Genomic DNA, 227,409 nt, shown 5'->3' with positions numbered 1-227,409 from the left:
GCCGCAGAGGCGAATGGTCAGGGCAGGTTTCGAAACGGCGATGTTCATGTCTTTTCCAAAAGCCCGGGGACAAGGGCTAACCACAGATAGGTGCGCCCTGCCCGCCCATCTAGCCTAAAGTGCCGATGAATTGAAGCAATTCTATTGCATCCGCACAGGGTTGCGCGAAACATGCCTACTGCGCCGGGGCATCCGGATGGCGTTTACGCAGCCAGGAAATCGCGACGATGGCAACCAGCGCTGCCGCCAGGCCATACCAGGTGACGGCATATTGCAGATGGTCGTTGGGCAGGTCGACAATGGTCACGCCGCCGACCGGCAGGCCGCCAGGATTGGGCGTTGCATCGGCATCGACGAAGAAGGGAAGCACCCTTTTAGCATCCAGCCCGACGCTGGAGGCCATCACGTCCAAATCCTTCCAGTAGAAGATGTTCTTGGCAATGTCGTTGTCCGGCAGCAGCGACGACGGCTTGGAGGGCAATTTGGCGCGGGCAAGCCCGGCTACGGCCTGCATGCCGGAGAGCTGGCCTTTTTCGCGGGTCTTCGCCTCCTTCTGGTCGTAGGGAACAAAGCCCCGGTTGACGAAGAGCAGGCGACCGCCATCGAGTTCGAGCGGCGTGTAGATGTAGAAGCCCGACATGCCGTTATAGGTGGCGAAGAAATGGCGCTCCTTGTCGTTGAGATAGCGGCCGGACGTCGTCACGCGGCGATATTCGATATCGCCGCCGCGCGCAGCCATCGCCTCGATATCACCCAGCGGGATCGGCGCTGCGGCCTGCCTTTCGGTAATATCGGCAATCAAGCCTTCCTTCCATTTGAGACGCTGGACCTGCCAGGTGCCGAGTGCAAGCAGCACGGCAAGAACCGAGAGAAGCAGCAGGACCTTGAAAGCCTGCCAAGCGGCATTTGCCCCCGGCTTTTGGATCGGCACGTCAGTCACGTTCGATTTGTCCTTCGCTGGCGTCGTGACGGTATTGCAGCGCCACGAAGATGCCCTTGCTCCAGCGCAGCGACAAAAGCGACAGGAGAATGGTCAGAGGGCCGAACAATATCCCGTGGACCCAGATTGGCGGGCCGTAATTGACCTGCAGCCAGAGGACCAGACCGATGACGATGAAGCCGACGATGAGGATGACGAAAACAGCCGGGCCATCGCCACTGTCGGCGAAGGAGAAATCGAGGTTGCAGGCAGCGCAACGAGGCTTCAGCGCTAGGACACCATCGAATAACGCACCCTGTCCGCATCGCGGGCAGCGACCCCGGAGGCCGACCCTGATGGGATCAACCGGCGGGAAATGGGCAGTGTCGTTGACCATGATGTCATGCCTTCCAGGCGGGATACGAAAAGCCTTGCTCCCGCCCCGCAAAACTCTACTCGCCTTAGGGCGACATCCAACAGGCACCAGCGTCAAGGACGTGCCATCGCCGCCTTCGTCATCCGGCGACGGGTGCGCCCCAGCCGCCCCAGATGTAGATGGCGAAGAACAGGAACAGCCAGACCACGTCGACGAAATGCCAGTACCAGGCGGCGGCCTCGAAGCCGAAATGCTGGGTCGGCGTAAAATCGCCACGCATCGCCCTGATCAGGCAGACAGCCAAGAAGATGGTGCCGATCAGCACGTGGAAGCCATGGAAACCCGTCGCCATGAAGAATGTAGCGCCGTAGATCGAGCTTTTGAAGGCAAACGGCGCGTGGGCATATTCATAGGCTTGGACGCTGGAGAACAGTACGCCCAAGGCAACCGTAAGCGCCAGACCGGTGATCATGCCCTTGCGGTCGTTGTGCAGCAGCGCGTGATGGGCCCAGGTGACGGTCGTGCCCGACAGCAGGAGGATGATGGTGTTGTAGATCGGCAGATGCCAGGGATCGAGCACCTCGACACCCTTCGGTGGCCATTGTCCGCCGGTGAATATGACGCGCGAGGCCTGGATGGCTTCGTTCGGAAACAGGCTGACGTCGAAATAGGCCCAGAACCAGGCGACGAAGAACATCACTTCCGAAGCGATGAACATGATCATGCCGTAGCGCAGGTGCAGCGACACGACGCGGGTATGGGCGCCCTCATGGGCTTCCTTCACCGTATCTGCCCACCAGGCGTACATGACGTAGAGGATGACGACGAGGCCGATGAAGAACAGCCAGGGGCTGGCGAAATCGATGCCGAACAGCTTGAACGGGCTGTTGTTGAGATAGCGCATATAGGCCACGCCACCGAAGGTAATGACGAGCGCGCCGATCGCCGCAAGGATCGGCCAGGGGCTCGGATCGATGATGTGATAATCGTGGTTCTTCTGGTGTACGTCAGCCATATCAGCAATCCCCGAGTAACTTTTCCCTTAAGGCAGCCGGTAAACCGGATGCCCTCCTCCCTAAAGCTTCTTCACCCCGACCTTGGCCGCAGCCTCGTTCGATGCCACGGGTTTGGCGTCATCCCGCGGATAGAACGTATAGGACAGCGTCAGCGTGCCGATGTCCTTGGTTTCCGCCGCCTTGGTAATCTCCGGATCAATGTAGAAAACCACCGGCATCTCGCGCTTTTCCCCCGGCGCAAGATCCGTCTCGTTAAAGCAGAAACACTGCACCTTGTTGAAATAGGCGCCGGCCTCGATCGGCGAGACGTTGAAGATCGCCTGCGCGCGGGTCGGCTGGTCTGATTTGTTCTCGGCGACGAACTTGATCATGATCGTCTCGCCGATCTTCGGATCGACCTCGCGCTGCATCGACTTGAAGTCCCAGGGCACGCCCGAGGCGACGTTGGCATCAAATGTGACGCGGATGCGCTTGTCGAGCACTACGGTCGAAGCCTGCTCGACGCGCTGCGTCGTACCGTTGAAGCCGGTGACCTGGCAGAACATGCGATAGAGCGGCACAGCGGCATAGCTCATCGCGCCCATGCCGACCACGAAGCTCAGGCACATCAGAACGATCAGGCCGTTGTTGCGCCCGACCGATCTTGCTCTCCCTGACGTCTCCTCCTCCAAAGAGCCTCTCCCTTAATGTCCCGTGCCGATCTTGATGATCGTCATCACGTAGAAAATCACCACCAGCCCCGCAAGCACCAGTCCGAGAGCGACATTGCGCCCGCGTCTCGATTTCTTCTGGGCGGCGGTGAGCTTGACGGTTTCCATCAGAACCAGCCTCCGGTGCCCGAGGCCAGCACCGTCACCAGACGGTCGATCATCAGGGCCGAGAAGATGGCAAAGAGGTAGAAGATCGAATAGGCGAACATCCGCTTGGCCGGGACCATCTTCACATCGGTTTCCGGCATCCGCCAGACGGTGATCGAACAGTAGACGAAGATGGCGCCGAGAATGCCGGCGACGATCCCGTAGCCGATCGAGGACATGCCCATCATGGTCGGTGCCACACCGACAACGGCGGTTAGCACGGCGTAGACGACGATCTGGTTCTTGGTGGTCGGAATGCCCGAGACATTCGGCAGCATGGGCACGCCGACGGAGCCGTAATCCTTCATCTTGAACAGTGCCAGCGCCCAGAAGTGGGCCGGCGTCCAGAGGAAGATGATGAGGAACAGGACGATGCTTTCCATCGGCACGGTGCCGGTGACGCAGGCCCAGCCGATGACCGGCGGAAATGCGCCGGCAGCACCGCCAATGACGATGTTCTGCGGCGTCGAGCGCTTCAGCCACATCGTGTAGACGACGGCGTAGAAGAAGATCGTGAAGGCGAGAATGGCGGCAGGCAGCCAGCCGACGGCGAGCGCCAGAATGGTGATCGAGAAGCCGGACAGCACCAGTCCGAAGCCGAGCGCTTCCGAGCCGGTCACGCGGCCGGACGGGATAGGCCGCTTGGCGGTGCGGGTCATGATGGCGTCGATGTCTGCATCATACCACATATTGAGGGAGCCGGAGGCACCGGCTCCAACGGCGATGCAGAGGATCGAGATGACGGCAATGAACGGATTGATGTGACCGGGCGCCAGCACCAGGCCGGCCAGCGCGGTGAACACCACGAGCTGCATCACGCGCGGCTTCAGAAGCTCGAAGTAATCGCGCGCACTGGCCTGCGACAGGCCGAGGTCGCCTTCGGAAGCCAGGATCTCGTGGTTGTCGATAACGGTCATTACACAGTCCAGTTTTGTCTCGATCAAAACGCCGCCCGTCGGGCGGCGCTCCGAAAGCGATTATTTGATGCGCGGGAGCTCTTCCCACTGGTGGTAGGGCGGCGGCGACGAAAGCTGCCATTCGAGTGTGGTTGCGCCCTCGCCCCAGGGATTATCACCGGCAACGCGCTTTTTCGCAAACGTGTCGTAGACGCCGTAAAGGAAGATCAGCACGCCGACGCCGGAGATATAGGAGCCGATCGAGGACACGAAGTTCCAGCCGGCAAAGGCGTCCGGATAATCGATGTAGCGGCGCGGCATGCCGGCAAGGCCGAGGAAATGCTGCGGGAAAAACACCATGTTGACGCCGACGAACATCACCCAGAAGTGCAGGTTGCCGATCTTCTCATTGTACATGTAGCCGCACATCTTCGGCAACCAATAGTACCAGGCCGCAAAGATTGCAAACACGGCACCGAGCGACAGAACATAATGGAAGTGGGCGACGACGTAGTAGGTATCGTGGACCGGACGGTCGAAACCGGCATTGGCAAGCTGCACGCCGGTGACGCCACCGACGGTGAACAGGAAGATGAAGCCGATAGCCCAGATCATCGGCGTGCGGAACGAGATCGAGCCGCCCCACATGGTGGCGATCCAGGAGAAGATCTTCACCCCGGTCGGCACCGCGATGACCATGGTGGCAAAGACGAAGTAGCGCTGCGTATCGAGCGACAGGCCGACAGCATACATGTGATGCGCCCACACGACGAAGCCGACGGCACCGATGGCGACCATGGCATAGGCCATGCCGAGATAGCCGAAGATCGGCTTCTTCGAGAAGGTCGAGACGATGTGGCTGATCATTCCGAATCCGGGCAGGATCAGGATGTAGACTTCCGGGTGGCCGAAGAACCAGAACAGGTGCTGGAACAGCACGGGATCGCCGCCGCCTTCAGGCGCAAAGAAGGTTGTGCCGAAATTGCGGTCCGTCAGCAGCATGGTGATCGCACCGGCCAGAACCGGCAGAGACAGCAGCAGCAGGAAGGCGGTGATCAGCACGGCCCAGGCAAACAGCGGCATCTTATGCAGCGTCATGCCGGGGGCGCGCATGTTGAGGATGGTGGTGATGAAGTTGATGGCGCCGAGGATCGACGAGGCACCGGCGATGTGCAGCGCGAAGATCACCAGATCGACTGCCGGTCCGGGATGGCCGACGGTCGAAGACAAGGGCGGATAGAGCGTCCAGCCGCCGCCGGCCCCGTAGGCGCCTGCCGGACCTTCGACGAACATCGACATCAGCAGCAGGATGAAGGCAGGGACGATCAGCCAGAAGGAGATGTTGTTGAGGCGCGGGAAAGCCATGTCCGGCGCGCCAATCATGATCGGCACCATCCAGTTGGCAAAGCCGCCGATCATCGCCGGCATGACCATGAAGAAGATCATGATCAGCGCGTGCGCGGTCGTGAAGACGTTGTACATCTGCTTGCCGCCGTCAATGGCGGCATCGCCGGAGTACCCGTAGACCATGGCGGCGAGACCATTGAAGATCTGGATGCCCGGCTCCTGCAGCTCCATACGCATCAGCACGGACAGGATACCGCCGATGACGCCGGCGATGATCGCGAAGATCAGGTAAAGCGTGCCGATGTCCTTGTGGTTGGTCGAGAACAGCCAGCGATTGGCAAAGCTCGGCTTGTGCGCGTGTTGTTCGCCATGCGCATGGGCGTCGTCGTGACCGTGAGCATCGGACAGCTTGTCGTGTGTGGCGGAACCAGCCATGTTAATCATCTCCCCCCGGATTACTGCGCGACGTTCGCGGCGACATCGACCGTCTTAGACGGCGTGTCGACCTCGGCCATAAGCGCCTTGTTGGCCTTGCCCAGGTCGCTCGAGGCGACGGTCAGCCATTGCTTGTATCTGTCCTCGGAGACGATCCGGATGGCAATCGGCATGAACGCATGGTCCTTGCCGCAGAGCTCCGAACACTGGCCGTAGAACATGCCTTCACGCTCGGCCTTGAACCAGGTCTCGTTCAGGCGGCCGGGCACGGCGTCGGTCTTGATGGCGAATGACGGCATGGAAAAGGAATGGATGACATCGGTCGGCGCCGCCGTCACCAGCACGCGGACGACCTTGTTGACCGGCAGCACGAGTTCGTTGTCAACGGCAAGCAGGCGCGGATAGATCGCCTTGTCAGTCTTGCCGGATGCGGCGCGGTCCGGATCCTTCAGCATGTAGGAGTCAAAGGCCAGCGGCGTATCGCCGGTGTTCTCGTATTCGTAGTTCCACTGCCACTGCGTCCCCGTGACCTTGACGGTGACGTCGGGATTTTTCGGGAATGTCAGCTGCGCGGTCAGAAGGTCGAAGGATGGGACGGCAAGGAACAGCAACACCAGCACCGGTCCGATGGTCCATGCGACTTCGATCAGCGTGTTGTGGCTGGTGCGCGATGGGACGGGGTTCTTGCTGGCGCGAAACTTGATCATGACGATGATGAGGAGGGCCAGCACGAACAGCGTAATCGGCACGATGAACCAGAGCGTATATTGCTCGAACCATCGCACCTGGCTCATGATCGGCGTTGCCGAGGGCTGCATCCCCATCTGCCACGGCATCGGTTGATCGGCGAAACTACGGGTCGTAAAGAGCAGACAGGCGAGCGACGCCAGAACTGCATTGGTCCTCTTCATGACGATGTATCTCCCTAAAGCGCTTGAACCCTCTCCGTTCAAACGCAGAATCCCACCATTCCTCATCTTCTTCAAACCACAGTTTCACCGTGGCAGCAACAATTCCCGAGTGTTTGCCTGTGCGGCATTTTTGCTCGGTCTAATCTTTCGGCAGGGCTAAGATGCGCGAACTATTGTGTAACTTTACGAAAAATCACCGAGCGGCAGTGCAGGAGCCTTGGACAAAAGCGCCTGCAGGTCCTATTTCCGCCGCAGTGAAAATGGAATCCAGCGTCCAGGGCTTTCATTTGACGGGTGCACCCGCAAGAATGGCCGCAATGATTCGAAACTAGGGGTTTCCATGGGTTTTCGTTCCCTCGCGCGGCTTGGGTTGCTGGCGGCAGGCATCGCCGCTTCGGCTTCACTGCCCGCATTCGCCCAGCAGCCGCAGACCGCCACGCCGACACCGGCGCCGGCGCAGGTGCCTGTACAACAAGTGCCTGTGCCGCAGGGCGGACAGCAGCCGCCCGGCACCGTCCAGTCGATGCACGGCGCATGGTCTGTGATCTGCGACAAGCCTGCCGGCGCCCAGACCAACCAGTGCGCGCTGATGCAGAATGTGATCGCCGAGGACCGGCCGGAGGTCGGGCTTTCCGTCGTGGTGCTGAAAACGGCCGACCGCAAGGCGAAGATCCTGCGCGTGCTGGCGCCGCTCGGCGTTCTGCTCAATCCTTTCCAGCCGACCGATGGTGGCCTCGGGCTGATCGTCGATGGAAAAGACCTCGGCAAGACGCAATTCGTGCGCTGTTTTGCCGATGGCTGCTATGCGGAAGTCGCTTTGGACGATAATCTTTTGAAAATGCTGCGCTCCGGATCAACTGCGGTCTTTTCCGTACGCGAGGCTGCGGATAAGGATAAGATCGGTATCCCCGTCGATCTCAAGGGATTTGGCGAAGGCTACGATGTCCTGCCGTGATGTCTCCGGCGTGATCGCCGGGACTTAACGGTTCATGGCGTCCCGTTCTGCGGGGCGCGCGACCTTCTTGGAAGAGGCTTCAATGCGGTTTGGTTTACTTGCCGGCTTTTGGGTACCCCGCACTGTCGCCGCGGCGCTTCTTGCATGGGCGGTCGCCAGCGTACCCGCCACGGCGCAGACGACGCCCGCCCCGCAACCGGCAGCGCCTGCCCCCGCCCCTGAAGCACAGCCGGCACCGGCTCCCGCACCCGCCACGCCTCCACCCGCTTCCAGCCAGGCGAAGACCACCTTCGGCGCCTGGACGGAAGTCTGCGGCACTGCGGACAACAGCCCCAACAAGAAATGCGTGCTGATGCAGAGCGTCGTGTCGCAGGAGCGGCCGGAGATGCAGATTTCGGTTGCCGTGTCCAAGGCGCCCGGCGGCAAGACCGGACTGCTCAGGGTACAGGCGCCACTGAGCGTGCTGCTGCCGAACGGTCTCGGCCTGTACATCGATGGCGCCGACATCGGCAACGCCTATTTCGCCCGCTGCTTCTCGGATGGCTGCTACGCCGAAGTCGTGCTCGAGGAGCAATTGCTCGGCACCCTGCGCAAAGGCACGACCGCGACCTTCACCGTCTTCCAGACGCAGGAAGAAGGCATCGGCATTCCCGTCGACCTGAAAGGCTTTGCCGAAGGTTATACGGCCCTTCCCTGATCGCCGGGCTTGCTCTGCCTGCGCGCCGGACCTACATCGGCATGAACGGAGTACCAATTTCATGAACACCGATCTGCTTACCCTGTTCGACACCGACGAAACCAAGCTGCGCAGCATCGTCGCCGATGCGCTCAACGGCGCCGACGATGGCGAACTCTTCGTCGAACACGTCCAGTCGGAATCGCTGACATTCGACAACGGACGGATGAAGGGCGGCAGCTTCAACACCGAACAGGGCTTTGGCCTGCGCAGCGTCGCCGGCGAGGCGGTCGGCTATGCCCATGCCGGCGATCTCTCAGAAGCCGCCCTGAAGCGCGCGGCCGATGCGGTCGGCGCAGTGACGCGCGGCTATGCCGGCTCCTACGCCGCGGCCCCGCAGCGCACGAACACGCGGCTGTACAGCGACGAAAACCCGATCGGCAGCCCGAGCTTCGAGGACAAGGCCAAGCTCCTGCAGCAGATCGACAGCTATCTGCGCGACAAGGACGGCAAGGTCCGCCAGGTCACTGCATCGGTCGCCGCCTCCTGGCAGGTCGTCGACATCCTGCGCGCCGACGGCCACCGCGTCCGCGACATCCGACCGATGACGCGCATCAATATTTCAGTCATGGTCGGCGACGGCGACCGGCAGGAATCCGGCTCCTACGGCACGGGCGGCCGCGTCGGCTTTGGCGATTTCATCACCGGGGACAACTGGCACTACGGGGCCGACGAGGCGCTACGCCAGGCACTGGTCAACCTCGACGCCCTGGAAGCGCCGGCCGGCACGATGGATGTCGTGCTCGGCAATGGCTGGCCGGGCGTCATGCTGCACGAGGCCGTCGGACATGGGCTCGAAGGCGATTTCAACCGCAAGAAGACCTCCGCCTTTGCCGGGCTGATGGGTGAGATGGTCGCTGCGCCGGGAGTGACCGTCGTCGACGACGGCACCATCGAAAACCGCCGCGGCTCGATCACCATCGACGACGAAGGTACGCCGTCGGCCTACAACGTGCTGATCGAGAACGGCAAGCTGGTCAACTACATGCAGGATCGCCAGAACGCCCGGCTGATGGGCATGCAGCCGACCGGCAACGGCCGCCGGCAGGGATACGCCCACGTGCCGATGCCGCGCATGACCAACACCTTCATGCTGTCCGGCGACAAGACACCGGCCGAAATCATCGCGTCGGTCAAGAAGGGCATTTACGCAGTTTCCTTCGGCGGCGGCCAGGTCGACATCACCTCCGGCAAGTTCGTCTTCGGCTGCACCGAGGCCTACATGATCGAAAACGGCAAGATCGGCGCGCCGATCAAGGGCGCCATGCTGATCGGCAACGGCCCGGATGCGATGAAGCGCGTCTCGATGATCGGCAACGACACCAGCCTCGACACCGGCATCGGCAATTGCGGCAAAGGCGGCCAATGGGTCCCCGTCGGCGTCGGCCAGCCGCATCTGCGGATGGATCAGGTGACTGTGGGTGGGACGAAGGCTTAAGGCTCGGAAATCGATGCGGTCGGCCATATCGGATGTGGTCTAGCCGTGACGGCTTTCAGCGGATATCGGGCGTGAACCGCCACTTCCGCTCGACAGCAGCTGCAATGTCGAGATCGTGGGCCTTTGCAAAGAGCAGGATGTGGCCCAGGACGTCTGCGGCTTCATCTTCCATAGTCTCTGCGAGCTGCTCGTCCGACAGGCCTTTTCGACGGCCCCTGCCGGTCTTGCGGTTGAAGGCCTGCGTCAGTTCCCCGACCTCTTCCTGCAGCTTCAGCAAGAACCACTCAGTGTCGCGGATGATGCCGTTCTGCTCGGCGTAAGACCGTGACGCTTCTTCGAACTTCGCAGACAAATCGCCAAGCATTTCGTTCTCCATACGTTCTGATGGAGAGATGCATGATTCACCCGTCGGCGTCTATCCCGACGGGTGAAAGGACAGCGGACGTGGCCAAAGTCAGCCCGGCATCGCCATGCATTTGAAATCGTGTTTCTTCAGCGCGCTGCAGGCATTGTCGGCGGCGGCGCGGCTTTCGAAGCCGACGAAGCGGGCGCGATAGACCTTCTTCGAGCCCTTGCCGGCTTCTTCCGTGTAGGCAAAGGCGTTCAGCAGCGGGCCGCCGGTCTTCGCCTGTGCCGTCGCCAGCAGATCCTTGGCCGCCTTGGCAGAAGGCGTGGCGGCGATCTGAACCTGCCAGGCACCACCAGACGAGCCGGTCGATGCCGTCATCTCAGCCGAAGGCGCATCGTCCTCCGCCTCGGCCCTGTTGACTATTTCCTGCATCGCTTGCGGCCGTTCGATCGGCACGGCAAGACCGGTCGCCGTGGCGACCGTGCGGGTGATGACGGTGGTACGGCGCGGCGCCAGGGGAGCCGGCACATCGATGTCAGGCGATGCGGATGCGACCTCGACTTCACGGGGAGCAGCACGGCCACCGATACTTGCGACCAGACGGCTGCCGCCGCCGGACGATGCCTGGCTCATGTATCGATTAAGCAATCCGGCCATCTTGTCGTCGCGGGCACGCGCCGTGGGGCCCCCGAGGACGACGCCGATGAGGCGGCGATTGCCATCGCGCACCGTGCTGACGATGTTGAAGCCGGAGGCATTGGTGTAGCCGGTCTTGATGCCGTCCATGCCTTTGTAGCGGTACATCAGGTTGTTGTGGCCACGGATCGGCCGGCCGCGATAGACGAAGCCGGTCTGCGAAAACAGGCGATACTCGGTCGGATAGTCGTTGATCAGCGCGACGGCGAGCGTCGACATGTCGCGGGCGGTGGTGATCTGGCGAGGATCGGGGAGACCCGATGGATTGACGAAGGTGGTCCGGCTCATGCCGAGCTGGCGGGCCTTGGCCGTCATCATCCGCCCGAAGTTGCTTTCGCTGCCGCCGAGCGCCTCGGCCATGACGGTCGCGGCGTCGTTGGCGGACTTGATGATCATGCCATTGACGGCTTCGCGGACGCTGACGGTGGTGCCCGGACGAAGGCCGAGCTTGGTGGGGCTCTTGCCGGCGGCGTTGCTCGACACCTTGAGTTCGGAGTTCCAGCCGAGCTTGCCGCGATGCAGCGCCTCGAAGGCCAGATAGAGGGTCATCATCTTGGTGAGCGATGCCGGATGGTTCAGCTCGTCGGCACTCTGCGACGCCAGGACCTTGCCGTTCTTCGCATCCATGATGAAGTAGGCACTGCCGGCATAGGCGGCAATAGACGAGTTCGCCAGCACGACAGCTGCCGAGAGAGCCACCCAGATTTTCTTCATACCTGTCCCCAACCGAAACAAATGCCAGCTCGCCGCGACGGCCGGCTGTGCAATTATGCGACAAAAGCGTGATTTTGGCGCGATATCGAGGCAATAATCGCGCTTGACCGCCAATTTTACGTGTCACGGTAAAGGGCAGGTTAATATCGACGAATTTAAGCATAATTTAGCAAGGGTTAAGTGGCATCGGCCTATTCTGGGCCTGGCCGAACCTGGCCATGACCCCAGACCCGGACCGACATCATGGCAAACTTCATCAGCCCAGAGCTCCGACGCCGGCTCAAGCGGACGGTTGTCGGCGCAGGGCTGGATGCGGCGTTGCTGCTGAAATCGCTTGGGGCAATGAAGGCGGCCGCCGGTGTCGGTGCGATCTTCACTCTTCACCATGTGCGACCGTACAGCCCCCTCCCCTTCGAGCCGAACCGGCACCTCGAAATCACGCCGCAGTTTCTCGACCGGGCCATCCGCGAACTGAAGGCGGAGGGGCGGGTCTTTGTGGCCCTCGACGAACTGCCGCAACGCATAGCCGCTGGCGGGGCCACCCGCTTTGCCGCATTCACGCTGGACGATGGCAACCGCAACAATGTCGAGCATGCATTGCCCGTGTTCGAGCGGCACGGCGTCCCGGTGACGATCTTCGTTGCCAAGGGGCTTTCCGAGCGAACCCACAGCATGTGGTGGGAGACGCTTTCCGTTCTCCTCAGGGAGCGCGAGACGCTGGCCTTCGATTTTGGCCGGGGCCTGGAACGGCTTGATGTCGGCGACCTCGAGCAAAAGCAACTCGCCTTCGAGCGGTTTGCAGCTTTCGTGCACGGGACGGACGAGATGGAGGCAGTATCGGCCATCGACTGGCTGGCAGAGGATGAAGGCATCCAGCCGCTGGAGATCGTGCGCGCGCTGATCATGGATTTTGGCGAGCTTCAGGCACTGGCGCGCCACCCCCTGGCGTCGCTCGGCGCCCATACCGTCAGCCATCGGGCGCTCGCAAGGCTCAGCCCCGCGGAAGTCGCCTTCGAGATCCGCGAATCGGCGGATTATGTGGCGGCCATCACCGGCCGACGCCCGACCACGGTTGCCTACCCCTACGGCACTGCCGGCGCGGTATCGGCGCGCGAGGCACAGATCGCGGCGAGCCTTGGGTTTACCGTCGGCGTGACGACGCGACCGGGGACCGTGCTTTCAACGGCAGCAGCGCCGATGACGCTGTTGCCGCGGATTTCCCTGAACGGATATTACCAGAAGCCCCGTTACGTCGAGGCCCTGGCTTCCGGCATTCCCATGCGGATTGTCGGAAAGGGATGACTGGTCAGGGATACATGCGTACCTTATCCCAGGCCGCATCCTCGGCCGTTCGGCGGAACTCAATGCGGTCGTGAAGCCGGAACTTGCCGTCCTTCCAGAACTCGATCGACTGCGGGCGGATGCGGAAGCCGGACCAGTTTTCGGGACGCGGGATTTCGCCGATGGCGTAGCGCGCCGTATATTCCGCGACAGCTTTTTCCAGCGCGAACCGGCTTTCCAGCGGCCGTGACTGTTTCGACGCCCAGGCGCCGATCCGGCTGCCGCGCGGCCGGGATTTGAAATACTCGTCGGCCTCTTCGTTGGTCACCACCTCGACGGGACCGCGCAACCGCACCTGGCGTCGCAGCGATTTCCAGTGAAAGCACATGGCCGCTTTTTTCGCCGAAAGCAGTTCTTGGCCTTTCTGACTTTCGAAATTTGTATAGAATACGAATCCTTGGTGATCGAAACCCTTCAGGAGGACCATGCGGACGTTCGGCAGACCATCTTCATCCACCGTTGCCAGCGCAACTGCATTCGGATCATTCAACTCAGAGGCGTGCGCCTCTTCCAACCAGCTCGAAAACAGCACAAAAGGCTCGTTTTGCAGGGTGAAGTCACTGCTTGTTAACTCGTTTTCCGACATATTGGTTAAGCGCTCCGGATTTTAATCAAAGTGTCCAGGTTTGTCTGGCCCAGCAACATACGGGTGAAAGTCATAACAAGATCGACAGTCTATACAAAGGGCCTGCTTTCAAAGCGCGGCATCATCGCTGCCATGGGCATCGCTCTTCTGTCGCTTTCCGGCTGCACCACCGGCGGGATGGATCTTTTCAGTTCCGCCAAGGTGGACAAGTCGGTGACCACAGGTGCCGTCTCGAAGACGCCACCCGCCTCCGATACCGTGTCCGACGAAGTCACCGTGCGCAACGCCGTGACATCGGCGGATCTCAGTAAGCTCAAGGGCCAGCCTCTGGCCTGGGCCAATGCCTCGACCGGCAGCGCCGGCGTGATCGATACGATTGTCGAAAACAATGCGACCGGCCAGGTCTGCCGGCAGTTCCGCACCACCCGTCACGCCTATGACGGGATCGCCAACTTCTACGGCAAGACGTGTCTTGTCGGCGACAACGAGTGGCAGGTCCTGGCTTTCCAGCCACAGGGCTAACCCGCCGGGCCGAGCCGCGCAACGCGCGGCCGAGCCCCTTGCGGATTATGGCTCCGGACCGCCCATTCCTCGATAAAACTAACCGCGCTTAAGCTGGGCGATCGACAGCAACGTGTCGGCGCTGACGCCGAAGGATCCGGAGGGCTGCAGGATGGAGAGCGCCGACGACGATCCGGTGTTGTTATTCTTCAGGTCGTATTCCACCGAGAAGCGCTGCAGCAGCTTGTTCAGCTTTTTTGTGTCGTGCAGGTCGTCGATATTAATGAACTTTTTCAGTAGCTTTGCCTGCGCGTCGACATCCATCGACGAAATGGCACTGGGCAGGCTGTAGGTGGTGGTGATCACTGAATACAGCGCGCTGTCGGCCATGATGTCGTAAACGGAATTGATGGCAGGCGCCTGGCGCTGGAAATAGAGCGCAAGCCGGATGCCGTCATTGGTTTCGCCCTCCTGCTTTTCCAGGGTCTGGTGAAGGTAGAGGTCGTTCGTCGAATCCAGGGCGCCCTTGTTCTGCGCCGAGCCGAGCTTGGTGTCCACGAGCTTGCCGTCGATGCCGAAGTTGAACGCGTCGACGATGGGCTTCAATTGCGCCCCCGCCGCAGTGTTGATGAAGCTGTTGGCCTTGGCGGGATCCGAGGTGAATGCCTTTTTCAGCGTGTCGGCGGTGATCTTCTTCGGATCGAGGCCGTTGGCCGTCAGCACGAAGTTCGTCAGCTTGCTGTCCTTCAGGAAGTCGGACAGGTTGGTGACATCGGCCATCTTGGTCGCGAAATAGGTGGCGTCGGTCTTGATCTGGGCGACCGCCTTGGTGAGAGCGGGGCCGGTCAGTCCGCGTTTGCTGTCCTTGGAATATTCCGAGATGTAGGCGTTGATCTGCGTGGTCGAGAGAGCCGTGACCGGCAGCTTCAGTTTGCCCTCGCTGTCGAAATTGAACGCTTTTGCCAGATTGACGAAACGGTCGTCCTTCAGGGTGTTGACGTAGCTTTTCGGATCATAGGGATCGCTCTCCATGATCTTCTTCATCTGGCCCTTGGAGATCTCAGTCTCGCCGATACCATAGGAGCGCAACGCCATCTGGTAGAGTTCGGGGAGATTGTCGTTTGCCTTGCTCTTGTCGGCGGTGGCGTTGCTCGCAAAGAACTGGTCGATGGTCTTCACGGCCGCGATGCGGGTCTTGTAGTTGGCCACGGCATCGACGGTGGTGGCCGCCTGTTCCGCCTTGTAGTTGGTGGTGTAGGATTTTGTCGCAGCCGCGAGCTGGGCGGCCGTCTGGGCCTGCGTGCCCGATGCCACGGTGCCATCGGACTGGAAGTTGAACTGCGCGACCACATCGGAAAAGCCGATCAGCTTGGCATAGGTCGGGTCTTCCATGGCCGTCTCGAAGTCATAGCGCAGCGTATTTTCATTCGCCTGCCCGTCGAGCCCCTCCAGATTGTAGGCGATCTTGACATAGTCGAAGAGCCGCTTGTTGTGGGTCAGTTCCTCGACAGACGTCACCGAACCGATGTTTGCCTTGTAGTATGCGGCATCGTCGGCTGCAGCGGCGCCGGTAACGAAGGTGGGCACCGTGTCGTTATAGGCGTCCATGACTGCCGAGCGCTGGCCGAGGGTCTGGGCCTGGCTTTTATACTGGGCAACATAGTTTGCGGATGTCGTGCTGATCTGGTCGGCGGTCTGGATCACAGCACCATCGGCCACCTTTCCATCCGCCTGGAAGTTGAATTGCGCCAGTGTCGAGGTCAGGCCGTATCGTTCCGCCGTGGCAGCGTCGGCCACCGATGCGGCGAACTGCACGTCCGTGACTTTCGAGGGGACGCCGAAGGCTGCCTTGGCATAGTCGAAAAGCCGACGGTCGGAGACGAAATCGGTCGCCGACTTCACCGCACCGATGTTGGCTTCGTAATAGGCCTTGTCCGCGTCGGCTGTCGTGGTGGAGATGGTGCCGTCGGCATTGAAATTGAACTGTGCCGTAATCGCCTTGCCAGCCGCGCTGCCGTTGACGTTAACGAAGCTGGCGGGATCGCTGAGGTCGCTGGTCAGCATCGACTTCAGGAAGCTGTTCGAGACGTTCGTCGGATCGATGCCGTAGCCCTTCAGCACGTAATCCCTGAGGCGGGTGTTTTTCAGTAAGTCGTCGACTGTTTTGACGGAGCCAATATTGGCATCGTAATAGTCCGTCTCGGTCTTCGCCGCTGCCTCTTCCGTGGCAAAGGACTGCTGGTAGAGGCCGATCGAAGCGTCGGTCGTCTTGGTGGCAGCTGCCCCGAACATCTTCGTCGAGGTCGCAGCCGTCTGCGCCGTCGGCGTGCCGGATGCACCGAAGTTGAAGGCGGCGGCAATCTGCTTGTATTTCGGATCGTTCAGGCGGTTGGCAAAGCTGGTGGCATCGCTGAGGTCGCTGGAGAAGACCTTCTTCATGAAGCCCTTGGCATAGGTGAAGTCTTCCAGGCCATAGGCTTTCATGGCGTAGCTGTAGAGCTGGTAGTCGCCCATGAGATCGTCGAGCGTCTTCACATTGCCGATGTGGGCATTGTAATAGTCGATATCGCGCTTGGTCGTCGTCTGCGAGGACACTCGCGACAACGTCGACGTCATATTACGGGTATCGAGCGTAAAGCTCTGATAGGTCGATGTCATGATCGCGTGGCCCCACAGCTTGCGTCAGATCGAATAGGATTTCTATTGTAGCAGCGTAAGCTTACCCGAGACTTTACGGCGGCGTTTCTTTTATAACTGAGCTGTGGCGTTGCCTGGGGCCTGTGGCGGAAGAAGCCGGGCCGTCTCTATGGCGTCGGCGAGCGCATGGATATCGTCACTCGAGGAGCGATCCGCGACGAGCGGGGGCACGATGGCGCGAATGTTTTCAAACAGGGATTGCGCGCCGTGTCCAAGCACGATGCCTTCCCTGAGATCGACGGCACGGGCGGCGACGATCAGCTCTATGGCGGTCATATAGCGCCACTTCGCCACCAGTTGCCTCGTCTTGTCGATGACCGACATCGACATCGAGGCATAGTCTTCGACGCGGTCGGCCACCGGCGTCACCACGAACGGCATCGGCATGGCGAGATGGCCGATTTCCGCCGTCAGCGCGGCGATGGTCTTTTGCAGCGCGCCAAAGCCATTGGCGCCAGATTGCGCCGGGGCGAGAAAGCGCGGCAGGTCCGAGAAACCGGGCGACAGCAACTTCATCATCCGCTCCGCCGCCATCGCCGCCAGACGCGCAAGTGCGAGGCCCAGCGTATCGAAGGCGAGAACCATGTGGGTCGGATCGAAATTGCCGGTCGGCAGCACGATATCCTGATCGGCGATGACCGACGGATTATCGTCGCTGGAGCGAAGTTCGAGTTCGGTAGCGGCGACGGCGGCCCGGAAGGCATGCAGCGCCGTGCCCGAGACGGCAGGTGCGCAGCGCAGGCTGAGGGGGTCCTGCAGCCGCCTCGCGCCCTTGCCGGCCACGAGATCGCCGCCCTCGAGCAGCGCCCGGATCGCAGCGGCCACCTCGCCTTGGCAGGGGCCCGGTCGCAGACGGTCGGAAAGGGGATGGAGCGGATCGATGCTGGCCCGGAACCCCTCGAACGACAGCGCCACTGCACCGACATGGGCATCGAAGACGTAGCCGATGTCTTCGAGCAGCAGGCAGGCGAGCCCGACAGATGCAGCATTCGAGGAAATCAGCGACAGGCCGTCCTTGATGCCGAAGACGGGCAGGTCCAAACCAGCCGACGCAAAGGCCTCGGCGCCCGACTGGAGCTTGCCCTCTCCGGAGAGGACGACACCCTCTCCCGTCATCGTCAAGGCGATATGGGCGAGCGGCGCGAGATCCGCCTCGCCGATGGAGCCGGTCATCGGCACGCGGGGATGGATTCCCCGGTTGAGCATTTCGGCGAGCGTCAGGGCGACAGGAGACGAGACGCCGGAATAGCCGAGGCAGAAGCGGGCAAGCCGGCTCGCCATCATCGCCCGGACTTCCGCGACCTCCGCGAACCGGCCGACGCCGACCGCCCTTGGGCGCGCTATGGCCGACTGGCCGGAGCCTTCCGCCGGATCGATGCGCGTATCGACGGCGGCGCCAAGGCCGGTGCTGACACCGTAAATGGCTTCGCCTTGCGCGGCGTGGCGCACGAGGCAGGCATAGGCGGCATCGATGCCGGAGATGGCGTCGCTGTCGACCGAGACCGTGGCCTCCCGACGGGCGATGGCGCAGACGGCCTCGACACTGCCGCCGCTGCGGTCGAGCAACACGCCTGCCGCGCCTTTGCCAACTTTCATGTCTTCTGGATCCTCAGGCAAAGCGCAGCCGCTGGCCGATGCCAAGCCGCTTTGCCTTGTCGACCATGGCAGCCCCCAGCGCAATGTCCGTGGTCGACAGGCCGCGATGCCAGAAGAGGATGGTTTCGTCGTCGCTCTCGCGGCCGGGCTTTGCGCCGCAGACGATCTCGCCGATTTCGGCATGCAGGTTTTCCGCCGTCACCTTGCCCTCGTCGACATGGCGGCGGAGTGCGCCATAGGGGCGGCCGGGACCGCACTGGCCCCAGTCGTCGACGACGACCTTGTCCATGATGTCGGTGAGATCAAACTCCAGCGCACTCATCGTACCATAGGGCACGACGAAAGCGCCCTTCTTGACCCAGGAGGTCTTGAACAGCGGCGTCGGTTCCGGCAGCCGGCTTGCCTCGATCATGATGTCGGCACCCCTCAGACAGTCTTCCCAGGTTTCAGTGACGACGATCTTCTTGCAGAGATCCTGCTCGAGACGCGCGGCAAAAGCATCGCGGCTTTCCGGGCGGCGGGAATGGATGCGGATTTCGTCGAAATCGAAGATGTGGTCCAGCAGACGGACGTTCCAGTAGGATGTCCCGCGGGCGCCGATGTGGCCGAGGATCTTGCTGTCCTTTCGGGCCAGGTGCCGCGCGCCGATGGCAGTCACCGCGCCAGTGCGCATGTCGGTGATGGCGGTGGCATCGAGGATGGCCTTGGGCACGCCGGTCTGCGGATCGAAGAGGTTGAGCACTGCCATCTCCGAGGGAAGGCCGACCTTGTAGTTGTCGACGAAATCTCCGACCACCTTGACGCCGGCATAGTCGAGCGCCTTCACGTAGCCGCGCAGCACATTGAAGTGCCCCTTGTCGGAGCTTTCCGGCACCAGATGGACGCGCGGTTCGATGACGGTTTCGCCTCGCCCCTGTGCATCCAGGGCTTTGGAGACGGCATCGAGGATATCGTCGTTGGTGAGCGCCAGAGCCTTGACGTCCACGGCGTTGAGATAGTCGATCCAGATTTCCTGCATAGGCCGTCCTGCTCGAGAATTGACCGGACCGGGGCGCTGGAGGCGCCGAATGCGTCAAATCGGCAAATCCAGCGCCGCATCCTTAACAGTCCGGTCTGATATTACCCCAATTTTTAGTGAATGAATAACCATTGCCGGAGATCGCAGGCCACCAGACGCCTACCGTAACACCTGATTAGCAACTGTCCCGCAGGATCACAATATATACGCCACGGATTCCGCTTCGGCGGGACCGACCGAGGCGTCAGTGAAGTGGGAACGGCATGTTCGACATGGCCTACCAGCAAAAAAGCGGCGATCGAACACATGCGTGATCCTTACAAAACTTTGGGCGTCAGACAGGACGCCGACGTGGACGAGATCAAGGCAGCCTGGCGGTCCATGGCCAAGGCCATCCATCCGGATCACAACCGCGACGACCCGACGGCGACGGCCCGGTTCGCCGAGGTCGGCCGTGCCTACGAGACCCTGAAGGATCCGAAGAAACGCAGCCGCTACGATCAGGTGATAAATATGTCGTCAGCAGCCAAGGGCAACGGTCCGACCATCATGCAGCAGCGCCAGGCGGCGCGCGAAGCCGAAGAACGCGCCAAGGTGGCGCGTGCCAAAGCCGAACGGCTGATGGAAGAGCTGGAGCGGGCCAACGCCCAGAAGGCCCAGAAAGCAGCGGCGGCCGCAGCCTCTGCCGCCCCCTCGCCCTCCGCCTCGCCTTCTGCGGCACCCGATGGAACCGCTGCCCCGGAAACAGCCGAGGACATGGTCGAACGCATTTTTGGCGCCCGCGCTGCAGCCCAGACGGAAAAGCCGGCAATGGCACAGAAGGCGGCGGATGCTCCCGAGTCGGAGGCTGCCGAGCCTGCAGCCCCCGAGGTCGAGCCGGCGGTTGCGACAAGCACCCTTGCCGCCATCATCGCCCTCCCGCCTTTCGGCATGCTGACATCGCTCGTCCGGCGCATCACCGGCGCTGCTCCCCCCATTCAGGAAAAAGCCCCCGAGATTGCCGCCGAAGCCCGCATCACGCTCGACGACATCATCAAGGCGCAGTGGATCACCGTACCGCTTGCCGACGGCAAGGAAGTGCGGTTCCAGGCGGTTGCCGGCATGAGCGACGGCCAGGTCGTCCACCTCAAGGGGCAAGGGCTGAAGCTGCAAGGCATGCTGCGTGGCGACGTGGCGGTTACCGTGCATCTCGAACCGCACGAGCGGTTCAGCGTCAAGGGCTTCGATCTGCACACCACCCTGCCCGTGACGATCGAAAATGCAGTACTCGGATGGGAAACCTCGATCGAGGGACCGCGTGGCAGGCTCGCCGTCAGCGTGCCCCCATGGTCCGGCTCAGACCATACGATCCGCATTCCGGGCGAAGGCCTTGCAAATGACGAAGGCGGCAAGGGAGATCTGGTGGTCGAATTGCGGCTTATGCTTTGGGAAAAACCCGATCACAAGATGACGGATTTGATGCGCAGCATGAAGGATGGATTGTTTCTGTAGCATTTCGGTAGCGCGAGCACCCTTTATTACGTTCCCTAACAGTTGATGATGCTAGCCTAGCTTGAACCCTCGAACCGCCTATGCCATAGGCAGGGTCGATTGAAGTTCAAGGGAGCAGACTATGGCTCAAGCAACAGGCCTGATGGCAGGCAAACGCGGCGTCATCTTTGGCGTGGCAAACAACCGCTCTATCGCATGGGGAATTGCCAAGGCAATCCATGCGCAGGGCGGCGAGGTTGCTTTAACCTATCAGGGCGATGCGCTGAAGAAGCGTGTCGAGCCGCTGGCAGCCGAAATCGGCGGTCATCTGGCTGGCCATTGCGATGTTTCCGACGAAGCCACCATTGACGCCGTGTTCGACAATGTCGAGAAGCTCTGGGGCAAGATCGATTTCGTGGTGCACGCTATCGGCTTTTCCGACAAGGACGAGCTGACCGGCCGCTACGTCGATACGTCTGCCGACAATTTTGCCAAGACCATGCAGATTTCGGTGTTTTCGTTCACCTCGATTGCCCGTCGCGCTGAAAAGCTGATGACCGATGGCGGCGCCATGCTGACCCTCACCTATTACGGTGCGGAGAAGGTCATGCCGAACTACAACGTCATGGGCGTTGCCAAGGCCGCACTCGAAGCCAGCGTCAAATACCTGGCCGTCGATCTCGGACCGAAGAACATCCGCGTCAATGCTATCTCGGCCGGCCCGATCAAGACGCTGGCCGCGTCTGGCATCGGCGACTTCCGCTATATCCTCAAGTGGAACGAGTATAACGCACCGCTGCGTCGCACCGTGACCATCGAGGAAGTCGGCGACGTCGGTCTCTACCTGCTTTCCGACCTGTCGCGTTCCGTCACCGGCGAAATCCATCACGCCGACAGCGGATATCATGTCGTCGGCATGAAGGCCGTCGATGCGCCGGATATTTCCGTCATCAAGGACTGATTTCAGACAGGAATGCATTTTTGACGCTTTACGTCATCCGCCACGGCCAGACGGACTGGAACGCCGAGCGCCGGCTTCAGGGCCAGCGCGACATCGATCTCAACGATATTGGCCGCGAGCAGGCCCGCGTCAACGGTTTGACGCTGGCTGCCCTGCTCGGTGATGAAGCGTTGAATTTCGACTATGTTGCAAGCCCGCTTGCCCGGACGAGGGCAACGATGGAAATCGCTCGTGCGGCAATGGGGCTCCCGCCCGAGGACTATCGCACGGACGAGCGGCTGGTCGAGGTGTCGTTCGGCGCCTGGGAAGGCTCCACCCTCAAGGAACTGAAAATCACCCAGCCCGAGCGACTTGTCGAGCGCAATAGCGGCAAGTGGGACTTCATCCCGCCGGGCGAAAATGCCGAGAGCTACGAGATCCTGTCATGGCGGGTCGGCTCGTGGCTGCAATCGGTCGACAAACCGACCGTCTGCGTCGCCCATGGCGGCGTCATCCGCTCGCTGTTCCGCCTCGTCGCCGAGATACCCAAGGAAGAAGCGGCCGAGGGCGAGATCCCCCAGGACAAGATCCTGAGGATAGAACTGCAGGACAGGACTATCGGCTGGATCGACTGATCCTGCCGCCTGCCGCTTAGACGATATCCAGATCGTTGATAACGCGCCTGCCGTCGACTTCAGTATAGAAGACGATGACCTTGAGCCCGACCTCTAGCCCGTTGAAGTCGAAACTGGGCGGGGCCTGGTAGGTCTTGCCGTCGTCCAGCGTCAGGCTGCGATTCTTCAGATCGACCTTCCGGATGATCCCCTCGACGTCGGCGCTTTCGGCAAAGCCTGCAACCGGCGCAAGAAAGCTGGCTGTGGCCAATAATGTGGCAACAAAGAATCGCATTTTACCAACCTCTTCCAAATTCGGTCGTTCTGATGTTGACCAATAGCCTTCCGAATATGGCTGAAGTTGCTCGTAACAAAGGCTTTTACCGCCTTAATGATGAATCATCTTTAAGCGTTTCATTAAGTTCGGATTAACCAGGGACAGGCTTTGTCGACAAAGGTCAAACGACGGCGGGTAAGCCCATTTCGTAATCGGTCCCGGCCATGGCACTTCAAACTATGATTGCAGCGCCCGGCTTGCCGCGATGATGGCATCGCCGCGGAGCGTGGCGCGCCCGTCCGCAAGTGTTCGCAATTGTGTTTCTCCAACAGTTCTCCGGCAAAGAAAGCCTTTTGCCTCGGCCTGATTTTGTCCTAAGAGTGTGCCGCAATTCGAAGATCAAGCCGCGCCCGTCGCACCGACAGGCAGGCCCAAAGGCAAGCCGGTCGTTCCCCATGTCGCATAATACGTTTGGTCATCTGTTCCGCGTTACCACCTGGGGTGAAAGCCACGGCCCCTCGCTCGGCTGCGTGGTTGACGGCTGCCCTCCTGGGCTGCGGTTCACGCTGGCCGAACTGCAGGTCTGGATGGACAAGCGCAAGCCCGGCCAGTCGCGGTTCGTGACCCAGCGGCGCGAGGACGACATCGTCAAGGTGCTCTCCGGCGTGATGCTGGACGATGACGGTGTCACCATGACGACGACCGGCACGCCGATCTCGATGCTGATCGAGAACACCGACCAGCGCTCCAAGGATTATGGCGAGATCGCCAACCAGTATCGGCCCGGCCATGCCGACTATACCTACGACCTGAAATACGGCATCCGCGACTATCGCGGCGGCGGTCGCTCTTCTGCCCGCGAGACGGCAGCCAGGGTTGCAGCCGGCGGCATTGCCCGGCTTGTGGTGCCCGGCGTCACCGTTCGCGCAGCCTTGGTGCAGATCGGCAAGCACAAGATCAACCGGGACAACTGGGACTGGGCACAGGTCGACCAAAATCCGTTCTTTGCGCCCGACCCCAAGATCGTGCCCGTCTGGGAAGATTATCTCGACAGCATCCGTAAGGCCGGCTCTTCTATCGGCGCCGTCGTCGAGGTCATCGCCGAAGGCGTTCCGGCCGGCCTCGGCGCACCGATCTACGGCAAGCTCGACCAGGATGTCGCCTCGCTGCTGATGTCGATCAACGCCGTCAAGGGCGTCGAGATCGGCAATGGCTTTGCCGCGGCTGAACTGAGCGGCGAGGAGAACGCCGACGAGATGCGCATGGGCAACGACGGTAAGCGGATCTTCCTGTCCAACCACGCCGGCGGCGTACTTGGCGGCATTTCGACAGGCGAGCCGCTGATTGCCCGCTTCGCCATCAAGCCGACCTCGTCGATCCTCACCGAACGCCAGACAATCGACAAGGACGGACGCAATGTCGACCTGCGCACCAAGGGCCGCCATGACCCTTGCGTCGGTATCCGCGCAGTGCCGATCGGCGAGGCGATGGTTGCCTGTGCAATCGCCGATCATTATCTGAGAGACCGAGGCCAGACCGGCCGGCTGACATAAGGACGTTTCCATGCCCTACGACCAGAAGCGCGTCGTCGATGCCATCAGAGCTTTCGAAGCCGGCGAGATCGTCGTCGTCATGGATGACGACGACCGCGAGAACGAAGGCGACCTGATCGTGGCGGCTGTCCACTGCACGCCGGAAAAGATGGCCTTCATCGTCCGTCACACCTCCGGTATCGTCTGCACGCCGATGCCGCGCGAGGAAGCCAAGCGGCTGAACCTCAATGCCATGGTGGCGGAAAACGACTCGGCCCACACTACCGCCTTCACCGTGTCCGTCGATTTCAAACACGGCACGACGACGGGGATCTCCGCCGATGACCGCAACCTAACGGTGCGCAACCTCGCAAACCCCAATGTTGGCCCCGGAGATTTCGTCCGCCCCGGCCACATCTTCCCGCTGATCGCCCGCGAAGGCGGCGTGCTGATGCGCTCCGGCCATACGGAAGCTGCCGTCGATCTCTGCCGGCTGGCGAACTTGCCCCCAATCGGCGTCATCAGCGAACTCGTCAACGACGACGGCACCGTGATGCGTGGCCCGCAAGTCTCGGCCTTTGCCGAAACCCACGGCTTCAAGTCGATCTCGGTCGCCGACCTCATCGCTTATCGCCAGCGCAAGGAAACGCTTATCGAACTCGGCTCGAGCTTCGATATCGAGACCGCCTTCGGCAAGGCCCGCGCCCATACCTATTCGCTGCCATGGGATACCATGCAGCATCTCGCCGTCGTCTTCGGCGATATCCGGGACGGCGTCGATGTGCCCGTGCGCCTGCACCCGGAAAACGTCGCCAGCGACGTCTTCGGCAAGGGCCGCCCGGTCGAGCACTATATGAAGAAGATCGCTGACGAGGGCCGCGGCATCATCGTCTACCTGCGCGAAGGCTCCGTCGGCGTCGGTCACCACGACAATGGCCGCAAGGCACGTCAAGATCGCGAGGCCCATGCCGAAGCCCAGACCCGCGACAGCGAATGGCTGGAAATCGGACTGGGCGCGCAGATCCTGAAAGATCTTGGCGTCACCTCGATCAAGCTGCTGACGACGCGCTCGCGCCACTATGTCGGGCTCGAAGGTTTCGGCATCAAGATCGCCCAAACCGAGATCTGCTGAGGCCACTCGACAACAGTGCGGCGCGCTTCTGCGCGCCCTGGCTTATGAGCGAGACAGGGACGGATAGCGTCACCCGCGCCAGCCGTCGAGCAGCACCACGCGCTCGACGCCGGTAAACCGGGCGATGCGCTCGAGTTCTGCGCTAAGCTTTTCGAGCCTGCCGCTGGAGGCGCGCACGCCTTGCTCGAGCCATAGGCGCCTGACCTCGAGGGTACCGGCCTTGCGGTCGGCCTTCATGTCGATGCGGCCGATCAGCCGGTCGCCTTCGAGCAGCGGAAAGACGTAGTAGCCATATTCCCGCTTGGCCTCCGGTACGAAGATCTCGATACGATAGAAGAAACCGAACAGCCGCTGCGTGCGATCACGGTCGCGAAGCGCCGGATCGAAGGGGCTGAGCACGCGCAGGCGGGCCGGGGGATCCGGATGGTGATCGATGGTCTCCTCGAAACCGGCAAACGCAAAGGATGGACGCGGCTTGCCGCCGAGCGCCGGTTCGATCAGCACCTCGCAGAGTTCCTGGCCGTGGGCATCGACCCATGTCTTGACCTCCTGGGGCGTCAGCAGGTTCCAGAAGGCGGCAATCTCGCCTGACGTGGCAAAGCCGAGGCGCTGCAGCGCGCTGCGACAGGCCCAGTCGACGAAGGCCTCGTGGTCGACCTCTCCAGCCAGGAATTCGGCGGGGATGACGCGCTCGACGAGATCGTAGATCTTCTGGAAATTGCGGCGGCCAGCGATTGCGAACTTCCCGGTGCGCCAGTGATATTCCAGCGCCGTCTTGTTCGGATGCCAGTTCCACCAGCCGCCCGAGACATGGCCGTCCGCCTTGATCTCGCGCGCCATGATCGCGCCGCCATTGGCGACACGCTCATAGGTCTCCTCGAACGCGGCCTCGAACCCCTCGCCCCGCCACTTGCGCCAACGCTCGATGATCGCGGCGTCCTCGCGGCGAAACTTGTGCTTCCAGTAGACAAAGAAATCGCTCGGCAGGATCGAGGCGTCGTGCGTCCAGTGCTCGAACAGTGCACCGTCCTTTTCCAAAAGCTCCGTCAGGTGCTCGCGGCGATAGGTCTGGTTGCGGGAAAACAGGATCTGGTGATGTGCCCGCTCGACCGTGCCGATGCTGTCGACCTGGACGAAGCCGATGTCCTTGATCAGTTGCAGCAGCCCGGCTTTGTCGAGCGCGCGGTTGGGTGGCGTCGCCAGCCCCTGACGGGCCAGGAAGACGCGGCGGGCGTCGCTGTTTGAAATCAGAATCGTCATGCGGAGAGGATGGCCCTTTATCGACGCCATATCAAACGTCCGCCTTCTATATTTGCCACCCCGCATTTACCGGCTATAGGACAGCGTCTCCGTTTCACGAGGGCCTACATTGGATATTCGCTTCGAGCAGGCGGGACTGCGGTTCGGCCAGCAGGTCGCGCTTCAGCCTTTCAGCGTGACGCTGATCGAGCGGCGCGTCGGCATTATCGGCCTCAATGGCTCCGGCAAGAGCAGTTTCGCCCGGATGATAAACGGGCTCGCCAAGCCGACGACGGGCCGCGTGGTGGTCGATGGGCTCGATACCGTCGCCGATGCCAAGGCGGTGCTTGGCAAGGTGGGCTTCATCTTCCAGTCGCCGCAGAACCAGATCATCCTGCCAGTCGTGCGTGACGATATCGCGCTAGGCCTCAAAAATCGCGGGCTCGGCAAGCCGGAGATTGCGGCTGCCGTCGATGCCGTACTCGACCGCCTCGACGCCCGGCACCTGGCCGACCGGCGCGCCCACGAGCTTTCCGGCGGCGAACTGCAGCTGGCGGCGCTTTGCTCGGTGCTGGTCACCGGCCCCGACATCCTGATCCTCGACGAGCCGACCAACCAGCTCGATCTTCGCAACCGGGGACGGGTCGAGAGAATGATCGGCGAACTGCCTGAAAACGTCATCGTCATCAGCCACGACCTCGAATTGATCGAGAATTTCGAGCGCGTGCTGCTGTTCGACAAGGGACGGCTCGTCGCCGAAGGATCACCCGGCGACAGCATTGCGCTCTACCGGGAGATCGCCCGCTGATGCAATCGCTTTATGTCGATGCCGATAGCTGGATGCATCGCCTCTCCGCAAGGCTGAAGCTCATTGTCATGGCGCTGCTCGGTATCGCATTGTTTGCGACCGGTAACCCCGGCGTGCTGGGCGTGGCGCTGCTGGCAGGGGCGTTTCTCTATTTTACCTGCGGATTGGGCTGGAAGGAGGCGCTGCAGCGCTTGCGGCCGGTGCTGCTGACCATTGCCTTCGTCAGCCTGTTCAGCCTGCTATTCAATCCGTGGGATCAGGCCCTGGTCACCGTCCTCAGGTTGGTAACGCTGACGCTGTTTGCCGCCACGGTGACGGCGACTACCACCATTGCCGACTTCATGGACGAAATAACCTGGGCGGCGATGCCACTTGAACGGACAGGACTGGTGAAGGCTGCCGATATCGGTCTTGCGGTCGGCCTCGTGGTCCGCTTCGTGCCTGAGATCGTCGGCCGCTATGCGGCGATCCGGGAGGCGCATCAGGCGCGCGGGCTTACGATCCGGGTGCGGACGACGCTGGTGCCGCTGATCATTCTGACGCTGCGGGATGCAGACGCCATCGCCGCAGCGATTGACGCGCGCGGCATTCGGCGGCATTGAAAAAGTAACAGTTGATTTTGGAGCCCCCCATGAGTACCCGCGACCTCGTCCTCTCCGCCCTTTTCGCAGCGATCATCGTGGCGCTCGGACTTTTGCCGCCGATCTCGCTCGGCGTCATTCCGGTACCGATCACCGCGCAGTCGTTGGGCGTCATGATGGCCGGCGTCGTGCTCGGGGCCAAACGCGGGGCAATCGCCGCGCTGATCGTCGTGCTGCTGGTCGCCATCGGCCTGCCGGTGCTGTCCGGCGGGCGTGGAGGCCTGGCGGTCTTCGTGGCACCGACGGCGGGCTTCCTCGTCGGATGGATTTTTGCGGCGTTCGTGACCGGCATGCTCTCCGAGCGGCTGGTTAAGGCTGAGCAGTCGGGCATCGCACAGGGCATCGGCTTCTTCATCGCCTCCGTCGCCGGCGGCGTGGTCGTGCTCTATGCCTTCGGCATCGCCTATCTCGCCATCGCCGCCAATATCGGCTTCAGCAAGGCCTTCTTCGGGTCGCTGGCCTTCGTGCCCGGCGATATCGTCAAGGCGGTCGTCGCAGCGCTGGTCGGCCGCGCGGTCATGGCCGGCTACCCGCTGCTGCCGCAGCGGAACTGATCAGTCGAGATATTTGTAGAGCCAGTCGCGGGTGTCTTCCGGCAGCGGCGACGGCTCGTGCTCCTCGCCACGCACGGCCAGCCAGAGGATCTCCACTTCGGCTGCCAGTTCGTTGCCCGCCTCGACCATCACCATGAAGCCGACCGACTTGCCGCCGATCTTGTTGACGGTCACAGAGAAGCGGGCAAACTCGTCGTATCTGAGCCCCCGGTGCAGGGAGCAGGAGGCGCGGGTCGGGATGTATATCGGCTCGTCGCTGACTTCGGGCCGTTCACGCCAGAAGTTCGACAGCGCGGTTTCCGCCTCCGAAATGTAGGAGGCGATGAACATCTGGCCGAACCTGTCGACATCGCGCGGTGGAACGCGCATTTCGGTGATGTCTGCTCGCTGGGCTCTACTCATTACACAACCTTGACGGACACGCTGTCCTTAATGAAAGCTTAAGCACCGGCTCGGCCGAAAGTAAACGGGCCTTGCCTCCTCTTGGTTAAGCGCATTTGTTGACATTGTGGTGATCGCTCCCATCTGCCGTGCTAGGTGAGATGTTTCATAGTTAGGCTGACCGCATGAGCACGCGTCTTTACGAACATCCGATTTTCCTGGAGCATATCACGCCCGATGGCCATCCGGAGAGATCCGACAGGCTGCGGTCGATCAATATCGCCCTGGAGCATCCCAATTTCGCCCGGCTGGAACGGCGCGATGCGCCGCAGGCCAACGAGGACGCCATCCTGCTCGCCCACCCGGAAGAGCACCTGGAATTTGTGATGCGCTCGATCCCAGACGCCGAGGACGGCGAAGGGCAGATCAACCAGCTTGAAGCGGACACCTACGCCAGCCCGAAAAGCCTGCAGGCGGCGCTGACCGGTGTCGGCGGGGCGATGGCTGCGGTGGACGACGTGTTTACCGGGGCTGCGGACAATGTCTTCGTCGCCTCGCGGCCGCCCGGCCACCACGCCGAGAAGAACAAGGCGATGGGCTTCTGCTTCTTCAACAATGCCGCCATTGCCGCCCGCCATGCGCAGCGGACCTACGGCGCCGAACGCGTTGCCATCGTCGACTGGGACGTGCACCACGGCAACGGCACGCAGGACATCTTCTGGGACGATCCGTCCGTGCTGTTCTGCTCGACGCACCAGATGCCGCTCTATCCGGGATCCGGTGCCAAGACCGAAACCGGCGGCAAAGGCACCATCGTCAATGCGCCGCTGTCGCCCAACAGCGGCAGCGACCATTTCCGCGAGGCGTTCAAGTCGCGCGTGCTGCCAGCGCTCGACGACTTCCGGCCGGACCTGATCATCATCTCGGCCGGCTTCGATGCCCACCACCGCGATCCATTGGCGCAGATCAACCTGACCGGCGAGGATTTCGACTGGGCGACCGGGCGCGTTCTCGAAATGGCCGACAAGAGCGCCAAGAACCGGGTCGTCAGCCTGCTCGAAGGCGGATATGATCTGGAGGGGCTGGCCGAATCGGCGGGCCTGCATATTCTGCGTATGATGAAGGGTTGACGATGACTGACAGTGCCAAGCCGGATGTGTCCGACTACTCGTTCGAAAAGGCTGTTGCCGAACTCGAAAGCATTGTCGCGCGGCTGGAACGCGGCGACGTGGCGCTGAACGAATCCATCGAGATCTACGAGCGCGGCGAAGCCCTGAAGAAGCATTGCGAAGCGCTGCTCTCCGCCGCCGAAAACCGCATCGAAAAGATCCGCCTGGACCGAGCCGGCAAGCCTGTCGGCGTGGAGCCGCTGGACAGCCAGTAAGGCCTCCGACGGCATGCGAACCGGCATCCACCGATCCAGTGCTGCAATTTGCAGATCTGTCGGCGGGGCGGACCGTTGCCTTATACGACAGGCGCGCTGCGTGCGGCAAAGTTCTGCTGGGCGCGCAACGGATGAGCGGGTAATCTGCCGTCACCGACAGGAGATTCCGATGTCCTTTTTCCCCGGCAAAGACCCTCTTCCCGGCGATGCCCGTGCCTCCGATGCCATTGAGCAGCTGATCATTCCGCGGACCGCCGATATCGGCGGTTTTTCCGTGCGGCGGGCTCTGCCGACGAGCCGGCGCCGGCTGGTCGGGCCGTTCATCTTCTTCGACCGGATGGGACCGGCGGTGCTGCGGGGAGATCAGGCGATGGATGTCCGGCCGCATCCCCATATCGGGCTGTCCACGGTCACCTACCTGTTCGACGGCGAGATCCGCCATCTCGACAGCCTTGGCACCGAGAAGATCGTCCGGCCGGGCGATCTCAACCTGATGACAGCAGGCCGTGGCATCGTTCACTCCGAGCGGACGCCCGACAACCTGCGCGGCCATCCGCTGTCGATCTCGGGCGTGCAGACCTGGCTTGCCTTGCCTGAGGACAAGGAGGAGATCGACCCATCCTTTTCGCACACCGACAAAAGCGCCATGCCTGTCATCGACGGCGACGGCGCCTCCGGGCGGGTGATCATCGGCAACTTCGACGGCCTGGCATCGCGGGTGAAGGTGTTTTCCGACACGCTTTATGTCGACCTGGCACTCGAGCCCGGCCGTTCGTTTCCCTTTGGCGCCGACCACGAGGAACGCGCCGTCTATGTTCTGTCGGGCGCGCTGATGGTGGCTGGCGACCGTTTCGAGGCGGATCAGCTGCTGGTCTTTCGCCCAGGCGACGCGATCACGCTGACGGCTGCCGAAAAAGGCTGCCACCTGATGCTTTTCGGGGGTGCGGCACTCAGTTCGAAACGCTATATCTGGTGGAATTTCGTATCGTCCTCGAAGGAGCGCATCGAACAGGCGAAGGAAGAGTGGCGCACCGGCCGCTTCGATATCGTCCCTGGCGACGAGGAAGAATTCATTCCGCTGCCGGAAGGCTAACTCGCCCCGCAGGCCGAAGGGGACCAACTTGCCGCAGCCCCTTGAAACGGCTTCTTTCGCAACGATCTATTTTCGGGTATGGCGGGCCGCCCGTCCAAGAACATAAGAAGAGGCTCCAGCCTGTGACATCATCGCCCAAGACGCCGCTGCTGGATCAGGTCGACTTTCCCGCCGACCTTCGCAAGCTGGAAGACCGAGACATGCCGCAGCTTGCGCGTGAAGTGCGCGACGAGATGATCGATGCCGTGTCGCGCACCGGCGGCCATCTCGGTGCTGGCCTCGGGGTTGTCGAGCTGACGATTGCCATCCACAAGGTATTCGATACGCCGAACGACCGGCTGATCTTCGACGTCGGCCACCAGTGCTATCCCCACAAGATCCTCACCGGGCGCCGCGACCGCATCCGTACACTGCGCCAGGAAGGCGGGTTGTCCGGCTTTACCCGCCGGGCGGAGAGCGAATACGATCCCTTCGGCGCGGCCCATTCCTCAACGTCGATCTCGGCCGGTCTCGGCATGGCGGTGGCAGCCGAACTGGACAACACCGCCCGCAAGGTGATCGCCATCATCGGCGATGGCGCAATGTCTGCCGGCATGGCCTATGAGGCGCTGAACAATGCCGGCGCGCTGGACGCACGGCTGATCGTCATCCTCAACGACAACGACATGTCGATCGCGCCACCGACGGGCGCCATGAGTGCCTATCTGGCGCGGTTGGCATCTGGCCGGACGTATATGGGCATGCGGGAAATCGGCAAGAAGCTGACTGCGTATCTCGGCAAGAACGTCGACCGCGCTATCACCCGCGCCGTCGAGCATGCGCGCGGATATGTAACGGGCGGCACGATGTTCGAGGAGATGGGTTTCTATCACATCGGCCCTATCGACGGGCATTCGTTCGAGCACTTGCTGCCGGTGCTGCGCAATGTCCGCGATAATGCTCAAGGGCCGGTGTTGATCCACGTCGTGACACAGAAGGGCAAGGGCTATGCGCCGGCCGAAGCTGCCGCCGACAAGTATCACGGCGTCAACAAGTTCGACGTGATCACCGGGACGCAGGCCAAGGTGAAGCCGAACGCACCGAGCTATACCAGCGTCTTTGCCGACGCCCTCGTCCAGGAGGCAAAGCTCGACGACAAGATCGTCGGCATCACCGCCGCCATGCCGAACGGCACCGGCCTCGACAAGCTGGCGGAGATCTTTCCGAAGCGCTGTTTCGACGTCGGCATCGCCGAGCAGCATGCCGTGACCTTTGCCGCGGGTCTTGCCACCGAAGGCTTCAAACCGTTTGCGGCGTTGTATTCGACCTTCTTGCAGCGGGCCTACGACCAGGTGGTGCACGATGTGGCAATCCAGGGGCTTCCGGTGCGCTTCCCCATCGACCGGGCCGGCTTCGTCGGCGCCGACGGGCCGACCCATGCCGGTTCGTTCGACACCACTTTCCTTGCCACTCTGCCCGGCTTCGTGGTCATGGCCGCGTCCGACGAGGCGGAGTTGAAGCATATGGTACGCACTGCTGCCGCTTATGACGACGGTCCGATTTCTTTCCGCTACCCGCGCGGCGAAGGTGTCGGCATCGAAATGCCGGAGCGTGGTGAGATCCTCCAGATCGGCAAGGGCCGCATCGTCAAGCAGGGCTCGAAGGTGGCGCTGCTGTCGTTTGGGACGCGGCTGGCCGACAGCCTGCTGGCCGCCGAGGATCTCGATGCTGCCGGCCTGTCGACGACGGTCGCCGATGCGCGCTTTGCAAAACCGCTGGACCACGACCTGATCCGCCAGCTGGCCCACCATCACGAGGTGCTGATCCTCATCGAGGAAGGTTCCGTCGGCGGCTTTGCAGGCCATGTGCTGCAGTTCCTCGCTACAGACGGCCTGCTCGATATCGGCCTGAAGATCCGCTCGCTCGTCATGCCAGACATCTGGATGGAGCAGGCCAAGCCCGAGGCGATGCTCGCCTATGCCGGTCTCGACCGCGCCAACATCGTCCAGACTGTCTTCAAGGCGCTCGGACGCCCGAATATTGCCGGCATCGCCGGCTGATATGGAAGGCAAGCGCTCCGATCAGCCGGCGCGGTAGAGAACCATCCCGGCGTGGTGCAACACGCCGTCGATGAAATCGCCATCGGCCGTGAAGCCGGTATCGTCCCAGTATTCGATGTGGGTGCCGCTTACCTCGTAGCGGCCACGGTAGGCGCTTTCGCGCTGTCCACGGGCTTCATCGTAGCGGTTGTCCGGGAGAAGACGGTGTCGGATGAGGCCATCGGCAGTCATCCACAAGCCGACATAGGGATGGGACATTGTCCGGACCTCATCGTTGCGTGATGGATCTGTCGTCATGCTGCGGCCGTCGGTCGGACGACGATCTCGCTCGTGTCGACATCCCCGGGCTGGGCGATGACATGATGAATAGCCCGGGCGATGGCTTCGGGCTTCAACGCAATGCTGCGATAGGCGACCATGGCTTCGGCCGTGGCTGGGTCAGTTATCGTATCCGCGAGTTTCGACTCGACAACGCCCGGATAGACGCAGGTGACGCGCAGCTTGGTGTTTTCCTGCCGCAGGCCGTCGGAGATAGCGCGGACGGCATATTTCGTGGCGCAATAGACGGCGGCTGTCGGCGACACCGCGAGTCCACCGATCGACGAGACGTTGATGATCTGCCCGGTCTCCTGCCGGTTCATGATCGGCAGCACGGCAGCGATGCCATAGAGAACGCCCTTGATGTTGACATCGATCATGCGGTCCCATTCCTCGACCTTGAGCAACGCCATCGGCGACAGCGGCATGATCCCGGCATTGTTGACGAGCACGTCGATACGACCGAATGCCTCCATGCCGGCCGCAACGAAGGCGTCCATGTCCCTGCGGCTAGTGACATCGAGAGCCTGCAAAAGCACCGTTCCGCCGCTGGCTTCGATCTCTGCCTTCAGCGTGTCGAGCCGGTCCTTGCGTCTTGCCCCGATGACGACGCGGGCGCCTGCTGCGGCGAGTTCGATGGCCACGGCTGCGCCGATGCCGCTGCTTGCGCCGGTGATCAGAACCACCTTGTCCCTGATGCCTGTCATTCAAATGTCCTTCCAGCAAAGAGACGACGGAATTGCCGTCTTTGTTGGCCACAACCTGACTTCAAGACCAAGATGGCGGTAGACAGCTTTTCCGAATTTCTTGCACGATCCTCCGAAAGCGCCCCCTTGGTCTTGGCAACAAGCTTTCGCCGGGACATAGTGCGACTATGGAAACCATTGCCGAACTCGCAGGATTGATCAACCGCCACGCACCGGAAGACGGCAGCTACGATACCGCCATCCCCCGTGTCGGGCTGATCCGCTGTTCGGCCGAAACGGAGCCCGTCCACACACTCTATCGGCCCTCCTGCTGCATCGTTGCCCAAGGTCGCAAGCGGGCCGTGATCGGCGAGACCAGTCTTGTCTACGACGCGGCTCATTATCTGGTCGTCGGCATCGACCTGCCCGTCATCGGCGCCGTGATCGAGGCAAGCGCCTGCGAACCGTATCTCTGCTTCAAGCTCGAGTTCGACGCCGGTATTCTCGCGGAGATGGTGTCGACAACACCCACGCGCGTCGACAACGCCCCGGCAGCCCGCCTCAGCGCCACGACGCCGAAGCTCATCGATGCTGTTGCGCGGATGCTGATGCTGCTGGACGAACCGGAGGATGCGGCGGCGCTGGCACCGCTCGTCGAACGGGAAATCCTCTATCGCCTGCTCGGCGGGCCGCAGGGCGCCATGCTGCGGCAGATTGCCAATGGCGAAAGCCGCCTCAACCAGATCGGCCGCGCCATCGACTATATCTGCCGGAACTTTCAAGCACCGTTTGCAATCCAGGATCTCGCCAATATCGCCGGCATGAGCCCGTCGTCATTCTACGAGCATTTTCGAACGACGACGGAGATGAGCCCGCTGCAGTTCCGGACGCAGATCCGTCTTCAGGAGGCACGGCGGCTGATGATGATCGAAGGACTGACAGCGGCCGAAGCTGGCTTTCGGGTGGGCTACGACAGCCCTTCCCAATTCAGCCGCGATTATCGCCGCACCCACCGGGAGACGCCCCGGCGCGACGTGGCACGGATGCGTAGCACCGCCACACCCGCCGCGCCAAATTAGAAAGGGCGATGCTGCTGCACCGCCCTTTTCGTTGAACTCGGATTTATCAGCCAGTTCTCAGAATTCTTCCCAGTTTTCCTGAGCCGGGGCGCTGGCGGTGGATGGCTTGCCGCCGCTGAGGGCTTTCGCGAGCGTCTGCCCAAGGGCTCGTGCCGGCGAGGTTACCGCGCGGGTGCGGTCTGTGGCGGCGCTAATTCTGGACGCAGCGGGCCTGGGCGCCGTCGCAGGCTTCGGAGCGAAGGCGGCGGGCTTCGATATCTGTGGGTGGCGGCCCTTGCTTAGCCTGAACTGGCGGAGGAGGTCGTCGAGGGCGCTGGCTTCGCTTGCGAGCGAATGGCTTGCAGCCGTCTGCTCCTCGACCATGGCCGCGTTCTGCTGGGTGCCCTGGTCCATGGCGTTGACGGCGAGGTTGATCTCCTGAAGGCCGGTCGACTGTTCGCGGGTCGAGATGACGATCGCGGCGATGTTCTGGTTGATCTCGCGGACCTCGGAAACGATCGCCTCCAGTGCCTTGCCGGTTTCACCGACGAGCGCCACGCCGGCATTGACCTGCGTACCCGACGTGTTGATCAGCGCCTTGATCTCCTTGGCAGCTTTTGCCGAGCGCTGGGCGAGTTCGCGGACTTCCTGGGCGACGACGGCAAAGCCTTTGCCCGCCTCGCCGGCACGCGCAGCTTCGACACCGGCGTTGAGAGCCAGAAGGTTGGTCTGGAAGGCAATGTCATCGATGACGCTGATGATGTTGCTGATTTCGCCCGATGATTTTTCGATCTCGTGCATCGCCGAAACCGCCTTGCGGACGACGTCGCCGGAGCGCTCGGCGCCAAGGCGGGCGCGCTCGACGAGATGACCGACGTCTTCGGCGCGCTTGGCGGAGTCGCGCACGGTTGTCACCACCTGCTCGAGGGCTGCGGCCGTTTCCTCCACCGATGCTGCCTGCTGTTCGGTACGGCGCGCAAGATCGTCGGCGGCAGTACGGATCTCGTCGGCACCGGCACTGATGGCCGAGGCATTGTCGCCGACGGACTGCAGCGTCACGTCGAGCTTTTCAGCGGCATTGTTGAAGTCGATGCGGACGCTGTCGAATTGCGGGGCGAAGACCTGCTCGAGGCGGGCAGCGACATCGCCGCTTGCCAATGTCGACAGGCCGGCGGCCAGCGCGTCCATGGCGAAACGCAGTTCTGCCTCTTCGCGGGCCTTCTGGTCGTCGTCCATGTGGCGGCGTCGCTCGGCGTCGCTGCGCATGCGCTCGGTTTCACCGGCAAGACGCAGTTTCTCGATTGCGGCGTCCTTGAACACCAGCACGGCTTCGGCCATGCGGCCGACCTCGTCGCCGCGTCCCGAGCCAGGAACCTCGACGTTGTTGTCGCCGCCGGCCAGCCGACCCATCGCCGCTGTCATGCCAACGATGGGCTTGACGATGGTGCGCGACAGGAGAAAGGCGAGGATGGCGGCAGCGAGCGAAGCAACGATACCGCCGAGGATGAGCGTCCAGCTCAGGTCGCTGTTGGCTTTGGCCTGCGTCGCGGCCAGCACATCGGCCTGGCTGCGGGCGATCTGCTTGACCTTGGCTGCGGCATCGCGGAAACCGTCCAGCTGGCCCTTGGCTTCATTGACACCGATCTTGACGATCTGGTCGACCGGCATCTCGGTTTCCTTGCGGGCCTTCGCCTGTGGCTCGGCCAGCTGGTGGAAATAGAGATCGGCCGTCTTCTGCATGGTATCGAGGGCCTGTTGCATATCGGCATGGCCGCCGGCGACGTCCTTTGCAGCCGTGATGCTCTTCAGCATGCGGTCGCGGTTGGCGAAGAGATCGCCATAGGTGCTGTTGCTGCGGAACAGCAGGAAGCCGCGCAGATTGACCGCCTGCTCCAGCATGGCCTGCAGGGAGTCATCGACGAGGTTGACGAATTTCTGTGACTGCGCCTGTTCGGTGGCGGCTGCCGCCGAGACGCGTGCCTTCGAATAGACGAAGGCCGAGACGGAAACGAAAAGCAGAATGAGCGCGACGAACGTAATCGCCAGCTTGCCATTCAGAGAAAGATTTTTAGCAGACATCGCCAAGCGCCTCCTGAGCGCTGTCCTCAGAGAACATCCCTCGCGGCGCCATGGAACGCAGCGAGAGGTCAAATTGATGAAACATGATCGGATAGGCGCGACCTGGCAGATGCCATCATGGCGGGCTTGGCCCTCGAGGGGCCATCGCAATGGCCGCAACGTTAGCGCTCATAGCTTTCCAATCGTTTAACTTCGATAGCGCGATGGTTGCGCACCGAAGCACGATCCCCAAGCATTCCGGCAGACATTAAGACCGTCGCGGTCATCGGGGAGGTCGTCGCCGGGACTTCGTGATGCCAGTGCCTGTTTCGTTGGCGGGCAGCTGATGACGCAGGCGGATTCCGGGCCGGCAGGCGTTGGAAACAGGCGGAGATCGGCTTGAGACATATAAAAAGCTTGCAACTGATGGCATTGGCGGTCATGGACAGGCCATGTCAGAACAATTTCCTCCCCAGTACCGCCTCGATCAGCTTGTCCTGTCGCGAGGCCTCGTGGCTAGCCGATCCCGCGCCCGTGACGCCATCCAGCGTGGCACCGTCAAGGTCGACGGCAAGGTCATCACCAAGGCAAGCATGACCTTTGCCGACGATGTCGTGCTCGAAATCGACGATCCCGCACAGGACTACGTTTCGCGCGCGGCGCTGAAGCTGGTCGCGGCGCTCGACCATTTCAAGCTCGATCCGGCCGGTCACGACTGTCTGGACGTCGGCGCATCCGCCGGCGGCTTTACCGAAGTACTGCTGCAGCGCGGCGCCGCACATGTCACCTCCATCGATGTCGGCCATGGCCAGATCCATCCGCGCGTCGCCGGCGACGAGCGTGTCACCAGCATCGAGGGCCTCAACGCCCGCTACCTGACATCGGACGATATCGACAACCGCGCCATCACCTTCATCGTCTCCGATGTGTCGTTCATCTCGCTGAAGCTGGCGCTGGTGCCGGCCCTCGAGCTTGCCGAAGCCGGCGCCTTCTGCGTGCTGCTGGTCAAGCCGCAGTTCGAGGCCGGCCGCGAAGCCGTCAGCAAGGCCGGCCTGTTGAAACTACCGGAAACGGCGCCCGACGTGGCTGCCGACCTCGAGCGCTGGCTGGTCGACGAAATGGGCTGGGAAACGCTTGGCCTTATCCCCTCGCCGATTGCCGGCGGCGACGGAAACCATGAATTCCTATTGGCGGGACGCAAGCCATGAGCGCCGAAACAGTTACCATCAACAAGCTTGGCGGCCAGGGCGATGGTATCGCCCATGATGCCAACGGCCCGATCTTCGTGCCCTTCACCCTGCCTGGCGAGAGCGTCGCGATTGCCCGGATCAAGGACAAGGGTACGTTGATGTCCATCCTCAAGGCGTCGCCCGACCGGCAGGAGCCGCCGTGCCGGCACTTCGGTCCCGATGGCGTCAACGGCACCTGCGGCGGCTGCACGCTGCAACATTACGCCGATGTGCCTTACCGGGCGTTCAAGCGGCAGCTGGTAATCGACGCGTTGAAGTCGAAGGGACTGACGCCTGACGTCGACGACCTGGTGGCGGCCCATCCGGGCCAGCGCCGGCGCGTGGTGTTTGCCGCACGCCGCACCGAGAAGGACGTGCTGATCGGCTTCAACCAGGCGGACAGCCATCACATCGTCGCCATCGAGGAATGTCCCATCTCGTCACCGGATATCGTCGGCAAGCTGCCGGCGATCCGCATGGTGGCAAAGGCGCTGTCGATCAACGCAGAAGCTTTCCGCATCAGCGTGCTGGAAACGCTGGCCGGCCTCGACATCGCCGTCGACGGCATCAAGGCGCTCTCGGACGAACAGCGTCGCGCCGCCATCGAAACCATCCTGTCGCTTCGCGGCATCGCCCGCATTTCGCTGAACGACGAAATCATCCTCGAGAAGACCAAGCCGATGATCGATTTCAGCGGCGTGCAGGTCTCGCCACCGCCCGGTGCCTTTACCCAGGCGACCAAGCAAGCCGAAGACGTGATGGCCGATCTGGTTGTCGCCCATATCGGCAAGGCCAAGCGCATCGTCGATCTGTTCGCCGGCTCCGGCACCTTTGCGCTGAGGCTTGCCCGTCTCGGTCGCGTCCATGCCGCCGAATCCGACGGCAAGGCGCTGGCGGCCCTCGATCTTGCCGCCCGCACCACGCAGGGTCTGAAGCCCGTCAGCACGGAGCGTCGCGACCTTTTCCGCCGGCCGCTGATGACGGCGGAGTTCAAATATATCGACGCCGTCGTCTTCGATCCGCCGCGCGCGGGCGCCGAAGCGCAGGTCAAGGAACTGGCGCGCTCGGCGGTCAAGAAGATCGTCGCGGTCTCCTGCAATCCGCTGACCCTGGCGCGCGACCTCGCCATTCTCGTCGAGGCCGGCTATCGCATCACCAAGGTAACACCGATCGACCAGTTCCTCTGGACATCCCACGTCGAAGTGGTGGTCTCGCTCGAGAAGTAAGCGAGATTTCGTCCTGGCTCAGCGTTTGAAGAAGCCTTCGAACGCGGCTCGGGCTTCTGCGGTGCGCAGTTGCGCTTCAAAATAGCCCGCCTCCTCGGCGATCCGCGCCGTGATATCCTGTTGATGGCCGCGCAGCAGGTCGCGGGCGATTTTCAGGGCGCCGGGCGGCTTGGCGGCCAGTTTTGCCGCGACCGCCAGTGTCTCCTCCTCGAGAGCTTCCTCTGTTGTGACCTTCCAGATCAACCCGTCGCGCCGTGCCTCTTCCGCCGTTAGCGGTTCTCCGGCGGCCAGCAGCGCGAAGGCGTGCTGGTATCCCATCAGCCGTGGCGCGATGAGGCTGGAGGCTGCCTCCGGCACCAGCGCCAGATCGACGAAGGGCGTACGAAACATGCTGCGTCCGGACGCCAGCGTCAGGTCGCAGTGCATATGGATTGTCGTGCCGATGCCGATGGCCATGCCATCGACGCCGGAGACCAGCGGCTTGTCGAAGCCGGCGAGCGCGTTGAGGAAATCGAGCACCTCCGTGCCCATCGCTCCCCCCATGGCAAAGGCCAGAAAGTCGGACATGTCGTTGCCGGCGGAAAAACATCCGGGTTGCCCAAGGAAGACGACGACGTGAACGCTTGCCTCCGCGCTCGCCACCTGCAGGGCCTCGGTCATGGCAGCATACATGGCGCGGGTGATGGCATTCTTCTTTTCCGGCCGGTTGAAGCGGAGCACCCGGACATCCGGCATGGCTTCCGGGGTTTCGATCAGGATATGGTCCGTCATGAATGGCTCCTCATTTAACAGGTCATGTCAGCAGGGCGCGCGCGGCAATGAGGCTGTCAGCACCGCGCATCACCTGGTCTTTCAACGCTGCGGTCTCAGGGAGCAGGTTTTTTGCAGCAAAGCGGCAAAGTGCGATGCGCGCCTCACCCTCCCCGTCGTCGGCCACGGCCATCCCTCCCTTGGCGAGATAGCAGCCTGATAGTACCAGCCCGAACAACCGCAGATAGGGTGTCGCGCCGGCAAGCGCCTCCTCGATGCGGTTGCCGGCCTGCGCTGACAACAGCCATTCGGTTGCGGCCTCGATATCCGCAATCGCCATTCGCAACCTGTCCGCCGTCGCCCCGAAGAGCGGCAATCCAGAGGCCGCGACACGCTCGCAAATCGCCTGCAGTTCGCCGATCAAGCCGCGCACAGCCTGGCCGCCGTCCAGCGGCAGCTTGCGGGTGACGAGGTCGATCGCCTGAATGCCGTTGGTGCCCTCATAGATCGGCGCGATACGGGCGTCGCGCCAAAGCCTCGCGGCACCGGTCTCCTCGATATACCCCATGCCGCCATGCACCTGGATGCCGAGCGAGGCGACGTCGACGCCGCAATCGGTGGCAAAGGCCTTGGCGATGGGGGTGAGCAGCGCGGCACGGGATCGCCAATGGTTTGTGTCCATGCCTGCATGGGAAAGATCGATCGCGTGGGCGCAGGCGTAAGTGATGGCGCGGGCACCCTGTGTCAGCGCCTTCATCGTCAGCAGCATGCGGGCGACATCGGGATGATCGACGATCGGGCTCATCGATCCACCATGATGTCCCGCCGCCCGCCCCTGCCGGCGCTCGCGGGCATAGGCGACGGCCTTTTGCGTGGCGGCTTCGCAGACACCGACCCCCTGCATGGCGACGGCGAGCCGCGCATTGTTCATCATCGTGAACATGCAGGCGAGACCCCGGTTTTCCTCGCCGACCAGCCAGCCGATGGCGCCGGGCGTCTCGCCTAACCTGCCATCGCCGTAGATCATGGTGCAGGTCGGCGAGCCATGGATGCCGAGCTTGTGCTCTAGCGAGTGGCAGAAGAGATCGTTGCGGGCACCGAGCGACCCGTCCGCCCCGACGAGGAACTTCGGCACCAGGAACAGTGATATGCCCCGCGTGCCCGGGGGAGCATCGGGCAACCGGGCGAGTACCAGATGGATGATGTTGTCGGCGGCGTCGTGATCGCCCCAGGTGATGTAGATCTTCTGGCCGAAAATGCGGTAGCTGCCGTCCTCGTGGCGTTCTGCACGGCTGGTCAGCGCCCCGACGTCGGAGCCGGCGTGCGGCTCCGTCAGGTTCATGGTGCCGGTCCATTCGCCGGAGATCATGCGGGCGAGATAACGATCCTTCAACGCCGGACTGCCATGGGCCGACAGGGCCTCGATGGCGCCCATCGTCAGCGTCGGCGCCAGGCCGAAGGCCATCGATGCGCCGTTCCACATTTCCAGCGTGGCGACATTCAGCATTTGCGGCAGACCCTGACCGCCGAATTCCGGCGATGCCGTCAGGCCGTTCCAGCCGCCGGCCGCCCAGTCGCGATAGAGTTTCGGCCAGCCTTTGGGGAGAACGACTACGCCGTCGACCAGTCGCGCGCCCTCGGTGTCGCCGATGGCCGCCAACGGTACGATTTCGTTGTCGGTGAAGCGGGCTGCCTCCTCAAGGATGGCGTCGGCGAGATCGGCACTGAGATCACCGACCGAGCCAATTTCGATGGCCTGGTCCAGCCCGGCCACGTGGCGAAGCGTGAACGCGATTTCCGCGACAGGCGCCTTGTACATTCGGTCTCCTCCCGATCATGCCGATGCTGCCGACCACCTCCGGCCGGCGTTTTTTCCTGCAGGTGGGTCGCGCAGCTGCTAAGAAGCTGTCACAAGCAGGGCCTATGCACATGTTTACCTTAAACGGCGATGCAGCATGACGACAATATTCAATCCGACCATCCCGGGCTTTGTCTGGGCACACCACCTTTCGCCCGATAGAGGTCAATCCGAGCGCCTCCCCGACACCATCGAACGCTCTGCCCTCATGTCGCTGGAGGGCTTCGTCTGGCTGCATCTCAATCTCGTCGATGCCCGTGTCGCTGCGTTTCTGGAAGACTTCCCTGGCCTTACCGACGATATGCGTCAAGCCCTGACGACGCATGATACGCACGCGACCATCACCGTCGACGAGAAGGTGATCTTCGGCACGCTGGTGGATTTCCAGCTCGATTTCGACCAGGATACGCGCGACATCGGCTGGCTGCACTTTGCCATCTCCGAGCGCTTCATCATCACCACGCGCCTGCAGCCCTTGCGCAGCGTCGAGCGGGTGCGCGCCACCATCGAAAAGAACCCGGCGCGCTTTCATCGGCCGCTGGATATCTTCGAGGCGCTGGTCGTCGAGTTCCAGCGGACGCTGATCGCGCTGGTCATCGAGACCACGGAGGAAATGAACCAGATCGAAGACGTGGTCTACGATGCCACTTTTCGCGACGAGCGGCGGCGGCTGGCTCCGGTACGGCGCACCATCGTCCGCGTCCATCGGCACCTGCGCACCATCCTGTCTCTCATGCGCCGGGCAGCGGCTTCCGACGACGACGAGATGCCCGATGGTTTCGACGACGTGGCGGGGCGGCTGACGACGCGGCTGGAGACTGTGGACCACGATGTATACGCGCTACAGGAGCGGGCGCGACTGCTGCACGAGGAAATCGATTCGAAGCTCTCCTCGGAGACGAACCGGCATCTCTACATCCTGTCGCTGATGACGGCCTTCCTCTTGCCGCCAACGCTGGTAACCGGCTTTTTCGGCATGAACACAACCGCCCTGCCCTTTGCCAGCAGCGAGCACGGGACTGCCTATGCGGTCGCGATCATCGGAGCGTCCATCCTGCTCGCCTGGTGGCTGCTGAGGCGGGTTCGCATTCTGTAGCGCATGAAAAATGCCCGGCTGTTAACCGGGCACTTTGCAGTCTGATCACATGGCTATCAATAAAACGGCGACAGGCACTGCTGGCGTGGGCCGTGGTTCGGCTGGAAGGTGTTGTCGTAGCCACGATACGAGCGATAGCGGTTGGCGCACCACTCGTAATGGCGTGGATTGATGCCAGCCGCGGGGCGCGCGTAGGTGCGAGGCTCGCTGGCGATAGCGCCGCCGATCAGCGCACCGGCGCCGAAGGCTGCCAGAGGGAACCAGTAGCCATCGTGGTAACGGTAGCCGTGGCGGTATCCATGGTATCCGCGAAAGCCGCCGTAGTAACCGCGTCCATAGCCGCCTCTGTAGTAGCCGCCGCCCCGATGGCGCCAGTATTGCACCTGCTGGACATCAGAAGACGCCGCGCCGGAAACTGCTGGCTGGGCCGCCGATACGGATGGCATCGGCAGCGCGAAGGACGGGGTAAAACTCGTTACAGCAACTGCTGCTGCAAGAGCGAGCGTGACGGCTCTGGTACGTATCTTGAACATTTTCGTCTCCAATCCGTAAATCTGGTGTCGATAAACGAACTTGTGGGCGGAAAGTTCCAAATTCAGCCCACCGACACACCCGCAGCCGGGGCAGCATGCAACCCTTAACGGCGCATTAACCATATGCGCCTACCCTTGACAGACCATGGGAAAGCGAACAGTTCTCAACCTGATTATCGGTTCTCTTCTGATCCTGGCGCTGCCGGCGCAAAACAGGCTGGCGCTGGCCGGCGAACGCCAGCCCTGGAACGATCCCGAACACGCGCTCATCATAGACGCCTACGAGCTGAACAGCATCGACTGGGATGCGCTGCTGCAGGACACGCGCATCAGTGGTTTTGTCTCGAAGGCCTCCGATGGATTGCCGGAAGATTACGCCTGCAAAACGAGCGACCATTCCGGCGATACGGTCGGTCACTGCAAGACGATGTGGCGCAAATATGCCGTCAGCCGCGAGCTCTTTCGCACCCGGCGGCTCATCGCCAAATCGAACGGCATGTTGTGGGGCGCCTACCACCTCGGCCGTCCCGGCAACCCCATCGACCAGGCAAACCATTTCCTCGATTACGCCGACCCGAAGGCGGACGAGCTTATGGTGCTCGACATCGACGGGCTAGATCCGCAACAGTTCATGTCGCCGGCCGACGCCCAGATCTTCGCGATCCATATCAAGGAGCGCACCGGGCGCTACCCGATCCTCTATGCCAACGATGTGGTCGCGAGATTCATCGCCGACCACCGCAGCGACTACCAGATCCTGTCGCGCCTGCCGCTCTGGTACGCGCGCTACAAGCCCGACGTCGAAGGCACGTTTCCGCTCGGCAACTGGACTGACTATGCGATGTGGCAGTTCTCCTCCGCCGACAATTGCTCCACGCGCCGCTGCCCGTACCGCGTGGCCGGGACTTTACCGGATATCGATGTGAACATGGCATCGATGACCAAGACGCAGCTGGCAAGGATATGGCCGCAGGGAGAGCTCGTGCCGCCGCGCATCGATACACCGTCGATGCTGGCATCGGCACCGGGCCCGGCAGCGAAAATGCAGGTCACCGCGCTGAACTATCAGGATTTCTGACGAGCTTTGCGCTTAGGCTTCGATCTGGACGTCCGTCTTCGGGCGAGAGCAGCAGGCGAGGATGTAGCCCTCGTCGATCTCGTCGTCGAGGATGCCGCCATTATGGTTCATCTCGACATCGCCGGAGAGCTTCATCACCTTGCACGTGCCGCAGAGGCCGGATTCGCAGGCGGCACCGATGCGGATGCCGGCGCCACGGGCGGCCTGCAGGATGGTCTGGCCGGGCGCGCAGGCCACATCCTTGCCGGCCATGGTGAAGCGGATCGAAGTCGCGACCTCGCCGTCCGCGCCCACGGCCGGTTCAGGCTCGAGATCGGCAGAGGCCGGGCGGAAGCTTTCCTGGTGGTAGCGGCTCATGTCGAAGCCGGCAGCCTCGATGCTGGAGCTGACGAAGTTCATGAACATGTCGGGGCCGCAGCAGAACACAGTGCGGTCGAGGAAATCATGGGCAAGCAGCGCGATCTTCGCCTTGTCGATGCGGCCGCGCAGGCCGGACCACAGCTCCATCTGGCCGCGCTCCTCGACGATGAAGCCGAGATTGAGGTTGGGCATGAAACGGGCGAGATATTCAAGCTCCGAGCGGAAGACGATTTCCGAGGGGCCACGAGCGCAATTGATGAACGAGATATCGGAAAGCGGTGCGACATCGCTCATGTAGCGCGTCATCGACATCATCGGCGTGATCCCGGAACCGGCCGAGATGAACAGGTATTTTTCGCCGGGATGGCGGATATGGGTGAAATCGCCGAGCGGCCCGAAGGCGCGGATACGCATGCCAGGCTTCAGGTTGTCGAACATCCAGCGCGTGCCGATGCTGTCCTTCTGCGCTTTGACGGTGACGGCGACCGAAAACGGCCGCGTCGGGGTGGACGACAGCGTGTAGGTCCGCATTAGCGGCTCCGGCCCGACCGGCAGTTCCAGCGTGACGAACTGGCCCGGCAGATAGCGGAACCAGTTGTCCTTGTCGGAGCGGAACGTGAAGGTCATCACATCGGGCGCCTCCGGCGTCACCGACAGGCATTCGAGCAGGTGCTGCCTGTCGCTCCAGGGCTGCATCTGGTCGAGGTGAAGGTGACGCGCTGTTCCCGCTACGCTCATGCTCAGGCCACGACCGAAAGCTTGGCCTGCTCGCCCTGCAGCCGGCTCGTCATGAAATCGGCGTACCATTCGACGAACTGTGCGACGCCACCTTCATGGAGCTCCGAGTAAGGACCGGGCTCATAGGCCGGGGAGTGAATGCCGAAAGCATTTTCCTCGACGATGCGGCGGTCCTGGTCGTTGGTCTCGGTCCAGACGTGGGTCAGTTCCTCGAGATTGTAGTCGACGCCCTCGACCGCATCCTTGTGGACCAGCCACTTGGTTGTGACGGCGGTTTCCTCGGCGTTGAGCGGCAGCACGCGGAAGGAGATCGCGTGGTCCACCAGCATGTGGTTCCAGGTGGACGGATAGTGGAACAGCAGCATCGTGCCAATGTTGCTCATGGTGACGTCGTCCGAAAGCGGCTTCTTGACGGCGCGCTGGCCGGACATGGTGTAGCTCTCGGCACCCTCGATCAGCGGCATGCGGGCGACGCGGAACTGGCCGGTCGGGTCCATCTTGAACTCGCTCGGCAGGCCGCCGGCCTCGCAATGCGCCCAGTGGGCAGCGATAACCGGATCGTCGCCGGCGCCCTGGACGCCGGTTGCAGTCGGGGCTTCCGGATAGGTACGGCAGAGCTCGGGGTGGTTGGCGGCGCAGTGATAGCACTCGCGGTTGTTTTCCCAGACCAGCTTCCAGTTGCCCTTCTCGATGATGGTGCTCTGGAAGGCGATCTTGGATTCGCTCAAGCGGTGCGGCATCATGTAGGGGGCGATGCTGTCGCGAACGGGCTGGAAGTCAGGTGCGGTCTGCGCCAGCGAGATGAAGATATAGCCGGCCACGCTTTCGCAATGGATAGGCTTCAGGCCGTACTGGCTTTTGTCGAAGCTGTCGGCCATCTGGCGGGCGAACTGCAGCGAACCGTCGAGATCGTAGGTCCACTGATGGTAGGGACAGACGAGCTTGGCTGCAGAGCCGCGATCCGATGAGCAGACGCGCGAGCCGCGATGGCGGCAGCTGTTGTGGAAAGCGCGGATGACCTTGTCGCGGCCACGGACGATGACGATAGGATATTCGCCGACCTGGGCGGTGATGTAGTTGCCGGCACGCGGCACCTCGCAATCATGACCCATGAACAGCCAGTCGCGATAATAGATCATCTCCATATCGATCTTGAAATAATCCTGATCGATATAGAAGGGCTGCTCGAGGCTGAATCCCTCGCGGCGGTTCTTCAGCTGCCGCAGCATCGTGTTGCGAATATCCATCCTGATGTCCTCGTGCCTATCGCCGACCAGCGGGATAAAATGATAGGAGCGAGCCGAGATCGGCCTGCCCTGTGACCTTTCGACCGCCGACTGCGGCCCATTTCAAAACGCATTGCCTCAAACACCGCGCCAGCACGAGATTCGCCTGACGAAACATCATGCCGCCTTTCCGGACTTGCGACCAGAGGCGTTTTACCGACCCCGACCTCCTGCCGTTTTCGACCGCGCCGCCAGAAAAACGCTTCTTGCGGACGGTCTCCTGCGACCTTTCTCCATATAAACATCGCGCCCGATTACGACGTGGCTTCTATGCGACATAAGCACGGAAATTGACGACAGCGGAAAAGCCGCCCGAGATACGCATCGGTGGGGACTGCATGCATTGCAGAACAAGCGTTTACGACCGATGGAGGATAGAGGACGGAGACGCACCGCTTCCGCATTCAAACCGGCCTGGTAGCAAATGCCTGTTTGCGACATAAAGGCGCTTGGCACGCCGCAAATACGTTTTAGCCGGAGATAGCGGGCGGAGCACCGTAGCGAAGGCGATTTCATGCGTTCTTAACGATGACAGCGTAGCCTGCAGGTACGATTTTGAACCGCGAGCGCGCAGCATGGCCAAGCTCAGATATTTCGATGCCAAGGCAGAAGCCGCAGTCCAGCCGCCAGCCCCGGCTGCCATCCACAGCGAGTTCCTGCGGACCGGCCGCATCACGCGCGAAAAGGACAGGCGGGAAAAAGACCGGCGCTATCTCAGCTACGATGCCGTCGCCGAGCGCACCGCACTCCGTCTGCAGGCCGCCGGCGAAAAGACGCACGAGCGGCTGAACGGCTTCCACAGGTCGATCCAATTTCCAAAACTGGTCTTTCACCGGACACTCGCCGAAAGGCCGCACCTCGGCTACTGCCACGTGACGGCGTCACGAACGCAGTTTGCCGAATACAAGAATGTCAGCTGGGCCTTCTACATCGCCAATTTCTACGCCGAGATCGACGACAGTGAGGCCAGCTTCGTCAAGATCGACCAGCGGCATCCACGCATGTACTTCGCGGTCGCTGTCGAGCAGATGCAGAGCAGCGATGACAAGGCTCTTGGCATCAACCGCGCCGTGCGCGGCAACGGCGTATTGTTTCGCACCGTCGATCCGCAAACGGCAATCCGCAACGTCCTGCTGCTTGGCGCCCGCAACGAACAACTCCGCGACATCATTCGCCAGCTTTGAGCGGCGGCGGCGTAGGTGCCTTGGGTGAGCGACCGCGCCGCCCAGGCCGCGTCGAACTCGGAAAGCCTCTTCAAGACCCCGGACTACAACCTCATGAGCGACCCGATAGGCAATCTGCTGGACCACGGCCTGCTGAAGGTTGACGACAAGACCGAGATTTACTGGGAGAAATCGGGAAACCCCGACGGAAAGTGCGCCCTCTACCTGCACGGAGGACCGGGCAGCGGCCTCGGCTCGGGGAGCTACCGTGAGCTCTTCGATCCCGCAGGATACTGCCTTATCGGTATCGACCAGAGAGGATGCGGGCGCAGCCGGCCGCTGGCGATCGACGATCTGAACGAACTCTCCGGAAACACCACACAGGCCTTGATAAGAGACATCGAGGCGCTGCGGCACCATCTTGCAGTGGAACGCTGGCTGGTCGCGGGGATCTCCTGGGGTTCGACTTTGGCACTCGCCTATGCGCAGTCGCATCCGGCCAGGGTTTCCGAGCTTGTTCTCATGGCAGTCACGACGACGAGCCGCGCAGAAGTCGACTGGATTACCGAAGGTGTCGGGTGCCTGTTCCCGGAAGCCTGGGATCAGTTCGAACGAGCCTCCGGGCGCACCGGAACCGAGCGACCCGTCGACGCCTACGCACGCAGGCTTGCTTCATCGGACGCGGACGATCGCAGGGCCGCCGCTCGTTGCTGGAACGACTGGGAGTCCACGCATGTCTCCCTCGATCCGAACTGGGCACCGCATCCCCGGCGCTTCGACGAAATACGTGCAGCAAACTTTGCAACTCTGGTCACCCATTACTGGGCAAATGACGGCTTCCTGCGGGGCGGCGATACTATTCTTGAAAGGATGGACTCGATCCAGCATATCCCCGCCGTTCTGATCCACGGTCGCCGAGACTTCAGCGGACCGCTCGTAACGGCATGGCGGCTGCATCAAGCCTGGCCAAACAGCAGATTGCTCATTATCGAACAGGAAGGCCACGGCGGCCCAATGTCGAGAAAGGAAATGCGGCTCGCGCTTGATGCGTTTGCTTCGAGCAGGTGAGCCTAGCCTGTCGCCCTCGATTAAGCCGCTGAACCGTGGGAGACATTTTCAGGAGGAAGATCGTTGCCGGCTACGGTGGCGCCGGATTGCATCACAACAGCGCCGTTGCCCGATGAGCTTTCCGGCGACATGGCCTTTGAGAACCAGATTTCCCTCATTCAGCAGATTGCGACCCACCTCGCCGGAAATGACGGCGTTTCCGCCGGCTTCGATGATCAGTCCGCCCGATAGCCTGCCGCGTGAAACCAGGTTGGCGCCCGGCTTCACGTAGGTGACGCCGCTGATCTCATTACGGATGACGGCATTGCCCGTTACGACGAAATCGCCTGTATGCCGGTTCATTGTGATTGTTCCTCTGAGGCAGCTTGGATCAAGCATCTGGTGAAATCCATGCTGGGATCATTGCTGCGACCAGCAAGGCGGCATTGGGCTTCACCTTATCAAATTTGCTTGATGGCTGTTGGCGAGGGTTCCAGGATTAGAGCGACCGTCGCGGTTCGAACGACCCGGCGACCTCGTGGCACTTGCCCTCCACCACCGGAAAGGCCTAAGGACAGATCGATCAGGAAACGGGTCGCGCATGGCAGAGATTATCGACATCTTCCACGACAGGGACGGCGCGATTTTTCGGGCGTCGGCCTTGCTTGCGGACGGGTTTCCGGTCGCGTTGCCGACCGAGACCGTCTATGGGCTTGCCGCCGACGCCACCAATCCGGTGGCGATCACACGTATCTACCAGACCAAGGGGCGGCCGAGCTTCAATCCGCTGATCTGCCACATGAGCGATCTTGCCATGGCGGAGCGGCACGCGGTGTTCGACCCGATCTCGCGCAAGCTGGCAGAAGCGTTCTGGCCGGGGCCGCTGACGCTGGTGCTGCCGTTGAAACCGGAAAGCAACATCCACGCGCTGGCGACCGCCGGCCTCGACAGTGTGGGCATCCGGGTTCCCGATGGCTTCGCCGCCGACCTTATCCGTGCCTTCGACCGACCTCTGGCGGCCCCGAGTGCCAACACCTCCGGCCGGATCAGCGCCACCAGCGCTGCCCATGTCGAGTCCGATCTCGGCAGCAAGATCGAGCTCATTCTCGATGGCGGCGCCTGCGACGTCGGTGTCGAATCGACGATCGTCAAGATCGATAGCGGCGGGATGCGATTGCTGCGTCCGGGCGGGCTGGCGGCGGAAGATATAGAGCGCGTGGCCGGCATTCCACTGACGCGCAAGGAAGGCGCTAGCCCGGCGATAGAGGCCCCCGGCATGATGGCATCCCACTACGCGCCGCATGCAATGGTCCGGCTGGACGCCACCGAGGTTACCGCCGGCGAGGCGCTGATCCGCTTCGGAAGCAACCCGGTGGCTGGCGAGGAGGAAGCGTCCGTCATTTTCAACCTCAGCCCCTCCGGCGATCTCACCGAGGCTGCAGCCAATCTTTTCGACTTCATGAAACGTGCAGATGCCATCGGCGTTATCGGGATGGCTTTCACCACCATCCCGCAAGACGGCCTCGGCGAAGCGATCAACGACCGGCTGCGCCGCGCCGCAGCACCCCGCGACTAGACCAGAGTTTCCGACTGCAAGACAAGGACCAGCACGCATGGCCACCCCCTCTCCCGCCCTGCTCGACCGCTTTGCCGCCATCGTCGGCGCTGCCCATGTCTTGCGCGAGGCGGCCGACATCGCCCCCCGCCTCGTCGAAAATCGCGGGCTCTATCATGGCGCCTCGCCGCTGGTGCTGAAGCCCGGTTCGGTCGAAGAGGTCTCGGCCATCCTGAAGCTTGCCTCGGAAACGGGAACGGCGATCGTGCCGCAGACGGGCAATACCGGCCTCGTCGGCGGCCAGACGCCGCGCGATAACGGCGCCGATGTGATCGTCTCGCTGGAACGGATGAACCGCATTCGCGAGGTCGATGCCTTTGCCGGCATCATGGTGGTCGATGGCGGCTGCATCCTTGCCGATGTGCAGAAGGCGGCAGAGGATTGCGGCAGGCTGTTTCCGCTGTCGCTGGGTTCGGAAGGCTCATGCCGGATCGGCGGCAATCTCGCCACCAATGCCGGCGGCACGGCGGTGCTTGCCTATGGCAACATGCGCCAGCTCTGCCTAGGCCTTGAAGTCGTGCTGCCAACCGGCGAGATCTGGAACGGGCTGCGGCGGCTGAAAAAGGACAATACCGGCTATGATCTGCGCGACCTGTTCATCGGCGCGGAGGGAACGCTCGGCATCATCACCGGCGCGGTGCTGAAACTGTTTCCGCAGCCGCTTGGCCACCAGGTGGCCTTTGCCGGCCTACGGTCGGTCGAGGATGCGCTGTCGCTGTTCAGGAATGCATCGGGTCTTTGCGGCCCGGCGTTGACCGGTTTCGAGCTGATGCCGCGCATCGGCGTCGAGTTCACCGTCCGTCATATCGATGGCGTGCGCGATCCGCTGGAGACCGTTCACCCTTGGTATGTGCTGATCGACATCTCCACCTCGGATTCAGCCGAAACTGCCGAGCGGATGATGTCGGCGCTGCTGGAAAAGGGTTTTGAGGCAGGGCTGGTGCAGGATGCGACGATCGCCAGCTCGCAGGCGCAGCAGAAGGCCTTGTGGCACATGCGCGAAAGCATGTCCGGCGCCCAGAAGCCCGAGGGCGGCTCGATCAAGCATGACGTGTCGGTGCCGGTGTCGCAGATCCCTGAATTCATGCACGAGGCGGAGCAAGCTGTCATGGCGGCGATGCCAGGCGCCCGCATCTGCGCCTTCGGCCACATGGGCGACGGCAACATCCACTACAACATCTCGCAGCCTGTCGGCGCCGACAAGGCGGAATTCATCGGCCGCTGGCGCGAGATGAACCGGATCGTCCACGGGCTGGTGTTGAAACACGAGGGCTCGATCTCGGCGGAGCACGGCATCGGCCAGTTGAAGCGGGACGAGCTGGCATCGATCCGGCCGGAGATCGAAATGGAACTGATGCGCCGGATCAAGAAAAGCTTCGACCCTGCCGGGATCATGAACCCCGGCAAGGTCGTGTTGGTCTAGCGGCCGGCGACGCAGGCGCGCCGCCGCCTGTTGCTCAATCCATGTCGTCTTGCGGCGGCATCGGCGTGGCGTTGCGGTTGCCGGAAATGATCTCGCGCTTGCCGACGTGGTTGGCGGGGCCGACGAGGCCTTCCTTTTCCATGCGCTCGACGAGCGAGGCGGCGCGGTTGTAGCCGATGCCGAGGCGGCGCTGGATGTAGGATGTCGAGCACTTCTTGTCGCGCATGACGACCTTGATCGCCTGCTCGTAGGTGTCGTCGCTATCCTCGGACCCCATTGCGCTCTTGTCGAACACGGCGCCGCCGTCTTCTTCCTCTTCCTCGTCCTCTTCACCGGCAGTGACCGTATCCAGATATTCCGGGCGGCCCTGCATCTTCAGGTGGGCCACGACCTTCTCGACTTCCTCGTCGGATACGAAGGGACCGTGGACGCGCGAGATGCGGCCGCCACCCTGCATGTGCAGCATGTCGCCCTGGCCGAGCAGTTGCTCTGCGCCCTGCTCGCCGAGGATCGTGCGGCTGTCGATCTTCGAGGTCACCTGAAAGGAGATGCGGGTCGGGAAGTTGGCCTTGATGGTGCCGGTGATGACATCGACCGACGGGCGCTGCGTCGCCATGATCAGGTGGATGCCGGCGGCACGGGCCATCTGCGCCAGACGCTGGATGGCGCCTTCGATTTCCTTGCCGGCGACCATCATCAGGTCGGCCATCTCGTCGACGATGACGACGATGTAGGGCATGCGGGCCAGATCGAGTTCCTGGCTCTCTTCCGTCGGTGCGCCCGTGGTGCGGTCGAAACCGGTCTGGACGGTGACGAGTATCGTCTCGTTCTTCTCACGGGCAATGGCGACGCGGGCGTTGTAGCCATCGATGTTGCGGACGCCGAGGCGCGACATCTTGCGATAGCGATCCTCCATCTCGCGCACGGCCCATTTCAACGCCAGCACGGCCTTCTTCGGATCGGTGACGACGGGGGTCAGCAGGTGCGGAATGCCGTCATAGACCGACAGTTCGAGCATCTTCGGATCGACCATGATCAGGCGGCATTCTTCCGGCGTCATGCGGTAGAGCAGCGACAGGATCATCGTGTTGATGGCGACGGACTTGCCGGAACCGGTGGTGCCGGCGACGAGCAGATGCGGCATCTTCGCAAGTTCGGCGATAACGGGTTCGCCGCCGATGGTCTTGCCGAGGCCGAGCGCCAGCTTGAAGCTGCTCTGGGCAAAATCTTCCGATTCGATCATCTCGCGGAAGTAGACGGTTTCGCGCGTTGCATTCGGCAGTTCGATGCCGATGACGTTGCGGCCGGGCACGACGGCGACACGGGCCGACAGCGCCGACATGGAGCGGGCGATGTCGTCGGCAAGACCGATGACGCGCGAGGATTTGACGCCGGGGGCCGGCTCGAATTCATAGAGGGTGACGACCGGACCGGGGCGAACATGGATGATCTCGCCCTTGACGCCGAAGTCTTCCAGCACGTTTTCAAGAAGGCCGGCGTTCTGCTCCAGGGCTTCCTGGGTCATGATCACGCCGACGCGTTCCGGCGGTTCCTGCAGTAGTTCGCGCGGCGGCAGTTCGTACTCACCGTCGCTGCTGATGGAAACCGGGCGCCATTCCATCGGCGCAGGGCTGACGGGGCGGTCGCTGCGGGTGGAAACGGGAATGCGGCGGTTCGGCGCAGCGTCGACGACGCCAGCCTTCGGGGCGGGAGCAACGATCTGCGCGACCGGGACCTGCTTTGCCGGGGCTGCAACTGTGGCTGGCTTGGGCAAAACGACGGCAGCGACGACCGGAGGTGCGGCAACGGTTGCTGGCGCCAGCGGTGTCAGGACGATAGGCTCGGCGACTTCGTTCGGCTGGACGGCTGCAGCCTCCGGCACTGGCACGACCGGCGCCGGTGTGGCTGCGCGACCGGAGGGCTGCCAGTCGATGATTCGGTAGAGCGATGTCGCCGATTGTTGCGCCGTCTCCGTCGGTGGAGCGGACATGGGCGGCGCAACGAAGGCCGGTGCCGCTGCTGCTACGGGTGGAGCGAGTTCGCCGTCGAAGGGCATGACGTCCCAGAAGGCGAAGTCGGACAGGTTAGCCAGATGCGAGGCCAGCTGTGCCTGCGGCACCACGGCGACGGGCTGGCGCTGCCAGGCAGTCAGCGGCGGAACAGGCGTGGATGCCGGCGTGAAGATATCCTCGACGAGCCTGTTGTTCCACGGCATCGGCGCAGCAGGGCGCGGCTTCTCGATATGGCCCGGCGTTTGTGCGCTCGGTGTTGCAACCTCGGCAGCTTGCGACGTTGCTGGTGCCTCGGGGCTGATGGTGGCTTGTTTGACTGCGGTCTGTTGGATGGTCTGCTCCGTCTCGTTAACGTCCGAGTCCGGCGATTTCTTGCGGCTGATCAGACTTTCGGGTGTCCGCGTGAAACGGACATTCGGTGCCAGCGAAAAGGCGGTCTGCCAATCCTGCACGGCATCGGCCGGTACCAGTGGTGGGACCAGCGGCATGTTTGTACGGCCGGTCGGGGAAAGGCCTGCATCCGGAGCAGCGACGGGCGTCGCCTGTGGCTGGCGCAGTTGCGCCGCCTTCAGCTGGTCGGCGCGCTGCTGGTGGGCGATCTCGGATCGGCGCTTGGCTTCGCGCGCCTGGATCAGCTTTTGCTCCAGGTAGGCCCGGCGCTCGGCGATCTGCCGGGCTTCCCGCAGTTCCGCTTCGGCACGTTCGGCGTCGGCATGGACGTCCCGCTGGAAATCCGTTTCGCCGTTGGAAAAGTTGGTTTTGGAAAAACGCATAAGACCTGCAATCCAGTCATTGATTGGCCGATAGCTACCCCAATCGAATAGGCCAGGGACGGTTAATAAGTTCCTTCCGAATTGGCGGCAGTTTGAAGGGCTGGATGCAAAAACGCATGTTTTGCGGGCTTTTTGGCTGGCTTGGACAGATAAATATTTTAGCCTCCACCGACGCGAAGCCGGGCGCCGTCGACTGCGGCACGCGCAGTCGACGCGGGCGTTCCGTTGCGATCAGGAGGTCGAAAGCTGGGCGATGGAGAGCAGCGTATCGGCGCTGATGCCGATAGACTTCGAGGACCCCTGGAGGATCGAAAGTGCCGACGAGGAGGTGCTGCCGGCGTTGTTCTGCAGATCGTATTCGACCGAGAAGCGCTCCAGCAGCTTGTTAAGTTTCGTCGGATCGCGAAGATCGTCAACGTTGACGAATTTCTTCAGCAGCGCCGCCTGATCGTCGACGTTCATCGACGAAATCGCGCTCGGCAGGCTGAAAGTGGTGGTGATGACCGAATAGAGTGCCGTGTCGGACATGATGTCGTAGACGGAATTGATATTCGGTGCCTGGCGTTGGAAATAGAGAGCAAGGCGCGTGCCGGGGTTGTTGTCGCCTTCCTGCGATTCGAGGGTCTGGTGCAGGTAGAGTTCGTTGGTGGCGTCGAGCGCGCCCTTGTTCTGGGCGCTGCCAAGCTTGGTATCGACCATGGTGCCGTTGGTGCCGAAATTGAAAGCTTCGACGATGTCCTTGAACTGGGCACCGGCGGTGGTGTTGAGGAAGCTTTTCGAATTGTCGGGGTCCGACGCAAAGGCCTTTTTCAGCGTGTCTGTTGTCACCTTCTTCGGATCGATACCGCTGGCCTTGAGGATGAAGTCGGTCAACTTCGGGTCGGCCAGAAGGTCTGAAACGCTCGTCACCTTGGCGATGTTAGTGGTAAAGTAGGTGGCATCCTTCTTGACGGTGGCCGTTGCCGCCGTCAGTGCCGAACCCGTCAATCCGCGTCGCGTCTCGGTTGAATATTCGGAGATGTAGCTGTTGACCTGAGTCGTCGAGAGCGCCGTCACCTGCGGCTTGATCGTGCCGGCGCTGTCGAAATTGAAAGCCTTGGCGAGCTTGACGAAGCGATCGTCCTTCAGCGTGTTGACATAGCTTTTCGGATCATAGGGATCGCTCTCCATGATCTTCTTCATCTGCGCCTTGGATATCTCGTTTTCGCCGATCCCGTAGGAGCGCAGCGCCATCTGGTAGAGTTCAGGCAGATTATCGTTGGCTGTGCTGGAGTCAGCCGTCGCATTGCTGGCGAAGAACTCGTTGATATTCTTGACCTTGGCGATACGCGTCTCGTAGTTCGCCACGGCATCCGCCTCGGCGGTGGTCTGCTCCGACTGGTAGTTGGCTGAAAATGCCGTGGTCGCTGCAGCCAGTTGCGTGGAGGTTTGCGCCACGGTGCCGGAGGCCACCGTCCCGTCGGACTGGAAGTTGAACTGGGCGACCACGCCCGAAAAGCCGACGAGCTTGGCGTAGGTGGGGTCTTCCACCGATGTCTCGAGGTCGTATTTGAGCGTGTTGTCCGACGCCTGCGCATCCAGCGACTGCAGGTTGTAGGCGATCTTGACGTAGTCGAACAGGCGCGTATCCGAGGTCAGCTCTTCGACTGACGTCACCGAGCCGATATGCGCCTTGTAGTAGGCAGCGTCGTCAGCTGCGGCGACGGAGGTGACGAATGACGGGACGGTGGTGTTGTAGGCCTCCATGACGGCAGCCTTCTGGCTGAACGTCTGTATCTGGCTGGTATAGTTGGCGGCGTAGTTTGTCGATGTGGTACTGATCTGGTCGGCGGTCTGGGCAGACGCGCCCGTTGCGACAGTGCCGTCGCTGCCGAAATTGAACTCTGTGAGCACGCTGGTCAGTCCGTTATCCGAAGCGGTTGCGGGGTCCTTCACGGAGGCCACGAACTTCGCGCCCGTAAGGGACGGGTCGATGCCGTAGGCGGTCTTGACGTAGTCGAACAGGCGTGGATCGGACACCAGCTGGTCCACCGATGTAATCGTGCCAATATTGGCCTCGTAGTAGCTCTTGTCCGCATCCGGCGTGGTGGTGGCGATCGATCCGTCGGCATTGAAGCTGAATTGCGCCGCCATCGCCTTGTCGGCGGCGCTGCCGTTGACGTTGACGAAGCTGTTCGGATCCGACACGTCGCTGGTCAGCATCGACTTCAGGAAGCTGTTCGAAATATTGGTCGGGTCGATGCCGTAGCCTTTCAGCACATAGTCCCTGAGATCGGTATCGCTGAGGAAGTCGTCGACATTCTTGACCGAGCCGATGGCCGCGTCATAGGCGTCGCTCGCAGTCTTTGCCGCCGTTTCTTCGTCCGTAAAGGATTGCTGGTAGAGGCCGATGGCGGCATCCGTCGTGTCGGACGAAGTCGATGTCGACGTCGAACCGAACATCGTCGTCAGGGTATCGCTCGACTGCGCCGTCGTCGCGGTAGAAGCGCCGAAATTGAATGCTGCGGCAATCGCCTTGTATTTCGGGTCGTTCAGGCGATTGGCAAAGCTGCTGCTATCGCTGAGGTCGCTGGTCAGTACCTGCTTCATGAACGCCTTGGCGTAGGTGAAGTCCTCCAGCCCGTACGACTTCATCGCGTAGCTGTAGAGCTGGTAGTTGTCCATCAGGTCGTCGACGGTTTTCACCTTGCCGATATTGGCATTGTAGTAATCGACCTCCCGCTTCGTCGTCGGCTGGGAGGCAACGCGCGCAAGGGTCGACGTCATGTTCTTTGTATCGAGCGTGTAGCTCAGATAGGTCGATGTCATCTACGCGCACCTTGAAGTCTACACTCGAGACCGTTTTCGAATCTTCCCGATTATCGACCTCAAACCTTACCCGGGACTTTACATCGGCCGCCACGACGCTGCGCCGGAGTGGGACGACGCGCATCGGCACATATTCATATTATGGAAACCCTGGCGGGTTCGTTTTTGCTAACCATTTGACGACGCAAACTTTTCTTAACCGCAATTTTTAAGCTGTCTGGAAGGGGGCGCGCCTAGTCTCGGGTCATCGAGAGGGCGAAAGTTCTCCGTCAAGAAGACCGGAAAACCGGCTCTCATGATAAGACAAGGGTAGAAAACGATGACCAATACCGTCCTTAAGCCTGTCTGGGCCGGAACGACACTGCGGCTCGATCCAAACCGCTTTCCGCAGCATGTCAGCTATGCCATGCGCGGTGCTACCGGCGACGTGACGATCACCATCGACTCCCGCGGCGCCGTGCTGCGCAAGGTGCTGCCATCGAGCGGTCTGCCGCTGTCGATCGCCCTGCCGAAGCGCGCCTTCAAGGGCGTTGCCGCCCGGGCCATCGACCATGGCGACGGCGAAGTGACCGTGACGCTCGAACTGCACCATGACGATCCGGATCTCTGCATCCCGCTGCTCGTCGCCCATGATCTCAGCGACATCGCTGCCGACTGGCGCACATGGTCCGAAGCCTTCAATATCCCGATGATGATGGTCGAAGCGGATGGCGTCGCTCGCCTGCTCGAAGATCATCTCGGCGGTGTGCGTACCAACGAAACGCAGCCGCGCCGCCGCCATTCGTTCTTTGCCGACAGACGCCCCCGCTTCCTGGTTCGTCGCATATCGGGCAAGATGGGCGTCACGCTCAAGATCGCCGGTCGCGAGATCATCGCCCGCGACTGAGGATCAAATACCCCTCCCCCGAAACCCGGCGCCTGCGCCGGGTTTTGCGTTTCAGCCGGGAGCGGAAAGCGCCATGGACAACAGCAGGCCGGCAAAGATGATGGCACCGACCCTGCCGTTCGAGCGGAACAGGATCAGGCACTGCGGCGCGTCTTCGATATCGAGGACGACGATCTGGTAGGCGAACATGCCGCCAGCGATGACAAGGCCAAGAAATGCGATGGGACCTGCGCCGGCCAGCGCGAAGGCAAGGAACATCAGCACTAGCGCCGCGCCATAGAGGCTTACGAGCCATATCTTCGTCTTTTCGCCGAACAGTCGCGCCGTCGAACGGACGCCGATCAGTTCGTCGTCCTCCTTGTCCTGATGGGCATAGATGGTGTCGTAGCCAATGGTCCAGAGAATGGCGGCGATGTAGAGCAGGATCGGCGGCAGCGACAGGCTACCGAAGATGCCGGCCCAGCCCATCAGCGCACCCCAGGAAAAGGCAAGCCCGAGGAAGAACTGCGGCCAGTCGGTAAAGCGCTTGGCAAAGGGGTACACCGCCACCAGTCCCAGCGACAGCAAGCCGAGGCCCACACAGAACCAGTTGAACTGCAGGAGAACGAACAGTCCGACGAGAGCCTGCAATGCAATGAATATCTTTGCCTGCTTGCGGCTGACACGGCCTGACGGCAAAGGCCGCGAGCGGGTGCGCGCCACGGAAGCATCGATATCGTGATCGATGAGATCGTTGAACGTACAGCCGGCACCGCGCATCGCCACCGCGCCGATGAAATAGAGGATGAGATGGTAGAACAGCAGCGGACCGACGAACTCGCCCAGCGTCAAGGCGGCATTGGCGGCCAAGGTCACCGACCAGAAGCACGGCCATAGCAGCAGCTGCCAGCCGATCGGCCGGTCCCAGCGTGCCAGCTGGGCATAGGGCCACAGCCACGGCGGCAAGGCCTTGTAGACGAAATTATCGGATGGCGCATCGGCGACTCGGTCGCGGAAATCGTGGCTGTTGCTCATGCGGAATGTCTAGAACATTTCAGCGTTTCACGGAAATGCGAAAATGTTGGACCTATCTGCTCTCACGCACTTCCAGACGCAAAACCGCCAAGCACTTTTGCCGAACTGTTCCGACGGGCGCCTTATCAGTTCAGCGTGAAGCCGAAGCGGTAGGTGGCGGACAGGCCGATGACGAGCTGGTTTTTGTCGCCGCGTTCACGCACCAGGCTGCTGTCGGCTGCAGGACCCTTCAGCCGCTGGTATTCCACGAAGGAGCTGGTGCTCAAATTCTTGGTTGCCTGCCAGGTCAGCGCACCGCCGACACCGACGGATTTCAGGCCGCCGCCGGGATTGTAGCGATCGAGCCCGCTGGCCGCCGATTCCTTGCCGTCGACACCGTAATAGGTATCGAAATAGTTCGCCGTCGCGAAGGTTGCCCTCGGTCCACCGGAGAGCCGCAGATCAGGGGCGATGTCGGTGAAAGCATCAACCGCCACATCGGCAACGATGCCGTTATGGGCGCGGATACCCTGGCGCACTTCGGCACGGGCGCGGATCCAATCGGTCGGGTAGACCTCGACGAAGCCACCGGCCTCTGCGCCCCATTTGACATCCTTCAGCCCGCGCAGTTCACGCCCGTCGCTCGAATCCCGGCTCGGCACAAACTTGCCGACGATGCCGGCCCGAAATGTCCCGGTATCGAGCAATGCAAAAGCCGGATTGTCGTTGCGCGAGGTAAATCGCGGCGCAGGTCCTTGCTTGCCGAAGGAGATCAGCGGCGAAAACTGTAACTTGTAGTGCTTGGCGCCCTCGAATTTGGGACCGACGAAGCCGGCAGCGCCGACGCTGACATACCAATCGCCGGACCACCAGGCACGACCGTCGCCAGCCGTGGCGGCCCCTGCCATTGTCGCAAAAAATCCAAACGAAATCAGCAGACTCGAGGTCTTGGCCATGGGAAATCCTACTACGCAATACAAAGGCAAGAGCCCGGAATGCCTAAACTTATCCGGATCGCATTACCACTTGCTTAACCAAGCGCCGAAGCTGTCCGCCCGCAGATCGTCATGGCAAAGACGCGAGGATCAGAACACAATCTTCTCCAGCGGTGCACGGCGGGCTTCGAATTCCTTGAGCTTGGCTTCGTTTTCGGCAATGTAGTTCCGGTTGTTGGGAACCGCGAACTGGTCCTTGGCGATCTGGATCTGGAAGATAAAGAGCTGCTCCCAGCGGAAGGCCATCTCCGAGCCTGCCAGGTAGAACTCCCACATCCGGAAGAATTTCTCGTCATAGAGGGCGACGGCTTCCTCCTTGCGGGCGATGAAACGTTCTCGCCAGTGACGCAGCGTATAGGCGTAATGCATCGGCAGGATTTCGATGTCCTTGACCAGCAGGTTGGCCTTTTCCAGAGCTGGCGTCGTCTCGGCCAGAGACGGGATATAGCCGCCGGGAAAGATGTATCTCTCGATGAAGGCGTTGGTAGAGAAGCTTGGCCTCGGGCGACCGATGGAATGGAGCACCATCACCCCATCATCGGCGAGCAACTCCGAGACCTTGCTGAAGAACTTGCGATAATTGCCGATGCCGACATGCTCGAACATGCCCACCGAGACGATGCGGTCGAACTTGCGTCCGCTGAGGTAGCGATAATCCTGCAGTTCGAAACGCACCCGGTCAGAAAGGCCGCGCTTTGCAGCGCGCGCGCGCGACACCTTAAGCTGCTCCTGGCTGAGCGTGATGCCGGTGAAATCGACATTCTCCGTCGATTCCGCCAGGTACATCCCCATTCCACCCCAGCCGGAGCCAATCTCGAGCACGGACTGACCGGGCTCGAGCCGCAGCTTGGCAGCGATATGGCGCTTCTTGGCGAGCTGGGCTTCGTCGAGACCGATGCCCGGCGGCTCGAAATAGGCGCAGGAATACTGCCAGTCCTCGTCGAGGAAGAGGTCGAAAAGCTTGGCCGAGAGATCGTAGTGGTGGGCGACATTGTGCTTGCTGCGGTTGACCGGCAGGCGGCTCTTCAGCTGCTGCCAGGCAATGCGGCCGATCAGCTTCATGGCGATCTTGAAATCGAACAACTCGTCCGTGGTGTTGAGCTTCACCAGCGACAGGAAATCATAGATGTCGCCCTGTTCGAGGATGAACCGGCCTTCCATGAACATTTCGCCCAGCTTCAGCGTCGGATCTGTGGCGATGGCGTCTTCCGCCTCGCGGTCGGCGGTGCGCACCGCAACGGTCTGGCCGGTGCCATCGCCGAGCAGATGCGTCTCGCCGTTGGAGAGCGTGATCTGAAGGGAGCCTTTGCGGATAATTTTGGTGACAAGAGCAAGCAGTGACGACGCCATGACGCCTCTCAATCATATGACAGACAATCAGGAAACATTATCCCCTCAAGATAGTCTGGCAAGCTTACGAACGGCGGTACAGGCACTCCGGCACGAACATTGCCGGAGTGTGACATTCTTGCAAATATATAAGCTAAGTGACTATTTTCGCTTGAGCGCATCGGCGAGCGCCGCGCCGAAGCTGCCCTGCGTCTGCGGTGCCGGGCGACTGACCTGCTGCTTTGCCGGCATCACCCGTGTTTCGGGACCGCTTCGGTTCTCGCGGGCCGGTGGCGCGGCGTCATCGCCGGCGTCCTTGCGCATGCTGAGGGCGATCCGCTTGCGCTTGGCATCGATGTCGACGACGCGGACTTTCACGACGTCGCCGGCCTTCACCACCTCATGAGGATCCTTCACGAAACGGTCCGCCAGCTGCGAGACGTGAACCAGACCGTCCTGGTGTACGCCGATATCGACGAAGGCGCCGAAGGCCGCGACATTGGTAACTGTGCCCTCCAGCATCATGCCTGGCTTTAGGTCGCTGATTTCGTTGACACCCTCGGCAAAGGTCGCCGTCTTGAAGCTCGGGCGCGGGTCACGGCCGGGTTTTTCGAGCTCGGCCAAGATATCGCGCACGGTCGGCAGGCCGAAGCGTTCATCGACGAAGGCGCGTGGATCGACCGCCTTCAGCGCGGCGCTATCGCCCATCAGCGTGCGCAGGTCGCGACCGCAGGCGGCGACAATCTTCTTGGCGACACCATAGGCTTCCGGATGCACCGAGGAGGCGTCGAGCGGCTCCTTGCCGCCGGTGATGCGCAGGAAGCCGGCGCATTGCTCGAAGGCCCGGGGCCCAAGCCGCGCGACCTTCAGGAGATCGCGCCGGGTTTCGAAACGTCCGGCCTCGTCGCGGTGGCGGACGATGGATTCGGCAATCGCCGCACCAAGGCCTGAAACGCGGGCAAGCAGCGGCGCCGAGGCCGTGTTGAGATCGACACCGACGGCATTCACCGCATCCTCGACGACGGCATCCAGCGAGCGCGACAGCTTCTGCTGGTCGACATCGTGCTGGTACTGGCCGACGCCGATCGATTTCGGCTCGATCTTGACCAGTTCGGCCAGCGGATCCTGCAGCCGCCGGGCAATCGATACTGCGCCGCGCAACGTCACGTCGAGATTGGGGAACTCCAGGGCTGCCGCTTCCGATGCCGAATAGATCGAGGCGCCCGCTTCGGAAACGATGACCTTGGTAGGCTTTGTGCCAGGCAATTCGACTAGCATGTCGCTCACCAGCTTTTCGGTTTCCCGGCTGCCGGTGCCGTTGCCGATCGAGATCAGTTCGACCTTGTGCTTGACGATGAGGGCCGCAAGCGTCGCCTGGGTGCCGCGCACATCGTTGCGTGGTTGGAAAGGATAGACCGTGGCTGTCTCGAGCAGCTTTCCGGTGGCATCGACGACGGCAACCTTGACGCCCGTGCGGATGCCGGGGTCGAGACCCATGGTGGCGCGCGCGCCGGCGGGTGCTGCGAGCAGCAGGTCCTTTAGATTGCGCGCAAATACGTGGATGGCCTCCTGCTCGGCTCGTTCACGCAGCTCGCGCATCAGGTCGAGCGACAGCGACATCGACAGTTTGACGCGCCATGTCCAGCTGGCGACCTCCATCAGCCAGCGATCGCCGGGCTTCTGGGCGCCGATCTCGTAGGCCGTGGCGATCATCCGCTCGACAGGCCTGAAGGGTGACGCGAGATCGGCGTCGATCTCGATCGTCAGCGTCAGCATCTCCTCGTTCCAGCCGCGCAGCATGGCGAGAGCCCGATGGCCGGGAGCCGTTGCCCAGCGCTCGGTGTGATCGAAATAGTCGGAGAACTTCGCGCCGGCCTCCTGCTTGCCATCGACGACCTTGGCGCGCAGCTGGGCATTCTGACGCATATGGGCGCGCAAGGTCTTCAGGAGATCGGCATTTTCGGCGATGCCCTCGGCAATGATGTCGCGGGCACCCTCGAGCGCCATCTTCACATCGGTCACCTCGTTGGCGACATAGCCCTCGGCAAGCTGCGCGGGTTCACGGCTGCGATCTTTCAGGATTGCCTCCGCCAATGGCCCTAGACCGCGCTCGCGGGCGATCTCGGCGCGGGTCCGGCGCTTCTGCTTGAACGGCAGGTAGAGATCCTCGAGCTCGGCCTTCGTGGTGACGCCGGCGATCTTGCGCTGCAGGTCGTCGGTCATCTTGCCCTGGCCGGTGATGCTGTCGCTGATCGAGCCGCGGCGCGCTTCGAGCTCGCGCAGGTAGACCAGCCGCTCGGCCAGCGTCCGCAACTGCCCGTCATCCAGCCCGCCGGTCACTTCCTTGCGGTAGCGGGCAATGAACGGCACCGTCGAGCCCTCGTCGAGAAGGCCGACCGCCGAAACCACCTGCTCAGGCCGAGCATTGATCTCGGCGGAAATGATTGCTGCGATGGAGCGGATATCTGCGGCCATGGGGATCTCTGCGTTGCTTCTGATTGGCGCGACCATAGTCCGAGAAAGCGGCAAGGCAATGATCTCAGTCAGCGCTTCCGGTGGACTCCACAGGAATTGCCGCTTGACCTTTGCGGCAGGGCTGCTTAACCGCCAAGTTCTGGCAACAAAGGGGCAGGCGATGAAAGTTCTGTTGATCGGATCGGGCGGACGCGAGCATGCGCTGGCCTGGAAGCTGGCGCAATCGCCGCTGCTGACCAAGCTTTACGCCGCTCCCGGCAATCCCGGCATCGCCGAGCATGCCACGCTCGTTGCCGTCGATACGGAAGACAACGACGCCGTTGCTGCGTTCTGCCTGTCGGAAGCCATCGATTTTGTCGTCGTCGGCCCTGAGGCGCCGCTGGTCGCCGGTCTTGCCGACCGCTTGCGCGAGGCCGGTATCGCCGTCTTCGGCCCCTCTGCCGCCGCCGCCCAGCTCGAGGGTTCCAAGGGTTTCACCAAGGACATCTGCGCCCGCTACAACATTCCGACAGGCGCCTATCAGCGCTTCGACGATGCCGGCAAGGCGAAGGCCTATATTCTCGCCGAGGGCGCGCCCATCGTTGTCAAGGCCGATGGCCTTGCTGCCGGCAAGGGCGTCACCGTGGCGATGACGCTGGACGAGGCGATTGCGGCCGTTGACGACTGTTTCGACGGCGCCTTCGGGTCGGCGGGTGCGGAAGTCGTCGTCGAAGCCTTTCTCGATGGCGAGGAAGCAAGCTTCTTCTGCCTCTGCGACGGAACTCACGCTTTGGCGCTGGCCACCGCCCAGGACCACAAGCGCGTCGGCGACGGCGACACCGGCCCGAACACGGGCGGCATGGGCGCCTACTCGCCCGCCGCAGTGATGACGCCCGAGCTGATCGAGCGGACGATGAAGGAGATCATCGAGCCGACGATGCGTGGAATGGCGACAAGCGGTATGCCGTTTTCCGGCGTATTCTTTGCCGGTCTGATGATCACCGCAAAGGGGCCGGAACTGATCGAGTACAATGTCCGCTTCGGCGATCCGGAATGCCAGGTGCTGATGATGCGGCTGAAAAGCGATCTTCTGCCGCTGCTGCTCGCTTGCGCCAACGGCACGCTCGACAAGGCGACCGCCGAATGGAGCGACGATGCGGCGTTGACCGTCGTCATGGCCTCGAAGGGCTATCCGGGCGCCTATGAGAAGAACTCCGTCATCGCGGCCCTGCCCGCAGACAGCGACGGTGCGAAAGTGTTTCATGCCGGGACAGCTTTGAAGGACGGTGCGCTGGTCGCGACCGGAGGCCGGGTGCTGGGAGTGACGGCAACGGGCAGCAGCGTCGGCGAGGCCCAGAAGCGCGCCTATTCGCTTGCAGAGCAGGTGGTCTGGGACAGCGGCTTCAGCCGCGCCGATATCGGCTGGCGGGCAATCGAGCGCGAAAAGGCCTGACTGGACGGCTCTTTCCTGCCCCAAATCCGCGTTTCCGATAAAGTTTTACCGATTCCCCTGACCGGATGGAAACAAAGGCGCGCTAATCTCCTCGCAGTATCCGATGGAGAGTTTCATGCGTCCCACGATCCTGAGTGCAGCATTCGTTTTGATCGGCAGTTCTGCCATGCTGATCGGCAGCTCCGCGATGGCGTCGTCGTTCCTGACGCTCGACGGCGCGACCCGCACCAGCGGCGACAGCATCCAGGCGAAGGTCTGCGTCGATTGCGCGCCGATCAAGCAGGAGGTCGCCAAGAAAAGCTATGTGGTTCCCGAACTCCCCGTGGGGACGCAGACGACCGTGGTGCGCCAGATCAACGGCGAGCAAAAGGTCGTCCGCACCGAAGCCTGGCTGGGCGGATCGCCGGTCGTATTCATCAGTAAGGCGTCGCCGGAAGCACTGGCCGCAGCCGGGGTATCGCCTGACGGCATCGATCGCAGTGCGATGACGGCAGCGATCGCCGCAGCCACGCCACCGGCCAAGCCTCTCGACACCTCGGATTTCCAGTTGCGCCTTCAGTAGCCCGCTCATTCCCCTCCCCATCGAACTCCAGTCGATAGGGGTGCGCCGCAAGGCAGACAGATGCGTCCCTGAAGAGAAGCAGGGGCGCATTTTTGTGTTCGCAGATGCTGGAGAGAATTGCTGCTGGTCACTCCATATTCGTGCAGTATTCCCGGCGGGAAAACGGTCATATGCGCGGTTGGGGTGACAATCGCCGGGATTAAAGCCGATAAAAGCCCTAAATATTGACAGCTTTAAAGCATTGTTAGGTGAACGCGATGCAACTTCGCCGTACCGGAAGCAGCATGTGACTTCAGCAGCAACAGATGCGCCATGATCGACGGCGCAGGATCAAGCGGTAGGATACCGCACCGGGATAATCGAACCTATTCCGTTGCGAGGCCTGATGAAGAACCTGCGAATTTCGACCCAGCTGATGATGCTGGTTACCGGCCTGATGATCGCCTTTGCTGGCGTCACCTACTATCAAATCCAGAGTTCCGCGGCAGCCATCTACCACGAGCGCTATGCACTGCTGCGCACGCAGGTCGAGTCCGGGCTGTCCATTCTCCAGCAATATTACGATCGCGAAAAAGCCGGTACTCTGACGCACGAGCAGGCGCAGACGCAGGCATTCGACGAGCTCTCCCATATCCGTTTCGAACCGGATGGGTACCTCTTTGGCTATGACGACGACGTCGTCCTGAAAATCCACTACGATCCTTCCAAGGTCGGGCTGAGCAACAAGGGCAAGCCGGATCCGAAAGGCAACATGTACCGCGACGAACTCGTCAAGGTCGGAAAGGCCGGCGGTGGCGTCGTCGATTTCTACGGGCCCAAGCCACAACAGCCTGCCGATGCGTTCTTCCGCAAGAGCGCCTATGCCAAGGTGTTCACGCCGTGGCACATCACGCTTGCGACCGGCGTCTACATGGACGACCTGGAAGCACAGGTACGGGCGACGATCTGGCAAACGCTGCTGGTCGGCCTCGTCGTCTTCGTGATCGCCATCGCAGCGGCACTTTATGTGATCCGCAGCATCTCCGGGCCACTGGCCGATGTACGCGGCGCACTGAATGCCGTCGCGGACGAAGACGTTACCCTTACGATCCCGCACACCGGCCTGCACAACGAAGTCGGCATGATGGCGAAGGCGACACAATCGCTGCAGCAGAAGATCCGCGAGCGGCATGCACTGGCCGAACTTCAGGAAGCCCAGGAACGACAGATCAGTGCCGAGCGTCAGGAGAACGTTCGCCATCAGCAGGACCAGGCCGACTTGCAGGCACGCGTCGTTGCGACCATCGGCGAATCGCTCGAACAACTGGCGAAGGGCGACCTGACCATCCGCTGCGGCGACCTCGGCACCAGCTATGCCGGACTGCGCAACAACTTCAACGAAGCCCTGTCGCATCTGGAGGCGGCAATGAGCCGCGTCAACTCCAAGGGCAACGACATCGGCGTCTCGAAGGAAGAGATCCGCCGCGCCTCCAACGAACTGTCGCAGCGCACCGAACGCCAGGCCGCCAGCCTCGAGGAAACATCGGCGGCTCTCGATGAGCTCACCGTTGCCGTCCGCCAGACAGCGGAAGGCGCCCATGAGGCCAGCAAGCGCGTCGACACCATCAGCGTCGAGGCCTCGCGCAGCGATGGCGTCGTGGCACAGGCGATCGGCGCCATGAGCGGCATCGAACAGTCGTCCACGGAGATCGGCAAGATCATCGGCGTCATCGACGAGATCGCCTTCCAGACGAACCTGCTGGCGCTCAATGCCGGTGTTGAGGCTGCACGCGCCGGTGAAGCCGGCAAGGGCTTTGCCGTGGTCGCCCAGGAGGTCCGCGAACTGGCGCAACGCTCAGCAGCGGCCGCCAAGGAAATCAAGGAGCAGATCGCCCGGTCCTCGACGCAGGTCGAGCACGGCGTGCGCCTGGTCGGCGACGCCGGCGAGGCGCTGAAGCGCATCTCCGGCCAGATCAAGGCGGCCAACGAGATCGTCTCGAAGATCGCCCACAGCGCCTCCGAACAGGATACGACGCTGCGCTCCATTTCAACGGCCATGAACCAGCTCGACGCCGCCACCCAGCAGAACGCAGCCATGGCGGAAGAAACCACGGCTTCGGCCGAAACGCTGGCCAGCGACACCGAGGAGCTGCTCGACCTGATCCGCGGCTTCCGCATCTCCGATGGCCGCCCCACCATGCAGCAGGCCCGCCGCGCTGCCTGATGCCCGGAAAAATCGACGATCTTTCCACAACCGCCGGAGCGATCCGGCGGTTTTTGCCTGCGGTGGACCTGTCGCGCACATCACGTTATCGGCAGTTGACTTGGCAGCACCGCCGCCGCGATATGGGGTTATCGGATGCGACAGCCGCAGATGAGCGAAAGGTAGCGACATGAGCAGTGCATGGCCTGAAATCACCCTGGTGCGGCACGGCGAGACGGCGTGGAGCCTTTCCGGACAGCATACGGGCCGGTCCGACATTCCGCTGACCGCAGCAGGCGAAGCAGCGGCCGTGAAACTGGCCGACCGGCTGCAGGGCCAGCATTTCGACGCCGTCTGGTCGAGCCCGTCCATGCGCGCATCGAACACCTGCGCCCTCGCCGGTTTTGGTGACCGGCGGGAGATCAAGGCGGACCTGGCGGAATGGGACTACGGTGCCTATGAAGGGGTGACGACGAAGGACATCCTGAAGACAAGTCCGGACTGGCATCTGTTTCGCGATGGCGCCCCTGAGGGCGAAGCTGCCGCCGATGTCGGTGCGCGGGCAGACAGCATCATTGCCGCATTGCGGGCGCGAAACGACCGCGTGCTGATCTTTTCCAGCGCCCATTTCCTGCGTGTGCTCAGCGCCCGCTGGATCGGCCTGCCGCCAGAAGGCGGCGCGCTGCTGGTTCTCGACACGGCGAGCATCAGCGTGCTCGGATACGAGCACGACCTCGGGGAGCCAGTCATCCGCCGCTGGAACCAGACGCAAATTTTTATGTACTGATCGGCGGCTCACCGGGGCCGCCGATAGTTAATCTAGCCGGATATCTTTGAGAAATCGGCAACCGTGCCAGTGGCTTCGCGGATCAGGCGAAGCAGCGCCAGGCGGTTGCCACGCACGGCAACGTCCTCGTCGTTGACCAGGACATCCGTGAAGAACCGGTCGACGGGCAGGCGCAGCGTCGACAATGCCGTCATCGCCGAGCGGAAGTCCTCCGTGGCGATAGCGGAAGACGCCTCCCCGGAGGCCTTGGCGACGGCCGAAAACAGATCCTTCTCGGCATCGAGCGTCAACAAAGCCGGGGTCACGGCATCGGCGACGACGGTACCCTTCTTCTCCTCGGCCGCTAGCAGCTGAGTTGCGCGCTTGGTGCCGGCAAGCAGGTTCTTGCCGTCTTCCGAGGTGATAAAGAAGGTCAGGGCCTCGACGCGGCGGGCCACCATCAGCAGGTCGTCCGTCTCCGGCGTCAGCACCGCATCGATCAGGTCGTAGCGGGCGCCCTGATCGCGCAGGTAGACTTTCAGCCGGTCATGGAAGAACGACAGCAGGTCGCGCTCGCGCGCCAGCATCTGCTCGCCGTTCGCATGGCCGAACTTCATCAGTCCGTCCGGATGCTCCTGCATCTGCTGGCGGAGGCCGGCCATTTCGACGGATTCGTCGACTATCGCCATATGGTCGCTGAGATAGCGCATGATCGGCAGGCGGATGCGCTGTTCGAGCACGATACGCACGACGCCGAGCGCTGCGCGACGGAGGGCGTAGGGATCCTTGGAGCCAGTCGGCTTCTCGTCGATCGCCCAGAACCCGACGAGCGTGTCGAGCTTGTCGGCTAGCGCCACGGTCAGTCCGACCTTGTCATGCGGCAACCGGTCAGACGGGCCGTTCGGCTTCCAGTGATCTTCGATGGCAGCAGCGACAGACGGGTCCTCGCCCTGGAGAGCCGCATATTTCCGGCCCATCAGCCCCTGCAACTCCGGGAATTCGCCAACGGCTTCAGTGCGCAGGTCGGCCTTCGCCAGCACGACGGCGCGGTCTACGAGGCCTGCATCGGCACCGGTCACCGCTGCCAGTGCTGCAGCGAGCTTGCGGATGCGCGCAACGCGCTCGCCCTGGCTACCGAGCTTGGCGTGGAAGGTGACGTTGAGGGCATCGAGCTTGGCCATGCGCTGGTCGAGCGGCTTGCCAAGGTCCAGGTTGAATTTTGCGGCCGACGCCTGCAGCGTGTCGAGGTCGGGAAGATCGCCCTGGTCGCGCTTCCAGAAGTGCAGCGCGTCGGATAGCCGGGCGCGCACGACCTTGCCGTTGCCGTGGATGATTTCCGCGCCACTGTCACTGGCCTCGATATTGGCGATCAGCACGAACTTGTTGGAAAGCGTCTCGCTGCCGTGGGGACGGGTGACGAAGCACTTCTGGTTGGTTTTGATCGTCAGGCGGATGATTTCGGAGGGGATCGTCAGGTAATCCGCCTCGAACTCGCCCATCAGCACCTGCGGCCATTCGACGAGGCCGGAAACCTCCTCGAGCAGGGCTGGATCGTCGACCAGTTCCAGTCCGCTGGCAAAGGCCAGGTTTGCTGCATCGGCAGCGATGATTTCCTTGCGGCGCTCGGCGTCGAGGATGACCTTGGCTCTCTCCAGGCCGGCAACATAGTCGTCGAAGCGCTTGACGGTGATCGCTGCGGGCGCGTGGAAACGGTGGCCATAGGTGACGTCGGAGGCGACGATACCGTCGATCTCGAAGGGAATGACGACAGTGCCTTCGTGCTCGGTACCGAAGGTGCAGACAATCGACTGCAGCGGGCGGACCCAGCGCAGCGAGCCCGGCTTTGCGGAAGCGGCACCCCAGCGCATCGTGTTCGACCACGGAAAGCTGCGGATGATGCCGGGCATGACATCGGCAATGATCTCCTCGGCAGCGCGACCGGGTTTGGCGATGATGGCGACGTAGAACTCGCCCTTCTTGGGATCGCTCTGGATCTGCGCCTCGTCGATGGACGACAGCCCTGCGGCGCGCAGAAAACCTTCGATCGCCTGGGCGTTGGCATCGCGACGGGGGCCCTTGCGCTCCTCGCGGACATCGGCGGAACGCGCGGTCAGTCCGCGAATATCGAGTGTCAGGCGCCGGGGAGTCCAGTATTCCCGCGCACCCTCGTAGGACAGGCCCGCATCGACCAGGGCGTCGGTGACAAGCTTCTTCAGGTCTCCCGCGGCCTTGCGCTGCATGCGGGCTGGAATTTCCTCGGAGCGAAGTTCAAGCAGGAGATCGGGCATGTCAATATTCCTCACCCTCCCCGAGAGGTGGAGGGTCGGCACTCAGTGCCGGGGTGGGGTGAAAACGGTCGGCTTCTGCTAGCAAAATTTGTCGCTGCTGCACAATGGCAAATATGGTGTCGAGGACCGCGTCAAGCTCGGAGAGGACATCGGCATTCCAAAATCGGATAACTTGATAACCTTGGCTTTCGAGGAAACTCGTCCGTTCGAGATCGTAGCGCCCGGCGGCGGCTTCAGCATGCTGGCTGCCGTCCAGCTCGATGATCAGACCGATCTGATGACAGGCAAAATCCGCAAAGTACTTACCGATAGGGACCTGCCGTCTGACATGCGTACCCTCAATGGGGATGCGCCAGAGATGGCGCCATAACTTTACCTCCGCATCCGTGGCATCAGCGCGGAGCCGACGGCTGTTGGCCACCTTAAAACGGCTCAGCTGTGAAGGCTTTTTTGGCATGCTTGGCTCCCTTTGACGCGCTGCACGGCGAGCTTGCAAATGGCACACCCTCCCCTTGAGGGGGAGGGTCGGCGCGAAGCGACGGGGCGGGGTGATCCGCCTCACAAACGGGTATGGCCCCTGGTTTCAACAACCATCACCCCCACCCGCGGCTTCGCCGCGACCTCCCCCCTCAAGGGGGAGGTAAATACTGCCACTTACCGCGCGCCCTCAACTCACCAGCCGCCGCCGCCTCCACCGCCGCCGCCACCTCCGGATGAGCTGCCACCGCCGCTGCTGGAGAAGGCGCTGTCGGAGGTGGAGACGGGAGCCGGGATCGTCGAGGCTATGGTCGAGGCCATCGATGAGGAGAAGCCGCCGATGCGGTCCGAGAAACTGTCGGCACCGAAGCTGCCGCCGTACCAGCCTGGCGCGTAAGCAACGCCGCCGATGGCGGCTGCGGCAAACCAGCTCTCGAAGCTTTTAGTCCAGGGCTTTTCGACGCCGAGCGCCACCGCATAGGGGAGCAGCGTTTCGAAATGCTTCGGCGACATGGTCGGAGCGCCCTGCATGTTCATCCGGTCCTTTTCGGCGAGCGTCAGGTACTGCCGGAGCCCGGCGATGCCATCCATCACCCTGGCGCCGAGGGCAGTCGGCGCGCCCATCAGGAAGAAGAAGACGCAATTGGCAGCGAAGATGCCGATGATCGCGACCGTCAGCGGCAGGTCGCCGACGATGGCGGGCGACGAGGTCTGCGCAGCGAAGAGGATGGCGACGACAGAGACGGCGACAAAGGCGATGAAGGCAAAGACCAGTACCGCGAAGACCTTGCGCACCGTGCCTGCATTGGGACGGAACGACCTTCCAATGAAGGCGGCGACCGCGACGCCGAAAACCGACAGCATGCCGGGCACGATGATCAGCGGCATTGCATTTTCGTGCAGCCGGCCGAAAACGACGATGCAGACGAACACCACCAGCGACAGCACGATGCCACCGAACGTGTAGAGCGCGTTGCTCTTGTAGTAAGCGTCGCGATGTTCCTTCTCGATCGCGTCGCGGAACGCCTCGCCGGTTGCCTGAACCTTTTCGCCGTGGGCCTTGTCGATGACCAGCGCGTCGTCCTTGCCGCCAATCGCGTTCAGCAACGTCTGCTCGCCGGCATCGAGCTTGCCGGCTGCAGTTTTGGCCGTGCGGCGGATGACGATGCTGCTGTCAAGATCTTCCAGCACGACGTAGCCGTTGACGGCGAGATTGAGCGCGGCGGAGGACAGTGCGGTCCAGCCGCCGGAGGAAAAGCCGCGATTGTCTATATAGTTGACCAAGGCTGGCGAGGTTCCTTCAGGCGCATCCCAGCGGGGTACGACGACACCGCGGTCGGGGTCGCGGCCAACCTTGACCCAGCTGCGTCCATAGTACGCCAGCACCAGCAACAGGCCGATACCGGCGATGATGAGGTCGCTGTTGTCGCGCAGGAACCAGGCGCGCTGCTGGTCGACGCTCGGAGCATCGACGGCGCCCTTTGCCAGCTTGATGGCGATCGTCAGGCCTTCCTTTGGGGCCAACGGCCGGGTGGTCTCGAAAACGACATCGCTGCCGTCCTCGCTGACCCGGGCATTCCTGCCCTTTGATCCAAGCGGCCCGGTGGCAAAATCGAGACCCTGCGGCCTGACACCTTCGGGCAGCATGACCGTTGCCGACGCCTGTTGGATCGGGAACACCCATCCGGTACCGGTGACGTTCCAGTACAGCTCGTCGTAGTCGTCGAAATAGCGGGTCTGGCGGTTGGTCTTGTAGGTGAGCTGAAATTCATGGCGTCCGGGGCTGAGGGTGACGTCGGCAGACCCGATATAAATGCGGATGCCGCCTTCGATACTCTCGCTGCGCCATTGCTCAGGGCTGCCATCGCGGCTAACCGATTGAACCGTAAGATCGACGGTCGCTGTCCTGCCGTACGCATCCTGGAACGTCAGCGGGAAATCGCGGAAAATGCCATGGCGGATATCGCGACCCTCGGCATTGACGCCGATTGTCTCGGTCACCTGCATCGAGGCGTCCTTGTCGAGGATGATGGCCTGCTGGAAGGCGGTGATGACCTCCTGCGCCGATGCAGCCCCGGTAACGAGCAGCCCAAGACACAGCAGACAAAGACGTGCGGCAATCCGTATCACGATGCGTTCCCCCGAACCCAGTGTAGCGCGCGCCGCGAAACGGTTTCGCTAGCTGGCGTCGTCCGTATAAGTCACCCCCAGCGATGCCAGCACCTGCCAGTAATCAGGGAATGTCTTGGCAACGCAATCGGGATCCAGAATGGTAATCCCGTCGATAACAAGACCAGCCAGCGCAAAGCTCATCGCAATGCGGTGATCGGCAAAGGTATCGATTTCCGCTTCCAGACGCTGTCCGGCGAGGCTCGGATCGGCAGCAACGATCAGGTCGTCGCCCTCCTCCGTCGCCAGCCCTTCGCGGATGGCGTTCAGGCCGGTCGACAGGGCGCGGATACGGTCGCATTCCTTGACGCGCAGGTTGGCGATACCGACGAACCGGACCGGAGTTTCGTTGAACGCGGCCAGCACGGCGATGGTCGGGATGGCGTCCTGCATTTGCGATCCGTCGATGACACCAGGCATATGCGGAAAGGCCGAAATCACCGCATGGGCCTTGGCATCCGGCTGGGTAAATGCGTCTGCCGGCGTGCCGATGTCGATGGCCCCGCCGCTGAGCACTTCGGCACCCCAGAGATAGGTGGCCGCCGATGCATCTGGCTCGATGTGGAAATCGGTTGCCGTGTAGCCGGTCGGTTGAATGGTCCAGGAGACGCCGTCGCGCTGCTCTACCTTCGCTCCGTAAGCCTGCATGACATCCAGGGTCAGGTCCACATAGCCGCGCGCGCCGATGTCTGCACCTGCAAGGGTTACGGTGACGGGCTGGTTTGCGCCCGGCGATGCCAGAGGTGCAGCCATCAACAATGCCGAGACATATTGGCTGGAAAGGCCGGCATCGACTTCCACCCGGCCAGAGCCGAAATGGCCGTTGCCACGCACTGTCACAGGCGGGCATCCGGTCGGGGCTTCAACATCGATGCCGAGCGATTTCAATGCTGTGACCAGCGGTCCTATAGGCCGTTTACGCATATGCTGGTCGCCATCGACGACCACGGTTCCAGCAACGCTTGCCACAGCCGCCGTCAGGAAGCGCGTCGCAGTGCCGGCATTTCCAAGAAACAAGGGCTTTTCGGGCGCAGACCACACACCCGTGCCGGTGACGATGAAAGTCGTGCTATCCGGTTCCTCGACGCTGACGCCCATGGCGCGCAGCGCATCGGCCATGTATCGGGTATCATCGCTTTTCAACGCGCCGGTCAGCCGGCTGGTGCCCTTGGCGAGGCCGGCCAACAGCAGCGCACGATTGGTAATGGACTTCGATCCGGGCGGCACGGCGCGACCGGTGAGCGGCTTGCCCGGCGGAATAATCGTGAGTTTTGCTCTGCCCATCGTCAATCTCTTCCATCTGCCAACGAAACGGTAACCCGGCAACAGGTTCTATCGCCTCCATATCCGTCGCAAAACCATTCCGAAAGGGGAAAGATCTAGAATTTCACGGATGGAACGGCGCGATCGGCTTCATTGGTGACCTCGAAATAGGGACGCTTGGCAAAACCGAACGGGCCGGCAACGAGATTGTTCGGAAAGCTCTCGACCTTGACGTTCAGATCGCGGGCAGCGCCGTTGTAATAGCGCCGCGCCATCTGCAACTCGCTCTCCATCGTTTCCAGCGAGGCCTGCAGCTCGGAGAAATTCTGGTTGGCCTTGAGGTCCGGATAGGCTTCGGCCAGCGCCATGACCCGGCCGAGAGCTTGCCCGAGCAGCCCTTCGGCGACACCGCGAGCGGCGACATCGCCTGATGGCACGGCCTGCGCCTGGTTACGCAGGGAGACCACCTCCTCCAGCGTCGATTTTTCGTGGGTGGCATAGCCCTTCACGGTTTCGATCAGGTTGGGGATCAGGTCGGCGCGGCGCTTCAGCTGCACGTCGATGCCGGACCAGGCTTCTTCGGCCACCTGCCGGGCACGCACCAGACCGTTGTAGACAAAGATCACATAGATCGCGGCCAGCACAGCCACGCCCAGAATAATGTACATCGTCAAGCCCCCAGAACGACAGAGAAGTGCGCCGGACCCTATGCGTTCCCGGCGCCGATGTCATGCGTCATTTCAGGGTCGATCTACGAGCGGTTCAGGCCGCCTGCATGACGTTGGCCCCGCCAGCATCGGTCAGCAGGAAGGCCTCGCCGCAAGCCTTGGCGAGCGTTCTCACACGCAGGATGTAGCTCTGGCGCTCGGTGACCGAGATCACGCCGCGCGCATCGAGCAGATTGAAGACGTGGCTGGCCTTGATGCACTGGTCATAGGCCGGGAAGACGCATTTGTGCAGGACCCGTTTGTCGCCCTCGCCCGGCGCGCCTGATGCCAGAAGCGCCAGGCACTCCTTCTCTGCGTCGATGAAGTGGCGATGCAGCATCTCGGTGTTGGCGAACTCGAAATTGTGGCGCGAATACTCCTGCTCCGCCTGCAGGAAGACGTCTCCATAGGAGATCTTCTCGTCGCCCTCGCGGCCGTTGAAATTGAGGTCGTAGACGTTATCGACGCCCTGCACATACATGGCCAGCCGCTCGAGACCGTAGGTCAGTTCGCCGGCGACGGGTGCGCATTCGATGCCGCAAATCTGCTGGAAGTACGTGAACTGCGAGACTTCCATGCCATCGCACCAGCACTCCCAGCCGAGACCCCAGGCGCCCAGCGTCGGGCTTTCCCAATCGTCCTCGACGAAGCGGATGTCGTGCAGCAGCGGATCGAGACCGATGGCGGCCAGCGAGCCGAGATACAATTCCTGCAGGTTCGGCGGGTTCGGCTTGAGGATCACCTGATACTGGTAATAGTGCTGCAGGCGATTGGGGTTTTCGCCGTATCGGCCATCGGACGGGCGGCGCGACGGCTGCACATAGGCTGCCTTCCAAGGCTTCGGACCGAGCGCGCGCAACGTCGTCGCGGGATGGAAGGTACCGGCGCCGACTTCCATGTCATAGGGCTGCAGGACCGCACAACCCTTATCCGCCCAATAGGCATGCAACGTCAGGATCAGCGCCTGGAACGAGCGCTTCGGGTTCATGTGATCGGGAATGGCTGCAGCCGTCATGATGGGGATCCGAATTGCGGTAAGAAGCGCGACTGGTGCCATGGGAGGGGACAGGGGTCAAGATAACAAGTATAGAGAAACACCGGCTTCATCGGAGAAGGACAATGAACGTCAAGACAGAGATTACCCTTACCGAAGACTATTTGCGCTATGCGGAACGACTGGTCGAGGAGGGTATCTATCCGTCGATCTCGAGCGTGGTGGAAGCTGGCATTGCCCGGATGATGCTTCAAAATGAAACTTCCGCCGAAGATCCTGTGGGACTGACAGATGAAATCCGGCGACGGATGGCCTTGCCTGTCGGTGACTGGTTACCGTGGGACGGCGCTGACATGGCCGAGCGCGTGAAGAAAAAGCTGAGCGCGCAACACAACATGTAAGGCCATCCATGCGCTATACGATCCGTAGGCACCCGGCGGTCGAAGACGATCTTTTTTGAGACCGTTTCGATGATTTCGGACTATGCCGGCATTGCAGTCGGACTGGCAAAGACAGATGAAATCGTGAATTTCATTGCGTCGCTCGCAGACTTTCCGAAAATCGGCACCGTGCGTGACGAAATCTATCCCGGGTTACGCGCTATACCGGCCTCTGAAAAAGCAGTTGTTTGTTTCACCGTCGACGACCCAACACGCACTATCCTAATAGTCTGCATCAGCTATGCAGGAGCCGATTGGGTTTCGCGGGTCCGGCATCGGCGCTAGCGATGCACTCGCGGTGCAGCTAGCCTGGTCAATCATTTGGCACTGCACGCATTTCGCAGGTTTGATCCGGAACTAGCATCCCGCGACCCGCTATTCCTCGTCCCTCTTCAGCCGGTATTCGCCCGTCAACGGATCCTTGACGAGCGTGCCCATGGCGCCGGTGCTGCGCTCGCGCTCCTGGCGCTGCGACTGCTGTTGCAGCCGCTGCGCCGCGTTGATGAAGCGCTTGTAGATCAGCCAGCAGACGCTGCCGATAACGATGATGAAAATGAGCTGCGCCATGCCGGGGCTGTTCCGTTGTTATAATCCGTATCGGCCCCATAGTGCCTTTTCTTCTGCGGCTTCCGCAAGCCCGGATGCAAGACCTGCGGCAATGCTGTCAAGGCCGGGCAAGGCGATGCTTGGCGCCTTTCTTCCGAACAGGCCGCGCGACGACGAGACGAGCTCGATTTTCGTCTTTTCGCCATAGCGTTTCTTCAGCTCCTGGCGCATTTCGCCGAGGCCGTCGATGAGGCCGAGCTCCAGTCCCCTTGTTCCCGTCCAGAACAGGCCGGAGAAGATCGTATCATCGTCCGCCTTTATCAGGCCGGCGCGGCGCTCGCGGACCATGTCGATGAAAATCGTGTGGATCTCGAGCTGCAGGCTCTTGAGATAGTCGATGTCCTTCTCCTTTTCCGGCTGGAAAGGATCGAGGATCACCTTGTTGCTGCCGGCGGTGTAGACACGCCGCTCGACGCCGATCTTCTTCAACAGTTCGGGAAAACCGAAGCCGCCGGAGACAACGCCGATAGATCCGACGATCGATGTCGGGTCGGCGATGATCTCGTCGCCGGCGAGCGCAATCATGTAGCCGCCGGAAGCAGCCACATCCTCGACGAACACGAGCACCTTCTTCTTCTTCTCGACCGCGAGGTCGCGGATGCGATTGTAGACCATGCGCGACTGGACGGGCGAGCCACCCGGCGAGTTGATGACGATGGCAACCGCAGGTGATGCCTTCATCGAAAACGCCTTGTCGAGAGCGTGGCCGACACTGGCCAGATTGAGGGCTGGCCGGAAAGGGCTGCCACCTGCCATGATCGTGCCGCTGAGGCGAACAACGGGGATCACCGTCCCCTCCTTGCGAAATCGCTTCGGCAGCAGTCGTCTCAGCAGTCCAGCCATCGTCAAACCCTTGTTTTGGTCCCGTTCAAGTCACAAGCATGTATGAATTGAAACGGCAAACACAATGGCTGACGGGACGAAAGCGGGGGAAGAGCGCAGCGCGCCCTGATTTGCAGGGTGACTGGCTGCAGATTTGTGGCGTTCTGCGCAAGCGGTGGAGCAATCAGATTACGGAGCGGATCAAGGATGGCATTTGGAGCTGTCTGCACTCGTCTCGGGAGATCCGATCTGTCTGGCGCCTGTCGTCACGATGGCTGTAAAGTCGTTCTGCGCTGCATAGATAAGGCGCTCCAGATCGGCGTAGGCGGAAGGTTCGAGCTCTCTCGCCTTCAGGACAAGTTGACGTTGGACGACCAGGCAATCTTCCTGGCGTTGGTAGATCGCCTTGTAAGACCCAACTTCGTTGCTGATATCGACATCCCTGGGCGCAGTAGCAATCCTGAAAGAGGCGGGCATGGCGACGCTATAAGCCCAGTTGAGATCACGAACGGGCAACTCCATGGGCGTAAAACGCCTGCCCTTCCGGTCGAGAAACGATCGCAGCTCATCGATCGGATCGAACAGGGGCGGCGATGGCAACACGAACGCACCGCCCGCCGGGTCTATTCCATGGGGACTATGCCAGTCCATCGTCAGTTTGAAAGGATGATCCATGTCCTCCGGCCCGCTCGTCACAAGCCGGCCAAAGCCGCCTTCGGGCGTGTTTCGGAGCTTGCGGTCGATCCGGCGGTTGTTTTCATCGGGGTTTTGCAGGGCCGAGCGGAGCGACATTTCGATGCTTGGTGACATCGTCGCGGTCGCCTGGCCGAGGATGGTTCCGTCGTCGTTGATGCGTATGGAGCCTTTGGTGACGAATTGCTCGGTTTCAGGCGTCATCTCAGGCGTGCGACGAACCTCGGAATGCTCGCCAGCGACAATGGCGAGCTTGCCGCTCAGTCCCTGATCGAGGACACCAAACGGGGTGAAGGGGCTGGTCGGGTTGGCGAAGACATCGAAGTCGGGCAGATAAATTATCGCGTGATTGATCTCGTAGGGCGACCAGAGCGGAAGCGGTCTGGCCCGATTGCTCCAGTCGATGAGTGCCGGCTGGGAGCGGATGCCTTCTGCAGAAAGAAGGGCTTGCATCAACGTAACGTGGTCTTTGCAATCGCCATAACCGTTTTTCAAGATGGTCGCTGCGTCATGCGATTCGTAGCCGTCGTCATCGCTCATGTAAACGGCGAGATAGCGGATGTTCTTGGCGCACCAGTCATAGATGGCGCGTGCTGCGTCGAGCCCCCTGCGATCTCCGACGATACTCTTGGCGAGCGCGTCGATCTCTGCCGTGACAACCGGCTTGCCCTTGTTGACGCGGTAGTAGATGTCGCCGGCTTCGTTGTAACTGCGCAGCGAGGTGCCGAGAAACAGCGGCTCGAACTCCACGAGGGAGGCCATATGCTGCTCTTTGTCACCGGCCGAGACGTTCCGCAGGCTGGCGTCGGCGACGATATGACGAATGCCGTTCGCCGTCGTGTCGGAGACTGCGAAACCACCCTGGCTGGCGATGGTGAAGGGAAGTGTGGCAGGCATGTCGATGACCACCTGCTCGTTGGCGTCTCGAAACGGGTCGAGCCATGCCGCCGGGTTGAAGCCCATCAGGGACGGTTTGGAGACGACTTCCTCGATCTCGTAGTGAACATGGCTGCCGGTCGTCACCGCAGGCATGACAACCGTTGTCGTCAGCGAGGATACGAAGCCCGGCGCGTCGCGCGAGGCGGCACTTGGACGGGTGAATATGGCATCCGGTGCCGGTTCGTGACGAACGCCGTTGGGTCCATCGACCCACCCTTTTATAAAACGAAACGACGTTCTGGCAGGGTCATATGTCATTGCAAACTGCGACAGATCCTTGATCTGCGCTTGCTTTTGCACGAAGTCGTCGATGACCATCGTAAACTTGTATGTATAATCCGACGCGACTTTGTAATGAATGCTTTCAACCCTTTCAATGGGTTGGTCGGCATGACTTTCTCGGGCGAGGACTAGAATACTCGCTGCGCACAGAAGCGTTTGGACGGCAAGATTTGCCAAGGTGCATGAGCGCGACGACCGGGAAGGCAAATCGTTTTTCATTGCAATCACCTTCGTGGACGACGAGTGGGCAGGCGGCATGCCACAAGCATCACCCCGATATTAGGCGAAAATGAAATCAGGCTGAAGGTAGCGCAAGTGCCTCCTACTCCCGTGGCGAAGTAGGTAGCGCGGTCCGGACTTAGGCGATTGATCCGTAACTTTTACGCGCCCCAGCCTTATCAGCTGGCCGCCAGCGCGCGGGTGGTGGAGTGGTTTGGGTGGAGGGCTGCGTTGAGGGCGTATTGGCTGAAGCGTGCGATGTCGGCTTTGAGGAGGGATGCGGCGCTCTCGGCAGCGACTTCAGTGTGATCGATGCATCGCGCTTTGCCGGTTGCCACGACTTGCTTTGGCGGGTCTTGGAAGGACACTGGGAATGTTGCGAGGCCGCGGCGGATCAGTTGGCCGGAAATCTCCAGATGCACGCGTGGACTGATGCTGTCGTGGCTGGCGAGGAAAACTGCACGGCGCAGAGGTTGCGAGCGGTGGGAGGAGAGTATGTCGAGGAGCTCGATTGTCCTTACGAACGGAGCGGCGTCCGGCTGATGGGGGAGGAAGGGAATGAGCACGAGATCCGCCATGGCAAAGGCGATCGCGGCGATCTGGTCCCCGGCACCGGAGAGGTCGATGACAAGATGTTCATGGGTTCGGGCGAGGGCTCTGGTCTCCTCGATGAACTGCCTTCCGCAAACCGGATTTCGCACCGATGTGTCGCGCGGAAATTGCAGGTGGGTTTCCAGAGCAAACCGTTCCAGGCAGTCGTAAAGTGCGGCACCAAACCCCTCGTTCAATAGTTCGTTCGCTACGGCAGCGGCAGCGCGCCCTCCGATTTCCGACCGGCTATTTGCAAAGCAGATGATTGCCAAAGATGCCCCTTCCCGGCCAACCCTTGCGAACATGGGGCGCAGGGGTCAAGGACGCGTCTTCATGACTGTTTGATGACGAATATATGACGTATAAATTATTAACAATAAATATAAACATCTTGCCAATAGCTGAATACCGACACGATTTATGGCCTTGTAGCGCTGTTATCCGGCGTTATCGCACCACGCGCCGCGCCCACCGAAGCCGATGCGCGCGCTATCCCTCCGCCCCCGATCAGCCTGACCATCACATCGCTCTGCTGCCGCAAATGACCCCGCCACGGCAAATTTTCTCGTCACATAAATTTCTTGTTGCGAATGACTTGCATTATCATTCTAAACAACTAGTCTTGCATTGCAGCATACAGACGAGGACACCATGGACGCGATCAAACCGAAAACCGATGCCGGCTGGCGGCAGGACAGCCTCGACCTCAGCCTTGCCGACGTGCATGGTTCGGTGGACACCCAGAAGAGCGGATCGAAGCTGCGCCGGATGATGGCGTTTGCCGGGCCGGGCTACCTGGTGGCGGTCGGCTACATGGACCCCGGCAACTGGGCGACTTCGCTCGCGGGCGGCTCGAAATTCGGCTATGCGCTTCTCTCGGTGGCGCTTCTGTCCAACCTGATGGCCATCGTGCTGCAGGCTCTGTGCGCCCGGCTCGCCATCGCCAGCGGCCGCGACCTGGCGCAGGCCTGTCGCGATGCATTTCCGCGCTATGTCGCGGTACCGCTCTGGGCACTCGCCGAAATCGCCATCATCGCCACCGATATCGCTGAAGTCATCGGTACCGCCATCGGGCTCAACCTGATCTTCGGCATGCCGCTGGAACTGGGCGTGCTGCTGACGGCGCTCGACGTATTTCTCATTCTCTATCTGCAGCGGCTCGGTTTCCGCTGGATCGAGGCACTGATCATTACCCTGCTTGGCGTCATCGCCTGCTGCTTCGCCTTCCAGATCGCCCTTGCCGATCCGGATTGGGGCGGCGTCATCCGTGGCTTCCTGCCGACCACAGACATAGTCCGTAATCCGGAAATGTTGTACCTGGCACTCGGCATCCTCGGGGCGACCGTCATGCCGCACAATCTCTATCTGCATTCAGGCATCGTACAGACCCGCAAATACGGCAAGACCCTGCCGGAAAAGCGCGAGGCGCTGACGTTTGCAACGATAGACTCGACGGTGGCGCTGACATTTGCGCTGCTGATCAACGCTGCGATCCTCATCCTTGCCGCTGCCGCCTTCCATGCCCACGGCAAGACCGACGTGGTCGAACTCGGCGATGCGAGCTCGCTGCTGGCGCCACTGCTGGGCATGGCGATTGCGCCGACCCTGTTCGGCATTGCTCTTCTCTGCTGCGGCATCAATTCGACGGTGACCGCGACGCTGGCAGGCCAGATCGTCATGGAAGGCTTTCTGCAGATCAGGCTGAAGCCGTGGATCCGCCGGGCAGTGACGCGCGGTCTGGCCATCATCCCGGCCTCTATCGTCACCATCTGGTTCGGCGACGAGGGTACGTCGGAACTGCTGATCCTGACCCAGGTGGTGCTCAGCCTGCAGCTTTCCTTCGCCGTCTTCCCTCTGGTGATGTTTACCTCCGACAAGGCGAAGATGGGTGCCCTGGTGGCTCCGCGCTGGCTGAGTGCAATTGCCTACCTGATTGCCTTCGCCATTGCCCTTCTGAACATCAAGCTACTGGGAGACATCTTCTTCTAGTAATTCCAGCAAACGCGCTGAGCGGTTTTGCGTCCGGAAATGCGTGAAAACAAAGAAAGACCCGTTACCGTCGACGATAGGCAATGCGTCCGTTGTTGAGGTCGTCGACGAAAGGCATGAACTGGTTGCTGCCTTCCTCGTGCATGACGAGCGGATAGCGCAGCGCCAGGCGGGCCCTCGATCCCTTGATAGCGGTCGCCAGGATCCGCACCGCACTTTCGCCGTTGCGCGGGTGGATGGCGGTGATCTCGATCCCGCCGAAACGCCGGCCGCAGGCAGCAATGATCTCGCCCATCGATTCCGGACGGGCAATCAGCGAAAGCTGGCCGCCAGGGACCAGGATGGCGCTGGCTGTGCGCAGCCAGGTCTCGAAAAGGCCTTCCGTCATGGCATGCGCCTCCGCCCTGAGGGGGTCGGGCGTCAGCCGATCGCTGCCGTCGTTGAAGGGCGGGTTCATGATGACGTGGTCAAATTTGTTGTCGGCAAGGCCCACAGCATTGCGTCGCTTGCCTGTCAGCGTGACATCGGCACTGACGACCGATATCCGGCCGGCAAAACGGCTGTTTTCGGATAGCGCGAGGCTCTTTTCGGCAAACTCGACCATTTCCTGAGAGCGTTCGAATAGTGTGACCTCGGCACGCTCGAGGCGTGAGGCAACGGCAAAACCGGCAGCGCCGGCACCGGCGCCGAGATCGGCAACCCTGATGGCGCGGCTGTCGTCAACGAGTGAGGCTAGCAGCATGGCATCCATGCCGGAGCGATGTCCCCGACCCTTCGGCTGGACGATATGGAACGCGCCGCGATGAAAAGCGTCGATGGTTTCGCCGGGTTCGTTCATCGCCGCTCTCAGCGCCGCTCGGCGCGCAACTCGTCGCCAAGGCCGGCGTCTATCAGGATGCGGCGGGCCTCGATGGCGCGGTCCCCGTCGACCAAGAAGCGACGCGGCAACATGCCGAGCGAGCCTTCGAGAATGCTCATTGCCTCATCGGCAACCATGCAGCGGATACCCGCATCCTTCATCAGGCTTTCGGCGAATGAAAGCGTGACGGGATCGTTGGTGCGTATCAATTCGTGCATGAACCTGGCGTTTCCTGTCAATTTTGCGCGACCGGACAATTCGCCCCTTGCCGCGTCCCCTGCCCCTTCTTATTGTCGTTTTCACAAAATGAACAGGAGTTCGGGACGTTGGGCGTCGTGATACCGCTTGAAGAAAGCAAAAACAGACTGGCCTCCGTCAAGCCGCTGGTCGACCTGACCAAGGCAGATATGGAGCGTGTCAACCAGTTGATCCTTTCCAAGGCTGGATCCGATGTGCAGATGATCCCGGAGGTCGCGGAGCATCTGATTTCCTCCGGCGGCAAGCGTTTGCGGCCGATGCTGACGCTCGCCTCTGCAGCGCTTTTTGGCTACAAGGGCGAAAACCACGTCAAGCTGGCGACCTCTGTCGAGTTCATGCATACGGCAACGCTGCTGCATGACGACGTGGTCGACGAGAGCGACTTGCGCCGTGGCCGCTCCACGGCCCGCATGATCTGGGGCAACCAGGCGAGCGTGCTGGTCGGCGACTTCCTGCTCGGCCAGGCATTTCGTATGATGGTGGATGTCGGATCGCTGGAAGCGCTCGATGTGCTGTCGACGGCGGCCTGTGTCATTGCCGAGGGCGAAGTCCTGCAGCTGTCGGTCGCCAAGAACATGGAGACCACCGAGGACGACTATCTCTCGGTCATCCGCGCCAAGACGGCGGCGCTTTTTGCAGCGGCTGCGGAAGTCGGGCCGATCGTTGCAAATGGCGGCAAATCCGGCCGCAATGCGTTGAAATCCTACGGGACCAATCTTGGTCTCGCCTTCCAGCTGGTTGACGATGTGCTCGACTATGGTGGCAAGGCCGTCGATCTCGGCAAGAATGTCGGCGACGATTTTCGCGAGGGCAAGATCACCCTGCCGGTCATCCTCGCCTATCGCCGGGGCACCGAGGAAGAGCGTGCCTTCTGGCGCGACGCCATAGAGAACGGCAACAGCAGCGACGCCAATCTCGAAAAGGCCTTGGGTTTGATCACCAAGTACGGCGCCCTCAACGACACCATCGGACGGGCCGTCCACTACGGCACGATTGCGCGAGATGCCCTGGCACCGTTGCCGGACAGCCCCGGCAAATCGGCCCTGATGGAAGTCATCGACTTCTGCATCGAGCGCGTTAACTGACAAGCGACGAGCTGTATTTCTTGCGGGGCCGCTTCAAAAAAGCCATCCTGTTGTGAATCAGTGCTGAAAGAATGCATGGCGCGACCGGCTTCCGGTTGCCCTCCAAGAAAGGTTCTCTAATGCGGCAAACACTTGCCATTCGCTTGCTTTCGAGCGCAGCTCTCGCCGCGTTCATTTCGGTGACTGCGATCAACGTGCTGCACGCTGAGGATGCGTCCAAGAAGGCAGTGGATGCGAGCGATACGGTGACCTTCGAGCCGGACCGCGTCGATACCTTTTCCGGCGCCTTTCTTGCCGCCCGCACGGCCGATGTCGACCATGACTACATCAACGCCATAGCGCTCTACAAAAAGGCGCTGATGATCGAGCCGGGCAACCCGGAAATCCGCCAACGCCTGATGATTTCGCTGCTGCTCAACGGCAATATCGACGAAGGCGTCAAATATGCCAACGAACTGAAGTCCGACCCGACGGTCGAGCGGATCACCACAATCGTGCGCGGCATGGACGCCATGCGCCGCCACGATTACAGCGCAGCCCAGGCTATCCTCAAATACACCGGCCCGAACGACCTCGACCGGATGATGAACGGGCTGCTTGCCGCCTGGGCGCAGGTCGGCGCCGGACGCGGCAAGGAAGCGCTGGCGATGGTCGACAAGATGCAGGGGCCGAACTGGTTCGACATCTTCAAGAACTACCAGGCCGGCACCATCGCCCTTGTCATCGGCGATACCAAATCGGCTCGCACGCACCTCAACAGCGCCGTGCTCGACAAGGACGGCGGCGCCACGGCACCGGACACCTACATGCGCGCCGTCATGGCGCTTGCCTCGCTCGAAGCCAAGGAAGGCAACAAGCAGAAGGCGCTGGACGCAATCTCCGTCGGCGACAGCATGATCAGCAATTTTGCGCCGCTGAACGCGCTGCGTGACAGCATCGGCAAGGGTGAAAAGCCGGAGCAGGCCGTGACCAACGCCTCGCAGGGGGCCGCATCCGTGCTGTTCTCCGTTGCCGCCGCGCTAAACCGCGATGGCGCCGAAGACGTGGTATCGCTGTACCTCGAGACGGCGAATGCGCTGGACCCGAAGAGCTCGGACACGCTGGTGCTGCTCGGCGGCATTGCCGAAAAGCAGGACCAGATGGACCGCGCCATCGCCTTCTACAAGCAGGTGCCGCCGGGATCGCCAATGGCCCGTATCTCTGAACTGCAACTCGGGCTGGCGCTGGCACAGGGCGGCAAGTCCGAAGATGCGCTCAAGCACCTGAAGTCGCTGATCGAGTCCGATCCGAAGGATATCCGCAGCTACCTTGCCTATGGCAACGTGCTGTCTCAGGCCAAGAACTACCAGGCGATGGCCGACAACTATGACAAGGCTGTTGAGGTCATCGGCCCAGTGCCGACCAAAGCCGACTGGAACATCTTCTACCAGCGCGCTATCGCTTATGAGCGCCTGAAGAAGTGGGACATTGCCGAGCCGAACTTCAAGAAGGCGCTCGAGCTAAACCCCGACCAGCCGCAGGTGCTCAACTATCTCGGCTATTCCTGGGTCGACATGAACCGCAACCTCGACGAGGGGCTGGCGATGATCAAGAAGGCTGTCGATGCGCGACCTGACGACGGCTACATCGTCGATTCGCTCGGCTGGGCCTATTTCCGCCTCAACCGCTTCGACGATGCGGTCAAGGAACTGGAACGCGCCGTGCAGCTGGAAGCCGGCGATGTCACCGTCAACGACCATCTCGGCGATGCATACTGGCGCGTCGGGCGTCGTCTCGAGGCCGTCTACCAGTGGAACCGGGCGATTACCTACAAGCCGGAAGAGGCCGACCTGCCGCGTCTGAAGGACAAGATCGCCAACGGCCTGCCGCCGCTCGACGACCCCAAGGCTGCGGAGAAATCCAAGCCGCCGGCAGCAGTCCCGGCCGAGACCCCGCCAGTCGACAAGAAATCCTGACGACCGATGCCATCGATTTTTGACGCGGGCGCCTTCGACCTCACGGAAGAGGCGCCCGCGAAAATCAACCTTGCCCTGCATGTGACGGGGCTTCGGGACGACGGTTACCATCTGCTCGACATGCTGGTGACTTTTGCCGATCATGGCGACCGGCTGGGGTTCAGCGCCGCCGATGCGGACAGGTTCGAGATATCCGGACGGTTCGCAACGTCTCTTGGCCCGCAGGAGCAATCCACTAGCAACCTCGTGATCAGGGCTCGCGATCTTTTGCGGCAGGCATCTGGCGGCAGTGCACCGCCGGTCCTGATTCATCTCGAGAAAAGTTTGCCCATCGCCTCCGGCATAGGTGGCGGCTCGGCCGATGCCGCTGCGGCCTTGCGCGGGCTGATGCGGCTTTGGAATATCAATCTCACGCCGGATAAGCTGAAGGCTCTTGCGCTGCAACTCGGGGCTGACGTGCCGATGTGTCTGACGAGCCGGCCACTGATCGCCCGTGGCATCGGCGAGGAGATCGACGTGCTACCGGACTTCCCGTCCTTCGGCTTGCTGATCGGCAACCCTCTGGTCGGGGTATCGACACCGGCGGTTTTTCGTCAGTTGACGGAGAAGAACAATCCACCGTTCGGTTTCGAACACCGGCAACTGCAGAGTAGCACCGAGTGGCTTTCCGTGATCGACAGCCTCCGCAACGATCTAGAGCCGCCGGCGCGTGCACTTTGCCCCGAGATCGGCGAGCTATCGGTATTAATGGCCGGGCAACGACCCAGGCTCGTCAGGATGTCCGGCTCTGGTGCCAGCTGTTTTGCCCTGTTTGACGATCCGGATGCAGCCAAGGCTGCGGCCGCTTCGCTTCACAGCCACAGGCCGGACTGGTATTTTCAGGCAACGCAGACAACCGCAGGAGATCTCCGATGACAGGCTCTACGCAACAGCGGCCTTTCGTGCCAGTCGGCATTGCCGTGCTCACCGTCTCCGACACCCGCACAGCCGAAGACGACAAATCCGGTGACACTCTGGTGGGGCGCATTGCAGACGCCGGCCATTGGTTGGCCGCCCGCGCCATAGTGCCCGACGATATCGCACAGATCCGCGCTACCGTGGAAGCCTGGACCACGGACCCCGCCGTCGATGTGGTGATCACCACCGGCGGCACCGGCTTTACCGGCCGCGACGTGACGCCGGATGCGCTGGAGCCGCTGTTTGAAAAGCGCATGGAGGGTTTTTCGGCGGTCTTCCATCGCATCTCCTACGACAAGATCGGCACGTCGACGATCCAGTCGAGGGCGACGGCAGGGCTGGCCAATGCCACCTTCATCTTCGTGCTGCCGGGATCGCCCGGCGCCTGCAAGGATGCCTGGGATGGCATCCTGAAGGCACAGCTCGACTACCGCCATATGCCGTGCAATTTCATCGAGATCATGCCGCGCCTGGACGAACACCTCAAGCGCGGCGGACAATCCGTCTGATCAGAGAGGCTGCGTGCTCAGCGCAGCGAGCGCGCCGCCACCCAGGACGGGATGATCTCGCTCGACAGCTTTCCGGGCTTCTGGCCCTTGGCAAGTTCTGCCAATGTCATGCCGCTTCTGGCAGCGGCCAGAGCTTGCGCCTTTGAAATGAGGAAGCCGAACTCCAGCGGCGACACCGCCCGGCCGATGCGCTGCAGCAACGGCCGCCTGTATCCACGCGAGGCGGTGAAGCGGGCGGGCAACTTGTTCAGCGCCATATACTCGCCGATCTCGTCTATCCAGCCGGCCTGCGGGCGCGCGCCGGGCTCCACCAGCAGCAGCCATTCGCCGCGTGCGGAGCGCAGGATTTCGCCGATATCCCATTCGGTATGATAGCGGCAGCCGGCGGCATCGGCAACGCGCTCGGTGCCATCGCTTGAGCCATGGTCGAGAACCACGACGTCACAGACCAGGCCCTCGATCGCACCCGCGACGAGGGACGCAAGTGTCTGCGCCAATTCGGGTTCCTGGTCCCGGCATTCGATTATGACTGTCAACATCGCTCGTTTATAGTGCGGTGCATAATCGAATACCAGCGCAGTTTTCCGCATTTTGTTCTTGCATTGTTCTCATTGCTGCGATAGGAATTTAATCAAGGTCAGACATCGGGATGCACGGGCATCCCCTGCCGCTGGAGCCACCGATGAACCAACAGTCCCTTGCAGGGCAGGCCGCATTCGCGCCTGCCAACACGGCAGATATGGCTGATGCACTGATCGTTTCGTCCGGTCTGCGGATCGACATCGACCGGCGGCGTGGCCGCGGTGCTGGGCTCAATCCTGGCGGTCGCTTCGAACTATCGAGCCGCGAGAGCATCGACGACGGCTGGCAGTCGCTGGAAGACCTGCCGCCCTTCAGGACCGAGGTGCAGATCGAGAAGGCGCGGACGGCGATCACCCGCAATACGTCGCCGGACATTCCCTTCGATCGCTCCATCAATCCTTACCGTGGCTGCGAGCATGGCTGCATCTACTGTTTCGCGCGCCCGACGCACGCCTATATGGGGCTGTCTGCCGGACTGGATTTCGAGGCCAAGCTGTTTGCCAAGCCGGATGCGCCGAAGCTGCTGGAAAGGGAACTGGCTAAACCAGGCTATGAGCCGAAGGTCATTGCCATCGGCACCAACACCGATCCGTATCAGCCGATCGAGAAGGAATGGCGGATCATGCGCCAGATCCTGGAGGTGCTGAACCGGGCCAACCATCCGGTATCCATCGTCACCAAATCGGCCATGGTGCTGCGCGACCTCGATATCCTTGGCGAACTCGCTGCAAAGAACCTCGTGCGCGTCTCGCTGTCGGTCACCACCCTCGACCGCAAGCTTGCACGCACCATGGAGCCCCGCGCTTCGACGCCGGCACGCAGACTGGAGGCAGTCCGGATGCTTTCCGCGGCGGGCATCCCGACGTCGGTCATGCTGGCGCCAATGATCCCGGCACTCAACGACCATGAACTCGAGAAGATCCTGGATTCGGCCAAGGCTGCGGGCGCCGAGGAGGCCGGCTACGTAATGCTGCGCCTGCCGCTCGAAGTCAGTCCGCTGTTTCGCGACTGGCTGCTGCAGAACTACCCGGACCGGTACCGGCATGTGATGTCGCTGGTCCGCGAGATGCGCGGCGGCAAGGATTACGATGCGGATTTTGGCAAGCGGATGAAAGGTGCCGGACCCTACGCCTGGCAGATCAGCCGTCGGTTCGAGATGGCGACCAAGAGGCTCGGCCTTACGCGCCGCAGCATTAGACTGCGCACCGATCTGTTCGTTCCCCCGGATGGCAGTGGCGTTCAACTGTCGCTGCTCTGAAAACCCATTCCTGCGGACGGTTGCCCTGACTGTCCAAAGGATATCCCCCGGCTTGGCCGCCCCAATGCCGGGGGACTTGCAGGAAATCGGGTTGGCGTGCGAGGGTCAGCCGCATGACACGTCGCACGCCACCCGATTCTCCTCAGCTCTTCGAAGACCTGCCGCTCGTCCCGGATTTCACGCTGGAGCACTCGGCGCGCAAAGCAGGCCACTGGCCGGTTGCCGGCACGGACGAGGCAGGCCGAGGTCCTCTCGCCGGGCCTGTCGTTGCTGCAGCCGTCATCCTCGATCCGGATAACATTCCCGAAGGCCTGAACGATTCCAAGCAATTGTCGGCTGCCAGACGGGAAGAGCTGTTCGAGTTCATCATTGCGACATCGACGATCTCCATCGCATCGTCCAGCGCCGGACGCATCGACGCGACCGATATTCGCAAGGCGAGCCTCGATGCCATGCGTCGGGCTGTCTGCGGTCTTGCGATCGCGGCAGGCTTCGTGCTTGTCGACGGGCTCGACGTGCCACCCGGCCTCCCCTGCTCCGGCAGGGCTGTGGTCAAGGGCGACCGGCGGTCGCTGTCGATCGCCGCGGCTTCGATCCTTGCCAAGGTAACGCGCGACCGGATGATGGTCAGGGCCGGCATGGTGTTTCCGGCCTATGGCTTTGCGGCACATGCCGGCTATGCCACCGCAGTTCATCGCAGCAGCATCGAACTCGTCGGCCCCTGCCCTCTGCACCGCATGAGCTTCCGGCCGATGCGCAAGGATGTCCTCGCCAACGAAACCCCCTAAATGCAAAAAGGCCGGGACGATGCCCGGCCTTTCGCATTGATGTGTACAAAGCTTAGTTCAAGCTTGCCTTGACGTCGCCAAGCGCTGCCTGGAACAGCTTCGCTTGAACACCGGCGTCTGCCTTGCTGGCGATGACGGTTTGGGCTGCGGCGATTGCCAAGTCGACAGCGGCAGCGCGAACTTCCTTGATGGCGTCGAGCTCTGCCTGCTTGATCTTCTGCTCGGAAATTGCCGTGCGGCGTTCGACGAATTCTTCCGTCTTCTTCTTGGCTTCGGCTGTCAGCAACTCGGCTTCGCGAGCGGCAGAGGCAACGATATTGGCCGCCTCGACTTCCGCTTCCTTGCGCTTGCGCTGGTACTCGGCCAGCAGATGCTGGGCTTCCTCGCGCAGACGCTTGGCTTCCGACAGATCGTTGCGGATCTGGTCGGCGCGCTCGTCGAGCGACTTCGCCATCATGCCGGGAACCTTCATGTAGACGATGAGGGCGATGAACAGCAGCAGGCCAACGAGGGCGAAGAAGGTTTCGTCCAGATGGAATTCCATGGCTTATGCCTCCTGCTTGACGTTGGCGACAGCAGCGGCAACCTCGGACTGCGAAGCCGGCATACCGATCAGCTGCTCGACCACGGATGACGCAGCCTCTTCGGCAACAGCGCCGACGTCGGCAAATGCCTTCGCCTTGATTTCGGCGATCCGTGCTTCGGCGGTCTTGATCTTTTCGGCCAGGCTTGCCTCGATGGCACGGCGTTCGGCTTCCGCCTTCGCCTTTGCTTCGGCGCGGGCTGCGGCACCGATAGCATTGGACTTGGCACGGGCTTCTGCCAGTTCGCGCTCATAGGTCGCGACAGCGGCGTCGGCTTCGGCCTTCAGGCGTGCGGCTTCCTCGACATCCTGCGCGATCCGGGCGTGCCGGCTCTCGAGGATCCCGCCAACGCGTGGCACGAGGACTTTCTGCATGACGATGTAGAAGATGGCGAATGTAATCACCAGCCAAAGCAGCGCAGACGGAAATGTCTTGGGGTCAAAGGGCGGGAAAGACGCGTGATGGCCTGGGGCCACACCCGTTTCCGTGTGCACTTCGCCGGGTGCCGGCGCGGCTTCTTCAGCATAAGCCGGAGTCACAAACATGCTCACCTCCAGTGGTGCAAATACGAAGAATCACGGCTCGCTTCCCGCAAGCCGTGATCCATCAAACCGTACAAATCAAACGGCGAAGAGGAGGAGGAGAGCAACGAGCAGCGAGAAGATGCCCAAAGCTTCCGTAACGGCGAAACCGAAGATCAGACGGCCGAACTGGCCATCGGCAGCCGACGGGTTGCGAAGAGCGCCCGACAGGTAGTTGCCGAAAATCGTGCCGAGGCCGATGCCTGCGCCACCCATGCCGATGCAAGCGATACCGGCGCCGATGAACTTTGCTGCTTCTGCGTCCATGTTAGAAACTCCTTAGATTGATAGGTTTTGGCTTTGACTGGTGCACGCGGCACCAACGACTTTACTTCTCAGTGGCCGTCCGGATGCAGCGCATCGTTCAGATACATGCATGTCAGCACTGCAAATACGTAGGCCTGCAGGAATGCCACGAGAAATTCGAGGGCCGTCAGAGCGACGGTCATGATGAGAGGCAGGATGGCACCACCGATGCCGAGCGCGCCAAGGGCTCCAAGCGAGGCAACGAAGCCTGCGAACACCTTGAGCGTGATGTGACCAGCCAGCATGTTGGCAAACAAACGGACGGAAAGGCTGATCGGCCGGGCCAGGAACGAGATAACCTCGATCGAAATGACAAGGGGCAGCAGCACTGCGGGAACGCCCTGCGGCAGAAACAATTTCAGAAAGCCGAGGCCGTGCTTGAAAAAGCCGTAGACCACGACAATGCCGATCACCAGCATCGACAACGCGAAGGTGACGATAATCTGACTTGTTACCGTGTAGAAATAGGGGAACATGCCAAGCAGGTTGGCGGTCAGCACGAACATGAACAGCGTGAAGACCAGCGGGAAGAATTTCATACCGGCGGAGCCAGCACCTTCACGCAGGATATTGGCGATGAATTCGTAGGACATTTCGGCGACGGACTGGGCGCGGCCCGGGATCAGGCTGCGCGACGCCGTTGCGAAATAGAGAAATCCGCCAGCCAGAACGACCGATGCGACCATGAACAGCGACGAATTGGTGAATGAGAAATCCAGCCCGCCGATTTCGATCGGAACGATCTTATTGATCTGGAATTGATGAATCGGACCGTTGGCCACCGCGCGTTCTCTCTCACTTGCCCGCCTCAGCAGCGGATATCCATGCTTCGAAGACATGCGCTGATGCGCAGTCTTGTTGCCTATTTCCTGTCCGACTTGCTGTCGCCGACCGTTGGGGTGGATACCTTCCCGGCCATACGCAAGACATTCAGCACACCAGCACAAAACCCGAGGAGCAGGAAAATAATCATGCCCCACGGTCCGGTGCCAGCCAGACGGTCCAAGAAGTAGCCGATGAGTGCGCCGACAATGATGGCAGAAACGAATTCGCTGGAGAGTTTCAGTGCTTGAGCATAGCCTTTGCGGCTGGCCTGAGCCCGAGCTTCCCCCCGTTCGGCTTCCCCCGTCGCAGCGCGTTTGTTTGCCAGTTCGGCTCCCAATTGCGCCCTACGCTTTTCAAGACCTTCGTCCTGATCCCCCACCATGGCGCCCTCCCTGCTGCCGTTCCTTAACGCTACCCTTCCCCGATAACCTAAGAACGAACTGGAGGCTTAGCCACCTTTCGGCCCGTTTTGAACTCGGGCGAACATAGTTTTATGGAAAAGCATAGTCAAGACGTAGAAAGCACATGTCCCGCCATTAATAAAGGCAGGCAAATCATCGACTTATATGCGCTTGAAGGGAGCTTTGCGAAATCACGACAGAAAGTCGCACCCGCTGCCGCGGGCGCCGCGTCCCGGGGGTCGGGCGGTCAGCTCCAGCCGCCGCCATACGTCCGATAGAAGAGATGCATGCCGATGCGGCCGACGTTGACCATCTCGGCCGCCCAGCGCGGCTTGACGTAGACTGCATGGTAATGGGTCGCGGAGCCGACTTCCGGGAGCCAGATCTTGCCGGCCGTCACCGCCATCGCCACCTGGCGGGCGATCTGCCAATGAACGGGCGAATTAACGCGGTCCTTGACCTTGTCGCAGGCGAAGGAAAACTGGCAGGCGTTGGTCCAGTCCTCGTTCTGGTAGACGACGCCGCAGATGGTTTTCGGATAGGCCGGGTTGCGGACCCGGTTAAGAATGACCTGCGCCACGGCCGCCTGCCCCTTCACCGATTCGCCACGGGCCTCGAAATAGATGCCGGTCGCAAGGCACTGCTGTTCGTCCGGTGAAAATACGGCTGCAGGCAACACGCTTGCCGCCCAGAGATGGTCCTTGGCGCCGATCTGCGGCACGAAACGGCCGCTGTCGGCAGGTTGCTTACTCAGGATGCTGTCGAAGGGCGAGACGGTGGCATAGTCGGGCCCGGGCTCGGCATAGCCCAGCGCCAGACTGTCGGCGACAGGATTGGTGACGAGGCTTGCGAGAATGGGTGGAACACCGCCATCGGCCTTCAGGGGCTCCTGCTTGGAAAACAGGAAGGCTGTCTGCACGCCGCCGTCGCCGATATCGTCCTTGACGAACGCCGTCTTCTCGCCGGTGCCGGAGGTGGGCACGTCGAGTTCCGGGTGGAACAGCAGCGTCGTGCGCTGCAGGATGGAGCCGGCGGTGAAATCTTTCGGCGGCGACATGGGAACGACGTCCGTCACCCTGCCCTTCTTGTCGCGGCGGCGGACGCGGTCTTCGTCCGGGCGCGGGTCGCTGCCTTTTTCCTTGGACTGGAAAGCAATACGCCGCCCAACCGGCAACAGCATGCCGCCACCCTCGATGCCGCTTTCGTCGGCATTGGCGAAGGCAAGCTCCGCCTGATGGATGGAGCCGGCCGGCGACGTCGTCAGCACCATGCGCCAGTTGCTGCCCGAATCGTCGGAGCCGGAGAGCAGCCCGGCAATGTCGGCCTGCGCTGATACGGAGGGGAAAATCAGCCAGGCGCAGCAGCCGAAGACTGCGGGCGAAAGCCAGTTTCTGGGTTGCCGGCGAGGCTTGGCCTGGTACGAACTCATGCGACGCAACACCCACTCCATCACCGACGGGAACATTAGCAGATAATGTCCTATTAACCTTGATAGATGGTTAATTTCGCCGAGATCCCCCGCCGATCAGATGATGACGTGCGAGCCGAGTTCGACCACGCGGTTGGCCGGCAGGCGGAAATAGTCGGACGGGTCGGTCGCGGCATTGGCGAGCGCGATAAACAGGCGGTCCTGCCAGTGCGGCATGCCCGATTTTGCATCCGGCACGAGCTTGCGGCGTCCGAGATAGAAGGAGGTCGACATGATGTCGAACTTCAATCCGGATTTGCGCAAGGCGGCCAGTGCCTGCGAGACGTTCTGCGATTCCATGAATCCGAAACGTAGCTCGACACGTGAAAACCGCTCTGAGACCTTTTGCACCGTGTAGCGGTCGCTGTTGGCGACCCTTGGCTTGTTGACCGTGCGGATGGTCAGGATGACGTTCTTTTCGTGCAGAACATGGTTGTGTTTCAGATTGTGAAGCAGTGCTGCGGGCGCGGATTCGGGGTCGCTGGTCAGGAAGATGGCGGTGCCCGGAACGGAAGCCGGCGAGTGGTCGCTCTTCCGCTCGATGGAACTGACGAACGACGGCAGCGGAATATCCGTATGACGAGTCTTTTCCATCAGGATCGCCGTGCCGCGTCGCCATGTCCACATGACGACCGTGAAGGCGGTGGCGATCATGACCGGAATGTAGCCGCCGTCGTGGATCTTCAGCAGGTTGGCGCCGAGGAAGACCATCTCGAGCAGGAACAGCGGCATCAGCACGACGATGGTCAGAGGCAGCGACCAGTTCCAGCGAACGCGGACGAACTCGAAAGCCATGACGGAAGTCACCACCATCGCGCCCGTCACAGAGATCCCGTAGGCGGTCGACAGCGAATCGGAGGTCTGGAAACTCAACACGAGGAAGATCACGCCGAAGAACAGCAGCGTGTTGACCGACGGCAGAAAGATCTGGCCGGTATTGGTCTCAGAGGTGAAGAGGATCTCCATGCGCGGCAGGAAGCCGAGATGGATCGCCTGGCGGGTGAGCGAGAACGCCCCGGTGATGACCGCCTGGCTGGCGATGATCGTGGCGCAGGTGGCAAGGAATACGACCGGTAGCAGCGCCCAGTGTGGGAACATCAGGAAGAACGGATCGGACATGGTGAGCGGCTCGCGCAGCACCATGGCGCCCTGGCCGAGGTAGTTCAGCGTCAGCGACGGGAAGACCAGCGCAAACCAGGCCCACTGGATGGGTCGGCGACCGAAGTGGCCTAGATCGGCGTAAAGCGCTTCCGCACCGGTAACGGTCAGGAAGACCGCCCCGAGCACGATGATGCCGAGAATGCCCTCGTGCATCAGGAAGGTGATGCCGTACCAGGGATTGAAGGCGTTGAGGATGCCGTAGTCGTCCGGAATACGCAGCAGGCCGGCGACGCCGATGACGATGAACCAGACGGCGGTAATGGGCCCGAAATAGCGGGCGACGGCGCCGGTACCATGCGACTGGATGGCAAACAGCAGCGCCAGGATGGCGACGGCAATCGGCACCACATAGGGCCCGAAGTGCGGCGTCACCAGCTTCAGGCCTTCGACCGCCGAGAGAACCGACAGCGCCGGAGTGATCATCGCATCGCCGAGGAAGAGCGCGGCGCCGCTCAGCCCCAGGAACATCAGCACGGCGGTATGGCCATTGGCGGTCTTCAGCAGCAGCGCCAGCAACGAGAGTGTGCCGCCTTCGCCGTCGTTATCGGCGCGCAGCAGGAAAAGGACATACTTGAAGGTGACGATGATGGTGAGCGCCCAGAACATCAGCGACACGAGGCTGATCACCTCGCCGCGCGTCAGGCCGTCGGCGGCAACCGGCTTCAATGCCTCGCGAAAGGCATAGAGCGGGCTCGTGCCAATGTCGCCATAGACGACGCCGACGGAGCCGAGCGTCAGGTAGAAGAGTTTGCGCGGGCTCATCTTCCTGTCAGGAGAATGATCGATTTCGTGAGACATTCGGGACCACTAGGCTCTCAGAGCCAGCCTTTCCAACGAAAAAAGAAGAACGGGACGACGGCCGAGACCACCATCAACACGAGGGAGGCAGGATACCCGAACGTCGAGTGCAACTCGGGCATATGTTCGAAATTCATGCCGTAGACAGACGCAACCAGCGTCGGCGGCAGGAACACGACGGAAGCAATCGAGAATATCTTGATGATGGAATTCTGCTCGATATTGATCAACCCGAGCGAAGCATCCAGCAGAAAGGTGATATTGCCGGCAATGAAAGACGCATGTTCCGAAAGAGACTGGACATCCCGCGTCACGTTGCGACAGAGATCCTTGGTCTCGCGATCCTGCTGAACAGCCGGGATCGTATGCATGAAGGTAAGAAGTCGCGACAGCGACATCAAGCTATCGCGCGACTTGCTCACCAGACGGTGGTGGCCGGCGACGTCGCGCAGCTTTTCCTCGAGATAGTTCGAAGGACGGCGGACTTTCCGCGCCTTGTCGCCGAACACGTGGGTCGACAGCACATCGATCCGCGACACGGCCTGCTCGAGGATCTCGGCGGTACGATCGACGATGGTTTCCATCAGCTTGGCGAGCAAGGCGGCGCCGCTGCGCATGTCTTCCGGGATCCGGTGCAGTGCTGCTATGAACAGGGCAAAGGATTTCGGATTGGCATAGCGGATCGTCACCAGCCTGTTGCCGACGAGAATGAAGCCGACGTCGGTCAGGCTCGGCAGCTCGGAGTCGGCTTTCCATACCAGGGATGCGGTCAGGAAGACGGCGCCGTTCTCGTTGTAGAGGCGGCTCGATGGCTCGATGTCCTTCAGATCGTCACGGGTCGGAACCTGGATGCCGAGCAGCGCCTCGAGCTTGTCTTCTTCCTCGCGGGTCGGGTCGACCAGATCGATCCAGACGATGTCGTCCGAGATGGTGCTGGCGGCAACGATATCGGCGCGCGGCACCGATTTGCAGTTGGAACGGTAGGCAGTGATCAATGGCCTACTCCTGCCATGGACCGGAAACGGCGGGGCAGACAGCCGACGTCATGGCGCTGCATGCGCGACGACTGCGATCCTAGGGACGAAATCTCTGAAAATTTCATAAAACTCCGGGACGCGTTCTGCCGATCCTGTCGGGAAGGCGTATCCATGCTCCACTGCGTTGCAGTACCAATTTCGCGGGCGGCGCACAATTCCCTTGCGCGGCCACGAACCGAAGTTTCCAACAAGCCGCCCGCTGCCCCAGGGCATATCCGGCGACCATCGCATCGGCGGCGCATATGCAGCATAGCGGACAAAGAATCAAGTCCAACCCCTTTTCCCGTGCGCTTTGACCGCAGAAACGGCGCGACGGCATGGGTAGCACATTGTGCCGACAAGGCAATGCGGCGGCACTATGGGGCACGTGCATGCTATTCGAAGACGATTGCCGGCGCGGCGCGCAGAGGCTGGCCGGTCACCTGCGCCCACACCTTGGTGGCGATGTCGCGATAGACGCCGGCAATCACCCCGTCCGGTTCGGAGACCACAAGCGGCGTGCCGGCATCGGATGTCTCGCGGATGTTGATCGTCAGCGGCACCTCGCCGAGGAACGGCACGCCGATGCGCTCCGCCTCCAGCCGGGCGCCGCCGTGACCGAAGATATCGTAGCGTGCGCCTGTGTCGGGGGCGATGAAATAGCTCATGTTCTCGACGATGCCGAGCACCGGCACCTCGACCTTGCGGAACATGTTGAGGCCCTTGCGGGCATCGATCAGCGCCAGGTCCTGCGGCGTCGAGACGATGACGGCGCCGGCGAGCGGCACCTGCTGGGCCATCGTCAGCTGAGCATCGCCAGTGCCGGGCGGCATGTCGACGACGAGCACGTCAAGCTCGCCCCAGGCGACCTCGCGCAGCATCTGCATCAGGGCCGATTGCACCATCGGCCCGCGCCAGATCATCGCGGTTTCCTCTTCCACCAGGAATCCCATCGACATGACCTTCAGGCCGTAATTCTCCATAGGCACGATAATGCGGTTTTCGATCTGCTGGGGGCGACCGGAGAGTTTCAGCAGCCGTGGCATGGACGGACCGTAGATATCGGCATCGAGCACGCCGACGCGCAAACCGTTGGCAAGCAGCGCCAGAGCAAGGTTGACCGCCGTCGTCGACTTGCCGACGCCGCCTTTGCCTGATGCGACAGCGATTATGGCTCCGATGCCGGGTACGCCGATCTTTGCGCCGCGCGACGGAGGCGATGCAGCCTTTGCCGGCTGCGCGTGGGAATGGCCGTGGCTATGGGGAGCTGGGGCCGGGCCCGGCTTTGGGGGTGTCGGCCTCGGGGGTGCGGATCCAGCCTTCTTGTCGGCGGTCAGAGTCACCAGAGCGCCCTTGGCGCCAGGGATTTCCTTGACGGCACGCTCTGCTGCCAGGCGCAGCGACTCCAACTCGGTCGCCTGGTCAGCCGGAACGGTGATGGAGAAATAGACCTTTGCATCGGAAATGAAGATGTCCGAGACCATGCCGAGTTCGACGATGTTCTTTTCGGTGTCTGGCCCGTGAACGGTCTTCAGCGTTTCGAGAACCTGTTCCTTCGTGACGTCGGCCATGCGGCAAAACTCCCTGCTTTTGTCAATCCAGTCATAGACCTTCATGCGCATCTGCCAAGAGGCAGTGCTGATTTTACAAGAGTTTCAAGATCCCAAAATATGAAGGCCGCTGTCTCGAACGGTGCTGGGAGGAGCATCACGTTGTCGACAGCGGCCTGTATCATCCGCGCCCGTTGACCGGCGCTGTTATGAAAGTCCCCTCTGGACCTGAAAGTGATGATGCAGAAAGCGTGCCAGTTTGGGATGAAACAAAAAATGCATTGATTTCAAGGGGCGCAGGGCGAAGCCCGGAACGGCGCAAGAAGAAATTCAGCCGGAGCAGAGCCATTTTCTTAGGCGACCAGTAAATCACTGCATAAATATTACGCAGATACTTTCACTTGATGATGCCGATGCGCAACGCCTTCGCCACAGCCTGGGTGCGGTTGACAGTGTCGAGCTTTTTGGTCGTGCGGTTGAGATAGTGATTGACCGTGTGCTCGGACAGCCCGAGAATTTCGGCGATCTCGGCACTGGTCTTGCCGGCTGCCGTCCAGGTCAGGCAGTCGATCTCGCGGTCGGTCAGCGGGTCCGTCAGGCGCGTATCAATGTTGCGGATCGTGCCGAGCTGCTCGAAGATATGAATGGCAATATAGCTGAGATCGCGCATCTCGTGGGGCGTAAAGGCTTCACGCTCGCCTGAAAAGGAAACTGCGCCACGAAGACCGGACGCATCGTGCGTCGGAAAATACGCACCGCGCGGAATGCGAAACCGCTCCAGCAGCCCGACAATCGTTTTCGTCTTTCCATCGTCGCGCTCCATATCGGGGCTCGACGAGTCGAAACAAAACGGCAGGGTGGAATTGCGCAGGTGACGCATCACCGTGCTGTTCACCAGGAGACGCTCTTGGTCGTAGAGCGTGAGGAGTTCCGGCGGCCAGTTGGTAACGACCGTGTTGCTCTGCAATGCGAAAGAGGTGGTCGGCGGCAGGTTCAGGACCAAGAATGTCCGGCAACGATAGGCGTCGGCGACACGCTTCAAGAATCTGAAGACGTCGAACTGTGTTTTCAGGCCCGCAATTTCAGAAACGAAATCGTGCGAGCTGAGTACCGCCTGATCCATGAGCCCCATGATACTATCTTCTACACGCAAAATCGAAACGAAATCACGATTTCCCAAGCCGGCGCGTTCGAAAACATGCGCCAGCAAGCGGCGCGTCAACATGGCCAAGATGAGGCAATTACTCAACTACAAAATCCAAGTAAAAGAGTAGCACCATATCTTTGTCCCCAGTCGCGGTTCTATTACCGGTTGCCGGGACCATCTGATGCTATCGCCTAGAACTTCGCGCGCGGACCGAGGCGAATTTCGATATCGGCAGAGATCGACATCGCTGCCGCCTGCACCAGCGGCGCCCATTGGCGCAACCTATCCTCGGTGACACGATAGGCCGGCCCTGTAACCGAGATACCTGACGGCGGACGCGCGCTAACCGGCGGGATAGCGGCGGCAACGCAGCATATGCCGGCTTCATGTTCTTCCCTATCCAGAGCGTAGCCCCGCAGCCGAATATCGCTGATCTCTCCGAGCAGCGTCGCCTCCGTCAGGTGCGTACGCGGCGTGAAAGCCACGAATTCCATCCGCGCGGCCCGGGCATGGAGCTCGGCATCGTCCAGCGTCGAAAGCGCTGCCTTGCCGACGCCGGTGCAGTAGGCCGGAGCGGCATTGCCTATATGCGAATACATGCGCACGGACTGGCGGCCTTCGACTTTGTCGAGGTAGATGACCTGCAGATCCTGCAGAATTCCGAAGTGGACGGTCTCGCCTGTCTGGTCGTGGAGCAAAGCAAGATGCGGCTCGGCGATGCGCCTGATATCGTTTCCGGCCCAGCTGCGGGCTGCGAAGGTGAGAAGGCGCAGTCCCGGGCGATATCGCCCATCCCTGTCCATCTCCAGCAGGCCTTCGCGCACCATATGGCCGAGTTGCCGGTGCAGCGTGCCCCTCGGCTGTCCGGAAATCTCCAGGATATCGGTGAAGCGCATCGGCGTGTCCGACAGGGCAATGATGTCCAGCAACGCCATGACCTTGCCCAGCGTGCCGGTGTCTGCTGTCGTCGCGCGCTCGCTCCCCGCCATGCTCTTGCCTTTACGAAGGGCGACGAAATGGATGCATCGCCGGTTGACACAGCTGGACGCTAGTCGGATAATTCCAAATAGTCAAATTGAGTTCCGAATAATGGAATTCGATGCGACAGGAGGATATTTTGAAGACACCGTCTGCGCAAATTGCCGATCTCAAAGACAAGGCCGTCCTCATTACCGGCGGAGGCTCCGGCATCGGGGCAGCACTGGTTGAAGGTTTCGCGATGCAGGGCGCACGGGTTGCCTTTATCGACATTGCCGAAACCGCGAGCCGGGCGCTGGCCGCGCGGATCTCGAACAGCTCGGCGCATCCTGTCTCCTACTACCATGCAGACCTGCGCGACGTATCGTCCATCAGGAGCACCGTTGCCGCCATTGAATCCGACTTCGATGCGATCCGGGTGCTGGTCAACAATGCCGGATGGGACGGTCGGCATCAGTTCGATACGGTATCGGAGGCGGATTGGGACGATAGCCAGGCCATCAACCTGAAGCAGATGTTCTTCGTGTCACAGGCCGTCGCGCCGCTTATGCGGGCTGGTGGCGGTGGCGCGATTATTAATTTCTCGTCGATCGCCTTCATGCTCAACATGCCCGACGTGCCGATCTACGCGACTGCCAAAGCCGGCATCATCGGCCTGACCAAAAGCATGGCTGGCCGACTGGGGCCGGAGGACATCCGGGTCAACGCGATCCTGCCCGGCATGATCGTCACCGAGCGCCAGAAGGAATTGTGGCTGACCGACGAAAGCATCGCCAGGATGGTCGACCGCCAGTGCCTTAAACATGTTCTCACGGCAGAGGACCTCGTCGGTCCCTGCCTTTTCCTTGCATCGGACCTCGCAGCCGGCATCACGGCGCAGTCCATTATCGTTGACGGAGGCGTTTTCTGATGGAAAGACCAGCCTATGTGGCTGTCGATTGGGGCACCAGCAGCTTTCGACTGTGGCTGATCGGGACGGATGGCAACATTCTCGGTGAGCGTCGGAGCGGCGAAGGCATGACGACCGCAGCCAGCCTCGGCTTTGCCGGCGTCCTGCAGGCGCATCTCGACAGCCTCTCGGTTCCGGCCGACGTGCCCGTGATTATCTGCGGCATGGCCGGTGCCCGGCAGGGCTGGGTCGAGGCCGGCTATATCGACACGCCGACCTCGCTCTCGGCGATCCTCACCGGAGCAGTGTCCGTGCCCGGGCAGGAACGCGACATCCGCATTCTTCCGGGCCTCGCCCAACGCTTGCAGGAGGCGCCCGACGTTATTCGTGGCGAAGAGACGCAATTGCTGGGAGCGCTTTCCGGTGAGAGCCGCGGCGAGCAGATTGTCTGCATGCCCGGCACCCATTCGAAATGGGTCCGCGTCGTCGATGGCACGGTTTCCGGCTTCTCGACATTCATGACCGGCGAACTGTTCGACGTCATCAGCAAGCACAGCATTCTGGCGCAGGCTATCGCCGGTGCCGGCGAACCCGATACCGCAGCGTTCGAGGCTGCGGTGGGCGCGATTTTCAGGCAGCCGACAATGGCGACCAGCCTTCTGTTCGGTGCCCGCTCCGGGCAGCTGTTGCACGGGCTTTCGCCGGCCGGCGCCAAGGCCTGGATTTCCGGAACACTGATCGGCGCCGAGATCGCCGGCGCCCTGTCCTCTGCCGGCGACGGTGCGACAATCACGCTGGTCGCCTCGGGCGGCCTGCAATCGCTCTATGAAACCGCCTTCAAATCCTTATCTATATCCTACCAGACAATCGACGCCGATGCCGCCGTCCGCCGCGGGCTTTCCGCTGCCGCCAAGGCAATCTGGCCAAACGATGAGAGAACAGCCGTATGACCCGTATCCCTTTCCCGCCGATGAAACGTCCGCTGATCGCCATTCTGCGCGGCATCAAGCCTGAGGAAACGCAAGCCATCGTCGGCGCGCTGATCGAAGCCGGCATGACGGCCATCGAAATTCCGCTGAATTCGCCGGATGCATTTCGCTCCATCGAAATGGCCGCCAAGATGGCACCGGCCGATTGCCTCATCGGCGCCGGCACCGTGCTGGATGTCGAGAACGTCGACAGGCTCGATGCTGTCGGCGGCAAGCTGCTGGTAACGCCGAATGTCGAGCCTGCAGTCATCAGCCGTGGTCGCGACCTCGGCATGGTGACCATGCCCGGCTGCTTCACCGCAACGGAGGCCCTTTCGGCCGCCCGCGCCGGCGCTACCGGCCTCAAGTTCTTCCCGGCCGGCGTGCTCGGCGCTTCCGGTATCACCGGTATCCGCGCCATCCTGCCACCGGAACTGACGATCGCTGCCGTCGGCGGCGTTTCCGACCAGAATTTCGCCGATTATACCAAGGTTGGTATCCTCGCCTTCGGTCTCGGCACCAGCCTCTACAAGCCCGGAATGACCGCCGCCGATGTTGCAGAGCGCGCGCGCGTCACCATCTCTGCCTATGATGCAGCAATAGGAGCGTGACGGCATGACGGACATTCACGAATTCCAGGGCAACATCCTCTGCGACACCGCATCGGTGCTCGGGGAAGGCCCGACTTACGATCCGGCGACCGATACTGTCTGGTGGTTCAACATTCTCGGCAAGGAACTGCATGAGTTGCAGCTCGGAAGCGGCCGGAAGAAAGTCCACGAGTTGCCGATGATGGCAAGCGTGCTGGCGCGTATCGACGCGGACAGGCAACTGCTGGCGACGGAACAGGGTCTGTTCATCCGCGACATCGCCACCGGCGCCCTCACCTTCTACCTGCCGCTCGAAGCGGACAAGCCGGAAAACCGCTCCAACGACGGCCGGACGCATATCTCGGGGGCGCTGTGGATCGGTACCATGGGCAAGCGGGCGGAAATGCAGGCCGGCGCCATCTATCACGTCGCCGCCGGCAAGGTGACGAAGATCTTCGACGGCATCAGCATCCCGAATTCCATCTGCTTCTCGCCGGATGGATCGTTCGGCTATTACACCGACACGAGGATCAGCCGGCTGATGCGTGTCCTCGTCGACCCCGCGACCGGCCTGCCCATCGGCGAGCCGACGGTGCTGGTCGACAGCTCGGCGGATATCGGCGGCATCGACGGTTCGGTCTGCGATGCCGACGGCTACATCTGGAACTCTCGCTGGGGATCGGGCTTCGTCGATCGCTACAGCCCGGATGGCCTGCGCATCGAGCGCCACCGCGTACCTGCCATGCAGCCCTCCTGCCCGGCCTTCGTCGGCCCCAATGCGGACCGCCTCGTGGTGACGACCGCCTGGGAAGGGCTCGATGACGAGGCGCGGGCGACACAACCGCAGGCTGGTGCCCTCATGGAGCTCGGGATCACGGTCAAGGGCGTCTTCGACCCGGCTTACATTCTCTAATATATCGCGACTAATTTGCGGGAATTCGAAAGGCGTCGGCGACTGTCCGGCGCCTTTTGCACGTGGTGAGAAAGCCCCGCAGCCATACGTTTTGCGTCAGTTAGCGCCATTCCGGCCTTTCTTGAGGATCATCGCAAAAGACCAATTTCATCCGTTTTTTCGAGGAACAAAGCGTAGATTCGTCCATTTCCTATACGAACCGGCATGATGATGGTGAGCCTGAGACAGGCGCCGCCCATGTCGGGGGTCAACCGATCCACTCGAAAGGAAGATTGACGATGAATACCAAGTTTATGACCACTGTCGCTACCGGCGCTATCTTTGCAGCTGCCTCCGTCTTTGCTCCAGTCGCCTTCGCGCAGACTTCAACGACACCTTCGACAACCACGACACCGATGGCAACGGCACCGTCGACAGACGCGCCGGCTGCAACTTCCACGGGTTCCTATATCACCCAGCAGTCGCCAGATCAGGTCAGCGCCAACACCTATATCGGTCAGTCAGTCTACAATGGTGCCAATGAAAGCATCGGCAAGGTGAGCGACCTCATCATGCAAAAGAACGGCGGCATCGTTGCGGCCGTGGTCGGCGTCGGCGGGTTCCTGGGTATCGGCGCCAAGAACGTTGCAGTTCCGATCAGCAACATTTCCATCGCCCAGAACACCGACGGTACCGTCAAGCTGACGACATCCGAGTCGGCCGACACGCTGAAGTCGGCTCCGGAATTCAAGACACTTGCAATGCAGTCCTCCGAATCGTCGTCTTCGACACCGGCGACAACGGCTCCGGCCGGCGGGACGACTGCTCCGGCTGACGGTTCCACGACCACCAAGTAACCTGACGGCGGGTTATAACAGACGTAGATTATCGGCGGCGGCGTGAAAACGTCGCCGTTTTGCTATGCGACGTCATAGCAGCGAACAGTATCGCAGAGCGTCATAGATTGCGGCGTGGACGTTGCGGCTGGAGACTGCGTCGCCAATGCGGATCAGGTCGAAGCTGCCCTCGGGATTGCTCGTCCGCAAGGGCTGCGAGCGTGCGATCAGCGAACCGTAATCCACTGCTCCGAGGTTTCGCGACAAGGGCTTGAGTTCTTCGTAAAGCTCGGCATTGGCCATGGTCCCGTGTTCGACCACCACCTGCGACACGCGGCGCTCCATCCGGCTCTTTTCCGAGTAATCCGACCCCAGCACGGCCACAAGGCCGTTGCCCTCACGCCGCACCGATTTGAGGCGCGTGTTGATCGTCACTCGGACGTTCTTCTCGGCGAAGACCCTGGCGTAGGGAACGTGGTTCATGCCGCCCATCTCCGGCGCAAAGAACCGCTCCGGCGAGACCAGCTCGAGGTCTGCGCCGGCGGTGGCAATAACTTCTGCAGCCGACATGCCGGGATGGCCGCCATTGTCGTCGAACAACAGCACGCTGCCCTCCGGCTTGACGGCACCGGCGAGAATATCCCAGCTCGAGGTCACCAGCTCGTCACCGGCCTCCAGCTCCGGCGACTGGGCGATGCCACCGGTGGCGACAACCACAAGGTCCGGAGCAAACGGCAGCACCTCGTCTGCCGAGGCATAGGTGTCGTAGTGGATCATGACGCCGAGACGCTCCAGCTCCTGCAGCCTCCAGTCAACGATGCCGATCATTTCCTTGCGTCTGGAATTGCGGACAAGGAGATTGATCTGCCCACCCGCCTGCCCGCTTGCCTCGAGGACGTCGACATGATGCCCGCGTTCGGCCAGAACGCGCGCCGCCTCGAGGCCGGCCGGTCCGGCGCCGATGACGACGGCCTTGCGGGCAATTTCGGCTTTCGCAATGTCATGGCCGATCTCTGCCTCGCGGCTGGTGGCAGCGTTGTGGATGCACAGCGCCTCGCCCCCTTCGTAGATGCGGTCGAGACAGTAGGTGGCGCCGACGCAGGGGCGGATGCGGGCTTCCTCGCCGGCCATGATCCTGTTGACGATATGCGGATCGGCGATGTGGGCCCGCGTCATTCCGACCATATCGAGCTTACCCTCGGCGATCGCATGGCGGGCCGTGGCGACATCGGCGATGCGGGCAGCGTGGAACACCGGGAACTTGGTAGCCGCCCTGATATCACCGGCAAAATCGAGATGCGGCGAAGCGCGCATGCCCTGGATCGGGATGACTTCGTTCAACGCAGCATCGCTGTCTATATGGCCGCGGATGATGTTCAGGAAATCGATCTGGCCGCCGCTGGCAAGCATCTTGGCGATGGCCACGCCTTCCTCGCGGGACAGTCCCTTCTCCCAGTCTTCGTCGGCCACCAGGCGGATGCCGACGATGAAGTCAGGCCCGACGGCCTTGCGGACCGCTTCCGTGACCATAGTCGAAAAACGCATGCGGTTTTCGAGAGATCCGCCGAACGCGTCGTCGCGGTGGTTGGTGGCCGGTGACCAGAAGCCGTCCATGAGATGGCCATAGGCCTCGAGCTCAATACCATCGAGACCGGAGGCCTGCATCCGCACCGCCGCAGCCGCATAATCGGCGACGATGCGCTCGATATCCCAGATTTCGGCTTCCTTAGGGAAGGCGCGATGGGCGGGCTCGCGGATCGCCGAAGGCGCCAGCACAGGCAGCCAGGCGCCCTTGTTCCAGCCGGTGCGCCGGCCGAGATGGGTCAGCTGGATCATAACAGCTGCCCCGAACTCATGACAGTCGTCGGTGAGCGCCTTCAGCCACGGAACGATTTCGTCCTTGTAGGCGTGCAGGTTGCCGAATGCCGGCGGCGAGTCGGGCGAGACCACGGCAGAGCCCGCGGTCATCGTCAGCGCGATACCGCCCTTGGCTTTTTCGCGGTGGTACAGGCGATAGCGATCGGTGGGCATTCCACCTTCGGAATAGGCCGGCTCATGGGCCGTCGACATGATGCGGTTTTTGAGCGTCAGATGCTTTAGCTGATAGGGTTGCAGCAGGGGGTCAGTCGGTTCGGCCATGATATGTGTTCTCTGCATGCCAAGGGTTCGTCATGACAGACATCATTGCCGAGCTGGATGCAGAATGCGAGGCCTATCGGCGGCGCGCGGTGGTCGCGCAGCGGCGCGATCGAAACAGACACCCTGGAGTGTCAGGCGTTGGCGTGATCGCTCAGCGCGTAATAGCGTTCGTGCAGATAACGTAGCGTGGAGGCGCCATCGACGGGCCTGCCGTAGAAATAGCCCTGCCCCATGCCGCAGCCGAGGGAACGCAGCTTTTCGGCCTCGTCGCTGTCCTCGATGCCTTCGGCCACCACCTCGAGGTCCAGCCCTTCGCACATGGCGAGAATGGCCTTGATGATATGTTCGGATGCGCGGTCGCTGTTGATGCGCGAGACGAAGGCGCGATCGATCTTGACCTTGTCGAAAATGAACTCGCGCAGCCGGCCAAGGCTGGATTGACCCGTGCCGAAATCGTCGAGCGAGATGCGGACGCCGGCGGCGCGCAGGTCAGTGATGATCTGGTGGGCGGTCTCGGCAGATGTCATGACTGCGGTCTCGGTGATTTCCAGCTCGAGCCGTCGTGGATCGAAGCCGACGCGCGCAAGAATTGCCAGCACGCTGCTGCTGGTGCCCGGATCCATCAGCTGCGCCGACGAAAGGTTGAACGACAGGAACAATTCGCGCGGCCAGGCGAGTGCTGCCTCCGCAGCCTTGCGCAGCAAGGTCTCGGAAAGGGCATCGATAAAGCCTCGCTCCTCGGCAAGCGGCACGAAGACGGCCGGCGAGACGAAGCCGAGATCCGGATCGCTCCAGCGGGCGAGCGCCTCGAAGCCGACCACGGTGTCGTTGGCGAGCGAAACGATGGGCTGGAAGTGAACGTCGATCGCGTCGGAGATTATGGCGTTTCGCAGGGCCTGCTCCAGCTGCGTCGCCCGCTTCATCTCCTCGGCGATTTCATTGGAATAGACCGTGATCTGGCCGCGACCACGACGCTTCGACCGGTAAAGGGCGGTCTCTGCACTTTTCAGCAGGGCATCGAAGTTGTCGCCGGCAAAGGGGTGTATGGCAAGACCGAAGGACGCCGAGAGTCGGACGTTGCGGTCGCCGAGGTCGTAGGGCGCGGAAAGCACCTCGCGGATCATCTGGCCGAATTTCTCGCCGCCGACACGCTCGAACACCAGCGGCAGGACGAAGGCAAATTCGTCGCCATCGTGACGGGTCACGGTTGCGCCATCAGGAATGCATGCCTTGAGACGGTGGGCGACCTGGCAGAGGATTTCGTCGCCGGCTTCTGCGCCGAACAAGTCGTTGATCGGCTTGAAGGCGTCCAGGTTGGCAATGGCGATTGTAAAGGGCGCAGGATCGCTGGCACGCTCTTCCGCGAGCAGCCGTACGCGGTCGCGCATGCGATACCGATTGCCCAACCCGGTCAACGGATCGGTATATGCCATGGCCTGCAGCTCAGTCTGGCTAACGGGCAAGGGCGGCAAATCCGGTGATTTCATCTGCAATTCCGACACGTCTCCCACCCATGGGGCAGAATGCCGGCTAAGTCTTAAAAAATGGATAGCGACGCCCTGGCGAGACCGGGCGGGAGAGGCTGCGCGCGCTTGTCGCTAAGCAGTTTCGCGGGCCTGTGCGTTGCCGAGATGCTTGAGGAACACCAGTTGCAGCATGTCGGTGCTCACGGGTTTCAGGATCACGTCGTCCATGCCGGATGCAAAGCACGCATCGCGATCCTGGTCGAGCGCCTGGGTCAGGACGCCGACGATCGGCGTTCGACTGGCCGAACCTGCTTCGACCTGCCGGATCAGCCTGGTTGCCTCGAACCCGTTGAGGCCGGGTAGCGTGATGTCCATGAGCATCAGCTGGGGACGGTATTCGGTCCACATCCGCACCGCCTCATCGCCGGTGGAAGCGATCTTGTAGCTATAGCCGAGGCCTTCGAGGATCTGCGAAAAGACGATCTTGTTGATGGCATTGTCTTCAGCGACCAGGATCTCGCAGCTGTTGTCTTCCGTGCTGATCGAGATTGGCCAGATTTTTTCATCGGGATGTTTCGGCGCGAGCCTCTTGCCGCGCATGTTGCGGTTGAAATACCGGGCAATCCGGAAGGTCAATTCATTGGCGAGTTGCGCGCCGTCGAGGCAGAGGGCCGGGATATTCTGGCGTTCGGCCAGCTCCATGCCGCGCACGCCGATCTGGTTGTCGATGACGACCAGATCGATGCGAACACCGAGCGAGCTTGCAAAATCGAGAAACGCCGCCTCCTCGCCCTCACTGCGCACCACGCAGGCCTCAAACCCGTATTTAGCAAGCATCTTCAGGGCTGTCGATTCAGCCGCAAGATCGTTGGTAACGAGGAGTATCTTCTGACCGTTGAACGTTTCAGGGGTGAACGTTTCCATGGCGGGCAGTCTGTGCAGGGCTGCCTGCAAGGTCTCGACCGGGACATAGGCCCGCCGATAGCTGCGGTCACCGGATTCGGTGATGGCGGACGCAAGGCCGAACTCGTCGAAATCGGCGCCGTCGGTCGGCAAATCCTGCATCGTGGCGACGAGAAAATAGCGGCCGGGCTTGCCGATCCTCAGCTTGCGCGTGACGATGTCCCGCTCCATGCCGCTGCGGTCGATCTGCCGCTGGCGTGAAATCGACAGGTCACCGGTGTCGATCACGTGCTGGTCGCTTTCACCAAACCGCTGGGCGACATCGGTGGAAAACAGGTCGCTGCTCTTGCGCCCGAGGATCTCGTCGGCGGACTTCTGATATTTGTCGCAGAGCGCCTTGTTGACGGCGACGTAGGTCAGGTCCCTGTCCTTGACGAACAGCGGAAAGGGCAGGTTGTCGAGGATATCCTCGGTGAGCTGAACGCGCTCGAGGTCCGCCCGCCACTGCTCCTCGCGTTTACGGGTCTCGGAAATATCGGTGATGATGCAGACACCGTAGCCGCTGGAGAGCCGGCGCTTGGTAAAGCGTACCCAGCGATCGGCGCCATGGCGCTCGGTGAATTCGTACCGTTCGCGCCAGTGGGTGGCGATCGTCTGAGACAGCCAGTCCTCGCGGCTGCTCGGAACGGGTCGCTTGCCGGCAATGTCGCGCTGGCGGATACCGGTGTCGAAGACGGCACCGAGGAAATCGCGCAGTCGGGTTTGCGGCCGCAACAAGTGCTCGGAAATCGGGTAGAAATTCAGAACCTGGCGGCTGGCAAAGAGCAGCGTATCGTTTTTATCGTAGACGAAGAATGCGGACTGCAGCCCCTCGCAAATCGCATCGAAAAGCGCCGTCTGCAGCGTGCCATCGGCAGGCGCATCGTCATTGACGGAGAGCACTGCCTTCTCAAACTCGGCAGTCATTCGTCCGATTCCCCTATGGCATCGATCACTGAGAGGCCCTCAGGCGGGCACGGTCTGGCCGGCGCCGAATTGCGGTAAGCATGCTGGCAAGCTGTTTGAAACAGACGGATGCCGGCCAGTATATGTGACGGTTTCCAGCTGGCCATCACGCGCCGAGATCAGGTGCAATGCACCGCCTGCAATCATTTCAAACAATAACGGAAATCTGCCTTTTTAGTATTAAGGTCCGATTAATGGCGCAGCGAACATGTTGCGTCGCGGAATAAGGTGGACGGTGCCCTGAGCGGACAGTTTCTCCTTTCCACGGGGTCAAGAATCCGGGAAAATGCTGCCATGAACATCAAGCAGCTTTCCGAAACCCTGGTGAACCAGATCGCCGCCGGCGAAGTCATCGAGCGGCCGTCGAGTGCGGTCAAGGAACTCATCGAAAACGCACTGGATGCCGGTGCAACGCGTATCGAGATCGCCACTGCCGGTGGCGGCAAGGCACTGCTGCGGGTCAGCGACAACGGCAGCGGCATGGACCGGGACGATCTCGAACTTGCCGTACGCCGACACTGCACCTCGAAGATATCGGATACGCTCGACAACATCCGCACCCTCGGCTTTCGCGGCGAAGCGTTGCCCTCGATCGGCTCGGTGGCGCGCTTGTCGATTTCGAGCCGCAGGGCGGATGGCGCGGACGGCGCCGAAATCGCCGTCGCCGGCGGCAGGCTGCTGCACCTGCGGCCGGCAGCCGCCAATCCCGGTACCATCGTCGAGGTCCGCGACCTCTTTTTCGCAACGCCCGCCCGCCTGAAATTCCTGAAGACGGAACGTGCCGAGGCAGCAGCTATCACCGAAGTCGTGAAGCGGATGGCCATCGCTTTTCCACATGTGCGCTTCGTGCTCTCGGGCTCCGACCGCTCGACGCTGGAGTTTGCCGCAACCGGTGACGACAGGCTGGCGCGCATGGCTCAGGTGCTCGGCGAGGACTTCAAGCACAATGCCATTGCACTGGATGCCGAGCGCGAGGACGTCGGTCTGAAGGGCTATGCCGGTGTGCCGACCTTCAATCGTGGCAACGCGGCGCATCAGTACGCCTTCGTCAATGGCCGACCGGTGCAGGACAAGCAGATCCTCTCGGCGATCCGGGGCGCCTATGCCGAGACAATTCCGTCGGGGCGCTATCCGGTGGCAGTGCTGTCGATCAGCATCGATCCGGCGCTGGTCGACGTCAACGTCCACCCGGCGAAATCCGATGTGCGGTTCCGCGATCCCGGCCTCGTGCGCGGACTGATCGTCGGGTCCATTCGCGAGGCGTTGTCGCGCGATGGCGACCGGGCCGCAACCACCGGCGCCGACAGCATGCTCCGCTCTTTCCGGGGCAGCGCCCATGCGGCGTGGCGCCCCTCCCCGCCTTCGGCACCTTGGACGCCACAGACTTCGCCATCGCGGCCATATGATGCAACGTCCGTGGCGAGCGGATTCGGCGAACCGGCGCAGGCAACATTCGAGCACCTGTCGACCCCGGCGGCTCGCGTAGACAGAGGCCATGCCGGCGTCCAGCCAGACGCACCCCAGCCACAGCACCGCCTCGGCGCGGCCCGGGCACAGATCCATGCCAACTACATCGTCGCCCAGACGGAAGACGGGCTGGTCATCGTCGACCAGCACGCGGCCCATGAGCGGCTTGTCTTCGAGGAGATGCGCAAGGCGCTGCATTCCAGGCGGATGCCGTCTCAAGTGCTGCTGATTCCCGAAATCATCGACCTGCCGGAAGAGGATTGCGACCGGCTGATGGTGCATGCCGAAAACTTCGGTAATCTGGGACTTGGCATCGAGCGCTTCGGACCGGGAGCAATCGCAGTGCGACAAACGCCGGCGATGCTGGGCGAGGTCGATGCGCAGGGAATGATCCGCCAGCTCGCCGACGAGATTGCTGAATGGGACACGTCATCGCTGCTGGGCGCAAAGCTTGAATATGTTGCTGCCACCATGGCCTGTCATGGCTCGGTGCGTTCCGGACGGCAACTGCGCCCGGAGGAGATGAACGCGCTGTTGCGGCAGATGGAAGCAACACCCGGATCCGGCCAATGCAACCACGGGCGACCGACCTATATCGAGCTCAAGCTCAGCGATATCGAGCGGCTGTTCGGCCGCAGCTGAAAAAGCTGGAAATATGCCCGCCGCCGCGCTAAGGCAGGCGATGGCAGGAGAACGACGGAAATGAACCTTTTAGAGGGAAGCGGAAACCGCGAAGCGAAGGTGCGCTATCTCGACGGCGACTTCCAGCTGCTGGCGCCCGGCTCCCATGTGATCTGCGCCATGACCGGACAGCGCATTCCGCTTGACGAACTCCGCTACTGGAGCGTTGCCCGCCAGGAACCCTATGCCGACGCCATCGCCTCGTTTGAGGCCGACAAGCGCGCCGGTATCCTGCCCAACCAGCGTCGCTAGCCCTTGGTGCCGGACGTGCCTTTCGCGAGCCCCCGGCTACGGCAGGCTGCGAGGGCGTTGTCGATGATGAGATCCGCAGCGCGGTGGTCCGAAAAAGTCATCTCGACCTCGATGACAAGGCTCTCGGCAACCAGTTGCTCCGCAGCGCCGGATCTGCCAAGCAAACGCACATAATCCTTCGATGTCGTGACGATCTTCAGGTCATGGCGTCTTGCCGTGTCGAGAACATCGACAATTGCCGCATCGCTGAGGTGCTGGTGGTCGCCGAAAGGCCGATGGACGACGATTGTGGCACCGGTGGATTCCACGGTACGGAAGAACTTCTGCGGGTCAGCGATACCGGCGAAGGCCAGTACGCTCTGGCCGGCCAGACCCTCCTGCCCGCGCACCTTGAGCACTGCAGTGAAAAACGGCTTGCCGGCGCGAGCTGCCATCCGCACCACCGCATCGGCCGCCTTGCCGCTGCCAACCTTGAGCAGTCCGGACGTATGCCGGAGCTGTTCGCCGAGGGGCGCGCGCAACGGTCCTCCGGGTACGATATGACCGTTACCGATTCCGCTGTTGGCATCGATCACCAGCAGCGCATAGTCGATGGCGAGTTGGGCGCTCTGGAAGCCGTCATCCATGATGATGAGATCGGCGCCCTCTTCGACCAGGCGACGGGCCCCTTCGATGCGTCGCCGTGAAATCACCGTCAGGGCTTCGCGCGCAAGAAGCAGCGGCTCATCGCCGACCACGGCCGCGGTATGATTATCCGGTTCGACGACGGTGATACCGCGCGCCGAGCCACCATAGCCACGACTGAGGAAACCGGGTTTCAGCCCCTTTTCCTTTGCCTGACGGGCTAGAGCGAGCGCAGTCGGCGTCTTGCCGGCGCCCCCGACCGTGAAATTGCCGACGCAGATGACTGGAACCGGGACGGAAGCTCGCCGGCCATTGGCCATGCGCTTGCCGGCGATGCGGCCATAGAGGTACGACACCGGCCAGAGCAGGCGCGCGCGCCAATCGGGCTTCGTCCACCAGAATGGCGGTGCTTCCGATACCATGTGATCCCCTGTTCGATTATCGGCAAAGAGACGGCAGTTTGCGCTTGCATGCAAGCGGTTAGCGCGACATCAGGGCATCGGGCAGAAGCGGCTCGAGCCCGGTGATGTCATCGAGGCAATAGTCTGCGGCGGCGGCCAGGCTTTCCGGCGAACCGGTGCCGGTCAGGACGCCGATGGTGAGCCCGACGCTGGCGTTACGTCCCATGTGGAGATCGTGATTGTTATCGCCGACTATGGCTACATCGCCCGGAGACAGGCCTGTGGCCTCGCAGAAGCCAAGCACCATGCCGGGCTCAGGCTTGACGCCGAACCCGCTGTCATAGCCGGCAATGAAATCGAGGCAGTCGAGAAACCCGAAATGCCGGGCAGTTTCGCGGATGGAAGTCTGGTTGTCACTGGAGGCGACGCCAAGACGGTATCCCCTTGCCTTCAGGCGGCCAAAAAAGGCTCGGAGATCCGTGACCGGAACGGCAAACTGCGCGGCGCCTGAAAACAGGTCGTCCAGTTGGAGCGTGAGATCATCGATGTCGAGGGTCGAGCCCGCAGCGACCAGTCCTTCGGCAATCTGGCGGGTGTTGCCGGCTGCCAGCAGGCTGTCCGGAACGACGTGGCCAGACACCGGGTCCATGCCGCAGGCAAGCAGCAACCGGTCCGCCAGCGCCGCCTCGCCTCCGGCGGCGATCTGCGCCAGTTGCCGGTTCACCGGCAGCCAGCTCTTGTTGTAATCGAGCAGCGTGCCGTCCTTGTCGAAAAGGATGCCCCGGATGGCGGCCAGTCGTTCGTCAGTCACCAGGAAGTCCTCAAGCCTGCGCGGCCTTCGGCAACAGCCGGGCTTTCAGCGTCAGTGGATTGATATAGGGCTCCAGCCCCTTGATCGTCGCCGTCAGGGCGCCGCGCATCTCGTGCACCGCCGTAAATCCGGCCTCGATCATGGTGGCGCGGGCAGTGTCGTTGGTCAAAAGGTAATGGACGCCCTTGGCCAGCATTTCTGTGTCGCGGACCATGCGGGCGCTGCCGCTGCGCGCAAGCCTCTGGTAGGACTCGCGAAAATTCTGCACGTGGCCGCCTGTCAGGATCGCACAGCCCATCATTGCCGGTTCGATCGGGTTCTGGCCACCCTTGTTCTCGAACAGCGAGCGGCCGACGAATGCCACCTCGGTCATCCGAAGGTAAAGGCCCATTTCGCCGATGGTGTCGCCGAGGAACACGTCGACATCTGCAGTCAGCGGATCGTTGCGGGTCCGGCGGGCGACCTTCAGCCCCTGTGCCAGCAGCATCTTCTCGATATCGTCGCAGCGTTCGGGATGGCGGGGGACGAGGATCGTCAGCAGATCGTCGCGCGCCTTGAGGGTGCGGTGGACGACGGCGGCAGCATTCTCCTCGCCCTCAAAGGTCGAGACGGCAGCCCAGGTCTTGCGGGTGCCGAGTTGCCGCATGTAATCGGCCAGCACCGCCGCGTCATAGGGCGGTGCGTCGGTATCGACCTTGAGGTTGCCGGAGGTGCTCACCTGCAGCGCACCGAGGTCGCGAAAACGCTCCGCATCGACATCCGATTGCGCCAGAACAAGCGCCATATTTTCCAGCAGTGCTGCAGCCAGCGACGGATGGCGCTGCCAGCGGCTGAAGGACTTGTCCGACATGCGGGCATTGACGAGGATCTGCGGGATACGCCGCGCCACGAGTTCGCCGATCGTCGTCGGCCAGATCTCGGATTCGGCGATGATACTGCAATCTGGCTGCCAGTAGTCGAGGAAGCGGGCGACGGCAGGCTTCAGGTCGAGCGGGACATACTGGTGGATGACATCATTGCCGAGACGCTCGCGGGTCACCTGCGCCGACGTCATTGTGCCTGTCGTCAACAGCACGTGGATGTTTCGCTGGCGGATTTCGCGGATCAGTGGCACGACGGCCGAGGTCTCGCCAACGCTTGCGGCATGGAACCAGATCAGAGGACCCTGCGGCCGGTTGGCGCTGGCATAGCCGAAGCGCTCGCCACGCCTTGCCTTGTCTTCCTTGCCGTTGGTCGCACGCAGAGCAAGGTAGGGCGTCATCAGTGGCGAGATCGCGACGCCACCGAGACGATAGGCTTTCAGCGCCATACGCGCCCTAAAGCTGCTCATCGCAGAAGCCTCCGATCCGTGGTGATCGTCATCAATGCCAAAACCCAAACTGTTGCGACTGGACTAAATAAAGTTTTAGCTCGAAAAGAGCAGTAAAACCAGATGCTTGGCAAATTTATGACCGACCCGCGACAATCACGGCTGTATCAATGGTTTCCGCAATCAGCCTTTGGGAGAGGCTGAATCCTGCGGATCGAGCAGGCGATGCATGTGAACGATGAAATAGCGCATATGAGCGTTATCGACAGTCTGCTGAGCCTTGGCCTTCCAGGCCATGTGCGCGCTGGCATAATCGGGGAAAATACCGACGATGTCGAGGCCGCTCAGATCACGGAAATTCACGTCGTTGAGATTTTCGAGTTCGCCGCCGAAAACGAGATGCAAAAGCTGCTTTTTAGCGCTGGAGTCAGTCATATCTGTCTTTCTTTCCTATCGCTCCCCCAACGCTCATCTGAGCGATTTTGGGTGAAAGGTCAACCGTCTCGTCGGGAGGCAAGCTGATGCAGGAATTCCGGCATCAGGGCCTCTCCGGCACCACAAAGTTCGGCATGCTTGACCACGGCCTTGTTGTAGACAAGCAGGTCGCCGGCAAGGTCGACAAGCTGCCCCCCGGCACGCTGCAGGATCAGGTCGGCTGCAGCCAGATCCCAGTCATGGGAATCGCGCTTGACCAACGTACCTTCCAGCCTTCCGTCGGCCACCATGGCGAGGCGGTAGGCAAGCGATGGGATGTGCTTGACGCGCTGGACGGTGCTGCGGAACGCCGCGCCAAAGCCGGCAATCATGTCTTCGGCAGTTGCCAGCCGATGGACATCGCCGGCTCTTGGCTCGGACACCTTGAGTATATTGCCGTTCTTGAGCGCAGGCCCTTCGCGCCCCGCGACATAGAGTTCGCGGAGCGCTGGCGCGAATAGAACGCCGGCAACAGGGCGCCCGTCGGTGACGACAGCGACACTGATGCACCAGATCTCCGAGCCAGCCAGAAACCCGCGCGTCCCGTCTATCGGATCGACGACGAACAACGTGCGGCGCTGGAGGCGGTCGGATGCGTCGTCTGTCTCTTCGGAGAGCCAGCCGTAGTCAGGACGGGCTGCCTGCAGCACTCTGGAGAGCGCATCGTTGGCGGCATAGTCTGCGGCGCTGACAGGCGATTGCCCGCCATTTTTCCACCAGACTTCCGGAGACTGCCGGAAGAAGCCGAGCGCCACTTCGCCGGCCTCCTTGGCCGCCTGGACAATCAGCTCCAGGTCGCTTTCCCAGCTGAACGTTGCGCTCTCGGCCATGATTTGGTTCCCGTATCGGCCTAGGGCATCTCAGCGTTTCACGGAAACGCAAAAATGCTCTATCTCTTTGTTTTTATGCACTTCCAAACGCAGGCACTCTAGAGGCCGGCCAGCGTCATGCCTTCGATGGCTATGGTCGGCGCTGCTGTGCTGAAGCTCCGGTCGATATCGTTGGCCGGCGTGAAGCGCATGAACATGTCCTTGAGATTGGAGGCAATGGTCACCTCCGACACTGCAAATGTCAGCTCGCCGTTCTCGATCCAGAAACCTGTTGCGCCACGGCTGTATTCGCCGGTGATCATGTTGACGCCCTGGCCGATCAGTTCGGTGACGTAGAACCCGTCCTTGACGCTCTTGATCAGCTCTTCCGGCGACATCTCGCCGGGCTCTAGCGCAAGATTGGTGGATGATGGCGTAACCGTTGTGCCGCCGCGAACGCCACGGCCGTTGGTCGGCATGCCGATCTCCCGACCGGTCGATGTCGACAGGAACCAATGCTTGAGCACGCCATCCTCGATCATCACCAGACGCTGGCCGCTGACACCTTCGCCATCGAAGGGACGCGAGGCAGAGCCGCGCACGATGAGTGGATCGTCGGTGATGTACATTCCGGATTTCAGCACCTGCTGGCCCATCTTGTCGCGCAGGAAGCTCGACTTGCGGGCGACCGAGGAGCCGTTGATGGCGCCGCCGATGTGTCCGACGAAGCTGCGGGCGACGCGGGGGTCGAAGACCACGGTGACATTCTTACCGGTCGGCACCTGGCGCGGATTGATGCGCTTGACCACCCGCTCTCCGGCGCGGCGGCCGATGTCCTCGGCGGAATCCAGATCGGCAAAGTAGAGACGGCTGTCGAAATCGTAGTCGCGCTCCATGCCCGTGCCTTCGCCGGCGATAACGCTGACGGATCGGCCGAACCGCGAGCCCATGTAGGCACCTTCGAAGCCGCGGGAGGTCACCAGCACCATGCCGCCCATGCCGGCCGATGCGCCGGAGCCGGAGGACTTGCTGACGCCCTTGACGGCAAGACCTGCCTCCTCCATCGCCAGCGCGGCTTCACGCAGCTGGTCGGTGGAGACTTCGGTCGGGTCATAGAGATCGAGATCTGGGTAGTTGCGGGCCAGCTTGTCGTCGTCCGCGAGACACGCAAACGGATCCTCCGGAGACACCTTCGCCATGGCAACGGCGCGTTCAGCCAGGACCTGAAGATCGAAACCCGGATTGGCCGAAACGTTGGCGACCCGGTTGCCGACGAAGACGCGCAGCGAGAAGTCATCGCTTTCGGAGGACTCTGTGCCCTCGACCTTACCGAGGCGTACACTCACCGATTGCGACCGGGAACGCACGACGACCGCATCGGCGGCATCGGCACCGGCCTTGCGGGCGAGATCTATCAGCTGGCTGGCGCGGGAAAGTAGTGTTGCGGAATCGATTTCAGAGGACATGAGTTGGCCTTTCCTTCGTCTTCCATTTATTGTGCAGTACCGAAAGCATCAAGGCCGAGCGTGTCGATTCTTGGGGCTCGACAGCATATGCACTGCCTACCTACGGAAAGATACAGACCATGTCAGCCCCCAACGCCTTCTTCACCGAAACGCTGTTGCTGCTCGGCGGCACCGTCGTTACAGCACCGATCTTCAAGAAGCTCGGTCTGGGCACGGTGCTCGGCTACCTGGCGGCCGGCGTCGTCATCGGCCCCGTATTGCACGGCATAAGCGACGGCGAAGCTGTTCTCGGCGTAGCCGAGCTTGGCGTCGTATTCCTGCTGTTCATCATCGGCCTCGAACTGAAGCCGACCAGGCTCTGGCAGATGCGCAGGGATATCTTCGGCCTCGGAAGCGCCCAGGTCATTTTCACCGGCATGGCCCTTACGCTCGCCGCATGGCTTACGGGCATGGTCGACTGGCGCGGCAGCGTCATTGCCGGCTTCGGCCTGGCGCTGTCGTCCACCGCCTTCGCGATGCAGATCCTTGACGACCAGAGCGACATCAACACCCGTTACGGCCAGCGATCCTTCTCGATGCTGCTGTTCCAGGATCTCGCAATCGTACCGCTGCTGGCACTGATCACTGTGCTCGACGGGCCGAAACAGGAAGCCCATCCCCTGACCGATCTTGCCATCGCCATAGGCGCGGTAGCCGGCATGATCGTGGTCGGCCGCTACCTGCTGACGCCGCTGTTCCAGGTGATCGGCCGGACCGGCGCCCGCGAGGCAATGATTGCAGCAGCACTGTTTGTCGTGCTCGGCTCGGCCACGCTGATGCAAATGGCGGGGCTGTCGATGGCAATGGGCGCTTTCCTCTCCGGGGTGATGCTGGCAGAATCCTCGTACAGGCACGAGCTGGAGGCCGATATTGAACCGTTTCGCGGCGTGCTGCTGGCGATTTTCTTCATTGCCGTCGGCCTGTCGCTGCAGCTTCAGGTGATTTACGATCACGCATTTTTCATCCTCATGGCCGTGCCGGTGTTGCTGGCAATCAAGGCGCTGGTCATCTATGCCCTCTGCCGGATATCGGGCTCGTCGCATAACGACGCCATCCGCATCGCCCTGCTGCTGCCCCAGGGCGGCGAATTCGGCTTCGTTCTGTTCAGCACCGCCGCGTCCACCGGCGGATTGCTTTCCGACAGCACTGCCTCGTTGCTGATCGCCATCGTCACGCTGTCGATGGCGCTGACGCCGCTTGCCGTGGCGCTCTCGAAGCGACTGATGTCAGGCGATGCGCATGAAGAGATCGACGAGAATTTCGAGGGCGCCGGCGCCGACGTGCTGATGATCGGTTTTTCGCGCTTCGGCCAGATCGCCGCACAGATCCTGCTTGCCGGAGGCCGCGAGGTGACGGTGATCGACTTTTCCGCCGACCGCATCCGGCAGGCGTCGTCCTTTGGTTTTCGCATCTATTTCGGCGATGGAACCCGCAAGGACGTTCTGCGCTCCGCCGGCATAGACCGCGCCAAGATCGTGGTCATCTGCACCCACACGCGGGAAATCACCGACAAGATCGTCGAACTGGTGCAGGCTGAATATTCCCATGCCCGGATTTTCGTGCGCAGCTACGACCGCATCCACTCCATCGCGCTGCGAAAAGTGGGCGTCGATTACGAGCTGCGTGAAACGCTGGAATCAGGCCTATTGTTCGGCCGGCGGACCCTCGAGGAACTCGGAGTCGGTGAAGCGGAGGCAATGGCGATCCAGGAAGATATCCGCAGGCGCGACGAGCAGCGACTGATTCTGCAGACGACGGAAGGTCCGCAGGCAGGTGCCGACATGCTGTTTTCGAAGCCGGTCAAGCCGGAACCGCTGATCAAGCCAAAGCGGTCGGTCGAAGTCATCGATGCCAGCGACGATCTGTCGGAGCCAGCGAGTCTCTAGGTCTGGCGGGCGGTCAGGATCTCATCGAGCGCATATTTCAGCTCGTCCTTGATGCCGACGGACATGGCGAGGATTTCGCGAGCTTTCAGGAAATCCATGACGCCGATGCGCCCGACTGCTGGGCAGAGGAAGATCTGCGGCGGACGCAGGCGGAGCTTCAGGGCAATCGCCGTCTGCATCATCAACTGGCCGCTGCCGAACAGGCTTTCCATGCGGTTCGGCACATGGGTACCGTCGCCATCCGGCGCGCCGACAACATCGACGCCGATGACGATATCGGCAAGATCCATCAGATGTTCGTAAGGCACCGGATTGATAATGCCGCCGTCGATCATGACGCGGTCGTTTCGCCGCACGGGCATGAAAACGGCCGGAATGGCGGCGGAAGCGGCTAGCGCCTCGATAAGATCGCCATCTTCGATGACCACCTCGGCCTGGCCATAATAATCGGTAGCGATCACCTTCATCGGAATGCGCAGACCGTCGAAACTATCCGGCACCTGATGCGGCAAAAAGGCCCGCAGCACACGCTCGAGATCGAACTGTCCGATCTTCAGGCCGCGTACCGACTTCGGCCTGAGACCCCAGATCCGGTTGGCGACAGCCTTCTTGTTGCCGATGCTGGAGAGAGCGTGGTCGCGGATCTCGAGCCCGCTCATGCCAGACGCCATGCCTGCACCCATGATCGCGCCGATCGACGAGCCGGAAATGGCGACCGGCCGGATGCCGAGTTCGTCCAGCGCCTCGATGATGTGGATATGGGCAAGCCCACGCGCACCGCCACCGCCGAAGGAGACGGCCACGGATGGCTGCGACGATCTGTAGGCGGTGTCGGTGATCTCATCACCCAGTCTGGTCATCGTGTTCATAACTCAAGCCGGCTGGTAGCGGAAAAAGTGCATCTTGCTGTCGCCAAAGGTTCTGACCTCCAGCAATACGTAATCTGCAGGAGCGTTGACGACGATATCGGCACGCTCTTCGAGGATCGCAAGGGCGCCCGGCACCAGCCAACCGCCATCGGCTGCCGCCGCGAAGGCTTTCTCGCCGAGGCCGTGGCCATAAGGTGGATCCGCGAACAGGAAGTCGAACGGCTCGAGATTGCCGACGCTGCCGAGATCGGTGGCGTCGCGACGCAGCATGCGCGTCCGGCCGTGCAGGCCGAGCGCATCGATATTTTCCCAGAGAAGGCCACGGCCCTCGACGCTGCTTTCGACAAACAGCACGTGGCGGCAGCCGCGCGAGGCGCCCTCGAGGCCGACCGCGCCGGTGCCGGCGAAGAGGTCCATCATGCGCGTCGCGTCGATCGCCTCGGGATAGGCGTGGCTGAGGATATTGAACAGGCTCTCCCGCGTCCGGTCAGCCGTTGGCCGGATCGCATTGGACTTGGGCACGGCTAGAGACCGACCGCGAAACTCTCCGCCGACAATCCTCACCGTCCGTTAGCCTCTCTTGCCCTTCGGACCACCCCTTGGGGCACCCCCTGCCGGACGACCGCTGCCGGCACCGTCGCGTGGCTTGCCGGAAAAGCTCTTTGCACCCGGCTTGCCCGCTGGCTTGCCACCGAAGGATTTACCGGCTGGCTTGCCTGTATAAGGACGGCCTGCGGGCTTTGCACCGGCCGGCTTGTCGCCATACGAGCGCTCACCGGAGGGACGTTCAGTCCTTGCCGGACGCTCGGACCGCTGGTCGCCATCGAAGGACCGTGTCGGGCGGTCGCTTCTCGGCTTGTCACCAAATGAACGTTCGCCCTGCGGACGTTCGCTGCGGACAGGACGATCGCCACGCGGAGCGTCGGAGCGGAACGGCTTTGCACGGGGACGATCCTCGCCTTCAGTGCGCGGCCTGCCGGAATAAGGGCGGTCGCCCTGCGGACGGGCGCGCTCGGGCCGGTCGCCACGAGGACGATCGCTTTGTGGACGATCACCGCGCGGTGGCCGGTCGCCGGAGGGACGATCGCCACGAGGGGCATCCGAGCGGCTGTCACTGCGGAAAGAGCTGGTCCGTGGGCGATCCTCGCCCTCGGTACGCGGGCGGCTCGGGCCACGCGGGCGGTCGCTGAACGGCTTCTCGGCACGCGGAGCACGATCGCCGAATGGCTTGTCGCTGCGGGCCGGACGATCACCGAAGGACTTTGCACCCTGGGGCCGGTCGCCGCGCGGGGCACGGTCGCCAAACGGTTTGTCGCCGCGTGGCGGACGGTCGCCGCCGGCGCTCTTGCGGCCGAAACCGCCGCCCTTGCCCTTGGCATCGTCGGAATCGTCAGTGGCGCGGATCCACTCTCCTTCGCTGTCGCTGACGCGACTGACACGGACGCGCGGACCTTCATCCGGGCGCTCGGAGCCGGGGCGCACGCGCGGGCCACGGGTCGAAGGGCCATATCTTTCGAGATTCTTGGCAACCTTTTCAGCTGCCTTCTCGCCAAGAGGACGGGCGCCGGGCGCCATCCAGACATTGGCGCTGCGGCGCGGCGTCGTCATCGGTGCGCGCTTCGGACGGTCGTCGTCCTTGCCACGGGCACCGCCCTTGCTGTCCTCGCGCTTGGTATCGAGATGGCCACGGGCGGGAGCGCGCTTGTCGCTGGACTTTTCGCGCTTGACCCAGTCATCGCGCTGCTGCGGACGGGCGGCGGGCGCTTCGTCGTCGTCAGCTGCGTCGCCACCGCTCACGTTGTAGATCGGCGCATCGAAATTCGCCTTGGCGTCTTCGACGAGGCGTGGACCGAGCTGGTCGCGGAGCGTTCGACCACGGACTTCTACGGCTTGGCCTTCCGGCAGGTCGCCGAGCTGGAACGGGCCGTAGGAAATGCGGATCAGGCGATTAACCTCGAGGCCGAGCGCGCCGAGGACGTTCTTGATTTCGCGGTTCTTGCCTTCGCGAAGACCCATGGTGATCCAGACGTTGGAGCCCTGCACCTTGTCGAGCGTTGCCTCGATAGAGCCATAGAGCACGCCATCGACGGCGATGCCTTCTTTCAGCTTGTCGAGCGCATCCTGGTCGATCTCGCCATGGGCGCGAACGCGGTAGCGACGCAGCCAGCCGGTGGTCGGCAATTCCAGCACGCGGGCAAGGCCGCCGTCGTTGGTCAGCAGCAACAAGCCTTCTGTGTTGATGTCTAGGCGGCCGATCGACATGACGCGCGGCAGGTCGTCCGGCAGGTTGTCGAATACGGTATCGCGGCCTTCCGGATCGGCATTGGTGGTCACCAGGCCGGCAGGCTTGTGGTAGAGCCACAGACGGGTGCGCTCGATACCACGGATCGGCACGCCATCGACTTCGATCTTGTCCGTCAGCGTGACGTTGATGACCGGGCTGTCGAGCTGCACGCCGTTCAGCTTGACGCGGCCTTCCATGATCATCCGCTCGATATCGCGGCGGGAGGCGACGCCGACGCGTGCCATCACCTTGGAGATACGCTCGGCGTCATCCGGGATATTCGCCTTGGTCAGCTTCGACGGCGCAGGTTTTGCAGCATTGGTGTCTTCGCGCTTCGGCATCGGCTTATCGCGAAGAAAGGGCTTGGACCCAGGCCGCTTGGGCTTGTCATTGAATGTCATTTGATGTTTGCCTGAGTTTTTAGACCAAATTGGTCTTTGGCGTGTCCTATCAGGTCACGCCGCTTCGGTTAAGTGGAAAATCTTGATGGCGAGGACAAATCATTTCATGGCGCTGGCGCTGGATGAAGCGCGCGCCGCCGGACAGCGTGGCGAAGTGCCGATCGGCGCCGTGGTGGTTCTCGACAACACCGTCATCGCCATAGCGGGCAACCGGACCCGGGAATTGAACGATGTCACTGCCCATGCCGAAATAGTGGCGATCCGGCTTGCCAGCGCAACGCTAGGCCAGGAACGGCTGGTCGATGCCGATCTCTACGTGACGCTGGAGCCCTGCACGATGTGTGCGGCGGCCATTTCGTTCGCCCGCATCCGCAGGCTCTACTATGGCGCGGAGGATCCGAAAGGCGGCGGCATCGACAACGGCGTGCGCTTCTTTGCGCAGCCGACATGCCATCACAGTCCGGAGGTCTATTCAGGCCTCGCCGAAAGCGATGCCAGCGATATCCTCAAGGCATTTTTCCAAGCCCGGCGCGGCGAATAACGCGCTCAGGTGTTGCTTACTGGAAGGGCTTCCACCAGCTGCTGGTCTGCTGGGCTGCCTCGGCATCCTTCAGGCGCTTCTTTTCCTTCTTCGATTCCGGCGTGCCGAGATCGTTGAGGGCGGCCGGATCGGCAACCTGGCGGTACTGCGCCGGTGGGTCGATCAGGTAACGGCGCTGATCGATGTAGGTACCGTCCTGCTGCTTGCGCGCCTCGCGATAGGCCGCGGTCTGCTGCGCCTGCGTCATCTGGTTGGCGTGGCTGTCGGAATAGACCAACGGCGAACGGTATGTGGCAGAATTTTTGTTGGCGTCTGCATCGGCAACGAGACGCTTGCGGGCGTCTTCAGGCGATTCGACCCAGTTCGGATTGTCAGAGGAGGCCAGCGACTGCTGCGGCTGCGTCAGGGTCGACCTGCCATTGGCCGGCGGCACTACGAGGCCCGGACGAGGCGGATACTTGACGGCATTTTCCTTGGGCGTCGCAGCCGAGATCGAGCCGATATCGGCGATGTCATCGAACAGCTGTTCGCCCGATGTCTTGTCGGTGCCGTAGGTCGGGCTGCTCATGCAGCCGGACATCGCGCCGCAGCCTGCCAACAAAGCAGCCAAGCAGACGCCAACACGAACCCTATGCAACGCTTTCATGAAAACCCTTCCCAGCCGTGCCGGCGCACTCATTGCCCACCACGGTTCTACGCCCCTTCGCGCAAAACTTCGGCCAATTTCAGGCAGCTTTTACCGGATGAACGCGGTTAACGCAATTCATCCGGTAATTTTCTTCAGGCCAAAGCCGCCAATTCGTGCATTGCGGCTGCGTCGCGGGCGGAAATATCGGGATAGGCCGGGTCCGATCCGACGTCTTTGGTGATTTTCCACGAGCGGGCGCATTTGACGCCTTCGGCAAGTTTTTGCTCGACGGCGACCTTAGTTCCGTCCTCAAGCCGGAAGGCTTCTGCCGGTCCCTCGCCTGCCACGACGGAAATATCCGAGGTGATGCAGATCTCGGCGAAGTCGAGACCTTCCAGCGCCGCCAGAAGCTCGGGATCGCCGACGTGGACGACGGGGGCAGCTTCCAGCGAGGAGCCGATGCGCTTGTCCTTACGCTCGATCTCCAGTGCGCCGGTGACGGCACGACGAACAGTGCGGACCTTCTTCCACTTTTCCGCAACTGGCTCGTTCGACCATTCGCCGGGAATCGTCGGAAACTGCTCGAGATGCACGGAGACAGCATTGGGATCGCGCGACAGCCATGCCTCCTCGGTGGTGAACGGCATCATCGGCGCGAACCACAGGACGAGGCAATCGAACAGCTTGCGGATGACATAGAGGGCCGCACGGCGTTTCGGGCTCGACGGCGCATCGCAATAGAGCGCGTCCTTGCGGATGTCGAAATAGAAGGCCGACAGTTCTACATTGGCGAAGTCCGACAGCGAGCGGACGATGCGCTTGAAGTCGAATTCGTCGTAGCCTCCTCGCACCACCTTATCCAGTTCGGACAGGCGGTTGAGCATCAGCCGCTCGAGTTCCGGCAGGTCCGCATAGGCGATCTCGTCACCGTGATCGTGGGCCAGCGTTCCCAGCATCCAGCGAAGCGTGTTGCGGATCTTGCGGTAGCTGTCGATGTTGGTCTGGATGATCGTCTTGCCGAGACGCTGATCCTCCCAATAGTCCGTGTTCATCACCCAGAGGCGCAGGATATCGGCGCCGGACTGGCCCATGACTTCCTGCGGGGTGACGGTGTTGCCGAGCGACTTCGACATCTTGCGACCGTCCTCGGCCATGGTGAAGCCATGGGTGACGACAGCGTTGTAGGGCGCGCGGCCACGCGTCGCGCAGCTTTCCAGCAGCGACGAATGGAACCAGCCGCGATGCTGGTCGGAGCCTTCGAGATAGACGTCGGCCGGCCATTTCAGGTCCGGGCGGTCTTCCAGTGTAAAGGTGTGGGTGCAGCCACTGTCGAACCAGACGTCGAGGATATCGGTGACCATCTGCCAGCGTTCGCCATCATGCTCGTTGCCGAGGAAGCGATCCTTGGCACCTTCGGCAAACCACGCGTCGGCGCCTTCCTTTTCGAAGGCCGCGAGGATGCGCTCGTTGACGGCATCGTCCAGCAGCACGTTGCCTTCTTCATCGGCAAAGACGCAGATCGGCACGCCCCAGGCGCGCTGGCGCGACAGCACCCAGTCCGGACGCTGCTCGATCATGGCACGCAGCCGGTTCTGGCCACCTGCCGGCACAAAGCGGGTCTGGTCGATGGCCTCCAGCGCGCGGATGCGCAGCGTCTTGCCGTCGTCCAGCTGCTTGTCCATGTAGACGAACCACTGCGGCGTATTGCGGAAGATGACCGGCTTCTTGGAACGCCAGGAATGCGGGTAATCGTGCTTGATGCGGCCACGGGCAAAGAGATTGCCGGCAGCGATCAGCGCCTCGATGACACGCTTGTTGGCATCGCCCTTCTTGCCGTTGTCGTCCAGCACGCGTGCAGCGCCACCTTCGGCAGAGGGGCCGAAACCGAACGCATCCTCGGTGTAGAAGCCGGCATCGTCGACCGGGAACGGGATTTTCACATCGATCCCACGGGCTTCGAGCTGGCGAACGCTGGACATCCAGGCCTCGAAGTCTTCTCGGCCGTGGGACGGGGCGGTGTGCACGAAACCGGTGCCGGCATCGTCGGTGACGTGGTCGCCGTCGATGAGGGGGACATCGAAGGTGTAGCCCATGTCTGCGAGCGGGTGGGCGCAGGTAAATGCCTTACCCATTGCGTAACCATCAAGTTCTGTGATCTGCGACAGCTTCACCTTAGCTTTTTCCGCACATGCTTGCGCTAGGCTTTCTGCAAAGATCAACTTCTCGCCTGGTTGTGGCCCAAAATCGTTAGCGGCTTCCGTCACTTCGTAGAGGGCATATTTGATTTTCGAAGAGAACGAGATCGCGCGGTTTCCGGGAATGGTCCACGGCGTCGTTGTCCAGATAACAATCGACGCTCCTTTGAGAGGCGACTTTTCGAGGTCGATTTGAGGTTGGGCACCCGTCTTCTTGTCGATCCAAGTATAACTTGAATCAACCTTCACCACCGGGAACTTCACCCAGATCGTGTCGCTCTCGACCTCGTGGTATTCGACCTCGGCCTCGGCCAGCGCGGTGCGCTCGACCACTGACCACATGATCGGCTTGGAACCGCGGTAGAGCTGGCCGGACTTGGCGATCTTCAACAGTTCGCCGGCGATGCGGGCTTCCGAGTGGAAGGCCATCGTCGTGTAGGGATTGTCGAAATCGCCCTCGATGCCCAGACGGCGGAATTCTTCCGACTGGATGTCGATCCAGCCTTGCGCGAAGTCGCGGCATTCCTGGCGGAATTCGTTGACCGGGACCTCGTTCTTGTCCTTGCCCTTCTCGCGGTATTTTTCCTCGATCTTCCACTCGATAGGCAGGCCGTGGCAATCCCAGCCGGGCACGTAGTTCGCATCGAAGCCGCGCATCTGGAACGAGCGGGTGATGACGTCCTTCAGCACCTTGTTCAGCGCGTGGCCGATATGGATGTTGCCGTTGGCATAGGGAGGGCCGTCGTGCAGGACGAACTTTTCGCGGCCGGCAGCAGAAGCGCGGAGCTTCTTGTAGAGCCCCATCTGCTTCCATTTCGCCGCCATTTCCGGCTCCTTCTGCGGCAGGCCTGCGCGCATCGGGAACTCGGTCTCGGGGAGGTAGAGGGTCTTCGAATAGTCGATCTTTTCGGGCGTATCGGTCATTGTGCTGACAATCGTCTCTTGCAGCCCCAAGCGGGCGCATCCAATCGGGAAATTTTCGGTGGCGGAGGAGCGCTTGGGGGAAGCGCCAAGAACCCGGACCTTCCGGCAGCTAATGCGCGCGGAAAGCCGGGCCTATAATTCGTATCGCTACTGCCAGCCAAAATTGGGTCATTACCGCCGGTTCATAGGCGGTTTTCGGGGGAAAAGGAAGAGGTTGGCAGCGGCGAAAGCGACGATTGAAGATTTGGCCATTTGCGCGTATGATGACTGGCAAATGGCACGGAGCATTCCCATGGCAGACAGTTTTCCGATAGCCGGCGGCAGGTCAACACAAGCGGCACTTGTAATGGTGACCGACAATGCCTGGCCCTCGTTCGAGGCGAAGGCAGTCGGTCAACTCAGAGAGCATGGCTTCTCGACGGAGGAGATCTATCGTTTCGTGGCACCGCGCAGAACGCTTGCGCGGCGTGTCGAGAAAGGCGAGCCTCTGACGCTTGCCGAAAACGACAGCGCCCAGCGCCTATTGCGTATCAGCGAGCTGGCAGACAAGGTTTTTGGCGACCATGACAAGGCCCACCAATGGCTGCGCAATCCCAATCGCGCGCTGAAAGGGATCGCCCCGATCGACCTGCTGGAATCGGAGACCGGAGCCCGTCTGGTCGAGACGTCTCTTTATCAGATAGACTACGGCATTTATGTCTGATGACGACCCTCTAGCGCATATCCAACTACGCGGACCTCTCCGGTCGCGGTGGGCTGGTCGCGCCGGGCCGATGGCACGACCTGGGCACACCTGTCGTCTATTGCTGCGATCATCCGTCCACTGCATTGCTCGAGACCCTCGTGCAGGTCAGCCTTGAGCAGATTCCGGAGACCTTCCAGCTGTTGCGGATTTTAAGTCCGGACGATCTGCCGATGGTAGACATTGACATCGATCAGGGCGATTTCGACGACATCAATCGCACCCGCTCGAAAGGCAGCCAGCTCCTGCGGAGCGGCGAGGCTTGCCTGATCCGCGTGCCGTCAGCGATCATGCCGCCGGCAGCCAACATTCTCATCAACCCGCAACACCCCCGCGCCCATGAAATCCGGATCGAGGAGATAAAATCCTATCCCTTCGACAGCCGTCTCCTGCAGCCGTAGCGGGACTGGCAGCAGGAAAAAGTAGGGTTGCCGGCCACGGTCCAGACCGCTGACAAGGGCCTTGTCCAACAGCTCAGCAGGCCACCGGGGAAATCGAGCCGGTCACCAAACTCCCCTCATCCTCGCCCTTGTGGCGGGGATCCAGTCAGCTCAAGTCCTTGAGCTGAAAGAGTCTTTGACTCGACAGACGTCGTGTCGCTGGATCCCCGCCACAAGGGCGAGGATGAGGGAGAGTGGGATCGCTCTCGTCAACCAAGCTTCTTCAGGGTTTGTCAGGCTCGTTCCGTCACGCCTGTGCAGTGGCCCTGCCCTTGGTGACAGCGTTCACCGCCGAAGCGACGACGATGTTCGCGGCAAGCGCCAGCAGGCCGATGTAGATCGTGACAGGCGCGCCGCCGAAGGCGATGGCCTGCATCGGCTTCCAGCCGTTGATCCACACCAGATAGGTGCCGCCGAAGAAGCCGACGAACCAGCCAGCAAGGAGGCCCTGTGCCCGGAACCAGTTGGTGTAGAGGCCGAACACCAGGGCCGGCAAAGTCTGCAGGATCCAGATGCCGCCGAGCAGCTGCAGGTCGAGGGCGAACTGCGTCGGCAGGAACAGGATGACCAGCAGCGCGCCGACCTTGACCACCAGCGAGGCGATCTTGGCGACCTGCGCCTCACCCGCATGGCTGACATCTGGATTGACGTAGGCCTTCCAGAAATTGCGGGTGAAGAGGTTGGCGGCGCCGATGCTCATGACGGCCGCCGGCACCAATGCGCCGATGGCAATCGCTGCGAAGGCAAAGCCGGTGAACCAGCTCGGGAACAACGACTGGAACAGCGCCGGCACGACTTCGTTCGGGCTGGACACCGTGAGGTGCGCGGCATGCGCCATGTAGCCAAGCAGCGCCAGCAGGCCAAGCAGCAGGGTATAGGCCGGCAAAAGCACGGCGTTCTTGCGGATGGTGTTGCCGCTGTTGGAGGCGAAGATGCCGGTCAGTGTGTGCGGATACATGAAGGCGGCAAGTGCCGAGCCGAGCGCGAGGCTGGCATAGGCGACATACTGGTTGCTGCCGAGCAACAGGCTGCCGGACCCCTTGGCCTGGAAATCGGCGTCGGCTGCGGCAAAGACGCTGGCGTAACCGCCGAGCTTCATCGGAATGGCGGCGACCGCAACGATCACCACGATATAGATCATGATGTCCTTGACGAAGGCGATCAGCGCCGGCGCGCGAAGGCCGGACGAGTAGGTGTAGACCGCAAGGATGATGAAGGCGATGGCGAGCGGCAGTTCGCCGTGCAGGCCGAGCGCCTTCAAGACGACGGTCATGCCCACCAGCTGCAATGCGATATAGGGCATGGTGGCGATGACGCCGGTGATCGCCACGGCCAGCTCCAGGCCGCGCGAGCCGTACTGGCCGTGCACGACATCGCCGGCGGTGACATAGCCATGGTCCTTGGCGCGCTTCCAGAGGACAGGCATGACCATGAAGACGAAGGGATAGACGACGATCGTATAGGGTAGCGCGAAGAAGCCGTAGGCGCCGACGGCATAGACCAGCGCCGGCACTGCTATGATCGTGTAAGCGGTATAGAAATCGCCGCCGACGAGGAACCAGGTTATCCAGGTGCCGAAATTACGGCCGCCGAGGCCCCATTCGTCGATATGGGCCAGTGTCTCCGGCTTGCGCCAACGGGCGGCGACAAAGCCCATGACGGTGACCAGCGCGAAGAAGAACAGGAATACGGCGAGCGCCGTTGGATTGATATCAGTCGTCATGGCGCGTGCTCCGGTAAGCGATGTATGTCAGCAGAGCCGTGAGCGGCACCCAGAGAAGCTGGTACCAGTAGAAGAACGGAAACCCGAACAGCACCGGATCGCGAAAATTGTAGAACGGCACCCAGAGGAGCCCGATGTAGGGAATGACGAGCAGCCAGAGGGCTGCCTTTCCGGAACGTTTGTCCATGATGAGCAGTGCCTTTCGGACATTTTAGCGCGGCGATTCCGCTTCTAGAATGCCCAAGACATAAACGCTAAGCTTGGCTGCGCAAGCAATTTTGCCTTACAAACCCCACAATTCGATTGCGCGGCGCAGCATCAGGAATTGAGGATGCGGTCGAGTTCCCCGAGAGGTGCGACGCCTGACAGCAGCGCCCGCGCCTCGGCCTCGTCGTTACGCATCTGGGCGATCAGCGGCTCAAGTCCGTCGAACTTCAGTTCGGGCCGCAGATAGCCAAAAAACGACACCGAGCAGTGTTGCCCGTAGAGATCGCCGCTGAAATCGAACAAAAAGGTTTCGAGCAGAGGCGCGCCGTTTTCTGTCACAGTCGGGCGGCGTCCGTAGCTGGCGACGCCATCGTGGATGACACGGTCGGCGGTGCGGAAGCGCACGGCATAGATGCCGTTGCGCAATTCGGTTTCCGGCGGCAGCCGCATGTTGGCCGTGGGATAGCCGAGCGTGCGCCCGAGCCTTTCGCCACCGATGACGTCTGCTTCCACGAGGTAGCGGTAGCCGAGCAGACCGGCGGCCTCGGACATTTCACCGTCGACCAGCAAGGCACGGATGCGGCTCGAGGACACCACTTCGGCATTCTCGTCGCGAAAGGCATCGATCAGCGTCACCCCGAAACCATGGCGACTGCCGGCATTCATCAGGAAGGCCGGACCGCCTTCGCGCCCGTGGCCGAAATGGAAATCGAAGCCGGTGACGACTTCGGAGGCGCCGAGCCAGTCGATCAGGATCGTGCTGACGAACTCGTCTGCCGAGCGTTGCGAAAATTCGCGGTCGAACGGATATTCGATGACGGCGTCAAAGCCGAGCGCTTCGAGGATGCGCGCCTTCAATGGCGCAGGCGTCAGGCGGAAGACGGGCTCGTCAGGGCGGAACACCGAGCGGGGATGCGGCTCGAATGTCAGCACCAGTGCCGGAACGCCGCGTGCCTTGGCAATCTCCAGCGCCCGATCCAGCACCGACCGGTGACCACGGTGGACGCCGTCGAAATTGCCGATGGCGATCACGCCACCGCGCAGGTGCGCCGGCAGTTGTTCACGGGTCTCGTTTCGATGGAAAACGGTCATAGCGTCAATATCCAGACTGTTTCAGGCGAGCGTCGGCATCCACCATGTCGGTGACGCCTGCTCCCTGTCCAGGAAGGCATGCAGAATTGCTTCATCCGCCTTGCCCTCGATGGTGTATTCGCCGGCGTGGATGCCCTGGCTGATATAGAGCAAGTCGAGACCGTAGCCGAGTGCGCCGCGCACGTCCGTCGGCATCCCATCGCCGATGGCGACGACACGCGACAGATCGAAATCGCCGCGCACCTCGCGGGCGGCCGCAAGGCTCGCCTCATAGATCGGCCGGTGCGGCTTGCCGGCGACGCGGGTCTGGCCGCCCATCTGGTTGTAATAGGCAGCCATGGCGCCGGCGCACGGGATCATCCTGTGACCGCGCTCGACGATCAGATCCGGATTGGCGCAGATCATCGGCACGTTGCGTGCCGCGAAGGCCTTCAGCATGTCGGTATAGTCTTCCGGGGTCTCGGTCTCGTCGTCGAAGAAGCCGGTGCAGACCACCGACTGCGCTTCGTCGGCGGAAACACGGTCCACACCAAGGCCCTCGATCAGGGCGACATCGCGGTCCGGGCCGAGCAGAAACACCGACTTCGGACCCTCGGCGATCAGCGTGCGCGTGACGTCGCCGGATGTGACGATACGGTCATAGGCACCGTCCGAAACGCCGATGGTCCGCAACTGCTCGACGACCTGCGGCGAGATGCGCGGCGAATTGGTGATCAGCACCACGGCCTGGCCTCGCCCGCGGGCGGCTTCCAGCGCTGCCGAGGCATCGGCATTGGCAACGACGCCGTTGTGAAGCACGCCCCAAACGTCGCAGAGGACGACGTCGTAGGCGCTGGTGAGATCGCGAAGGCTATCGATACGCTTGGCCATGCCGTTGTTCTTCCGGTAAGAGACGTTGCGGCTGACATCGCAAACCAGCTTCAAGATTACAAGTCTGAAAAAGCACCGCGCGTCCCGAACGCCGAATTGCCGCAGTCGCATGCCGGATGCGCTTGCATGGCCAGCAAAGGGTTCGGGCAATTCGGGCCGGGGGTCACAATTCCGGTACAAAAATTCACTATCGCTGTTATTGACTCCCGTGACAGCCGTCCCTAAATGCAGGTCGTTAGCACTCGCCGAGGCTGAGTGCCAACACTACCCATACGGATCCCCCGTGGTCCGTGAATGTCATTCGATCGAGGGATTAGACAATGGCAACCACCAATTTCCGCCCGCTGCACGACCGCGTCGTCGTACGCCGCGTCGAATCTGAAGCCAAGACAAAGGGCGGCATCATCATTCCAGACACCGCCAAGGAAAAGCCGCAGGAAGGCGAAATCGTCGCTGTCGGCACCGGCGTTCGCGACGACAAGGGCACGATCATTCCTTTGGACGTCAAGGCTGGCGACCGCATCCTGTTCGGCAAGTGGTCGGGCACTGAAGTCAAGCTCGACGGCGAAGACCTTCTCATCATGAAGGAAGCCGACATCATGGGGATCATCGGCTGATCCAGCCGGTTTTCTTCGTCAACAATTCCATAAAACCAATTGGGCATCAGCCCGGGAGTTTTTAACATGGCAGCTAAAGAAATTAAGTTCGGCCGTACTGCGCGCGAAAAAATGCTGCGCGGCGTCGACATCCTCGCTGACGCAGTAAAGGTCACGCTCGGTCCTAAGGGCCGCAACGTCATCATCGACAAGTCCTTCGGCGCTCCGCGCATCACCAAGGACGGTGTTTCTGTCGCCAAGGAAATCGAACTCGAAGACAAGTTCGAAAACATGGGCGCCCAGATGGTCCGCGAAGTTGCTTCGAAGACCAACGACATCGCCGGCGACGGCACGACGACTGCAACCGTTCTGGCCCAGGCCATCGTCCGCGAAGGCGGCAAGGCTGTTGCTGCCGGCATGAACCCGATGGACCTGAAGCGCGGCATCGATCTCGCCGTTGCCGAAGTCGTCAAGGACATCGTATCCAAGGCAAAGAAGATCAGCACTTCGGACGAAGTGGCCCAGGTCGGCACGATCTCTGCCAACGGCGAAAAGGAAATCGGCCAGTACATCGCTGAAGCGATGCAGAAGGTCGGCAATGAAGGCGTCATCACGGTTGAAGAAGCCAAGACCGCCGAAACTGAACTCGAAGTCGTCGAAGGCATGCAGTTCGACCGCGGCTACCTCTCGCCTTACTTCGTGACCAATCCAGAAAAGATGGTTGCCGAACTGGAAGACGCTTACATTCTCCTTCATGAGAAGAAGCTCTCCAACCTGCAGGCAATGCTGCCGGTTCTCGAAGCTGTCGTCCAGACCGGCAAGCCGCTCCTCATCATCTCTGAAGACGTCGAAGGCGAAGCTCTTGCAACGCTCGTCGTCAACAAGCTGCGCGGCGGCCTGAAGATTGCTGCTGTCAAGGCTCCTGGCTTCGGCGATCGCCGCAAGGCAATGCTCGAAGACATCGCCATCCTGACGGGCGGCACTGTGATCTCCGAAGACATCGGCATCAAGCTCGAGTCGGTTACGCTCGAAATGCTCGGCCGCGCCAAGAAGATCTCGATCACCAAGGAAAACACGACGATCGTCGACGGTTCGGGCCAGAAGTCCGACATCGAAGGCCGCGTCGCGCAGATCAAGGCTCAGATCGAAGAAACCACGTCTGACTACGACCGCGAAAAGCTGCAGGAACGTCTTGCCAAGCTCGCTGGCGGCGTTGCCGTCATCCGCGTTGGCGGTGCGACCGAAGTTGAAGTCAAGGAAAAGAAGGACCGTATCGACGACGCGCTGAACGCAACGCGCGCTGCCGTACAGGAAGGCATCGTCCCCGGCGGCGGTACCGCACTTCTGCGCGCATCTGTCGTCCTCAACATCAAGGGCGCCAATGACGACCAGACGGCCGGCATCAACATCATCCGCAAGGCTCTGCAGTCGCTGGTTCGCCAGATCGCAGAAAATGCTGGTGATGAAGGCTCGATCATCGTCGGCAAGATCCTCGAAAGCAACACCGACAACTACGGCTACAACGCCCAGACCGGCGAATATGGCGACATGATCGCCATGGGTATCGTCGACCCGGTCAAGGTTGTCCGTACGGCTCTACAGAACGCAGCCTCGGTTGCCTCGCTGCTGATCACCACCGAAGCCATGATTGCTGAAGCTCCTAAGAAGGACTCCGGCGCCGGCATGGGTGGCGGAATGGGCGGCGGCATGGGCGGCATGGGCGGCATGGACATGATGTGATCCTTCGGATCACCGCACTATCGAGAGGGCGACCTTCGGGTCGCCCTTTTTTGTCCGCCGCCTCGGGACGGCGCAGAAGAATACCGCGCGATTCTCTCATAGATTGCATCCCGGCAATTCCTCTGATCCCCTCTCCGTAAAGTTAGCTCGGTGCTGTCGACAAAATCACGGGCTCTGGTCCCCGGACTACAGTGCGCCCCAGATGCCCGGAGAATGAGCGACAGGCTCATGTCAAAAGAACGCCCCTCCCCTTTCCACGCATGCATTGTGAGCGAAGCGACGGTTTCCTGCCGTGCATCCGGTCTTTTGACGATGTCTTCTCAATTCCTGCTTTTGCACACGACCAGTCGAAAGCCGGTTTACCTTGAACAGCAACCGATCATTAAGTATATGCTTTGACACGCACATACGACGTGTTTTCGTCGTTTGGCCCATTGCTGTTTTTAATATTTCTTCTATAAAACGGACCCTGATGAACCAGGGCGCGGAAAACGGCAGGTTATCTGCGAAAGACCTTCGCTCCCAACAAGTTGCAGTCTAAAGATGCTTTGCGGCTCTTGTGAAACAAATTTCGCTACTTGATCGTTACGGTTTTCAAGTGACTAACCTGAACGCCATGTCTGCGATTATAGTAATAACGCGCGGCATCGGCTAAAAATCGTCCGCTTTTCTATCTGAGGCGAGACGGGAAATATACAATCTGATAGTGTACTTGGCCAGGGAGTGGCCGCACGGGAGTGGGGAACGTTTTGTTTAAGATTGCCAAAGCCAATCTTGCGGCGCCTTTCATCGAGGGATCCCGTGGCGTCGAGGAAGACCATGAACTTCTAAGCCAGTTTTGCGTGTCCGAGCGCTGGATCGGCGATCTCGCCAGCGGTGTGATCAAGCTCGGCAGCCTCAGCACGATACTGCACGGCCTGCACGTGACGGAATGCGGCCTGCTGAACCTGATGCGCTGCTATGACAGCCGCGACCATTCGCGCATTCTCGAACTTTTCGAACAGGCAGCAACCTCGTCCTCCTCGTTCTGTTTCTCCACAACCGTGCTTGCCGAAGGTGGACAACGTCAGCCGGTTTTCTGCATCGGCGAGTCCATCGGCACCGAGGAACGTTACTCCGGCAGCATGGTCGGCGTGTTCCTGTTCCCACGGTTCAAGATCGGCGCATCCGAAAGCACAGGCAGCCGCCAGTAAAGTGCGGCGGAACCAGCGCAACAGTGCCGGCTCCGCAAGTTCCACCAATCCAGGTATCAGTCACGCTTCGGGATTTCGAGGCCCTTCTGACTGGCCGGACGTGCCGTGGCGCGCGCTACCCAATCCATGACCAGCGGGAAGTCGGCAAGGCCCAGCACATCCTTGCCGCCGTAGAAGACGTCGACGCCACGCACCCACGGGAAGCAGGCGATATCGGCGATGGTATAGAGATCGCCCATCAGCCACTGCTGACCCTTCAGGCGTTCTTCCAGAACCCCCAGCAAGCGCTTCGTCTCGTCGCGATAACGCTCTACCGGGTAAATGTTGTTGGCGACCTTATCGGCGGCATATTTGAAGAAGTGGCCGAACTGCCCGAACATCGGGCCGATGCCGCCCATCTGGAAAAACACCCACTGCAGAACTTCATAGCGGCCGGCAGCATCTGTCGGCATGAGCTTGCCGGTCTTTTCGGCGAGGTAGACCAGCATCGCACCGGACTCGAACAGACCAATAGGCCTGCCGTCGGGTCCATCCGGATCGATCATCGCCGGAATGCGTCCGTTGGGGTTGAGCGACAGGAATTCAGGCGTCTTCTGGTCGTTGGTCCCGAACGAGACAAGATGCGCCTCGTAAGGCAGCTCCAATTCCTCCAGCGCGATGGAAATCTTCACGCCATTCGGCGTCGGCAGGGAATAGAGCTGGATGATATCGGGATTGTTCGCCGGCCAGCGGCGGGTGATCGGGAAGGAGGACAGATCTGCCATGGAAATTGCCTTTTTGGATATGTCTGACGGGAAACGATATCATAACCTGACGGCGCGGTTTGCAAAGTCAACAAGCGCTCATCGCGTTCACTATTTGCGAACGAAGCGTCTTTGATCGTTCATCTTTTCAACGGGCGTAAAATAGCGAATAAGAACTCCAGAGATTGCCGCGATCGGCAATGCACATCCGGAGGGTCCGATGTCCAATACTAACAACATCATCATTCTCGTCGCCCGCGTCCTGCTGGCATTCATGTTCATCTTCGCCGGCTTCGGCAAGCTGACCGACCCGGCGGGCACCGCCGGAATGATCGCCGGCGCCGGCATGCCGGGCGCGACGCTGCTGACCTACGTTGCCGGCCTGTTCGAACTCGTCACCGGCCTCTGCGTCCTCGTCGGCTTCCAGGTGCGCATCGTCGGTTGGGCAATCGCTGCATTCTGCATCTTCACCGCAGTGGTCTTCCACCTCCCGACCGTCAACGTTCCGGGCTTTCCGGACGCGGCACTGGGCTGGATCAACGCGCTCAACCAGATCATGGTCATGAAGAACTTTACGCTTGCCGGCGCCTACATCTTCCTCGCCACAGTCGGTCCCGGCGCCTACTCGCTCGACGCTCGCCGCGGCTCCTACGCCCTCGCAGCCTGATAGCCCTAAATCATCGCGATGCAGAAAGGCCCACCGTGTCCGCACGGTGGGCCTTTCTGTTTTTGGGATGCTGCTTATTCCGGCAGTGCTGCTTTGACTGCGGCGACGATACGGGCAATCAGCGGGTCATTGTTGTGGCTGTCCTTCCGGGCCCTGACAAAACAGGCCTGCGAGCGCAGGATGATGCCATCAGACAGAACCTTCAGGTGGTTTGCCACCAGCGTCGAACCCGTCGAGGTGATGTCGACGATAATGTCTGCCGAGCCCGAGGCTGGCGCGCCCTCTGTGGCGCCGAGGCTTTCGACGATGCGGTAGAGCTGGATGCCGTGCTGGCTGGAGAAGAACTGCTGTGTCAGCCGGGCATACTTCGTGGCGATCGTCAGGCGGCGGCCACGGCGGCTGCGGAAATCGGCAGCGACATCGCCGAGATCCGCCATGGTATCGACATCGAGCCAGATTTCCGGCACGGCGACCACGACATCGGCCCGCCCGAAGCCGAGCCGGGCGCAAAACTCGACGCGCTTGTCGGCTTCCGCCAGACCCTCGCGAATGAGATCCTCGCCAGTGACGCCGAAATCGACGCTGCCGTTGCCGATCTCGCGGGAGATTTCGGATGCCGAGAGAAAGGCGATCTCGACGCCGTCCCAACCTTCGACACGGCCGCGATAGGAACGGTCGTTGCCGACGGCGACGATGGGCATGCCGGCGCGGGCGAAAATGTCGGACGCGTCATCTTTCATGCGACCCTTGGAGGGCAAGGCAATGGTGACGGTCATGCCGGCGCCCTCTCACTCTCGATGCGATCGAGCCAGAGCGCGAAGCCGACAGCAGGAATGCGGTTCTGGGCGCCGAGCAGCGCCATCAGCCGGTCGAAGCGACCACCGCCGGCGAGCACCGCAGGCGATCCCTCGGCTGCGATCTCGAAGACCAGCCCGGTGTAGTAATCCAGCGGCCGTCCGAATGCGGCGCGGTATTCGATGGTGGTGAGATCGACGCCGGCATTGGCAAGCGCCGCAACCCGGCCGTCGAACCGCGACAGCGCATTGCCGAGCCGCAGGCCTGCCGCATCGGCAAAGCCGGCAAGTGCAGCAGACGCGTTAAACAATGGCACGTTCAGCGACAGGAACTCCTCAAGCACGCCATAGGCGGCATCGTCGAGCCTCGTTTCCGAGAGCATCAGCTTTTCCTTCAGCCGACGGGCAATGTCCTGCGGCGAGCGGCTGGCATTGGTCGAATATCCGGTTTTCTGCATGGTACCGTCGATGTGGGCAACAAGAGCTGCCTCGTCATCCTCTGCCACCAGCCGGGCAACGTCGTCGTCGAGATCTGTGACGAATTGCGGGCTGACCAGCCGGGCAAGCAGCGCCTGCAACTGCGCGGTATCGCCGAAGGCATGGATCAGCCGCTTCTGCCAGCCGAGCGGCAGGCCGAGCGCCTGCACGACTGCCTCGAACACAGCCTGATCGCCGAGCGTCACCTTGAGGCGACGGCCGGGCAACAGGCGGGTGAGGATGCCGGTGGCATCGCCGATGGCACGCGCGTCGGCACTCGATATATTGATATCGCCGAGATCTTCGATGCCGGCTTGGTAGAATTCGTGGCTCCCCTCACGGCGCTGGCGGAAGACCTCGCCCAGATAGGAGTAGCGTTTCGGCGTGCCCGTCGCCGTTTCGATGTGGCGCAGGCAGACGGGAATGGTGAACTCCGGGCGCAGGCAGAGGCTTTCGCCCGTTTCGCTTTCGGTCATGAAGATACGGCGGCGCAGATCCTCGCCGGCCATGTCGAGGAACGGCTCGGCGGGCTGGATGACCGGGGTGTCGATGCGGCTGGTGCGACGGGCCTCAAATTCGGCCAGCAATTCGGGCGCAAAGGTCGGGAGGTCGATCAGCGGCATAAGGCGATCTCCCCTCGAACGCTTGCCCGCGTCATGCCTGCCGCCCCTGCATCGCCCGCTTGCGGTCCTCCGCCTGAGCTGCCAGCATCGCTTGCACCTTGGCGACGATCTCGGCTTCCGGCACGATCTCCTGCGCCACCCGCGCCTCGCGCCAGGATGCGTTGTCCTCGATCTCGCCGGAAAGGCGCTTGCCCTCGATCAGGTCCTTGATCTGCACCACGCCCTCGGCCCGCTCGTTACCGCCCTGGATGATGGCGAGCGAGCAACCGCGACGGTCCGCATATTTCAGCTGGTCGCCGATCTTCTTTTTGGCGCTGCCCTGGTACATTTCGGCACGGATCCCGGCGCCGCGAAGCGCCTGCGTCAGCTTCTGGTAGCCTCCCAGAGACTCGATATCACTGTCCATGACGGTGACGAGGACAGGTGCCAGCACCTCGTCCTGACCGAGCTTTCCGAGGTTCTTCAGCGCCGTCATCAGACGCGAAACGCCGATGGAGAAGCCTGTGGCCGGCACCGGCTGGCCCATGAAACGCGACACAAGCCCATCGTAACGACCGCCACCGCCAACCGAGCCGAAAACGACCTTTTCGCCCTTTTCATTGGTGACGTCGAAGGTCAGTTCGGCCTCGTAGACCGGGCCAGTGTAGTATTCGAGGCCACGGACGACGGAGGGGTCGATGCGGATGCGCTTGGTGCCGTAGCCGGCTGAGCGCACCACATCGCTGATGATCTTGAGTTCCTTGAAACCCTCATGAGCGGGATGGTCCGCCCCAAAAAGCTTAAGGTAGTTCTCTAGCTTGCTAGAACTGCTGGGGTAGATTGTGATCCCATTTTCATTAATGAATTGATCATCGTCAGCGGTCGCTGCATCTTGGAGCGCCTCAGCAGCGGGCGCGTGTTCTGCAAATCCTGAGTAGAAGAGTTCGAGAGAGTTTATTTGTTTCTCATCGAGCCCCGCACCCTTGGTGAAATCGCCGGACTCATCTTTACGACCGGCGCCAAGCAGCAACCGAACGCCGTCACTGCCGAACTTATCAAGCTTGTCGATGGCACGCAGCACATTCAGCCGCCGCGCGGCATTCTCCTCGCCACCGAGACCAATGGCCTCCATGACCCCATCTAGAACCTTGCGGTTGTTCACCCGGATCACGTAGTCACCGCGCTTGATGCCAAGCGCTTCCAGCGTGTCGGCCATCATCATGCACATTTCGGCATCGGACTGGACGCCGGGTGCGCCGACGCTGTCGGCGTCGAACTGCATGAACTGGCGGAAGCGGCCGGGGCCGGGCTTTTCGTTGCGGAAAACGTAGCCCTGGCGATAGGTGCGGTAGGGCAGCTGGATCTCGTTGAAATTCTCGGCGACATGGCGGGCGAGCGGCGCGGTCAGGTCGTAGCGCAGGCTCATCCACTGCTCGTCGTCATCCTGCAACGAGAACACGCCTTCGTTCGGACGGTCGCTGTCGGGCAGGAACTTGCCGAGCGCATCCGTATACTCGAACTGCGGCGTCTCGATCGGGTCGAAACCGTATCGCTCGTAGACCTCGCGGATTTTTGCGACCATCTCGTTGGTGGCATGGATATCGGAAGCAGTGCGATCACCAAAGCCGCGCGGTAGGCGGGCTCTCAGCTTCTGGGGCTTCTTCGGCTTGTCGTTCATGGCGCTGCATTCCGGTCCTGTGACAGTGGCGGTTTCCTAGCGGATCGGGCCGATTGCGGCAAGGGTTGCAACGGCAATTCGGCGGCTGGCGGTTGCCGGGGAAAAATGCCACCCTCGCCGATATCTTTCCGGGAAGGCCGACATCGATGCTCCAGCAAACCGCCACGCCGCCACCCGCAAAATCCGTCATCCTGGTTTTGGCCGCATCCTCGCCCGACGCTTCCTGCCGATGATTGCCGAAACGCTCCAGCAACTCGCCACCCTACCCCTCACCGGCAAGCCGTTTCGACGGTTCGTCCGCTCTTCCGTCAGCCTGTGGTCGCGGGCCGGACGCTGCCGACAGGCCTGGGCAGAGCACGAGCGGCACAGCCAGAAGGCCGTGCTCGATGCGATGGCCGACCTCACCCAGCGGCGCACCGCCGTGGTGCTCGGTTCAGGACTGCTGCGTGATGTACCCATTGTCGAGTTGGCCCAGGCTTTCGATAGGGTCGTGCTGGTCGATCTCGTGCATCTGGCATCGGTGCGACTCTGGTTGAAGGCCCGGCGCCTCGGCAACGTCCGTCTGATCGAGCGCGACCTCTCAGGCTATGACCAGCTCACCGCCGGGAAAGGCCTCGAACCGCTCGGCTTTTTGCGGCAGGTTCCCTACCTCGACCTCGTCGTGTCAGCCAATCTCCTGTCGCAGATCGGCCGCGGCGTCCAGCGGCGACTATCCGACGACCGCAAAGGCATTATGCCGGCGGATGCGGCGGCACGCCTCGTCGGCGCACATCTTGCCGACCTCGCCGTCCTGCCCTGTCGCAGCTGCCTTGTCACCGATATCGCCTACGCCGTCATCGACCGGACAGGCAAGATCCACGAGCAGGCAGACCTGCTGCTCGGCATCGCACCGCCCGAGGCCATCGAGCGCTGGACATGGCCGGTGGCGCCGCTCGGCGAGGAAAGCCGGGACTACCAGATCGTCCATCAGGTGATCGCCGCCCGCCTGTCGCGCCGATAGCGCAGAATCCAAGTTTTATTGTAGCACTTTTATTATCGACAAATATTCACTTCGGGGGTATTCTTGCGATGAAAATTACGTGGGACGAGCGCAAGCGCGAGAAGAACGTCGAAAAGCATGATCTCGATTTCGGCGACCTGGAATTGGAGTTTTTCACCGAGGCGATGATCCTCAATGCCCGAAACGGACGACTGAAGGCGATCGGCCTTTTGGCCAACGACATGGTTGCCGTCATATTCGCGAGATTGGGGCATCAAGGAATATCGCTGATTTCGCTCAGGCCGGCCAGTCGCAAGGAAAGGAGCCTTTATGACCAATATCGATCAAGGACGCCGTATCCTCACTGACGCTGAAGAACGACGAATACAAAGAGGGATTGCCGAGGATCCGGAAAATCCCGAATGGACCGAAGAAGACTTCAAGAACGCCCGGCCGTTTGCCGACGTTTTTCCGGATCTGGCGGAAAGCATTCGCCGGGCCCGTGGGCGACCGGCGGTCGAGGCGCCGAAGCGGCAAATCTCGCTGCGGCTCGATCCCGATGTCATCGATGCCTTCAAGGCCACCGGCAAGGGCTGGCAGAGCCGTATCAACGAGGCGTTGCGCAAGGCGGCCAAAATCTGAACAGTCTGATTTCACGCGAATTTCGACCCATCCCGAACGAGGAATTCCATGCTCACGAAAACCATCTTCCTGGCCTCCGTACTCGCCTTTGCCTCCAGCACCGCCTTTGCCGAAGACATGTCAAAGATGGATATGAGCAAGCCGATGGGTGACCAGAGCCCGTCGAGCCAGGCCTTTGCGGCTGCCAACGCGAAAATGCACAAGGACATGGGCCTGACCTACAGCGGCAATGCCGACGCCGATTTCGTGCGCGGCATGATCCCCCATCATCAGGGCGCGATCGAGATGGCGAAGGTCGAACTGCAATACGGCAAGGATCCGGAACTTCGCAAACTGGCGAAAGGCGTCATTGAGGCCCAGCAGAAGGAGATCAAGGAGATGGAAGCGTGGCTGAAGGCGCACGACAAGTAAGACCGGCATCAGCGCAATCAAGCTTTCATCCCCTCCCGAGGCAGACCCATGACAGATCCCGCCGCCATCGAAACCCAGTACTGGACAGTCGATGTCGCCGGCTATCCAATCGATCTGCCCATCGTCCCGATCAAACCGGATTTTGGCATTTCGCTGATGATGGTGATCGATCTCGGCGTCAGGTTCGGCGCACATGTCGGGGAAAAACTGGCCGCCAAACTGGCGCCGCTGAAGCCGGATGTCATCGTCGGGGCAGCCACGCTCGGCATTCCGGTTGCAATCGAGGTCAGCCGGGCGCTGGGGCTTGATCGCTACGTCATCCTGCAGAAATCGCCGAAAATCCATCTTGGCGATGCGCTCGTGCAGACGATCACATCGATCACCTCCAAAGGCGAGCAGCGCCTGCTGCTCGACCGGCAGGCGGTTCCGTTGCTGGCCGGCAAGCGCGTCGTGGTGGTAGACGATGTCGTCGCATCCGGCTCCAGCCTGAAGGGCTCGATGGAACTGGTGCGCAAGGCGGGCGGCGAGGTCGTCGGTGTTGGCGTGATCCTGACCGAGGCCCGCGACTGGCAGAAGACGCTTGGCGCCGACAGCGCCCTGGTTCAAAGCCTCGCGCATATTCCGCAGTTTCGTCCGGGTCCGAATGGCTGGGAGCCGATTGCGGAAACATTCCTTTAGGAGAAAAGCCGCCCCGACAGAGCGGGACGGCTTCGTAGTCTACGCGATCAGGCCTTCGGGTCGAAAGGCTGGGGACGGCGAGCGGCGTTCTGGCGCGGCATCATCCAGCCCGGATACTCGGCATCGAGTGCGCTGATCTCGTCGAGCCTTGCCATATCTTCGGCATCAAGCCTGAGATCGACGGCGCTGAGGTTCTGGTCGAGTTGTTCGACCCGCTTGGCACCGATGATGACGCTGGTGACGAAAGGTTTTGCGAGGATCCAGGCAAGCGCCACTTCGGCAACGCTGGCATCGTGCTTGGCAGCGACTTCACGCATGGCGGCGACGCAGGCCCAGGCGCGGTCCTTATCGACTGGCGGGAAATCGAAGCTGGCGCGGCGACCTTCGCCGTTACCGGGTGCGCCCGGGCCGTACTTGCCGGATAGCAGCCCGCCGGCGAGCGGCGACCAGACCATCAGGCCCATTTTCTCTTCCGCCATCATCGGCACGATCTCACGCTCGATGTCGCGGCCGGCGATGGAGTAATAGGCCTGCACCGTCTCGAAGCGGGCAAAGCCGCGACGCTCGGAGATGCCGAGCGCTTTTTCGATGCGCCAGGCCTGCCAGTTCGATACGCCGATGTAGCGCACCAGACCGCCGGAGACGAGATCGTCGAAGGCACGCAGCGTCTCTTCGATCGGGGTCACCGAGTCGGTCGCGTGGATCTGGTAAAGATCGATATGATCGACCTGCAGCCGTTCGAGGCTGGCCTCGACGGAATCCATTATGTGGCCGCGCGAGGCGCCACGATCGTTGGGCTTTTCGCCCATGGGTCCGAAGACCTTGGTGGCGATAACCACGTCCTTGCGCGGCACTTCGAGGTTCTGCAGCGCCTGACCGAGGATCGTCTCGGAAACGCCGAAGGAATAGACGTCGGCGGTATCGATGAAGTTGACGCCGGCTGCGAGCGATTTTTCGACGATCTTGTCGGCTGCATCCTGGTCGACGTCGGCGATTGCACCCCAGGTGCTGCCGCCGCCGGCCTCGCCAAAGGTCATGGTACCCAGGCAGAGTTCGGAGACGAACATGCCGGTGTTGCCAAGCTGATTGTAGCGCATTTGAAATTCCTTTCGTTCGGCCGCAATTGGACACTCCGCAGACGTTTCGACGCTGCTGTCCACTCGCAAGCGGATCGCCTGCAGGCCTTGCCGCTACCCCAAGATAACGCGGGGAGCCCCGACTTCAACGATACGATGTACCGGTTTCACGCAGCCGTGATGTCTTCGAGGATGCTTGTCTCGCTTGCCGGAAGGGATAAAGTCTGCCCGAAGAACCGACGAGGAAGATGGCTATGACCGTGCGTCCGCTGACCACCATCGGCTTCGATGCCGACGATACGCTCTGGCAGAACGAACACTTCTACCAGCTGACCGAAAAGCATTTTACCGAATTGCTCGCCGACTACGCCGAGGGAGACAGGGTGTCGGAGCGGCTGCTTGCCGCCGAGCGCCGCAACCTTGCCCATTACGGGTTCGGCATCAAGGGTTTCACCCTGTCGATGATCGAGACGGCCATCGAGATCACCGAAGGCACTGTTCCGGCGAGGGTTGTCGCCGAGATCCTCGACATCGGTCGGGACCTGCTGTCGCACCCGGTGGAAACGCTGCCGCATGCGCGCGAAACCTTGGAAGCGCTGGCCGGACACTACCTGCTGGTGCTGATCACCAAGGGCGACCTGTTCGACCAGGAGCGCAAGCTGGCGCAATCCGGTCTTGGCGATTTCTTCGACGCCGTCGAGATCGTCTCGGACAAGACGGCGACCACCTATCGCCGGATCTTCGCAAAGGTCGGCGATGGGCCGGAGCGGGCGATGATGGTCGGCAACTCATTGAAATCGGACATCGTGCCGGCCATCGCTGCCGGCAGCTACGGTGTCTTCGTGCCGCACGCGCTGACCTGGGTCTACGAACATGTCGATGAACCGAAGGATGCACCGCGCTTCCACAAGATAGAGCATCTGGGCGGGCTCGGAGCGTTGATCGCAAAGCTGTCTGCCGCCTGAGGCCCCGGATTCTCTAGGGCCGGAACAGGGACGGTTTGTTGGCTGCGGGCGCCGGCGTGCCGGGTTTTGGCGGAAACAGGGAGGGCGCCTTGTCCGCATCGCCAGCCGGAGCCGATTGCTGCGGCAGGCCCGATGGCAGCGGCTCGATGAGGATGGAATAGGGTGCGCCGAGGCCCCGCCGCCGGGTGACGCGGGAATAGTACGGCTTGATGAACCAGGTCGTATCGGCACTGACGGTAACATCGGCGGTCATGCCGTCCTCATCGGTGCCAAAAAAGGCTTCGTCGGCGCTTGAGGTCAGGTCGAATATGGCCATGAAGGCATACTGGCTCTTCGACGCAAAAGTGATCTTCACATGCTGGCCGGCCTTGATCGGCAGGGTGTAGACCTTGCCTTTGCCGAATTTGGTCCAGCCGGTGAGCTTCTCGGTGACGGCGGGAAAGCCGAGCTTTTCAAGCTCCTCGCCTCGGTCCAACTCCGGCATCTGCAATTGCGGCGCCCTGGCATCCTCGGCGTGGGCCACGGGGCCAAGACCGGTTGCGGCGAGCCCAAGGCCGAGCGACAAGCAGAACCTTCTCACGGCCGCACCAGGTCGTTGCGCATCTTTTCCACACTGTCCCGGCAATAGCAGCCCTCGAGATGATCGTTGACCAGACCCATGGCCTGCATGAAGGCATAGATTGTCGTTGGGCCGACAAAAGTCCAGCCACGTTTCTTCAGGTCCTTGGATAAACGCACCGAGGTGGGCGTCGTCGGATTGGCCGAAAGGCTTGCGCGGTCGACAACTGCGGGTCGTTCGTCGGGCCTCGGCTCGTGGCTCCAGAAATAGCGGGCGAGCGACCCGAACTCCTCCTTCAGCTCGATGGCACGACGAGCGTTGTTGATCGTCGAGACGATCTTGCCGCGATGGCGGATGATGCCGGCATCGGCGACGCAACGCTCGATGTCGGCCTCTCCGAAGACGGCAACCCTGTGAAAATCGAACCCGGCAAAGGCGCTGCGAAAGTTGTCGCGCTTGCGCAGGATGGTCAGCCAGGACAGGCCGGACTGAAAACCCTCGAGGCAGATCTTCTCGAACAGCCTTATATCATCGGTGACGGGACGCCCCCACTCCTCGTCGTGATAGCGCAGATAGTCGGGCAGGTTTGCGTGCCAGAAACAGCGTTCCCGGCCGTCGTCGCCGATGATTAATCCTGTTGCAGTCATCAGGCTTCCCAATTCGTTCGGTGCTTTACCATTTGCAAACCGTCTTTCCAAACCGATGGTTAACCCTGACGAAAGGTTTACATGTCTGCCGGCGTTTTCATGAACCGCCGTTTACCATTCATGGGCAGGGCAATGTCACGATGTTTTCCGAACCGAGCGCCAGAACGCCCGATCTTCGGTCCATTGTAGAGAGTCCGTCCGATGATGAAACAGTCTATTTTGCTTGCGGCCGGCCTCGTCGCCGCCTTTGCCGCCCCTGCCCTCGCCACCGACCGTTACCAGATACGCCCGCCGGTCATCGTCAGCGCCGACCTCACGGCCCCGTGGGTGACGCAGCTCGGCGGCGCCTCCGTCCAGCCGGTTGTGTACCCCCGCCCGGTTCCGGTCCAGCCGCGCGGGCTATTCCAGCAGCGGGCTTCGCGTCCGCTGTTCGGCGGCAGACCCGTACAAACGGTTGCCAACGTGCGACCCGGCATGCCTGTCATCCGCTCGACACTCGACCCGCAGTATCTGCCGCAGATGGTGGACTACCAGACCAAGGAACGGCCGGGCACGATCGTCATCGATACCGACAACCGCTTCCTCTATCTGGTGACAGGCGGCGGCAAGGCCAGGCGCTACGGCGTCGGCGTCGGCAAGCCCGGCTTCGAATGGGCCGGCGCCCACACCATCACCCGCAAGGAAGAGTGGCCTGGCTGGACACCGCCTTCGGAAATGATTGCGCGCGAAGCTGCCAAGGGGCACTACCTGCCGGTCCACATGGAAGGCGGCACCGGCAACCCGCTCGGCGCCCGCGCCATGTATCTCGGATCGACGCTTTACCGCATCCACGGAACGAACGCGCCCTGGACCATCGGCAGCGCCGTTTCGTCCGGCTGTATCCGCCTGCGCAACGAGGATGTCAGCGATCTTTTCGACCGGGTGAAGGTCGGCACCCGCGTCATAGTGATGTAATTTTACCATGGGTGGCGACGAGCTGATCGGATGACGGCTCGACGCTACCCAAAAATGCCTCTGCTGATGCTGTAGATCTTGAAATTCTAATCGGTTTGATTAGCCTCTCGATCTTTGCACCAGAGGAACTCCAGGATGAAGCAAGTTATTCGGCTGATGGCCGCAACAGCGATTGCGCTGACGTCCATGATCGCTGTGACGACGGCCGCCCCGATGACGACGGCCAACGACGCGGTTCGCAATATCAAACCGAACCGGACCGTGCCTGCGGAATTCCACAAGCGTCTCGTCCGTCTCGTCACCAATGAGGCGCCCGGCACGATCATCGTCGATACCAACAACAAGTTCCTCTATCTCGTCGAAGGCAACAACCGCGCCACGCGCTACGGCATCGGCGTCGGTCGTGACGGCTTCGGCTGGTCGGGGATCGTCACGGTCGGCCGCAAGGCGGAATGGCCGGTCTGGACGCCACCGGCGGAAATGCGCGTGCGCGAAGCCCGGGAAGGCCATCCGCTGCCGGCCTCCGTGCCAGGCGGCGAAGCCAACCCGCTCGGCGCCCGCGCCATGTATCTCTACCAGAACGGCCACGACACGATTTTCCGCATCCACGGCACCAACCAGCCCTGGACCATCGGCCTCAACCTGTCGTCGGGTTGCATCCGCATGATGAACGCCGATGTCGCCGATCTCTACGACCACGTGCCCGTCGGCACCAAGGTCATCGTCGTCGGCCCCGGCAACAAGCAGGGCGAAGTCAGCTACAAGGATCACGGCATGGACGTGCTCCGCACCCTCTTCGGCGGCTTCGGCGGCTGATTGCCAACTGGCGCGGATTTAAGAGGGTTGGGCATTCGTGTCCGGCCCTCTCGCTGAAATGTCGGGTCATCGCTTTTGTCACAGATGACATCAGTTTCGTCGTACGGAAAACGGCGGTTTATTTTCCAAACCATACGTGTCCTCCGCCAATCGCCTTGCTTGGCACTCTCGATTCAATCGACCATGAGATCGTAGATCAGTTGACGGATCCAATGGTGGCCGGGGTGCCCATGGGTACGATCGTGCCATACCAGCTCCACTGTAAAATGTTCATATAGCCATGGAACGTCGATCATGGTCAGCAGGGGGAGCCGACGCTGCAGCAAGCGGCGCGGCACCAGCGCGACAAGGTCGCTGGCAGCGACGATCTCCGGGACGACAAGGAAAGACGCTGCCGAGGCGACGATCTTGCGTTGACGACCAAACGCCCCGAGCGTTGCATCAACAGGGGTTGTGAATGCGCCGCCGGACGGCGAAACGATCAGTTGCTCCAGCTCGGCAAACCCTTCGGCAGTAAGGCTGTTCCTGAGATGCGGATGGCCTTCTCGACCTATGAGGACGTAGGTTTCCTCGAACAGATGCCGCGTGCGCAGGTGCGGCTGGCTGCCATCGGGCGTGGCGATCGCCAGATCGACATTGCCATCCGAAAGCTGCTGGTCCAGTCTCGGCGGGTTTAGCCGATGCACGGCGATCCGTACGCCTGGGGCCTTCTCACGCAACGCCAATATGAGGGGAAGAACGACCGCCGCCTCGACATAATCGGTGCATGCGATGGAGACAACGAGTTCGGCACTCATGGGTGCGAAGCTCTTGTGACTATCAAGAGTGCTGCGCAGCTGTTCCAGCGCCGCGCGCAATGGCTCCAGCAATTCGAACGCCTTCGCGGTCGGGATCATTCCACGATGTCCCGGAACGAGCAACGGATCATCGAAGACATCGCGGAGGCGGTTCAGCTGCGCGCTGAGCGCTGGCTGACTTAAATTCAGCCTTTTCGCAGCCTTCGTGACATTTCGCTCGATCAGCAAAGCTTCCAGGCTGACGAGCAGGTTGAGATCCATACGCTTGATATCCATCAGATGGATTGTAACCCAGAATTAAATCGATTTCACAAATACCATGCCGCCTGCCATGCCATGGGCTTCTATTGACGCCATATGCATGGGAGATCTGCATGCCATCGAACAGCAAACCTATCGTCGCGATCGCAGGAAGTCTGAGCAAACAGGGCCGTAGCGTGGCCCACTCGCTGCTAAAAAACGGGCGCTATCATGTGCGCGCCCTCACCGGCAACGTCGGTTCTCCCGAGGCGCTCGCCTTGGCGGCACAAGGGGCCGAGCTTTTCGCGGTCCCACTCGCGCAAGGCCGCAAAATGGATTTCGCCGAAGCATTCAGGGGTGCTCATGGGGCATTCCTCATGACCCCCGGCGTTGCACCGCCAGCAACATACGAGTTCGACATCGGCAAGGATCTGGCGGATGCCGCCGTCGAGGCCGGCGTCCAGCACGTGGTCTTCAGCACTCTGGAGAATGTCGACCAAATCACGGGCGGCACCAAGTTTGCGCCGCACTTCACCGACAAAAGCAGGGTCGAAGCCTATATCCGTGGGTTGCCGATCCTGAGTTCGTTTATCGAGCTTGCGTTCTTTTACACAAATCTCCTCGAATATTACGCGCCCCGCATGGATGGCGACACGCTGGTATTTCCCATCTATTTGCCCGAGCACTTCAAGGCACCTTTTGTCGACCCGTTGACTGCGACGGGACCGGCAGTCCTTGAAATCTTCGATCATCCCGGCACCTATTCCGGCCAGACGCTGCCGGTGATTGGCGACGTCATCTCGCCGGCAGAGATGATCGAGGCTTTTACCCGTGTCACCGGTCAAAAGGCGGTTTACGCCTCGGCTTACAGAACCGAGGAATTGCTTCGGCACTTCCCGCATTTTGCAGAGAGCCCGGACCTTGTGCGCGAGATCATCGGCATGGCCGAATTTGCGGTGGAGTACGGCTACTTCCGAGGCGATCGCGACCTTGAATGGAGCCGGCGGATCAATTCGGACTGCCTTGGCTGGGAGCAGTTCGTCAGGACCACGGGCTGGGACGGTCCCAAAAAGACCTTCGGTTTGGAGCCTCCGACGAACGGTGGCGGCGAGTAACGTCGCAAACTCTCGCAATCCGAACCTGCGCTTTGCGACCGAATTCTCCGTCGCAAAACCAGCAGTCTTGGCGAACGAGGTCAGCAAATGGCCACTCTACCGCCTGTTGTAATAGCCATGTCATGAAATCCCGACATCAATGGGTGACTGAATCATCCGGGGGTTCTTCATGCGCCGTGCCAATCGACTTCGCCAGTCGGCCTTTGCTGCCGTGGCGTTCTTTACGGTTCTTACCGTTGCCGACCACGCTTTTGCCGACATGATGTTTTCGGCCTATGGCGGGGTGCAGGGAGCGACCGGCAGCAATGTCACGACGTCAGACGGCGCGGATTTCGATCCGAACTGGTCCGGCAAATCCTTCAGCAACCCGCCCTATTACGGCGTTCGCGGAACATGGTGGCTGGACGAGCTCAACCAGCCGGACTGGGGCGTGTCGCTCGACTACACCCACGCCAAGGTCTATGGCGACCTCGGCAACACACCGGGCTGGTCGCACTTCGAGTTCACGGACGGGCTCAATCTGCTGACGGCCAACGCGCTCTATCGTTTTCAGGACCCTTCCCGCAAATGGACGCCCTATGTGGGTGCCGGCGCGGGCATCAACGTACCGCACGTGGAAGTCACGCGTTCGTCCGGTCGCACCTTCGACTATCAGTTCGGCGGGCTTGCCCTACAGGCACAGGCAGGCGTGAGCTACGATATCAGCAAGCACTGGGCGACGTTCGTCGAATACAAAGGCAATTACTCCTTTGTCGATAACGTTTCCATCGACAGTGGCGACACGTTGAAGACGCGCGTCTTCACCAATGCCATCAACTTCGGCGTTTCGTTCAAGTTCTAGAGCGGCGGGTTTGGCGGCCCGTCACTTGGCGTTGCAGGTGAGCCTGCCGGTCAGCTTGACCGGCTTGGCACCGTCCGGCGTGGAGATTGTCAGGACATAGCTGCCCGGCATCGGGGTTCCATCTTCCTTGCCTGATGCGACGATGACAAGCTCGGCACTGGCCGCGTTGTCGCCATTGCCGTTAAAGGCTGCGACAGCAAGCCGCACTTCGCCGGCATAGGCCCAATACTGCGTCAACTGGCTGGATTCCAGCGGCAGTTTGCGGAAGTCTTCCGGGATGAGGGCGGACTTGCCGATCATAAGGCCACGGAAATGATTGAGCTTGTGGCCCGGACCGACTGAAAAGCCGCTGTCTATGCTGAACTTGATGGAGGTGTCGTCGGCTGCACAGTAGAAGCGGTCGGCGGCCAAAGCAGGCACCGCAACCGCGCAGATGCCGATAGAAAGCAGTAGTCGACGCCACATGTCGGCAATCCCCGTTGCACTGAAATACGCTCCGCATTCCACTTCCGGAGCAGACACATTAAGACACTAAGGGAAACTCTTTAATTTTTGCAATATCGTAAAAGTGAAGCTATAGAGGCCATCGGACGATTGAAAGTTAGCGCGTCCGTCTTACGTCTGGTGTCACCGACCCTCCTCCCTCGGCTATCTCGCGTCTCGTCGTCACAGAGACGAACGGCGACGCATTCTGACGATGGAGACGCGGATTTGCTGATAATCAACCTTGGAAGCCGGGCCTAAACCGCTTTTTCATAGGTTCTAGCCCAGGTTGATGTAGAATAAACTTGTTTAATGATTCCTCGCGAAAATTACAAAGGTGACCCGCCCGTTGACTCTCCTAGCCCGACTCGCCACCGATATGCATCTGATGTTGCGTCGCCCGCCGCGGCAGCAGTACGCAGCCCTGTGCTATCGCTTTAAAAAGAAGACAGGCGAGTTGGAAATGTTGCTGATGACCAGCCGCGATACCGGTCGCTGGGTCATTCCCAAGGGCTGGCCGATGTCAGGCAAGCTGTCGCATGAAGTGGCCGCCCGCGAGGCTTACGAGGAGGCCGGCGTGCGCGGAAAAGTGGAAGCCACATCTCTCGGCTTCTTCACCTACCCCAAGGTCATGAAGGACGGCCTGACCGTGCCGTGCAAGGTGCAGGTCTACGCCCTTGCCGTCACCGAACTTGCCAAGAATTTCAAGGAAAAGGGCGAACGCACGCTCGAATGGGTTTCCTGCAACGAAGCCGTCAGGCGCGTCCGTGAACCGGAACTGCGCGATCTCATCCTCGCCTTCCAGCAGCGGATGGGACTTACCGGCCAGGCCGAAGACACCGACCGCAGTTCCACGTCGTGACCTCACAGCATTGCGCCTCAACGTCGAGGAAAAAGCATGTCTGAGCGGCCGGCCGGATTGATAAAGCCAACTCTCGACAAGGATCTCGACAAGCTCACCTATGTCGAGGACGCCGCCGATCACGTGGTAAAGCCGCTGATCGCGCCCGGCTATGCGCTGATATTCCTCGGCGTTGCCATGCTGTTTGCCGGCATCTACGTGTTCGACAGACCCGGCGCGACGCTGGTCATTGCCGGCGTAGCGCTGGCTGGATATATGGCGCTCAACATCGGCGCGAAGGATGTGGCCAATACCGTAGGCGCTGCCGTCGGTGCGCGCGCCATCGGCATGCGGCAGGCGCTGGTAATGGCGGCGGTCGTCGAGGTGCTGGGCGCCACCATCGCCGGCGGTCCCGTGGTGCGGACCATATCCTCGGAGATCATCGATACGTCGCGGATCGCCCAGAGCGGCCTGCTCGCCTGGGTGATGATCTCGGCGCTGACTGCCGCCGCCGTCTGGATCAATCTTGCGACCTGGCTGAAGGCGCCGGTCTCGACCACGCATGCCATCGTTGGCGCCGTCATCGGCGCGGGGATTGCCGGCGTCGGTGTCGATACCATCCATTGGCGCACTGTCATCGCGATCTCGGTCACCTGGATGTTGACGCCGATGATCGCCGGGGCGATTGCCGCAGGCTTTTTGTACCTGATCAAGACCTTCATCATCTACCGCGACGACAAGATCCTTGCTGCCCGCTACTGGATCCCGATCCTGACGGGGACGATGGCAGGCACCTTTGCATCCTACCTCGTGATGGTGCTGACGCGCGCCGCGCCCTATTCCCCGGCAACGGTTCTGACGATCGGCATCACCGTCGGCCTGCTGGTGTGGCTGATGGCGCGGCCTCTGGTGGCGCGCCAGTCGGTCGGCCTCGAGAACAAGAACAGCGCCTTGCGCGGCCTGTTTCGCCTGCCGTTGATTTGCTCGGCGGCGCTGCTGTCCTTTGCCCATGGCGCCAACGATATCGCCAACACAGTCGGCCCACTGAGCGCGATCGTGCGCTCTGCAGGGACCTTACCCGCCGGTCCAGCGCCGTTCTGGGTCGTCCTGATCGGCGGCTGCGGAATTGCCGTCGGCATCCTGCTGTTCGGGCCCCGGTTGATCCGGCTTGTCGGCGAGCAGATCACCAAGCTCAACCCGATGCGCGGCTACTGCGTCGCTCTTTCGGCGGCGCTGACCGTTATCGTCACTTCCTGGTTCGGAATGCCGGTCAGCTCGACCCATGTCGCAATCGGCGCGGTCTTCGGCGTCGGGTTCTTCCGTGAATGGTATACCCGCAACTCGAAACGGCGGATGGCCTATATGCGGATGAAGGCGGAGCATTGGGATATCGAGGAACAGGAAGTCTACAATCCGGACGAGATCAGCCGCCGACGCCTGGTACGCCGGTCGCATTTCCTGACGATCATCGGCGCCTGGATCGTGACGGTGCCTGCGGCGGCCCTGCTTGCGGCCGGGGTTTATTCGGTTATGTTCGCGCTCTTCGTCTAACAGCCAGGGTTTTCATGCGCGCCAATTTTCGTATGCAGCGACTGTTCGTCGCCGCCGATATCTCAGAGGGCCAGCCCCTCGAGGTCGGCGCAGAACAATTCAACTATCTGGCCAACGTGCTGCGGCTCGAAGCCGATGCGGAGATCTTGATCTTCAACGGCCGCGACGGGGAATGGCAGGCCAAGCTCGCCTTTCCGACCCGCAAGCGCCTGCTGCTGATCCCCCATTTGCAGACACGCCCGCAGCCCGCACCTTCGGATCTGCACTATCTCTTCGCGCCGCTGAAAGTCGGCCGTCTCGACTATCTGGTCCAGAAGGCCGTGGAAATGGGCGCAGGCATTCTGCAACCGGTGATGACACAGCATGTGCAGGGCAAGATCGGCAGCATCGACCGGCTGCGCGCCAACGCGGTCGAGGCAGCCGAGCAATGCGGCATCCTCGCCATTCCCGAGGTGGCCGAGCCCGTGAAGCTCAATGACCTGCTCGATCGCTGGCCGAGCGAGCGCCGTATCATCTATTGTGACGAGGGCGATGCAGCGCAGAACCCGCTTCCGCTGCTGCGGTCCATACAGGAGACGCGGCTGGCACTTCTTGTCGGGCCGGAGGGCGGGTTTTCGGAGGACGAGCGCGCCCGGTTGCGATCCCTGGATTTCGTGACCGCCATTCCGCTCGGGCCCCGTATCCTCAGAGCCGACACAGCAGCGGTCGCTGCGATGGCGGTGATCCAAGCGGCGATCGGCGATTGGCAATAATTACTCAAGGCACTGTACAAATTTGGGCGAGATCGTATTTTTCTGAACAAGCCTTGAAACAAATTCACTTGCACCGTAACTGAGTCCAGCCCTATCAGCCATTCTTTCTGTCTGTCTTCCGCACAGGCACCCTTCCGAGATCAAGGTAGCTTCATGGCCCGCGACACGACCGACCAGACCCCGATCGAATCGGTGTCGGAACTGACCGAATATCTCGACGCCGGCAGCAAGCCGAAGGACAGCTTTCGCATCGGCACCGAGCACGAGAAGTTCGCCTTTTTCCGCGCCGACAACAGCCCGGTTCCCTATTTCGGCGATGCCAGCATCTCGGCCCTGCTGAAGGGCATGCGCGAAAAGCTCGGTTGGGACGAGATCATCGATGCCGGCCATGTCATCGGGCTGGCCGAACCATCGGGCATGGGTGCGATATCGATTGAACCCGGTGGCCAGTTCGAGCTGTCCGGGGCGCCGGTCGAGACTATTCACCAGACCTGCAAGGAATCCAACCAGCACCTCGCAACCGTGCGCGAAGTTGCCGAGCCGATGGGTATCCGCTTTCTCGGCGTCGGTGGCAGCCCTAAATGGACGCTGGCCGAAACGCCGCGCATGCCGAAATCGCGCTATGACATCATGACCCGCTACATGCCGAAAGTCGGCAGCAAGGGGCTGGACATGATGTATCGCACCTGCACCATCCAGGTGAACCTCGACTTCTCCTCCGAAGCAGACATGCGCCAGAAGATGCGCGTATCGATGAAGCTGCAGTCGCTGGCAACAGCGCTGTTTGCCGCATCTCCGTTTACCGAAGGCAAGCCGAACGGCCTGTCTTCCTGGCGAGGCGATATCTGGCGCGATACGGACAACAACCGTTCCGGCTTGCTGCCATTCACCTTCGGCGACGATTTCCGCTTCGAGCATTATGTCGAATGGGCGCTCGACGTGCCGATGTACTTCATCGTTCGTGACGGCAGCTACCACGACTGTACCCACGTTACATTCCGCCAGTTCATGAACGGCGCGCTGAAGGGTGAGGTTGCATCGTGGGAGCCGACCATGGGCGACTGGACCAACCACCTGTCCACCTTGTTTCCCGATGTGCGGCTGAAGCGATTCCTGGAAATGCGCGGTGCCGATGGCGGTCCCTGGCGCCGGATCTGCGCCCTGCCGGCATTCTGGGTCGGGTTGCTCTATGACGACGCTGCCCTGTCGGCGGCTGACGAGATGACCAAGGGCTGGGGCTTCGACGAGGTCGAGACGCTGCGCAACGCGGTGCCTGTGCAGGGCCTGACTGCAAGCTTTGGCGGTCGCTCGCTGCTCGACATCGCCCGTGACGTGGTTTCGATCTCGCGCGCCGGCCTCAAATCTCGTGCCCGTCTCAACAGCGAAGGCCAGGACGAAAGCCTGTTCCTCGCGCCTCTCGAAGAAGTTCTGGCCAATAAGGCGACCCTCTCCGACGACATGCTGACGCGCTATAACGGTCGCTGGAATCAGTCCGTCGAGCCGGTTTTCGACGAATACCAATATTAGAGTATTCGGCACGCGCGGGGCCGGCACAAAAAAACCCGGTGTCGGCTAGGCCGGACACCGGGCAAGAGGCAGGGCAATTGGCTATCACCCTGCGGGGAAACTTGAATTCTCAGCCGCGAAAATCATCGCTGCCGAAGCTACGCGCACGGCGCCGGGCGGACTGCGTCAGGTGCAACGACGGGTCTTCGAAGAACGAGGAACCCATGAGGGCCCTGTTCAGCTCGCCCCTGGTCAATCCGATGTCACGCAGCTGGTTGTCGTCGAGATCCTGCAGCCGATTGATTTCGGTGCGATGGCGGAACACGCGGCCTGCAGAGATCAGCATGGCAAAGACATAGGTCACGCGGGCTGCAAGGGGCAGGGTGCGTGTGGCGGTCTTCATTGGCAGTCTCAGTTCCGTCGTGCTCATTTGACTATCCTTCCCAAGGCACGCAAAAACCACCCTCCTCATGGGGGGATCCGGGAGATCAGGTGGTGTTGATCGGGCGCGAACGACGACGCTGCCGTTCGATTGCGATGCAATTTGCAGTTGGAAGATGCCAAATGGCTATTGATCAGTCCAACGAATGTTTCTAATGCTTGTCATCAACTCTTTTCATAGGTGAGACAATGGCAGCGCCGCTCGATATCGACCAGTTGCAGACCTTCATTGCTATTGTCGACACCGGCAGCTTCACCAAGGCGGCCGACCGTATCTTCAAGACCCAGTCTGCAGTCTCCATGCAGATGCGCCGGCTCGAGGAGCGGGTTGGCAAGCAGCTGTTCATCAAGGACGGTCGCGGCAACCGGCTGACGGCCGAGGGCGAAAAGCTGCTCGACTATGCGCGGCGCATCATCCGCCTCAACAACGAGGCGATTGCGGCCTTCGACGATAACCGGCTGGAAGGCACGCTGCGCATCGGCACGCCCGACGATTACGCCGACCGCTATATGCCGGAGATCATCGGCCGCTTTGCCAAGACCCATCCGAATGTCGAGCTTTACATCGTCTGCGAGCCGTCGGTCGACCTCGCCGAGAAGATGGCGCGCGGCGAACTCGACATCGCGCTCGTCACCCACAATCCGCGCGAACGTGTGTCCGACGTGGTCAGGACCGAGCCGCTCTGCTGGGTGAGTTCGGCCAACCATCCGCTGCGTGACGACGCACCGGTGCCGCTGGCGCTGGGCAGGCGGGATTGCCCGTGGCGGCAGGTCAGCTGTTCGTCGCTCGATGCTGTCGGCCGCGAATATCAGGTGCTGTTCACGAGCTGGTCGTGCACCGTCATTGCATCTGCAGTGCTGGCGGGCCTTGCGGTGTCGGTGATGCCGGAATCGGCGCTGCGCAACGGCATGAAGGTTCTCAGCCACGCAGATGGCTTTCCAGCACTGCCGCCGGTGCAGATCGGCATCATGAAGCGGCCGGGTGTCTCCGCATCGCTGATGAACGCCATCACCGCGCATATCTCGGCCTGCCTGGATAACATCACGCCGGCCGCCACGGGCGAAGAGAGTGAAGCCGACAGCAAGGGCCTCAACCGCTACCTGCCGCGCTCCAAGGCCGCCCTGGTGCTTCCGAGCTGGTAATCGCCCATCTGGCAGGGTCCGCCTGAAACAGAAATCGGGGCAAAAGCCCCGATTTCCAAACTCTGTTTTCGCAGCAAAAAGCCCTACTCTGCGGCGGCGCTGATCGTATCGGCTTCGTAGCCGTGCGCGTTCTTGAGCGCGATACGGACACCGGCCTCGTATTCCGGATGCACCAGCTTGAAATGGGCCAGCTGACGCTCGACGATCTCGCCCATGGCAGCGGCGATGTTCGACGGCGAGAACGCGGCGTCTCGATCTCGGCGAAGTAGTTTTCCGGATTGCGGTTCAGTTCGATCACGCCGATTTCGATCGGCGGATACTCCGGGTGCGGCCAGACTTTCGTCAGGTCGAACGGATTGTAGGATGTCTTTTGTGCATCCATTTCCGGCATGGCTCAGATGCGTGTTGAACCCTCCTGCACGTTCGGTCGCACCTTGTCCCATTGACTTTCGATAATTTCCAATCGTATTAGATGTCATTTTTGATCAGGAAATCCTATCATGCTGACGTTGCGCCAGATGCGCTATTTCGAAGCCCTTGCCACTACCCGACATTTCGGCCGGGCCGCCGATCTCGTCCACATCAGCCAGCCGGCACTTTCCGCGCAGATCATGGAGATGGAGAATTATCTCGGCGCCAAGCTGGTGGAGCGCACGCGCGGCAGCACGATCCTGACGCGCAAGGGCGAGGAGGTGCTGACCCATGTCCACACCATATTGCATGAGGTCGATCGGCTCGAGCGGTCGGTCCGGCGAGAGGGCGGCGTGCTCGACGGGCTGATCCGCATCGGCATCATCCCGACCGTCGCACCTTACCTGGTGCCGCAGTTCGTGCCCTACCTGCGCCGCGCTTATCCTAACGTCGAGATCGAACTGAAGGAGGCGGTGACCAGCCGGCTGCTGGCGGATCTCGCCGAAGGAAGGCTGGATGCCGTCATTGCGGCGCTGCCGCTCGAGGGCGAAGGCATTCGCACCCGATCGCTTTTCACCGACCGGTTCTTCATGGCGATGGCCGAGAACGGCGATGATGTGCTAATGTCGCCGCTCACCGAAAACGAAGTGGATGTCGACCGCCTGCTGCTGCTGGAAGAAGGCCACTGCCTGCGCGAACAGGCGCTTTCCGTCTGCGGCGCCGGCAAGCGCAGCCTTGTCAATTTCGGGGCGACGTCGATGACGACGCTGCTGCAGATGGTGTCGCACGACATGGGAATGACGCTGATCCCCGAAATGGCCGTCGCCACCGAGACCGGCCGTACCAGCATCCGCATCGTCCCCTTCGCGGAGCCTCAGCCGTCACGCGAGATCGGGCTGGCGTGGCGGCGCAATAACCAGAGCGACATCGACATGCAGGCGCTGGCAGACGCCGTCATTGCGGCAAGCCCGGCACCGGTAGCAGGCTGATTAGGAAAAGGCGAGCCATACCGCCAGCCATACCCAGAGGCCGACGAGCGCCAGAAAGCTCAAGGCAAACAGGGGGCTGCGGTAGCGCAGGTTGTTGCTCGTGACATGCACATAGGCGTGGCCATAGCGCATCGCCACGAAGAACCAGGCAAGCGCGACCGCCGGAAGGTTGTCGGCCTGAGTCATGAACAGGACGATGGAGACGACGTAGAACAGCACCGGCAATTCGAACTGGTTGGCGATGGCATTGCGCACCACCAGGCTCTCGGCCGGCTCGTCGCGATTTTCTCGGAATTGCTCCATCTTAGCCCTGCCGCTCTTCATGGCAGCAGAGCGGCGCAGGCTGAGCAGGCCGTAGAGGATAAGCACCAGAACGGTCTGCGCCACCAAGGGCCAAAACATTTCATAGCCGGTCATGCAGCGACTCCAAGAACTGCGGGAACATGACGCTGCTCTAGTCGAAAAAACACGCGCCTGCCAGCGCCTGCAACGGGTATCCGCCGATCACTTTGCGACAGCTTCCGGATTGCCCACGAGCCCAGCAACTGGCCTATCAATCCGGTTCGGGCTGGCGGCTGAGGACGGCGAAGCGGATGAGCAGTATGACGGCCACAACCAGCGTCAGGAACTTCAGTCGCCCGAGCACGGGCATGACAGCGGAGGCAAATGCAAGCGTTTGCTCTGACGCTACGGCCGGCGGGAAGACCAACATTGCGAGGATCGTCTCACCGCAGCCGACCAGTCCGTAGAGAATAGGCAGACAGAACAGCAGGAAGACGCCGGCCGGAGGAATCGGCCTGCCGAAAAAGATGCCGCCGGGTTTGACGCGCTTCAGGAGCAGGAAAAGCAGGGCTGCGGACGCCACCGCGAAGACCAGCGCCGGCCCGGTATCCAGTCCATGCTGGATTACCGCCGCATCGGGGTGGGTGCGCAGAAATTCCGCCATGTCGCGGACGTCGGCGGCCTCGTAGCCCGCTATGCGGATCGCGAGGACATCACGACCCGCAGCGGCAGCCCGGAATGGCAGCACGAAACCCATATAGATCCAGGCTGCCAGCGCTATGCAAAGCGCCGCCAGGCCCGAGATCCACCGTTTCAGAGGCCCGCCGTCCGGCTGCATCAATCAGAGACCGCCGCCAGGATAGTTCGGGCTTTCGCGGGTGATCGTCACGTCGTGGGTGTGGCTTTCGCGGAGGCCAGCGCCGGAGATGCGCACGAAGGTCGCCTTCTGCTGGAAATCGGCGATGTCCTTGCCGCCGACATAGCCCATGGCCGCCTTCAGGCCGCCGCCGAGCTGGTGAAGGACGCCCGAGACCGGGCCCTTGTAGGGCACCTGGCCCTCGATGCCCTCGGGCACCAGCTTCAGGGTGTCGCGAACCTCCGCCTGGAAGTAGCGGTCTGCCGAGCCACGCGCCATGGCGCCGACGGAGCCCATGCCGCGATAGGCCTTGAAGGAGCGACCCTGGTAGAGATAGACCTCGCCGGGGCTTTCGTCCGTGCCGGCCAGCAGCGAGCCGATCATCACGGCTGACGCACCGGAGGCGATGGCCTTGGCCAGATCGCCCGAAAACTTGATGCCGCCGTCGGCGATGATCGGGATGTTCTGTGCCTGTGCTGCCTCGACGGCCGACATGATGGCGGCCAGCTGCGGCACGCCGACGCCGGCAACGATGCGGGTGGTGCAGATCGAGCCCGGGCCGATCCCGACCTTGACGGCATCAGCGCCGGCATCGATCAGGGCGCGGGTGCCGTCATAGGTGGCGACATTGCCGGCCATGACGCGAACGGAATTCGACAGGCGCTTGACGCGGGTCACGGCATCGAGGACGCGCTGCGAATGGCCATGGGCGGTATCGACGACCAGCAGGTCGACACCGGCCTCGATCAGGCGTTCGGCACGCTCGAAACCGTCGTCGCCGACGTTGATGGCAGCGGCGGCGCGCAGGCGGCCCTGGCTGTCCTTGGAGGCATTCGGGTTGAGCTGGGACTTCTCGATGTCCTTGACGGTGATCAGGCCGACGCAGCGGCCTTCGGCATCCACGACCAGCAGCTTTTCAATGCGGTGCGAGTGGAGAAGACGCTTGGCTTCCTGCTGATCGACATTTTCTTTCACCGTGATGAGGTTCTCACGGGTCATCAACTCGTAGATTTTCTGGTTTGGATCGGAGGCGAAGCGGACGTCGCGGTTGGTAAGGATGCCGACCAGGCGACCGGGCTTCTCGGTGTCGCTGCCTGGGCTCTCGACGACAGGGATGCCGGAAATGTGGTAGTGCTTCATCAGTCCGAGCGCATCGGCGAGCGTGGCGTCGGGGCCGATGGTGACCGGGTTGACGACCATGCCGCTTTCGAACTTCTTCACCTGGCGGACCTGCTCGGCCTGGGCGACGGGGGTCAGGTTGCGGTGGATGACGCCGATGCCACCGGCCTGAGCCATGGCGATGGCGAGGCGACCCTCTGTGACGGTGTCCATCGCCGCCGAGATGATCGGCAGGTTCAGTTCGATATCCTGGGCGATGCGGGTCGAGACATTGGTCTGGCCGGGCATCACTTCGGAATGTCCGGGCTGCAGAAGCACGTCGTCAAAGGTCAGGGCTTCGAGCCCAGTTGCTGTTTCAATGATGCGGGCCATGCCAATTCCTCGTCTTTAAGAAAATGCGGAGCACCCCCGGAATGATTATCCGCCCCGGCGGTGATGCAAGAATTGATTAAGAGTTGGCGAGGGCTGGTACCACGTCCGCGGACCGATGGAAATAGCAAAACGCAGTCGCGCGGTTGCAACGCAGCTATGCATGAGGCGGCGAGAGGCCACGACGACCGGAGCCGATGGCACCGGTCGTAGTTTCATGGATGACGTATACGTGGGCATTTGGGCTCTGCCCTGTCGGCTGCCGTCAGAAGTCGAATTGATAGCTTTTCGGCACGAAGCGGAAGCCGGTGTCGATTTTCTCGACGAAACCGACCGCCGGGAACGGCATGTGGTAGCCAAGGAACGGGATGCGGTCCTTCGCGATCAGGTCGAAGATACGCCGGCGTGTCTGGGCGGCCTGCACCTTGTCCAGATCGAAACGGACCTCCCAGTCCGGCTGCTGCAGCGACAGGACATAGTGGTTGGCGGTATCCGCAGTCAGCACGATCTGCTCGCCCTCGGACTCCACGTGGAAGACCATGTGGCCGGGCGTATGGCCGGGCGCCAGCATGGCTGTCATGCCGGGCACCACCGTATCGCCGTCGTTGACGAAGGTGATCTTCTCCGCCAGCGGCACGACGTTGGCGAGCACGCTTTTCTGGTTGCCTTCAGCGGGAGTTCCCTGCCGGGCCTCATCGGTCCAGAAATCATATTCGATGCGACCGGCTGTGTAGCTGGCATTCGCGAAGGCCGGCTTTCCGTCTTCCATCAAGCCTGCGATGTGGTCACCGTGCAGGTGGGTGAGCAGGACGCGGGTGATGCTCTCCGGTTCGTAGCCGGCCGTCTTCATGCCGGCCGCCAGGCGACCGCCGCCCTTTTCGCGCATCGCCGCGCCAAAGCCGGTATCGACGAGGATCACGTCCTTGCCGTTGTCGATGATGACCGGCGAATAGCTGTTGACGAAGCGGTCGGTCGGCAGAAAGTTGTCTGCCAGCAGTGCCTGCACCGTCTCGGGCCTCTGATTGACGCCGAAGGTTTCCCAGGGTCTATCCAGAATGCTGACGCCGTCCTTGATGACCGTGAATTTCAGCGCACCCAGTTTGAACTGGTTGATTTCCGGCAGCGGTAAAACAGTCATACAGTCTTGCTCCTACAGTGCGGCAATGCCGCCAAATATGCGCGCGAAATTTCCGGCCAAAGGTCAAATGCATACTCGCGCGGCTCGGTGCGATTAGCATTTTCATGCTGATGGCACATGTCAAAACTAGACAGGCAGCGAGGTTGGCAAGCGATTTCACGAAGACGTGATCCCGATAGCGACAGCAGGCTTATTAGGGGATTGGCAGAGCAAGTCCCGAGGAATAGAGAGCGGCTACCGCCCAGGCGGCATCTCCACGACGGCATCCCATGCAAGGCACCAGCCTATGAATCGCATCGTCCCGCTCATCCTCGCTATCGCACTCTTCATGGAACAGATGGACTCGACGGTGATCGCCACGGCGCTGCCGGCGATTGCGGCGGATCTGCATGTCGGGCCGATCACGCTGAAGCTTGCGCTGACCTCCTACATGGTGGCGCTCGCGGTGTTCATCCCGATCAGCGGCTGGATGGCGGATCGTTTCGGCGCCAAGCGGATTTTCCGCATTGCTATCTGCGTCTTCGTCGTCGGATCGATCTTCTGCGCCGCATCGGGCAGCCTGCTGGAGTTCGTCGGCTCGCGCTTCCTGCAGGGCGTCGGTGGCTCGATGATGACGCCGATCGGACGACTGGTTCTGGTGCGCACCACCAAGCGCAGCGATCTGGTGTCAGCGATGGCGCTGCTCAGCATACCGGCGCTTGTGGGACCGCTGGCCGGGCCGCCGCTCGGTGGCTTCATCACCACCTACTTCTCCTGGCATTGGATCTTCCTGATCAATGTGCCGGTCGGCATCGTCGGCGTTATCCTCGCGACCATATTCCTGCCGGAAGTCGAGGCCATGGCGCCGCCGAAGCTGGATATCATCGGCTTCCTGCTGACCTCGTTTGCTGCTGCCGGCATCGTTTTCGGCATGTCCGTCATCAGCCTGCCGGCCCTGCCCTCCTATATCGGCATCTCGGCAGTGGTCATCGGCTTTGTCTGCGGCCTTCTCTATGTCGGCCACGCCCGCAATCATCCGTCGCCGATCCTCAATCTGAAACTGTTGCGGAAGCCGACGTTCCGCGCATCGGTGACCGGCGGCATCCTGTTCCGCATCTGCATAGGCGCCATGCCGTTCCTATTGCCGTTGATGCTGCAGCTGGGTTTCGGCCTGAACCCATTCCAGTCGGGGCTGATCACCTTTGCCGGCGCCATCGGGGCGATCAGCACCAAGTTCATCGCCAAGCGCGTCTTTGCCGCCTTCGGCTTCCGGACCGCACTGCTGACGGCCGCCGGCGTCACGACCATGACCACGGTTGCCATCGGCTTCTTCGAGCCAACGACGTCTCACCTCGTGATCATCGGCGTGCTGCTTCTCGGAGGCTTCTCGCGGTCGTTCTTCTTTACGGGGATCAATGCGCTGGCCTTTGCCGATGTCGATGACCGGGAGGCAAGCCAGGCGACGTCGATGAGCTCGGTGATGCAGCAGGTCAGCCTCGCGCTCGGCGTTGCCGTGGCCGCCGCGATCCTGGAGACGACGACCTTCTTCAGCGGCACCAGCCTGCAGGTCGCCGATTTCCACATCGCCTTCTTCACGCTCTCGGTGCTGACCGTCATCGCGACGCTGCCGTTCCTGCGCCTCGACCGCAACGCCGGTGCACTGCTCTCTGGCCATGGGGCAGGACCCAGCAAGGCAGAGGTTCTGGCTGTGCCGCAGACGCCCGCCGCAGAGTAACGCGTCAGCCCTCGATCAGGAAGGTTGCTCGCAGACTGCGCTGAGCTTGTTGCCATCGGGATCGCGGACATAGGCGGCGTAGAAGTTGGCGTGGTAGGAGCGCAGGCCGGGGGCACCCTCGTCGCTGCCGCCATGGGCCAGCGCCTGCGCATGGAAGGCATCTACGGCGGCGCGGCTTTCCGCATCCAGCGCAACCATCGAGCCATTGCCGATGCTGGCCGCGCGCCGGTTAAAGGGCATCACCACCCAGAGGCGGCAACGGCTGTCGCCATCGGCAGCATAGCCGATCTCTTCCTCCGAATCCCGCTGGCGCCTGTAGCCGAGGCCCGCCAGAACAGCATCGTAGAAATCGCCGGCGCGATGGATATCGTTGGTTCCGATGGTGACGTAAAGCAGCATCCGCAAAGATTAGCCAGAGAGACTGGCTATTCATAGTGATGCTTTGAATAATTTGGAAACTAGGCTTAATTCGTCTCTTCTTCGATATCCGCCTTGCGACCTTTGAAGCCCTTGGCAAGCAGGAACATCTCGACGGATTCCTGCCTCGACGAGGCCGGCTTGACGTGTACGACCTGCTTGAAGTTCTGCTTGAGCAGCGTCAGCAGGTCACGCTCGGCGCCACCCTGGAAGGTCTTTGCCAGGAAATGGCCGCCTTCAGCCAGCACTTCGATAGCGAAATAGGCAGCGACTTCGCAGAGATGCATGGTGCGCAGGTGGTCGGTGCGATGATGGCCGGTGGTCGGGGCTGCCATGTCGGAGAGAACGATATCCGGCTGGCCGCCAACCGCCTCGATCAGGAGGCGCGGTGCGTGTTCGTCGAGGAAGTCGAGCTGCAGGATCTTGACGCCCGGCAGCTGCGTCATTTCGAGGAAGTCGATCGCAGCGACGCGGATGTCCTCGTCGGTCGAGCCGGTCACCTTGGCAGCGATCTGCGACCAGCTGCCTGGGGCCGCACCGAGGTCGATGATGCGCTGCGCACCCTTGAGGATGTGATGCTTCTCGTCGATCTCCAGCAGCTTGAAGGCGGCTCGGGCGCGATAACCCTCGAGCTGCGCCCGCTGCACGTAGGGATCGTTGATGTGACGATGCAGCCACTGGCGCGACGAGGCTTTCATCTTCTTCTTGGTGACGCGCTGGCCAAGCTTGCGGCCGGTGCGGTTGGCACCTACGGGTGGTTTGGTCATCGATACGACCCCTTCAATTGTTCGGACGATAGCCGCGGCGCGAGCGACCGCGCCGCCAGACCCCGTCATCTGCCATCATGTCGGTGAGCAGGCCTTCACGCAATCCACGATCGGCAACGCGCATGCGCGGGCTCGGCCAACGGCGGCGGATGGCCTCGAGAATGGCGCAGCCGGCCAGGACCAGATCGGCGCGATCTGGCCCGATGCACGGATTGGCAGCGCGACCGGCGAAATCCCAGGAGAGCAGCTTTGCCTGCATTGCCGTCACCTCGTCGTCGGACAGCCAGACGCCGTCGACCTTGCGACGGTCGTAACGCGGCAGATCGAGATGGACGCCGGCGAGCGTCGTCACCGTTCCGGAGGTGCCGATCAGGTGGAAATCCGTGCTGTCGCGCATAGCAAGCGGCGACGGCGGGCAATCGAACTTGTCGAGCATGCCCTCGACTTCGTTGATCATTGCCTCGAAGACGACAGGGCTGACGTCGCGGCCCCCGTGACGCTCCGACAGGGTGACGACGCCGACCGGCAGCGACGTCCAGTGGGTGATGTGGTTGGCAAGGCGGCTGGAGCGGTGATCGTCGATGCGAATGACGGCAATCTCGGACGAGCCACCACCGATGTCGAACAGCACCACGGAGCGGGCTTCCGGGCCGACCAGCGAGGAGCAACCGGAGACGGCAAGGCGCGCTTCTGTCTCCCGGTCGATGATCTCGAGCTCGAGACCGGTTTCCTCGAGAACGCGCGCGAGGAACAGCTCGCCATTTTCGGCGGCGCGGCAGGCTTCCGTGGCAATCAACCGCATCCGGCGGATATCGCGCGCCTTCAGCTTCGCGGCACAGATGCGCAGTGCTTCCACGGCGCGGTCCATGGCATCTGTCGAAAGCCGCCCGCTGGCACCGAGGCCCTCGCCGAGCCTGACAATGCGAGAGAACGCATCGATGACGCGGAACTGCCCGGGACGCGTAGGCTGGGCGATCAGCAGCCGGCAGTTGTTGGTGCCGAGATCCAGCGCCGCATAGAGATCGACCGGCTGCTGGTGGTGGTGATCGATGCTGTCGGCGGCAGGCTTCGGATCGGCATGCGTCTGCGGCTGATGCCGGCCATGAACATGGTGCTGCGCGGCATTGCGGGCATTCGCGGCGCCGTGGGCAGGAGGGACCACATGTGCCGGCTTTTCCTGCGCGAGGGGACGCCCCTGCAAACCGCGCTTGCCACGATGCTTGCGTCGGTTCGCACCGTTTTTGGGAGCCTGAGCCAGCGACGGCCGCTCGGGATGTGCCTCGACAATCGTCATGACATGGATCGTCGCATCGGCCACCGCGACGGTCGTGCGCTCGCCGCCATTGGCACGACGGCGACGCTTCCGCTTGCCATGCGGCTGGGTGCTTTTGTTATCTTTGGGGCGCATGGCGGGATCAGCGGCGCTGATCGGGCCTGGTTCCGCAGGGGAGGCTATTTCGCGCGGAGGTCCGCCACGCTTTCGCCTCGCGCGCCGGGAAGGTTTTTTCCCACGCTCTGCTACCGACGCCCCGCCTGTTTGCGGCTTTGAGCCGCTGTCGGGGTCTTCCACGTGTGTCTTCCATCGCACCGCGCAAGGCCGTAACGGCATGCAGCTGGCACTCATTTGATTTTCGTTGGTGCGAGGATACCAGCATGCGCGGCTTTCGCCAAATTCTTTTTGAATACAGTGCCGGTTGAGCCACCATGCTACCGTCTCATGCGGAAAGCCTGGCCCGCACCTGCTCCGCCGCGATCTTCATACGGTCGGCGTCGGCGTGGCCGATCAGCATGAAGGCGTGTCCTCTGGCCGACCAGTAGACGACATTCATGCCGTGACGGCGTTCCGTTTCAGGTCCTGCGGCAGCGCCTGCAGATTTGACGATACACAGCGCCATCGGGCCGTCCTCCGGGTCGAGATAGGCGATCTGGGCCAGCGGTTCGCCGTCGTATTGCAGCACTTGAGCTCGACGGAAATCGGCACCGGGAAGAGCGATGGCCTCGGGGCTGAGGGAAAGGCCGATCTTCGATCCGACCCGGTCGAGTTCCGCCAGTTGCGCCGCCCTGTCGCCTGCGGGCGCACTCAGCGTATCCGGGCTGTAAAGCGCGACATAGTCGGCGACGACAGCGCGCCATTCGGCGCCCTCGCCCGGCTGGTTCAATCGGCGATCGACACCGATGACGGCACGGTCGATGGCAATGCCGGCAATGACACAGGCGGCTGCCGCGGCGAGGAAACCGCGCCGGCCGATGGCGGCGGTAAATCGATGACTGGCTTTTACGGGTGGAATGGATGCGAGCATGGCCTCCAGCCGGTCGCCCGGCGCTGCGTCCAGAAGCGGCTCGAAGGCAGCGGCATAGGGAAGATCGGCGCGGCTGAGCTGGTCGAAGCGCTCGGCAACCGAAGGATCGGCGCCGATCAGCGCCTCCACCCTTGCAGCCTCGTCGGCGCCGAGTTCACCATCGATGAAGGCGGTCAGCAATTCGTCGGAGAGACCATGATTTCTGTCGCGGGTGCTCATCGCCGTTCCTCGTTCGATCGTCTCTCGCCGTCCGATGGCGCCATGTTCTCCGCGAGTTTGGCCCTTGCGGCGGCCAGCCGGCTCATCACGGTGCCAATGGGCACGTCGAGGACGGTCGCCACCTCGCGGTAGGATAGGCCTTCCACATAGGCCAGAAAGACAGCAGTCCGCTGGGCCTCCGGCAGGTCCTGGACCTTGCGCATGACCTGTACGGCCATGAGATGCGTTTCCGTCTGCGCGGCGCCGTCGAACACGAGGATTTCGTCAGCCTCGACAAAGCCCTGGCCCATCCGGACCCGCCGCGAACGCACCTCGTTCAGCCAGATCGAATGCAGGATCGCGAACAGCCAGCGATCAAGCCTTGTACCGGGATCGTATTGGCCGGCTCGCTCTAGGGCCCGCACGCATGTTGCCTGGACGAGATCGTCGGCGACATCGCGCTGCCTCGAGAGCACGATGGCATAGCGCCAGAGGCGCTTCAGATGCTGCGACAGGCCGGCCCTGATGTCGTCTTCGCTGGCGATGGCATCCTCCGCAGGCAAGGTTGTGCTGCGAGCCGCCGGTTTGGCCGGCGACTGCGCTGTTGTCCGACTATAGGCCGGAACCGTCACCCGCCCATAGGGCGGAAATGTCAAAGGAGCGACTGACAAGCGGATGCCCTTTCGCAGACGCCGTTGATGGTGACCGGCGTGACGATGCCGAGAGGAGGAGATCAGATCTTGGCAGGATGCTCGATGGCCTCATGCAGGTCCTGATACTCTTCGCAGCCGGTGCCGCAGATCGACTGGATGGTGGCCAGCTGGTCCTTGGCGAGATCGACCTGACCCTTGATGACGTAGGCCTCGCCCAGATATTCGCGGACCTTGGCGTATTTCGGATCGAGCTTGACCGACTGCAGGTAGTAGGAAATGCCCTCATCAGTGCGGCCGAGCTTGCGGGTCGCATAGCCGCGATAGTTCAGCACCTCGGCGTTGTTCTGGTCCTTCACGGTATCGAGCATGGCCAGCGCTTCCTCGTAACGGCCTTCCTTGGCCAGCGCATAGGCATAGTCGGCGCGGTCTTCATCGCTGATATTGGCGCCGGACTGCTTGACGCACTTCTTTTCCTTCTTGTCGTAGACTTCGCCCTTCTTGCAGGTCGGCGGCGCGCTCTCGCTGTCGCCGGCGGCAAAGACAGGCACAGTCAGGGTGCCGAGGGTCAGGCAGGCGCCGACCGCGATTGTTGCGAAGCGAATTGCAGTGTTCGTCATGGGAAGGTCTCCTTGGCTGAATTGAACGTTGCGGCAGGAGAACACCCGAGGCCGGTGGATTATTCGACGGCTGAGCAACTATTTCCATGCATCACTCGTTTGCCTGTTCTCACGACCAAGTGATCGCCCCACATCGAATATTTCAACGTACCAAGTGTTGTCGGCAGCAGCGCGCGAACAGCGCCAAAGGAGACAGTTTTTGACAGACCAAGTTAAGCTCGTCGGACTGGCCGTTGCCACGCCCGAGCACGTCATTTTGCAGTCGGAAGCCAAGGAAATGGCCGCCCGACTGTTCTCGGATCGCTACCGCGAATTCAAGCCGCTATCGCGCGTCTTCGACAATGCCGGGATCACCAAGCGGCATTCGGCGAGACCTTTGTCATGGTTCTCCGAACCGCACGCCTGGAAAGACCGGCTCGCCGCCTATGCCGAGGTCGCCAGCGCACTTTTCGTCGAGGCAACCACAAAGGCGCTAGATCACGCTGGTCTGACGGCGGCCGATATCGACTGCATCGTCACCGTATCGTCGACCGGCTTTGCGACGCCAAGCCTCGAGGCGCGGCTGGCCGGCCAGATGGGTTTCCGCGCCGATATCGAGCGCGTTCCCGTTTTCGGGCTGGGTTGTGCTGCCGGTGTCTCGGGCTTTGGCATTGCCACGCGCATGGCCAGGGGCCGGCCCGGGGCGACCGTGCTGTTCGTCGCCATCGAACTCTGTTCGCTGTCGTTCCGGCTGGATGCCCCGACCAAGCCGAATATCATCGCCACCGCGCTGTTCGGCGACGGCGCAGCCGCCTGTATCCTGCGCGCAGGGCCCGGCGGGCTGGCCGAGGTGGAGACGACGGGCGAGCACCTATTTCCGGATACGCTCGGTATCATGGGCTGGCAGATCGACGACGCCGGCTTCGGCATCATCCTCGAGCAGTCGCTGCCGCGATTTGCCGAGGCGGAGGTGGGTCCGGCAATCGCCTCGATCCTGGCGCGCTCGGGGCTGGCACTTTCCGATATCGACCGGTTCATCTGCCATCCCGGCGGCGCCAAGGTCCTGGTCGCGCTGGAAGCGACCTTCGGACTGGAACCGGGATCGCTTGACCACGAGCGCGCCGTCATCGCCGAATATGGAAACATGTCGTCTCCGACCGTGCTTTTCGTGCTCGAACGGGCCATTGCCGCAGGCCTGCCCGAACGCTCGGCGATGGTCGCCATGGGACCGGGCTTCACGGCCAGTTGCGTCACGCTGAAGAGGGTCGCCTGATGTTGCCTGCAATTGCACTCCTGACCTTCGTCACCCTGCAGCGCCTGGCCGAACTGGTGCACGCCAAGCGCAACACCAAGGCGCTGATGGCGAGAGGCGGACGCGAGATCGGGGCGGAGCATTACCCCTATATGGTGGTCATGCACGCGGCCTGGCTGGTTGGCCTGTGGGTCTTCGGCTGGAACCAGCCCATCAACCTGTTCTGGCTGGCCGTCTTTGCCGTTCTGCAGCTGCTACGCGTCTGGATTCTTGCCACCCTTGGCGGGCGATGGACGACGCGGATCATCGTCCTGCCGAATACCCCGAGGATCGTCACGGGACCCTACCGCTTCTTCAGCCATCCGAACTATGTGATCGTCGTCGGCGAGATCGCAGCTCTGCCGCTGGCGTTCGGACTGCCGCTGTTTGCGCTCGTTTTCTCGCTGCTCAACGCGGCGATGCTGACCGTCCGCATCAAGGCCGAGAACAAGGCATTGAAGGACGCGATGCTTTAAGCTTGCACGGTCTCATTTTTTATTTGCAACGCAGCAATTCGACAGGCACTTTCCGGGTTTGAAAATGCTGACCGACCGCAGGGAATTATGACAAAAGACGCAATCGTGCTTGGCGCCGGCATTGTCGGCGTATCGACCGCAATCCACCTGCAGCGCCGCGGCCGGCAGGTGACGCTGATCGACCGCAAGCAGCCCGGCCAGGAAACGAGTTTCGGCAATGCCGGGCTGATCCAGCGCGAAGGTGTCGTTCCCTATGGTTTCCCCCAGCAGTTTGGCCTGCTGCTGAAATATGCGCTGAACAACCGCATCGATGCCCACTATCATCTGCGCGCCCTGCCCGGCCAGCTGGCATTCCTCGCGAAGTACTGGTGGAACTCCAATGCCAAGCGGCATGCATTGATCTCCCGGGCCTATGCGCCGCTGATCGAGAACTCGATCCTCGAACATGCCGACCTGATCCAGGCCTCAGACGCCGAACATCTGATCCGTAAGGATGGCTGGATGGAGATCTTTCGCACCGAGGCCAAGCGCGACGAGGAATTTGCCGAGGCCGCCAAGCTGAAGCGCGAATACGCGGTGGATTTCGAGGCGATGACCCCCGCCGACGTCGCCCGTGCCGAGCCGAACATCATGGGCCAGTTCGTCGGCGGTCTGCGATGGAAGGATCCTTGGTCGGTGCTCGACCCTGCCGGGCTCACCAACGCCTATATGCGCTATTTCGAGAGCCTCGGCGGCCGGTTCGTGCGCGGCGACGCAGCCTCGCTCGGCCAGTCGGGATCGGGCTGGCGGGTGATGACTTCGGAAGGCCCGTTGCAGGCCGACGATGCCGTGTTGGCGCTCGGTCCCTGGGCCGACACCGCGACCTACCGCCTGGGCTACAATTTTCCGCTTGGCGTCAAGCGCGGCTATCACATGCATTATGCGACCGAGGGCAATGCCGTTCTCAACAACTGGACGCTGGACAAGGAGCGCGGCTACTTTCTGGCGCCGATGAACCAGGGCATCAGGCTGACGACAGGCGCCGAATTTGCATCCCGCGATGCGCCGAAGACGCCGGTGCAGCTCGACCGCGCCGAAAAGGTCGCCCGCACAATCTTCCCGCTCGGCGAGCGGCTGGATCCTGAGCCATGGATGGGTGCCCGTCCGTGCACGCCCGACATGATGCCTGTCATCGGCAAGGCACCGCGCCATCAAGGCTTGTGGTTCGGCTTCGGTCATGCGCATCACGGTCTGACGCTTGGCCCGGTCACCGGTCGCGTTCTGGCCGAGATGATCACCGGGGAAGCGCCGTTCATCGATATTTCGGCCTATGGACCGGAGCGCTTTCGGCCCTGAGGGGCGACAATCATGTCCCCGTTGCCCGCAGTCATGGCATGCTCGTTCGCTTTTTCGCACAACTGAAGAATAGTGTTCCTCTCGCCGGGAGAGGAACAGGCGTAAAAGTGCTTCCTGCAATCAGGAGCATGTCATGTCTGTCGCCTCGCCGTCCATCAACGAGACCAAAGCCCCACTGCTGGGAGCGCCGGGGGTAGGATCGCTCGCCGCATTGGTACTGGGCACAGTGCTTCTGGGCTATTTCTACGGCCCGGCCCAAGGTGCGCTGTTCCTCGTCGGTGGAGCACTCGGCATTGCGCTCTACCACGCTGCCTTCGGTTTCACCTCCGCATGGCGGGTGTTTATCGTCGATGGGCGCGGGCGCGGACTGCGGGTGCAGATGATCCTGCTGGCGCTCGCTGTCATCCTGTTCTTTCCATTCCTTGCAAGCGGGTCGCTGTTCGGCCATGAGGTGAAGGGCTCGGTCTCGCCGGCCGGGATCGGCGTCATCGTCGGTGCCTTCATGTTCGGCATCGGCATGCAACTCGGCGGCGGCTGCGCTTCAGGCACGCTGTTTACCGCTGGCGGCGGCAATGCCCGCATGCTGGTCACCCTGTTCTTCTTTGTCGTCGGCTCGGTTCTGGGCACCGTCAACTTCGACTGGTGGTGAGCCTGCCCGCGCTTCCACCGATTTCGCTGGTACAGAGTTTCGGCGCAGTTGGCGGCATTGCGGTCTCGCTCGCCATTTTTGCAGTCATCGCCGGGCTGACGGTTCTGGTGGAAAAGCGCCGGCACGGGGCACTCGAGACCGAGGCGCCAGCCAGGCGTCACGGTCTGCAGCGCCTGCTGCGCGGTCCATGGCCGCTCGTCCTCGGTGCGGTCGCGCTGGCCCTGCTGAATTTCGCGACGCTTTCGATTGCCGGTCGTCCTTGGGGTATCACATCCGCATTCGCGCTCTGGGGCGCCAAGGGCGCAGCGCTCATCGGCATCGATCCGACCGCCTGGACCTACTGGCAGACGCCGGCCAATGCGAAAGCTCTGACGGACAGCGTCTTTGCCGATGTCACCTCGGTGATGGATTTCGGCATCATTGCCGGCGCGATGCTGGCATCGTCGCTTGCCGGGCGGTTTGCGCCGAGCCTCGACATTCCGCTGCGCTCTATCCTTGCGGCTGTCGTCGGCGGGCTTCTGCTCGGCTATGGCGCCCGCATCGCCTACGGATGCAATATCGGCGCCTATTTCTCCGGCATAGCCTCCGGCAGTCTTCACGGCTATCTCTGGGCCGTTGCCGCTTTCGCCGGCAACGTGCTCGGCGTGCGGCTCCGCCCCTACTTCTTCTTCGAGCGCAGAGTGCTGTCGCGGGCAGACGGCTGACCAGTTCTGGTCAGCCGATTGCAGCGAGACCCTTGACTGCCGCAGCGACGATGCCGTCGATGCTGTCGTCGATATCGACGGTGACCACGCCGGGTTCGCCGGTCGGCACTTCCAGCGTCGCCAACTGGCTTTCGAGCAGCGATGTCGGCATGAAGTGGCCCTTGCGCTCGCCCATGCGGGTGTTGAGCAAGGCGCGGGAGCCTTCGAGATAGACGAAGGCAAGCGCGCCGCCGGCTTCGCGCCGCAGGCGGTCGCGATAGGTGCGCTTCAGCGCCGAGCATGTCACGACGATGCCTTCGCCGCGAGCCACGGCTGCGGCGATCTCGGCACCGATCAGGTCGAGCCAGGGCCAGCGATCCTCATCCGTCAAAGGTGTGCCACGGCTCATCTTCTCGACGTTGGCAGACGGATGCAGGGCATCCCCTTCGACGAACTTGAAGACCAGCTTGCCGGCAATTGCCTCGGCAATCGAGGTCTTGCCGCTGCCGCTGACGCCCATGACGACGATAGCCCGGGGGCCGATTGGTTCACTCATTGCATGCGGTCCTGTTACTCGTGTTCAGTCCAGCGGAAAATGGCAGGCAAACCCATGCGCCGCAGCCTGGTCAAGCAGCGGCTCGTTTGTCCGACAGAGATCCTGCGCTTTCCAGCAGCGCGGATTGAAGTGGCAGCCAGTCGGCGGATTGAGCGGCGACGGCAGTTCGCCCTGAAGGCGGATGCGCGTCTTGGCGCGCTCGGGATCGGCAATCGGCGTCGCCGACAGCAGGGCTGCGGTGTAGGGATGACGCGGATGGGCAAAGACATCGGCGGCGCTACCAGTCTCGACCGGGCGGCCGAGATACATGACCATGACATCATCTGCGATGTGGCGCACAACAGACAGGCCGTGCGAGATGAAGAGATAGGCGAGCCCCATTTCCTTCTGCAGGTCCATCAGCAGGTTCAGCACCTGTGCCTGGATCGACAGATCGAGCGCAGAGACCGGCTCGTCGAGAACCAGCACCTTCGGCCGCAGCATCAGCGAGCGGGCAATTGCGATGCGCTGGCGCTGGCCGCCGGAGAACATGTGCGGATAGCGGTCGTAGTGCTCAGGCCGTAGACCGACGCGCTCCATCATCGCCTCCGCCTTGGCGCGGCGGGTGGCTGCATCTTCCGTTGTGTTGATCTTCAGCGGCTCTTCGAGGATCGCCCCGACCTTCTGGCGCGGATTGAGCGAGCCGTAGGGGTTCTGGAAAACAATCTGCACCTGGCTGCGAAGGCTGCGGTCGCCGATACGGGCCGGCTTGCCGTCGATCAGCAGTTCGCCGGCGGTCGGATCCTCGATCATCGTGACCAGGCGTGCGAGCGTCGACTTGCCGCAACCGGATTCGCCGACGACGGCCAGCGTCTTGCCGGAATAGAGGCTGAAGCTGACGCCGTTCAGCGCCTTGACGGTGGCGTCCGGCTTGAACATGCCACGATTGACGGTGTAGTAGCGGGCGAGATCGCGCCCTTCGAGAACGGCGCCGCTCATCGGACGTCTCCTGCAGATACTGCGACACGAACGCCGGGATGGTTGAGCGGAACGCCCTTGACCAGCGGATAATTGCACAGGGCATTGCCGAGATCGGCGCCCTGGCGGACGACCGCGCGATCACATTCGGCGGTCGCGAACGAACAGCGCGGCGCAAACAGACAGGCCGGCGGACGGTCGTGCTGGCCGGGAACGACACCGGCGATAGACGGCAGGCGCTGGCCGACGACGGCCCGTTCCGGAAGTGCCGACAGCAGCGCTGCGGTATAAGGATGATGCGGGTCGCGGAACAGCTCCTTGACCGGCTGCTCCTCGACCTTCTGGCCGGCGTACTGGACCTGAACGCGCTCGGCGGTTTCGGCCACCACACCCATGTCGTGGGTGATGAGTACAAGGGCCATGCCCTTTTCCTGCTGCAAGCGCACGAGCAGATCGAGGATCTGGGCCTGGATGGTGACATCGAGCGCCGTTGTCGGTTCGTCGGCAATCAGAAGCTTCGGATCGCAGGCGAGCGCCATGGCGATCATCACGCGCTGGCTCATGCCGCCCGACATCTGATGCGGGAAGTTCGACAGCCGTTCCTCCGGGGCGGGAATGCCGACCAACTGCAGCAATTCGATGGAGCGGGCGCGCCTTGCCTTGCGATCTAGACCCATGTGGACCCGCAGGGTCTCGCCGATCTGGAAGCCGACCGTGAAGCACGGATTGAGGCTGGACATCGGCTCCTGGAAGATCATCGCCATGTCCTTGCCGATGATGCTGCGGCGCTGGCGACCGGACATGCCGCGCAAGTCGTTGCCGTCAAACATCATGCGATCGGCGGTGATCTTCGCCGTCCATGGGAGCAGGCCCATGACCGCCAGCATCGCCACCGACTTGCCGGAACCAGATTCGCCGACGATCGACAGGATCTCGCCCTTGTCGCAGGTGAGCGACACGCCATCGACAGCGCGGAACACACCGGACGAGGTCTGGAATTCGACGGTCAGATTTTGGATATCGAGAAGGGACATCACGACCTCTTCAATTTTGGATCGAGGGCATCGCGAAGGCCGTCGCCCATCAGGTTGATGGCAAGCACCGTGATCAGGATGGCAAGACCCGGGAAGGTCACCACCCACCAGGCGCGCTGAATGAATTCCCGAGCCTCGGCGAGCATCGTGCCCCACTCCGGTGTCGGCGGCTGGGCGCCCATGCCGAGGAAGCCAAGCGCTGCCGCATCGAGGATCGCCGCCGAAAAGGCGAGCGTCGCCTGGACGATCAGCGGCCCGAGACAGTTCGGAAGGATGGTCTTGAACATCAGCCGCATGGTGCCGGCACCGGCCACCCGCGAGGCGATGACATATTCCTTCTCGCGCTCGGTCATGACAGAGGCACGCGCCAAGCGTACGAAATGCGGCTGGTTGACGAGCGAGATGGCGATCATCGCGTTGACGAGGCCGGGGCCGAGGACCGCCACCAGCACCAGTGCCAGCAGCAGCGACGGAAAGGCCAGGATGATGTCCATCACCCGCATGATGGCGATGTCGAGCCAGCCGCGGAAAAAGCCGGCGATCAGGCCGATGACAACGCCCGTCAGAACAGACAGCGTCACCACCACCAAGCCGATGAACAGCGAGAAGCGGGCGCCGAAGATCAGTCGCGACAGGATGTCACGGCCGACGGCATCGGTGCCGAGCACATGCGACCACTCGCCGCCCGCCATCCAGGCCGGCGGCATCAGCAGCTTCTCGCGGATCTGGTCGCTCGGGCCGTGCGGCGCTACGAATGGCGCGAAGATCGCCAGAAAGAGGACGATAAGGAACACCGCAAGTCCGATGACGGCGCCCTTGTTGCGGGAAAAATAGTACCAGAACTCCGAAAGCGCGGAGGGATGGCCGGTGTTGGTGCTGACCGAGCTCATGCAGCCTCTCCTAGTGACGAATGCGAGGGTTGATGAAACCATAGGTGACATCGACCAGCAGATTGACGAGCATGATGACGCCGGCGATTAGCAGAAGACCGCCCTGGACCACCGCATAATCTCGCTTGAAGACGGAATCGACCATCCATTTGCCGATACCGGGCCATGAGAAGATGCTCTCGGTCAGGATGGCGCCGGCCAGCAGCACGCCGATCTGCAGGCCGATGGTGGTGATGACCGGGATCATGGCGTTGCGCAGCGCATGCACACCGATGACGCGAAACGGCGTCAGGCCCTTGGAACGGGCGGTGCGGACATAGTCCTCGCCGAGCACTTCGAGCATCGCCGAACGCGTCTGGCGGGCGATGACTGCGAGCGGGATGGTGCCGAGCACGACGGTCGGCAGGATCAGATAGCTCATTGCCGACTTGAAGGCGCCGGGCTGGCCGGACAGCAGGCTGTCGATCAGCATGAAACCGGTGACCGGCTTGAAGAAGTACATGAGCGAAATGCGACCGGAAACGGGCGTCCAGTGCAGATAGCCCGAGAAGAAGATGATCAGCAGCAGGCCCCACCAGAAGATCGGCATGGAATAGCCGACCAGCGCCACGCCCATGATCGACTGGTCATACCAGGTGCCACGCTTGACGGCGGCAAACACACCGGCCGGCACGCCAAGACAGATTGCCAGGAGAATGGCGCAGAGCGACAGTTCGAGCGTTGCTGGAAACAGCGTCAGGAACTCGCTGAGCACCGAACGCTTGGTGACGATCGAGGTGCCGAAGTCTCCGTGCAGCAAGTTGCCGAGATAGGAGAAATACTGGATGTACATCGGCCGGTCGAAGCCGAGATCGTGCATGATCTGGGCATGACGGACATCGGACATGACCCGTTCGCCGGACATCAGCATGACGGGATCGCCGGGGAGAAGCCGGATGAAGGAGAACGCGATCAGCGAGACCCCGAGGAAAGTGGGGATCAGAATGGCGATGCGTCCGAGGAGAAAGCGCAGCATGGCGTATATATCCAAAAAATTCACCGGCGATCAGGAGACCTGACCGCCGGATGAAGCCCGGGAACCGGATTTTAGGGTACTATCTTATTCAGCGATATCCACGCCGTCAAAGCGGTGAATGCCGAGCGGGTCCATGAAGTAACCCGTAACCTTCTTGCTGATCGGCGCAAAGGCGATGGAGTGGTCGAGCGTATTCCATGGGGCTTCGCGCTTGAAGACGACCTGCGCCTCTTCGTACAGCTTGGTGCGTTCGGCCTGATCGGAGGTCTGCTTGGCAGCCTTCACCAGCTTGTCGAACTCCTTGTTGCACCACTGAGCGCGATTGTTGCCGCCGACGGCTTCGCAGCCGAGCAGCGTGTCGAGGAAGTTGTCCGGATCGCCATTGTCGCCCGTCCAGCCGAGGATGGCGGCGCCATCACGGGCCTTGTCCTTCGACAGCTTCAGGTATTCGGCCCATTCGTAGGAGACGATTTCGACGGTGACGCCGATCTTGGCAAGATCCGACTGCATCAGTTCAGCTGCACGACGGGCGTTCAGCATGTAGGGACGCGAGACGGGCATGGCCCAGATCTTCATCTTCAGGTCTTTGATGCCTGCAGCCTCGAGGGCCTTCTTGGCAGCTTCCGGATCGTACTTGTCGTCCTTTACGGCGTCGTTGTACGACCACATTGTCGGCGGGATCGGGTTCTTGGCAACGGCAGCAGCACCCTGGAATACGGCGTCGACGATGGCCTGCTTGTTGACGGCCATGTTGAGCGCGCGGCGCACTTCAGGCTTGTCGAACGGGGCAACCATCGTGTTGTAGGCGAGGAACGAGACGTTCAGGCCAGGCTGCTCGAGCACGTTGAGGTTAGGGTCCTTCTTCAGATCAGCCACGTCGGCGGCGTTCGGGTAAGGCATGATATGGCATTCGCCGGCCTTCATCTTCTGGGCGCGAACGGCAGCATCCGTGGTGATGGCGAAGACGAGATCGTCGATCTTTTCCTTGCCATGCCAATAGGTGTCGTTGGCCTTGTAGCGAATGACGGCGTCGGGCTGGTAGGCGACGAAGGTGAACGGACCAGTGCCAAGCGGCTGCTGGTTCAACATTGGCATCTTGCCGTCAGCCTGCAGCTTGTCGGCATATTCCTTCGACAGGATCGATGCGAAGTCCATCGCAAGGTCGGCGAGGAACGGCGCTTCGGGCTTGTTCAGCACGAACTTGACGGTGTGGTCATCGACCTTGTCGATCGACTTGACCAGATCGGGGAAGCCCATGCCGGCGGAATATTCCCAGGATGCGCCTTCGACGTACTTGTTCCAGGGATTGTCAGACTTCAGCTGGCGATTGAACGAGAAAATCACGTCGTCGGCGGTCAGCTCGCGGGTCGGGGTGAAGAAATCCGTGGTCTGGAACTTGACGCCCGGGCGCAGCTTGAAGGTGTATTCCTTGCCATCGGGAGAAATCGTCCAGCTCTCGGCAAGACCCGGCTCGATCTCGGTGCCGCCATGCTTGAACTCGACCAGGCGATTGTAAACCGTCCGCGACGACGCATCGAAGGTCTGACCGCCGGTGTAGAGGCCAGGGTCGAAGCCCTCTGGCGATGCTTCCGAGCAGTATACCAGGGTTTTAGACCAGGCGGACGTTGCCATGACCGAAGCCAGGGCCGTCGCTGCCAAGAGAACAGAGATCTTTTTCATGGTGCCGTTTCCCAAATTTGTTCTTATTCGAAGTTGTGTGTTTGCGGCCATGCAATCCGCAGAGCGTGGCGATGGAACGACATTTGTGAGGCGAAAGCAACATGTCAAAGGCAAAAATTTTCCGGATGGTCAAGTTTAGCAGATGTTTTATTCGCGCCTTCTGCAGACACAACAAAATCTGACTAGTTGCTTTAGACAGGCCGAACAGGCGATTCCGAATTGAAGCGGGCTAAAGTACTTCCAACCAGGCCAAGAACGATGCGCCAGCACGGACTTGTCACAGCCCAACCTAGCCGCATCCGCGATGGCGGAGGCGCTGTCATATCAAACGACGGAGCGACGGAGGAGAGCTTCAGGCTGCCGGGGCGGCGATGGCGATGCGCTTGTTCAGGGCATTGTGATCGCGATCGGTGATGCCGAGCAGGAAGTTGATCTGCGGACGGGCCTTGACGAGATCGTCGATCGAATAATCTGCCAGCACGTCGAAAAAGGCATTGAGCGCCTTGCGCAACGCCGAGTTCAAGCCGCAGCTATCGACCAACGGGCATTCGACAGCGCCGTCCTCGAAGCATTCGGCCATTGCAAAACTATCCTCGGTGACCTTGACGACATCGAAGAGGCTGATCTTGTCGGCAGCACGACCGAGACGCACGCCGCCATTTCGGCCACGCACGGTGTCGATGAGGCCGGCCTTGGTCAACGGCTGCAGGATCTTGAAGAGGAAAAGCTCGGAAACGCCATAGGCCTTGGCGATCTCAGGAATACGGCTGAGGTAGCCCTCGTTGGCAGCGCAGTACATCAGCATGCGAACCGCGTAGTTGGTCTGTTTGGTCAAACGCATGCCAGTCTCCTGAATCAAAGCCTCAGCCAAGTATATAGGACCAACGGTAGTTTTGAACAATTCCAAAAGATGAAATTTTCGTTCACGTTTACTCGTTTTCATCACAGGCTCTCAACGTCAACGGGCTCCCTTGAGGGGAGCCCGTCGATAAGTCGATCACTTGAAGACTTTTACTTCATCGTCGGCATGACGAATTCGGCACCGTCCTTGATGCCGGATGGCCAGCGGGCGGTGATCGTCTTGGTCTTGGTCCAGAACTTGATCGAGTCCGAGCCGTGCTGGTTGAGGTCACCGAAGCTCGATGCCTTCCAGCCGCCGAAGGAGTGGTAGGCAAGCGGCACAGGGATCGGCACGTTGATGCCGATCATGCCGATGTTGATGCGCGAGGCGAAGTCGCGGGCGGCATCGCCGTCGCGGGTATAGATGGCGACGCCGTTGCCGTATTCGTGCTTCATCGGCAGTTCGAGCGCTTCTTCATAGTTCTTGGCGCGAACGACGGAGAGAACAGGTCCGAAGATTTCGGTCTTGTAGATGTCCATGTCCGGCGTAACGTTGTCGAACAGGCAGCCGCCGACGAAATAGCCGTCTTCATAGCCCTGCAGCTTGAAGCCGCGGCCATCGACCACGAGCTTGGCGCCCTCTTCCACACCGCGATCGATCAGGCCGGTGACGCGGGCCTGGGCTTCCTTGGTGACGAGCGGGCCGAGATCGGCCTTTTCATCTGTGTAGGGGCCGATGCGCAGGGCTTCGACCATCGGCGTCAGCTTGGCGATAAGACGGTTGGCGGTTTCCTCGCCAACCGGGACGGCGACCGAGATCGCCATGCAGCGCTCTCCGGCCGAGCCGTAGCCGGCGCCCATCAGGGCGTTCGCAGCCTGGTCGAGATCGGCGTCGGGCATGATGATCATGTGGTTCTTGGCGCCGCCGAAGCACTGCGCCCGCTTGCCGTTCATCGCCGCCGTGCCGTAGACATAGCGGGCAATCGGCGTGGAGCCGACGAAAGAGATGGCGCCGATATCGGGATCGGTGAGGATGGCGTCGACCGCGCCCTTGTCACCGTTGACGACGTTGAGGATGCCGGCCGGCAGACCGGCTTCGATCATCAGTTCGGCCAGACGCATTGGCACGGACGGATCGCGCTCCGAGGGCTTCAGGATGAAGGCGTTGCCACAAGCGATGGCAGGAGCAAACATCCACATCGGGATCATTGCCGGGAAATTGAACGGCGTGATGCCGGCGCCGATGCCGACAGCCTGGCGCATGGAATACATGTCGATGGCCGGACCTGCGCCCTCGGTGAACTCGCCCTTCTGCAGGTGCGGGATGCCGCAGACGAACTCGCAGACTTCCAGGCCACGAATGATGTCGCCCTTGGAATCCTCGATGGTCTTGCCGTGTTCGCGCGACAGCAGCTCGGCCAGTTCGTCCATGTGCTTGTTGAGCAGTTCGACAAACTTGAAGAAGACGCGGGCGCGGCGCTGCGGGTTGGTGGCGGCCCATTTCGGCTGGGCTGCCTTGGCGTTGGCAACGGCGGCGCGCATCTCCTCGACGCTTGCCAGCGCGACGGTCGCCTGGATTTCGCCGGTGGCCGGATTGAAGATATTGCTGGTGCGGCCGCTGGTGCCGGCTACGGCCTTGCCGCCGATGAAATGACCGATCTCGCGCATGGTGCCTCCTACCCTGGTTTCTCTCAGTTTTACGATGGCCGACATTCGCACTTCAATTTGCACAAATCAATGTGCTGCTATAATCAACCGTTGTGCATAAATAGACATAAGGTCGATCATGGACTGGGACGACGTTCGCATGTTTCTCGCCGTCGCCCGGACCGGGCAGATCCTCGCCGCGTCTAAACGGCTCGGCGTCAACCACGCAACGCTCAGCCGCCGGGTGACGACGCTCGAGCAGCGGCTGAAGACGCGGCTGCTGGTGCGCCGGACCAACGGTTGCGAACTGACGGCCGAGGGTGAAATCTTCCTGCATGCTGCGGAAAGGATGGAGGCCGAGATGCTGCGCGCGCAGGCGAGCGTCGGGCACCTCGACAGCACGGTAGCCGGAACGGTGCGTATCGGCGCACCTGACGGCTTCGGCGTATCGTTCCTCGCACCGAGGCTCGGCAAGCTGATCGCCCGGCATCCGGAATTGCGCATCCAGCTGGTCCCCGTGCCGCGCTCGTTCTCGCTCTCGCAGCGTGAAGCCGACATCGCCATCACGCTGGAGCGACCTGAGCAAGGGCGCCTGATATCGGCGAAACTCACCGACTATTCGCTCGGCCTCTATGCCTCGCAGGCCTATCTTGACCGCGCCGGAGTGCCAGGCAGCGTGGACGCCCTGAAATCGCATCTCCGGATCGGCTATGTCGAGGATCTGATTTTCACCGCGTCCCTCGCCTTCACCAACGAGGTGATGCGAAATTGGGATGCGTCATTCGAAATCTCGACAGCTATCGGCCAGACCGAAGCGGTGCGTTCTGGTGCAGGGGTGGGTATCCTCCACGACTATATTGCCCGCCAATATCCGGAATTGATCCAGATCCTGCCGGACGCCAGCATACGCCGGGCCTACTGGACGACCTATCACGAGTCCGCACGCGACCTGATACGCGTCCGGACCGTCGTCGACTATCTTCAGGAACTGGTCACCGACGAAAGAGGCATGTTTCTCTGAGGGGCAGGATCACACCTGCATCGGCGGCTCGTCGTTCTCGTCCGGATTGGGCAGCGGCACCTCGTCCGGCAGGGTGTCGGGCTCTGGCTCGCCGATAGGCGGGACAGGCGTCCATCCCGGGGCCGGCATCGGGGGCTGTTCTTCGGGCTTCAGGGGCTGAGACATTGGTGCTCCTTTCAAAGGTTTGCGGATTGGAAATCAGCGGTCTTGCTGGCGGGTGGTCTCTGCGGCGCGCATCGGCATTCCGTCGATGATCTCGAACAGTTCCTCGCAGGCAACCGGCTCGACCGCACGCAATTTGACGCTGCCGTCCTTGCCGATCAGGATCGCGGCGAAGATGCCGGCTTCAGGCGCTTCCAGTTCTTCCCGGAGACGGTCCGCATCCAACGGGCCGGCATCACCGAAAACCGCATCCGCGTTGTGTTGCGTCACTTTCAGAACGACCAGATCACGTTCCTGCAGTCCCTCCCTGTCGGAGAGCAGCAGGTTTTCCTGCCGGCTGCAGCGCGCGTTGTCGGTGTCCGTAAAAATCACCAGCACACGGCTTTTCCACTGGTAGATATCGAGGCTTGATACGGCGGTGGAACCATCGACTTTTGTGGCGCCGTAGAGAAGTGTCTTGTTCATGTAAATCTCCCGTCATCCATTCAACGGAAATCGGTCGGAGCGGTTCCATGACAAATCCGCAACCTTGCCCGCGACTGAACGTATCGGCGACCGGCAAGAGAAGCGATAACTCCATGTACCGCTGCAGAACGACTGGATCGGTCACTTCGTCTTTGCTAGCGTATAGACGGGGAGCGGCGGCATGCATTCGAAGATAACATTCACGGACGTGGCAAACGACCCCTGCGCCATCATTGCGCGCTCCACCTGCGGGACAGCGATGTTTTTCGCGTCCTATGCTTTTCTCGCTTGTGCCGATGTCAGCACACTGAAGGCGTTCTGGTTGTCACTCTGCCTCGGCATGGTCGGATGCTTCATTCCTGGCCACAAACCGGACCCTCGGTTTTTGCTCCCGCTTGCCATGATCGCCCTCCCCGCAGCCCGTCTTGCCACACATGCGGTGGGCGGCTGGGCTTGAGGAAGACTTAAGTGCCAGCTCGCTCCAGGACGATGCCTTCGCGCGCCTCGCTGGCGCTGGCACGGATCCTGAGATTACAGGCCAACGCGAACGTGAAACTCAGCATGATGATGGTTTCACCAATTGCCAGCCGATTGTTGGAGTTGCTGAGAAGCGTGATGGCAAAGAATATCTGCACGAGAAGGTAGCCATGGAAGGCCGCCGGGGGAACGAGGCCGAGCTTTGCGGCACGTTGGACCTGAAGCAGCATGACAACAGCCATGAAAGCCAGAAATACGCTACCAACCGCGCCATACCGCACGAGAATTTCCAGATATCCGTTGTGCATGGCGTTGTAGTCGACCGACGTATAGTGGGTCTTGTGCCAGCGCGGTTCCCAGGCGTTTCCGAGGCCGAACAGCGGCGCACTGGCAACAAGTTCCCAGGCGTTCGACCAGAGTTGCAGTCGTTCGTCCATGGCCCTTGGCGTCGTCGCATCATCGATACGGGCCGCCACGGCCTTGCCGATCGGCTCTCCGGCAGCGATGTCCTGATAGAGCCCCGTGGTCGCCATGAAGGTCGGTCCGGCAGTTTTCTCCAGATTGCCCCAGACGAAGTAACCGCCGGCTGCGAGCAACAGCACGAAGCAGCCGATGAAGGCGAGTCCGGCCTTCGAGCGAAACCAGCCGACGATGGACAGGAGCAGCAAGGGGCCGGAGAAGCCGAGCGCCAGCCAGACGCCCTTGGATTTTGCCCCGTAGATGCAGAAGATGCAGAGCATGGCGACAAGCGGCGCGACGATGCTGGCATAGGTCCTCAACTGCCTTGAGACCGTCGGGCATTTGCGACAATGGATAAACCAGAAGCAGGCGGAGATCAGGATGACGCCGCAGCATACCGCTCCGTGGATCTGATTGTGCTGGATCAGCGGCCGCACGGTTTCACCGGCCATGATCGCCCGGTAACGGGTGGTGAACAGCAGGGTGGCAAGGGCAACGCCGAAATAGGTGGCGATCACCTTCTGCATTTGCTGCCAGCCGATGAACATCGCAAAGCCGAGGCTCGGGAACGCCAGCGGCATCGCATACATCAGTTCGCCATCCCCCTGGGGATGGCCCGCTCCCAGAAGATATTGCAGCAGGAAGCGGCCGAGCGCGTAACTGCCCCATCCGACGCAGAGCCATGCCGGCAAACCGACAGCCGGTCTTTCTGCCATTGCGAGATAGCGATACAGGCCGTAGGCGAAAAGAAGAATGCCGCTGTAGCGATAAGCGTCGTTTTCGATCAGCGTCGCGGATGCGGTTACAACCCATAGCAGGACGACAAGCCATTCCGACGCGTTTCGCTTCAGCGCTTCAGATCCCGGCAAACGCACGCCCCCCGCTTAGCCAACAAGACATTTCTTCAGGAAATGCAGCCATGAATCGTTGCGGCGGATCGTCAGCCGCGGCAGCCCGAAAGGATCGTCGCACTTGCGAGCCCGCCGGCGCCAGGTCGTCGTCGCAACGCTGTAACCGGCTTCTATCGCCAGTTGGCGATGCAGGGAACGCTCGTCGCCGTAGGGAAAGCAGAAGGAGGAGACTTCGTCGTCGATCGTATCCTCCAGCGCAACCCGCGACAGGAAAATCTGGTTCCATGCATCCTCGGCCGACAGGTCCGGCAGGCGGGCGTGATCCATCGTGTGGGAGCCGATCTCGTTGCCGAGGGCCGTCCATTCGCGCAATTGTGCGAGGTTCATGCAGGCCGACGGCGGGACGCCCAGCGGAATATCCCATTCGTTGCGGCCACCGATCTGATTGGCGACGACGAAATTCGTCGCTGTAAATCCGCAGTCGCGCAGCACCGGCAAGGCATTTTCATGAACGTTGGCATAGCTGTCGTCGAAGGTGATGGCGACGACCTTGCCCTTCTTCTTGCCGTTGACGTAGGGAAGCGCCTCGCGCAGCGACAGGCCCTGGAAACCAAACCGTTTCAGCAAATGCATCTGCCGCCGGAAATCATCCGGATGCACGGCCATGCTCCGAAACGGTATCCGACGCGACGGGGGAACGGCGATCTGGTGGTAGGTGAGGATGGGAACGGACAATCCTGATCCTCAGACGAAGTATCGCGAACGAAATGCCACCTTGGCCCGGTACAGCGGACGCATGACCTCGCGGGTCAGTTTATCGGCGAAGGTGCTGTGGCGCTTCATGCTTGTGCCTCCGAGGGTCGACGATATCTCGCGAACGCCACCCGGCAGCACCGTAAGCGGTGACAGATGCAAAAGCCACTCCATCTGAACCATCGTGTCGACAGGCCGATCGAATATCTCGGTGGCCTGCAGAAGGCGGATCGCGGCGCCACGGCTGACCAGCTGGGCAACCATGCCGAGGCCGATGACCTGCGGGCGGATGACGCGGGCGGCATCCTGCGCAAACACTTCCTCGCCGCTCTCGCGGTTGTCCCGGAACGGAAAGCGCACGAATGCGCCCGGCGTCAGGCAGGCGCTGGCAGCCGCAAAAGCTGCCGGGAAATCTGCAGTCAGCTCGACATCGTCCTCGATGACAAAGCCCGCATCCAGCCCCTGCTCGACGATGGCCGCCCAGGCTTTCCGATGGGACAGGAAGCAGGCGATCTCGGAGTTGCTCAACTGGAAGGGATAGGCCGGCTTATGCAGATTGCGGTGGTAGACGCGCTCCCTGTCGGCCTGGCTGAGAGCGAGGCCATCGACGGCCTCGATGACTTCGGCCGGCACCGGCAAGGTTTCCACAAGCCGCTCGACCTGGCCCGCACGCTGCTTTGCGCGGCCAAGGTGGACGATGAATGCCTTGATCGTCTGCGGCCTTGCGGATGGCTCCACCTTCAAGGACAGGCTGGTTTCGACGCTCGTCGCACGCTTCTGCAGGCCCAGGGTCTGCGGCCGCTCCAGATGATAGGCGTTGTGCATCGATACGTCCTCGGTTTCGTGGCCATGGACGGTCTAGAAGACGGATCTGATCGATGCCTTAGGTGAAAGTGAAGCCAAACTGAAGAGCGGCGGCAACCTCGTCGGCGATCAAGGGCCGATCAGCGTGAGCCGGCCTTCGGCAACGTGGTTTGCCACCCAACTCCGCTCGCCGTCCCAGCTGTGGCGCTTCCATCCCTCCCAGCTGAAACCGCAGAGCTTTATGTCCCACCGGTCGGCGGGAAACTGCTGCAGACAATGGTAAAGTCCGAAAAAGCCGGTGCTCGGGAATATCCGATGCATGTCGGCCTCGGACAGGCCAAGCTCTGTGCACCCGGCCTTGTAGAACTGCGGCGGCATGATGCGGATCTCTTTTCCAGCCGACCCGACGCGCTCGATCGTCTGCTGCGTCCAGTCAGACCTGCGGCCCTTCAGCCACGACAATATATTTGGCTTCGGATGATAGGTGCGCAGGATCGCAGGATGATAGACCAGCAGGACGGTCTTAGCCGCCTGGAATGTCGGACTGGTATAGAAGGCCGAATCGCGGAGGCGCCGCTGCATCGGCTTGCTGGACGTCGCCAGCATCAAGAGGTCGGTCCTCGTTCCGCTCATGCCGATGGAGAGTTTCGGCTCGTTGAAGCGCAAGACGAAATCGGCCGCATCGACGACAGGCGAGAGGTCGGCCGGCAATTCTCCGTTGCCGACGATGATGGCCGTTTTGCGCGACAACGTCTGGTTTCCAGTTTGCAAGAGCGCGCGTGACTAGCAAGCGTCGATGATATGAAACTGATGGCTGCAGCTGCTCGGAGGCTGTTCACGCAGGTGCGGGCAGGCGGACACGGACGCTGAGGCCGTATCCCCAGCTGGGCGTCGACAGATCGATGGTGACAGCCAGGCGGGTCGCCACGTCTGCCACGATCGCCAGACCCAGTCCCGATCCCTGCTCCTGCGGTGAGTCCACCCTGTAAAACCGCTGGAAAACCGCCGACCTCTGGTCTGCCGGGATGCCTGGACCGGTGTCGTCGATGGACAGCAGCCATGCCTCGCCATCCGGCATGATCGTCACCTCGACCTTACCATCCTCCGGCGTATATTTCAGCGCATTGTCGAGCAGGTTGCTGATCATCAGCTGCAGCAGGGATTCGTCCGTCAGCACCTCGGCGTCTTCGCTGCCCTGCAGGGAAAGGTCGAGCCGCTTGGCGGTGATGCGGCTGCCGAAACCGGCCGCGATGGACGCCACAAGGTGGTAGAGCGGAACCGCATCGAGCTTGAGCGGGTGATGGCTGACCCGCGCCAGTCGCAGAAGCTGTTCGATCAGGTGCATCGCCCGATTGTTGCTTTCGACCAGATCCGCGACGATCGCATCCCTCTCACGACCCGCCTCCGTGTCACGCAGCATCTGCAGCAGCAGCTTGACGCCTGCCTGCGGTGTGCGCAACTCATGCGCCACGAGATCCGAAAACCGCCGCTCCAGGGTGAGCGAGTGGCCTAGCTTGTCGAGTAGTTGATTGATCGAGGTGCCGAGCGGCATCAGGTCCAGCGGCAAGCCCTCGACGGGGATGGCCGAGAGGTCGTCGGGCGAGCGCAGGCGGATCTGCCGAACGAAGTCGCTCATCGGGGCAAGCCCCCGGTTGATGCCGAGCCAGATCAGGAAGGCGATGATCGGCAGCAGAACAAAGAGCGGAAACACCAGGTTGCGCAGGATATTCGATATCAGCCTGTCGCGCAGCGCGATCTTCTCGCCGACCTCCATGGCAATCGTCGTATTGGGAATGGGCAAGGCATACACCCGCCAGCGCTCGCCCTTGTAATTTATCGTATGAAATCCGGCCTTCTGCTCGGGCATGTCGGCCTGGAAGGCGGTGCTGCTGAAAACCTGGATTTTCCCGTCTTTCCAGGCGCGAACCATATGCGCGTCGGCGTAGTCGTCGGCGTCCTGATTGAAGGACAGCTGGTTGTCCATCTTGAAGTCGATATCGTCGATCCTGCGGGGCGGATCGTCCGTCTGGCGCAACAGCGGCCGTTGCAGCAATCCCCACAGGACATTGGCCTCGTTGATCAGCTGGGCATCATAAATATTGTCGATTTCGTGCCGGGCGCTCTTGAACGCCAGCAATCCGATCACGCTGATGGCAATGACGATGACCGGAATGATGCGCAGATAGAGTTTGCTGGTGAGCGTTGCCCGGGTCATCGCTCGATCATGTATCCGACACCGCGGATCGACTTGATGAATTCCGATCCCAGCTTCTTGCGCAGATTGTAGATCGTCACCTCGGTGGTGTTGCTCTCCACAGCGTTCTGGGCGTCGTAGAGCGCATACTCGATATCGTTCTTCGTGACGTAGCGGCCGCTGCGTTCCATCAGCAGCTTGAGCAGATGGAATTCCTTGGCCGTCAGCGGCACCGACTGCCCGTTGCGGCGGGCCACCATTGCGGCGGGATCGACCTCGACCTCGCCACACCGGATTGTCGTCTCGACGCGCCCCTCGCGGCGGCGGATCAGGGCGCGCAAACGGGCCAGCAGCTCGTCGAGATCGAAAGGCTTGACCATGTAGTCGTCCGCGCCCTGGTCGAGGCCGTCGACCTTCTGGAGAACGCTGTCGAGCGCGGTCAGCAGCAGGACGGGCACATCGTTCCCCTGCTTGCGCAACGCCTTGAGGACGCCGATGCCATTCAGCTTCGGCAGGTTGAGGTCCAGCACGATGGCTGCAAACTCCGACGACTCGGCCGCCGCAAGCCCCGCCTCGCCGTCCCGCAGCCAGTCGATGCCATAGGCATGCTTCTCCATGGCCTTCTTCAACGATGAGCCAAGGATATGGTCGTCCTCGATAAGCAGGATACGCATGAAAACCTTCACCGGGCTTGAAAACTGGACTGGAGACGCCAACATCCCCAATCCGCATCTGCGCCCAGTTTAAGACCGAATAGCGTCAACGCCAGCAGGCAAAGCGTGGTTTGTGAGGTTTTTTTGGTAGTTGGGTATTGCGCCGTATGATCAGGCATCAACCCACTACGGGCGTCCGTCCATTGACTAAACGAAGCGTCATAAAGAAAATGGAAATAATGGTACGGTTGGGTGGAATCGAACCACCGACCTCAGGATCCACAAACCTGCGCTCTAACCAACTGAGCTACAACCGCACATGCCGCGTCTGGACGCAACTCGGGTGAAATACTGGGAGTTCAGTTTTTTTTCAAGCCCTATCTCGGCGAATTGAGAAAAATGCCTATGGGCCCCGGCTCTGGCCCGGCGGCACGATGTAGCTGCGGTCGTGCTTGAAAGAACCTCTTTTTGTTCCGCGCGCATATTCGTTGCCGGATTGGGCGCCAATGGGGCCTCAAGGCCGTGGATGACGCATCGGGGGCGATTGAAAATCGGCCGGCTGTGGATAAGGTAGCAACGCCGATAGTGATGTCATGAAGCGGGTATGCCGTGTCTTCGGCATTGCGGAGAGCTTGCGGCGGCATATCGGGGCCGTCCATTAACCCTTTCTGGCGAAAGCATTGGCACTTGCTGGACCGGACGGAGCGTCACCTATATTAACAAAACGTTAATGCGAGAAGGCCTCGGCTCGAACATCAGGTTGGACAATGCCGGCAGTACAGTATCCGTTCATCGACATTGCCGTTCATCCGAGCATCCGCGACCGGTTTGCGCGCGGCGAAGCGATGGCGCTGTTCTCGGTCGAACTCGACCGGGTGCTGTGGGCAAACGGCGCCGGCGCCGACCTTTTCGGCTATGCGGCCATCTATGATTTTCTCGACCAGGGCGCCCGGCCCGGTGACGTATCCTTCCGCCAGATTGCAGCCACTGCGCACCAGCTGGTCGCCGTCGGCGATACTCGCAGCTTCCTGATCCGGATAGCGGCAGGGTTCCAGCGTGTTGTTGCCAATGCGGCAGTCGAGAAGATCCGCACCCCGGCCGGCGAAGACGCAATCCTGTTTTCCTGCCCGGTTTCCGCAAAACCGCTGGAGACCACCGAGCGTGCGCAGCGGATGCTCGACGGGTTCGACGATCCCGACACCCATATCGCCGTCATCGGCCGCGACGGCGAGATCATCGCCGCCTCGCCCGGTTTCGCAGCCCTCGGGATCACGACGGAAACTGCGGGCATGCTGGTGACAATGGCCGGTGGCCAGCCGGAGCGACTGATCAAAAGGCCGATCCGGACCGGCCAGGGCTACCTACCCGCCGCCATCGGCCTCCTGTCGGATACACCAGCCCTCAATCTGCTGTTTGTCGTCGAAATGGTCATCGGCCATCTCGATCCCGTTGAAACCGTTTCGGCAGTGGTGCCAGCGGCGGCCGAAACCTTGGCAACGCCGGTGGCAGAGGCCGAAACGACGGCAGCCGTCGCCGATGATGGCTCCGCCCATATCGAGCCAGCTGCTGTTAGGGCGACTACCGCCGCAGAAGCGCCTGCCGATGTTCATGAAGATCGTGGCGACGTCGAGAGCGTCTCGGAAGAAGCTGGAACCGACGCCGCCATCCCATCTTCGAGCGCCGACGAACCAACCAATCAGTTAGACCCCGGTACACGGGAGTTCTCGGCGGCGATCGATGCTCTTGCCGAGATCGAAGATGTCGAAGACGAACCGGAAGAAATTGCCGCCATCGAACAAAGCGATCCCAACGCCGTCGAGGAGCCCGAGCAACCGGCGACACCTGCCGTGCAGGACGATGGCGACGAGGACGACGCCGATCACGAGATTGCCGAGGACGAGCAGACTGCGGCCCTGACGAATGAGGATGCGGAAACGCATGTCGAGGATTCGACCGATGCATCACCCGAGCGGGGCTCGGAACTTTCGCCTGACATAGAGCTGTCAGCGGACGACACCGAGGGTGCTTCGACGGATGACGCAAGCGTTGAGCGGGAAGTGCCGGATCGGGAGCCGAGTGAAGATCAACCCCTCACTGCCAATGCGGAGATCGAGCCACGGGAGCCGGCTGCGTCCGAACAGGAAGCAGCACCAGCCGCATCGGTCGATATCGCCCAGCCCGCAACCGTAGCGGACGCCGTTGCGGCTGCAGCACCCGAGACCGATCAGCCGCAGCATTTCGTTTTCAATCGGCAGGGACGTGCGACGCGCTTCGTCTGGAAGATCGATGCAGAGGGCCATTTCAGCGAGATTTCGCGGGAATTCGCCGAGGCTGTCGGGCCTCATGCAAAGGCTCTCGCAGGCGTCGCCTTTGCCGATATCGCGACGCTGTTCCACCTAGATCCCGATGGCAAGATCGCCGAGTTGCTTGCCCGTCGCGACACATGGTCGGGGCGGACCATCCATTGGCCGGTCGAGGGAACGAGCCTGACGGTTCCTGTCGATCTTGCGGCTCTGCCGACCTATACGCGCAGCCGTGAGTTCGACGGCTTCAGAGGCTTTGGCGTCGTCCGCCTGTCGGACGCGACGGAGGACCCGCTGCGGACCGGGCTGACCCTGGGGTTGCCAGCCATCGATGACACCGCGTCAGGCAACGAAGCGGCTGATGCATTGCACCCGGAGCATCCGGATGAGAAAGCCACGGTCGCAGATCCGGTGGTTTTCGACGAGAGCACTGATGAGAACGAAACGTCCGCCGTCGAGGCGGAGCATGTGCCTGATAGCGTCGAGCCGCTGGATGGACCGTCCGAGCGGATATTCGAACCCAACGAGCCGGAGCTGCCGTTCCACGTCGAACCGCCCGCCCTGAAGATATCAGAGACGCCGGCCCGCAGGCTTTCCGACAAGATCATCCAGCTGCATGAACGGCGGCAGAACCTGACTGACGGCCTGTCGCTGGCAGAGCAGGCTGCCTTCCGCGAGATCGCCAAGCAGCTCGAGCCGTTCGGCAAGCGTGGCGAAGAACCGACGGATGCCGCCCCTGCCGATCCGACAGATGACGAGAGCGAGCAGCCGGAAGCGCCTGCGGCAGAGCTCGATGCGTTTTATCCGACGCCGCTGCTGGCGGCTAACGACGATATAGAAGGCTCCGACACGCCCGAACCTGCCGATGCTGTGGAGGGACGTGAAGGCGGCGACGAATTCAACGCGCTCGATGTTCTCAACACGGCCATTCCGCCGCGCGTGAAAATGACCGACGGGCTGTCGGCTGCTGTGGTCGATCAGCTGCCCGTCGCGGTCCTCGTCCATGCCGGCGACACGCTGATCCACGCCAATCCCGAGTTCATGCGGCTAACGGGCTATACCTCGCTGGCGGAGCTGGAAGGGGTTGGCGGCATCGATGCGCTGCTGCAGCGGGAGGATTTGCAGGACAAGACAGAACGCTCCGGCGTGATGATGGTGGTCAGAGCCGACGACGCGCTGGTGCCGGTCACTGCCCGGCTGCAATCCATCCGCTGGGAAGATGCCAGCGCATTGATGTTGGCGCTGATGCCTGTCGAGAAGGATGGCGAGGCGCTGTTGTCGACGCGGATCGACAGCCGCGAAGAGCCCCGTCCGGAACGCATGCTGGAAAAGGTTGCCAAGCTGCAGGTCGAGGTGGAGGAACTGCAATCGATCCTCGAGACCGCGACAGATGGCGTCGCCATCATCGGGCCGGAAGGCGATATAAGGTCGATGAATCGCTCGGCCAGCGCGCTGTTCAACTATGATGAGCAGGAGACGCGCGGCAAACCCTTCGTCATGCTGTTTGCCCATGAGAGCCAGAAGGCCGTGCTCGATTATCTGAGCGGGCTCACCGGCAACGGCGTGGCCAGCGTTTTGAACGACGGACGCGAGGTCATCGGTCGCGAGGCATCCGGCGGGTTCGTGCCGCTGTTCATGACCATGGGCGTACTGACCTCGTCGAACGGCTACTGCGCCGTGATCCGCGATATAACCCAGTGGAAGCGCACGGAGGAAGACCTGCGCAATGCCAAGCGCGCGGCTGAAACGGCCAACGCCCACAAAAGCGACTTTCTTGCCCGCGTCAGCCACGAGATCCGCACGCCACTCAATGCCATCATCGGCTTTTCCGACATGATGGCGAGCGAGCGGCTCGGGCCGATGGGCCATGCGCGCTATGTCGAATATGCCGGCGACATCGGACGCTCCGGTCGCCATGTGCTCGATATCGTCAACGATCTTCTCGACATCTCGAAGATCGAAGCCGGCGAGATGGAACTCGAGTTCGGCGCCGTCGGCCTCAACGAGGCGATCGCCGAAGCCGTATCGATCGTCCAGCCGCAGGCCAACGGACAGCGCGTGATCATCCGCACCGGGCTTTCGCAGTCGGTGCCGAATGTCGTTGCCGATCTGAGGTCGATCAAGCAGATCGCCCTGAATATCCTTTCCAACGCCATCCGCTTCACGCCATCCGGCGGCCAGATCGTCGTTTCAACGTCCTACGAGGGCAATGGCAGCGTCGTGCTTCGCATTCGCGACACCGGCGTCGGCATGACGCGCACGGAACTGGAACAGGCAATGAAGCCGTTTCGCCAGGTGGCAACAAACTCGCGCCAGCGCGGCGACGGCACCGGTCTCGGCTTGCCGCTGACCAAGGCGATGGTGGATGCCAACAGGGCGCTGTTTTCCATCCACTCCGCTCCCAACGAAGGCACTCTGGTGGAAGTCACCTTCCCCTCGCCGCGCGTTCTTGCCGATTAGGCCGATGCATTAAAAAAGGGCGGCCGAGGGCCGCCCTAAGTCATGCTGTTGATTGGAGATAGAGACCCGCAGATCTGGAAGTTCTCCATGGTCGGGCCGTGCGCGGAGTGAATATTAGACGCCGCGCAACTGAGGGTAGCTTGATCGCTATCTCCTAACACAATCTTAAAAAGACCGGCAATCTCTCACCTGTGACTATTGCGCATTTGCGTTCGGTTAATTTTTCAATGCCTCGAGATCAGCGAATTGTGCCAGGCACTCCGGATTGGCGAGCGCTTCCTTGTTGCGCACTGTCCGGCCATGCACCACTTCGCGCACCGCGAGTTCGACGATCTTTCCGGATTTGGTACGGGGGATATCGGCGACGGCAACAATTTTCGCCGGCACATGGCGCGGCGTGGCACCGGTTCGAATGCGAGCCTTGATCGCGGTGGCGAGATCCTGGGTAAGCGTGATGCCGGTGGCCAGTTTGACGAACAGCACGACCCGCACGTCATCCTCCCAATCCTGGCCGATGCAGATCGCTTCCACCACCTCGGGCATTTGCTCGACCTGATTGTAGATCTCCGCAGTGCCGATGCGGACGCCGCCGGGATTGAGGGTCGCGTCGGATCGGCCGTGAATGACGAGGCCGCCATGCCGGGTCCATTCGGCGAAATCGCCATGGCACCAGACGTTGTCGAAGCGCTCGAAATAGGCGGCCCGGTACTTGAGGCGGTCGGGATCGTTCCAGAACATGATCGGCATCGACGGAAAGGCTTTGGTGCAGACAAGTTCGCCCTTTTCCAGCCGCACCGGGTGGCCATCCTCGTTCCAGACGTCGACGGCCAGTCCCAGCCCCGGGCCCTGTATTTCGCCGCGCCAGACGGGCTGCAGCGGATTGCCAAGCACGAAGCAGGAGACGATATCCGTTCCGCCGGAGATCGATGCCAGCTGGACATCGGCCTTGATGCCTTCGTAGACGAAGGAAAAACCCTCTGGCGACAACGGCGAACCGGTGGAGGCAATAAGCCGCAGGCGAGACAGGTCGTGTGAGTTCGTTGGCCGCAGGCCGCTTTTGCGCACCGCATCTATATATTTCGCCGAGGTGCCGAAAATGGCAAATTTCTCGTCTGCGGCATAATCGAACAAGATGTTTCCATCGGGCGCGAAGGGTGAACCGTCGTAGAGGCAAAGCGTCGCGCCGGCGGCAAGGCCGACCGCTAACCAGTTCCACATCATCCAGCCGCAGGTGGTGAAATAGAAAATCCTGTCGTCGGGCATGACACCGCAGTGCAGGCGATGCTCCTTGACCAATTGCAGCAGCGTGCCACCCGCCGAGTGGACGATACATTTCGGCACGCCCGTGGTGCCCGACGAAAACAGGATGAACAGCGGGTGGGCGAAGGGCAATGCCTCGTATTCGACAGGCTTCGGCGTGAACGCCTTGAGGAAGGCATCGAGCGTCGTGGCATCAGGCGTCATGGCCGCCACGGCATCCGCATCCCCGGCATAGGGGATGATGACAGAGGCGACACCGAGGCGCTGCGTCACGGCGCGGATCTTGTCGGCGACATCCTGGAGCTTGCCATTGTACCAGTAGCCGCTGCAGGCGATGAACAGCTTCGGTTCGATCTGGCCGAAACGGTCCATGACGCCCTGCTCGCCGAAGTCAGGCGAACAGGACGACCAGATTGCGCCGATGGATGCTGCGGCCAGCATGCAGGCAATGGTCTCCGGCATATTCGGCATCATTGCCGCGATGCGATCCCCCTTGCCGATGCCGATTGCACGATAGGCCTGCTGCAGACGCGACACTTCGGCGCGTAGCCGGTCCCAGGACCAGCGTGAACTGACCTTGTCCTCGCCGCGAAAGATCAGTGCATCCCCAGGACCGCTTCTGGTGAGAAGGTTCTCGGCAAAATTCAGTTCCGCGTCTGGGAAGAAACGCGCGTCCAGCATGTTGTCACCATCGACTAGAGCCCGCGAACCTCTGGTGCCCTTGATGCCGCAAAACTCCCAGACGGCGGTCCAGAAGCCTTCGCGATCAACAATCGACCAGGCATGCAGGCTTTCGAAATCATCGAGGGAAAGCCCATGCTGCGCATTGCAATGCTGCATGAACGCGAACATCGGCGTCTTCCGGCGCTCCACCTCAGACAAAGACCATAACGGCTGCTCGTCCTGCATTCCTATCCCTCCCGCTCGACGCTCTCTACCACGCCGCGCAGCAATATTAATATCAGAGGTTGGCGGCGTGTCAGGATGCGACGTTTGCATATGATCGGCATTTCCTATATCCGCCAAACGCAGGCGAAATCATGCGCAACGGTTTGAAAGTTTCTGCATCAACATGACGGCGTCAGGTAACAAGAGGTGGCGGCCCGCCTTGCGGTCGATGAAACGCTGGCTTCCAGCCGTCGCGCGCACGACCGGCATCGTCGTTCTCACCATCATCATCGTTTCCGTCGTGTTTAGAGCCACGGCACCCTTTCTCATTTCCAGCGGCCTGGTGCGCTCCGGGATAGAGGAAGCTCTGTCGCGCTGGACCGGCTATCGCGCCGAGATCGAGGGATCCCCGGCGATCGACTTCTGGCCGACGCCGCGCGTCACGCTGAACCAGGTGACGATCCGCGAGCGCACTGCCGGTGGCAAGGTGCTCGGTCATGTCGACAGCCTGTCCGCCGACTTCTCGCTGCTGGCCGCCCTGCGCGGAAAGGCCGATTTCCACGAATTCCACTTCCTGCGGCCGGTCGTCTACGTGCGCCGCGACGATACCGGGCTGATCGACTGGACCAATGCCGGACTGCTCGGCAAGGCCATCGACCGGGTCGAGAGATCCCCGACCGGCAGCACCGTGATCACCAAATCGCAGGACGCCAAGATCGGCGGCGTCACGGTCGAGGATGGCGTGGTCGAACTGACCGACGACAAGACCGGCAGGCTCTTCAGGCTCGACGGGGTCAATGCCGATATTTCGTGGCCACGACTGTCGAAGCCGATGAGCGCCGTGCTGCTTGCCCGCCTCAACGGCCAGGACATCAAGGTCGATTTCTTCTCGGAACAGCCGCTGCTGCTGTTTGCCGGCAAGAATGTCGATGCCAAGACGACGTTCTCCTCGCCGCTGATCCGCGGAACCTTTACCGGCATTACCAACATGTCCGATTTTTCAGCGCTGTCCGGAAATCTGGACCTCGCCATTCCCGACATGCCGTCCTTCCTCGCCTGGAGCGGCGAGCGCCTGCCCGGCAGCGCTACACTCAAGAACCTGTCGATGAATGCCGATGTCTTGACAGTCACGGACGGCATTCGCTTTAACAACCTGAACTTCGTGCTCAACGACGCCGCCGCTTCCGGCGTCATGGATTATGGCTATACCAGTACCGGGAAGCCGAAGATTTCAGGCACGCTTGCCTTCGACAAGATGAACCTCAATCCGTTCCTCGCCGCCTTTTCGATGCGACTTGCCGCCAGCACGGCTATCGACACGCTGCTGAACGGCAATCCGCTGCAGAGGCTGGACCTCGATCTGCGCCTGTCGGCAAAAAGCGCGTCACTCGGGCCCTTCAATTTCGACAACATCGGCGCAGGATTGCTGGTGGCCGGCGGCACGGCCAAGTTCGACATCGGCGACAGTGGCTTTGAAGGCGGAGACCTGACCGCCCATCTCGAAGTCACCGAGCGCAACTTCGATGGCGGCGGCAAGTTGCAGATTTCGATCCGCGATGCAGATTTTGCCAGCCTCATCACCCGCCTTAACCTGCAGGGGCCGCTGCCGCTGGCCAATGGCTCGCTCGACCTGTCGCTGATGACCAACAAGCCGATCTGGGCCGCCAATCTCGGCGACGTCGCCGGCAAGCTGCGCTACTGGTCGAAGGCCGGTGCCTTCCGCCAGTTCAATGTCTCGACATTCCGTGCCCTTGCCGCCCAGAAGAAATTCTTCCGCCTCAGCGACGTCGCAGACTCGACGTTCGATTTCCAGACCATCGATCTCGACGCAAGCTTTGCCAAGGGCTCGGTCGATGTGCAGAACGCCAGGATCGTTGGGCGAAACGAGACTTTGTCGCTTTCCGGCATCGTGCCGTTCCGCACCAACTCGCTAGCCTTATCCGGTGTGCTGGATGCGACCAATGCGGCGGAGGGAGCCGACCTGCCGGTGCTGCCATTCTTTATCGGCGGCACATGGCCGGACGCGATCGTCTCGCCGGTATCTCCGGTTCAGCAAAAGGCAACGCAGCCCTAATCACAGCGCGTTGGCAGCATGCTCGTCGCGCTGGCGCTGGATTTCCCGTCTTTTCGTGACAACAGAGGCGCAAATCACGCCAATCGCCACGATGGCGATCAGGATGGTGCAAACGGCGTTGATCTCCGGCGTGACGCCCAACCGCACCTGGCTGTAGATCTTCATCGGCAGCGTGGTGGCCCCGGGGCCGGAGGTGAAGCTTGCAATGACGAGGTCGTCGAGCGACAGCGTAAACGCCAGGATCCAGCCTGAGAACACAGCCGGCGAAATGATCGGCAGGGTTATCTCCAGGAATGTGCGCAGCGGGGTGGCGCCGAGATCGAGCGCCGCCTCCTCGATCGACTGGTCGAAGCTCATCAGCCGCGACTGCACGACTACGGCGACAAAACACATGGTTAGCGTCGTGTGGGCAAGCGTGATCGTCCAGAACCCGCGATCGAAGTCGATGGCGACAAACAGCAGCAGCAGCGACAGGCCGGTGATGACATCCGGCATGACCAGCGGCGCGTAAACCATGCCGGAAAAAAGCATCCGGCCGCGAAAACGGGTGTAGCGGACAAGTGTGAAGGCGGCGAGCGTACCGAGCACGGTTGCCAGCGTCGCCGACAACAGGCCGACCCGCACCGTGACCCAGGCCGCGTCCAGTAGCGCCTGATTGTGCATCAGCTGGACATACCATTTGACCGAGAAGCCGGTCCAGATCGTTACCAGCTTGGACTCGTTGAACGAGAAGATGACCAGTAGCGTTATCGGCAAGTAGAGGAAGGCAAAACCGAGGGTGACCGAGACGATGTTGAAGCGGGACCATTTGACCATCGTCTATCTCCCCTGCTCGTCGGCTTTCGCCTGGATATTCTGGAAGAACACGATCGGTACGACGAGGATGAGGAGAAGGATGGTCGCAACCGCCGAGGACACCGGCCAGTCGCGGTTGGCGTTGAACTCGTTCCAGAGCGTCTTGCCGATCATCAGCGTCTGCGATCCGCCGAGCAGGTCGGGAATGACGAACTCGCCGACGGCCGGAATGAAGACCAGCATGCAGCCGGCAATGACGCCCGGCAACGACAGCGGAAAGGTCACGCGCCAGAAAGCCGTGATCGGCGGGCAGCCGAGATCCTGCGCCGCCTCGATCAGCGTGTGATCCATCTTTTCGAGCGCGGAGTAGAGCGGCAGCACCATAAACGGCAGGTAGGAGTAGACGATGCCGATATAGACGGCGGTGTTGGTGTTGAGGATGATCAGGGGCTCGTGGATGACACCGAGATAGAGCAGCACCTGGTTCAGCAGGCCCTCCGGCTTCAGAATGGCGATCCAGGCGTAGACGCGGATCAGGAAACTCGTCCAGAATGGCAGGATCACCAGCATCAAAAGGGTCGGCCGGATCGTGCGCGGCGCCTGTGCCATGCCATAGGCCAGCGGATAGGCGATCAGCAGCGTCAGCAATGTCGAGATGGCGGCTATCGTGACGCTCGAGACATAGGATTTGAAATAGAGGGGATCGCCGGTCAGCCAGACGTAGTTGTCGAAGGAAAGCTGGCGGAGGTTATCGATGAAGCCGCTGAGGCCGTTCGACGTCGAGAAGACGGGTGTGTAAGGCGGCATCGCGGTCGCCGAGGTCGACAGCGACATGCGGAAGACGATGAAGAACGGTGCCAGGAAGAAGATCAGCAGCCACAGATAGGGGATGATGATCACAAGGCGGCGGTAGAGCGCTGAACCGAACGTTCCCATGATCTCAATCCTTCAACAGCACGCCGGCATTTTCATCGAAGGAGACCCATACCTGCTGGTCGTAGCCGAAGGGGTCGTCGACGGAGCGCACCGCGTTGAGCGAAGACGCCTTGACGACCTGGCCGCCCTGCAATTTGACGTGGAACACGGTCATGTCGCCGAGATACGCGATGTCCCAGATTTCACCCTCTGCGGCATTGACACCGGCATTGGCCGGCGGGTTGCGGGTGACGCGGAGCTTTTCGGGACGGATGGCAAAGCCGGCGCGGCTGCCGACGGCGGGTGCATCTGATGTCGCCGTGCGCAGCGTGAAGGCGTTGTCGACTGCGATCTCGGCGAAGCCCGGCTTCGCGGACACGACATTGCCGTCCAGAATATTGACGTCTCCGATGAAGCCGGCAACGAAACGGGAATTCGGCGCCTCGTAGATTTCCGCAGGTGTTGCTACCTGCGCCACCTTGCCGTGGCTCATGACGGCGATGCGATCTGCCATCGTCATCGCTTCTTCCTGGTCGTGGGTAACGACGACGAAGATGAGTCCGAGGCTCTGCTGCAGGTCCATCAACTCGAACTGGGTTTCCTCGCGCAGCTTCTTGTCCAGCGCGCCGAGAGGCTCATCGAGCAGCAGCACCTTCGGCTGCTTGGCGAGCGAACGCGCCAGGGCGACGCGCTGGCGCTGGCCGCCGGACAGCTGGTTGGGCTTGCGGGTGGCGAACTGCTCGAGCTTCACCATCTTCAACATCTGCGCGACGCGCTCTGCGATCTCGGCCTTGCTCATGCCATCCTGGCGCAGGCCGAAAGCGATGTTCTTCTCGACCGTCATGTGCGGGAAAAGCGCGTAGGACTGGAACATCATGTTGACCGGTCGCCGATAGGGCGGCGTGCCGGCAAGATCCTGGCCATCGAGGATGATTTCACCCGAGGTCGGCTGCTCGAAGCCGGCGAGCATGCGCAGGAGCGTCGACTTGCCGCAGCCGGAGGCGCCGAGAAGAGCGAAGAATTCGCGATGGTAGATATCCAGCGAGAGATTGTCGACGGCTGTGAAGTCACCGAATTTCTTGGTGACATTGCGCACCGAGATGAACGGTTTGGCCGCAGGATCCGTCCATGGCGCGAAAGAGCGGCGGATGTTGCCGAGAGACTTCATCATGATCCCCGAATGATGCGATGCATTGTCGACGTCCCCACGGGCGCCGCAGCATAAAAAAGCCCGGACTTTAGGGGCCCGGGCCGGTATTCGCTCTGCTACTGACCGGTGACGACCGTGGTCCACAACCGGGTCACGGTTTTCTGTATCTTGTTGTCGTAGGGCGTCGTGGTGAACAGCTTCTTCATCATGTCGTCCGGCGGGTAGATAACTGGATCGCTGAGGATCGCCTTGTCGACGAAAGCCTGCGAGGCCTTGTTGCCGTTGGCGTAGAAGACGAAGTTCGATGCCTTGGCGATGACCTCGGGCTTCATGATGTAGTTGATGAACTCATGCGCCTCGGCCACATGCGGGGCATCCTTGGGGATAGCCATCATGTCGAACCACATCTGGGCACCCTGAGACGGGATCGAGTAGCCGATCTTGACATTGTTCTTGGCTTCTTCCGCCCGGCTGCGAGCCTGGAAGATATCGCCGGAATAGCCGAGCACCAGGCAGATGTCGCCTTGGGCCAGAGCGCTGATGTAGTTGGACGAATCGAATTTGCGAATATAGGGGCGGACGGCCGTCAGAACGTCCTGCGCCTTTTTCAGCTCGGCCGGATCGCGGCTGTCCGGATTGAGGCCAAGATAGGCCAGCACCGAGGGCAGCACATCGGACGGCGAATCCAGCATGTAGATACCGCAATCCTTAAACTTGGCGGCCATTTCCGGCTTCAAGAGCACATCCCAGTTCGGCCGTTCATCGGTGCCGAGGATGGCCTTCATCTTGTCGATGTTGTAGCCGATCCCGGTGGTGCCCCACATATAGTCGACGGCATAGTCGTTGCCCGGATCGTACTTCTGGGCGCGATCGGTGATTTCAGACCACATGTTGGAGAGGTTGGGGATCTTGGACTTGTCGAGTTTCTGGTAGACGCCGGCAGCGATCTGGCGCTGCAGGAAGGTCGCTGTCGGCACCACCACGTCGTATCCGGTGCCGCCGGCCAGAAGCTTGGCCTCCAGCGTCTCGTTCGAATCATAGACGTCGTAGACGACCTTGATGCCGGTTTCCTTGGTGAAGTCGGCTAGAATGGAATCGTCGATATAGTCCGACCAGTTGTAGACATTGACGACACGGTCGGCAGCCTGCGCCGAGGCAACCAGGCCGACCACCGCAAGAGCTGTGGCAGCCAGGCGTGCGATAATGGCTTTCATTTTCTCTCCTGTTCCGTTCACGGGCATCGCGACAACACCCAACCCTCTGTTTTTCTGGTCAGACTAGAAAGGATTTCAGAAGGCCACAAGGGGGAAACCGTCAGTCGAACTGGGCTTTTTCGCAGCGCCAGCACAGCGTGCCGCTTTTCGGCGACGATTGGCAGAACGCGGCAGGCTGCTGGGCGGAGCTGGCAAGATCGCGTTGCTGCGGCCTGCCGCCACCATTGGGATCGAGGGCGAGCCGTGAAGGAGGACCGTCAACGAAAAACGACCGGGAAACATTTCCCGGTCGTTCCGATTGCTGTTGATGGAATCCCTGATCAGGCCGCGCGGTGGTAGCCGCGTTCGTTTTCGGCCTCGATCTTGAACTGCTGGATGAGGTGCATCAGCGAGTCCGCCTCGGTCGCCAGTTCGCGGCTGGCAGCAGAGGTCTCCTCGACCATCGCCGCGTTCTGCTGGGTCATCTGGTCCATCTGGTTGACCGTCGAATTGACTGACTGCAGGGCATTCGACTGGTCGTGGCTGGCACGGGCGATCATCTCGACGTGCTGGCTTATGGTGACGATCTGGCTGCTGATCTGCGACAGGACGGTCCCGGTCTGCTGTACGAACTGCGAACCGGCGGTGACCTCGCGGGTCGACTTGTTGATCAGCGTCTTGATCTCCTGTGCGGCTGCGGCGGAACGCTGAGCCAACTCGCGAACCTCCATGGCGACGACTGCGAAGCCCTTGCCAGCCTCTCCGGCGCGGGCCGCCTCGATGCCTGCATTGAGAGCGAGGAGGTTGGTCTGGAAGGCGATCTCGTCGATGACGCCGATGATCTTGCCGATTTCGGTGGAGGCATCCTCGATGCGCAACATCGCGTCGATGGCATTGTTGACGACAACGGAGCTATCGTCGGCACTGCGCTTGGCCTCGCGCACGATGACATCGGCATCCTTGGCGCGGTCGGCAGACGAGCGCACGGTGACCGTGATCTCCTCGACGGCCGCTGCTGTTTCCTCGAGCGAGGCTGCCTGCTGCTCGGTGCGCTTCGACAGGTCTTCGGCGGAGGCCGCCATCTGGTTGCCGTTGTTCTGGATCAGTTCCACATTGTCGCGAACCTGGCTGAGGGTCTGCTGCAGGCGAAGCATCGAGGCGTTGAAGTCGCGGCGGAGCTGTTCGAGGCGACCGATGAACGGCGTTTCGATAGTGGTGGAGATATCCCCCTGGGCCAGGCGATCCAGACCACCCGCGAGGGCGTTAACCGCGAAGTCGATCTGGCGGTCGAGCTCGCGCTTTTCGGCGTCGTTGCGCTGCCGCTCGTGTTCGGCAGCAGCACGTTCTTCGTCGCTCTGCTCCTCGATGCGGATCTTGGCGATGGCATTTTCCTTGAAGATGCCAAGAGCACGGGCGATGTCGCCGATTTCATCATGCCGCTGTTCGCCCGAGATGGCGGTTTCAAGCCGGCCATCGGCGATGCGGCGCATGGCAGCGGTAATCTGGCCGATCGGCCGCTGCAGCGTCAGCACCAGGGCGATGCCGCCGGCAATCGACAGGATGATGCCGAGGACCGTTGCAAGCACCGAGATGGAGTTTGCCTGCTCGCGTTCGGCGCCGGCGCTCTGCTTCTGCGTCTGGGCAAACGTCGTCAGCTTTCCCCAGATCTGGTCGAGCTGCTGGCGGGCATTGGCATATTCCGCGATACGCTGGTCGATGATGTCGACCAGCTTGCCGCCATCGCTGTCCATGGAGGTCAGAACCGGAACGATCGCCGTGTCGAGGTCTGCGGCAAAGTCCATGCCCTTGGCGCTCTGGTCGAGCGTGTTCATGTCCGTGCCGAGTTTGGCGATTTCCTGGCGGAGACGAACGAGGTTGTCCTTGCTGGTGTTGGCGAGGAATTCGCCGAGCACGAGCTGCAGCGAATAGATCGACGCTTCAAGACGACGGATGTCTTCCAGAACGGAATTGGTCTGGACGATGCGGGTGTCGATCTCGACGAAGGTGGTTGTCGCCTTGCGCATCATCTGGGTCGCGGCAAGCTGCGTGTAGGTCGACATCTGGCGGAAGCGGGAGAGCAGCCGGCCGACATCGGTCACGGTCTGATCCGTGGCGGCAGCGGCGTCGACGCCGTTGACCAAGGTCGTCAGGTCCTTGATCGTGCCCGCGAGCGACGTCACCATGCTCTTCTGGTTCGGCGGAATGGCTAACTCGATCGAGCGCTGCGCCTTGGCGATATCCGGCAAGCGATCCTTGACGATCTTCAGCTTGTCGGCCGGCGTGGCGCCCTTGCCGAAATCATCGGTCACACTTGCCAGGGCATCGCCGCCCTTCAGCAGGCGGTCTGCGGACCGAAGCGTCGCGGTGGCATCGGCCTCGTCGCTGCGCATCGCGTCCTGCAACTGCTGGGCCTGGAAATTGACGTTGAAGCGGGTGCCGATCAGCACGCGCTGCGCATCGTCTATCGACTTGCGGAAATTAAGTTCCTGATCATGCAGGGTCCAGAGGCTGCCGACGACGTTGCCGATATCGGCAGTCCTCGTCGTCGCATCGGCCAGTTCTTCATGCCCCTGTGCGCCCACGCCGACCTGGTCGAGCGTCGCTGCGAGCACTGCCTGCTGCGACTTGACGTCGGCATACAGCTTGTCGCGCGCCTGCTCGTTGGTAATGCGCAGGAAATCGTCCATGGAAGCGTAGAGGTTCTTGAAGCCCGTCAGCGACTGCAGCACGCTGTTGGAAATCTCCATGCGTCCCTGCAACAGTCCTGAGGCGTAGAGACCGGTCAAGCCAACGGCCGAGATGCTGATCACGAATGGCAATACGAAGAGGAGAACTTTCGTCTTGATCTTGAAACGCGACAGAACTTTATCAATCAACATTCGGGCCTTGCCTTCCATACACAACCGCTCCGTCGGCGCGGCGGCGCTGACTGGGTGTATCCCCTGAATTTTTAGATAACATGCGGGGTCCCGCGTGGTGGCGGGAGGCAATCATTGCGTCGTTTCTGCTTGCCGGAGAAACGCCCCTTTGTAAGGCGAATACTGCCGAAAACCCGTTAATATTCGGATAAAGAAGGTTAGTACGCTAAGTTTGAAAGAAACTCTTTTGACAGCGGGAGATGCGTAGGTCAAAGCCGGGCACAGCTGGAGAACGCGGTGTCACAGGGACGACGACGAAGTCTTTAATGAATCCCGTTAGATGGCGCGGGAAACCATGTAGGCGATACAGGCAGCCGTCGCACCGGTCGCGAGCATCGCGAAGCGGACAGCGAACAGCTTGGCACTGTCCTTGGTTTCAGCGATGGCGATTGCGCGAGCGCGACGCGATGTCTTGTTCATGAGCACGTATCCCATTTCGACACTGACACGATAACCGCTGATGCGGCCAGCCTGCAACCACTAATATTGGGCAGACCTTCAACAGCGGTAAAGTACATCATGCAGCACGGCTGTTAACAAGTCTTGAATGTGCTTCGCAGCTAATTAAGCTTACGCCGCTTCGCCAGCCACGTGGCCCGAAGCCCAGGCCCACTGGAAATTGTAGCCGCCGAGCCAGCCGGTAACATCGACGCATTCGCCGATGAAGAACAGTCCCGGCACATCCTTTGCCTGCATGGTGCGCGAATCGAGCGCCTTGGTATCGACGCCGCCGAGTGTCACCTCTGCCGTGCGGTATCCTTCCGAGCCGGCGGGCTTGATCTTCCAATCCTGGACTGCCGCGGCCAGTCGCTGCAACTGCTTGTCGGGCTGGTCGGCGAGATTGCCGGTGAAACCCTCCGCTTCGGCAACGTACTGCGCCAGGCGTTTCGGCAGGAATTCGGCGAGTGCGGTCTGCGCCGCGATGCGGCCGTTTGCCTGTCGCGCAGCCTTCAGCTTTGCGAGAACGTCGATCTCGGGCTCGATAACGAGTGTGATCTCCTCGCCCTCGCGCCAGTAGGAAGAGGCCTGGAGGACAGCCGGGCCACTGAGGCCGCGGTGCGTGAACAGCAGCGCCTCGCGAAAGCCGGTCTTGCCGCAGCGGATCTCGGCAGGCGCTGCGATACCGGAAAGAGGTGCCAGGCGCTCCAGAAGCGACGGATCGAGCGTCAGCGGCACCAGACCGGGGCGTGTCTCGATCAGCGGCAGCCCGAATTGCTCGGCGATCCTGTAGGCAAAGCCTGTCGCTCCCATTTTGGGGATAGACTTGCCGCCGGTGGCAATGACCAGCGACGCTGCTTCTATCGTGTCTTCGTCGGTCGAGATGACAAAGCCACCGCCCGAAGGTGCGACATCCGATACGGTCGTCTTCAGCTTCAGCATGACACCCGCGTCGCGCATCTCCTCCATCAGCATCCGGACGATATCCTTGGCGCTGTCGTCGCAAAACAGCTGGCCGAGCGTCTTTTCATGCCAGGCGATGCGATGGCGATCGACCATGGCGACAAAATCCTGCGGCGTGAAACGCGCCAGGGCGGACTTGGCGAAATGCGGATTGGCGGAGAGGAAGTTCTTCGGCGTCGTGTGGATATTGGTGAAATTACAACGCCCGCCCCCGGAGATTCGGATTTTCTCGCCGGGTGCAGCGGCATGGTCGAGCACAATCACCGAGCGTCCACGCTGGCCGGCGCGGATGGCGCACATCATGCCGGCAGCGCCTGCGCCGATAATGACGACATCACATTTGCGATCCACGCTAAATTCCTTCTCGCATGCCACCTTGAGGCTTTGGAGCCGGCCTCCGACTTGTCATTTGCGGAAAACACGGCAGGTTGTCACTCGCCAATTAGCAAACTGCCGTTATGATGTCGCCCTAGATCAATGCGAACCCGGTGTTTCATGCCATCCAAAAAGAGCCTGCTTAAACCCGCCAAGCCCGTATCCAAATCGAAGAGCGTTCCGCCGAGCTTGCGGTCGGCTCGTGGAGTGTCCGACTGGAAGGAAGCGGTCCAATGGCTGAGGGTGCGCGGCATCGAGGATATCGAATGCATCACCCCTGACCTTGCCGGCGTGCCGCGCGGCAAGATGATGCCGGCATCGAAGTTCACGTCGAATACCTCGCTGGCCCTGCCCTCGGCCATCTACCGCCACACGATCTCGGGCGAATATCCGGAGGAGACCGAGAGCTTTCGCTATGAGCCGCGCGATAGCGACCTCAAGCTCGTACCTGACCTTTCGACGCTGTCAGTGGTTCCGTGGGAAAGCGACCCGACGGCCCAGGTGATCTGCGACATCGTCGACTCCGACGGCCAGCAGGTGTCCTATACGCCGCGTAACCTTTTGAAGCGGGTGATGGCGCTCTACCAGGCGCGTGGCTGGAAAGCGGTGGTGGCGCCCGAAATCGAGTTCTACCTCGTGGCCAAGAACGACGACCCCGACTATCCGCTGCATCCACCAAAGGGCCGTTCCGGACGGACGATCCTCGCCGGCCAGGGATATTCGATCGCCGGCATCAACGAATTCGACGAGTTAATCGACGATATCTACCACTTCTCCGAAAAGCAGGGCCTCGAGATCGACACGCTGATCCACGAGGAAGGTCCGGCGCAGCTGGAAATCAACCTTCGTCATGGCGACCCGATCGAACTCGCCGACCAGGTCTTCATGTTCAAGCGGACGATCCGCGAAGCGGCGCTGAAGCACAATATCTACGCCACCTTCATGGCCAAGCCGATGCAGGCGCAGCCGGGCTCGGCGATGCATATCCACCAGTCGATCGTCAACATCGAGACCGGCCGCAACGTCTTCTCCAACGAAGACGGCTCGCCATCGCAGGCGTTCTTCCACTTCATCGGCGGCATGCAGAAATACGTGCCGAGCGCGCTGTCGATGCTGGCGCCCTACGTCAATTCCTATCGCCGGCTGATGCCGAACATGTCCTGCCCGGTGAACAACGCCTGGGGCTACGATAACCGCACCACCGCCTTCCGAGTTCCTGTCTCGGACCCGCAGGCCCGTCGCGTCGAGAACCGGCTTCCAAGTTCCGATGCCAATCCCTATCTGGCGCTGGCGGCATCGCTCGCCTCCGGCCTGCTCGGGATCACCCGCGAGATCGAACCGACGGCACCGACCGAGGATTCGGCCAACGAGGGATCGATCGACCTTCCGCGCGGCCTGCTGGAGGCCATTGCCCTTCTGGAAGACGAACCGGCATTCGAGGAAGTGTTCGGCCGCGAGTTCATCGGGCTCTACGCGGGCGTCAAGCGCGGCGAATTCGAGACCTTCATGCAGGTGATCAGCCCGTGGGAGCGTGAGTTCCTGCTGCTCAACGTTTAAGACGAGACACTGCTGATGGCATTATCCGATACGTGGCAAAGCCCCATCGCCCCCGGCCTTTCCTGGTACCAGGCGACATCCGGCGAAAGGCCGACCTATCCTGCTCTGGACGGTTCGCGCACGGCCGACGTCGCCATCGTCGGCGGCGGTTATACCGGGCTGCAGGCCGCCTATAATCTTGCCAAGGCAGGCGTCGACGTCGTGCTGATCGAGGCAGAGCGGTTTGGCGATGGCGCTTCGGGGCGTAACGGCGGCCAGCTTGGCACGGGCCAGCGCTGGTGGCCGGAAGAGCTGGAGGAGACGCTCGGCTACGAGCGCTCCAAGGCGCTGTTCGATCTTGCCGAGCGCGCCAAGCACAGCCTTCTCGATTTCGCCAAGGAAAACGGCATAGACATCGACTACATGCCGGGCCAGATGAATGTTGCCCACAAGAAGGGATATCGGCAGGCCTATATCGAGAATGCCGAGATCGCCGCCACGCGCTACGATTATCCGCACATGAAGTTCATGGACCAGGCGGAAACGCAGGAGAGGCTCGGATCGACACGCTATTTCTGTGGCGTACGCGATACAGGCACCGGCCATATCCACCCGTTGAAGCTGCTGATCGGGCTCGCCCGCGTGGCGCAGGCCGCAGGTGCCTCGATCTTCGAGATGACCAAGGCCACCGCCATTCGCCAATCCGGCGGCAAGACGATGATCGATACGCCGTCTGGAACTATAACCGCCAGCCGCGTGCTCATCGCCTGCAACGGCTATATCGGCAACCTGGAACCGGTGACCTCTGGCCACGTCATGCCGCTGCGTTCGTTTATCGGGACCACCGTGCCGCTCGACAAGTTTCCCGGTATCATCCCCGGCGGGGAAGCCGTGGCCGATTCGCGCTTCGTCGTGCGCTATTTCCGCAAGTCGAAGGATGGCCGGTTGCTGTTCGGCGGCCGCGAGGCCTATACGGCCGACAATCCGCGCGACATAAAACAGCATATCGTCCGGCAGATCTCGGAGATCTATCCAGCACTCAAGGACATCGAGATCAGCCATGCGTGGGGCGGATCGGTCGGCATCACGATGACGCGGCAACCTTTCGTTCGCGAGGTCATGCCCGGCGTCACCTCGATCGGCGGCTATTCAGGCCATGGCGTGATGCTGGCAAATTACTGCGGCAAGCTCTATGCCGACATGGTGCTCGGCGGCTCGACCGACCTCGATCTTTTCCGGTCGCTCGACATCCCTGCCTTCCCCGGCGGCGGTTGCTTCCGGGCGCCGCTTCTGTTCCTCGCACTGACGTGGTTTGCGCTGCGCGACAGGTTTTGACCTTTTGACGTTGCGCCGATCACAATTCGTTTTACAAGCAGAGTAGAGATTCCTTGCAACGCACACTGGCCTTTTTAAATCGATTAGATTAAAAAGGCGCCACCCCAGTCTGATTGAGAGATACCTCATGAGCAGCCAAATCATCCCCGTCGATCCCTTTGACTATGTCGTATTCGGTGGCAGTGGCGATCTTGCCGAGCGCAAGCTTTTGCCCGCCCTGTATCATCGGCAGATCGAAGGCCAGTTCACCGAGCCGACCCGCATCATCGGCGCATCCCGCAGCGCACTTTCCGATGAGGAATACCGAAACTTTGCGAAGGCCGCTCTCAAGGAGCATTTGAAGAAGGGCGAGTACAAAGAGGAAGAAGTCGCAAAATTCCTCGCACGCCTTTTCTACATTCCGGTCGATGCCAAGTCCGATGCCGGCTGGGACAAGCTGAAGAAGCTGCTCGACGACGGCAAGGATCGCGTCCGCGCCTTCTACCTGGCCGTTGCGCCGGGCATTTTCGGCGACATCTCGGAAAAGATTCGCGATCACAAGCTGATCACCAAATCGACGCGCATCGTCGTCGAAAAGCCGATCGGCCGCGACCTGGCCTCGGCACTCGAACTGAACGACACGATCGGCAAGGTGTTCAAGGAAGAACAGATCTTCCGCATCGATCACTATCTCGGCAAGGAAACCGTCCAGAACCTGATGGCGCTGCGGTTTGCTAACGCGCTCTATGAGCCGCTGTGGAACGCCAACCACATCGACCACGTGCAGATCACGGTAGCCGAATCGGTCGGCCTCGAAGGTCGTGCCGGCTACTACGATACGGCCGGCGCGCTCCGCGACATGGTGCAGAACCACATCATGCAGCTCGTCTGCCTGGTGGCGATGGAAATTCCGTCGTCGATGGACCAGGAAGCGGTGCGCGACGAAAAACTCAAGGTGCTGCGCGCCCTGAAGCCGATCGACGCCTCCAATGTCGAGCACGCGACCGTGCGCGGACAGTACCGCGCCGGCGCTTCGGCTGGTGGCCCGGTCAAGGGCTACCTTGACGAGCTGGAAGGCGGCGTTTCCAACACCGAGACCTTTGTCGCCATCAAAGCCGAGATCGGCAACTGGCGCTGGGCCGGCGTTCCCTTCTACATCCGCACCGGCAAGCGTCTTGCCGGCCGCATGTCGGAAATCATCATCACCTTCAAATCTTTGCCGCACGTTATCTTCGACGCCGCTGCCGGCCGCGTTCAGCAGAACCAGCTGATCATCCGCCTGCAGCCTGACGAAGGCGTCAAGCAGTCGCTGATGATCAAGGATCCGGGCCCGGGCGGCATGCGCCTGCGCAACGTTTCGCTCGACATGAGCTTTGCCAACGCTTTCCATGTCCGCAGCGCCGATGCCTACGAGCGGCTGCTGATGGACGTCATTCGCAACAACCAGACGCTGTTCATGCGCCGCGACGAAGTCGAAGCCGCATGGAAGTGGGTCGATCCTATCCTCAAGGGATGGGAAACCACAGGACAGCAGGTTCAGGGCTACACATCCGGCACCTGGGGACCAAGCCAATCGATCGCGCTGATCGAGCGCGATGGACGCACCTGGCACGACGAAATCTGAGGCAACTGCGATGACAGCAAACATGCATGCTTTTGAAAGCGGCCCGGCGCTCGCCACCGGTCTGGCGAACAAGGTTGCCGAAACTCTTTCGGCTGCCGTTGCCGCACGGGGCACGGCCAGCATTGCGGTCTCCGGCGGCTCTACGCCGAAGGCCTTTTTCGAAGCGCTGTCATTGCGCGCCATCGACTGGAGCAAGGTGACGATTACGCTGGTCGACGAGCGCTTCGTGCCCGCCGACAATCCACGCTCGAACCATCTGCTGGTCAAGCAGCACCTTCTGAAGAACAATGCGGCGGCAGCCAAATTCCTGCCGCTGTACCAGCCGGCGGCGGATGCCGAAAAATCCGCCGTCATCGCGACGGCCGAGACCAGGGGCATCGACGATCCGTTCGATATTGCCATCCTCGGCATGGGCGGCGATGGCCATACGGCATCGTTCTTTCCCGGCGGCAGCAATCTTGCCAAGGCGCTTGATCCGCAGACACCACGCGGCATCATCACCATGGAAGCCGAAGGCGCTGGCGAACCACGGCTGACCTTCACTTTTGCCAGCCTTCAGGATGCTCGCCTCCTCGTGCTGCATATCGAGGGGCAGAGCAAGAAAGACGTTCTCGCCAAGGCAGAAGCTGCCGGCGAAGAGACCGAGATGCCGATCCGCGCCATCCTGCGCCGGGCCGCCTCGCCGGTCGAAATCTATTGGGCTCCCTGACCGGAGCCCGAAGGCCGCGTCCGCGCCGCCACAAAAACACGGCAACCGATTGAAGACAGGGGTTCCTCATGTCCGCTGACGCACGCATATCCGCGATCACCGCCCGCATCGTCGAACGCTCAAAAGCGTCGCGCGAACGCTATCTCGGTCGTCTGAGAGAGGTAGGCAGCAAAGGCGCTCAGCGCAGCACGCTCGGCTGCGCCAACCTTGCCCATGGTTTCGCCGTCTGTTCCCCCTCCGAGAAGGATGCCCTGGCCGCAGACCAGGTTGCCAATCTCGGGATCATCACCTCCTATAACGACATGTTATCGGCCCATCAGCCCTTCGAGCGCTACCCAGACATCATCCGGGCCGCAGCCACTGAGGCCGGCGGCATTGCGCAGGTCGCAGGCGGCGTTCCCGCCATGTGCGATGGCGTGACGCAGGGACAACCGGGCATGGAACTGTCGCTTTTTTCGCGGGACCTGATCGCCATGTCGGCGGCCGTCGGCCTGTCGCACAACATGTTCGACGCGGCGCTCTATCTCGGCGTCTGCGACAAGATCGTGCCGGGTCTGTTCATTGCCGCCATGAGCTTCGGCCATCTGCCGGCGATCTTCGTTCCCGCCGGGCCTATGACATCAGGTCTTGCGAACGACGAGAAATCACGTGTCCGCCAGCTGTTCGCCGAAGGCAAGGTCGGCAGGGCGGAACTGCTGGAAGCAGAGTCCAAATCCTATCATGGGCCAGGTACCTGCACCTTCTACGGCACGGCCAACTCGAACCAGATGCTGATGGAGATCATGGGCCTGCACATGCCCGGCGCCTCCTTCGTCAATCCCGGCACGCCCCTGCGCGAGGCGCTCACCCGCGAAGCGACGAAGCGGGCGCTGGCGATCACCGCGCTCGGCAACGAATATACACCTGCCGGCGAGATGATCGACGAGCGCTCGATCGTCAACGGCGTCGTCGGCCTGCACGCGACCGGCGGCTCGACCAACCACACCATGCATCTGGTCGCAATGGCACGCGCGGCCGGCATCATGCTGACCTGGCAGGATATATCCGAGCTCTCCGACGCGGTGCCGTTGCTCGCCCGCGTCTATCCGAACGGCCAGGCCGACGTGAACCATTTTCACGCCGCCGGCGGCATGGGATTCCTCATCAAGCAGCTCCTGAAGCACGGCCTCGTCCATGACGACGTCAGGACCGTGTTCGGCCATGGGCTGGAGGCTTACACCGTCGACGCCCTGCTTGGCGAAAACGGCACGGTCACCCGCCAGCCGTCGGCCGAGAAGAGCGCCGATCCCAAGGTGCTTGCCAGCATCGAAATGCCGTTCCAGGGCAATGGCGGGCTGAAGATGCTGCGCGGCAATCTCGGCAAAGCGGTCATCAAGATTTCCGCCGTCAAGCTGGAGCGCCACGTCATCGAAGCGCCGGCAGTCATCTTTCACGACCAGAAGGAGCTGCAGGAAGCCTTCAAGGAAGGCAAGCTCAACCGCGACTTCGTCGCCGTGGTGCGCTTCCAGGGGCCGAAGGCCAACGGCATGCCCGAACTTCACAAGCTGACGCCGGCACTCGGCGTGCTGCAGGATCGCGGCTTCCGGGTGGCACTCCTGACCGACGGGCGCATGTCCGGCGCGTCCGGCAAGATCCCGGCGGCGATCCATGTGACGCCAGAGGCCGTAGACGGCGGCCCGATCGCGCGCATCCAGGAAGGCGACATGATCCGCATCGACGCTATCGCCGGTACGCTCGAACTGATGGTCGATGCCGCTGACCTTGCGGAACGCACACCAGTCATGATCGACTTGTCGGACAACGAATACGGCATGGGCCGCGAATTGTTCGCCCCCTTCCGCCGCGCCGCCGGCCCGGCCGACCAGGGCGCCGGCGTCTTCGCCTGAGGCAAGGCGCGGCTACCCAGCTTCGGCTGGCCGGCCGCGGCTTCGAATTTTGGTGTGACCGCCTGAAGCTTGCGGCGGCACACCCGATCCTTTCGACATAAACTGCCGGACCAGATCACGTTATCCTCGGCCTCCAGCCTTTGGGACGTGCATGCTCAACCGCGTTTTGCCTGCGTTTTCAACAGGCGAGGCCATAGCGGCCTCACAACCATCGCGAACTCTCTCCTGGCAGAGATTCGATGCCTTTCGACGACCGCGATGCGTGAGAAAACCCATGAGGGAACCAAGATAAATTTCACCCTATCGGTTTGAAACGACAGGCCATATTTTACCAGTATCCTGACGGTCAAGGGGCACCTGTGCCGTAAGCATACAACCCCACCACTCTGCATCTAGCCCTCACTCAAAAATATATCGCTGCATAAACAGCAAGATAACCGCATTATGTCAGCAATTTCTGGTAGCATGCCTTTCCTTCAGCGTGTAGAGGTGACGCGAAACCCAGTTTGGCTCTAGCGGAAAAGCGAAAAACCAATGGTCTCAAAGACAACTTTACCGGATACCGCCGAGACGGCTCCACCGACCACAATCTCACCGATGATGTCGAGCCGGATCAAGATTGCCCGGGTCTGCTGCATCCTGGCGGTGATCTACATGCATATCCCGCCCTATTTGATCGACCCTCCGACCACCGCGTTTTCAAGCTCCGGTATCATCTGGATGATACGCGAGATCATCGGCCGATCGAGCGTACCCCTGCTCAGCATCGTTTCCGGCTATCTGCTGGTCATCCTCGCCGGCTCTAAATCCTGGAGCGATCAGGTGGGCCGGAAAATCCTGACCGTCGTCGTGCCCCTCGCCCTGTGGAGCGCGGTGATCATTGCCAAGGATGCGGTGCTGGACGGGCCGGCTACCCTTCCCGATGTCAGCGCCATCCCCCAGCATCTCTTCGGCATTTCGGGCTACCCTCGCAACGGGCCGCTCTATTTCCTGCGCGACGTCTTCGTCTCAGTTCTCTGGACGCCTGTTCTGCTCTATGCGCTTGAAAGAAAGCCGTGGCTATTGTTCGCACTGCTGATTGCCAACAGTATCTTCAATCTCGACGGCGTAATATTCACCAACAGCGCGATCGTCCTGTTCTTTGCGATCGGCCTCGCCTTTGCCAAGGGAATGGCGTCGCCTGATATCATAGATCGTCACAGCCGCATTCTCGCACCCCTGTCGTTCGTGATCCTGCTGGCGATCGGCTGCCTGCCATTCTATGCGAATTACGACTGGATCGGCGACCACGAGCACGACTGGGCGCTTCGCGTGCTGCAACTCGTTGACCGGTTCGCCGGCGCCATCCTCTTCTGGTGGGCTACGAAGGCACTGCTGCGCTTCCCCCGGCTGGTTGCCTTCACGGTCGCATTCGAGCCGGTGATATTCTTTGCCTTTTGCGGTCATACCCTGATCGCCGGTGCCATCTGGATGTGCTTCGAGACCCTCGGATTTCGCATCGGCGGTGCAGCGCACCTGCTGTTCTTCGCGACGGCACCGTTCGTCGGGTTGGCTGCCTCAGTCTGCGCCACCTTCGTGCTGAGCCTCGTCGCACCCGGCTTCCTGGCCCTGCTTCTCGGCGGCAGAAGCCCTTCCCGCCCGCAATTCTGGAATATGCTGACGCTCGGTCGACAGGCCCTGGCACACTTGAACTGATGGCGACATCGCCGACGCGGACAGCGAATTCGGCATGAGCCGCCCATTATCCGTGCCGTTCCGCCGCGCTGCCAGGACAGGTAGATCATAGAACTTGGCTGGCCTACCATCGCCGAGCCGTCCAGCGTCTGCCTGTTGTCCCTCGGCAGACATCGGGCCTATCTTTGCGTAGGGTGATCCCGTTCAATACGAAAGGCGGAGGGGTTCAATGGCCGTCATTGGGATCGACCATATTCAACTGGCAATGCCTGCGGGACAGGAACAAGTCGCCCGGGCGTTTTACAGCGGCGTGCTCGGGTTGCCAGAGTTGGAAAAGCCGCTCCATCTCGCGTCAAGAGGTGGCTGCTGGTTTGGAATGGAGAAACTCAAAATCCATCTCGGTGTCGAGCATGATTTCGTACCCGCGAAGAAGGCCCATCCCGGGCTTCTCGTGGATGACCTCGCAAGTTTATGCCATACCCTGCAGAATGCCGGCTATGAGACCACGTCGGACCAGCCGCTCGAGGGATTTACGCGAGTGTATGTGAACGATCCTTTCGGCAACCGAATAGAATTGATGCAAGTCTCTGCCAAATAGGTCAGCTGCCACACGCCAAAACCGGCAGAACTCTTGGCATCTCCAAACAAGCCGACCGGCCGCAGCGCGTCAATTGACCAAAGCGCGGCAGGCTTTTATACACGGACTTCTGACGGAACCCGGGACGGCTTCGACATTGTCTTTCCAGATCAATGGTGCCGTTCGGAACGTGCATTCGACCACGTAGCGCCGCTGTCTGCATCGGCCATGGAGAAACGACATTATCAAGATCATGGTTTTGCTACACAGCGCCGAAGGCCTGGATTGGCAGTCTCCCCCCAAGGGTACCGGCCTGAAGACATTGAAGGAGGCCGAAGAGCAAGGCTTCATCACGATTCGCGGCGAATTTCAGAAGCGTGAGTTCCGGCTGACCGCGCGCGGCGCCGAATATGTCGAGCGTGACAAGCGTCGCCTGGCAGCGCGCAGGCTCTGAGGCGGGGCTGTCGGAATAGGCATAACTTGTTTGCCAGGTTGGCGATGTCGGAGCGTCATCTCATTTTTGCAAAGTGACCGTAAGTGCATGCCGACCCCACGCGATCATCGGCAGAGCTTTTATGACCCTTACCTTCGTGACGACGAAAGAGCGCCCGGACCTCGTGCACACGACCGGCACCTGGCGATGGGAGGCATTCTTCCAGGGTGGCACAGTTACGCACGAAGAGATGTTGAAGCGCGAAATCGATGGGGCGAGTGTTTCGGAATTGATGCCGACCGTCCTTGTCATGCTCGAAAACGAAGTGCCGGTTGCGATGTCAGCCCTTTGCCTGGATGACCTGGAAGGACGCCCCGAGCTTAATCCATGGCTGGCTGGTGTCTACGTCGACAGGCCGCATAGGGGCCGAGGGCATGGTGCGCGCATGATAGCCGAGCTTGAATCGCTCGCTCGGCGTGAAGGCATCCTGCGTCTGACGCTATACACGTCCCATGCTGCGGGCTTTTACATGAAGTCCGGTTGGGCGACCATCGAGACCTTCGAAAACACCGGCAGGACATACTCGATCATGCAAAAGGGATTGTAGACTCCAACCGCGCCAAGTCTCGACCGCCGGGACATTTTCCGCCAGCACGCCAAACCCGCTCCGCTGCCAGCCTTAACCCCTGATATCCAGCACATGGTTTCGGTGAGCCGGGTGGGTGCTGTAGACGAATATCTTGTTCATTTCCTTTTCGCTCAGCAGCGACAGGAAGCGCACCTCGACGGTGTTGTTGGGGAAAACCTTCATCAGAACGCAGCCGACCTTGTTGATGCGCGCGTCCGGGATATCGAGATAGAATTGCTTCGGCAGGTTATACTGCGTCAGGATCGCCAGAATGGCGCCGCTCATGGAAATCTTGACGATGTCGCAGCGGCGTGAGGCCAGGTGCATCACGCCTTTTTCGGTGTATTCGATCCGTGCCGCATTCATCGTGTCCTGCATCTTGTAGCGACCTTCGCGGTCGTACATGAAGGACTCTTCCTTGTTCAGGAAATGGTTCTGCTGTTTCGGCACGGATGCTGCCATGATCGTGAGCCTTCAAATGTTACGGCGTGCTTCAAGAATAGCAGCCGTTATTTAACACTTTGTTAGATGTGCGAGGCTGACGTCGCGAAAGTTGTAAAATGCCCATCGCCTTATCGCGTCCGGCGATAGGTCTTTCCCTCGCTGTCGAAGAGATGCAGCTTTTCCTTGTCGGCAATGAAGCGCATCTTCTGGCCGCGCTCGACAGGGGCAATACCGGGCAGTTTGGCGACGATCGGCTCGCCGTCGACGAGACCTTCGATGTAGAGCAACGTCACCTCGCCCAAGGCCTCGACGATCGCTACCTCACCCTCGAACAGGTAGTCGTCGCCCTCTGCCAGCCGCAGGTCTTCAGGGCGCACACCGAAACTTGCCGTGCCACCCTTGTCAGATGCATCGGTAGAAATATCGAGCGTTACCGACTTGCCGCCCTTCAGCGTCACCACGGTCGATACGCCTGCCTCGGCGATCGTTGCCGGGATGATGTTCATGGCGGGCGAGCCGATGAATTTGGCAACGAACAGATTGGCCGGACGCTCGTAGAGTTCCAGCGGCGGGCCGACCTGCTCGATGCGGCCGGCCGACAGCACCACGATACGGTCGGCAAGGGTCATCGCCTCCACCTGGTCATGGGTGACATAGATCATCGTCGTATCCGGCATGGAATCGTTCAGCCGGGCGATCTCGATGCGGGTGGCGACGCGCAGCGCAGCGTCGAGGTTCGACAGTGGCTCATCGAACAGGAAGACTTTCGGATTGCGGCAGATGGCGCGGCCGATAGCGACTCGCTGGCGCTGGCCGCCGGAGAGCGCCTTCGGCAGGCGGTCGAGATATTGCGTCAGCTGCAGCTTGTCGGCCGCCGCGCGCACACGGCGGTCGATCTCCTGCTTGCTCTCATGGGCAATGCGCATGCCGAACGCCATGTTGTCGTAAACAGTCATATGCGGATAGAGCGCATAGGACTGGAACACCATGGCGATGCCGCGCCGCGAGGGCGGCACCTGGTTGACGACGCGACCGTCTATGATCATCTCGCCGCCGGTAATGCTTTCCAGACCGGCAATCATCCGCAGCAACGTCGACTTGCCGCAGCCGGACGGCCCGACGAAGACAATGAATTCGCCGTGGGCGATTTCAAGGTCGATGCCGTGCAGCACATTCACCGCGCCGTAGGATTTCCGGATATCCTTCAGAACCAGTCCAGTCATCGCAAGCCCCTCCCGTTCTTGTCTTTAGGCGAGGCGCGCGAAATACGCGCCCCAGGCCGGAATATCGATTTTATTGCCGTAAATTTCGCTGGCGAAACCATGGCCGGCCAGCGCTTCCCACGCACCCTCCGGCAGTTCAGCCGATCCATCCGAGGCGCTCATGTTGAAGACGCAGAGGATCGTCTCGTTGCCGAACGTGCGCGTGTAAAGCATCACGTCATCCTGCGGCGGATAGAAGGAAATCTCGCCGCTGGCGAAGGCCGGGTGCTGTTTGCGGAACGCGAGGAAACGGCGGTAGTGCTCGAGCACCGAGTTTTCATCGCCGCTCTGGACGCTGACGGCGCGCAGGATATGTTCGACAGGCACCGGCAACCATGGCTTTTCCGTCGAGAACCCGCCCTGCACGACCTGGCTGTCCCAGACCATGGGCGTGCGGCAACCGTCGCGGCCCTTGAATTCCGGCCAGAACTGGATGCCGTAGGGATCCTGCAGGTCCTGAAAGGCGATCTCGGCTTCGGTCAGGCCGAGCTCTTCCCCCTGGTACAGGCAGACGGAGCCGCGCAGCGTCATCAGGATCGCCGAATATTGCTTGGCGAAGGCTTCACGGTCGGCCACCAGGCTGCCCCAGCGGCTGACATGGCGCACGACGTCATGGTTGGAAAACGCCCAGCAGGCCCAGCCATCCGGTGCCGCCGCGCCGAAATCCTTCATGACCTCCTCGATTCGAGCCGGCGTCAGGGCGTCTGGCGCCAGGAATTCGAAGGCGTAGCACATGTGCATCTTGTCATCGCCGGAGGTATATTCGCCGACAATCTCCAGGCCACGCTGGCTGTCGCCAACCTCGCCGACGGCTGCAATCGCCGGAAACTCTTCCAGCACAGCGCGGAAGCGCTTGAGGAAGGCGATATTTTCCGGGCGGTTCTTGTCGTAGATGTGCTCCTGGAAGTTATACGGATTGACCGCCGGGGCCGTCGAGGCGTTGCGGCGGGAGGGAGCCAACGCCGGATTGTCGCGCAGCTCGCGGTCGTGAAAATAGAAATTGATGGTGTCGAGGCGGAAGCCGTCGACGCCGCGCTCGAGCCAGAATCGGACGACCTGCAGCAGGCGATCCTGGACCTCCGGATTATGGAGATTGAGATCCGGCTGCGAGGTCAGGAAGTTGTGCATGTAGTATTGCATGCGGGTCGGATCCCAGGCCCAGGCCGAACCGCCGAAGATCGACAGCCAGTTGTTGGGTGGCGTGCCGTCGGGCTTGGCGTCCGACCAGACATACCAGTCGGATTTAGGGTTATCCTGGCTGGAGCGGCTTTCGACGAACCACGGGTGGCGATCGGAGGAGTGGGAGATGACAAGGTCGATCATCACCTTGATGCCGAGCCGATGGGCTTCGGCGATCAGCGAATCGAAATCGGCGAGCGTGCCGAAGATCGGGTCGACGTCCTCGTAGTCAGAGACGTCATAGCCGAAGTCGCGCATCGGCGACATGAAGAAGGGCGACACCCAGATGGCGTCGGCGCCGAGCGAGGCGACGTGCGGCAAGCGGGCGGCGATGCCCTTGAGATCGCCGATGCCGTCGCCGTTGGAGTCCTGGAACGAGCGCGGATAGATCTGGTAGATCACAGCACCGCGCCACCAGTTCTTGTCGGCCGTCGTGATCGATGGAGTAGCAATAGTCATTCCCGGGAGATCCTGTTTGAATGCGAATTGTAGGCGTCAGCCGCCCTTGACAGATCCGGCCAGCAGACCGCGCACCAGGTAGCGCTGCAAACCGAAGAAGACGAGGAGCGGAACTATGATGGTGACGAAGGCCGAGGCCGTCAGGATTTCCCAGTTGCCGCCGCGCGAGCCGAGCAGGGCATTGAGGCTGCCGGTCAGTACCAGCTGGTCCTTGGCGGTGCCGAGGAAGACCATGGCGATCAGAAGGTCGTTCCACACCCAGAGGAACTGGAAGATCGCGAAGGAGGCGAGCGCCGGAAAGGACAGCGGCAGGATGATCTTGACGAAGATGTCGAAATCGCTGGCGCCGTCGACGCGGGCGGATTCGATGATCTCCTTCGGCAGGCCGGCAATGTAGTTGCGCAGCAGATAGATGGCGAGCGGCATGCCGAAGGCCGTATGGGCAAGCCAGATGCCGGGATAGGTTTTCGAGGGCACGCCGAGGAAAGAGCCGATGTCGTTATAGAGCCGCAGCAGAGGGATCAGCGACATCTGCAGCGGCACGACGATCAGCCCGACTACCAGCGCAATCATCAGCGATCGGCCGGGAAACTCCATCCAGGCCAGCGCATACGCGGCGAAGGCGGCGATCAGGATCGGGATGATGGTGGCTGGGATGGTGACGGTCAGCGAATTGATGAAAGACTGGCCGATCCCCTCGCCCGTCACCACCGACTTGAAGTTTTGCAGCGTG

General features: G+C 61.6%; 210 protein-coding genes, 1 tRNA gene and 2 pseudogenes (2 of these 213 only partly in view). 88 read left to right on the top strand and 125 right to left on the bottom strand.

Features of this window, described 5'->3' with window-relative positions; genetic code table 11:
* The 9 genes from ispH to coxB all read right to left on the bottom strand — a co-directional run.
* Nucleotides 1–48, bottom strand: partial view of a 4-hydroxy-3-methylbut-2-enyl diphosphate reductase gene (ispH, locus tag EQW76_RS09975; RefSeq protein WP_142824211.1) — the 5' portion only. Its footprint begins 960 nt before the window's first position; only the first 48 of its 1,008 coding nucleotides appear in the window; the start codon lies at nt 46–48; the stop codon falls past the left edge of the window.
* A gap of 127 nt (nt 49–175) precedes the next feature.
* Nucleotides 176–931 (bottom strand): SURF1 family protein, encoded by a 756-nt coding sequence (locus tag EQW76_RS09970; protein WP_224128096.1) that lies wholly within the window; start codon nt 929–931, stop codon nt 176–178.
* Between the two features lies 1 nt (nt 932).
* Nucleotides 933–1,316, bottom strand: coding sequence for a DUF983 domain-containing protein (locus EQW76_RS09965; RefSeq protein ID WP_142824209.1), 384 nt, complete (start codon nt 1,314–1,316; stop codon nt 933–935).
* 118 nt (nt 1,317–1,434) lie between these two features.
* Nucleotides 1,435–2,310, bottom strand: a complete 876-nt coding sequence (locus tag EQW76_RS09960) for a cytochrome c oxidase subunit 3 (protein WP_142824208.1) — start codon at nt 2,308–2,310, stop codon at nt 1,435–1,437.
* Between the two features lie 60 nt (nt 2,311–2,370).
* Nucleotides 2,371–2,919 (bottom strand): cytochrome c oxidase assembly protein, encoded by a 549-nt coding sequence (locus EQW76_RS09955; protein ID WP_244615291.1) that lies wholly within the window; start codon nt 2,917–2,919, stop codon nt 2,371–2,373.
* 75 nt (nt 2,920–2,994) lie between these two features.
* Nucleotides 2,995–3,129 carry a hypothetical protein gene (locus tag EQW76_RS30140; RefSeq protein ID WP_142824206.1) on the bottom strand — a complete coding sequence of 45 codons (135 nt, stop codon included), beginning with the start codon at nt 3,127–3,129 and terminating at the stop codon, nt 2,995–2,997.
* The gene (locus EQW76_RS09945) at nt 3,129–4,085 is read right to left on the bottom strand and encodes a heme o synthase (RefSeq protein ID WP_142824205.1); all 957 of its coding nucleotides are present in this window, start codon (nt 4,083–4,085) and stop codon (nt 3,129–3,131) included. Before EQW76_RS09945 ends, EQW76_RS30140 begins: the two co-directional genes overlap by 1 nt.
* A 60-nt stretch (nt 4,086–4,145) precedes the next feature.
* Entirely contained in the window at nt 4,146–5,846 is a 1,701-nt protein-coding gene (gene ctaD / locus EQW76_RS09940) for a cytochrome c oxidase subunit I (RefSeq protein WP_142824204.1), read from the bottom strand.
* 20 nt (nt 5,847–5,866) lie between these two features.
* Entirely contained in the window at nt 5,867–6,757 is an 891-nt protein-coding gene (gene coxB, locus EQW76_RS09935) for a cytochrome c oxidase subunit II (protein WP_142824203.1), read from the bottom strand.
* Nucleotides 6,758–7,097: 340 nt separating this feature from the next.
* Here coxB and EQW76_RS09930 point away from each other — a divergent pair, with 340 nt between their 5' ends.
* From EQW76_RS09930 to tldD, 3 genes are all read left to right on the top strand, one after another.
* Nucleotides 7,098–7,712 carry an invasion associated locus B family protein gene (locus EQW76_RS09930; RefSeq protein WP_142824202.1) on the top strand — a complete coding sequence of 205 codons (615 nt, stop codon included), beginning with the start codon at nt 7,098–7,100 and terminating at the stop codon, nt 7,710–7,712.
* 82 nt (nt 7,713–7,794) lie between these two features.
* Entirely contained in the window at nt 7,795–8,409 is a 615-nt protein-coding gene (locus tag EQW76_RS09925; RefSeq protein ID WP_142824201.1) for an invasion associated locus B family protein, read from the top strand.
* A gap of 61 nt (nt 8,410–8,470) precedes the next feature.
* A complete protein-coding gene (gene tldD / locus EQW76_RS09920; protein WP_142824200.1) occupies nt 8,471–9,886 on the top strand; it encodes a metalloprotease TldD in 1,416 nt (471 codons plus the stop codon).
* Between the two features lie 55 nt (nt 9,887–9,941).
* On the opposite strand, the gene EQW76_RS09915 is transcribed toward tldD, so the two are convergent.
* Together EQW76_RS09915 and EQW76_RS09910 are read right to left on the bottom strand one after the other, a co-directional pair.
* Nucleotides 9,942–10,250, bottom strand: a complete 309-nt coding sequence (locus EQW76_RS09915; RefSeq protein WP_142824199.1) for a MazG nucleotide pyrophosphohydrolase domain-containing protein — start codon at nt 10,248–10,250, stop codon at nt 9,942–9,944.
* Nucleotides 10,251–10,340: 90 nt separating this feature from the next.
* Nucleotides 10,341–11,645, bottom strand: a complete 1,305-nt coding sequence (locus EQW76_RS09910) for a D-alanyl-D-alanine carboxypeptidase (RefSeq protein ID WP_142824198.1) — start codon at nt 11,643–11,645, stop codon at nt 10,341–10,343.
* Between the two features lie 255 nt (nt 11,646–11,900).
* On the opposite strand from EQW76_RS09910, the gene EQW76_RS09905 reads away from it, so the two are divergent.
* Entirely contained in the window at nt 11,901–12,947 is a 1,047-nt protein-coding gene (locus tag EQW76_RS09905) for a polysaccharide deacetylase family protein (RefSeq protein ID WP_142824469.1), read from the top strand.
* 4 nt (nt 12,948–12,951) lie between these two features.
* On the opposite strand, the gene pdxH is transcribed toward EQW76_RS09905, so the two are convergent.
* Nucleotides 12,952–13,572: a pyridoxamine 5'-phosphate oxidase gene (gene pdxH, locus EQW76_RS09900; RefSeq protein ID WP_142824197.1), complete on the bottom strand. Its 621-nt coding sequence runs from the start codon at nt 13,570–13,572 to the stop codon at nt 12,952–12,954.
* 63 nt (nt 13,573–13,635) lie between these two features.
* On the opposite strand from pdxH, the gene EQW76_RS09895 reads away from it, so the two are divergent.
* A complete protein-coding gene (locus EQW76_RS09895; RefSeq protein WP_142824196.1) occupies nt 13,636–14,094 on the top strand; it encodes an RT0821/Lpp0805 family surface protein in 459 nt (152 codons plus the stop codon).
* Between the two features lie 78 nt (nt 14,095–14,172).
* Here the strand turns inward: EQW76_RS09895 and EQW76_RS09890 are convergent, their stop codons facing one another.
* The 3 genes from EQW76_RS09890 to EQW76_RS09880 form a co-directional block, all read right to left on the bottom strand.
* Nucleotides 14,173–16,731: a DUF1217 domain-containing protein gene (locus tag EQW76_RS09890; protein WP_142824195.1), complete on the bottom strand. Its 2,559-nt coding sequence runs from the start codon at nt 16,729–16,731 to the stop codon at nt 14,173–14,175.
* Nucleotides 16,732–16,821: 90 nt separating this feature from the next.
* Entirely contained in the window at nt 16,822–18,366 is a 1,545-nt protein-coding gene (locus tag EQW76_RS09885; RefSeq protein ID WP_142824194.1) for an aromatic amino acid ammonia-lyase, read from the bottom strand.
* 13 nt (nt 18,367–18,379) lie between these two features.
* Nucleotides 18,380–19,384: an ornithine cyclodeaminase family protein gene (locus EQW76_RS09880; RefSeq protein WP_142824193.1), complete on the bottom strand. Its 1,005-nt coding sequence runs from the start codon at nt 19,382–19,384 to the stop codon at nt 18,380–18,382.
* A gap of 306 nt (nt 19,385–19,690) precedes the next feature.
* On the opposite strand from EQW76_RS09880, the gene EQW76_RS09875 reads away from it, so the two are divergent.
* The 3 genes from EQW76_RS09875 (at nt 19,691) to EQW76_RS09865 (ending at nt 22,429) form a co-directional block, all read left to right on the top strand.
* Nucleotides 19,691–20,875: a DnaJ C-terminal domain-containing protein gene (locus EQW76_RS09875; protein WP_142824192.1), complete on the top strand. Its 1,185-nt coding sequence runs from the start codon at nt 19,691–19,693 to the stop codon at nt 20,873–20,875.
* 121 nt (nt 20,876–20,996) lie between these two features.
* A complete protein-coding gene (gene fabI / locus EQW76_RS09870; RefSeq protein ID WP_142824191.1) occupies nt 20,997–21,815 on the top strand; it encodes an enoyl-ACP reductase FabI in 819 nt (272 codons plus the stop codon).
* 20 nt (nt 21,816–21,835) lie between these two features.
* Nucleotides 21,836–22,429: a histidine phosphatase family protein gene (locus EQW76_RS09865; protein WP_142824190.1), complete on the top strand. Its 594-nt coding sequence runs from the start codon at nt 21,836–21,838 to the stop codon at nt 22,427–22,429.
* Nucleotides 22,430–22,445: 16 nt separating this feature from the next.
* Here the strand turns inward: EQW76_RS09865 and EQW76_RS09860 are convergent, their stop codons facing one another.
* Nucleotides 22,446–22,703 (bottom strand): DUF1344 domain-containing protein, encoded by a 258-nt coding sequence (locus EQW76_RS09860; protein WP_142824189.1) that lies wholly within the window; start codon nt 22,701–22,703, stop codon nt 22,446–22,448.
* A gap of 437 nt (nt 22,704–23,140) precedes the next feature.
* Between EQW76_RS09860 and aroC the strand changes: the two genes are divergently transcribed.
* Together aroC and ribB are read left to right on the top strand one after the other, a co-directional pair.
* Entirely contained in the window at nt 23,141–24,238 is a 1,098-nt protein-coding gene (aroC, locus tag EQW76_RS09855) for a chorismate synthase (protein ID WP_142824188.1), read from the top strand.
* Between the two features lie 10 nt (nt 24,239–24,248).
* Nucleotides 24,249–25,349 carry a 3,4-dihydroxy-2-butanone-4-phosphate synthase gene (ribB, locus tag EQW76_RS09850; RefSeq protein ID WP_142824187.1) on the top strand — a complete coding sequence of 367 codons (1,101 nt, stop codon included), beginning with the start codon at nt 24,249–24,251 and terminating at the stop codon, nt 25,347–25,349.
* A 69-nt stretch (nt 25,350–25,418) separates the two neighbouring features.
* On the opposite strand, the gene EQW76_RS09845 is transcribed toward ribB, so the two are convergent.
* Nucleotides 25,419–26,609 (bottom strand): winged helix-turn-helix domain-containing protein, encoded by a 1,191-nt coding sequence (locus tag EQW76_RS09845; RefSeq protein ID WP_142824186.1) that lies wholly within the window; start codon nt 26,607–26,609, stop codon nt 25,419–25,421.
* A gap of 109 nt (nt 26,610–26,718) precedes the next feature.
* Here EQW76_RS09845 and EQW76_RS09840 point away from each other — a divergent pair, with 109 nt between their 5' ends.
* From EQW76_RS09840 to EQW76_RS09830, 3 genes are read left to right on the top strand one after another with little or no spacing between them, the layout of a single operon-like run.
* A complete protein-coding gene (locus EQW76_RS09840; RefSeq protein WP_142824185.1) occupies nt 26,719–27,396 on the top strand; it encodes an ABC transporter ATP-binding protein in 678 nt (225 codons plus the stop codon).
* On the top strand, nt 27,396–27,998 hold the full coding sequence (locus EQW76_RS09835) for an energy-coupling factor transporter transmembrane protein EcfT (RefSeq protein WP_142824184.1): 603 nt from the start codon (nt 27,396–27,398) through the stop codon (nt 27,996–27,998). Before EQW76_RS09840 ends, EQW76_RS09835 begins: the two co-directional genes overlap by 1 nt.
* Before the next feature lie 29 nt (nt 27,999–28,027).
* Nucleotides 28,028–28,591, top strand: a complete 564-nt coding sequence (locus EQW76_RS09830) for a biotin transporter BioY (protein WP_142824183.1) — start codon at nt 28,028–28,030, stop codon at nt 28,589–28,591.
* Here the strand turns inward: EQW76_RS09830 and EQW76_RS09825 are convergent, their stop codons facing one another.
* Nucleotides 28,592–28,993 (bottom strand): thioesterase family protein, encoded by a 402-nt coding sequence (locus tag EQW76_RS09825; RefSeq protein WP_142824182.1) that lies wholly within the window; start codon nt 28,991–28,993, stop codon nt 28,592–28,594. It lies immediately after the preceding gene.
* A gap of 164 nt (nt 28,994–29,157) precedes the next feature.
* On the opposite strand from EQW76_RS09825, the gene EQW76_RS09820 reads away from it, so the two are divergent.
* The 4 genes from EQW76_RS09820 (at nt 29,158) to dxs (ending at nt 33,488) form a co-directional block, all read left to right on the top strand.
* Entirely contained in the window at nt 29,158–30,102 is a 945-nt protein-coding gene (locus EQW76_RS09820) for a histone deacetylase family protein (protein ID WP_142824181.1), read from the top strand.
* 2 nt (nt 30,103–30,104) lie between these two features.
* Nucleotides 30,105–30,356, top strand: a complete 252-nt coding sequence (locus EQW76_RS09815) for an exodeoxyribonuclease VII small subunit (protein WP_111217733.1) — start codon at nt 30,105–30,107, stop codon at nt 30,354–30,356.
* A gap of 169 nt (nt 30,357–30,525) precedes the next feature.
* On the top strand, nt 30,526–31,449 hold the full coding sequence (locus tag EQW76_RS09810; RefSeq protein WP_142824180.1) for a pirin family protein: 924 nt from the start codon (nt 30,526–30,528) through the stop codon (nt 31,447–31,449).
* 122 nt (nt 31,450–31,571) lie between these two features.
* A complete protein-coding gene (dxs, locus tag EQW76_RS09805) occupies nt 31,572–33,488 on the top strand; it encodes a 1-deoxy-D-xylulose-5-phosphate synthase (protein WP_142824179.1) in 1,917 nt (638 codons plus the stop codon).
* A gap of 21 nt (nt 33,489–33,509) precedes the next feature.
* Here dxs and EQW76_RS09800 read toward each other — a convergent pair whose 3' ends face one another.
* Nucleotides 33,510–33,785 carry an Atu4866 domain-containing protein gene (locus EQW76_RS09800; RefSeq protein WP_142824178.1) on the bottom strand — a complete coding sequence of 92 codons (276 nt, stop codon included), beginning with the start codon at nt 33,783–33,785 and terminating at the stop codon, nt 33,510–33,512.
* Nucleotides 33,782–34,513, bottom strand: a complete 732-nt coding sequence (locus EQW76_RS09795) for an SDR family oxidoreductase (RefSeq protein WP_142824177.1) — start codon at nt 34,511–34,513, stop codon at nt 33,782–33,784. Before EQW76_RS09795 ends, EQW76_RS09800 begins: the two co-directional genes overlap by 4 nt.
* A gap of 167 nt (nt 34,514–34,680) precedes the next feature.
* Between EQW76_RS09795 and EQW76_RS09790 the strand changes: the two genes are divergently transcribed.
* The gene (locus tag EQW76_RS09790) at nt 34,681–35,571 is read left to right on the top strand and encodes an AraC family transcriptional regulator (protein WP_142824176.1); all 891 of its coding nucleotides are present in this window, start codon (nt 34,681–34,683) and stop codon (nt 35,569–35,571) included.
* A 57-nt stretch (nt 35,572–35,628) separates the two neighbouring features.
* Here the strand turns inward: EQW76_RS09790 and EQW76_RS09785 are convergent, their stop codons facing one another.
* The gene (locus tag EQW76_RS09785) at nt 35,629–37,629 is read right to left on the bottom strand and encodes a methyl-accepting chemotaxis protein (protein WP_142824175.1); all 2,001 of its coding nucleotides are present in this window, start codon (nt 37,627–37,629) and stop codon (nt 35,629–35,631) included.
* Nucleotides 37,630–38,060: 431 nt separating this feature from the next.
* Here EQW76_RS09785 and EQW76_RS09780 point away from each other — a divergent pair, with 431 nt between their 5' ends.
* Both EQW76_RS09780 and EQW76_RS09775 read left to right on the top strand, forming a co-directional pair.
* Nucleotides 38,061–38,816 (top strand): TlyA family RNA methyltransferase, encoded by a 756-nt coding sequence (locus EQW76_RS09780; protein WP_142824174.1) that lies wholly within the window; start codon nt 38,061–38,063, stop codon nt 38,814–38,816.
* Complete coding sequence (locus tag EQW76_RS09775) at nt 38,813–40,063, top strand: class I SAM-dependent RNA methyltransferase (RefSeq protein ID WP_142824173.1); 1,251 nt, start codon at nt 38,813–38,815, stop codon at nt 40,061–40,063. The genes EQW76_RS09780 and EQW76_RS09775 overlap by 4 nt, the downstream gene beginning before the upstream one ends.
* An 18-nt stretch (nt 40,064–40,081) precedes the next feature.
* Here EQW76_RS09775 and EQW76_RS09770 read toward each other — a convergent pair whose 3' ends face one another.
* Complete coding sequence (locus EQW76_RS09770) at nt 40,082–40,834, bottom strand: crotonase/enoyl-CoA hydratase family protein (RefSeq protein ID WP_142824172.1); 753 nt, start codon at nt 40,832–40,834, stop codon at nt 40,082–40,084.
* Between the two features lie 22 nt (nt 40,835–40,856).
* Nucleotides 40,857–42,632 (bottom strand): acyl-CoA dehydrogenase, encoded by a 1,776-nt coding sequence (locus EQW76_RS09765; RefSeq protein ID WP_142824171.1) that lies wholly within the window; start codon nt 42,630–42,632, stop codon nt 40,857–40,859.
* A 136-nt stretch (nt 42,633–42,768) separates the two neighbouring features.
* Here EQW76_RS09765 and EQW76_RS09760 point away from each other — a divergent pair, with 136 nt between their 5' ends.
* The gene (locus EQW76_RS09760) at nt 42,769–43,767 is read left to right on the top strand and encodes a transporter (protein ID WP_142824170.1); all 999 of its coding nucleotides are present in this window, start codon (nt 42,769–42,771) and stop codon (nt 43,765–43,767) included.
* 56 nt (nt 43,768–43,823) lie between these two features.
* On the opposite strand, the gene EQW76_RS09755 is transcribed toward EQW76_RS09760, so the two are convergent.
* Nucleotides 43,824–44,300 (bottom strand): BA14K family protein, encoded by a 477-nt coding sequence (locus EQW76_RS09755; RefSeq protein WP_142824169.1) that lies wholly within the window; start codon nt 44,298–44,300, stop codon nt 43,824–43,826.
* 145 nt (nt 44,301–44,445) lie between these two features.
* Here EQW76_RS09755 and EQW76_RS09750 point away from each other — a divergent pair, with 145 nt between their 5' ends.
* The gene (locus EQW76_RS09750; RefSeq protein WP_142824168.1) at nt 44,446–45,378 is read left to right on the top strand and encodes a GH25 family lysozyme; all 933 of its coding nucleotides are present in this window, start codon (nt 44,446–44,448) and stop codon (nt 45,376–45,378) included.
* 12 nt (nt 45,379–45,390) lie between these two features.
* On the opposite strand, the gene EQW76_RS09745 is transcribed toward EQW76_RS09750, so the two are convergent.
* Together EQW76_RS09745 and EQW76_RS09740 are read right to left on the bottom strand one after the other, a co-directional pair.
* Complete coding sequence (locus EQW76_RS09745) at nt 45,391–46,476, bottom strand: hybrid-cluster NAD(P)-dependent oxidoreductase (protein WP_142824167.1); 1,086 nt, start codon at nt 46,474–46,476, stop codon at nt 45,391–45,393.
* A gap of 2 nt (nt 46,477–46,478) precedes the next feature.
* Nucleotides 46,479–47,723 carry an aromatic ring-hydroxylating dioxygenase subunit alpha gene (locus EQW76_RS09740; protein ID WP_142824166.1) on the bottom strand — a complete coding sequence of 415 codons (1,245 nt, stop codon included), beginning with the start codon at nt 47,721–47,723 and terminating at the stop codon, nt 46,479–46,481.
* A gap of 614 nt (nt 47,724–48,337) precedes the next feature.
* On the opposite strand from EQW76_RS09740, the gene EQW76_RS09735 reads away from it, so the two are divergent.
* Together EQW76_RS09735 and pip are read left to right on the top strand one after the other, a co-directional pair.
* Entirely contained in the window at nt 48,338–48,946 is a 609-nt protein-coding gene (locus tag EQW76_RS09735; RefSeq protein ID WP_142824165.1) for a DUF6656 family protein, read from the top strand.
* 24 nt (nt 48,947–48,970) lie between these two features.
* Nucleotides 48,971–49,993 carry a prolyl aminopeptidase gene (gene pip / locus EQW76_RS09730; RefSeq protein WP_224128082.1) on the top strand — a complete coding sequence of 341 codons (1,023 nt, stop codon included), beginning with the start codon at nt 48,971–48,973 and terminating at the stop codon, nt 49,991–49,993.
* A 48-nt stretch (nt 49,994–50,041) separates the two neighbouring features.
* On the opposite strand, the gene EQW76_RS09725 is transcribed toward pip, so the two are convergent.
* On the bottom strand, nt 50,042–50,335 hold the full coding sequence (locus tag EQW76_RS09725; protein ID WP_142824164.1) for a hypothetical protein: 294 nt from the start codon (nt 50,333–50,335) through the stop codon (nt 50,042–50,044).
* 238 nt (nt 50,336–50,573) lie between these two features.
* Here EQW76_RS09725 and EQW76_RS09720 point away from each other — a divergent pair, with 238 nt between their 5' ends.
* Both EQW76_RS09720 and EQW76_RS09715 read left to right on the top strand, forming a co-directional pair.
* Nucleotides 50,574–51,548 carry an L-threonylcarbamoyladenylate synthase gene (locus EQW76_RS09720; protein WP_142824163.1) on the top strand — a complete coding sequence of 325 codons (975 nt, stop codon included), beginning with the start codon at nt 50,574–50,576 and terminating at the stop codon, nt 51,546–51,548.
* A 37-nt stretch (nt 51,549–51,585) separates the two neighbouring features.
* A complete protein-coding gene (locus tag EQW76_RS09715) occupies nt 51,586–53,010 on the top strand; it encodes an FAD-binding oxidoreductase (RefSeq protein WP_142824162.1) in 1,425 nt (474 codons plus the stop codon).
* A 34-nt stretch (nt 53,011–53,044) separates the two neighbouring features.
* Here the strand turns inward: EQW76_RS09715 and EQW76_RS09710 are convergent, their stop codons facing one another.
* Together EQW76_RS09710 and EQW76_RS09705 are read right to left on the bottom strand one after the other, a co-directional pair.
* Complete coding sequence (locus EQW76_RS09710; protein ID WP_244615293.1) at nt 53,045–55,510, bottom strand: DNA translocase FtsK; 2,466 nt, start codon at nt 55,508–55,510, stop codon at nt 53,045–53,047.
* Nucleotides 55,511–56,026: 516 nt separating this feature from the next.
* Nucleotides 56,027–58,603: a DUF1217 domain-containing protein gene (locus tag EQW76_RS09705; RefSeq protein WP_142824160.1), complete on the bottom strand. Its 2,577-nt coding sequence runs from the start codon at nt 58,601–58,603 to the stop codon at nt 56,027–56,029.
* A gap of 319 nt (nt 58,604–58,922) precedes the next feature.
* Here EQW76_RS09705 and EQW76_RS09700 point away from each other — a divergent pair, with 319 nt between their 5' ends.
* Nucleotides 58,923–59,489 (top strand): DUF6101 family protein, encoded by a 567-nt coding sequence (locus tag EQW76_RS09700; RefSeq protein ID WP_111217689.1) that lies wholly within the window; start codon nt 58,923–58,925, stop codon nt 59,487–59,489.
* A gap of 51 nt (nt 59,490–59,540) precedes the next feature.
* Here EQW76_RS09700 and ubiA read toward each other — a convergent pair whose 3' ends face one another.
* The 4 genes from ubiA to EQW76_RS09680 all read right to left on the bottom strand — a co-directional run bounded on the left by ubiA (nt 59,541) and on the right by EQW76_RS09680 (nt 65,281).
* On the bottom strand, nt 59,541–60,503 hold the full coding sequence (gene ubiA, locus EQW76_RS09695; protein ID WP_142824159.1) for a 4-hydroxybenzoate octaprenyltransferase: 963 nt from the start codon (nt 60,501–60,503) through the stop codon (nt 59,541–59,543).
* A 125-nt stretch (nt 60,504–60,628) separates the two neighbouring features.
* Nucleotides 60,629–61,438: a MipA/OmpV family protein gene (locus EQW76_RS09690; protein ID WP_142824158.1), complete on the bottom strand. Its 810-nt coding sequence runs from the start codon at nt 61,436–61,438 to the stop codon at nt 60,629–60,631.
* A 129-nt stretch (nt 61,439–61,567) separates the two neighbouring features.
* The gene (locus tag EQW76_RS09685) at nt 61,568–62,827 is read right to left on the bottom strand and encodes a cyclopropane-fatty-acyl-phospholipid synthase family protein (RefSeq protein WP_142824157.1); all 1,260 of its coding nucleotides are present in this window, start codon (nt 62,825–62,827) and stop codon (nt 61,568–61,570) included.
* 141 nt (nt 62,828–62,968) lie between these two features.
* Entirely contained in the window at nt 62,969–65,281 is a 2,313-nt protein-coding gene (locus EQW76_RS09680) for a Tex family protein (protein ID WP_142824156.1), read from the bottom strand.
* A 160-nt stretch (nt 65,282–65,441) separates the two neighbouring features.
* On the opposite strand from EQW76_RS09680, the gene purD reads away from it, so the two are divergent.
* The 4 genes from purD (at nt 65,442) to EQW76_RS09660 (ending at nt 70,244) form a co-directional block, all read left to right on the top strand.
* On the top strand, nt 65,442–66,713 hold the full coding sequence (gene purD, locus EQW76_RS09675; protein WP_142824467.1) for a phosphoribosylamine--glycine ligase: 1,272 nt from the start codon (nt 65,442–65,444) through the stop codon (nt 66,711–66,713).
* Between the two features lie 115 nt (nt 66,714–66,828).
* A complete protein-coding gene (locus tag EQW76_RS09670; RefSeq protein ID WP_142824155.1) occupies nt 66,829–67,275 on the top strand; it encodes a plant virulence effector HPE1-like domain-containing protein in 447 nt (148 codons plus the stop codon).
* 385 nt (nt 67,276–67,660) lie between these two features.
* Nucleotides 67,661–69,478 carry a methyl-accepting chemotaxis protein gene (locus EQW76_RS09665; protein WP_142824154.1) on the top strand — a complete coding sequence of 606 codons (1,818 nt, stop codon included), beginning with the start codon at nt 67,661–67,663 and terminating at the stop codon, nt 69,476–69,478.
* Between the two features lie 169 nt (nt 69,479–69,647).
* Nucleotides 69,648–70,244: a histidine phosphatase family protein gene (locus EQW76_RS09660; protein WP_142824153.1), complete on the top strand. Its 597-nt coding sequence runs from the start codon at nt 69,648–69,650 to the stop codon at nt 70,242–70,244.
* Nucleotides 70,245–70,276: 32 nt separating this feature from the next.
* Here EQW76_RS09660 and glyS read toward each other — a convergent pair whose 3' ends face one another.
* The 6 genes from glyS to EQW76_RS09630 form a co-directional block, all read right to left on the bottom strand.
* Nucleotides 70,277–72,511 carry a glycine--tRNA ligase subunit beta gene (gene glyS, locus EQW76_RS09655; protein WP_142824152.1) on the bottom strand — a complete coding sequence of 745 codons (2,235 nt, stop codon included), beginning with the start codon at nt 72,509–72,511 and terminating at the stop codon, nt 70,277–70,279.
* Nucleotide 72,512: 1 nt separating this feature from the next.
* Nucleotides 72,513–72,968: a DUF559 domain-containing protein gene (locus EQW76_RS09650; RefSeq protein WP_142824151.1), complete on the bottom strand. Its 456-nt coding sequence runs from the start codon at nt 72,966–72,968 to the stop codon at nt 72,513–72,515.
* Nucleotides 72,969–73,183: 215 nt separating this feature from the next.
* On the bottom strand, nt 73,184–75,118 hold the full coding sequence (locus EQW76_RS09645; protein WP_224129853.1) for a DUF2207 domain-containing protein: 1,935 nt from the start codon (nt 75,116–75,118) through the stop codon (nt 73,184–73,186).
* A 48-nt stretch (nt 75,119–75,166) separates the two neighbouring features.
* Complete coding sequence (gene aroA / locus EQW76_RS09640) at nt 75,167–76,441, bottom strand: 3-phosphoshikimate 1-carboxyvinyltransferase (protein WP_142824150.1); 1,275 nt, start codon at nt 76,439–76,441, stop codon at nt 75,167–75,169.
* Nucleotides 76,442–76,536: 95 nt separating this feature from the next.
* Nucleotides 76,537–77,088, bottom strand: a complete 552-nt coding sequence (locus EQW76_RS09635) for a LemA family protein (protein WP_111217668.1) — start codon at nt 77,086–77,088, stop codon at nt 76,537–76,539.
* 94 nt (nt 77,089–77,182) lie between these two features.
* Complete coding sequence (locus EQW76_RS09630; protein ID WP_142824149.1) at nt 77,183–78,142, bottom strand: glycine--tRNA ligase subunit alpha; 960 nt, start codon at nt 78,140–78,142, stop codon at nt 77,183–77,185.
* 104 nt (nt 78,143–78,246) lie between these two features.
* Between EQW76_RS09630 and EQW76_RS09625 the strand changes: the two genes are divergently transcribed.
* Complete coding sequence (locus tag EQW76_RS09625) at nt 78,247–78,522, top strand: hypothetical protein (protein ID WP_142824148.1); 276 nt, start codon at nt 78,247–78,249, stop codon at nt 78,520–78,522.
* A 414-nt stretch (nt 78,523–78,936) separates the two neighbouring features.
* On the opposite strand, the gene EQW76_RS09615 is transcribed toward EQW76_RS09625, so the two are convergent.
* From EQW76_RS09615 to EQW76_RS09600, 4 genes are all read right to left on the bottom strand, one after another.
* Nucleotides 78,937–79,128, bottom strand: coding sequence for a hypothetical protein (locus EQW76_RS09615; protein ID WP_142824147.1), 192 nt, complete (start codon nt 79,126–79,128; stop codon nt 78,937–78,939).
* A gap of 18 nt (nt 79,129–79,146) precedes the next feature.
* Nucleotides 79,147–80,010, bottom strand: coding sequence for a S49 family peptidase (locus EQW76_RS09610; protein WP_142824146.1), 864 nt, complete (start codon nt 80,008–80,010; stop codon nt 79,147–79,149).
* Nucleotides 80,011–80,190: 180 nt separating this feature from the next.
* Nucleotides 80,191–81,939, bottom strand: coding sequence for a DUF3857 domain-containing protein (locus tag EQW76_RS09605; RefSeq protein WP_161990940.1), 1,749 nt, complete (start codon nt 81,937–81,939; stop codon nt 80,191–80,193).
* A gap of 362 nt (nt 81,940–82,301) precedes the next feature.
* Nucleotides 82,302–82,985, bottom strand: coding sequence for a ParA family protein (locus EQW76_RS09600; protein WP_142824144.1), 684 nt, complete (start codon nt 82,983–82,985; stop codon nt 82,302–82,304).
* Between the two features lie 379 nt (nt 82,986–83,364).
* Between EQW76_RS09600 and EQW76_RS09595 the strand changes: the two genes are divergently transcribed.
* Complete coding sequence (locus EQW76_RS09595; RefSeq protein ID WP_142824143.1) at nt 83,365–84,702, top strand: Nramp family divalent metal transporter; 1,338 nt, start codon at nt 83,365–83,367, stop codon at nt 84,700–84,702.
* Nucleotides 84,703–84,766: 64 nt separating this feature from the next.
* On the opposite strand, the gene EQW76_RS09590 is transcribed toward EQW76_RS09595, so the two are convergent.
* Together EQW76_RS09590 and EQW76_RS09585 are read right to left on the bottom strand one after the other, a co-directional pair.
* Nucleotides 84,767–85,540 carry a methyltransferase gene (locus EQW76_RS09590; RefSeq protein ID WP_142824142.1) on the bottom strand — a complete coding sequence of 258 codons (774 nt, stop codon included), beginning with the start codon at nt 85,538–85,540 and terminating at the stop codon, nt 84,767–84,769.
* Between the two features lie 8 nt (nt 85,541–85,548).
* Complete coding sequence (locus EQW76_RS09585; RefSeq protein WP_142824141.1) at nt 85,549–85,779, bottom strand: DUF2007 domain-containing protein; 231 nt, start codon at nt 85,777–85,779, stop codon at nt 85,549–85,551.
* A 108-nt stretch (nt 85,780–85,887) separates the two neighbouring features.
* Here EQW76_RS09585 and EQW76_RS09580 point away from each other — a divergent pair, with 108 nt between their 5' ends.
* The 4 genes from EQW76_RS09580 to moaB all read left to right on the top strand — a co-directional run bounded on the left by EQW76_RS09580 (nt 85,888) and on the right by moaB (nt 90,325).
* Complete coding sequence (locus tag EQW76_RS09580) at nt 85,888–86,904, top strand: polyprenyl synthetase family protein (RefSeq protein ID WP_142824140.1); 1,017 nt, start codon at nt 85,888–85,890, stop codon at nt 86,902–86,904.
* 119 nt (nt 86,905–87,023) lie between these two features.
* Entirely contained in the window at nt 87,024–88,859 is a 1,836-nt protein-coding gene (locus EQW76_RS09575) for a tetratricopeptide repeat protein (RefSeq protein WP_142824139.1), read from the top strand.
* 6 nt (nt 88,860–88,865) lie between these two features.
* Nucleotides 88,866–89,774 carry a 4-(cytidine 5'-diphospho)-2-C-methyl-D-erythritol kinase gene (locus EQW76_RS09570; protein ID WP_142824138.1) on the top strand — a complete coding sequence of 303 codons (909 nt, stop codon included), beginning with the start codon at nt 88,866–88,868 and terminating at the stop codon, nt 89,772–89,774.
* Nucleotides 89,771–90,325 carry a molybdenum cofactor biosynthesis protein B gene (gene moaB / locus EQW76_RS09565; RefSeq protein ID WP_142824137.1) on the top strand — a complete coding sequence of 185 codons (555 nt, stop codon included), beginning with the start codon at nt 89,771–89,773 and terminating at the stop codon, nt 90,323–90,325. The genes EQW76_RS09570 and moaB overlap by 4 nt, the downstream gene beginning before the upstream one ends.
* 17 nt (nt 90,326–90,342) lie before the next feature.
* On the opposite strand, the gene EQW76_RS09560 is transcribed toward moaB, so the two are convergent.
* Nucleotides 90,343–90,864: a glycosyltransferase family A protein gene (locus EQW76_RS09560; protein WP_142824136.1), complete on the bottom strand. Its 522-nt coding sequence runs from the start codon at nt 90,862–90,864 to the stop codon at nt 90,343–90,345.
* A gap of 143 nt (nt 90,865–91,007) precedes the next feature.
* Between EQW76_RS09560 and EQW76_RS09555 the strand changes: the two genes are divergently transcribed.
* Together EQW76_RS09555 and EQW76_RS09550 are read left to right on the top strand one after the other, a co-directional pair.
* A complete protein-coding gene (locus tag EQW76_RS09555) occupies nt 91,008–92,165 on the top strand; it encodes a PA0069 family radical SAM protein (protein ID WP_142824135.1) in 1,158 nt (385 codons plus the stop codon).
* 113 nt (nt 92,166–92,278) lie between these two features.
* Nucleotides 92,279–92,953, top strand: coding sequence for a ribonuclease HII (locus EQW76_RS09550; protein ID WP_142824134.1), 675 nt, complete (start codon nt 92,279–92,281; stop codon nt 92,951–92,953).
* A 52-nt stretch (nt 92,954–93,005) separates the two neighbouring features.
* On the opposite strand, the gene EQW76_RS09545 is transcribed toward EQW76_RS09550, so the two are convergent.
* The 11 genes from EQW76_RS09545 to EQW76_RS09495 all read right to left on the bottom strand — a co-directional run bounded on the left by EQW76_RS09545 (nt 93,006) and on the right by EQW76_RS09495 (nt 103,779).
* Complete coding sequence (locus tag EQW76_RS09545; protein WP_111217638.1) at nt 93,006–93,497, bottom strand: F0F1 ATP synthase subunit B; 492 nt, start codon at nt 93,495–93,497, stop codon at nt 93,006–93,008.
* Nucleotides 93,498–93,500: 3 nt separating this feature from the next.
* A complete protein-coding gene (locus EQW76_RS09540; RefSeq protein WP_142824133.1) occupies nt 93,501–94,082 on the bottom strand; it encodes a F0F1 ATP synthase subunit B in 582 nt (193 codons plus the stop codon).
* A gap of 75 nt (nt 94,083–94,157) precedes the next feature.
* Nucleotides 94,158–94,385, bottom strand: coding sequence for a F0F1 ATP synthase subunit C (locus EQW76_RS09535; protein ID WP_111217634.1), 228 nt, complete (start codon nt 94,383–94,385; stop codon nt 94,158–94,160).
* Between the two features lie 68 nt (nt 94,386–94,453).
* Nucleotides 94,454–95,206, bottom strand: a complete 753-nt coding sequence (locus tag EQW76_RS09530; protein WP_111217911.1) for a F0F1 ATP synthase subunit A — start codon at nt 95,204–95,206, stop codon at nt 94,454–94,456.
* Between the two features lie 80 nt (nt 95,207–95,286).
* On the bottom strand, nt 95,287–95,631 hold the full coding sequence (locus tag EQW76_RS09525; RefSeq protein ID WP_142824132.1) for an AtpZ/AtpI family protein: 345 nt from the start codon (nt 95,629–95,631) through the stop codon (nt 95,287–95,289).
* Nucleotides 95,632–95,897: 266 nt separating this feature from the next.
* Complete coding sequence (locus EQW76_RS09520; RefSeq protein WP_244616945.1) at nt 95,898–97,079, bottom strand: cell wall hydrolase; 1,182 nt, start codon at nt 97,077–97,079, stop codon at nt 95,898–95,900.
* 96 nt (nt 97,080–97,175) lie between these two features.
* Nucleotides 97,176–99,077: a potassium transporter Kup gene (locus EQW76_RS09515; protein WP_111217627.1), complete on the bottom strand. Its 1,902-nt coding sequence runs from the start codon at nt 99,075–99,077 to the stop codon at nt 97,176–97,178.
* Between the two features lie 17 nt (nt 99,078–99,094).
* Nucleotides 99,095–100,072 carry a magnesium/cobalt transporter CorA gene (gene corA, locus EQW76_RS09510; protein WP_142824131.1) on the bottom strand — a complete coding sequence of 326 codons (978 nt, stop codon included), beginning with the start codon at nt 100,070–100,072 and terminating at the stop codon, nt 99,095–99,097.
* Nucleotides 100,073–100,488: 416 nt separating this feature from the next.
* Nucleotides 100,489–101,664: an Mrp/NBP35 family ATP-binding protein gene (locus tag EQW76_RS09505; RefSeq protein ID WP_142824130.1), complete on the bottom strand. Its 1,176-nt coding sequence runs from the start codon at nt 101,662–101,664 to the stop codon at nt 100,489–100,491.
* 376 nt (nt 101,665–102,040) lie between these two features.
* Nucleotides 102,041–102,775 (bottom strand): LuxR family transcriptional regulator, encoded by a 735-nt coding sequence (locus EQW76_RS09500; protein WP_142824129.1) that lies wholly within the window; start codon nt 102,773–102,775, stop codon nt 102,041–102,043.
* A gap of 206 nt (nt 102,776–102,981) precedes the next feature.
* Nucleotides 102,982–103,779 carry an IclR family transcriptional regulator gene (locus EQW76_RS09495; RefSeq protein WP_202617131.1) on the bottom strand — a complete coding sequence of 266 codons (798 nt, stop codon included), beginning with the start codon at nt 103,777–103,779 and terminating at the stop codon, nt 102,982–102,984.
* 110 nt (nt 103,780–103,889) lie between these two features.
* On the opposite strand from EQW76_RS09495, the gene EQW76_RS09490 reads away from it, so the two are divergent.
* From EQW76_RS09490 to EQW76_RS09470, 5 genes are all read left to right on the top strand, one after another.
* Nucleotides 103,890–104,678, top strand: coding sequence for an SDR family oxidoreductase (locus EQW76_RS09490; protein ID WP_142824128.1), 789 nt, complete (start codon nt 103,890–103,892; stop codon nt 104,676–104,678).
* A complete protein-coding gene (locus EQW76_RS09485) occupies nt 104,678–105,607 on the top strand; it encodes a 2-dehydro-3-deoxygalactonokinase (RefSeq protein ID WP_142824127.1) in 930 nt (309 codons plus the stop codon). The genes EQW76_RS09490 and EQW76_RS09485 overlap by 1 nt, the downstream gene beginning before the upstream one ends.
* Nucleotides 105,604–106,236 carry a 2-dehydro-3-deoxy-6-phosphogalactonate aldolase gene (locus EQW76_RS09480; protein ID WP_142824126.1) on the top strand — a complete coding sequence of 211 codons (633 nt, stop codon included), beginning with the start codon at nt 105,604–105,606 and terminating at the stop codon, nt 106,234–106,236. Before EQW76_RS09485 ends, EQW76_RS09480 begins: the two co-directional genes overlap by 4 nt.
* A 4-nt stretch (nt 106,237–106,240) precedes the next feature.
* Nucleotides 106,241–107,128: an SMP-30/gluconolactonase/LRE family protein gene (locus EQW76_RS09475; RefSeq protein WP_142824125.1), complete on the top strand. Its 888-nt coding sequence runs from the start codon at nt 106,241–106,243 to the stop codon at nt 107,126–107,128.
* Nucleotides 107,129–107,406: 278 nt separating this feature from the next.
* Nucleotides 107,407–107,964, top strand: a complete 558-nt coding sequence (locus tag EQW76_RS09470; protein ID WP_142824124.1) for a PRC-barrel domain-containing protein — start codon at nt 107,407–107,409, stop codon at nt 107,962–107,964.
* 72 nt (nt 107,965–108,036) lie between these two features.
* Here the strand turns inward: EQW76_RS09470 and EQW76_RS09465 are convergent, their stop codons facing one another.
* The 3 genes from EQW76_RS09465 to EQW76_RS09455 form a co-directional block, all read right to left on the bottom strand.
* Nucleotides 108,037–110,082, bottom strand: coding sequence for an NADH:flavin oxidoreductase (locus EQW76_RS09465; protein ID WP_142824123.1), 2,046 nt, complete (start codon nt 110,080–110,082; stop codon nt 108,037–108,039).
* Between the two features lie 131 nt (nt 110,083–110,213).
* Entirely contained in the window at nt 110,214–111,569 is a 1,356-nt protein-coding gene (locus tag EQW76_RS09460) for an EAL domain-containing protein (protein WP_142824122.1), read from the bottom strand.
* Between the two features lie 111 nt (nt 111,570–111,680).
* Nucleotides 111,681–113,417: a response regulator gene (locus EQW76_RS09455; RefSeq protein ID WP_142824121.1), complete on the bottom strand. Its 1,737-nt coding sequence runs from the start codon at nt 113,415–113,417 to the stop codon at nt 111,681–111,683.
* A 333-nt stretch (nt 113,418–113,750) separates the two neighbouring features.
* Here EQW76_RS09455 and mutL point away from each other — a divergent pair, with 333 nt between their 5' ends.
* On the top strand, nt 113,751–115,565 hold the full coding sequence (gene mutL, locus EQW76_RS09450) for a DNA mismatch repair endonuclease MutL (RefSeq protein WP_142824120.1): 1,815 nt from the start codon (nt 113,751–113,753) through the stop codon (nt 115,563–115,565).
* 60 nt (nt 115,566–115,625) lie between these two features.
* Nucleotides 115,626–115,856, top strand: a complete 231-nt coding sequence (locus EQW76_RS09445) for a DUF2093 domain-containing protein (protein ID WP_142824119.1) — start codon at nt 115,626–115,628, stop codon at nt 115,854–115,856.
* Here the strand turns inward: EQW76_RS09445 and lpxK are convergent.
* The 6 genes from lpxK to EQW76_RS09415 form a co-directional block, all read right to left on the bottom strand.
* Nucleotides 115,853–116,902, bottom strand: coding sequence for a tetraacyldisaccharide 4'-kinase (gene lpxK / locus EQW76_RS09440; protein ID WP_142824118.1), 1,050 nt, complete (start codon nt 116,900–116,902; stop codon nt 115,853–115,855). The genes EQW76_RS09445 and lpxK overlap by 4 nt on opposite strands.
* A gap of 58 nt (nt 116,903–116,960) precedes the next feature.
* Nucleotides 116,961–117,677: an HAD family hydrolase gene (locus EQW76_RS09435; RefSeq protein ID WP_142824463.1), complete on the bottom strand. Its 717-nt coding sequence runs from the start codon at nt 117,675–117,677 to the stop codon at nt 116,961–116,963.
* Between the two features lie 25 nt (nt 117,678–117,702).
* Entirely contained in the window at nt 117,703–119,022 is a 1,320-nt protein-coding gene (gene waaA, locus EQW76_RS09430) for a lipid IV(A) 3-deoxy-D-manno-octulosonic acid transferase (protein WP_142824117.1), read from the bottom strand.
* 162 nt (nt 119,023–119,184) lie between these two features.
* The gene (locus tag EQW76_RS09425; protein WP_111217599.1) at nt 119,185–119,436 is read right to left on the bottom strand and encodes a DUF4170 domain-containing protein; all 252 of its coding nucleotides are present in this window, start codon (nt 119,434–119,436) and stop codon (nt 119,185–119,187) included.
* Nucleotides 119,437–119,495: 59 nt separating this feature from the next.
* Nucleotides 119,496–120,305 (bottom strand): 3'(2'),5'-bisphosphate nucleotidase CysQ, encoded by an 810-nt coding sequence (locus EQW76_RS09420; protein ID WP_142824116.1) that lies wholly within the window; start codon nt 120,303–120,305, stop codon nt 119,496–119,498.
* 98 nt (nt 120,306–120,403) lie between these two features.
* Nucleotides 120,404–121,750: a TldD/PmbA family protein gene (locus EQW76_RS09415; protein ID WP_142824115.1), complete on the bottom strand. Its 1,347-nt coding sequence runs from the start codon at nt 121,748–121,750 to the stop codon at nt 120,404–120,406.
* Nucleotides 121,751–121,869: 119 nt separating this feature from the next.
* On the opposite strand from EQW76_RS09415, the gene EQW76_RS09410 reads away from it, so the two are divergent.
* Nucleotides 121,870–123,675, top strand: coding sequence for a monovalent cation:proton antiporter-2 (CPA2) family protein (locus tag EQW76_RS09410; RefSeq protein WP_142824114.1), 1,806 nt, complete (start codon nt 121,870–121,872; stop codon nt 123,673–123,675).
* Here EQW76_RS09410 and EQW76_RS09405 read toward each other — a convergent pair.
* The 3 genes from EQW76_RS09405 to EQW76_RS09395 are packed head-to-tail and all read right to left on the bottom strand — an operon-like array spanning nt 123,672 to nt 127,229.
* Nucleotides 123,672–124,535 (bottom strand): patatin-like phospholipase family protein, encoded by an 864-nt coding sequence (locus EQW76_RS09405; protein ID WP_224128241.1) that lies wholly within the window; start codon nt 124,533–124,535, stop codon nt 123,672–123,674. The genes EQW76_RS09410 and EQW76_RS09405 overlap by 4 nt on opposite strands.
* A 12-nt stretch (nt 124,536–124,547) precedes the next feature.
* Nucleotides 124,548–125,108 (bottom strand): 16S rRNA (guanine(966)-N(2))-methyltransferase RsmD, encoded by a 561-nt coding sequence (rsmD, locus tag EQW76_RS09400; RefSeq protein ID WP_142824112.1) that lies wholly within the window; start codon nt 125,106–125,108, stop codon nt 124,548–124,550.
* A gap of 6 nt (nt 125,109–125,114) precedes the next feature.
* Nucleotides 125,115–127,229, bottom strand: coding sequence for a pseudouridine synthase (locus EQW76_RS09395; protein ID WP_142824111.1), 2,115 nt, complete (start codon nt 127,227–127,229; stop codon nt 125,115–125,117).
* An 85-nt stretch (nt 127,230–127,314) separates the two neighbouring features.
* On the opposite strand from EQW76_RS09395, the gene EQW76_RS09390 reads away from it, so the two are divergent.
* Nucleotides 127,315–127,770 carry a nucleoside deaminase gene (locus EQW76_RS09390; RefSeq protein WP_142824110.1) on the top strand — a complete coding sequence of 152 codons (456 nt, stop codon included), beginning with the start codon at nt 127,315–127,317 and terminating at the stop codon, nt 127,768–127,770.
* A 16-nt stretch (nt 127,771–127,786) separates the two neighbouring features.
* Here EQW76_RS09390 and EQW76_RS09385 read toward each other — a convergent pair whose 3' ends face one another.
* A complete protein-coding gene (locus tag EQW76_RS09385) occupies nt 127,787–128,416 on the bottom strand; it encodes a hypothetical protein (protein WP_142824109.1) in 630 nt (209 codons plus the stop codon).
* Between the two features lie 134 nt (nt 128,417–128,550).
* A complete protein-coding gene (gene ileS, locus EQW76_RS09380; RefSeq protein WP_142824108.1) occupies nt 128,551–131,517 on the bottom strand; it encodes an isoleucine--tRNA ligase in 2,967 nt (988 codons plus the stop codon).
* Nucleotides 131,518–131,575: 58 nt separating this feature from the next.
* On the opposite strand from ileS, the gene EQW76_RS29655 reads away from it, so the two are divergent.
* Nucleotides 131,576–132,220, top strand: a complete 645-nt coding sequence (locus EQW76_RS29655; protein ID WP_224128234.1) for an antitoxin Xre/MbcA/ParS toxin-binding domain-containing protein — start codon at nt 131,576–131,578, stop codon at nt 132,218–132,220.
* Nucleotides 132,221–132,237: 17 nt separating this feature from the next.
* The gene (locus tag EQW76_RS09370; RefSeq protein WP_224128239.1) at nt 132,238–132,660 is read left to right on the top strand and encodes an RES family NAD+ phosphorylase; all 423 of its coding nucleotides are present in this window, start codon (nt 132,238–132,240) and stop codon (nt 132,658–132,660) included.
* Nucleotides 132,661–132,946: 286 nt separating this feature from the next.
* On the opposite strand, the gene EQW76_RS09365 is transcribed toward EQW76_RS09370, so the two are convergent.
* The 4 genes from EQW76_RS09365 to EQW76_RS09350 form a co-directional block, all read right to left on the bottom strand.
* Complete coding sequence (locus EQW76_RS09365) at nt 132,947–134,422, bottom strand: sodium:solute symporter family protein (protein WP_142824107.1); 1,476 nt, start codon at nt 134,420–134,422, stop codon at nt 132,947–132,949.
* Nucleotides 134,412–134,609 (bottom strand): DUF3311 domain-containing protein, encoded by a 198-nt coding sequence (locus EQW76_RS09360; protein ID WP_111217578.1) that lies wholly within the window; start codon nt 134,607–134,609, stop codon nt 134,412–134,414. Before EQW76_RS09360 ends, EQW76_RS09365 begins: the two co-directional genes overlap by 11 nt.
* Nucleotides 134,610–134,740: 131 nt before the next feature.
* Nucleotides 134,741–135,721: a bifunctional riboflavin kinase/FAD synthetase gene (locus EQW76_RS09355; protein WP_142824106.1), complete on the bottom strand. Its 981-nt coding sequence runs from the start codon at nt 135,719–135,721 to the stop codon at nt 134,741–134,743.
* A gap of 21 nt (nt 135,722–135,742) precedes the next feature.
* A complete protein-coding gene (locus EQW76_RS09350; RefSeq protein ID WP_142824461.1) occupies nt 135,743–136,591 on the bottom strand; it encodes a TIGR01459 family HAD-type hydrolase in 849 nt (282 codons plus the stop codon).
* 320 nt (nt 136,592–136,911) lie between these two features.
* Between EQW76_RS09350 and groES the strand changes: the two genes are divergently transcribed.
* The 3 genes from groES (at nt 136,912) to EQW76_RS09335 (ending at nt 140,120) form a co-directional block, all read left to right on the top strand.
* On the top strand, nt 136,912–137,208 hold the full coding sequence (groES, locus tag EQW76_RS09345; protein WP_142824105.1) for a co-chaperone GroES: 297 nt from the start codon (nt 136,912–136,914) through the stop codon (nt 137,206–137,208).
* A gap of 66 nt (nt 137,209–137,274) precedes the next feature.
* A complete protein-coding gene (groL, locus tag EQW76_RS09340) occupies nt 137,275–138,927 on the top strand; it encodes a chaperonin GroEL (RefSeq protein ID WP_142824104.1) in 1,653 nt (550 codons plus the stop codon).
* 749 nt (nt 138,928–139,676) lie between these two features.
* Nucleotides 139,677–140,120 carry a hypothetical protein gene (locus EQW76_RS09335; protein ID WP_202617130.1) on the top strand — a complete coding sequence of 148 codons (444 nt, stop codon included), beginning with the start codon at nt 139,677–139,679 and terminating at the stop codon, nt 140,118–140,120.
* Between the two features lie 56 nt (nt 140,121–140,176).
* On the opposite strand, the gene EQW76_RS09330 is transcribed toward EQW76_RS09335, so the two are convergent.
* A complete protein-coding gene (locus EQW76_RS09330; protein WP_142824102.1) occupies nt 140,177–140,884 on the bottom strand; it encodes a glutathione binding-like protein in 708 nt (235 codons plus the stop codon).
* A gap of 199 nt (nt 140,885–141,083) precedes the next feature.
* Here EQW76_RS09330 and EQW76_RS09325 point away from each other — a divergent pair, with 199 nt between their 5' ends.
* A complete protein-coding gene (locus tag EQW76_RS09325) occupies nt 141,084–141,530 on the top strand; it encodes a DoxX family protein (RefSeq protein WP_111217566.1) in 447 nt (148 codons plus the stop codon).
* Nucleotides 141,531–141,604: 74 nt separating this feature from the next.
* Here the strand turns inward: EQW76_RS09325 and hisG are convergent, their stop codons facing one another.
* The 3 genes from hisG to hisS are packed head-to-tail and all read right to left on the bottom strand — an operon-like array spanning nt 141,605 to nt 145,081.
* Nucleotides 141,605–142,306: an ATP phosphoribosyltransferase gene (gene hisG / locus EQW76_RS09320; RefSeq protein WP_142824101.1), complete on the bottom strand. Its 702-nt coding sequence runs from the start codon at nt 142,304–142,306 to the stop codon at nt 141,605–141,607.
* Nucleotides 142,303–143,424, bottom strand: coding sequence for an ATP phosphoribosyltransferase regulatory subunit (locus tag EQW76_RS09315; RefSeq protein ID WP_142824100.1), 1,122 nt, complete (start codon nt 143,422–143,424; stop codon nt 142,303–142,305). Before EQW76_RS09315 ends, hisG begins: the two co-directional genes overlap by 4 nt.
* Before the next feature lie 31 nt (nt 143,425–143,455).
* Nucleotides 143,456–145,081 (bottom strand): histidine--tRNA ligase, encoded by a 1,626-nt coding sequence (gene hisS, locus EQW76_RS09310; RefSeq protein ID WP_142824099.1) that lies wholly within the window; start codon nt 145,079–145,081, stop codon nt 143,456–143,458.
* Between the two features lie 229 nt (nt 145,082–145,310).
* On the opposite strand from hisS, the gene EQW76_RS09305 reads away from it, so the two are divergent.
* From EQW76_RS09305 to EQW76_RS09285, 5 genes are read left to right on the top strand one after another with little or no spacing between them, the layout of a single operon-like run.
* Nucleotides 145,311–146,081, top strand: a complete 771-nt coding sequence (locus EQW76_RS09305; RefSeq protein ID WP_142824098.1) for a hypothetical protein — start codon at nt 145,311–145,313, stop codon at nt 146,079–146,081.
* On the top strand, nt 145,997–146,428 hold the full coding sequence (locus EQW76_RS30220) for a BrnT family toxin (protein WP_307877636.1): 432 nt from the start codon (nt 145,997–145,999) through the stop codon (nt 146,426–146,428). Before EQW76_RS09305 ends, EQW76_RS30220 begins: the two co-directional genes overlap by 85 nt.
* Complete coding sequence (locus EQW76_RS09295; protein ID WP_142824097.1) at nt 146,391–146,702, top strand: BrnA antitoxin family protein; 312 nt, start codon at nt 146,391–146,393, stop codon at nt 146,700–146,702. Before EQW76_RS30220 ends, EQW76_RS09295 begins: the two co-directional genes overlap by 38 nt.
* Nucleotides 146,703–146,750: 48 nt before the next feature.
* Nucleotides 146,751–147,113: a DUF305 domain-containing protein gene (locus EQW76_RS09290; RefSeq protein ID WP_142824096.1), complete on the top strand. Its 363-nt coding sequence runs from the start codon at nt 146,751–146,753 to the stop codon at nt 147,111–147,113.
* A 48-nt stretch (nt 147,114–147,161) separates the two neighbouring features.
* Entirely contained in the window at nt 147,162–147,791 is a 630-nt protein-coding gene (locus EQW76_RS09285; RefSeq protein WP_142824095.1) for a phosphoribosyltransferase family protein, read from the top strand.
* A gap of 47 nt (nt 147,792–147,838) precedes the next feature.
* Here the strand turns inward: EQW76_RS09285 and EQW76_RS09280 are convergent, their stop codons facing one another.
* Nucleotides 147,839–148,888, bottom strand: a complete 1,050-nt coding sequence (locus EQW76_RS09280; RefSeq protein ID WP_142824094.1) for an aldo/keto reductase — start codon at nt 148,886–148,888, stop codon at nt 147,839–147,841.
* A 233-nt stretch (nt 148,889–149,121) separates the two neighbouring features.
* On the opposite strand from EQW76_RS09280, the gene EQW76_RS09275 reads away from it, so the two are divergent.
* On the top strand, nt 149,122–149,832 hold the full coding sequence (locus tag EQW76_RS09275; RefSeq protein WP_142824093.1) for an HAD family hydrolase: 711 nt from the start codon (nt 149,122–149,124) through the stop codon (nt 149,830–149,832).
* A 13-nt stretch (nt 149,833–149,845) separates the two neighbouring features.
* Here EQW76_RS09275 and EQW76_RS09270 read toward each other — a convergent pair whose 3' ends face one another.
* Entirely contained in the window at nt 149,846–150,316 is a 471-nt protein-coding gene (locus tag EQW76_RS09270) for a hypothetical protein (RefSeq protein WP_142824459.1), read from the bottom strand.
* A gap of 92 nt (nt 150,317–150,408) precedes the next feature.
* Entirely contained in the window at nt 150,409–151,038 is a 630-nt protein-coding gene (locus EQW76_RS09265) for a DNA-3-methyladenine glycosylase I (protein WP_142824092.1), read from the bottom strand.
* Between the two features lie 201 nt (nt 151,039–151,239).
* Between EQW76_RS09265 and EQW76_RS09260 the strand changes: the two genes are divergently transcribed.
* Together EQW76_RS09260 and EQW76_RS09255 are read left to right on the top strand one after the other, a co-directional pair.
* A complete protein-coding gene (locus EQW76_RS09260; RefSeq protein ID WP_142824091.1) occupies nt 151,240–151,992 on the top strand; it encodes a L,D-transpeptidase in 753 nt (250 codons plus the stop codon).
* 135 nt (nt 151,993–152,127) lie between these two features.
* Nucleotides 152,128–152,808, top strand: a complete 681-nt coding sequence (locus EQW76_RS09255; RefSeq protein WP_142824090.1) for a L,D-transpeptidase — start codon at nt 152,128–152,130, stop codon at nt 152,806–152,808.
* Between the two features lie 173 nt (nt 152,809–152,981).
* Here EQW76_RS09255 and EQW76_RS09250 read toward each other — a convergent pair whose 3' ends face one another.
* On the bottom strand, nt 152,982–153,866 hold the full coding sequence (locus tag EQW76_RS09250; RefSeq protein WP_348539563.1) for a LysR family transcriptional regulator: 885 nt from the start codon (nt 153,864–153,866) through the stop codon (nt 152,982–152,984).
* Between the two features lie 113 nt (nt 153,867–153,979).
* On the opposite strand from EQW76_RS09250, the gene EQW76_RS09245 reads away from it, so the two are divergent.
* Nucleotides 153,980–154,960, top strand: a complete 981-nt coding sequence (locus EQW76_RS09245) for an NmrA/HSCARG family protein (RefSeq protein ID WP_142824088.1) — start codon at nt 153,980–153,982, stop codon at nt 154,958–154,960.
* A gap of 169 nt (nt 154,961–155,129) precedes the next feature.
* Complete coding sequence (locus tag EQW76_RS09240; protein WP_142824087.1) at nt 155,130–155,801, top strand: outer membrane beta-barrel protein; 672 nt, start codon at nt 155,130–155,132, stop codon at nt 155,799–155,801.
* Between the two features lie 21 nt (nt 155,802–155,822).
* Here EQW76_RS09240 and EQW76_RS09235 read toward each other — a convergent pair whose 3' ends face one another.
* Nucleotides 155,823–156,266 (bottom strand): hypothetical protein, encoded by a 444-nt coding sequence (locus EQW76_RS09235; protein WP_142824086.1) that lies wholly within the window; start codon nt 156,264–156,266, stop codon nt 155,823–155,825.
* A 367-nt stretch (nt 156,267–156,633) separates the two neighbouring features.
* Between EQW76_RS09235 and EQW76_RS09230 the strand changes: the two genes are divergently transcribed.
* The 4 genes from EQW76_RS09230 (at nt 156,634) to EQW76_RS09215 (ending at nt 160,955) form a co-directional block, all read left to right on the top strand.
* Nucleotides 156,634–157,146 (top strand): NUDIX hydrolase, encoded by a 513-nt coding sequence (locus EQW76_RS09230; protein ID WP_202617129.1) that lies wholly within the window; start codon nt 156,634–156,636, stop codon nt 157,144–157,146.
* Between the two features lie 36 nt (nt 157,147–157,182).
* On the top strand, nt 157,183–158,676 hold the full coding sequence (locus EQW76_RS09225) for an inorganic phosphate transporter (RefSeq protein WP_142824085.1): 1,494 nt from the start codon (nt 157,183–157,185) through the stop codon (nt 158,674–158,676).
* Between the two features lie 14 nt (nt 158,677–158,690).
* Entirely contained in the window at nt 158,691–159,428 is a 738-nt protein-coding gene (locus tag EQW76_RS09220) for a 16S rRNA (uracil(1498)-N(3))-methyltransferase (protein ID WP_142824084.1), read from the top strand.
* Nucleotides 159,429–159,581: 153 nt separating this feature from the next.
* Nucleotides 159,582–160,955: a glutamate--cysteine ligase gene (locus EQW76_RS09215; protein ID WP_142824083.1), complete on the top strand. Its 1,374-nt coding sequence runs from the start codon at nt 159,582–159,584 to the stop codon at nt 160,953–160,955.
* 109 nt (nt 160,956–161,064) lie between these two features.
* Here the strand turns inward: EQW76_RS09215 and EQW76_RS09210 are convergent, their stop codons facing one another.
* Nucleotides 161,065–161,364: a DUF1127 domain-containing protein gene (locus EQW76_RS09210; protein WP_142824082.1), complete on the bottom strand. Its 300-nt coding sequence runs from the start codon at nt 161,362–161,364 to the stop codon at nt 161,065–161,067.
* A 200-nt stretch (nt 161,365–161,564) separates the two neighbouring features.
* Between EQW76_RS09210 and EQW76_RS09205 the strand changes: the two genes are divergently transcribed.
* Nucleotides 161,565–162,518 carry a LysR substrate-binding domain-containing protein gene (locus tag EQW76_RS09205; protein WP_111217523.1) on the top strand — a complete coding sequence of 318 codons (954 nt, stop codon included), beginning with the start codon at nt 161,565–161,567 and terminating at the stop codon, nt 162,516–162,518.
* 83 nt (nt 162,519–162,601) lie between these two features.
* Here the strand turns inward: EQW76_RS09205 and EQW76_RS09200 are convergent.
* Nucleotides 162,602–162,909 (bottom strand): annotated as a pseudogene (locus tag EQW76_RS09200) (catalase); the annotation flags it as partial.
* 109 nt (nt 162,910–163,018) lie between these two features.
* Between EQW76_RS09200 and EQW76_RS09195 the strand changes: the two are divergent.
* The gene (locus EQW76_RS09195; RefSeq protein WP_142824081.1) at nt 163,019–163,918 is read left to right on the top strand and encodes a hydrogen peroxide-inducible genes activator; all 900 of its coding nucleotides are present in this window, start codon (nt 163,019–163,021) and stop codon (nt 163,916–163,918) included.
* Here EQW76_RS09195 and EQW76_RS09190 read toward each other — a convergent pair whose 3' ends face one another.
* The 4 genes from EQW76_RS09190 to EQW76_RS09175 form a co-directional block, all read right to left on the bottom strand.
* On the bottom strand, nt 163,919–164,335 hold the full coding sequence (locus EQW76_RS09190; protein ID WP_142824080.1) for an MAPEG family protein: 417 nt from the start codon (nt 164,333–164,335) through the stop codon (nt 163,919–163,921).
* Nucleotides 164,336–164,471: 136 nt separating this feature from the next.
* Nucleotides 164,472–165,038, bottom strand: a complete 567-nt coding sequence (locus tag EQW76_RS09185) for a hypothetical protein (protein WP_142824457.1) — start codon at nt 165,036–165,038, stop codon at nt 164,472–164,474.
* A gap of 3 nt (nt 165,039–165,041) precedes the next feature.
* The gene (guaB, locus tag EQW76_RS09180; RefSeq protein WP_142824079.1) at nt 165,042–166,547 is read right to left on the bottom strand and encodes an IMP dehydrogenase; all 1,506 of its coding nucleotides are present in this window, start codon (nt 166,545–166,547) and stop codon (nt 165,042–165,044) included.
* A gap of 262 nt (nt 166,548–166,809) precedes the next feature.
* Nucleotides 166,810–167,682, bottom strand: coding sequence for an MBL fold metallo-hydrolase (locus tag EQW76_RS09175; RefSeq protein WP_142824078.1), 873 nt, complete (start codon nt 167,680–167,682; stop codon nt 166,810–166,812).
* Between the two features lie 286 nt (nt 167,683–167,968).
* Between EQW76_RS09175 and EQW76_RS09170 the strand changes: the two genes are divergently transcribed.
* The gene (locus tag EQW76_RS09170; protein WP_142824077.1) at nt 167,969–169,396 is read left to right on the top strand and encodes a DHA2 family efflux MFS transporter permease subunit; all 1,428 of its coding nucleotides are present in this window, start codon (nt 167,969–167,971) and stop codon (nt 169,394–169,396) included.
* A 15-nt stretch (nt 169,397–169,411) separates the two neighbouring features.
* On the opposite strand, the gene EQW76_RS09165 is transcribed toward EQW76_RS09170, so the two are convergent.
* The 6 genes from EQW76_RS09165 to EQW76_RS09140 form a co-directional block, all read right to left on the bottom strand.
* Entirely contained in the window at nt 169,412–169,795 is a 384-nt protein-coding gene (locus EQW76_RS09165; RefSeq protein ID WP_111217509.1) for a VOC family protein, read from the bottom strand.
* Nucleotides 169,796–169,860: 65 nt separating this feature from the next.
* Entirely contained in the window at nt 169,861–170,580 is a 720-nt protein-coding gene (locus tag EQW76_RS09160) for an RlmE family RNA methyltransferase (protein WP_142824076.1), read from the bottom strand.
* A 13-nt stretch (nt 170,581–170,593) separates the two neighbouring features.
* Entirely contained in the window at nt 170,594–172,150 is a 1,557-nt protein-coding gene (locus EQW76_RS09155) for a Ppx/GppA phosphatase family protein (protein ID WP_142824075.1), read from the bottom strand.
* A 145-nt stretch (nt 172,151–172,295) separates the two neighbouring features.
* Nucleotides 172,296–173,099, bottom strand: coding sequence for an anti-sigma factor (locus EQW76_RS09150; RefSeq protein ID WP_142824074.1), 804 nt, complete (start codon nt 173,097–173,099; stop codon nt 172,296–172,298).
* Nucleotides 173,096–173,749, bottom strand: a complete 654-nt coding sequence (locus EQW76_RS09145) for an RNA polymerase sigma factor (protein ID WP_224128232.1) — start codon at nt 173,747–173,749, stop codon at nt 173,096–173,098. Before EQW76_RS09145 ends, EQW76_RS09150 begins: the two co-directional genes overlap by 4 nt.
* A gap of 62 nt (nt 173,750–173,811) precedes the next feature.
* Nucleotides 173,812–174,348: a tetratricopeptide repeat protein gene (locus EQW76_RS09140; protein WP_142824073.1), complete on the bottom strand. Its 537-nt coding sequence runs from the start codon at nt 174,346–174,348 to the stop codon at nt 173,812–173,814.
* 157 nt (nt 174,349–174,505) lie between these two features.
* Here EQW76_RS09140 and EQW76_RS09135 point away from each other — a divergent pair, with 157 nt between their 5' ends.
* The 4 genes and pseudogenes from EQW76_RS09135 (at nt 174,506) to EQW76_RS09120 (ending at nt 178,782) form a co-directional block, all read left to right on the top strand.
* Complete coding sequence (locus EQW76_RS09135; RefSeq protein ID WP_257625665.1) at nt 174,506–175,600, top strand: 3-oxoacyl-[acyl-carrier-protein] synthase III C-terminal domain-containing protein; 1,095 nt, start codon at nt 174,506–174,508, stop codon at nt 175,598–175,600.
* Nucleotides 175,597–176,094, top strand: coding sequence for an isoprenylcysteine carboxylmethyltransferase family protein (locus EQW76_RS09130; protein ID WP_142824455.1), 498 nt, complete (start codon nt 175,597–175,599; stop codon nt 176,092–176,094). The genes EQW76_RS09135 and EQW76_RS09130 overlap by 4 nt, the downstream gene beginning before the upstream one ends.
* Nucleotides 176,095–176,181: 87 nt before the next feature.
* Nucleotides 176,182–177,429 (top strand): FAD-binding oxidoreductase, encoded by a 1,248-nt coding sequence (locus EQW76_RS09125; RefSeq protein ID WP_142824071.1) that lies wholly within the window; start codon nt 176,182–176,184, stop codon nt 177,427–177,429.
* Between the two features lie 133 nt (nt 177,430–177,562).
* A pseudogene (locus EQW76_RS09120) lies at nt 177,563–178,782 on the top strand (YeeE/YedE family protein).
* A gap of 10 nt (nt 178,783–178,792) precedes the next feature.
* Here the strand turns inward: EQW76_RS09120 and EQW76_RS09115 are convergent.
* From EQW76_RS09115 to EQW76_RS09080, 8 genes are all read right to left on the bottom strand, one after another.
* A complete protein-coding gene (locus EQW76_RS09115; RefSeq protein WP_142824070.1) occupies nt 178,793–179,317 on the bottom strand; it encodes a gluconokinase in 525 nt (174 codons plus the stop codon).
* A 24-nt stretch (nt 179,318–179,341) separates the two neighbouring features.
* Complete coding sequence (locus EQW76_RS09110; protein WP_142824069.1) at nt 179,342–180,295, bottom strand: peptide ABC transporter ATP-binding protein; 954 nt, start codon at nt 180,293–180,295, stop codon at nt 179,342–179,344.
* On the bottom strand, nt 180,292–181,308 hold the full coding sequence (locus EQW76_RS09105) for an ABC transporter ATP-binding protein (protein WP_142824068.1): 1,017 nt from the start codon (nt 181,306–181,308) through the stop codon (nt 180,292–180,294). The genes EQW76_RS09110 and EQW76_RS09105 overlap by 4 nt, the downstream gene beginning before the upstream one ends.
* Nucleotides 181,308–182,198, bottom strand: coding sequence for an ABC transporter permease subunit (locus EQW76_RS09100; RefSeq protein ID WP_142824067.1), 891 nt, complete (start codon nt 182,196–182,198; stop codon nt 181,308–181,310). The genes EQW76_RS09105 and EQW76_RS09100 overlap by 1 nt, the downstream gene beginning before the upstream one ends.
* A 10-nt stretch (nt 182,199–182,208) precedes the next feature.
* Nucleotides 182,209–183,213, bottom strand: coding sequence for an ABC transporter permease subunit (locus EQW76_RS09095; protein WP_142824066.1), 1,005 nt, complete (start codon nt 183,211–183,213; stop codon nt 182,209–182,211).
* 84 nt (nt 183,214–183,297) lie between these two features.
* A complete protein-coding gene (locus EQW76_RS09090; protein WP_142824065.1) occupies nt 183,298–184,893 on the bottom strand; it encodes an ABC transporter substrate-binding protein in 1,596 nt (531 codons plus the stop codon).
* A 352-nt stretch (nt 184,894–185,245) separates the two neighbouring features.
* Nucleotides 185,246–185,734, bottom strand: coding sequence for an iron-responsive transcriptional regulator RirA (gene rirA, locus EQW76_RS09085; RefSeq protein WP_142824064.1), 489 nt, complete (start codon nt 185,732–185,734; stop codon nt 185,246–185,248).
* A 170-nt stretch (nt 185,735–185,904) separates the two neighbouring features.
* Entirely contained in the window at nt 185,905–187,401 is a 1,497-nt protein-coding gene (locus tag EQW76_RS09080) for a CoA-acylating methylmalonate-semialdehyde dehydrogenase (protein ID WP_142824063.1), read from the bottom strand.
* Nucleotides 187,402–187,519: 118 nt separating this feature from the next.
* Here EQW76_RS09080 and EQW76_RS09075 point away from each other — a divergent pair, with 118 nt between their 5' ends.
* Nucleotides 187,520–188,401 carry a LysR family transcriptional regulator gene (locus EQW76_RS09075; RefSeq protein ID WP_142824062.1) on the top strand — a complete coding sequence of 294 codons (882 nt, stop codon included), beginning with the start codon at nt 187,520–187,522 and terminating at the stop codon, nt 188,399–188,401.
* 9 nt (nt 188,402–188,410) lie between these two features.
* Here the strand turns inward: EQW76_RS09075 and EQW76_RS29345 are convergent, their stop codons facing one another.
* Entirely contained in the window at nt 188,411–188,566 is a 156-nt protein-coding gene (locus tag EQW76_RS29345; RefSeq protein WP_162854765.1) for a hypothetical protein, read from the bottom strand.
* A gap of 33 nt (nt 188,567–188,599) precedes the next feature.
* The gene (locus tag EQW76_RS09070) at nt 188,600–189,028 is read right to left on the bottom strand and encodes a DUF4174 domain-containing protein (protein ID WP_142824061.1); all 429 of its coding nucleotides are present in this window, start codon (nt 189,026–189,028) and stop codon (nt 188,600–188,602) included.
* A 181-nt stretch (nt 189,029–189,209) separates the two neighbouring features.
* Here EQW76_RS09070 and EQW76_RS09065 point away from each other — a divergent pair, with 181 nt between their 5' ends.
* Entirely contained in the window at nt 189,210–189,485 is a 276-nt protein-coding gene (locus EQW76_RS09065; RefSeq protein WP_142824060.1) for a hypothetical protein, read from the top strand.
* A gap of 7 nt (nt 189,486–189,492) precedes the next feature.
* Here the strand turns inward: EQW76_RS09065 and EQW76_RS09060 are convergent, their stop codons facing one another.
* The 7 genes from EQW76_RS09060 to EQW76_RS09030 form a co-directional block, all read right to left on the bottom strand.
* Nucleotides 189,493–190,833: an O-antigen ligase family protein gene (locus tag EQW76_RS09060; protein WP_142824059.1), complete on the bottom strand. Its 1,341-nt coding sequence runs from the start codon at nt 190,831–190,833 to the stop codon at nt 189,493–189,495.
* Nucleotides 190,834–190,848: 15 nt separating this feature from the next.
* Complete coding sequence (locus EQW76_RS09055) at nt 190,849–191,550, bottom strand: polysaccharide deacetylase family protein (protein WP_142824058.1); 702 nt, start codon at nt 191,548–191,550, stop codon at nt 190,849–190,851.
* A gap of 9 nt (nt 191,551–191,559) precedes the next feature.
* The gene (locus EQW76_RS09050; RefSeq protein ID WP_142824057.1) at nt 191,560–192,393 is read right to left on the bottom strand and encodes a glycosyltransferase family 25 protein; all 834 of its coding nucleotides are present in this window, start codon (nt 192,391–192,393) and stop codon (nt 191,560–191,562) included.
* A 108-nt stretch (nt 192,394–192,501) separates the two neighbouring features.
* Entirely contained in the window at nt 192,502–193,122 is a 621-nt protein-coding gene (locus EQW76_RS09045) for a glycosyltransferase family 29 protein (RefSeq protein ID WP_142824056.1), read from the bottom strand.
* 85 nt (nt 193,123–193,207) lie between these two features.
* On the bottom strand, nt 193,208–194,587 hold the full coding sequence (locus EQW76_RS09040; RefSeq protein WP_142824055.1) for a HAMP domain-containing sensor histidine kinase: 1,380 nt from the start codon (nt 194,585–194,587) through the stop codon (nt 193,208–193,210).
* Complete coding sequence (locus EQW76_RS09035; protein ID WP_142824054.1) at nt 194,584–195,240, bottom strand: response regulator; 657 nt, start codon at nt 195,238–195,240, stop codon at nt 194,584–194,586. Before EQW76_RS09035 ends, EQW76_RS09040 begins: the two co-directional genes overlap by 4 nt.
* Before the next feature lie 219 nt (nt 195,241–195,459).
* Nucleotides 195,460–195,536 (bottom strand) — tRNA-His (locus EQW76_RS09030).
* Nucleotides 195,537–195,986: 450 nt separating this feature from the next.
* On the opposite strand from EQW76_RS09030, the gene EQW76_RS09025 reads away from it, so the two are divergent.
* Nucleotides 195,987–199,982 carry an ATP-binding protein gene (locus tag EQW76_RS09025; protein WP_224128230.1) on the top strand — a complete coding sequence of 1,332 codons (3,996 nt, stop codon included), beginning with the start codon at nt 195,987–195,989 and terminating at the stop codon, nt 199,980–199,982.
* Between the two features lie 216 nt (nt 199,983–200,198).
* Here the strand turns inward: EQW76_RS09025 and EQW76_RS09020 are convergent, their stop codons facing one another.
* Nucleotides 200,199–202,151, bottom strand: coding sequence for an acetoacetate--CoA ligase (locus EQW76_RS09020; protein ID WP_142824053.1), 1,953 nt, complete (start codon nt 202,149–202,151; stop codon nt 200,199–200,201).
* Nucleotides 202,152–202,314: 163 nt separating this feature from the next.
* Between EQW76_RS09020 and EQW76_RS09015 the strand changes: the two genes are divergently transcribed.
* Complete coding sequence (locus tag EQW76_RS09015) at nt 202,315–204,204, top strand: AsmA-like C-terminal region-containing protein (RefSeq protein WP_142824052.1); 1,890 nt, start codon at nt 202,315–202,317, stop codon at nt 204,202–204,204.
* Here EQW76_RS09015 and EQW76_RS09010 read toward each other — a convergent pair whose 3' ends face one another.
* The 7 genes from EQW76_RS09010 to EQW76_RS08985 form a co-directional block, all read right to left on the bottom strand.
* The gene (locus EQW76_RS09010; protein WP_142824051.1) at nt 204,205–205,020 is read right to left on the bottom strand and encodes an ABC transporter permease subunit; all 816 of its coding nucleotides are present in this window, start codon (nt 205,018–205,020) and stop codon (nt 204,205–204,207) included.
* A 3-nt stretch (nt 205,021–205,023) separates the two neighbouring features.
* Nucleotides 205,024–205,935 carry an ABC transporter permease subunit gene (locus EQW76_RS09005; protein WP_142824050.1) on the bottom strand — a complete coding sequence of 304 codons (912 nt, stop codon included), beginning with the start codon at nt 205,933–205,935 and terminating at the stop codon, nt 205,024–205,026.
* A 4-nt stretch (nt 205,936–205,939) separates the two neighbouring features.
* Entirely contained in the window at nt 205,940–207,082 is a 1,143-nt protein-coding gene (locus EQW76_RS09000; protein ID WP_142824049.1) for an ABC transporter ATP-binding protein, read from the bottom strand.
* 98 nt (nt 207,083–207,180) lie between these two features.
* Complete coding sequence (locus tag EQW76_RS08995; RefSeq protein ID WP_142824048.1) at nt 207,181–208,278, bottom strand: polyamine ABC transporter substrate-binding protein; 1,098 nt, start codon at nt 208,276–208,278, stop codon at nt 207,181–207,183.
* Nucleotides 208,279–208,598: 320 nt separating this feature from the next.
* The gene (locus EQW76_RS08990; protein ID WP_142824047.1) at nt 208,599–211,136 is read right to left on the bottom strand and encodes a HAMP domain-containing methyl-accepting chemotaxis protein; all 2,538 of its coding nucleotides are present in this window, start codon (nt 211,134–211,136) and stop codon (nt 208,599–208,601) included.
* A 315-nt stretch (nt 211,137–211,451) separates the two neighbouring features.
* The gene (locus EQW76_RS29340; RefSeq protein ID WP_162854766.1) at nt 211,452–211,595 is read right to left on the bottom strand and encodes a hypothetical protein; all 144 of its coding nucleotides are present in this window, start codon (nt 211,593–211,595) and stop codon (nt 211,452–211,454) included.
* Between the two features lie 150 nt (nt 211,596–211,745).
* A complete protein-coding gene (locus EQW76_RS08985) occupies nt 211,746–212,927 on the bottom strand; it encodes an NAD(P)/FAD-dependent oxidoreductase (protein WP_142824046.1) in 1,182 nt (393 codons plus the stop codon).
* 144 nt (nt 212,928–213,071) lie between these two features.
* Here EQW76_RS08985 and EQW76_RS08980 point away from each other — a divergent pair, with 144 nt between their 5' ends.
* The 9 genes from EQW76_RS08980 to EQW76_RS08940 all read left to right on the top strand — a co-directional run bounded on the left by EQW76_RS08980 (nt 213,072) and on the right by EQW76_RS08940 (nt 223,311).
* Nucleotides 213,072–214,508, top strand: a complete 1,437-nt coding sequence (locus EQW76_RS08980) for a glutamine synthetase family protein (RefSeq protein WP_142824045.1) — start codon at nt 213,072–213,074, stop codon at nt 214,506–214,508.
* Nucleotides 214,509–214,523: 15 nt separating this feature from the next.
* Nucleotides 214,524–215,822, top strand: a complete 1,299-nt coding sequence (locus EQW76_RS08975; protein WP_142824044.1) for an FAD-binding oxidoreductase — start codon at nt 214,524–214,526, stop codon at nt 215,820–215,822.
* A gap of 127 nt (nt 215,823–215,949) precedes the next feature.
* Nucleotides 215,950–217,425, top strand: coding sequence for a glucose-6-phosphate dehydrogenase (zwf, locus tag EQW76_RS08970; RefSeq protein ID WP_142824043.1), 1,476 nt, complete (start codon nt 215,950–215,952; stop codon nt 217,423–217,425).
* Nucleotides 217,426–217,435: 10 nt separating this feature from the next.
* The gene (gene pgl, locus EQW76_RS08965) at nt 217,436–218,134 is read left to right on the top strand and encodes a 6-phosphogluconolactonase (protein ID WP_142824042.1); all 699 of its coding nucleotides are present in this window, start codon (nt 217,436–217,438) and stop codon (nt 218,132–218,134) included.
* 68 nt (nt 218,135–218,202) lie between these two features.
* On the top strand, nt 218,203–220,020 hold the full coding sequence (gene edd, locus EQW76_RS08960) for a phosphogluconate dehydratase (RefSeq protein WP_142824041.1): 1,818 nt from the start codon (nt 218,203–218,205) through the stop codon (nt 220,018–220,020).
* Between the two features lie 534 nt (nt 220,021–220,554).
* The gene (locus EQW76_RS08955) at nt 220,555–221,715 is read left to right on the top strand and encodes an acyltransferase (RefSeq protein WP_142824040.1); all 1,161 of its coding nucleotides are present in this window, start codon (nt 220,555–220,557) and stop codon (nt 221,713–221,715) included.
* A 208-nt stretch (nt 221,716–221,923) separates the two neighbouring features.
* Nucleotides 221,924–222,292 (top strand): VOC family protein, encoded by a 369-nt coding sequence (locus tag EQW76_RS08950; protein ID WP_142824039.1) that lies wholly within the window; start codon nt 221,924–221,926, stop codon nt 222,290–222,292.
* A 232-nt stretch (nt 222,293–222,524) separates the two neighbouring features.
* Nucleotides 222,525–222,725, top strand: a complete 201-nt coding sequence (locus EQW76_RS08945; RefSeq protein ID WP_111217881.1) for a hypothetical protein — start codon at nt 222,525–222,527, stop codon at nt 222,723–222,725.
* Between the two features lie 121 nt (nt 222,726–222,846).
* Nucleotides 222,847–223,311 (top strand): GNAT family N-acetyltransferase, encoded by a 465-nt coding sequence (locus EQW76_RS08940; protein ID WP_142824038.1) that lies wholly within the window; start codon nt 222,847–222,849, stop codon nt 223,309–223,311.
* A 72-nt stretch (nt 223,312–223,383) separates the two neighbouring features.
* Here EQW76_RS08940 and EQW76_RS08935 read toward each other — a convergent pair whose 3' ends face one another.
* The 4 genes from EQW76_RS08935 to EQW76_RS08920 all read right to left on the bottom strand — a co-directional run.
* Nucleotides 223,384–223,794, bottom strand: a complete 411-nt coding sequence (locus EQW76_RS08935) for a hypothetical protein (protein WP_202617128.1) — start codon at nt 223,792–223,794, stop codon at nt 223,384–223,386.
* 110 nt (nt 223,795–223,904) lie between these two features.
* Complete coding sequence (gene ugpC / locus EQW76_RS08930; protein WP_142824037.1) at nt 223,905–224,999, bottom strand: sn-glycerol-3-phosphate ABC transporter ATP-binding protein UgpC; 1,095 nt, start codon at nt 224,997–224,999, stop codon at nt 223,905–223,907.
* 24 nt (nt 225,000–225,023) lie between these two features.
* On the bottom strand, nt 225,024–226,676 hold the full coding sequence (locus EQW76_RS08925) for an alpha-glucosidase (RefSeq protein ID WP_142824036.1): 1,653 nt from the start codon (nt 226,674–226,676) through the stop codon (nt 225,024–225,026).
* A gap of 36 nt (nt 226,677–226,712) precedes the next feature.
* On the bottom strand, nt 226,713–227,409 hold the 3' portion of the coding sequence (locus EQW76_RS08920) for a carbohydrate ABC transporter permease (RefSeq protein ID WP_142824035.1). It continues 467 nt past the right edge of the window; only the last 697 of its 1,164 coding nucleotides appear in the window; its start codon lies beyond the right edge, outside the window; it ends in the stop codon at nt 226,713–226,715.

Source organism: Rhizobium sp. rho-13.1 (assembly GCF_007000305.1).
In the GTDB taxonomy this organism is placed as follows: Bacteria; Pseudomonadota; Alphaproteobacteria; order Rhizobiales; family Rhizobiaceae; genus Rhizobium; species Rhizobium rhododendri.
Note: the sequence above shows the minus strand (reverse complement) of the source record. Positions and strands in the feature narration are given on the sequence as shown.

Bases quoted from the DNA above. Each gene is read 5' to 3' on its own strand.
- EQW76_RS09965 (WP_142824209.1), bottom strand. From the start codon at position 1,316: ATGGTCAACGACACTGCCCATTTCCCGCCGGTTGATCCCATCAGGGTC.
- EQW76_RS09960 (WP_142824208.1), bottom strand. From the start codon at position 2,310: ATGGCTGACGTACACCAGAAGAACCACGATTATCACATCATCGATCCG.
- EQW76_RS09955 (WP_244615291.1), bottom strand. From the start codon at position 2,919: ATGTGCCTGAGCTTCGTGGTCGGCATGGGCGCGATGAGCTATGCCGCT.
- EQW76_RS30140 (WP_142824206.1), bottom strand. From the start codon at position 3,129: ATGGAAACCGTCAAGCTCACCGCCGCCCAGAAGAAATCGAGACGCGGG.
- EQW76_RS09945 (WP_142824205.1), bottom strand. From the start codon at position 4,085: ATGACCGTTATCGACAACCACGAGATCCTGGCTTCCGAAGGCGACCTC.
- ctaD (WP_142824204.1), bottom strand. From the start codon at position 5,846: ATGGCTGGTTCCGCCACACACGACAAGCTGTCCGATGCTCACGGTCAC.
- coxB (WP_142824203.1), bottom strand. From the start codon at position 6,757: ATGAAGAGGACCAATGCAGTTCTGGCGTCGCTCGCCTGTCTGCTCTTT.
- EQW76_RS09930 (WP_142824202.1), top strand. From the start codon at position 7,098: ATGGGTTTTCGTTCCCTCGCGCGGCTTGGGTTGCTGGCGGCAGGCATC.
- EQW76_RS09925 (WP_142824201.1), top strand. From the start codon at position 7,795: ATGCGGTTTGGTTTACTTGCCGGCTTTTGGGTACCCCGCACTGTCGCC.
- tldD (WP_142824200.1), top strand. From the start codon at position 8,471: ATGAACACCGATCTGCTTACCCTGTTCGACACCGACGAAACCAAGCTG.
- EQW76_RS09915 (WP_142824199.1), bottom strand. From the start codon at position 10,250: ATGCTTGGCGATTTGTCTGCGAAGTTCGAAGAAGCGTCACGGTCTTAC.
- EQW76_RS09910 (WP_142824198.1), bottom strand. From the start codon at position 11,645: ATGAAGAAAATCTGGGTGGCTCTCTCGGCAGCTGTCGTGCTGGCGAAC.
- pdxH (WP_142824197.1), bottom strand. From the start codon at position 13,572: ATGTCGGAAAACGAGTTAACAAGCAGTGACTTCACCCTGCAAAACGAG.
- EQW76_RS09890 (WP_142824195.1), bottom strand. From the start codon at position 16,731: ATGACATCGACCTATCAGAGCTTTACGCTCGATACCCGTAATATGACG.
- EQW76_RS09885 (WP_142824194.1), bottom strand. From the start codon at position 18,366: ATGAAAGTTGGCAAAGGCGCGGCAGGCGTGTTGCTCGACCGCAGCGGC.
- EQW76_RS09880 (WP_142824193.1), bottom strand. From the start codon at position 19,384: ATGCAGGAAATCTGGATCGACTATCTCAACGCCGTGGACGTCAAGGCT.
- EQW76_RS09875 (WP_142824192.1), top strand. From the start codon at position 19,691: ATGCGTGATCCTTACAAAACTTTGGGCGTCAGACAGGACGCCGACGTG.
- fabI (WP_142824191.1), top strand. From the start codon at position 20,997: ATGGCTCAAGCAACAGGCCTGATGGCAGGCAAACGCGGCGTCATCTTT.
- EQW76_RS09860 (WP_142824189.1), bottom strand. From the start codon at position 22,703: ATGCGATTCTTTGTTGCCACATTATTGGCCACAGCCAGCTTTCTTGCG.
- aroC (WP_142824188.1), top strand. From the start codon at position 23,141: ATGTCGCATAATACGTTTGGTCATCTGTTCCGCGTTACCACCTGGGGT.
- ribB (WP_142824187.1), top strand. From the start codon at position 24,249: ATGCCCTACGACCAGAAGCGCGTCGTCGATGCCATCAGAGCTTTCGAA.
- EQW76_RS09845 (WP_142824186.1), bottom strand. From the start codon at position 26,609: ATGACGATTCTGATTTCAAACAGCGACGCCCGCCGCGTCTTCCTGGCC.
- EQW76_RS09835 (WP_142824184.1), top strand. From the start codon at position 27,396: ATGCAATCGCTTTATGTCGATGCCGATAGCTGGATGCATCGCCTCTCC.
- EQW76_RS09830 (WP_142824183.1), top strand. From the start codon at position 28,028: ATGAGTACCCGCGACCTCGTCCTCTCCGCCCTTTTCGCAGCGATCATC.
- EQW76_RS09825 (WP_142824182.1), bottom strand. From the start codon at position 28,993: ATGAGTAGAGCCCAGCGAGCAGACATCACCGAAATGCGCGTTCCACCG.
- EQW76_RS09820 (WP_142824181.1), top strand. From the start codon at position 29,158: ATGAGCACGCGTCTTTACGAACATCCGATTTTCCTGGAGCATATCACG.
- EQW76_RS09815 (WP_111217733.1), top strand. From the start codon at position 30,105: ATGACTGACAGTGCCAAGCCGGATGTGTCCGACTACTCGTTCGAAAAG.
- EQW76_RS09810 (WP_142824180.1), top strand. From the start codon at position 30,526: ATGTCCTTTTTCCCCGGCAAAGACCCTCTTCCCGGCGATGCCCGTGCC.
- EQW76_RS09800 (WP_142824178.1), bottom strand. From the start codon at position 33,785: ATGACGACAGATCCATCACGCAACGATGAGGTCCGGACAATGTCCCAT.
- EQW76_RS09795 (WP_142824177.1), bottom strand. From the start codon at position 34,513: ATGACAGGCATCAGGGACAAGGTGGTTCTGATCACCGGCGCAAGCAGC.
- EQW76_RS09790 (WP_142824176.1), top strand. From the start codon at position 34,681: ATGGAAACCATTGCCGAACTCGCAGGATTGATCAACCGCCACGCACCG.
- EQW76_RS09785 (WP_142824175.1), bottom strand. From the start codon at position 37,629: ATGTCTGCTAAAAATCTTTCTCTGAATGGCAAGCTGGCGATTACGTTC.
- EQW76_RS09780 (WP_142824174.1), top strand. From the start codon at position 38,061: ATGTCAGAACAATTTCCTCCCCAGTACCGCCTCGATCAGCTTGTCCTG.
- EQW76_RS09775 (WP_142824173.1), top strand. From the start codon at position 38,813: ATGAGCGCCGAAACAGTTACCATCAACAAGCTTGGCGGCCAGGGCGAT.
- EQW76_RS09770 (WP_142824172.1), bottom strand. From the start codon at position 40,834: ATGACGGACCATATCCTGATCGAAACCCCGGAAGCCATGCCGGATGTC.
- EQW76_RS09765 (WP_142824171.1), bottom strand. From the start codon at position 42,632: ATGTACAAGGCGCCTGTCGCGGAAATCGCGTTCACGCTTCGCCACGTG.
- EQW76_RS09760 (WP_142824170.1), top strand. From the start codon at position 42,769: ATGACGACAATATTCAATCCGACCATCCCGGGCTTTGTCTGGGCACAC.
- EQW76_RS09755 (WP_142824169.1), bottom strand. From the start codon at position 44,300: ATGTTCAAGATACGTACCAGAGCCGTCACGCTCGCTCTTGCAGCAGCA.
- EQW76_RS09750 (WP_142824168.1), top strand. From the start codon at position 44,446: ATGGGAAAGCGAACAGTTCTCAACCTGATTATCGGTTCTCTTCTGATC.
- EQW76_RS09745 (WP_142824167.1), bottom strand. From the start codon at position 46,476: ATGAGCGTAGCGGGAACAGCGCGTCACCTTCACCTCGACCAGATGCAG.
- EQW76_RS09740 (WP_142824166.1), bottom strand. From the start codon at position 47,723: ATGGATATTCGCAACACGATGCTGCGGCAGCTGAAGAACCGCCGCGAG.
- EQW76_RS09735 (WP_142824165.1), top strand. From the start codon at position 48,338: ATGGCCAAGCTCAGATATTTCGATGCCAAGGCAGAAGCCGCAGTCCAG.
- EQW76_RS09725 (WP_142824164.1), bottom strand. From the start codon at position 50,335: ATGAACCGGCATACAGGCGATTTCGTCGTAACGGGCAATGCCGTCATC.
- EQW76_RS09720 (WP_142824163.1), top strand. From the start codon at position 50,574: ATGGCAGAGATTATCGACATCTTCCACGACAGGGACGGCGCGATTTTT.
- EQW76_RS09715 (WP_142824162.1), top strand. From the start codon at position 51,586: ATGGCCACCCCCTCTCCCGCCCTGCTCGACCGCTTTGCCGCCATCGTC.
- EQW76_RS09710 (WP_244615293.1), bottom strand. From the start codon at position 55,510: ATGCCGCTGGTCCCACCACTGGTACCGGCCGATGCCGTGCAGGATTGG.
- EQW76_RS09705 (WP_142824160.1), bottom strand. From the start codon at position 58,603: ATGACATCGACCTATCTGAGCTACACGCTCGATACAAAGAACATGACG.
- EQW76_RS09700 (WP_111217689.1), top strand. From the start codon at position 58,923: ATGACCAATACCGTCCTTAAGCCTGTCTGGGCCGGAACGACACTGCGG.
- ubiA (WP_142824159.1), bottom strand. From the start codon at position 60,503: ATGAGCAACAGCCACGATTTCCGCGACCGAGTCGCCGATGCGCCATCC.
- EQW76_RS09690 (WP_142824158.1), bottom strand. From the start codon at position 61,438: ATGGCCAAGACCTCGAGTCTGCTGATTTCGTTTGGATTTTTTGCGACA.
- EQW76_RS09685 (WP_142824157.1), bottom strand. From the start codon at position 62,827: ATGGCGTCGTCACTGCTTGCTCTTGTCACCAAAATTATCCGCAAAGGC.
- EQW76_RS09680 (WP_142824156.1), bottom strand. From the start codon at position 65,281: ATGGCCGCAGATATCCGCTCCATCGCAGCAATCATTTCCGCCGAGATC.
- purD (WP_142824467.1), top strand. From the start codon at position 65,442: ATGAAAGTTCTGTTGATCGGATCGGGCGGACGCGAGCATGCGCTGGCC.
- EQW76_RS09670 (WP_142824155.1), top strand. From the start codon at position 66,829: ATGCGTCCCACGATCCTGAGTGCAGCATTCGTTTTGATCGGCAGTTCT.
- EQW76_RS09665 (WP_142824154.1), top strand. From the start codon at position 67,661: ATGAAGAACCTGCGAATTTCGACCCAGCTGATGATGCTGGTTACCGGC.
- EQW76_RS09660 (WP_142824153.1), top strand. From the start codon at position 69,648: ATGAGCAGTGCATGGCCTGAAATCACCCTGGTGCGGCACGGCGAGACG.
- glyS (WP_142824152.1), bottom strand. From the start codon at position 72,511: ATGCCCGATCTCCTGCTTGAACTTCGCTCCGAGGAAATTCCAGCCCGC.
- EQW76_RS09650 (WP_142824151.1), bottom strand. From the start codon at position 72,968: ATGCCAAAAAAGCCTTCACAGCTGAGCCGTTTTAAGGTGGCCAACAGC.
- aroA (WP_142824150.1), bottom strand. From the start codon at position 76,441: ATGGGCAGAGCAAAACTCACGATTATTCCGCCGGGCAAGCCGCTCACC.
- EQW76_RS09635 (WP_111217668.1), bottom strand. From the start codon at position 77,088: ATGTACATTATTCTGGGCGTGGCTGTGCTGGCCGCGATCTATGTGATC.
- EQW76_RS09630 (WP_142824149.1), bottom strand. From the start codon at position 78,142: ATGACGGCTGCAGCCATTCCCGATCACATGAACCCGAAGCGCTCGTTC.
- EQW76_RS09625 (WP_142824148.1), top strand. From the start codon at position 78,247: ATGAACGTCAAGACAGAGATTACCCTTACCGAAGACTATTTGCGCTAT.
- EQW76_RS09615 (WP_142824147.1), bottom strand. From the start codon at position 79,128: ATGGCGCAGCTCATTTTCATCATCGTTATCGGCAGCGTCTGCTGGCTG.
- EQW76_RS09610 (WP_142824146.1), bottom strand. From the start codon at position 80,010: ATGGCTGGACTGCTGAGACGACTGCTGCCGAAGCGATTTCGCAAGGAG.
- EQW76_RS09605 (WP_161990940.1), bottom strand. From the start codon at position 81,939: ATGGTCATCGACGACTTCGTGCAAAAGCAAGCGCAGATCAAGGATCTG.
- EQW76_RS09595 (WP_142824143.1), top strand. From the start codon at position 83,365: ATGGACGCGATCAAACCGAAAACCGATGCCGGCTGGCGGCAGGACAGC.
- EQW76_RS09590 (WP_142824142.1), bottom strand. From the start codon at position 85,540: ATGAACGAACCCGGCGAAACCATCGACGCTTTTCATCGCGGCGCGTTC.
- EQW76_RS09585 (WP_142824141.1), bottom strand. From the start codon at position 85,779: ATGCACGAATTGATACGCACCAACGATCCCGTCACGCTTTCATTCGCC.
- EQW76_RS09575 (WP_142824139.1), top strand. From the start codon at position 87,024: ATGCGGCAAACACTTGCCATTCGCTTGCTTTCGAGCGCAGCTCTCGCC.
- EQW76_RS09570 (WP_142824138.1), top strand. From the start codon at position 88,866: ATGCCATCGATTTTTGACGCGGGCGCCTTCGACCTCACGGAAGAGGCG.
- moaB (WP_142824137.1), top strand. From the start codon at position 89,771: ATGACAGGCTCTACGCAACAGCGGCCTTTCGTGCCAGTCGGCATTGCC.
- EQW76_RS09560 (WP_142824136.1), bottom strand. From the start codon at position 90,864: ATGTTGACAGTCATAATCGAATGCCGGGACCAGGAACCCGAATTGGCG.
- EQW76_RS09555 (WP_142824135.1), top strand. From the start codon at position 91,008: ATGAACCAACAGTCCCTTGCAGGGCAGGCCGCATTCGCGCCTGCCAAC.
- EQW76_RS09550 (WP_142824134.1), top strand. From the start codon at position 92,279: ATGACACGTCGCACGCCACCCGATTCTCCTCAGCTCTTCGAAGACCTG.
- EQW76_RS09545 (WP_111217638.1), bottom strand. From the start codon at position 93,497: ATGGAATTCCATCTGGACGAAACCTTCTTCGCCCTCGTTGGCCTGCTG.
- EQW76_RS09540 (WP_142824133.1), bottom strand. From the start codon at position 94,082: ATGTTTGTGACTCCGGCTTATGCTGAAGAAGCCGCGCCGGCACCCGGC.
- EQW76_RS09535 (WP_111217634.1), bottom strand. From the start codon at position 94,385: ATGGACGCAGAAGCAGCAAAGTTCATCGGCGCCGGTATCGCTTGCATC.
- EQW76_RS09525 (WP_142824132.1), bottom strand. From the start codon at position 95,631: ATGGTGGGGGATCAGGACGAAGGTCTTGAAAAGCGTAGGGCGCAATTG.
- EQW76_RS09520 (WP_244616945.1), bottom strand. From the start codon at position 97,079: ATGAGTTCGTACCAGGCCAAGCCTCGCCGGCAACCCAGAAACTGGCTT.
- EQW76_RS09515 (WP_111217627.1), bottom strand. From the start codon at position 99,077: ATGTCTCACGAAATCGATCATTCTCCTGACAGGAAGATGAGCCCGCGC.
- EQW76_RS09505 (WP_142824130.1), bottom strand. From the start codon at position 101,664: ATGGCCGACGTCACGAAGGAACAGGTTCTCGAAACGCTGAAGACCGTT.
- EQW76_RS09500 (WP_142824129.1), bottom strand. From the start codon at position 102,775: ATGGGGCTCATGGATCAGGCGGTACTCAGCTCGCACGATTTCGTTTCT.
- EQW76_RS09495 (WP_202617131.1), bottom strand. From the start codon at position 103,779: ATGGCGGGGAGCGAGCGCGCGACGACAGCAGACACCGGCACGCTGGGC.
- EQW76_RS09490 (WP_142824128.1), top strand. From the start codon at position 103,890: ATGCGACAGGAGGATATTTTGAAGACACCGTCTGCGCAAATTGCCGAT.
- EQW76_RS09485 (WP_142824127.1), top strand. From the start codon at position 104,678: ATGGAAAGACCAGCCTATGTGGCTGTCGATTGGGGCACCAGCAGCTTT.
- EQW76_RS09480 (WP_142824126.1), top strand. From the start codon at position 105,604: ATGACCCGTATCCCTTTCCCGCCGATGAAACGTCCGCTGATCGCCATT.
- EQW76_RS09475 (WP_142824125.1), top strand. From the start codon at position 106,241: ATGACGGACATTCACGAATTCCAGGGCAACATCCTCTGCGACACCGCA.
- EQW76_RS09470 (WP_142824124.1), top strand. From the start codon at position 107,407: ATGAATACCAAGTTTATGACCACTGTCGCTACCGGCGCTATCTTTGCA.
- EQW76_RS09465 (WP_142824123.1), bottom strand. From the start codon at position 110,082: ATGGCCGAACCGACTGACCCCCTGCTGCAACCCTATCAGCTAAAGCAT.
- EQW76_RS09460 (WP_142824122.1), bottom strand. From the start codon at position 111,569: ATGAAATCACCGGATTTGCCGCCCTTGCCCGTTAGCCAGACTGAGCTG.
- EQW76_RS09455 (WP_142824121.1), bottom strand. From the start codon at position 113,417: ATGACTGCCGAGTTTGAGAAGGCAGTGCTCTCCGTCAATGACGATGCG.
- mutL (WP_142824120.1), top strand. From the start codon at position 113,751: ATGAACATCAAGCAGCTTTCCGAAACCCTGGTGAACCAGATCGCCGCC.
- EQW76_RS09445 (WP_142824119.1), top strand. From the start codon at position 115,626: ATGAACCTTTTAGAGGGAAGCGGAAACCGCGAAGCGAAGGTGCGCTAT.
- lpxK (WP_142824118.1), bottom strand. From the start codon at position 116,902: ATGGTATCGGAAGCACCGCCATTCTGGTGGACGAAGCCCGATTGGCGC.
- waaA (WP_142824117.1), bottom strand. From the start codon at position 119,022: ATGAGCAGCTTTAGGGCGCGTATGGCGCTGAAAGCCTATCGTCTCGGT.
- EQW76_RS09425 (WP_111217599.1), bottom strand. From the start codon at position 119,436: ATGACTGACTCCAGCGCTAAAAAGCAGCTTTTGCATCTCGTTTTCGGC.
- EQW76_RS09420 (WP_142824116.1), bottom strand. From the start codon at position 120,305: ATGGCCGAGAGCGCAACGTTCAGCTGGGAAAGCGACCTGGAGCTGATT.
- EQW76_RS09415 (WP_142824115.1), bottom strand. From the start codon at position 121,750: ATGTCCTCTGAAATCGATTCCGCAACACTACTTTCCCGCGCCAGCCAG.
- EQW76_RS09410 (WP_142824114.1), top strand. From the start codon at position 121,870: ATGTCAGCCCCCAACGCCTTCTTCACCGAAACGCTGTTGCTGCTCGGC.
- EQW76_RS09405 (WP_224128241.1), bottom strand. From the start codon at position 124,535: ATGACCAGACTGGGTGATGAGATCACCGACACCGCCTACAGATCGTCG.
- EQW76_RS09395 (WP_142824111.1), bottom strand. From the start codon at position 127,229: ATGACATTCAATGACAAGCCCAAGCGGCCTGGGTCCAAGCCCTTTCTT.
- EQW76_RS09390 (WP_142824110.1), top strand. From the start codon at position 127,315: ATGGCGAGGACAAATCATTTCATGGCGCTGGCGCTGGATGAAGCGCGC.
- EQW76_RS09385 (WP_142824109.1), bottom strand. From the start codon at position 128,416: ATGAAAGCGTTGCATAGGGTTCGTGTTGGCGTCTGCTTGGCTGCTTTG.
- ileS (WP_142824108.1), bottom strand. From the start codon at position 131,517: ATGACCGATACGCCCGAAAAGATCGACTATTCGAAGACCCTCTACCTC.
- EQW76_RS09365 (WP_142824107.1), bottom strand. From the start codon at position 134,422: ATGACGACTGATATCAATCCAACGGCGCTCGCCGTATTCCTGTTCTTC.
- EQW76_RS09360 (WP_111217578.1), bottom strand. From the start codon at position 134,609: ATGGACAAACGTTCCGGAAAGGCAGCCCTCTGGCTGCTCGTCATTCCC.
- EQW76_RS09355 (WP_142824106.1), bottom strand. From the start codon at position 135,721: ATGACCGTTTTCCATCGAAACGAGACCCGTGAACAACTGCCGGCGCAC.
- EQW76_RS09350 (WP_142824461.1), bottom strand. From the start codon at position 136,591: ATGGCCAAGCGTATCGATAGCCTTCGCGATCTCACCAGCGCCTACGAC.
- groES (WP_142824105.1), top strand. From the start codon at position 136,912: ATGGCAACCACCAATTTCCGCCCGCTGCACGACCGCGTCGTCGTACGC.
- groL (WP_142824104.1), top strand. From the start codon at position 137,275: ATGGCAGCTAAAGAAATTAAGTTCGGCCGTACTGCGCGCGAAAAAATG.
- EQW76_RS09330 (WP_142824102.1), bottom strand. From the start codon at position 140,884: ATGGCAGATCTGTCCTCCTTCCCGATCACCCGCCGCTGGCCGGCGAAC.
- EQW76_RS09325 (WP_111217566.1), top strand. From the start codon at position 141,084: ATGTCCAATACTAACAACATCATCATTCTCGTCGCCCGCGTCCTGCTG.
- hisG (WP_142824101.1), bottom strand. From the start codon at position 142,306: ATGACCGTCACCATTGCCTTGCCCTCCAAGGGTCGCATGAAAGATGAC.
- EQW76_RS09315 (WP_142824100.1), bottom strand. From the start codon at position 143,424: ATGCCGCTGATCGACCTCCCGACCTTTGCGCCCGAATTGCTGGCCGAA.
- hisS (WP_142824099.1), bottom strand. From the start codon at position 145,081: ATGAACGACAAGCCGAAGAAGCCCCAGAAGCTGAGAGCCCGCCTACCG.
- EQW76_RS09305 (WP_142824098.1), top strand. From the start codon at position 145,311: ATGATTGCCGAAACGCTCCAGCAACTCGCCACCCTACCCCTCACCGGC.
- EQW76_RS30220 (WP_307877636.1), top strand. From the start codon at position 145,997: ATGGCCGGTGGCGCCGCTCGGCGAGGAAAGCCGGGACTACCAGATCGT.
- EQW76_RS09295 (WP_142824097.1), top strand. From the start codon at position 146,391: ATGACCAATATCGATCAAGGACGCCGTATCCTCACTGACGCTGAAGAA.
- EQW76_RS09290 (WP_142824096.1), top strand. From the start codon at position 146,751: ATGCTCACGAAAACCATCTTCCTGGCCTCCGTACTCGCCTTTGCCTCC.
- EQW76_RS09285 (WP_142824095.1), top strand. From the start codon at position 147,162: ATGACAGATCCCGCCGCCATCGAAACCCAGTACTGGACAGTCGATGTC.
- EQW76_RS09280 (WP_142824094.1), bottom strand. From the start codon at position 148,888: ATGCGCTACAATCAGCTTGGCAACACCGGCATGTTCGTCTCCGAACTC.
- EQW76_RS09275 (WP_142824093.1), top strand. From the start codon at position 149,122: ATGACCGTGCGTCCGCTGACCACCATCGGCTTCGATGCCGACGATACG.
- EQW76_RS09270 (WP_142824459.1), bottom strand. From the start codon at position 150,316: ATGCCGGAGTTGGACCGAGGCGAGGAGCTTGAAAAGCTCGGCTTTCCC.
- EQW76_RS09265 (WP_142824092.1), bottom strand. From the start codon at position 151,038: ATGACTGCAACAGGATTAATCATCGGCGACGACGGCCGGGAACGCTGT.
- EQW76_RS09260 (WP_142824091.1), top strand. From the start codon at position 151,240: ATGATGAAACAGTCTATTTTGCTTGCGGCCGGCCTCGTCGCCGCCTTT.
- EQW76_RS09255 (WP_142824090.1), top strand. From the start codon at position 152,128: ATGAAGCAAGTTATTCGGCTGATGGCCGCAACAGCGATTGCGCTGACG.
- EQW76_RS09250 (WP_348539563.1), bottom strand. From the start codon at position 153,866: ATGGATCTCAACCTGCTCGTCAGCCTGGAAGCTTTGCTGATCGAGCGA.
- EQW76_RS09245 (WP_142824088.1), top strand. From the start codon at position 153,980: ATGCCATCGAACAGCAAACCTATCGTCGCGATCGCAGGAAGTCTGAGC.
- EQW76_RS09240 (WP_142824087.1), top strand. From the start codon at position 155,130: ATGCGCCGTGCCAATCGACTTCGCCAGTCGGCCTTTGCTGCCGTGGCG.
- EQW76_RS09235 (WP_142824086.1), bottom strand. From the start codon at position 156,266: ATGTGGCGTCGACTACTGCTTTCTATCGGCATCTGCGCGGTTGCGGTG.
- EQW76_RS09225 (WP_142824085.1), top strand. From the start codon at position 157,183: ATGTCTGAGCGGCCGGCCGGATTGATAAAGCCAACTCTCGACAAGGAT.
- EQW76_RS09220 (WP_142824084.1), top strand. From the start codon at position 158,691: ATGCGCGCCAATTTTCGTATGCAGCGACTGTTCGTCGCCGCCGATATC.
- EQW76_RS09215 (WP_142824083.1), top strand. From the start codon at position 159,582: ATGGCCCGCGACACGACCGACCAGACCCCGATCGAATCGGTGTCGGAA.
- EQW76_RS09210 (WP_142824082.1), bottom strand. From the start codon at position 161,364: ATGAGCACGACGGAACTGAGACTGCCAATGAAGACCGCCACACGCACC.
- EQW76_RS09205 (WP_111217523.1), top strand. From the start codon at position 161,565: ATGGCAGCGCCGCTCGATATCGACCAGTTGCAGACCTTCATTGCTATT.
- EQW76_RS09195 (WP_142824081.1), top strand. From the start codon at position 163,019: ATGCTGACGTTGCGCCAGATGCGCTATTTCGAAGCCCTTGCCACTACC.
- EQW76_RS09190 (WP_142824080.1), bottom strand. From the start codon at position 164,335: ATGACCGGCTATGAAATGTTTTGGCCCTTGGTGGCGCAGACCGTTCTG.
- EQW76_RS09185 (WP_142824457.1), bottom strand. From the start codon at position 165,038: ATGCAGCCGGACGGCGGGCCTCTGAAACGGTGGATCTCGGGCCTGGCG.
- guaB (WP_142824079.1), bottom strand. From the start codon at position 166,547: ATGGCCCGCATCATTGAAACAGCAACTGGGCTCGAAGCCCTGACCTTT.
- EQW76_RS09175 (WP_142824078.1), bottom strand. From the start codon at position 167,682: ATGACTGTTTTACCGCTGCCGGAAATCAACCAGTTCAAACTGGGTGCG.
- EQW76_RS09170 (WP_142824077.1), top strand. From the start codon at position 167,969: ATGAATCGCATCGTCCCGCTCATCCTCGCTATCGCACTCTTCATGGAA.
- EQW76_RS09165 (WP_111217509.1), bottom strand. From the start codon at position 169,795: ATGCTGCTTTACGTCACCATCGGAACCAACGATATCCATCGCGCCGGC.
- EQW76_RS09160 (WP_142824076.1), bottom strand. From the start codon at position 170,580: ATGACCAAACCACCCGTAGGTGCCAACCGCACCGGCCGCAAGCTTGGC.
- EQW76_RS09150 (WP_142824074.1), bottom strand. From the start codon at position 173,099: ATGAGCACCCGCGACAGAAATCATGGTCTCTCCGACGAATTGCTGACC.
- EQW76_RS09140 (WP_142824073.1), bottom strand. From the start codon at position 174,348: ATGACGAACACTGCAATTCGCTTCGCAACAATCGCGGTCGGCGCCTGC.
- EQW76_RS09125 (WP_142824071.1), top strand. From the start codon at position 176,182: ATGACAAAAGACGCAATCGTGCTTGGCGCCGGCATTGTCGGCGTATCG.
- EQW76_RS09115 (WP_142824070.1), bottom strand. From the start codon at position 179,317: ATGAGTGAACCAATCGGCCCCCGGGCTATCGTCGTCATGGGCGTCAGC.
- EQW76_RS09110 (WP_142824069.1), bottom strand. From the start codon at position 180,295: ATGAGCGGCGCCGTTCTCGAAGGGCGCGATCTCGCCCGCTACTACACC.
- EQW76_RS09105 (WP_142824068.1), bottom strand. From the start codon at position 181,308: ATGTCCCTTCTCGATATCCAAAATCTGACCGTCGAATTCCAGACCTCG.
- EQW76_RS09100 (WP_142824067.1), bottom strand. From the start codon at position 182,198: ATGAGCTCGGTCAGCACCAACACCGGCCATCCCTCCGCGCTTTCGGAG.
- EQW76_RS09095 (WP_142824066.1), bottom strand. From the start codon at position 183,213: ATGCTGCGCTTTCTCCTCGGACGCATCGCCATTCTGATCCCCACTTTC.
- EQW76_RS09090 (WP_142824065.1), bottom strand. From the start codon at position 184,893: ATGAAAAAGATCTCTGTTCTCTTGGCAGCGACGGCCCTGGCTTCGGTC.
- rirA (WP_142824064.1), bottom strand. From the start codon at position 185,734: ATGCGTTTGACCAAACAGACCAACTACGCGGTTCGCATGCTGATGTAC.
- EQW76_RS09080 (WP_142824063.1), bottom strand. From the start codon at position 187,401: ATGCGCGAGATCGGTCATTTCATCGGCGGCAAGGCCGTAGCCGGCACC.
- EQW76_RS09075 (WP_142824062.1), top strand. From the start codon at position 187,520: ATGGACTGGGACGACGTTCGCATGTTTCTCGCCGTCGCCCGGACCGGG.
- EQW76_RS29345 (WP_162854765.1), bottom strand. From the start codon at position 188,566: ATGTCTCAGCCCCTGAAGCCCGAAGAACAGCCCCCGATGCCGGCCCCG.
- EQW76_RS09070 (WP_142824061.1), bottom strand. From the start codon at position 189,028: ATGAACAAGACACTTCTCTACGGCGCCACAAAAGTCGATGGTTCCACC.
- EQW76_RS09065 (WP_142824060.1), top strand. From the start codon at position 189,210: ATGCATTCGAAGATAACATTCACGGACGTGGCAAACGACCCCTGCGCC.
- EQW76_RS09050 (WP_142824057.1), bottom strand. From the start codon at position 192,393: ATGCACAACGCCTATCATCTGGAGCGGCCGCAGACCCTGGGCCTGCAG.
- EQW76_RS09040 (WP_142824055.1), bottom strand. From the start codon at position 194,587: ATGACCCGGGCAACGCTCACCAGCAAACTCTATCTGCGCATCATTCCG.
- EQW76_RS09035 (WP_142824054.1), bottom strand. From the start codon at position 195,240: ATGCGTATCCTGCTTATCGAGGACGACCATATCCTTGGCTCATCGTTG.
- EQW76_RS09025 (WP_224128230.1), top strand. From the start codon at position 195,987: ATGCCGGCAGTACAGTATCCGTTCATCGACATTGCCGTTCATCCGAGC.
- EQW76_RS09020 (WP_142824053.1), bottom strand. From the start codon at position 202,151: ATGCAGGACGAGCAGCCGTTATGGTCTTTGTCTGAGGTGGAGCGCCGG.
- EQW76_RS09015 (WP_142824052.1), top strand. From the start codon at position 202,315: ATGACGGCGTCAGGTAACAAGAGGTGGCGGCCCGCCTTGCGGTCGATG.
- EQW76_RS09010 (WP_142824051.1), bottom strand. From the start codon at position 205,020: ATGGTCAAATGGTCCCGCTTCAACATCGTCTCGGTCACCCTCGGTTTT.
- EQW76_RS09005 (WP_142824050.1), bottom strand. From the start codon at position 205,935: ATGGGAACGTTCGGTTCAGCGCTCTACCGCCGCCTTGTGATCATCATC.
- EQW76_RS09000 (WP_142824049.1), bottom strand. From the start codon at position 207,082: ATGAAGTCTCTCGGCAACATCCGCCGCTCTTTCGCGCCATGGACGGAT.
- EQW76_RS08995 (WP_142824048.1), bottom strand. From the start codon at position 208,278: ATGAAAGCCATTATCGCACGCCTGGCTGCCACAGCTCTTGCGGTGGTC.
- EQW76_RS08990 (WP_142824047.1), bottom strand. From the start codon at position 211,136: ATGTTGATTGATAAAGTTCTGTCGCGTTTCAAGATCAAGACGAAAGTT.
- EQW76_RS29340 (WP_162854766.1), bottom strand. From the start codon at position 211,595: ATGAACAAGACATCGCGTCGCGCTCGCGCAATCGCCATCGCTGAAACC.
- EQW76_RS08980 (WP_142824045.1), top strand. From the start codon at position 213,072: ATGCCATCCAAAAAGAGCCTGCTTAAACCCGCCAAGCCCGTATCCAAA.
- EQW76_RS08975 (WP_142824044.1), top strand. From the start codon at position 214,524: ATGGCATTATCCGATACGTGGCAAAGCCCCATCGCCCCCGGCCTTTCC.
- zwf (WP_142824043.1), top strand. From the start codon at position 215,950: ATGAGCAGCCAAATCATCCCCGTCGATCCCTTTGACTATGTCGTATTC.
- pgl (WP_142824042.1), top strand. From the start codon at position 217,436: ATGACAGCAAACATGCATGCTTTTGAAAGCGGCCCGGCGCTCGCCACC.
- edd (WP_142824041.1), top strand. From the start codon at position 218,203: ATGTCCGCTGACGCACGCATATCCGCGATCACCGCCCGCATCGTCGAA.
- EQW76_RS08955 (WP_142824040.1), top strand. From the start codon at position 220,555: ATGGTCTCAAAGACAACTTTACCGGATACCGCCGAGACGGCTCCACCG.
- EQW76_RS08950 (WP_142824039.1), top strand. From the start codon at position 221,924: ATGGCCGTCATTGGGATCGACCATATTCAACTGGCAATGCCTGCGGGA.
- EQW76_RS08945 (WP_111217881.1), top strand. From the start codon at position 222,525: ATGGTTTTGCTACACAGCGCCGAAGGCCTGGATTGGCAGTCTCCCCCC.
- EQW76_RS08940 (WP_142824038.1), top strand. From the start codon at position 222,847: ATGACCCTTACCTTCGTGACGACGAAAGAGCGCCCGGACCTCGTGCAC.
- EQW76_RS08935 (WP_202617128.1), bottom strand. From the start codon at position 223,794: ATGGCAGCATCCGTGCCGAAACAGCAGAACCATTTCCTGAACAAGGAA.
- ugpC (WP_142824037.1), bottom strand. From the start codon at position 224,999: ATGACTGGACTGGTTCTGAAGGATATCCGGAAATCCTACGGCGCGGTG.
- EQW76_RS08925 (WP_142824036.1), bottom strand. From the start codon at position 226,676: ATGACTATTGCTACTCCATCGATCACGACGGCCGACAAGAACTGGTGG.